The organism is Heyndrickxia vini, assembly GCF_016772275.1.
GTDB lineage: Bacteria > Bacillota > Bacilli > Bacillales > Bacillaceae_C > Heyndrickxia > Heyndrickxia vini.
In genome coordinates, this window is the sequence record NZ_CP065425.1 from 1,960,074 (window position 1) to 2,190,759 (window position 230,686).

At 34.7% G+C, this 230,686-nt stretch carries 249 protein-coding genes, 1 other RNA gene, 3 pseudogenes and 2 riboswitches (2 of these 255 only partly in view); of the genes and pseudogenes, 115 read left to right on the forward strand and 138 right to left on the reverse strand.

Features of this window, described 5'->3' with window-relative positions:
- Both pdxS and pdxT read left to right on the forward strand, forming a co-directional pair.
- Positions 1–602 carry the 3' portion of a pyridoxal 5'-phosphate synthase lyase subunit PdxS gene (gene pdxS, locus I5776_RS09830; RefSeq protein ID WP_202780430.1) on the forward strand. It extends 283 nt beyond the left edge of the window, so only the last 602 of its 885 coding nucleotides appear in the window; its start codon lies off the left edge, out of view; it ends in the stop codon at positions 600–602.
- Between the two features lies 1 nt (position 603).
- Entirely contained in the window at positions 604–1,179 is a 576-nt protein-coding gene (gene pdxT / locus I5776_RS09835) for a pyridoxal 5'-phosphate synthase glutaminase subunit PdxT (protein ID WP_202780431.1), read from the forward strand.
- A gap of 173 nt (positions 1,180–1,352) precedes the next feature.
- Here pdxT and I5776_RS09840 read toward each other — a convergent pair whose 3' ends face one another.
- The 3 genes from I5776_RS09840 to I5776_RS09850 all read right to left on the reverse strand — a co-directional run bounded on the left by I5776_RS09840 (position 1,353) and on the right by I5776_RS09850 (position 4,220).
- The gene (locus tag I5776_RS09840; RefSeq protein WP_202780432.1) at positions 1,353–2,837 is read right to left on the reverse strand and encodes an aldehyde dehydrogenase family protein; all 1,485 of its coding nucleotides are present in this window, start codon (positions 2,835–2,837) and stop codon (positions 1,353–1,355) included.
- Between the two features lie 249 nt (positions 2,838–3,086).
- Complete coding sequence (gene yidC / locus I5776_RS09845) at positions 3,087–3,869, reverse strand: membrane protein insertase YidC (RefSeq protein WP_202780433.1); 783 nt, start codon at positions 3,867–3,869, stop codon at positions 3,087–3,089.
- A 21-nt stretch (positions 3,870–3,890) separates the two neighbouring features.
- Positions 3,891–4,220, reverse strand: a complete 330-nt coding sequence (locus I5776_RS09850; RefSeq protein ID WP_202780434.1) for a hypothetical protein — start codon at positions 4,218–4,220, stop codon at positions 3,891–3,893.
- Between the two features lie 187 nt (positions 4,221–4,407).
- Here I5776_RS09850 and I5776_RS09855 point away from each other — a divergent pair, with 187 nt between their 5' ends.
- Positions 4,408–5,289 (forward strand): ATP-binding protein, encoded by an 882-nt coding sequence (locus I5776_RS09855; RefSeq protein ID WP_202780435.1) that lies wholly within the window; start codon positions 4,408–4,410, stop codon positions 5,287–5,289.
- A gap of 12 nt (positions 5,290–5,301) precedes the next feature.
- On the forward strand, positions 5,302–7,221 hold the full coding sequence (locus I5776_RS09860; RefSeq protein WP_202780436.1) for a vWA domain-containing protein: 1,920 nt from the start codon (positions 5,302–5,304) through the stop codon (positions 7,219–7,221).
- A 36-nt stretch (positions 7,222–7,257) separates the two neighbouring features.
- Here I5776_RS09860 and I5776_RS09865 read toward each other — a convergent pair whose 3' ends face one another.
- Entirely contained in the window at positions 7,258–8,070 is an 813-nt protein-coding gene (locus tag I5776_RS09865; protein WP_202780437.1) for a glycoside hydrolase domain-containing protein, read from the reverse strand.
- A 200-nt stretch (positions 8,071–8,270) separates the two neighbouring features.
- On the opposite strand from I5776_RS09865, the gene I5776_RS09870 reads away from it, so the two are divergent.
- Complete coding sequence (locus I5776_RS09870) at positions 8,271–9,416, forward strand: D-alanyl-D-alanine carboxypeptidase family protein (RefSeq protein WP_246483968.1); 1,146 nt, start codon at positions 8,271–8,273, stop codon at positions 9,414–9,416.
- Between the two features lie 63 nt (positions 9,417–9,479).
- Here I5776_RS09870 and I5776_RS09875 read toward each other — a convergent pair whose 3' ends face one another.
- A complete protein-coding gene (locus I5776_RS09875; RefSeq protein WP_202780438.1) occupies positions 9,480–10,187 on the reverse strand; it encodes a Crp/Fnr family transcriptional regulator in 708 nt (235 codons plus the stop codon).
- A 204-nt stretch (positions 10,188–10,391) separates the two neighbouring features.
- Between I5776_RS09875 and I5776_RS09880 the strand changes: the two genes are divergently transcribed.
- The 4 genes from I5776_RS09880 (at position 10,392) to I5776_RS09895 (ending at position 14,389) form a co-directional block, all read left to right on the forward strand.
- Positions 10,392–11,339: a methyl-accepting chemotaxis protein gene (locus I5776_RS09880; RefSeq protein WP_246484000.1), complete on the forward strand. Its 948-nt coding sequence runs from the start codon at positions 10,392–10,394 to the stop codon at positions 11,337–11,339.
- Positions 11,340–11,394: 55 nt separating this feature from the next.
- Complete coding sequence (locus tag I5776_RS09885) at positions 11,395–12,687, forward strand: molybdopterin molybdotransferase MoeA (protein ID WP_202780757.1); 1,293 nt, start codon at positions 11,395–11,397, stop codon at positions 12,685–12,687.
- A complete protein-coding gene (mobB, locus tag I5776_RS09890; protein ID WP_202780440.1) occupies positions 12,654–13,181 on the forward strand; it encodes a molybdopterin-guanine dinucleotide biosynthesis protein B in 528 nt (175 codons plus the stop codon). Before I5776_RS09885 ends, mobB begins: the two co-directional genes overlap by 34 nt.
- Positions 13,182–13,369: 188 nt before the next feature.
- Positions 13,370–14,389 (forward strand): TDT family transporter, encoded by a 1,020-nt coding sequence (locus I5776_RS09895; RefSeq protein WP_202780441.1) that lies wholly within the window; start codon positions 13,370–13,372, stop codon positions 14,387–14,389.
- A 46-nt stretch (positions 14,390–14,435) separates the two neighbouring features.
- Here I5776_RS09895 and I5776_RS09900 read toward each other — a convergent pair whose 3' ends face one another.
- Together I5776_RS09900 and I5776_RS09905 are read right to left on the reverse strand one after the other, a co-directional pair.
- Complete coding sequence (locus I5776_RS09900) at positions 14,436–14,678, reverse strand: YkuS family protein (protein ID WP_202780442.1); 243 nt, start codon at positions 14,676–14,678, stop codon at positions 14,436–14,438.
- 69 nt (positions 14,679–14,747) lie between these two features.
- Entirely contained in the window at positions 14,748–14,876 is a 129-nt protein-coding gene (locus I5776_RS09905) for a YuzL family protein (protein WP_202780443.1), read from the reverse strand.
- Between the two features lie 137 nt (positions 14,877–15,013).
- Between I5776_RS09905 and I5776_RS09910 the strand changes: the two genes are divergently transcribed.
- From I5776_RS09910 to mprF, 4 genes are all read left to right on the forward strand, one after another.
- The gene (locus I5776_RS09910; protein WP_202780444.1) at positions 15,014–16,237 is read left to right on the forward strand and encodes an MFS transporter; all 1,224 of its coding nucleotides are present in this window, start codon (positions 15,014–15,016) and stop codon (positions 16,235–16,237) included.
- An 81-nt stretch (positions 16,238–16,318) separates the two neighbouring features.
- Positions 16,319–18,505 (forward strand): DNA topoisomerase III, encoded by a 2,187-nt coding sequence (locus tag I5776_RS09915; RefSeq protein ID WP_202780445.1) that lies wholly within the window; start codon positions 16,319–16,321, stop codon positions 18,503–18,505.
- A gap of 128 nt (positions 18,506–18,633) precedes the next feature.
- Complete coding sequence (gene trhO, locus I5776_RS09920) at positions 18,634–19,608, forward strand: oxygen-dependent tRNA uridine(34) hydroxylase TrhO (protein ID WP_202780446.1); 975 nt, start codon at positions 18,634–18,636, stop codon at positions 19,606–19,608.
- Between the two features lie 165 nt (positions 19,609–19,773).
- Positions 19,774–22,302, forward strand: a complete 2,529-nt coding sequence (mprF, locus tag I5776_RS09925) for a bifunctional lysylphosphatidylglycerol flippase/synthetase MprF (protein WP_246483969.1) — start codon at positions 19,774–19,776, stop codon at positions 22,300–22,302.
- Positions 22,303–22,323: 21 nt separating this feature from the next.
- On the opposite strand, the gene pepF is transcribed toward mprF, so the two are convergent.
- Together pepF and I5776_RS21595 are read right to left on the reverse strand one after the other, a co-directional pair.
- Positions 22,324–24,129 carry an oligoendopeptidase F gene (pepF, locus tag I5776_RS09930; protein ID WP_202780448.1) on the reverse strand — a complete coding sequence of 602 codons (1,806 nt, stop codon included), beginning with the start codon at positions 24,127–24,129 and terminating at the stop codon, positions 22,324–22,326.
- Positions 24,130–24,156: 27 nt separating this feature from the next.
- Positions 24,157–24,288, reverse strand: coding sequence for a hypothetical protein (locus I5776_RS21595; protein WP_281397299.1), 132 nt, complete (start codon positions 24,286–24,288; stop codon positions 24,157–24,159).
- A gap of 50 nt (positions 24,289–24,338) precedes the next feature.
- Here I5776_RS21595 and I5776_RS09935 point away from each other — a divergent pair, with 50 nt between their 5' ends.
- Genes I5776_RS09935 through I5776_RS09945 form a run of 3 tightly spaced genes read left to right on the forward strand, consistent with a single transcriptional unit; the run spans position 24,339 to position 25,690 of the window.
- Complete coding sequence (locus I5776_RS09935) at positions 24,339–24,545, forward strand: DUF1657 domain-containing protein (protein ID WP_066229705.1); 207 nt, start codon at positions 24,339–24,341, stop codon at positions 24,543–24,545.
- A 60-nt stretch (positions 24,546–24,605) separates the two neighbouring features.
- The gene (locus I5776_RS09940; protein ID WP_202780449.1) at positions 24,606–24,809 is read left to right on the forward strand and encodes a DUF1657 domain-containing protein; all 204 of its coding nucleotides are present in this window, start codon (positions 24,606–24,608) and stop codon (positions 24,807–24,809) included.
- A gap of 17 nt (positions 24,810–24,826) precedes the next feature.
- On the forward strand, positions 24,827–25,690 hold the full coding sequence (locus I5776_RS09945) for a DUF421 domain-containing protein (protein WP_202780450.1): 864 nt from the start codon (positions 24,827–24,829) through the stop codon (positions 25,688–25,690).
- A gap of 11 nt (positions 25,691–25,701) precedes the next feature.
- On the opposite strand, the gene hpaB is transcribed toward I5776_RS09945, so the two are convergent.
- The 3 genes from hpaB to I5776_RS09960 all read right to left on the reverse strand — a co-directional run bounded on the left by hpaB (position 25,702) and on the right by I5776_RS09960 (position 29,167).
- The gene (gene hpaB / locus I5776_RS09950) at positions 25,702–27,138 is read right to left on the reverse strand and encodes a 4-hydroxyphenylacetate 3-monooxygenase, oxygenase component (RefSeq protein WP_343066448.1); all 1,437 of its coding nucleotides are present in this window, start codon (positions 27,136–27,138) and stop codon (positions 25,702–25,704) included.
- A gap of 124 nt (positions 27,139–27,262) precedes the next feature.
- Entirely contained in the window at positions 27,263–28,882 is a 1,620-nt protein-coding gene (locus tag I5776_RS09955) for an ABC-F family ATP-binding cassette domain-containing protein (protein WP_202780451.1), read from the reverse strand.
- Positions 28,883–28,972: 90 nt separating this feature from the next.
- Complete coding sequence (locus tag I5776_RS09960; protein WP_202780452.1) at positions 28,973–29,167, reverse strand: hypothetical protein; 195 nt, start codon at positions 29,165–29,167, stop codon at positions 28,973–28,975.
- Between the two features lie 120 nt (positions 29,168–29,287).
- Here I5776_RS09960 and I5776_RS09965 point away from each other — a divergent pair, with 120 nt between their 5' ends.
- Positions 29,288–30,820 carry an FAD-dependent oxidoreductase gene (locus I5776_RS09965; RefSeq protein WP_202780453.1) on the forward strand — a complete coding sequence of 511 codons (1,533 nt, stop codon included), beginning with the start codon at positions 29,288–29,290 and terminating at the stop codon, positions 30,818–30,820.
- Between the two features lie 119 nt (positions 30,821–30,939).
- Positions 30,940–31,146, forward strand: a complete 207-nt coding sequence (locus I5776_RS09970; protein ID WP_202780454.1) for a zinc ribbon domain-containing protein — start codon at positions 30,940–30,942, stop codon at positions 31,144–31,146.
- A 46-nt stretch (positions 31,147–31,192) separates the two neighbouring features.
- On the opposite strand, the gene I5776_RS09975 is transcribed toward I5776_RS09970, so the two are convergent.
- The 3 genes from I5776_RS09975 to I5776_RS21605 all read right to left on the reverse strand — a co-directional run bounded on the left by I5776_RS09975 (position 31,193) and on the right by I5776_RS21605 (position 32,454).
- Positions 31,193–31,405, reverse strand: a complete 213-nt coding sequence (locus I5776_RS09975; RefSeq protein WP_246483970.1) for a methionine aminopeptidase — start codon at positions 31,403–31,405, stop codon at positions 31,193–31,195.
- Positions 31,406–31,466: 61 nt separating this feature from the next.
- Positions 31,467–32,009 (reverse strand): acyltransferase family protein, encoded by a 543-nt coding sequence (locus tag I5776_RS21600; RefSeq protein ID WP_281397300.1) that lies wholly within the window; start codon positions 32,007–32,009, stop codon positions 31,467–31,469.
- Positions 31,930–32,454, reverse strand: a complete 525-nt coding sequence (locus tag I5776_RS21605) for an acyltransferase family protein (protein WP_281397301.1) — start codon at positions 32,452–32,454, stop codon at positions 31,930–31,932. Before I5776_RS21605 ends, I5776_RS21600 begins: the two co-directional genes overlap by 80 nt.
- A gap of 330 nt (positions 32,455–32,784) precedes the next feature.
- Here I5776_RS21605 and I5776_RS09985 point away from each other — a divergent pair, with 330 nt between their 5' ends.
- Entirely contained in the window at positions 32,785–34,971 is a 2,187-nt protein-coding gene (locus I5776_RS09985; protein ID WP_202780455.1) for a DNA topoisomerase III, read from the forward strand.
- Between the two features lie 53 nt (positions 34,972–35,024).
- Here the strand turns inward: I5776_RS09985 and yhfH are convergent, their stop codons facing one another.
- Positions 35,025–35,159 carry a protein YhfH gene (gene yhfH, locus I5776_RS09990; protein WP_202780456.1) on the reverse strand — a complete coding sequence of 45 codons (135 nt, stop codon included), beginning with the start codon at positions 35,157–35,159 and terminating at the stop codon, positions 35,025–35,027.
- A 265-nt stretch (positions 35,160–35,424) separates the two neighbouring features.
- On the opposite strand from yhfH, the gene I5776_RS21610 reads away from it, so the two are divergent.
- From I5776_RS21610 to hisIE, 15 genes are all read left to right on the forward strand, one after another.
- Entirely contained in the window at positions 35,425–35,559 is a 135-nt protein-coding gene (locus I5776_RS21610) for a hypothetical protein (protein WP_281397302.1), read from the forward strand.
- 209 nt (positions 35,560–35,768) lie between these two features.
- On the forward strand, positions 35,769–36,701 hold the full coding sequence (locus I5776_RS09995; RefSeq protein ID WP_202780457.1) for a metal ABC transporter solute-binding protein, Zn/Mn family: 933 nt from the start codon (positions 35,769–35,771) through the stop codon (positions 36,699–36,701).
- A 14-nt stretch (positions 36,702–36,715) separates the two neighbouring features.
- Positions 36,716–37,468, forward strand: coding sequence for a metal ABC transporter ATP-binding protein (locus I5776_RS10000; RefSeq protein ID WP_281397303.1), 753 nt, complete (start codon positions 36,716–36,718; stop codon positions 37,466–37,468).
- Between the two features lie 10 nt (positions 37,469–37,478).
- Positions 37,479–38,408 (forward strand): metal ABC transporter permease, encoded by a 930-nt coding sequence (locus I5776_RS10005; RefSeq protein ID WP_202780458.1) that lies wholly within the window; start codon positions 37,479–37,481, stop codon positions 38,406–38,408.
- Complete coding sequence (locus I5776_RS10010; protein WP_202780459.1) at positions 38,405–39,277, forward strand: metal ABC transporter permease; 873 nt, start codon at positions 38,405–38,407, stop codon at positions 39,275–39,277. The genes I5776_RS10005 and I5776_RS10010 overlap by 4 nt, the downstream gene beginning before the upstream one ends.
- A gap of 75 nt (positions 39,278–39,352) precedes the next feature.
- Positions 39,353–40,039 (forward strand): sigma-70 family RNA polymerase sigma factor, encoded by a 687-nt coding sequence (locus I5776_RS10015; RefSeq protein WP_202780460.1) that lies wholly within the window; start codon positions 39,353–39,355, stop codon positions 40,037–40,039.
- Between the two features lie 15 nt (positions 40,040–40,054).
- Positions 40,055–40,636: an ATP-dependent Clp endopeptidase proteolytic subunit ClpP gene (gene clpP, locus I5776_RS10020; RefSeq protein WP_202780461.1), complete on the forward strand. Its 582-nt coding sequence runs from the start codon at positions 40,055–40,057 to the stop codon at positions 40,634–40,636.
- Between the two features lie 172 nt (positions 40,637–40,808).
- Positions 40,809–41,963 carry an ATP phosphoribosyltransferase regulatory subunit gene (locus tag I5776_RS10025; RefSeq protein ID WP_202780462.1) on the forward strand — a complete coding sequence of 385 codons (1,155 nt, stop codon included), beginning with the start codon at positions 40,809–40,811 and terminating at the stop codon, positions 41,961–41,963.
- Complete coding sequence (hisG, locus tag I5776_RS10030) at positions 41,938–42,558, forward strand: ATP phosphoribosyltransferase (protein WP_202780463.1); 621 nt, start codon at positions 41,938–41,940, stop codon at positions 42,556–42,558. The genes I5776_RS10025 and hisG overlap by 26 nt, the downstream gene beginning before the upstream one ends.
- Positions 42,555–43,841, forward strand: coding sequence for a histidinol dehydrogenase (gene hisD / locus I5776_RS10035; RefSeq protein ID WP_202780464.1), 1,287 nt, complete (start codon positions 42,555–42,557; stop codon positions 43,839–43,841). Before hisG ends, hisD begins: the two co-directional genes overlap by 4 nt.
- Before the next feature lie 25 nt (positions 43,842–43,866).
- A complete protein-coding gene (hisB, locus tag I5776_RS10040) occupies positions 43,867–44,454 on the forward strand; it encodes an imidazoleglycerol-phosphate dehydratase HisB (RefSeq protein WP_202780465.1) in 588 nt (195 codons plus the stop codon).
- Positions 44,451–45,065 carry an imidazole glycerol phosphate synthase subunit HisH gene (gene hisH, locus I5776_RS10045; RefSeq protein WP_202780466.1) on the forward strand — a complete coding sequence of 205 codons (615 nt, stop codon included), beginning with the start codon at positions 44,451–44,453 and terminating at the stop codon, positions 45,063–45,065. The genes hisB and hisH overlap by 4 nt, the downstream gene beginning before the upstream one ends.
- Positions 45,062–45,766: a 1-(5-phosphoribosyl)-5-[(5-phosphoribosylamino)methylideneamino]imidazole-4-carboxamide isomerase gene (hisA, locus tag I5776_RS10050; protein WP_202780467.1), complete on the forward strand. Its 705-nt coding sequence runs from the start codon at positions 45,062–45,064 to the stop codon at positions 45,764–45,766. Before hisH ends, hisA begins: the two co-directional genes overlap by 4 nt.
- Positions 45,763–46,533: an imidazole glycerol phosphate synthase subunit HisF gene (gene hisF, locus I5776_RS10055; RefSeq protein WP_202780468.1), complete on the forward strand. Its 771-nt coding sequence runs from the start codon at positions 45,763–45,765 to the stop codon at positions 46,531–46,533. The genes hisA and hisF overlap by 4 nt, the downstream gene beginning before the upstream one ends.
- On the forward strand, positions 46,517–47,167 hold the full coding sequence (gene hisIE, locus I5776_RS10060) for a bifunctional phosphoribosyl-AMP cyclohydrolase/phosphoribosyl-ATP diphosphatase HisIE (RefSeq protein WP_202780469.1): 651 nt from the start codon (positions 46,517–46,519) through the stop codon (positions 47,165–47,167). The genes hisF and hisIE overlap by 17 nt, the downstream gene beginning before the upstream one ends.
- A gap of 96 nt (positions 47,168–47,263) precedes the next feature.
- Here hisIE and I5776_RS10065 read toward each other — a convergent pair whose 3' ends face one another.
- On the reverse strand, positions 47,264–48,019 hold the full coding sequence (locus tag I5776_RS10065) for a DUF1836 domain-containing protein (protein WP_202780470.1): 756 nt from the start codon (positions 48,017–48,019) through the stop codon (positions 47,264–47,266).
- Between the two features lie 226 nt (positions 48,020–48,245).
- Between I5776_RS10065 and I5776_RS10070 the strand changes: the two genes are divergently transcribed.
- The 13 genes from I5776_RS10070 to I5776_RS10130 all read left to right on the forward strand — a co-directional run bounded on the left by I5776_RS10070 (position 48,246) and on the right by I5776_RS10130 (position 56,787).
- Positions 48,246–48,677: a hypothetical protein gene (locus tag I5776_RS10070; protein ID WP_202780471.1), complete on the forward strand. Its 432-nt coding sequence runs from the start codon at positions 48,246–48,248 to the stop codon at positions 48,675–48,677.
- A gap of 1 nt (position 48,678) precedes the next feature.
- Complete coding sequence (locus I5776_RS10075) at positions 48,679–48,969, forward strand: DUF2653 family protein (RefSeq protein ID WP_202780472.1); 291 nt, start codon at positions 48,679–48,681, stop codon at positions 48,967–48,969.
- Positions 48,970–49,084: 115 nt separating this feature from the next.
- A complete protein-coding gene (locus I5776_RS10080; RefSeq protein ID WP_202780473.1) occupies positions 49,085–50,053 on the forward strand; it encodes a DMT family transporter in 969 nt (322 codons plus the stop codon).
- A 95-nt stretch (positions 50,054–50,148) separates the two neighbouring features.
- Positions 50,149–50,397 (forward strand): sporulation protein, encoded by a 249-nt coding sequence (locus tag I5776_RS10085; protein ID WP_202780474.1) that lies wholly within the window; start codon positions 50,149–50,151, stop codon positions 50,395–50,397.
- Between the two features lie 21 nt (positions 50,398–50,418).
- Positions 50,419–50,619, forward strand: coding sequence for a YbxH family protein (locus tag I5776_RS10090; protein WP_202780475.1), 201 nt, complete (start codon positions 50,419–50,421; stop codon positions 50,617–50,619).
- A 148-nt stretch (positions 50,620–50,767) separates the two neighbouring features.
- The gene (locus I5776_RS10095; RefSeq protein ID WP_202780476.1) at positions 50,768–51,676 is read left to right on the forward strand and encodes a Gfo/Idh/MocA family protein; all 909 of its coding nucleotides are present in this window, start codon (positions 50,768–50,770) and stop codon (positions 51,674–51,676) included.
- Positions 51,677–51,723: 47 nt separating this feature from the next.
- Positions 51,724–52,302, forward strand: coding sequence for a peptide deformylase (def, locus tag I5776_RS10100; protein ID WP_202780477.1), 579 nt, complete (start codon positions 51,724–51,726; stop codon positions 52,300–52,302).
- 47 nt (positions 52,303–52,349) lie between these two features.
- A complete protein-coding gene (locus I5776_RS10105; RefSeq protein ID WP_202780478.1) occupies positions 52,350–52,979 on the forward strand; it encodes an NUDIX hydrolase in 630 nt (209 codons plus the stop codon).
- Positions 52,980–53,285: 306 nt separating this feature from the next.
- On the forward strand, positions 53,286–54,167 hold the full coding sequence (locus I5776_RS10110) for a metal ABC transporter substrate-binding protein (RefSeq protein ID WP_202780761.1): 882 nt from the start codon (positions 53,286–53,288) through the stop codon (positions 54,165–54,167).
- 167 nt (positions 54,168–54,334) lie between these two features.
- Positions 54,335–55,042 carry a metal ABC transporter ATP-binding protein gene (locus tag I5776_RS10115; RefSeq protein ID WP_202780479.1) on the forward strand — a complete coding sequence of 236 codons (708 nt, stop codon included), beginning with the start codon at positions 54,335–54,337 and terminating at the stop codon, positions 55,040–55,042.
- The gene (locus tag I5776_RS10120; protein WP_202780480.1) at positions 54,988–55,839 is read left to right on the forward strand and encodes a metal ABC transporter permease; all 852 of its coding nucleotides are present in this window, start codon (positions 54,988–54,990) and stop codon (positions 55,837–55,839) included. Before I5776_RS10115 ends, I5776_RS10120 begins: the two co-directional genes overlap by 55 nt.
- 196 nt (positions 55,840–56,035) lie before the next feature.
- Complete coding sequence (locus tag I5776_RS10125) at positions 56,036–56,236, forward strand: cold-shock protein (RefSeq protein ID WP_058006790.1); 201 nt, start codon at positions 56,036–56,038, stop codon at positions 56,234–56,236.
- 284 nt (positions 56,237–56,520) lie between these two features.
- A complete protein-coding gene (locus I5776_RS10130; protein WP_202780481.1) occupies positions 56,521–56,787 on the forward strand; it encodes a hypothetical protein in 267 nt (88 codons plus the stop codon).
- Between the two features lie 87 nt (positions 56,788–56,874).
- Here I5776_RS10130 and msrA read toward each other — a convergent pair whose 3' ends face one another.
- Entirely contained in the window at positions 56,875–57,411 is a 537-nt protein-coding gene (msrA, locus tag I5776_RS10135; protein WP_202780482.1) for a peptide-methionine (S)-S-oxide reductase MsrA, read from the reverse strand.
- 485 nt (positions 57,412–57,896) lie between these two features.
- Between msrA and I5776_RS10140 the strand changes: the two genes are divergently transcribed.
- The 10 genes from I5776_RS10140 (at position 57,897) to I5776_RS10185 (ending at position 68,543) form a co-directional block, all read left to right on the forward strand.
- Positions 57,897–59,849: an endonuclease MutS2 gene (locus I5776_RS10140; protein ID WP_202780483.1), complete on the forward strand. Its 1,953-nt coding sequence runs from the start codon at positions 57,897–57,899 to the stop codon at positions 59,847–59,849.
- 88 nt (positions 59,850–59,937) lie between these two features.
- Positions 59,938–62,187: an AAA domain-containing protein gene (locus tag I5776_RS10145; protein ID WP_202780484.1), complete on the forward strand. Its 2,250-nt coding sequence runs from the start codon at positions 59,938–59,940 to the stop codon at positions 62,185–62,187.
- Positions 62,188–62,360: 173 nt separating this feature from the next.
- On the forward strand, positions 62,361–62,750 hold the full coding sequence (locus I5776_RS10150) for a GntR family transcriptional regulator (RefSeq protein WP_202780485.1): 390 nt from the start codon (positions 62,361–62,363) through the stop codon (positions 62,748–62,750).
- Positions 62,747–63,436 (forward strand): ABC transporter ATP-binding protein, encoded by a 690-nt coding sequence (locus I5776_RS10155; RefSeq protein WP_202780486.1) that lies wholly within the window; start codon positions 62,747–62,749, stop codon positions 63,434–63,436. The genes I5776_RS10150 and I5776_RS10155 overlap by 4 nt, the downstream gene beginning before the upstream one ends.
- Positions 63,433–64,266, forward strand: coding sequence for a hypothetical protein (locus I5776_RS10160; protein ID WP_202780487.1), 834 nt, complete (start codon positions 63,433–63,435; stop codon positions 64,264–64,266). Before I5776_RS10155 ends, I5776_RS10160 begins: the two co-directional genes overlap by 4 nt.
- 11 nt (positions 64,267–64,277) lie before the next feature.
- On the forward strand, positions 64,278–65,459 hold the full coding sequence (locus tag I5776_RS10165; protein WP_202780488.1) for a hypothetical protein: 1,182 nt from the start codon (positions 64,278–64,280) through the stop codon (positions 65,457–65,459).
- A 131-nt stretch (positions 65,460–65,590) separates the two neighbouring features.
- Entirely contained in the window at positions 65,591–66,202 is a 612-nt protein-coding gene (locus I5776_RS10170; protein WP_202780489.1) for a DUF4304 domain-containing protein, read from the forward strand.
- Positions 66,203–66,325: 123 nt separating this feature from the next.
- On the forward strand, positions 66,326–66,754 hold the full coding sequence (locus I5776_RS10175; protein ID WP_202780490.1) for a cell wall hydrolase: 429 nt from the start codon (positions 66,326–66,328) through the stop codon (positions 66,752–66,754).
- Between the two features lie 93 nt (positions 66,755–66,847).
- On the forward strand, positions 66,848–67,483 hold the full coding sequence (locus tag I5776_RS10180; RefSeq protein ID WP_202780491.1) for a spore coat protein: 636 nt from the start codon (positions 66,848–66,850) through the stop codon (positions 67,481–67,483).
- A 133-nt stretch (positions 67,484–67,616) separates the two neighbouring features.
- The gene (locus I5776_RS10185) at positions 67,617–68,543 is read left to right on the forward strand and encodes a manganese-dependent inorganic pyrophosphatase (protein WP_202780492.1); all 927 of its coding nucleotides are present in this window, start codon (positions 67,617–67,619) and stop codon (positions 68,541–68,543) included.
- A gap of 35 nt (positions 68,544–68,578) precedes the next feature.
- On the opposite strand, the gene I5776_RS10190 is transcribed toward I5776_RS10185, so the two are convergent.
- Complete coding sequence (locus I5776_RS10190) at positions 68,579–70,300, reverse strand: transglutaminase domain-containing protein (protein ID WP_202780493.1); 1,722 nt, start codon at positions 70,298–70,300, stop codon at positions 68,579–68,581.
- 189 nt (positions 70,301–70,489) lie between these two features.
- Positions 70,490–70,642: a YpzG family protein gene (locus tag I5776_RS10195; RefSeq protein ID WP_108071574.1), complete on the reverse strand. Its 153-nt coding sequence runs from the start codon at positions 70,640–70,642 to the stop codon at positions 70,490–70,492.
- A gap of 182 nt (positions 70,643–70,824) precedes the next feature.
- Between I5776_RS10195 and I5776_RS10200 the strand changes: the two genes are divergently transcribed.
- From I5776_RS10200 to I5776_RS10225, 6 genes are all read left to right on the forward strand, one after another.
- On the forward strand, positions 70,825–71,577 hold the full coding sequence (locus tag I5776_RS10200; protein ID WP_202780494.1) for an exodeoxyribonuclease III: 753 nt from the start codon (positions 70,825–70,827) through the stop codon (positions 71,575–71,577).
- A gap of 168 nt (positions 71,578–71,745) precedes the next feature.
- Positions 71,746–72,513, forward strand: a complete 768-nt coding sequence (locus I5776_RS10205; RefSeq protein WP_202780495.1) for a prolipoprotein diacylglyceryl transferase — start codon at positions 71,746–71,748, stop codon at positions 72,511–72,513.
- The gene (locus I5776_RS10210) at positions 72,503–73,909 is read left to right on the forward strand and encodes a radical SAM protein (protein ID WP_202780496.1); all 1,407 of its coding nucleotides are present in this window, start codon (positions 72,503–72,505) and stop codon (positions 73,907–73,909) included. The genes I5776_RS10205 and I5776_RS10210 overlap by 11 nt, the downstream gene beginning before the upstream one ends.
- 43 nt (positions 73,910–73,952) lie before the next feature.
- Positions 73,953–74,252 (forward strand): hypothetical protein, encoded by a 300-nt coding sequence (locus I5776_RS10215; RefSeq protein WP_202780497.1) that lies wholly within the window; start codon positions 73,953–73,955, stop codon positions 74,250–74,252.
- Between the two features lie 94 nt (positions 74,253–74,346).
- On the forward strand, positions 74,347–74,916 hold the full coding sequence (locus I5776_RS10220; RefSeq protein WP_202780498.1) for a YdcF family protein: 570 nt from the start codon (positions 74,347–74,349) through the stop codon (positions 74,914–74,916).
- Positions 74,917–75,283: 367 nt separating this feature from the next.
- Complete coding sequence (locus I5776_RS10225) at positions 75,284–76,831, forward strand: ABC-F family ATP-binding cassette domain-containing protein (RefSeq protein ID WP_202780499.1); 1,548 nt, start codon at positions 75,284–75,286, stop codon at positions 76,829–76,831.
- Between the two features lie 100 nt (positions 76,832–76,931).
- On the opposite strand, the gene I5776_RS10230 is transcribed toward I5776_RS10225, so the two are convergent.
- Entirely contained in the window at positions 76,932–77,531 is a 600-nt protein-coding gene (locus I5776_RS10230) for a YdcF family protein (protein ID WP_202780500.1), read from the reverse strand.
- 265 nt (positions 77,532–77,796) lie between these two features.
- Here I5776_RS10230 and I5776_RS10235 point away from each other — a divergent pair, with 265 nt between their 5' ends.
- A complete protein-coding gene (locus tag I5776_RS10235; protein ID WP_202780501.1) occupies positions 77,797–79,755 on the forward strand; it encodes a GTP-binding protein in 1,959 nt (652 codons plus the stop codon).
- Positions 79,756–79,839: 84 nt separating this feature from the next.
- On the forward strand, positions 79,840–80,127 hold the full coding sequence (locus I5776_RS10240) for a DUF6509 family protein (protein ID WP_202780502.1): 288 nt from the start codon (positions 79,840–79,842) through the stop codon (positions 80,125–80,127).
- 58 nt (positions 80,128–80,185) lie between these two features.
- Here I5776_RS10240 and I5776_RS10245 read toward each other — a convergent pair whose 3' ends face one another.
- Positions 80,186–81,034: a hypothetical protein gene (locus I5776_RS10245; protein ID WP_202780503.1), complete on the reverse strand. Its 849-nt coding sequence runs from the start codon at positions 81,032–81,034 to the stop codon at positions 80,186–80,188.
- A gap of 163 nt (positions 81,035–81,197) precedes the next feature.
- On the opposite strand from I5776_RS10245, the gene I5776_RS10250 reads away from it, so the two are divergent.
- Both I5776_RS10250 and I5776_RS10255 read left to right on the forward strand, forming a co-directional pair.
- Positions 81,198–81,743, forward strand: coding sequence for an RNA polymerase sigma factor (locus I5776_RS10250; RefSeq protein WP_202780504.1), 546 nt, complete (start codon positions 81,198–81,200; stop codon positions 81,741–81,743).
- Positions 81,697–82,605 (forward strand): hypothetical protein, encoded by a 909-nt coding sequence (locus I5776_RS10255; protein WP_202780505.1) that lies wholly within the window; start codon positions 81,697–81,699, stop codon positions 82,603–82,605. The genes I5776_RS10250 and I5776_RS10255 overlap by 47 nt, the downstream gene beginning before the upstream one ends.
- Before the next feature lie 11 nt (positions 82,606–82,616).
- Here I5776_RS10255 and I5776_RS21615 read toward each other — a convergent pair whose 3' ends face one another.
- The 4 genes from I5776_RS21615 to I5776_RS10275 all read right to left on the reverse strand — a co-directional run bounded on the left by I5776_RS21615 (position 82,617) and on the right by I5776_RS10275 (position 86,815).
- On the reverse strand, positions 82,617–83,078 hold the full coding sequence (locus I5776_RS21615; RefSeq protein ID WP_281397304.1) for a CBO0543 family protein: 462 nt from the start codon (positions 83,076–83,078) through the stop codon (positions 82,617–82,619).
- The gene (locus I5776_RS10265; RefSeq protein ID WP_202780762.1) at positions 83,005–84,126 is read right to left on the reverse strand and encodes a DUF2515 domain-containing protein; all 1,122 of its coding nucleotides are present in this window, start codon (positions 84,124–84,126) and stop codon (positions 83,005–83,007) included. Before I5776_RS10265 ends, I5776_RS21615 begins: the two co-directional genes overlap by 74 nt.
- Before the next feature lie 163 nt (positions 84,127–84,289).
- Positions 84,290–85,051 carry a hypothetical protein gene (locus tag I5776_RS10270; RefSeq protein WP_246483972.1) on the reverse strand — a complete coding sequence of 254 codons (762 nt, stop codon included), beginning with the start codon at positions 85,049–85,051 and terminating at the stop codon, positions 84,290–84,292.
- Between the two features lie 108 nt (positions 85,052–85,159).
- A complete protein-coding gene (locus I5776_RS10275) occupies positions 85,160–86,815 on the reverse strand; it encodes an FAD-binding dehydrogenase (protein ID WP_202780507.1) in 1,656 nt (551 codons plus the stop codon).
- 297 nt (positions 86,816–87,112) lie between these two features.
- Here I5776_RS10275 and I5776_RS10280 point away from each other — a divergent pair, with 297 nt between their 5' ends.
- Both I5776_RS10280 and I5776_RS10285 read left to right on the forward strand, forming a co-directional pair.
- Entirely contained in the window at positions 87,113–87,940 is an 828-nt protein-coding gene (locus I5776_RS10280; RefSeq protein ID WP_202780508.1) for a polysaccharide deacetylase family protein, read from the forward strand.
- 30 nt (positions 87,941–87,970) lie between these two features.
- Positions 87,971–88,642, forward strand: a complete 672-nt coding sequence (locus tag I5776_RS10285; RefSeq protein ID WP_202780509.1) for a YkyA family protein — start codon at positions 87,971–87,973, stop codon at positions 88,640–88,642.
- A gap of 96 nt (positions 88,643–88,738) precedes the next feature.
- Here I5776_RS10285 and I5776_RS10290 read toward each other — a convergent pair whose 3' ends face one another.
- Positions 88,739–90,067 carry an ATP-binding protein gene (locus tag I5776_RS10290; protein ID WP_202780510.1) on the reverse strand — a complete coding sequence of 443 codons (1,329 nt, stop codon included), beginning with the start codon at positions 90,065–90,067 and terminating at the stop codon, positions 88,739–88,741.
- A 223-nt stretch (positions 90,068–90,290) separates the two neighbouring features.
- Between I5776_RS10290 and I5776_RS10295 the strand changes: the two genes are divergently transcribed.
- Positions 90,291–91,307, forward strand: coding sequence for a TIR domain-containing protein (locus I5776_RS10295; protein WP_202780511.1), 1,017 nt, complete (start codon positions 90,291–90,293; stop codon positions 91,305–91,307).
- Complete coding sequence (locus tag I5776_RS10300; RefSeq protein WP_202780512.1) at positions 91,307–91,486, forward strand: hypothetical protein; 180 nt, start codon at positions 91,307–91,309, stop codon at positions 91,484–91,486. The genes I5776_RS10295 and I5776_RS10300 overlap by 1 nt, the downstream gene beginning before the upstream one ends.
- A gap of 336 nt (positions 91,487–91,822) precedes the next feature.
- Here I5776_RS10300 and I5776_RS10305 read toward each other — a convergent pair whose 3' ends face one another.
- The 8 genes from I5776_RS10305 to I5776_RS10340 all read right to left on the reverse strand — a co-directional run bounded on the left by I5776_RS10305 (position 91,823) and on the right by I5776_RS10340 (position 102,056).
- Positions 91,823–92,281, reverse strand: coding sequence for a PH domain-containing protein (locus I5776_RS10305; protein ID WP_202780513.1), 459 nt, complete (start codon positions 92,279–92,281; stop codon positions 91,823–91,825).
- Positions 92,282–92,398: 117 nt separating this feature from the next.
- Entirely contained in the window at positions 92,399–92,866 is a 468-nt protein-coding gene (locus I5776_RS10310; protein ID WP_202780514.1) for a staygreen family protein, read from the reverse strand.
- A 64-nt stretch (positions 92,867–92,930) separates the two neighbouring features.
- Positions 92,931–93,689, reverse strand: coding sequence for a hypothetical protein (locus tag I5776_RS10315; RefSeq protein WP_202780515.1), 759 nt, complete (start codon positions 93,687–93,689; stop codon positions 92,931–92,933).
- Positions 93,690–93,815: 126 nt separating this feature from the next.
- Entirely contained in the window at positions 93,816–96,251 is a 2,436-nt protein-coding gene (gene parC / locus I5776_RS10320; RefSeq protein ID WP_202780516.1) for a DNA topoisomerase IV subunit A, read from the reverse strand.
- A complete protein-coding gene (gene parE / locus I5776_RS10325; protein WP_202780517.1) occupies positions 96,251–98,227 on the reverse strand; it encodes a DNA topoisomerase IV subunit B in 1,977 nt (658 codons plus the stop codon). Before parE ends, parC begins: the two co-directional genes overlap by 1 nt.
- Before the next feature lie 234 nt (positions 98,228–98,461).
- On the reverse strand, positions 98,462–98,875 hold the full coding sequence (locus tag I5776_RS10330) for a CoA-binding protein (RefSeq protein ID WP_202780518.1): 414 nt from the start codon (positions 98,873–98,875) through the stop codon (positions 98,462–98,464).
- A 78-nt stretch (positions 98,876–98,953) separates the two neighbouring features.
- Positions 98,954–100,237, reverse strand: a complete 1,284-nt coding sequence (locus tag I5776_RS10335; RefSeq protein WP_202780519.1) for a purine/pyrimidine permease — start codon at positions 100,235–100,237, stop codon at positions 98,954–98,956.
- A 100-nt stretch (positions 100,238–100,337) separates the two neighbouring features.
- Positions 100,338–102,056: a glycosyl hydrolase family 18 protein gene (locus I5776_RS10340; RefSeq protein ID WP_202780520.1), complete on the reverse strand. Its 1,719-nt coding sequence runs from the start codon at positions 102,054–102,056 to the stop codon at positions 100,338–100,340.
- Positions 102,057–102,200: 144 nt separating this feature from the next.
- On the opposite strand from I5776_RS10340, the gene plsY reads away from it, so the two are divergent.
- From plsY to I5776_RS10355, 3 genes are all read left to right on the forward strand, one after another.
- Complete coding sequence (plsY, locus tag I5776_RS10345; protein WP_202780521.1) at positions 102,201–102,800, forward strand: glycerol-3-phosphate 1-O-acyltransferase PlsY; 600 nt, start codon at positions 102,201–102,203, stop codon at positions 102,798–102,800.
- A 193-nt stretch (positions 102,801–102,993) separates the two neighbouring features.
- Positions 102,994–104,085 carry a CapA family protein gene (locus tag I5776_RS10350; protein ID WP_246483973.1) on the forward strand — a complete coding sequence of 364 codons (1,092 nt, stop codon included), beginning with the start codon at positions 102,994–102,996 and terminating at the stop codon, positions 104,083–104,085.
- 86 nt (positions 104,086–104,171) lie between these two features.
- Positions 104,172–104,465: a HesB/YadR/YfhF family protein gene (locus I5776_RS10355; protein WP_202780523.1), complete on the forward strand. Its 294-nt coding sequence runs from the start codon at positions 104,172–104,174 to the stop codon at positions 104,463–104,465.
- A gap of 24 nt (positions 104,466–104,489) precedes the next feature.
- On the opposite strand, the gene I5776_RS10360 is transcribed toward I5776_RS10355, so the two are convergent.
- From I5776_RS10360 to I5776_RS10400, 9 genes are all read right to left on the reverse strand, one after another.
- Positions 104,490–104,810, reverse strand: coding sequence for a hypothetical protein (locus I5776_RS10360; RefSeq protein WP_202780524.1), 321 nt, complete (start codon positions 104,808–104,810; stop codon positions 104,490–104,492).
- Positions 104,811–104,828: 18 nt separating this feature from the next.
- Positions 104,829–105,245: an acyl-CoA thioesterase gene (locus I5776_RS10365; RefSeq protein ID WP_202780764.1), complete on the reverse strand. Its 417-nt coding sequence runs from the start codon at positions 105,243–105,245 to the stop codon at positions 104,829–104,831.
- Between the two features lie 104 nt (positions 105,246–105,349).
- Positions 105,350–105,577, reverse strand: coding sequence for a small acid-soluble spore protein Tlp (tlp, locus tag I5776_RS10370; RefSeq protein ID WP_202780525.1), 228 nt, complete (start codon positions 105,575–105,577; stop codon positions 105,350–105,352).
- Positions 105,578–105,693: 116 nt separating this feature from the next.
- Entirely contained in the window at positions 105,694–105,837 is a 144-nt protein-coding gene (locus tag I5776_RS10375; RefSeq protein WP_202780526.1) for an acid-soluble spore protein N, read from the reverse strand.
- Between the two features lie 64 nt (positions 105,838–105,901).
- On the reverse strand, positions 105,902–106,036 hold the full coding sequence (locus I5776_RS10380) for an FbpB family small basic protein (protein WP_084347521.1): 135 nt from the start codon (positions 106,034–106,036) through the stop codon (positions 105,902–105,904).
- A gap of 153 nt (positions 106,037–106,189) precedes the next feature.
- On the reverse strand, positions 106,190–106,801 hold the full coding sequence (locus I5776_RS10385) for a TlpA family protein disulfide reductase (protein ID WP_202780527.1): 612 nt from the start codon (positions 106,799–106,801) through the stop codon (positions 106,190–106,192).
- 110 nt (positions 106,802–106,911) lie between these two features.
- Positions 106,912–109,623 carry an aconitate hydratase AcnA gene (gene acnA / locus I5776_RS10390; RefSeq protein ID WP_202780528.1) on the reverse strand — a complete coding sequence of 904 codons (2,712 nt, stop codon included), beginning with the start codon at positions 109,621–109,623 and terminating at the stop codon, positions 106,912–106,914.
- Positions 109,624–109,929: 306 nt separating this feature from the next.
- Positions 109,930–110,505, reverse strand: coding sequence for a CBO0543 family protein (locus I5776_RS10395; RefSeq protein WP_202780529.1), 576 nt, complete (start codon positions 110,503–110,505; stop codon positions 109,930–109,932).
- 183 nt (positions 110,506–110,688) lie between these two features.
- Positions 110,689–111,498 (reverse strand): YitT family protein, encoded by an 810-nt coding sequence (locus I5776_RS10400; RefSeq protein ID WP_202780530.1) that lies wholly within the window; start codon positions 111,496–111,498, stop codon positions 110,689–110,691.
- A 160-nt stretch (positions 111,499–111,658) separates the two neighbouring features.
- Here I5776_RS10400 and sspO point away from each other — a divergent pair, with 160 nt between their 5' ends.
- Positions 111,659–111,808 carry a small acid-soluble spore protein SspO gene (gene sspO, locus I5776_RS10405; RefSeq protein ID WP_202780531.1) on the forward strand — a complete coding sequence of 50 codons (150 nt, stop codon included), beginning with the start codon at positions 111,659–111,661 and terminating at the stop codon, positions 111,806–111,808.
- A 25-nt stretch (positions 111,809–111,833) separates the two neighbouring features.
- Here the strand turns inward: sspO and I5776_RS10410 are convergent, their stop codons facing one another.
- Complete coding sequence (locus tag I5776_RS10410; RefSeq protein WP_202780532.1) at positions 111,834–112,091, reverse strand: hypothetical protein; 258 nt, start codon at positions 112,089–112,091, stop codon at positions 111,834–111,836.
- 115 nt (positions 112,092–112,206) lie between these two features.
- Here I5776_RS10410 and I5776_RS10415 point away from each other — a divergent pair, with 115 nt between their 5' ends.
- Complete coding sequence (locus tag I5776_RS10415; RefSeq protein WP_202780533.1) at positions 112,207–112,335, forward strand: small acid-soluble spore protein P; 129 nt, start codon at positions 112,207–112,209, stop codon at positions 112,333–112,335.
- Positions 112,336–112,467: 132 nt separating this feature from the next.
- On the forward strand, positions 112,468–112,716 hold the full coding sequence (locus I5776_RS10420; RefSeq protein ID WP_202780534.1) for a GlsB/YeaQ/YmgE family stress response membrane protein: 249 nt from the start codon (positions 112,468–112,470) through the stop codon (positions 112,714–112,716).
- Positions 112,717–112,831: 115 nt separating this feature from the next.
- On the opposite strand, the gene I5776_RS10425 is transcribed toward I5776_RS10420, so the two are convergent.
- From I5776_RS10425 to I5776_RS10435, 3 genes are all read right to left on the reverse strand, one after another.
- A complete protein-coding gene (locus I5776_RS10425; RefSeq protein ID WP_202780535.1) occupies positions 112,832–113,449 on the reverse strand; it encodes a lytic transglycosylase domain-containing protein in 618 nt (205 codons plus the stop codon).
- A 156-nt stretch (positions 113,450–113,605) separates the two neighbouring features.
- Positions 113,606–113,965: a helical membrane plugin domain-containing protein gene (locus I5776_RS10430; protein WP_202780536.1), complete on the reverse strand. Its 360-nt coding sequence runs from the start codon at positions 113,963–113,965 to the stop codon at positions 113,606–113,608.
- A 115-nt stretch (positions 113,966–114,080) separates the two neighbouring features.
- A complete protein-coding gene (locus I5776_RS10435) occupies positions 114,081–114,656 on the reverse strand; it encodes a GbsR/MarR family transcriptional regulator (RefSeq protein WP_202780537.1) in 576 nt (191 codons plus the stop codon).
- 237 nt (positions 114,657–114,893) lie between these two features.
- Here I5776_RS10435 and I5776_RS10440 point away from each other — a divergent pair, with 237 nt between their 5' ends.
- From I5776_RS10440 to I5776_RS10455, 4 genes are all read left to right on the forward strand, one after another.
- Positions 114,894–116,138, forward strand: a complete 1,245-nt coding sequence (locus tag I5776_RS10440; RefSeq protein ID WP_202780538.1) for a quaternary amine ABC transporter ATP-binding protein — start codon at positions 114,894–114,896, stop codon at positions 116,136–116,138.
- A complete protein-coding gene (locus tag I5776_RS10445) occupies positions 116,139–116,987 on the forward strand; it encodes an ABC transporter permease (protein ID WP_202780539.1) in 849 nt (282 codons plus the stop codon).
- Positions 116,987–117,871: a glycine betaine ABC transporter substrate-binding protein gene (locus I5776_RS10450; RefSeq protein WP_202780540.1), complete on the forward strand. Its 885-nt coding sequence runs from the start codon at positions 116,987–116,989 to the stop codon at positions 117,869–117,871. The genes I5776_RS10445 and I5776_RS10450 overlap by 1 nt, the downstream gene beginning before the upstream one ends.
- Positions 117,872–117,946: 75 nt before the next feature.
- Positions 117,947–118,222 (forward strand): alpha/beta-type small acid-soluble spore protein, encoded by a 276-nt coding sequence (locus I5776_RS10455; RefSeq protein ID WP_425490365.1) that lies wholly within the window; start codon positions 117,947–117,949, stop codon positions 118,220–118,222.
- A 42-nt stretch (positions 118,223–118,264) separates the two neighbouring features.
- Here the strand turns inward: I5776_RS10455 and I5776_RS10460 are convergent, their stop codons facing one another.
- The 9 genes from I5776_RS10460 to hutU all read right to left on the reverse strand — a co-directional run bounded on the left by I5776_RS10460 (position 118,265) and on the right by hutU (position 129,173).
- Positions 118,265–119,431: an ABC transporter permease gene (locus I5776_RS10460; protein WP_202780541.1), complete on the reverse strand. Its 1,167-nt coding sequence runs from the start codon at positions 119,429–119,431 to the stop codon at positions 118,265–118,267.
- 21 nt (positions 119,432–119,452) lie between these two features.
- Positions 119,453–120,670, reverse strand: coding sequence for an ABC transporter permease (locus I5776_RS10465; RefSeq protein ID WP_202780542.1), 1,218 nt, complete (start codon positions 120,668–120,670; stop codon positions 119,453–119,455).
- Positions 120,671–120,683: 13 nt separating this feature from the next.
- Positions 120,684–121,616, reverse strand: a complete 933-nt coding sequence (locus I5776_RS10470) for an ABC transporter ATP-binding protein (RefSeq protein ID WP_202780543.1) — start codon at positions 121,614–121,616, stop codon at positions 120,684–120,686.
- 145 nt (positions 121,617–121,761) lie between these two features.
- Positions 121,762–122,427 carry a response regulator gene (locus I5776_RS10475; protein WP_202780544.1) on the reverse strand — a complete coding sequence of 222 codons (666 nt, stop codon included), beginning with the start codon at positions 122,425–122,427 and terminating at the stop codon, positions 121,762–121,764.
- Complete coding sequence (locus I5776_RS10480) at positions 122,424–123,647, reverse strand: sensor histidine kinase (protein ID WP_202780545.1); 1,224 nt, start codon at positions 123,645–123,647, stop codon at positions 122,424–122,426. Before I5776_RS10480 ends, I5776_RS10475 begins: the two co-directional genes overlap by 4 nt.
- Before the next feature lie 153 nt (positions 123,648–123,800).
- On the reverse strand, positions 123,801–125,138 hold the full coding sequence (locus tag I5776_RS10485; RefSeq protein ID WP_202780546.1) for a YjiH family protein: 1,338 nt from the start codon (positions 125,136–125,138) through the stop codon (positions 123,801–123,803).
- Positions 125,139–125,198: 60 nt separating this feature from the next.
- Positions 125,199–126,200, reverse strand: a complete 1,002-nt coding sequence (locus I5776_RS10490) for an agmatinase family protein (protein ID WP_202780547.1) — start codon at positions 126,198–126,200, stop codon at positions 125,199–125,201.
- Positions 126,194–127,507, reverse strand: a complete 1,314-nt coding sequence (hutI, locus tag I5776_RS10495; protein ID WP_202780548.1) for an imidazolonepropionase — start codon at positions 127,505–127,507, stop codon at positions 126,194–126,196. The genes I5776_RS10490 and hutI overlap by 7 nt, the downstream gene beginning before the upstream one ends.
- On the reverse strand, positions 127,500–129,173 hold the full coding sequence (gene hutU / locus I5776_RS10500; RefSeq protein WP_202780549.1) for a urocanate hydratase: 1,674 nt from the start codon (positions 129,171–129,173) through the stop codon (positions 127,500–127,502). Before hutU ends, hutI begins: the two co-directional genes overlap by 8 nt.
- Before the next feature lie 380 nt (positions 129,174–129,553).
- Between hutU and I5776_RS10505 the strand changes: the two genes are divergently transcribed.
- A complete protein-coding gene (locus I5776_RS10505) occupies positions 129,554–129,874 on the forward strand; it encodes a DUF485 domain-containing protein (RefSeq protein WP_202780766.1) in 321 nt (106 codons plus the stop codon).
- Positions 129,871–131,400 carry a solute symporter family protein gene (locus I5776_RS10510; RefSeq protein WP_202780550.1) on the forward strand — a complete coding sequence of 510 codons (1,530 nt, stop codon included), beginning with the start codon at positions 129,871–129,873 and terminating at the stop codon, positions 131,398–131,400. The genes I5776_RS10505 and I5776_RS10510 overlap by 4 nt, the downstream gene beginning before the upstream one ends.
- A 75-nt stretch (positions 131,401–131,475) precedes the next feature.
- Here the strand turns inward: I5776_RS10510 and I5776_RS10515 are convergent, their stop codons facing one another.
- Genes I5776_RS10515 through I5776_RS10530 form a run of 4 tightly spaced genes read right to left on the reverse strand, consistent with a single transcriptional unit; the run spans position 131,476 to position 134,611 of the window.
- Positions 131,476–132,966: a helix-turn-helix domain-containing protein gene (locus I5776_RS10515; RefSeq protein ID WP_202780551.1), complete on the reverse strand. Its 1,491-nt coding sequence runs from the start codon at positions 132,964–132,966 to the stop codon at positions 131,476–131,478.
- Positions 132,967–132,982: 16 nt separating this feature from the next.
- Complete coding sequence (locus I5776_RS10520; RefSeq protein ID WP_202780552.1) at positions 132,983–133,774, reverse strand: SDR family NAD(P)-dependent oxidoreductase; 792 nt, start codon at positions 133,772–133,774, stop codon at positions 132,983–132,985.
- Complete coding sequence (locus tag I5776_RS10525; RefSeq protein ID WP_202780553.1) at positions 133,771–134,169, reverse strand: MaoC/PaaZ C-terminal domain-containing protein; 399 nt, start codon at positions 134,167–134,169, stop codon at positions 133,771–133,773. Before I5776_RS10525 ends, I5776_RS10520 begins: the two co-directional genes overlap by 4 nt.
- Positions 134,170–134,173: 4 nt before the next feature.
- The gene (locus tag I5776_RS10530; RefSeq protein WP_202780554.1) at positions 134,174–134,611 is read right to left on the reverse strand and encodes an FAS1-like dehydratase domain-containing protein; all 438 of its coding nucleotides are present in this window, start codon (positions 134,609–134,611) and stop codon (positions 134,174–134,176) included.
- 275 nt (positions 134,612–134,886) lie between these two features.
- On the opposite strand from I5776_RS10530, the gene I5776_RS10535 reads away from it, so the two are divergent.
- The gene (locus tag I5776_RS10535) at positions 134,887–136,182 is read left to right on the forward strand and encodes an Nramp family divalent metal transporter (protein WP_202780767.1); all 1,296 of its coding nucleotides are present in this window, start codon (positions 134,887–134,889) and stop codon (positions 136,180–136,182) included.
- A 60-nt stretch (positions 136,183–136,242) separates the two neighbouring features.
- Here the strand turns inward: I5776_RS10535 and I5776_RS10540 are convergent, their stop codons facing one another.
- The 5 genes from I5776_RS10540 to I5776_RS10560 form a co-directional block, all read right to left on the reverse strand.
- The gene (locus I5776_RS10540) at positions 136,243–137,361 is read right to left on the reverse strand and encodes a M20 peptidase aminoacylase family protein (protein WP_202780555.1); all 1,119 of its coding nucleotides are present in this window, start codon (positions 137,359–137,361) and stop codon (positions 136,243–136,245) included.
- A 208-nt stretch (positions 137,362–137,569) separates the two neighbouring features.
- Positions 137,570–138,445 (reverse strand): NAD-dependent epimerase/dehydratase family protein, encoded by an 876-nt coding sequence (locus I5776_RS10545; protein ID WP_202780556.1) that lies wholly within the window; start codon positions 138,443–138,445, stop codon positions 137,570–137,572.
- Between the two features lie 110 nt (positions 138,446–138,555).
- Complete coding sequence (proC, locus tag I5776_RS10550) at positions 138,556–139,410, reverse strand: pyrroline-5-carboxylate reductase (RefSeq protein WP_202780557.1); 855 nt, start codon at positions 139,408–139,410, stop codon at positions 138,556–138,558.
- 1,302 nt (positions 139,411–140,712) lie between these two features.
- A complete protein-coding gene (locus I5776_RS10555) occupies positions 140,713–141,192 on the reverse strand; it encodes a hypothetical protein (protein ID WP_202780558.1) in 480 nt (159 codons plus the stop codon).
- A 154-nt stretch (positions 141,193–141,346) separates the two neighbouring features.
- Entirely contained in the window at positions 141,347–141,796 is a 450-nt protein-coding gene (locus I5776_RS10560) for a Dps family protein (RefSeq protein ID WP_202780559.1), read from the reverse strand.
- 113 nt (positions 141,797–141,909) lie between these two features.
- Between I5776_RS10560 and I5776_RS10565 the strand changes: the two genes are divergently transcribed.
- Positions 141,910–142,617: a YetF domain-containing protein gene (locus I5776_RS10565; protein WP_246483974.1), complete on the forward strand. Its 708-nt coding sequence runs from the start codon at positions 141,910–141,912 to the stop codon at positions 142,615–142,617.
- Between the two features lie 222 nt (positions 142,618–142,839).
- Here I5776_RS10565 and I5776_RS10570 read toward each other — a convergent pair whose 3' ends face one another.
- The 4 genes from I5776_RS10570 to I5776_RS10585 all read right to left on the reverse strand — a co-directional run bounded on the left by I5776_RS10570 (position 142,840) and on the right by I5776_RS10585 (position 145,753).
- Positions 142,840–143,334 (reverse strand): VanZ family protein, encoded by a 495-nt coding sequence (locus tag I5776_RS10570; RefSeq protein ID WP_202780560.1) that lies wholly within the window; start codon positions 143,332–143,334, stop codon positions 142,840–142,842.
- A 165-nt stretch (positions 143,335–143,499) separates the two neighbouring features.
- Positions 143,500–144,246, reverse strand: a complete 747-nt coding sequence (locus I5776_RS10575; protein WP_202780561.1) for an amino acid ABC transporter ATP-binding protein — start codon at positions 144,244–144,246, stop codon at positions 143,500–143,502.
- 13 nt (positions 144,247–144,259) lie between these two features.
- Complete coding sequence (locus I5776_RS10580; protein WP_202780562.1) at positions 144,260–144,943, reverse strand: amino acid ABC transporter permease; 684 nt, start codon at positions 144,941–144,943, stop codon at positions 144,260–144,262.
- Positions 144,944–144,958: 15 nt separating this feature from the next.
- The gene (locus I5776_RS10585; RefSeq protein ID WP_202780563.1) at positions 144,959–145,753 is read right to left on the reverse strand and encodes an amino acid ABC transporter substrate-binding protein; all 795 of its coding nucleotides are present in this window, start codon (positions 145,751–145,753) and stop codon (positions 144,959–144,961) included.
- Between the two features lie 167 nt (positions 145,754–145,920).
- On the opposite strand from I5776_RS10585, the gene I5776_RS10590 reads away from it, so the two are divergent.
- Complete coding sequence (locus I5776_RS10590; protein ID WP_108071625.1) at positions 145,921–146,106, forward strand: hypothetical protein; 186 nt, start codon at positions 145,921–145,923, stop codon at positions 146,104–146,106.
- Between the two features lie 168 nt (positions 146,107–146,274).
- On the forward strand, positions 146,275–146,439 hold the full coding sequence (locus I5776_RS10595; protein ID WP_181294639.1) for a hypothetical protein: 165 nt from the start codon (positions 146,275–146,277) through the stop codon (positions 146,437–146,439).
- Positions 146,440–146,471: 32 nt separating this feature from the next.
- On the opposite strand, the gene I5776_RS10600 is transcribed toward I5776_RS10595, so the two are convergent.
- The 12 genes from I5776_RS10600 to selD all read right to left on the reverse strand — a co-directional run bounded on the left by I5776_RS10600 (position 146,472) and on the right by selD (position 155,642).
- The gene (locus tag I5776_RS10600) at positions 146,472–147,050 is read right to left on the reverse strand and encodes a YitT family protein (RefSeq protein WP_202780564.1); all 579 of its coding nucleotides are present in this window, start codon (positions 147,048–147,050) and stop codon (positions 146,472–146,474) included.
- Positions 147,051–147,276: 226 nt separating this feature from the next.
- Positions 147,277–147,885, reverse strand: a complete 609-nt coding sequence (thiE, locus tag I5776_RS10605) for a thiamine phosphate synthase (protein ID WP_202780565.1) — start codon at positions 147,883–147,885, stop codon at positions 147,277–147,279.
- A complete protein-coding gene (thiM, locus tag I5776_RS10610; RefSeq protein ID WP_202780566.1) occupies positions 147,875–148,684 on the reverse strand; it encodes a hydroxyethylthiazole kinase in 810 nt (269 codons plus the stop codon). The genes thiE and thiM overlap by 11 nt, the downstream gene beginning before the upstream one ends.
- Positions 148,685–148,700: 16 nt before the next feature.
- Positions 148,701–149,507: a bifunctional hydroxymethylpyrimidine kinase/phosphomethylpyrimidine kinase gene (gene thiD / locus I5776_RS10615; RefSeq protein WP_202780567.1), complete on the reverse strand. Its 807-nt coding sequence runs from the start codon at positions 149,505–149,507 to the stop codon at positions 148,701–148,703.
- Between the two features lie 115 nt (positions 149,508–149,622).
- A riboswitch (TPP riboswitch) is annotated at positions 149,623–149,723 on the reverse strand.
- 60 nt (positions 149,724–149,783) lie between these two features.
- A riboswitch (TPP riboswitch) is annotated at positions 149,784–149,886 on the reverse strand.
- A gap of 148 nt (positions 149,887–150,034) precedes the next feature.
- Positions 150,035–150,230: non-coding RNA, 6S RNA (gene ssrS / locus I5776_RS10620), on the reverse strand.
- Between the two features lie 61 nt (positions 150,231–150,291).
- Positions 150,292–150,480, reverse strand: coding sequence for a hypothetical protein (locus I5776_RS10625; protein ID WP_202780568.1), 189 nt, complete (start codon positions 150,478–150,480; stop codon positions 150,292–150,294).
- 85 nt (positions 150,481–150,565) lie between these two features.
- Positions 150,566–151,489: an ABC transporter permease gene (locus I5776_RS10630; protein ID WP_202780569.1), complete on the reverse strand. Its 924-nt coding sequence runs from the start codon at positions 151,487–151,489 to the stop codon at positions 150,566–150,568.
- Positions 151,482–152,351 (reverse strand): ABC transporter permease subunit, encoded by an 870-nt coding sequence (locus tag I5776_RS10635; RefSeq protein WP_202780570.1) that lies wholly within the window; start codon positions 152,349–152,351, stop codon positions 151,482–151,484. Before I5776_RS10635 ends, I5776_RS10630 begins: the two co-directional genes overlap by 8 nt.
- Positions 152,352–152,507: 156 nt before the next feature.
- A complete protein-coding gene (locus I5776_RS10640; RefSeq protein ID WP_202780571.1) occupies positions 152,508–152,825 on the reverse strand; it encodes a DUF3892 domain-containing protein in 318 nt (105 codons plus the stop codon).
- A gap of 342 nt (positions 152,826–153,167) precedes the next feature.
- Positions 153,168–153,266, reverse strand: coding sequence for a putative holin-like toxin (locus I5776_RS10645; RefSeq protein WP_219909935.1), 99 nt, complete (start codon positions 153,264–153,266; stop codon positions 153,168–153,170).
- Positions 153,267–153,533: 267 nt separating this feature from the next.
- Positions 153,534–154,568 carry a tRNA 2-selenouridine(34) synthase MnmH gene (gene mnmH, locus I5776_RS10650; RefSeq protein WP_202780573.1) on the reverse strand — a complete coding sequence of 345 codons (1,035 nt, stop codon included), beginning with the start codon at positions 154,566–154,568 and terminating at the stop codon, positions 153,534–153,536.
- A gap of 30 nt (positions 154,569–154,598) precedes the next feature.
- Entirely contained in the window at positions 154,599–155,642 is a 1,044-nt protein-coding gene (selD, locus tag I5776_RS10655; RefSeq protein WP_202780574.1) for a selenide, water dikinase SelD, read from the reverse strand.
- Between the two features lie 177 nt (positions 155,643–155,819).
- On the opposite strand from selD, the gene I5776_RS10660 reads away from it, so the two are divergent.
- Positions 155,820–156,881 carry a permease gene (locus I5776_RS10660; RefSeq protein ID WP_202780575.1) on the forward strand — a complete coding sequence of 354 codons (1,062 nt, stop codon included), beginning with the start codon at positions 155,820–155,822 and terminating at the stop codon, positions 156,879–156,881.
- Positions 156,882–157,061: 180 nt separating this feature from the next.
- Here the strand turns inward: I5776_RS10660 and I5776_RS10665 are convergent, their stop codons facing one another.
- The 4 genes from I5776_RS10665 to I5776_RS10680 form a co-directional block, all read right to left on the reverse strand.
- Positions 157,062–157,484 (reverse strand): hypothetical protein, encoded by a 423-nt coding sequence (locus I5776_RS10665; RefSeq protein ID WP_202780576.1) that lies wholly within the window; start codon positions 157,482–157,484, stop codon positions 157,062–157,064.
- Between the two features lie 165 nt (positions 157,485–157,649).
- Positions 157,650–159,146, reverse strand: coding sequence for an amidase (locus tag I5776_RS10670; protein ID WP_202780577.1), 1,497 nt, complete (start codon positions 159,144–159,146; stop codon positions 157,650–157,652).
- 150 nt (positions 159,147–159,296) lie between these two features.
- Positions 159,297–159,476 (reverse strand): hypothetical protein, encoded by a 180-nt coding sequence (locus I5776_RS10675; RefSeq protein ID WP_202780578.1) that lies wholly within the window; start codon positions 159,474–159,476, stop codon positions 159,297–159,299.
- A 202-nt stretch (positions 159,477–159,678) separates the two neighbouring features.
- Positions 159,679–160,884: an MFS transporter gene (locus I5776_RS10680; protein WP_202780579.1), complete on the reverse strand. Its 1,206-nt coding sequence runs from the start codon at positions 160,882–160,884 to the stop codon at positions 159,679–159,681.
- A 230-nt stretch (positions 160,885–161,114) separates the two neighbouring features.
- Between I5776_RS10680 and I5776_RS10685 the strand changes: the two genes are divergently transcribed.
- The 4 genes from I5776_RS10685 to I5776_RS10700 all read left to right on the forward strand — a co-directional run bounded on the left by I5776_RS10685 (position 161,115) and on the right by I5776_RS10700 (position 164,868).
- Positions 161,115–161,951 (forward strand): Cof-type HAD-IIB family hydrolase, encoded by an 837-nt coding sequence (locus I5776_RS10685; protein ID WP_202780580.1) that lies wholly within the window; start codon positions 161,115–161,117, stop codon positions 161,949–161,951.
- Between the two features lie 4 nt (positions 161,952–161,955).
- Positions 161,956–163,074 (forward strand): NAD(P)/FAD-dependent oxidoreductase, encoded by a 1,119-nt coding sequence (locus I5776_RS10690; RefSeq protein ID WP_425490366.1) that lies wholly within the window; start codon positions 161,956–161,958, stop codon positions 163,072–163,074.
- A gap of 90 nt (positions 163,075–163,164) precedes the next feature.
- A complete protein-coding gene (locus I5776_RS10695; RefSeq protein WP_202780581.1) occupies positions 163,165–164,514 on the forward strand; it encodes a sodium-dependent transporter in 1,350 nt (449 codons plus the stop codon).
- 132 nt (positions 164,515–164,646) lie between these two features.
- Positions 164,647–164,868 (forward strand): hypothetical protein, encoded by a 222-nt coding sequence (locus I5776_RS10700; protein WP_202780582.1) that lies wholly within the window; start codon positions 164,647–164,649, stop codon positions 164,866–164,868.
- 98 nt (positions 164,869–164,966) lie between these two features.
- Here the strand turns inward: I5776_RS10700 and I5776_RS10705 are convergent, their stop codons facing one another.
- Entirely contained in the window at positions 164,967–165,833 is an 867-nt protein-coding gene (locus I5776_RS10705; protein WP_202780583.1) for a polysaccharide deacetylase family protein, read from the reverse strand.
- 278 nt (positions 165,834–166,111) lie between these two features.
- Here I5776_RS10705 and I5776_RS10710 point away from each other — a divergent pair, with 278 nt between their 5' ends.
- The 4 genes from I5776_RS10710 (at position 166,112) to desA (ending at position 168,576) form a co-directional block, all read left to right on the forward strand.
- A complete protein-coding gene (locus I5776_RS10710) occupies positions 166,112–166,441 on the forward strand; it encodes a PadR family transcriptional regulator (RefSeq protein ID WP_202780584.1) in 330 nt (109 codons plus the stop codon).
- Positions 166,438–166,836: a permease prefix domain 1-containing protein gene (locus tag I5776_RS10715; protein ID WP_202780585.1), complete on the forward strand. Its 399-nt coding sequence runs from the start codon at positions 166,438–166,440 to the stop codon at positions 166,834–166,836. Before I5776_RS10710 ends, I5776_RS10715 begins: the two co-directional genes overlap by 4 nt.
- Before the next feature lie 14 nt (positions 166,837–166,850).
- Positions 166,851–167,486, forward strand: a complete 636-nt coding sequence (locus I5776_RS10720; protein WP_202780586.1) for a hypothetical protein — start codon at positions 166,851–166,853, stop codon at positions 167,484–167,486.
- Between the two features lie 73 nt (positions 167,487–167,559).
- The gene (desA, locus tag I5776_RS10725) at positions 167,560–168,576 is read left to right on the forward strand and encodes a Delta(5) desaturase DesA (RefSeq protein WP_202780587.1); all 1,017 of its coding nucleotides are present in this window, start codon (positions 167,560–167,562) and stop codon (positions 168,574–168,576) included.
- 114 nt (positions 168,577–168,690) lie between these two features.
- Here the strand turns inward: desA and I5776_RS21410 are convergent, their stop codons facing one another.
- From I5776_RS21410 to I5776_RS10780, 12 genes are all read right to left on the reverse strand, one after another.
- Positions 168,691–168,990: a hypothetical protein gene (locus tag I5776_RS21410; protein WP_246483975.1), complete on the reverse strand. Its 300-nt coding sequence runs from the start codon at positions 168,988–168,990 to the stop codon at positions 168,691–168,693.
- Complete coding sequence (ilvA, locus tag I5776_RS10730) at positions 168,930–169,958, reverse strand: threonine ammonia-lyase IlvA (protein ID WP_246483976.1); 1,029 nt, start codon at positions 169,956–169,958, stop codon at positions 168,930–168,932. The genes I5776_RS21410 and ilvA overlap by 61 nt, the downstream gene beginning before the upstream one ends.
- Before the next feature lie 261 nt (positions 169,959–170,219).
- On the reverse strand, positions 170,220–170,594 hold the full coding sequence (locus I5776_RS10735) for a nucleotide excision repair endonuclease (protein WP_202780588.1): 375 nt from the start codon (positions 170,592–170,594) through the stop codon (positions 170,220–170,222).
- A 97-nt stretch (positions 170,595–170,691) separates the two neighbouring features.
- Positions 170,692–171,609 carry a ribose ABC transporter substrate-binding protein RbsB gene (rbsB, locus tag I5776_RS10740; protein WP_202780589.1) on the reverse strand — a complete coding sequence of 306 codons (918 nt, stop codon included), beginning with the start codon at positions 171,607–171,609 and terminating at the stop codon, positions 170,692–170,694.
- Positions 171,610–171,621: 12 nt separating this feature from the next.
- Complete coding sequence (gene rbsC, locus I5776_RS10745) at positions 171,622–172,593, reverse strand: ABC transporter permease (RefSeq protein ID WP_202780590.1); 972 nt, start codon at positions 172,591–172,593, stop codon at positions 171,622–171,624.
- Position 172,594: 1 nt separating this feature from the next.
- Positions 172,595–174,076, reverse strand: a complete 1,482-nt coding sequence (locus I5776_RS10750) for a sugar ABC transporter ATP-binding protein (RefSeq protein ID WP_202780591.1) — start codon at positions 174,074–174,076, stop codon at positions 172,595–172,597.
- Positions 174,077–174,149: 73 nt separating this feature from the next.
- Positions 174,150–174,545 (reverse strand): D-ribose pyranase, encoded by a 396-nt coding sequence (gene rbsD, locus I5776_RS10755; protein ID WP_202780592.1) that lies wholly within the window; start codon positions 174,543–174,545, stop codon positions 174,150–174,152.
- Positions 174,542–175,426 carry a ribokinase gene (rbsK, locus tag I5776_RS10760; RefSeq protein ID WP_202780593.1) on the reverse strand — a complete coding sequence of 295 codons (885 nt, stop codon included), beginning with the start codon at positions 175,424–175,426 and terminating at the stop codon, positions 174,542–174,544. The genes rbsD and rbsK overlap by 4 nt, the downstream gene beginning before the upstream one ends.
- Positions 175,419–176,408 (reverse strand): LacI family DNA-binding transcriptional regulator, encoded by a 990-nt coding sequence (locus tag I5776_RS10765; protein ID WP_202780770.1) that lies wholly within the window; start codon positions 176,406–176,408, stop codon positions 175,419–175,421. The genes rbsK and I5776_RS10765 overlap by 8 nt, the downstream gene beginning before the upstream one ends.
- 172 nt (positions 176,409–176,580) lie before the next feature.
- Entirely contained in the window at positions 176,581–177,276 is a 696-nt protein-coding gene (locus I5776_RS10770; RefSeq protein WP_202780594.1) for a copper homeostasis protein CutC, read from the reverse strand.
- Between the two features lie 54 nt (positions 177,277–177,330).
- Positions 177,331–178,221, reverse strand: coding sequence for a DMT family transporter (locus I5776_RS10775; RefSeq protein WP_202780595.1), 891 nt, complete (start codon positions 178,219–178,221; stop codon positions 177,331–177,333).
- 333 nt (positions 178,222–178,554) lie between these two features.
- Entirely contained in the window at positions 178,555–178,653 is a 99-nt protein-coding gene (locus tag I5776_RS10780; protein WP_084347531.1) for a putative holin-like toxin, read from the reverse strand.
- A 339-nt stretch (positions 178,654–178,992) separates the two neighbouring features.
- Between I5776_RS10780 and I5776_RS10785 the strand changes: the two genes are divergently transcribed.
- The 3 genes from I5776_RS10785 (at position 178,993) to I5776_RS10795 (ending at position 181,025) form a co-directional block, all read left to right on the forward strand.
- On the forward strand, positions 178,993–180,033 hold the full coding sequence (locus I5776_RS10785) for an NAD(P)-dependent alcohol dehydrogenase (RefSeq protein WP_202780596.1): 1,041 nt from the start codon (positions 178,993–178,995) through the stop codon (positions 180,031–180,033).
- Positions 180,034–180,212: 179 nt separating this feature from the next.
- A complete protein-coding gene (locus tag I5776_RS10790) occupies positions 180,213–180,377 on the forward strand; it encodes a hypothetical protein (protein ID WP_202780597.1) in 165 nt (54 codons plus the stop codon).
- Between the two features lie 237 nt (positions 180,378–180,614).
- Positions 180,615–181,025, forward strand: a complete 411-nt coding sequence (locus I5776_RS10795) for a MerR family transcriptional regulator (protein WP_202780598.1) — start codon at positions 180,615–180,617, stop codon at positions 181,023–181,025.
- A 276-nt stretch (positions 181,026–181,301) separates the two neighbouring features.
- Here the strand turns inward: I5776_RS10795 and I5776_RS10800 are convergent, their stop codons facing one another.
- The 7 genes from I5776_RS10800 to I5776_RS10830 form a co-directional block, all read right to left on the reverse strand.
- Entirely contained in the window at positions 181,302–182,468 is a 1,167-nt protein-coding gene (locus I5776_RS10800; RefSeq protein ID WP_202780599.1) for an MFS transporter, read from the reverse strand.
- A 323-nt stretch (positions 182,469–182,791) separates the two neighbouring features.
- Positions 182,792–183,382, reverse strand: a complete 591-nt coding sequence (locus I5776_RS10805) for a TetR/AcrR family transcriptional regulator (RefSeq protein WP_202780600.1) — start codon at positions 183,380–183,382, stop codon at positions 182,792–182,794.
- Between the two features lie 26 nt (positions 183,383–183,408).
- Positions 183,409–184,317, reverse strand: a complete 909-nt coding sequence (locus tag I5776_RS10810; protein ID WP_202780601.1) for an SDR family oxidoreductase — start codon at positions 184,315–184,317, stop codon at positions 183,409–183,411.
- 244 nt (positions 184,318–184,561) lie between these two features.
- A complete protein-coding gene (locus I5776_RS10815; RefSeq protein WP_202780602.1) occupies positions 184,562–185,833 on the reverse strand; it encodes an MFS transporter in 1,272 nt (423 codons plus the stop codon).
- Between the two features lie 251 nt (positions 185,834–186,084).
- On the reverse strand, positions 186,085–186,558 hold the full coding sequence (locus I5776_RS10820) for a hypothetical protein (protein WP_202780603.1): 474 nt from the start codon (positions 186,556–186,558) through the stop codon (positions 186,085–186,087).
- A gap of 148 nt (positions 186,559–186,706) precedes the next feature.
- Positions 186,707–188,638, reverse strand: a complete 1,932-nt coding sequence (locus tag I5776_RS10825) for an outer membrane protein assembly factor BamB family protein (protein ID WP_202780604.1) — start codon at positions 188,636–188,638, stop codon at positions 186,707–186,709.
- 292 nt (positions 188,639–188,930) lie between these two features.
- Complete coding sequence (locus I5776_RS10830) at positions 188,931–189,851, reverse strand: MBL fold metallo-hydrolase (protein ID WP_202780605.1); 921 nt, start codon at positions 189,849–189,851, stop codon at positions 188,931–188,933.
- 273 nt (positions 189,852–190,124) lie between these two features.
- Here I5776_RS10830 and I5776_RS10835 point away from each other — a divergent pair, with 273 nt between their 5' ends.
- On the forward strand, positions 190,125–190,586 hold the full coding sequence (locus tag I5776_RS10835) for a flavodoxin (RefSeq protein ID WP_202780606.1): 462 nt from the start codon (positions 190,125–190,127) through the stop codon (positions 190,584–190,586).
- A gap of 28 nt (positions 190,587–190,614) precedes the next feature.
- Positions 190,615–191,055, forward strand: coding sequence for a YtoQ family protein (locus I5776_RS10840; protein WP_202780607.1), 441 nt, complete (start codon positions 190,615–190,617; stop codon positions 191,053–191,055).
- A 29-nt stretch (positions 191,056–191,084) separates the two neighbouring features.
- On the opposite strand, the gene I5776_RS10845 is transcribed toward I5776_RS10840, so the two are convergent.
- Positions 191,085–191,861, reverse strand: a complete 777-nt coding sequence (locus tag I5776_RS10845; protein ID WP_202780608.1) for a carbon-nitrogen family hydrolase — start codon at positions 191,859–191,861, stop codon at positions 191,085–191,087.
- A gap of 90 nt (positions 191,862–191,951) precedes the next feature.
- On the opposite strand from I5776_RS10845, the gene I5776_RS10850 reads away from it, so the two are divergent.
- The gene (locus tag I5776_RS10850; protein WP_202780609.1) at positions 191,952–193,118 is read left to right on the forward strand and encodes a pyridoxal phosphate-dependent aminotransferase; all 1,167 of its coding nucleotides are present in this window, start codon (positions 191,952–191,954) and stop codon (positions 193,116–193,118) included.
- Between the two features lie 92 nt (positions 193,119–193,210).
- Positions 193,211–194,143 carry an RNA polymerase sigma factor gene (locus I5776_RS10855; RefSeq protein ID WP_202780610.1) on the forward strand — a complete coding sequence of 311 codons (933 nt, stop codon included), beginning with the start codon at positions 193,211–193,213 and terminating at the stop codon, positions 194,141–194,143.
- A gap of 50 nt (positions 194,144–194,193) precedes the next feature.
- Here I5776_RS10855 and I5776_RS10860 read toward each other — a convergent pair whose 3' ends face one another.
- Positions 194,194–194,706, reverse strand: a complete 513-nt coding sequence (locus I5776_RS10860; RefSeq protein WP_202780611.1) for a hypothetical protein — start codon at positions 194,704–194,706, stop codon at positions 194,194–194,196.
- A gap of 350 nt (positions 194,707–195,056) precedes the next feature.
- On the opposite strand from I5776_RS10860, the gene fmdA reads away from it, so the two are divergent.
- The 3 genes from fmdA to I5776_RS10875 all read left to right on the forward strand — a co-directional run bounded on the left by fmdA (position 195,057) and on the right by I5776_RS10875 (position 197,082).
- Positions 195,057–196,235 carry a formamidase gene (gene fmdA / locus I5776_RS10865; RefSeq protein ID WP_202776442.1) on the forward strand — a complete coding sequence of 393 codons (1,179 nt, stop codon included), beginning with the start codon at positions 195,057–195,059 and terminating at the stop codon, positions 196,233–196,235.
- A 23-nt stretch (positions 196,236–196,258) separates the two neighbouring features.
- Positions 196,259–196,531, forward strand: coding sequence for a zinc ribbon domain-containing protein (locus I5776_RS10870; RefSeq protein WP_202776443.1), 273 nt, complete (start codon positions 196,259–196,261; stop codon positions 196,529–196,531).
- A 260-nt stretch (positions 196,532–196,791) separates the two neighbouring features.
- Positions 196,792–197,082, forward strand: coding sequence for a hypothetical protein (locus tag I5776_RS10875; RefSeq protein WP_202776444.1), 291 nt, complete (start codon positions 196,792–196,794; stop codon positions 197,080–197,082).
- 85 nt (positions 197,083–197,167) lie between these two features.
- Here I5776_RS10875 and I5776_RS10880 read toward each other — a convergent pair whose 3' ends face one another.
- The 4 genes from I5776_RS10880 to I5776_RS10895 form a co-directional block, all read right to left on the reverse strand.
- Positions 197,168–197,332, reverse strand: a complete 165-nt coding sequence (locus I5776_RS10880) for a hypothetical protein (protein ID WP_202776445.1) — start codon at positions 197,330–197,332, stop codon at positions 197,168–197,170.
- A 50-nt stretch (positions 197,333–197,382) separates the two neighbouring features.
- Complete coding sequence (locus tag I5776_RS10885) at positions 197,383–197,925, reverse strand: GNAT family N-acetyltransferase (RefSeq protein WP_202776446.1); 543 nt, start codon at positions 197,923–197,925, stop codon at positions 197,383–197,385.
- Positions 197,926–198,036: 111 nt separating this feature from the next.
- Positions 198,037–198,282: a hypothetical protein gene (locus tag I5776_RS10890; RefSeq protein ID WP_202776447.1), complete on the reverse strand. Its 246-nt coding sequence runs from the start codon at positions 198,280–198,282 to the stop codon at positions 198,037–198,039.
- A 78-nt stretch (positions 198,283–198,360) separates the two neighbouring features.
- Positions 198,361–198,981, reverse strand: coding sequence for a sterol desaturase family protein (locus tag I5776_RS10895; RefSeq protein WP_246483772.1), 621 nt, complete (start codon positions 198,979–198,981; stop codon positions 198,361–198,363).
- A gap of 215 nt (positions 198,982–199,196) precedes the next feature.
- Between I5776_RS10895 and I5776_RS10900 the strand changes: the two genes are divergently transcribed.
- Complete coding sequence (locus tag I5776_RS10900) at positions 199,197–200,021, forward strand: aldo/keto reductase (protein ID WP_202776448.1); 825 nt, start codon at positions 199,197–199,199, stop codon at positions 200,019–200,021.
- Positions 200,022–200,711: 690 nt separating this feature from the next.
- Here I5776_RS10900 and I5776_RS10905 read toward each other — a convergent pair.
- The 8 genes from I5776_RS10905 to I5776_RS10940 all read right to left on the reverse strand — a co-directional run bounded on the left by I5776_RS10905 (position 200,712) and on the right by I5776_RS10940 (position 209,371).
- Complete coding sequence (locus I5776_RS10905; RefSeq protein WP_202776449.1) at positions 200,712–201,680, reverse strand: sugar phosphate isomerase/epimerase family protein; 969 nt, start codon at positions 201,678–201,680, stop codon at positions 200,712–200,714.
- Positions 201,681–201,702: 22 nt separating this feature from the next.
- Positions 201,703–202,740, reverse strand: coding sequence for a Gfo/Idh/MocA family protein (locus I5776_RS10910; protein WP_202776450.1), 1,038 nt, complete (start codon positions 202,738–202,740; stop codon positions 201,703–201,705).
- Between the two features lie 78 nt (positions 202,741–202,818).
- Positions 202,819–203,850 (reverse strand): Gfo/Idh/MocA family protein, encoded by a 1,032-nt coding sequence (locus tag I5776_RS10915; RefSeq protein ID WP_202776451.1) that lies wholly within the window; start codon positions 203,848–203,850, stop codon positions 202,819–202,821.
- Positions 203,851–203,908: 58 nt separating this feature from the next.
- The gene (locus tag I5776_RS10920; RefSeq protein WP_202776452.1) at positions 203,909–204,631 is read right to left on the reverse strand and encodes a ThuA domain-containing protein; all 723 of its coding nucleotides are present in this window, start codon (positions 204,629–204,631) and stop codon (positions 203,909–203,911) included.
- Between the two features lie 69 nt (positions 204,632–204,700).
- Positions 204,701–205,528, reverse strand: coding sequence for a carbohydrate ABC transporter permease (locus I5776_RS10925; RefSeq protein ID WP_202776453.1), 828 nt, complete (start codon positions 205,526–205,528; stop codon positions 204,701–204,703).
- Positions 205,529–205,556: 28 nt separating this feature from the next.
- Entirely contained in the window at positions 205,557–206,822 is a 1,266-nt protein-coding gene (locus tag I5776_RS10930; protein WP_425490378.1) for a carbohydrate ABC transporter permease, read from the reverse strand.
- 201 nt (positions 206,823–207,023) lie between these two features.
- Entirely contained in the window at positions 207,024–208,328 is a 1,305-nt protein-coding gene (locus I5776_RS10935) for an ABC transporter substrate-binding protein (RefSeq protein ID WP_202776455.1), read from the reverse strand.
- A 44-nt stretch (positions 208,329–208,372) separates the two neighbouring features.
- A complete protein-coding gene (locus I5776_RS10940; RefSeq protein ID WP_202776456.1) occupies positions 208,373–209,371 on the reverse strand; it encodes a LacI family DNA-binding transcriptional regulator in 999 nt (332 codons plus the stop codon).
- Positions 209,372–209,672: 301 nt separating this feature from the next.
- Between I5776_RS10940 and I5776_RS10945 the strand changes: the two genes are divergently transcribed.
- The gene (locus I5776_RS10945; RefSeq protein WP_202776457.1) at positions 209,673–210,791 is read left to right on the forward strand and encodes a CAP domain-containing protein; all 1,119 of its coding nucleotides are present in this window, start codon (positions 209,673–209,675) and stop codon (positions 210,789–210,791) included.
- Positions 210,792–210,838: 47 nt separating this feature from the next.
- Here the strand turns inward: I5776_RS10945 and cydS are convergent, their stop codons facing one another.
- Genes cydS through I5776_RS10955 form a run of 3 tightly spaced genes read right to left on the reverse strand, consistent with a single transcriptional unit; the run spans position 210,839 to position 213,342 of the window.
- The gene (gene cydS, locus I5776_RS21620) at positions 210,839–210,961 is read right to left on the reverse strand and encodes a cytochrome bd oxidase small subunit CydS family protein (protein WP_258223506.1); all 123 of its coding nucleotides are present in this window, start codon (positions 210,959–210,961) and stop codon (positions 210,839–210,841) included.
- Between the two features lie 12 nt (positions 210,962–210,973).
- Positions 210,974–211,999, reverse strand: a complete 1,026-nt coding sequence (locus tag I5776_RS10950) for a cytochrome d ubiquinol oxidase subunit II (RefSeq protein ID WP_202776458.1) — start codon at positions 211,997–211,999, stop codon at positions 210,974–210,976.
- A complete protein-coding gene (locus tag I5776_RS10955; protein ID WP_202776459.1) occupies positions 211,996–213,342 on the reverse strand; it encodes a cytochrome ubiquinol oxidase subunit I in 1,347 nt (448 codons plus the stop codon). Before I5776_RS10955 ends, I5776_RS10950 begins: the two co-directional genes overlap by 4 nt.
- Before the next feature lie 495 nt (positions 213,343–213,837).
- Between I5776_RS10955 and rlmD the strand changes: the two genes are divergently transcribed.
- A complete protein-coding gene (gene rlmD, locus I5776_RS10960) occupies positions 213,838–215,235 on the forward strand; it encodes a 23S rRNA (uracil(1939)-C(5))-methyltransferase RlmD (protein ID WP_202776460.1) in 1,398 nt (465 codons plus the stop codon).
- Positions 215,236–215,494: 259 nt separating this feature from the next.
- Here rlmD and I5776_RS10965 read toward each other — a convergent pair whose 3' ends face one another.
- Positions 215,495–216,061, reverse strand: coding sequence for a nitroreductase family protein (locus tag I5776_RS10965; protein ID WP_202776461.1), 567 nt, complete (start codon positions 216,059–216,061; stop codon positions 215,495–215,497).
- A 129-nt stretch (positions 216,062–216,190) separates the two neighbouring features.
- Between I5776_RS10965 and I5776_RS10970 the strand changes: the two genes are divergently transcribed.
- Positions 216,191–216,607 (forward strand): VOC family protein, encoded by a 417-nt coding sequence (locus tag I5776_RS10970; protein ID WP_202776462.1) that lies wholly within the window; start codon positions 216,191–216,193, stop codon positions 216,605–216,607.
- A gap of 29 nt (positions 216,608–216,636) precedes the next feature.
- Here I5776_RS10970 and I5776_RS10975 read toward each other — a convergent pair whose 3' ends face one another.
- From I5776_RS10975 to I5776_RS11000, 6 genes are all read right to left on the reverse strand, one after another.
- The gene (locus I5776_RS10975) at positions 216,637–217,119 is read right to left on the reverse strand and encodes a glutathione peroxidase (RefSeq protein ID WP_202776463.1); all 483 of its coding nucleotides are present in this window, start codon (positions 217,117–217,119) and stop codon (positions 216,637–216,639) included.
- 90 nt (positions 217,120–217,209) lie between these two features.
- Positions 217,210–217,398: a hypothetical protein gene (locus I5776_RS10980; protein WP_202776464.1), complete on the reverse strand. Its 189-nt coding sequence runs from the start codon at positions 217,396–217,398 to the stop codon at positions 217,210–217,212.
- Between the two features lie 238 nt (positions 217,399–217,636).
- Positions 217,637–218,092, reverse strand: coding sequence for a hypothetical protein (locus I5776_RS10985; RefSeq protein WP_202776465.1), 456 nt, complete (start codon positions 218,090–218,092; stop codon positions 217,637–217,639).
- Between the two features lie 232 nt (positions 218,093–218,324).
- Positions 218,325–218,654, reverse strand: a complete 330-nt coding sequence (locus tag I5776_RS10990; protein WP_202780772.1) for a low molecular weight protein tyrosine phosphatase family protein — start codon at positions 218,652–218,654, stop codon at positions 218,325–218,327.
- Positions 218,655–218,698: 44 nt separating this feature from the next.
- Positions 218,699–219,643, reverse strand: a complete 945-nt coding sequence (locus I5776_RS10995) for a DNA/RNA non-specific endonuclease (protein ID WP_202776466.1) — start codon at positions 219,641–219,643, stop codon at positions 218,699–218,701.
- 403 nt (positions 219,644–220,046) lie between these two features.
- Entirely contained in the window at positions 220,047–220,886 is an 840-nt protein-coding gene (locus tag I5776_RS11000) for a hypothetical protein (protein ID WP_202776467.1), read from the reverse strand.
- Positions 220,887–220,969: 83 nt separating this feature from the next.
- Between I5776_RS11000 and I5776_RS11005 the strand changes: the two genes are divergently transcribed.
- The gene (locus tag I5776_RS11005) at positions 220,970–221,566 is read left to right on the forward strand and encodes a hypothetical protein (RefSeq protein ID WP_202776468.1); all 597 of its coding nucleotides are present in this window, start codon (positions 220,970–220,972) and stop codon (positions 221,564–221,566) included.
- A gap of 138 nt (positions 221,567–221,704) precedes the next feature.
- Here I5776_RS11005 and I5776_RS11010 read toward each other — a convergent pair whose 3' ends face one another.
- Positions 221,705–222,232, reverse strand: a complete 528-nt coding sequence (locus tag I5776_RS11010) for a GrpB family protein (RefSeq protein ID WP_202780773.1) — start codon at positions 222,230–222,232, stop codon at positions 221,705–221,707.
- 388 nt (positions 222,233–222,620) lie between these two features.
- Here I5776_RS11010 and I5776_RS11015 point away from each other — a divergent pair.
- Positions 222,621–223,858: pseudogene (locus tag I5776_RS11015) on the forward strand (IS110 family RNA-guided transposase).
- 348 nt (positions 223,859–224,206) lie between these two features.
- On the opposite strand, the gene I5776_RS11020 reads toward I5776_RS11015, so the two are convergent.
- The 4 genes and pseudogenes from I5776_RS11020 to I5776_RS11035 all read right to left on the reverse strand — a co-directional run bounded on the left by I5776_RS11020 (position 224,207) and on the right by I5776_RS11035 (position 226,401).
- Positions 224,207–225,031, reverse strand: a complete 825-nt coding sequence (locus I5776_RS11020; protein ID WP_115450015.1) for an alpha/beta fold hydrolase — start codon at positions 225,029–225,031, stop codon at positions 224,207–224,209.
- 97 nt (positions 225,032–225,128) lie between these two features.
- Positions 225,129–225,200: pseudogene (locus I5776_RS11025) on the reverse strand (VOC family protein); the annotation flags it as partial.
- A 34-nt stretch (positions 225,201–225,234) separates the two neighbouring features.
- Entirely contained in the window at positions 225,235–225,567 is a 333-nt protein-coding gene (locus tag I5776_RS11030) for a putative quinol monooxygenase (protein ID WP_202776469.1), read from the reverse strand.
- Positions 225,568–225,654: 87 nt separating this feature from the next.
- A complete protein-coding gene (locus tag I5776_RS11035) occupies positions 225,655–226,401 on the reverse strand; it encodes an SDR family NAD(P)-dependent oxidoreductase (RefSeq protein WP_202776470.1) in 747 nt (248 codons plus the stop codon).
- 168 nt (positions 226,402–226,569) lie between these two features.
- On the opposite strand from I5776_RS11035, the gene I5776_RS11040 reads away from it, so the two are divergent.
- The 3 genes from I5776_RS11040 to I5776_RS11050 all read left to right on the forward strand — a co-directional run bounded on the left by I5776_RS11040 (position 226,570) and on the right by I5776_RS11050 (position 229,504).
- Entirely contained in the window at positions 226,570–226,926 is a 357-nt protein-coding gene (locus I5776_RS11040) for a winged helix-turn-helix transcriptional regulator (RefSeq protein ID WP_202776471.1), read from the forward strand.
- A gap of 512 nt (positions 226,927–227,438) precedes the next feature.
- On the forward strand, positions 227,439–228,677 hold the full coding sequence (locus I5776_RS11045; RefSeq protein WP_063441232.1) for an IS110 family RNA-guided transposase: 1,239 nt from the start codon (positions 227,439–227,441) through the stop codon (positions 228,675–228,677).
- 323 nt (positions 228,678–229,000) lie between these two features.
- Entirely contained in the window at positions 229,001–229,504 is a 504-nt protein-coding gene (locus I5776_RS11050; protein WP_202780774.1) for a DUF2798 domain-containing protein, read from the forward strand.
- 181 nt (positions 229,505–229,685) lie between these two features.
- On the opposite strand, the gene I5776_RS11055 is transcribed toward I5776_RS11050, so the two are convergent.
- The 3 genes and pseudogenes from I5776_RS11055 to I5776_RS11060 all read right to left on the reverse strand — a co-directional run.
- Positions 229,686–230,225, reverse strand: a complete 540-nt coding sequence (locus tag I5776_RS11055) for a GNAT family N-acetyltransferase (RefSeq protein ID WP_202776472.1) — start codon at positions 230,223–230,225, stop codon at positions 229,686–229,688.
- Positions 230,226–230,328: 103 nt separating this feature from the next.
- A pseudogene (locus I5776_RS21795) lies at positions 230,329–230,455 on the reverse strand (IS1595 family transposase); the annotation flags it as partial.
- A 2-nt stretch (positions 230,456–230,457) separates the two neighbouring features.
- A protein-coding gene (locus tag I5776_RS11060) for a hypothetical protein (RefSeq protein WP_213085681.1) crosses the window boundary here: on the reverse strand, positions 230,458–230,686 show its 3' portion. The gene runs 68 nt beyond the window's last position; the window shows 229 of its 297 coding nt (coding positions 69–297); its start codon lies off the right edge, out of view — the gene reads right to left on this strand; the stop codon is at positions 230,458–230,460.

Consider the following 230,686-nt stretch of genomic DNA (forward strand, 5'->3'; position numbering starts at 1 on the left):
CAATGGGTGTCGATTACATAGATGAAAGTGAAGTATTAACGCCCGCTGATGAAGAATTCCATTTATTAAAAAGCGACTACACTGTACCTTTTGTTTGTGGATGCCGTGATTTGGGCGAAGCTGCCCGCCGTATTGGAGAAGGCGCTTCCATGTTACGGACGAAAGGTGAACCGGGAACAGGAAATATTGTCGAAGCGGTTCGCCATATTCGAAAAGTTAATGCTCAGGTCAGACGCATTGTTGGGATGAGCACAGATGAACTAATGACAGAAGCAAAAAATTTAGGCGCACCATTTGAATTATTACTAGAAATCAAAAAATTAGGCCGGTTGCCGGTTGTCAATTTTGCTGCCGGTGGGGTAGCCACACCTGCTGATGCTGCTTTAATGATGGAACTTGGAGCAGATGGCGTTTTTGTAGGATCCGGTATTTTCAAATCTGATACTCCGGAAAAATTTGCACGTGCTATTGTAGAAGCAACTACACACTATCAAGACTATAAACTGATTGCTGAAATCTCAAAAGAATTAGGTGCACCGATGAAGGGTATTGATATTGCAACACTTGATGCAGCAGAACGTATGCAGGAACGTGGTTGGTAACATGCTGAAAATCGGAGTGCTTGCATTACAAGGCGCAGTGAGAGAGCATATTAGACAAATTGAAGAACTTGGTTGTGAGGCCATTCCGGTTAAATCGGTTGAAAATCTAGACGAAATAGATGGTCTTATATTACCTGGCGGAGAAAGTACTACAATGCGTAAACTGATGGACCGTTACAATTTGCTCGAGCCCATTCGCGCTTTAGCCGTCAAAGGAATTCCAATGTTTGGCACATGTGCTGGCCTAATTTTATTAGCAAAAGACATCGTCGGCTATAAAATGCCGCATCTAGGAATAATGGATGTTGAAGTTGAACGAAATTCTTTTGGACGCCAAGTAGATAGTTTTGAAGTGGAACTATCCATTCGAGAAATAGGAGAAGCCATTCCAGCTGTTTTTATCCGGGCACCGCATATCGTGGCTGCAGGTGAAAATGTTGAAATTCTGGCAAAACATGAAGATCGTATTGTTCTAGCTCGCGAAGGCCATTTGTTAGGTTGTTCATTTCATCCTGAGTTAACCGAAGATACCCGAATTATGAAGTATTTTATTGAAATGGTACGGGATTACAATTGATTAATTTTGGAAGGTACTGTAAGAATAACTGATAGTTTTATCAAAGAAGGTATAACGCTTTTTGTTGAAGATTTTATGCTAAAAGGGGAGTAAGAAATAATTAATCATACTTATAAAATTCGCCGTTTTATTAGGTTATTAGAGTATAAAAAAAAGAGCCTCAGGCTCTTTTCTTATTTTAATGAAAGCCAGACACTCTTTACTTCAGTATAATTATTTAATGCATATGATCCCATTTCACGGCCAATACCAGATTGTTTAAAGCCACCGAATGGTGAGGCTGCATCGAATACATTATAGCAATTTACCCAGACAGTGCCTGCACGGAGTCGATTGGCAATATAGTGTGCATTCGCGACATCACGTGTCCATAAACCAGCGGCTAAGCCATATTCACTATTGTTTGCTCGATTTATAACTTCATCTAACTCTTCGAAAGGTAACGCGGCAATAACGGGACCAAAAATTTCTTCTTTGGCAATTGTCATTTCATCATTAACATCTGCAAAAATAGTAGGTTCAACAAAGTAACCCTCATCACGTGGTTTTCCACCACCTGTTAGTAATTCGGCACCCTCGTTTAATCCTTTTTCAATATAATTTAATACACGACTTTGTTGTTCAGTTGAAACAAGTGGGCCCATTTGTGTTTGCTGATCTAACCCAGATCCTTGTTTGATATTTTTTGCATGTGATACCATGTCTGCAACAACATTATCATAATTCTTCTTTTGAATAAACACTCTGGAGCCAGCACAGCAAACCTGCCCTTGGTTAAACATGACACCATTTAATGCTCCTGGGATAGCCTTAGTTAGATCTGCATCGGGTAAAATAATGTTTGGAGATTTTCCGCCAAGTTCAAGGGTCACTCGTTTTAATGTTTTTGATGCTCGTTCCATGATAGATTTACCAACGACAGTAGATCCAGTAAACGCAATTTTATCAACTAATGGGTGATCAACTAACGGTTGTCCTGCAGTTTCTCCAAATCCAGGTACAATATTGATAACTCCTGGAGGGAAACCTGCAGCTTCTGCTAGCTCCGCCAAATACAGAGCTGAAAGAGGTGTTTGTTCGGCTGGTTTTAATACAATTGTACAGCCGGTTGCCAAGGCAGCACCCATTTTCCACATAGCCATTAGTAAAGGGAAGTTCCAAGGGATAATTTGTCCAACCACTCCAACCGCTTCATGACGTGTATAATTAAAAAATGGTCCACTTACAGGAATCGTTTGACCTGTTATTTTATTTGTCCATCCTGCATAATAACGCATATGTTCAATAGCAAGAGGAACATCAGCATTCATTGTTTCATTTATTGGTTTTCCATTATCTAAAGTTTCAAGTTGAGCTAATGCTTCTTTATGTTCTTCCATTAAATCTGCTAATTTATACATTAAACGACCCCGGGAAGAAGCATTCATTTTTGACCATTTGCCACTATCAAACGCCGCACGGGCAGCCTTTACTGCACGATCAATATCTTCGGTGCCTGCCTCATAAACAGTAGCTAAAACTTCGCCGGTTGCAGGATTAGGTGTATCGAATGTTTTCCCTGAAGCACTTTCAACGAACTCACCATTAATATAGAGCTTTTTCTTTCCTTGTAAAAATTTTTCTACCTTTTCATTGACTCCTACTAAAACTTGACTCATTTAATTGCCCTCCTTAAAGAATTCAAAGTTTGCTAGAAGTTTGTCATGATGTAATTTTTACTATCCTGTCAGCGCTTACATATCAATCCTACAAGTTTATTGGATTCATTTCAATGAATATTATTTAAAAATTGAAAATATTTTTCTGCAAAATTAGCAAAGTATCGACAAAAAGCTTTATTTATCGAATAAGTCTAATAATAAAAAAAGCTGACAAACAACATTCATATGTCATTTGTCAGCTTTCTACTATTTAGATGATTGTTCCTCTTTAACAGGATGGGTTTGATAGAATTTTTTAGATAAATATGTTTGTCCTATTAAGAATGCGCCACCAACTGCCCAATAAAGCGGTAAGGCTGCAGGGGCACTAAATGATACAATTAATATCATAACGGGTGAGAGAAGTCCAAATATTTTCATTTGCTTTTGTTGATCTTCCGGTAAGCCAATAAGTGATACTTTTGATTGAAAAAAGTACATTATTCCCGCAATAATTGCCATCGGAATATCTACATGTCCAAGATCAAACCATAAGAAAGAGTGAGATGCAATTTCTTTTGAACTTCGGATTGCGTAATAAAATCCCATTAAAATAGGCATTTGAATTATAAGTGGTAAACAACCCATATTTAAAGGATTCACATCATGTTTCTTGTAAAGTCCCATCATTTCTTGTTGTAATTTCATTTGTTCATCTTTTGATTTTGCTTGTTTAATTTTGTTTTGGATAACTGTCATTTCAGGTTTTAATTTTTCCATTTTTACTTTCATTATTTGCTGTTTTTTGAATGTCTTCATCATAAACGGCATTAATATTAAGCGAATAAGAATGGTTATTAATATGATGGCAACTCCGTAGCTACCTCCGAATAATTCCGCTGTAAAATGAATAACCTTTGCAAATGGCAGTACAAAATAGTCATGAAAAAACCCGGAATTACCCATCCCTTTTGAAGTGTTTCCTTGGCATGCAGATAGTAAAAATACAATTCCAATCATTAATAAAGAAAATTTAAATAAACGTTTCATCAATTATCCTCCTAAAATAAATTAAAAACTAAAGTCAACGGATAAATGATGGTCGGGGTCCTCATTAGGTGAATCTTTTCTTCTCACACATTTCATAATCCATATGATTAGTAAATGTTGTATTTTTAATCTATGAATTAACCGTTGCTGTGGATTTATTAACTCTTCAGCACTTGCTTCGGTTGCAATATAAGAATATGGCTTAACGATAAAATGATTCCATATATAAGCTAGGCCAATTGTTAATAAGATACTAACATAAAATGAGCAGACAACTGGATCATATGTAAGGTTTAATAAATATTCCATCAGTTTTTCATCACGCACCTTAACAACTTCATTAGATAGCATAGTATATCTTAAGTAGTGTGTTTTTTCAAATGCTCATCTACTATATTATCATATGAAACAAACTACCGTACTAATATATTGTTCATTTTATTATACTCTTTGCATTTGGGCAATTATTAGCCTAAAATACTAAAGGATGTTTATTTACTTAAATTATTACTTATTTACATTTAGGAAGGAAATAAATATGTTATTTAATCAAATTTCATTACCAATCGAAATACAAAATAAATTAAAAGATAGAAAAAGTATTTTTACAGAAGAGAACGAACAGTCAATTAGTGAAAATGGTTATATTCCTTCTGATGACTCGATTTTGCAAGATGCTTTGATCGCCATCCTACTTGGTAAAAATATTTTATTAAAAGGACCAACAGGTTCTGGTAAAACAAAATTAGCTGAGACACTTTCAGCCTTATTAAATCAACCAATGCAAAGTATAAATTGTTCAATTGATTTAGATGCAGAGGGTTTACTCGGATATAAAACGATCGCACAAGAAAATAACCAAAGTACGATTGAATTTATCTCTGGTCCCGTCATTCAAGCAATGAAAAAAGGTCATCTTTTATATATTGATGAAATTAATATGGCAAGACCAGAAACATTGCCAATTTTAAACGGAGTGCTGGACTATCGACGTCAAATCACAAATCCTTTTACTAGTCAAGTTGTAAAGGCTGAAAGCAACTTTGGCGTGATCGCTGCAATTAACGAGGGTTATGTCGGAACTGTTCCATTAAATGAAGCACTTAAAAATCGTTTTATCGTTATTAATGTTCCTTATATTCAAGGGGAAACTTTAAGAAATGTACTGTTATCTCAAAGTCAATTAAAAAACGAAGAACTTATTAATAAATTTATAACCTTCTCCAGTGATTTAATTTCACAGGCCAAATTAGGAAAAATCTCGGAGGAGGCAGCATCAATAAGGGCATTAATTGATACATGTGATTTGGCATTATATTTACCTCCATTAAGAGCCATTCAAAGAGGGATAATTGATAAGCTTGAAGACGACAGAGAGAGAGCAGCAGTTCGAAATATTGCCGAAACATTGTTTGAATAGGGGGCGTTTGGAATGCAACGCTTTATCCAATTTAATGATGAAAAAGTTGATTCAATGATTGTGATGGAAATGGCTGATTTAGTTACGACTTTAACGAAGAATCCGGAGTATGAAGTAGAATTTGGCGTTCACTCTTATCTCGATCGATCTACTAAAAAAATTTATGTAAGCCATTTTTGGAATCATCGGCCACAACATCTATTAATTGATGGTATAAAAAGTGATGTGTTTTTGAGAGCAATCGGAAATTTGAAATACACCGATAGCCAGCAAGTACAAAGATATATAAATAGTTTAGCGAATATAAATTTAAAAAGTTTTGCTAAACAATTATTTATTGTTACCGAAGATTTACGAATAGAGGAATTGATTAAAAAAGAACGCCCGGGAACTAAAAAAGTTTTTTTTCATCGAAAAAAGGTCTATCAAAAATACTTCCAATCACAGTTAAATGTTAATCTCGTGAAAAGCTTGTTTACTGATGCTTTATTTAATAATATTTATTTACTCTTACACTCGGAGTCTCCAATTGAAACAATTCCACAATATAGTGAATCAATTGATTTAATTATTCCATATATAAGAAACACGATTTCTAAGTTTTTTGAAGCGAAGTCGACGCAGGATACGGTATCGATATGTTTGGAAATAGTTGAAGTACTCGATGAAGTGTTGGAACTAGATATGCTAAACGAATATTTTCATTTACCCGAAAAGGGATTTTCCTTGGAAGAAGAAAATGGTTTGAATTTCGATGATTTAAAGCGTAAAGACCCACTTCAAAATTGTGATGTCATGGATAAAAAAGCTAGTGGCGATGAGGAAATCCTGAATGAAGAATTACGAACGTGGCATCGTGAAACGAGTGAATTAAGCAATAGTTACTTACAGTTTGATTTAGATCAAGGGACAGGAACAGATCTTTTAGGAGAAGGTGTTAGAGAAGGGGAAACGGGTGATCAAGCATTAGCAATCGTCCAGGGAAGTGTTCAAAAAACTAGTCGAAATGATTATTCTAAATTAGAAGCGAAAGAACAAAAAAGAAATAAGGCTGGACGAAATGATAACGAATATGGAAAGGAAAATCGCTTTGCACATCCGATTTTTCTAAGCTTAAACAACCCAACCAAAGAAGAAATAAAACAATATCATTTGTATAAAAAAGAGATAAGTACTTATCAAAAAAAATTAAAAAAACTCATTGAAAAAACATTAGAACATAAAAGGACTTCTCCAAGAAATGATTTGCACTTTGGAAGATTGAGTAAAAAACTTCTACCGTATTTCACTGATACAAATCCAAGGTTATTTTATAAGAAGCAGGAGCCCACGAGTGAAATCGATGCTTCCTTCACATTATTAGTTGACTGCTCTGCCTCGATGTATGACAAAATGGAACAAACGAAGCTTGGTATTACGTTATTCCATGAGGCATTAAAATCGGTTAAAGTTTCCCATGAAGTAGTCGGATTTTGGGAAGATACTAGTGATGCAACGAAGGAATATCAACCGAATTACTTTAAACCCGTTATAGATTTTCAAACTTCTTTACTCGGAGTTACTGGACCGGAAATTATGCAGTTAAAACCGGAGGAAGACAATCGAGACGGTTTTGCTATACGATTAATGACAAATCGACTTATTACACGCATCGAGAAACAAAAGTTTTTACTCGTATTTTCAGACGGTGAACCTGCTGCCTTCGGTTATGAGCAAAATGGAATAGTTGATACACATGAGGCAGTATTACAAGCAAGAAAGAAAGGTATTGAAGTATTTAATATCTTTTTGTCAAACACCGAGATTGAGGAAAGCCAGAAAAAAGTACTTCAAGATATTTATGGTAATTTCAGTATATTAGTTTCGAATGTTGAGGAATTGCCGGATGTTTTATTTCCCATTCTAAAGAAATTACTTTACAAAAGCATCTAAAAAGAAATCGGCATTGAACCGATTTCTTTTTAATTATCACCAAAGGTATTCATTGATTGAACCTTTAAATAAATTCGTATCTATATTGCATTTTTTAGCATCTATCCCATACTGCCATCCATAAAGCAACGATTCTTTCGGTCCAGACGGATTGAACTTCGGAGCCTTTTTCCCGGAAGAAATCCCCTTATTAGGTGCGGCTGTCCACAAAATAAGCTGATCATTAATTTGTTTATTTTCTTGAGTTGCTTTATTGAATTGAGAGTAAAGCTTCCTGTCTTTATCAAATATTCCATAAATACCGGGATGGTAATCTGATTTTTCAATCGTATCAAACCAACCTTTTATAAATGTTGAATCGACAGGATATTTTGGCTCAATATCTGCAAAGATAACTGTCCCTTTAGGAGCATTGATATCCTTCGCCATTTTTATTGCAGTTTCTGCTTCTTTTATTCCTCTTTTCTTTGTAGTGGCATTTGAAAATTGATTGTAGATTAAAAGAACTTTCACTTTTTTATCATGCAAAAACTTAACCTCTTTTTTTGTTAAACCTGTTGATACATCTCCATTGTTCCCTAAATATCTTCCCCAAAAATAGGGTTCTCCATAGTTTTCTTTCACACATTTGTACATTTCATTCGTCGTTTTACTGGCCGAATCTACTCCCCAAATCGTTTTTTTATCCTCTTTTTGATTACTTTCATTATTTTTTTGTGATGCTGTATTTGATTGATTAGAAGGTTTCTTCATTTGTTGATAGACAAGGGGAATAATAAGTAATAGGACGATGGATGCGAGTACAATAATGAGAAATTTCCAATTGGAGATATTTATATTATTATTCACTTTTTCCTCCTCCTTCACTTGGATATCTTATTCAAGCGATTAGAGGAAAGTGAGGGGGATATGGTATAACTTTTCAGTATTATGGAGCGATGAAAGGATGTATTTTTCATTTATATTACATTTCTATTTTATAGTAAAAAGGTTTGATAAATTCTGATAGAATGAAACTTGGAGAAATTTGTAGATGGATGTGTCGAATAATGAAGAAGTACATTATTGTTTTGTTCGTATTATGTTTGTCTTTTCATATTTGTATGAAGGTCGAGGCAGCTAGTCCAAAAAAACTATCGCTTGCAAGCAAGTCGGCAATACTACTTGATAGTACAACTGGTCGGGTATTATACGAAAAAAATGGATATGAACGGATGTACCCCGCTAGCTTAACTAAGATTGCCACTGCAATTTATGCTCTTGAAAATGGGAATTTAAATGATATTGTTACAATTAGTAAAAATGCAGAACATACCGATGGAACGAAAGTTTATTTAGTAGAAGGGGAACAAGTAACGTTAAAGCATTTAATTCAAGGTTTATTAATTAATTCAGGGAATGATGCTGGAGTTGCCATTGCGGAGCATATGAGTGGGAGTGTATCCAAGTTTACAAAAAATCTTAATGCGTTCCTAGTTGATAAAGTAGGTGTTTCAGCCACACATTTTGTAAATCCACATGGTCTATTCTCGAAGAATCATTATACAACATCGTATGATTTAGCTAAGATTACGAATTATGCTATGAAAAATAAAACCTTTCGGCAAATTTTTGGTACGAAAGAACTCAATTGGAACGGGAAAGAATGGAAAACACTTCTCATCTCACATCATCTAATGTTAAAGGGAGAAATGGAATATAAGGAAGTAACCGGCGGGAAAACAGGATATGTGAATGAATCAGGACAGACATTAGCGACTACAGCGAAAAACAAGAATATCAAATTAACCGTCATTACGATGAATGCAAAAACAAAATACGAGGCCTATAATGATACGAAAAAATTACTGGATTATGGGTTTAAATATTTTGAAACATCTAGTTTACCAAAAGGTACCATGTTCAAAAAGGGAGAAGAAATGTATAAACTCCCCGATAAGATCACATTCACGAAACCAATCTTTGGTGGTGTATCTGAACAAGTATCTAATTCAGGAATACTTAAAGTTACCGACAGAAAAGGGTTTTCATTAGAATCTTTTCAACTAGCCCCAATCAAAGTGAAAGCTGAAGAAAAAGAAATACTAACAGATATGTCGAAGGAAACTGATAAAAAGAATTGGTATTACTATCCGATAGCATTCCTCATTTTGATAGGAAGTGCGGGAACCCTTATAAAGTTTTTTCGTTCTTAGGTACAGATTTTAAATTTCTTACAATAAAAACGGTACTAGCTTTAAATTAGTCTAGTACCTAGCTCATTGAATTGTACAATAGATTGCGGGACAATCTTCACAACAAATTGCATCTTTTAAAAATGTCAAATCGTGAATCGTAATTTTTCCTTTTGAATAAGAGATTACACCTTCTTTTTTTAACTCGCTTAGAGCACGATTAACACTTTCACGAGAAGTACCGCAAAAGTTTCCTAGATCTTGGTTAGTGATTGGTAGGTCAATGAGAATGCCATCTTCCTTGTTTACACCATAACTATTTGTCATGCGAATGAGTGTAGAGTAGAGTGCCCCTTTTTTTCCATGAAGAATAAGATCACGAAATTTCGTTTGTGTTTTTCGATATTGGTCACTCATCCACTTCATGAAATCAAACGCTAATGCGCTATTTTTGAATAATTCATTTTCCAAAATATCATTTCTAATGAGAGCTACTTCTCCATCTTCCAAAATTTTTGCAGTTAATAAATGTTTTGGAGAATACGAAAATAAAATTGCCTCACCAACAATGTCATTTTTATCACATATTCTAAACATTAATTCTTGACCATCAGATGTAATCTTACTTATCTGTACTTTCCCTGACAAAATAATATATATTCCCTCACCCGTCATTCCTTCTTGAAATAAATAATCTCCTCTTGTTATTTTTATTTTTTTCTCCGTAAATTTAAGTAATTCTTCTATTTTAATTGTATGCTTTGTTTCCGGAAGTGGTTGAGAATGGTTCATCGTTCATCACCCTTTGTTGAAGTCTTCTTTAATTATAAGGGAATTTCTTATCTATAAACTACTCTAAAATAAGTAAATTGTATACATGAAAATTTACATTAATTTTAACAAAGCAGTATTCAACATACTGCTTTTATTGTTTGAAAGAGATATAATGAAGAAAAAAGAGTTTTAAAAGTTTAGGGGGAAAATATTTTGTTTAAAATGGCACAAAAGACAAAAGAAAAGGAAGCAAATCTGGAATTGCTTAAAGAACGAATTAAACAATTGGAAGAAGAAAAGAAAAATCGTGAATATGAGCATAGTGAATGGTTGAAAGAATTACATAGGGAATTATCTGATGCAATTGAACAACACGAACATGTTAATAATCAGCATAATCTTTTAGGTGCTTTGGTGAAAAAAATTGAGGCAAAGTTTGCTCTTGTTTCACAAATAAGTGATGAAACATCTACACAATCACTTCACCTATCTGAAAGAAGTGATTCGTTAAATCAATTATCGAATAAAATGGTTTCTCAGGCACAGGACGGTAGTAAATTTGTTACGAACGCTGAGGAAGTCATCAGACATTTAGGAGAACAAATTAATGAAACCCAAGAAAAAATGTTCCAATTAAGTGAAAGATCAAGTGAAATAAATTCAATTGTTCAAGTGATTAAAACAATTGCAGAGCAAACAAATTTATTAGCGTTAAACGCATCTATCGAGGCTGCTAGAGCTGGCGAACATGGAAAAGGTTTTGCTGTTGTAGCGTCTGAGGTCAGAAAATTAGCAGAAAGTACTGCAGAAAGTACAGAGCATATTAGTTCGCTAACACAAGCCGTTCAAATTGAAATAGCATCATCGCTTGAAGCAACACAAAAAAGTGCAAACCTAGTAACGGATGGTGTGAATGTAAGCGCTCAAGCGGCAACAAAAATTTCCGAAGTACTGCATTCGATAGAAAATAGCCAAAATAATATTGAAGAAATACAGCAAACAATTAAAGAGCAGGCGGAAAACGCATTAAAGGTTCGTAAAGAAGTTGAAGACGCAAATAGATTATTTGGAGAAGCACATGACACCATTATTCAACATATTGAAGATGCAAAAATTGTCGATAGTAAATTAGAACAGGGTATTCAACATTTACTTGGTCAGCAAAAATAGATTTGTGATTTAACTTATTTACATTATTACGACAAATTTGGACAGGGGGTTCGAAATAGTGGAAAGACGCAAACCAATTTGGGTAAAAGATGCCATTGAGAAAGTAATGGAATGGAAACGTTTAGGAAGCATTGAATGGGTGTCAATCAATGAATGTGATAACCGATTTCTTGGTGAACCATTAATTTCAGATCATGATGTACCACATTTCGATCGCTCACCTTATGATGGCTTTGCAATCCGATCGGAGGACACATTGCATGCAACCAGTGAAAATCCGGTCTGTTTCGAAGTAATTGATGAAATTGGAGCAGGCCAAGTGAGTCCGCTAAAAGTAGGTCCATTTCAGGCAATCCGAATAATGACGGGTGCAGCTCTCCCCCAAGGTGCTGACAGTGTCATTATGTTGGAACTTGTTAGAGAAAATCTAAAAGATAATAAAAAAACGATCATGATTAAAAGAAAAGTAAAAACTGGAGAAAATGTTTCATGTAAGGGCGAGGACGTAAAAAAAGGAGATCACTTAATCCAAAAGGGTTCAATTATTACCCCGGGAGTAAAAGCATTGTTGGCAACCTTTGGGTATAGTCGTGTTCCGGTTATAAAAAAACCTGTAATCGGAGTAATTGCAACAGGCAGCGAACTTTTGAATGTTGATGAACCGTTAGAGCATGGGAAAATCAGAAATAGTAATGGATATATGATTGAATCACAAATCATTCGAGCAGGCGCCGAAGTTAAAAAGTATGAAAATCGAGCTGACGAAATAGAGTCTCTTTATACCGCAATTGAAACAGCTTTATCAGAATGTGATTTTATCATTACAACAGGTGGAGTGTCAGTAGGTGATTACGATTATCTTCCTGAAATTTATAAACGTTTAGGTGCAAATATTCTTTTTAATAAAATTGCTATGCGACCTGGAAGTGTGACAACAGTAGCGAATATAGGTGATAAACTATTATTTGGATTATCTGGAAACCCTTCCGCCTGTTATGTTGGATTCGAATTATATGTCAGACCAATTATACGTTATTGGCTTCACTCGGACACACCATATTTAACAAAAGCAAAGGCAACATTACAAACAGATTTTCCTAAGCCAAATCCTTTTAATCGTTTTGTCCGTAGTCAAATAAAGTTCGTTAATGATCGATTAATTGTAGATCCGGTAGGTCTAGATAAATCAAATGTCGTTTCATCGATTGCATGGGCCAATTGTTTAATGGTTCTTCCAGGAGGTACACGGGGCTATAAAGCAGGGGACCTTGTTGATGTATTATTATTCGAGGATCAAACAGGAAGTGATGAACCATGGACAGAAGCCCGCAAATCTTCCAAATTGTAGGATTTCAAAATAGTGGAAAAACGACAGTAATTCAAGAATTCATTCGATATTGCACTCATCATAATTTAACGGTAGGTACAATAAAACACCATGGTCATGGGGGAACACCAAGTACAACAAATGATCTAAAAGATACAGATAAGCATCGAATAGCTGGTTCTATGCTTACCGCCGTTGAGGGTAATGGTGCGCTATTATTACAAAATAGGGATCTAAAATGGACTATCCAAGATATATTAAAAATATATGAATTATTACCGTTAGACCTTATATTGCTTGAAGGATACAAATATGAGCCATACCCTAAGGCAGTTATTATACGAAATAAAGAGGATACTAAACTTTTAAGCAAATTAAATAATATTCAAGCGGTGCTTACTTGGATACCACTTGAAAATTTTCAGTTATATCCCGTTTTTCCTATTAAAGAATATAAAATATTTCATGAGTGGTTATTTGAATTCTTATCAAACAAACGGTTAGATAAAAAGTAAGGGGTAACGATCGAAAAAAATAATGATTATCATCAAATGCAGGGAAATATGATATGATTATTAGGGCAATTGTTACAATATTGGAGATGAAATAATTGGTTTTTATAACTCTTCTTATGCTCTGTATTATCATCAAATTTTTTCTTTTCCATAGAAAACCTGCACCCACTGCAGCAGGAGCGATTGTTATGGCAATTGGCATTTTCGAATATGATGCCTTTAATAACTTTTTCCTCTTTAACACTGCAGGAAAAAAATATATTGCTTTTTTATTAGCTATCATTTGGTTATTCATTATTAGTTCATATGCGAAATCATTATTTAATCACTCATTACGAAAAATGCATTTCCAAAATGAAATAAAAAGTTTTGCCATAGGAACTTGGGTTGCTGGAACATCTGTTTGTTCAACTATTATTTATAATCAATTTTCCGAGCTGCAAGTTGTTTCAAAAATTATAATGATAGCCAATGGTTTATTTTGGGCGTATTTTATCTATATTTGTATACGTAATTTCAAAAAACTAATGAAAAAAGATTTTTTTATAAACGCGCATGGAATTATTTTATTATCAACAGTTAGTACTCAATCATTAGTTGTTGGATTTACAAATATCTTTCGTGATAATTATTATATTCATATGATAAATGAATGCTTATTTTTCTTAGGAGTAGGTTTCTACATCCTTAGCTTAATGATTATAATAAATCGATATTTTACATCCTATAAAACATTAGATATAAAAGTAGATTGGTATAACACCAACTGTGTTATCCACGGTGCAATGTCGATAACAGGATTAGCAGGGGTAATATCCCATACGATTCCCGCAAATGTAACAATACTTATGTGGTATTGGGTATTGGCATGGTTCATTCTAATAGAGTTCATAGAAATTTATCGAGCATGTGTGCGTCTGAATCAAATGGGACTTATAAATGGATTGCTTAAATATGATGTATCTCAGTGGACAAGAAATTTTACATTTGGAATGTTATTTGCATTTACATTAAAGTTACCAACGAACGAAATGCCACAATTTTTTATTATTATCCGTCAGTTTATCTTACATTATGGAGTGGTGGTAGTTCTTGTATTATTACTTTGTGAAATGATTCTTTTTCTGAAGGAAAATATGACATTAAAATATTTAACATTAGTTTCATCTAGTGATACGACACAAAAGGAAAAATATATTTCCAAATAAAGAAACTGGCTGATAACACCAGTTTCTTTATTGTTCCTTTAAATAACTATGGAAGTTTACTTTCTACTTGATGACATATTTCATCAGCAGAAAGACCCGTTGCATCTATAACTGAACCTTCTATAATAACATCTTGGATTCCCATTACATTATTATCTCCGCCAGTTACAACACAACAGTCGCAGCCTTTTGCATCTTGTTCATTTTTAAGTTCAACAACTTCGTATCCTTTTTGTTTAAGTGCTTCAGACACATTTGAAAGTGATTGCTCAACACCAATTTTAGTCATAATTGACACCTCCTCATTATAAAATGCCTAATTTAACGCAGAATTATTCCTAAAAATGTGTATCTGAAGTTATCTTCCGTGTTTTTTTCTTGCTGCATCAGCTTCATATTGTCCAGTCTCCACAGTTGTCGTTCCTTGTCCTTTTACATTAGGATTACTTAATCCCGTTTTAGAAGGATCTTTTTTTCTTTTGCCCATACAATCACCTCCAATACTATTTTCTAACACTTTCAAAATAGTATGTATGTATCAATTTTGAAAAAATTTATTTCGAGTTACAAAAAAAGTTGTATAATCTATTTATAAAAAATGCAAATTGGAAAGAGAGATGTTTAATGGCAGTTGCAGCGAAGCACAATAAGCAAAATATCGGATTAAATACGATTTACGGAATATTATTTGCTATTAGTACTGGGCATTTTTTTAATGATTCCATACAAGCTGTAGTTCCAGCAATGTTTCCAATATTGGAGAAAACGCTAAGTTTAAGTTATTCACAAATAGGGTGGATAGCCTTTGTTGTAAATATGACTTCTTCTGTTATGCAGCCTGTATTTGGGTATTATGCGGATAAAAGACCAACCCCTTTCTTACTTCCGTTAGGAATGTTAATGAGTATGATTGGACTTATTGGCTTTGGTCTGTCCCCAAATTTCTATGTCATTTTATGTTCGGTATTTTTTATTGGAATTGGTTCTGCTGTATTTCACCCGGAAGGTTCCAGAGTAGCTTTTATGGCAGCGGGAGGTAAACGGGGATTAGCCCAATCCATCTATCAAGTTGGTGGTAATTTTGGTCAATCATTGGCTCCGGTATTTACTGCTCTAATATTTTATCCTTTCGGTCAACAAGGTATATTATCATTTACCTTTGTTGCAGCAATGGGAATTGTTCTGCTGACTTACGTATCAAAATGGTATAGGAATCAAATAATCAGTGGATTGAAAACAAAGAAGAAGACTGTGTCAATTTCTCAAAAAACGATCCATCCAAAAATTAAAACAGCTATGGCATTATTAGTTTTTATTGTTTTTGCACGCTCTTGGTATTCGGCAGGAATTTCGAATTTTTATCAATTTTACTTAATTGAGGATTATGGAATTAGTATAACAAAAGCTCAAATATATATATTTGTTTTTATGCTAGCTGGAGTTTTAGGGACATTTTTAGGAGGTCCATTAGCAGACCGCTTTGGAAAACGAAATATAATTTTGTTTTCGCTTGTCGGTGCTGCTCCGTTAACACTTATCCTTCCATATGTACCATTATTCTTGGTCATCCCTATGTTTTTCTTAATAGGATTTATCGTAACTTCAAGCTTTAGTGTGACAGTTGTGTATGCTCAAGAACTTATGCCACAAAAAATTGGAATGGTTTCCGGATTAATTGTCGGTCTTGCTTTCGGTATGGGGGCAATCGGAGCAGTAATTTATGGGAATCTAGCAGATTTATTTAGTATAAAATTTGTGATGATTTTTTGTAGTTTTCTTCCTTTGTTCGGATTATTAACATTCTTATTACCAAGTGATAAGAAAGTACGTGAGCTTAACGAAAACTAGTAAATAAAGGTGCCAATCCATTTTTCGAGATAAAACTATGGTATATTAGACTGTACATAGTAAGTAAAGGAGTTTAGAAAAATGGCAAAAAGTGTAGTGATCGCTGAGAAACCCTCAGTTGCTCGTGATATAGCAAATGTATTGAAATGTACAAAGAAAGGAAATGGATTTATTGAAGGTGACAAGTATATCGTTACTTGGGCTTTGGGACATTTAGTGACTTTAGCAGACCCTGAGGCATATGATCAAAAGTATAAATCATGGAATCTTGAAGATCTTCCGATGCTTCCTGAACGCATGAAATTAGTAGTTATTAAGCAAACTGGAAAGCAATTTAATGCTGTAAAAGCACAATTAAATCGTAGTGATGTAAATGAAGTTATCGTGGCTACTGATGCTGGGCGAGAAGGAGAATTAGTAGCACGTTGGATAATTGATAAAACGAAAGTGCATAAGCCAATCAAACGTCTGTGGATTTCCTCTGTAACGGATAAAGCGATAAAAGACGGATTCAACAATTTAAAGCCCGGCAAGGCGTATGAAAACTTATATGCCTCGGCAGTGGCGCGTTCGGAAGCGGATTGGTACATTGGTTTAAATGCCACACGTGCCCTAACAACAAAGTTTAATGCACAGTTAAACTGCGGCCGTGTACAAACACCAACAGTTGCTATGGTTGCGGCACGTGAAGATGAAATAAAGAATTTTAAACCGCAAAATTATTATGGAATTGAAGCTCGAACAGATGATGTTAAATTAACATGGCAAGATGTGAATGGTAATAGTCGAAGCTTTAGTAAAGAAAAAATCGATAAAATCATTCAATCACTTGGAAGAAAAGACGCGACTGTTATTGCCATCGACCGAAAACATAAGAAAACATTCTCACCAGCTTTATATGATTTAACAGAATTACAACGTGACGCTAATAAAATCTTCGGTTATTCAGCTAAAGAAACATTGAATATTATGCAAAAGCTGTATGAGCAACATAAAGTTTTAACCTATCCTCGTACGGATTCACGCTATTTATCAACGGACATCGTTAGTACGCTTCCAGAACGATTAAAAGCATGTAGTGTAGGAGAATATCGTCCGCTTGCAAGTAAGATTTTAAAGAAGCCTATTAAAGCTACAAAGGCATTCGTTGATGATAGTAAGGTAAGTGATCACCATGCCATCATTCCTACTGAAGGATATGTGAAATTCTCCGCATTTACGGATAAAGAACGTAAAATATATGACCTTGTTGTGAAACGCTTCTTAGCCGTCTTGTTCCCAGCTTTTGAATATGAACAGTTAACCGTGCAAGCCAAAATTGGCGAAGAAAAATTCATTGCTAAAGGGAAAACAGTTACTAATGCTGGCTGGAAGGAAGTATATGATAACCGTTTTGATGATGAGGAATCTGCAGATGATGTGATAGAGCAATTATTGCCGCGTCTTGAAAAAGGTGATGTAATAAAAACAAAATTAATCAACCAAACTGCGGGTCAAACAAAGCCACCAGCACGTTTTACTGAAGCTACCTTACTTTCCGCCATGGAAAACCCAGCGAGATTCATGGATACGAAAGACAAGAAACTTACGGACACGTTAAAATCAACAGGCGGCCTCGGTACAGTTGCAACACGTGCAGATATTATTGAAAAGTTATTTAATTCCTTCCTAATCGAAAAACGTGGTGGAAAAGAAATTTTTATCACTTCTAAAGGACGACAACTATTAGATTTAGTACCGGGAGAATTAAAATCGCCGGCGACAACTGCTGAGTGGGAACAAAAACTCGAACTGATAGCCAAAGGGAAACTTAAAAAAGCAGTTTTTATTAACGAAATGAAGGAACACACAAAAGAAATAGTAGCTGAAATTAAAGCAAGTAATAAAAAGTATAAACACGATAATATTTCAACAAAGTCGTGTCCTGAATGTGGTAAGCCAATGTTAGAGGTAAACGGTAAAAAAGGAAAAATGCTTGTATGCCAAGATCGTGAATGCGGATTTAAAAAGAACATCGCACGGTTAACCAATGCACGATGCCCGCAATGCAAAAAGAAAATGGAACTTCGAGGTGAAGGCAAAGGCCAAGTGTTCGCATGTAAATGTGGGTATCGTGAAAAACTTTCTGCTTTCGAAGAACGACGTAAAAAAGAATCTTCAGGGAAAGTGGATAAACGTACCGTTCAGAAATACATGAAACAGCAAAAAGAAGAAGAGCCAATAAATAATGCACTTGCAGAGGCATTGAAGGGATTTAAATTCAAGTAAGATGTGTTAATCAAAAAACATCTTGCAGGAATAACATAAATTGTATAAAATGTACTATTGTAAGAGAAAAGTGTACAACCTAAATACATTTATATCTTGCAAATATAAATAGATAGGTGGTAGCATCGATGAGTGAAACAAAACCATATCGAGTGTTATTGTATTATTTTTATACAAAAATTGAGGATCCCGAAGAATTTGCAGCAAATCATTTAGCTTTTTGTAAGGATTTAAACTTGAAAGGTAGAATTCTTGTTGCTGAAGAGGGGATTAATGGTACTGTATCAGGTACAGTAGAACAAACAGATCAATATATGAATATGATGAAAAATGATCCTCGATTCGATGGGATTGTATTTAAAGTGGATGAAGCAGATGGGCATGCATTTAAAAAAATGCATGTAAGACCAAGAAAAGAGCTTGTAACTTTACGTTTGGAAGATGATATAAATCCAAATGAACTAACTGGAAAATATTATAGTCCAAAAGAGTTTTTTGAAGCGATGCAAGATGAAGATACAATTGTTTTAGATGCTAGAAATGATTATGAATATGATCTCGGTCATTTTAGAGGGGCTATTCGTCCTGATATTGAAACATTTAGAGAACTTCCAGATTGGGTTCGCGAGAATAAAGATCAATTAGCCGGTAAAAAAATATTAACTTATTGTACTGGTGGCATTCGTTGTGAAAAATTCTCTGGCTGGTTAGTTAGAGAAGGCTTTGAAGATGTTGCACAACTTCATGGAGGAATTGTCTCTTATGGGAAAGATCCCGAAGTGAAAGGTGAACTTTGGGATGGACAATGCTATGTATTCGATGAGCGTATTGCGGTTCCAATTAATCACAAAGAACATGTTGTTGTTGGAAAAGATTATTTTACAGGTGAACCATGTGAACGCTATGTAAATTGTGCAAACCCCGAATGTAATCGTCAAATGTTGTGTTCGGAAGAAAATGAACATAAATATTTACGCAGTTGCTCACATGAATGTCGAATACATCCAAGAAACCTTTATATAAAAGAACATGAATTAACAAAAGAAGAAGTGGAAAGCAGACTTCAAAAACTTGAAGAAGAGAAAACAGTAACTTTAGGTTAACGTATTATGAAAAAAAACGCTCAAGTAGTAGTACTTGAGCTATTTTTTTACGAAAATGCCCAAAGTGAATAAATTTTCTTCAATTAATTAAAATACATAATGATTTTCTGTACTTTACATTTTGTTACGAAGCTTTTTTTTCAAAGTAAGAAAGATGGTGTTTCCTTGAAATTAAGTAAAAAACGGTTGATATCTTTTTTAAAAATTGCCTTTCCAATTGCATTATTAGTGCTAATTATTTTTGAATCGAAAAAGATGGTAAAAGATATCGATATAAATTTATTAAAAAATAATATTTCTGAACTTACGCCCTCGAATATCTTATTAATTGTATTATTAGGATTAATAGCAATTATTCCTATGCTGTTTTATGATTTAATCTTATGCAAAATTTTAAAGTTAAATTTGAAAATAAAGGAACTTTTTTCTTATTCCTGGATTGTTAATACATTTTCGAACTTTTTAGGTTTCGGGGGTGTAATTGGTCTAAGTTTACGTTCTTTTTTTTATAAAAAATATTATAAAGAAAAAGATGTTATTTTAAAAAATATCGCTAAAGTGTCAATCTTCTACATTTCAGGAATATCTATTTTATGTTGGTTAGTAGCAATAGGAATATTTAAACCGATTTTTTTAGTGGAATTGAAGTGGCTGAAAATTGCCGTTTGGGCGTTAGCTTTGTATATTCCATTTTTAATAATAAGCTTTCAGTGGAAAAATATAAAAAATGCACAATTTTCTTTTAAAAATAACTATTTGATTGAACTTATGGTTATTTCACTATTTGAATGGATGAGTGCGTTATTGTTTTTTTGGGTAATTGCATTTTTAATTGATATTCCTATAAGTATTGCGCAGCTATTTCCGATTTTTGTTGTCGCATCATGTGCAGGAATAATAAGTATGATTCCCGGTGGACTAGGTTCTTTTGATTTTGTCATTTTAATGGGGTTCGAATTTTATCACATTGAGACTGAAAAAATATTATTAGTATTGTTGCTTTATCGAATTTGTTATTATTTCATCCCGTTTATTGTGGCAATTGGCTTATTTGTAAGATATTTTTGGAGGCAATTGGATGAACAATATAAAAAAATAATTTTTGTCATATCCAAAAATATGAGTCACTGGATACTAACAATATTAGTGTTTTTCTCTGGTATCGTATTATTACTTTCGGCATCTTTACCAGGGGTGCTTGATCGTATTAAGTTTTTAAGAGAGTTTTTATCTTCACCATTAATGGGTTTCTCTCATCAATTAACGATTGTTGCCGGATTTTTATTAATTTTGTTATCAAGAGGAATTGAGTATAGGGTAAGATGGGCATATTACTCTACACTTGTACTTTTAATCTTTGCTTCTTTACTTTGTCTTGTTAAAGGATTTGATTATGAAGAAGCCATTTATTTAGGCTTTGTAGCGATTATGTTGGTTGTTTCAAAGAAAAGGTTCTATCGATTGAATTTTGTTATTACATGGGGTAGAGCTGCTTTTGATTTTATTGTTATCATTTTCTTTACACTGCTATACGTGCTAATCGGTTATAATAACTTACCTGATAGTAAGCTGAAGATTCCCCATTTTATTCGAAAATATGTGATTATCGATGCTAGTGATTTAATTTTGAGTGCAATGACTGGCTTATTGATCGCTGCAATTATTATGTTTATCACTTATTTTTTTATGAGGCCGAGAACTCCAGGTTCCTATCAAATTGATGAAAACAAGGTGAAGGCACATTTGGAAAAGTATGGGGGAACCGTTCTTTCACACTTAGTCTTTTTGCATGATAAAAAAATCTTTTGGAATGAAACAGGTCAAGTAATGATGATGTATGAACAATATGCAGATAAGCTAGTTATTCTGGGTGATCCAATAGGGAAACAAGAAGAATTCTTTCATACCATTGAAGAATTTCATGATTTTGCGGATCTATACGGATACACACCCGCTTACTATCAAGTAACTAATGAATTAATCCCAAAATTACATGAAAACGGGTATGACTTTTTCAAATTAGGAGAAGAAGCTTTTGTGGATTTACAAACTTTTACTCTGTCCGGTAGTAGAATGAAGGCGCTTCGAGCTACAAAAAATAAATTTGGAAAAGAAGGCTATAGCATTCAAGTACTTGAACCCCCATTGACGAAAGAGACTTTACAAGCATTAAAAAACATTTCTGATTTGTGGTTGAATGGAAAGAGGGAGAAAGGTTTTTCACTTGGCTTTTTTGATGAAAATTATTTAGAAACTGCCCCGTTAGCAATTTTAATGGATCCTGAAAAAAATCTTATAGCATTTGTAAGTATTATGCCTGTTTACGATAATCACACAACTTTATCAATTGATTTAATGAGGTATATCCCAAATGTAACATCGGGAACAATGGATTTTATTTTCATTGAGTTATTTGAATGGGCAAAATTAAAAGGGTATAAACGGTTTAATTTAGGAATGGCACCGCTCGCAAATGTGGGATTATCAAAGTATTCATTTATTGGAGAAAAACTAGCGTCCCAAATCTACACTCATGGCAATTTTGTATATCATTTCAAAGGATTAAAAAAGTTTAAAGAAAAATATGCCAGTTCATGGGAACCAAAATATCTAGCCTATAGAAAGAAAACTTCATTGCCTACTACAATGATACAAATTGCCTTACTTATATCAAAAAAACGCCCCAATTCATAAAAGGGGCGTTTTTCTTTAATATTAACTATTTTCTAATTCCTCGACTAGTTGATTCACATATTTCACAGCACTTCTGATTGCGTCAGGTTTTGACATGTCTACACCGGCCTTTTTAATTAATTCAAGCGGTTTTAATGTCCCACCTGCTTTTAATACGTCTAACCAACGTTCAACAGCGGGTTGACCTTCAATCTTAATCATTTTTGCAACCGCTGTTGATACGGTCAAACCGGCGGAATAGGTGTAAGGATAAAGACCCATATAGTAATGAGGCTGACGCATCCACGTTAGGCTTGCACCTTCATCTATCTCAAGTGTATCTCCCCAAAATTTTTGAAGGACCTCCTTCTTTTCCTCGCATAAAGTGGTTGAAGTAATTGGCTTTCCAGCTTCAGCTAACGTATAAATTCTACGTTGGAGTTCACCCTCTAATAAATGTGTCACAAAGTTATGATAGTATGTTCCAAGTAATTGTGAAATGACCCAACGTCTCATCCGTTTGTCATTAGTTTTAGATAAAATATGATCAGCTAATAATAATTCATTCATTGTAGAAGGTGCTTCTATAAAATAAGTAGATGGATCAGTATTGAAAATACGCTGATTTTCCCCCGCAAGATAAAAGTGTCCTGCATGGCCCAACTCATGTGCAAGAACAAAGGCACCTCTCATCGTATCTGTCCATGTAATCAAAATATATGGATGAAGACCATAAGGGGTAGAACAAAACGCACCTGTAGATTTTCCAATATTATCAGCTAGATCAACCCATCTTTCTGATAAAGCAGTTTGCATAATTTGGCTATATTCTGGTCCCATAATCTTTAAAGCTTCAATAATAAGTTTGGATGCTTCTTCAAATGTAGTAGAAGGATTATATTCAGGATCGAGTGGCGCTTTTAAATCACAGAACATCATTTTATCCAAACCTAATTCGCGTTTTTTTAATTTTGCGTAACGCTGCATGATCGGCGACAATTCTTTTTGCAGAACATCCAGTTGGTTATGGTACATTTCTAATGTTACATTTTGTGGGTGTAATAACATTTCTGTAACTGTATCAAAGTTACGTAATTTCGCTAAGGCGACCTGTTTTGTTATTTCTGTTGCATATGTAGCAGCAAACGTATTTTTATATTGACTTAATGTATGCGTAAAGGTTTCATATGCTTTTCTACGTAAATCTGTGTTAGGTGATAGCTCATAACGATCTTCATACAGGGCAAAGGACATCGGCAATGAATTTCCTTCATTATCAATTAGTGAATCAAATTGCATATCAGACGATTTACTCCGTTGATAAATCATATATGGTGCATCATGAACTTCACTTAATGCAGCTAAAGTTTCTTCAATTTCTGGTGATAATGTATGTGGCTTTTTATCGATAATGTCTTGTAAGTAGTTTCTAAATACTTCTAATCTTGGTTCCTCAGCGATAAATTGTTGAATTGTTCCCTCGGGTAATGAAAGGATTTCAGATTCTAAAAATGCTAAAGAACTACCTAAAGTAGCCATTGCTCCAGCGATTCGTGAAGAATTACCTTGATTTACTGGATTTGTTCCATCTTCTGAGGATCGTAAATTTGCATAGGTTTCTAAATGGATGAATGTTGTGTAAAGTGCTTCATAAGCTGTTAGACAGTTAAACAATGATGAATGATTATTTAACTGACCTTTATATTTGCGTACGGAATCAAGATTCTGTTGTAAAGCTTCAAGTTCCGCTTGCCATGCTTCATCACTCGCATAAAGATCCTCTATTTTCCATCTCATTTCTTCAGGAACTTCCGAACGAGTCAATCTTTTCTCAGCTATTTTTTCCATTTTCTATTCTCCCTTTGAATAAATCATCTATTTCGTTTCACTAATCATTTTCATTATATATGAATGTTTGGACTTTTTGTATAATTCAATCGATTTTTTTGCAAGAATGAAGGATATATTTTCTATTAATAAAATTAGTCCATTTTCATAAACTAACATCGTTCAGTTCGAACAAGAGTCAAATTACACCAAAAAAGGGGTTATGAATAATGACGGTAATTAATAATATTAAGCAAACCATTTCAGGATTGAAAAGTGCCCAAGCTAATTTAGAAAGCTTTTCGTTAGCGACAGATAATAAACAAGCTAAACAATTGTATCAATCATGTGCTCAACAAACTCAATCAATTATTGACACACTAACACCAAGAATGAATGAAGTGGAACAAGAAGAACCACAATATAAACAACAATAAGAATATATATTAAAGGATGATATGCATTTATATCATCCTTTTCTAAAAGGGGTCAGGAAAATGACAATTGCTTCCGATATAAAAAATTGTATTGCGAGTCTTAATGGAGCAAAAAGCAATTTAAGTCGCTTTGCATTAATGAGTACAGATGAAAAGGCACAAAAGGTTTTTCACGAAAGTATGTTGGAAACGGATGAAATCATTACAGATTTACAAAATAGACTGGTTATTCTTGAACGGGAAGAACCTCAATATAAAAGTTAAAGGGAGGAGGAGAATTGATGGGACCGAATTGGCTTGAAGTTATTTTACGATCAATTATTACTTTAATCGTTTTATTCGTTTTAACCAAATTGTTAGGAAGAAAACAAATTAGTCAATTGTCCCTTTTCGAATATATTACTGGGATTGTGGTTGGCGGTATTGGGGCGGAGATTTCTACCGGTGTTGGACAAAGCTTTCTTAACGGAATATATAGTTTATTTATTTGGACATTAATTCCTATATTATTAACTTATCTTTCTTTAAAGAGTAAAAAGGTTCGAGATTTTCTAGATGGTACCCCAGTTGTCGTAATTAAGGATGGGAAAATACAGGAGGATAGCTTAACGAAAGAAAAGCATACGGTTGATGACTTGGTTTCACTTTTAAGAAAGAAAAATGCTTTTAATGTAGCTGATGTGGAGTTCGCGGTTCTTGAACCGAGCGGAGAGTTGAATGTATTATTAAAAAAAGAGAAACAACCAATCACTCCAAAGGATGTCCAATTGCAAGTCGCTCCAGAAAAAGAGCCAAAAACCGTCATTTCTGAAGGAATGATATTGGATGAAGCGCTTGGATTTACTGGCTATAATCGTTCGTGGTTAAAAACTGAATTGGAAAAGTTAAATGTTGCTCTTGATAATGTTTTTCTTGGGCAAGTTGATTCCTATGGAAAATTAACTGTGGATATTTATGATGATAAAATTCAACTTCCCAATTCACAAGAGAGAACATTATTATTAGCGACTTTAAAAAAATGCCAAGCAGATCTTGAATTATTTACTTTAGCTACTGAATCAAAATCTGCCAGTGAAATGTATCAAAATAATGCACAAAGGTTGGAAGTTTTGGTAGAGAAATTGAAACCATTCCTTATAGAATAAAAAGTATTTGTTTAATTAAGAAAATCGTTGATTAGCTTAACATAGGACTCTTTCGGATAACTGTTGTAAAGACCCATTCCCATTCTAACTGGATCACCAAAGAAAAATCGTTCAAACTGAGTTTGTCTGGTTCCGAAACTACTCATGCATAAATCCCAGGCGAGTCGAAAAAGTTTTACTCGATCAGTCGCATTAACGTTTGTAGCCTGTAAATAATTTTCAAGATAAGAGGATATCGGTGATTGGAACTGTTCTTCAGTTGGGAGGAGAATCATTCCGCTGCCACCTAAAAGCTGTATAATTTCAATTAATCGGGGGTAAATTCTAGGATAATAATAGATGGCAACATTTAATGGTTTGTAATCGGGGACCATTGTATTAAAATGATCAAGAGTTGAATGAAATCGAGACGAGAGATGTAAAGACTTCATTATTTCGAGAGTAGATATAACCTCACTAAGTTTGTCTTTTACGTGCTGATATTCAATAATATTAATGGAATGTACAATGGTCTCTGCCAATCCAAGAATAAATTCTGTTTTTACAATCATTCTTGTAATTGCTTGAAACAAAAGCATTGTATTAAACTTAGTTTCCGAAAACATATTACATGCAATTTCTAAATTTTTATATAGAAAGACGCGTTCCCACGGGACTAGAACCTCATCGAAAACAACAATTGAATCCATTTCCTCAAATTTTGAACCTAACGGATAGTCAAAATTAGACTCTCCATTTACGAAAGATTCTCTGCAAATAAATTTTAAACCAGGTGTATTTGAAGGGATGGAAAAGGCGTATACATAAGCATCTTCAATAAAGTTTCCTCCAGAAGGAAGCACCAATACTTCATCGGTTATACCGCCTTGGGTAGCTAAAAGTCTCGCACCTTTTACGATGATTCCATCACTTGTTTCACGAATGACTTTAGCTGCAATAATTTTATCGGAATCTTCATAATAGCCGATGGAACGATTCACCTGCGGATTAATAAATGTGTGAGTAAAGGAGAGGTCATTTTCCATTGCCATTTTATAAATGTTAAAAATATTTTTATCATAATTCTTTTTATCTTCATGAAATATAGAATTAGCAACACCTAAAGCCATAATACCTGTGTTAACATAATCCGGTGAACGCCCTAATAAACCTAAATTTGATTGTGCCCATTCCTTTGTTGCCACAAATCTACGTTCTAAATCTTTTTTGGTTTTTGGTTGTTTAAATGCAAAATTCACTTCAGAATTTGTTATGTGAGATGTAAAGGTAAAAGTTTCCTTATTAGCATTTGAAAGATCATATAATGCCGCTTTACTTTTTAATACTCCTTTAAAAGCAGGATGTTGCGATATTTTTCCATCTATCTTTTTTCCATCTATCCACACTTCATTATTTAAGTTGTCTATTCTGGATATATAATCCTTTCCTAAAACAGTCAAAATGATCACCTCACAAAATTATTGTCACTAACATAAATATATGCAAAAGATTAAGTGGGACAATCAATAAAAATTTTAAGTCTAAATAAAAAAAGGAATCAAACTACTGTTTGATTCCCTTTATTTCAAAGTATTATTTATATAATTGTTCTAGTTGCTTTTGAATATCATTATTTTCCAAGTATTCATCGTAGGACATCACTTTATCTAACATCCCATTAGGCGTTAGCTCGATGATACGATTTGCAATCGTTTGTATGAACTGATGATCGTGTGACGCAAAAATCATTGATCCTTTGAAGCGAATCAATCCGTTATTGACCGCTGTAATTGATTCCAAATCTAAATGGTTGGTTGGTTCATCTAATAGAAGAACATTTGCACCGCTTAGCATCATTTTTGAAAGCATACAACGAACCTTTTCTCCTCCAGATAATACATTTGCTTTTTTTAATACCTCTTCACCAGAGAAAAGCATTCTCCCTAAAAATCCTCTTAAAAAGCTTTCACTTTGATCATTCGGGGAGTATTGACGCAACCAATCAACAAGATTTAAGTCACCATTTTCAAAGTAACTTGAATTGTCTTTTGGGAAATAGGATTGCGACGTTGTCACACCCCATTTATATGAACCGCTATCTGGTTCCATTTCACCAGCCAAAATCTTAAATAGAGTAGTTTTGGCTACTTCATTTTGACCTACGAGTGCTATTTTGTCATCTTTATTCATTATGAAGCTAACGTTATCAAGAACTTTAACCCCATCAATTGTTTTTGTTAACCCTTCTACACGGAGTAAATCGTTTCCAATTTCACGTTCCGGTGTAAAGTGGACATATGGGTATTTTCTAGATGATGGTTTAATATCATCTAATGAAATTTTGTCTAGCAACTTTTTACGAGAAGTTGCCTGTTTAGATTTTGAGGCATTGGCACTAAATCTTGCAATAAAACCTTGTAATTCCTTAATCTTTTCTTCTTTTTTCTTATTGGACTCTTGCGCCAATTTTTGGGCAAGCTGACTTGATTCATACCAAAAATCATAATTCCCCACATACAATTGAATTTTTCCAAAGTCTAAATCTGCAATATGTGTACATACTTTATTTAAGAAATGTCTGTCATGAGAGACAACAATAACGGTATTTTCAAAGTTTATTAGAAATTCCTCTAGCCATTGAATAGCTTTTAAATCAAGATGGTTTGTAGGTTCATCGAGTAAAAGAATATCTGGTTTTCCAAAAAGTGCTTGAGCTAGTAACACTTTTACCTTTTCAGCTCCAGTTAGTTCTGCCATCTTTTTTGTATGAAGTTCTTCTTCAATACCAAGCCCCTTAAGTAAAATTGCTGCTTCCGATTCAGCTTCCCAACCATTTAACTCAGCAAATTCACCTTCGAGTTCAGCAGCTCTCATCCCATCCTCATCTGAAAAATCAGCTTTCATATAGATGGCATCCTTTTCCTGCATGACTTCAAATAAACGAGTATGTCCCATAATTACAACTTTTAGAACTTCTTCCTCTTCAAATTCAAAGTGGTTTTGTTTTAAAACAGCTAGTCTTTCACCAGGTGTAAGATGAACATCACCTGTTTGTGCATCTAATTCACCGGAAAGAATTTTTAAGAAGGTGGATTTACCTGCTCCGTTTGCACCGATTAATCCATAACAGTTACCTGGTGTAAATTTAATATTAATATCTTCAAAAAGTTTACGTTCACCAAATCGTAAGCCAACATTGTTAACAGTAATCAAAGACAAATACCTCCAAAACAATAATATCTAATTGATTATAACATGACTTGAGCGAAAAGGGGAAAGTACACTGCATAACAACTATTCAAATTATAAATTCTCGTTTTGTTGTTTTATTTCATCTCCTGTAAGAATTGTATTCGCTTCTTCTAAGTTTTTATGTTCTTCAACTGATCCACCCGGATAATATGGTTTTTGATTGACATTACTCATCGCGGTATTTATTGTAATCTTTTTCGTTTTTGGTGTATCGGTTACTCTTTTCTCATCACCTTGATTTGTCATCTGTATCAACTCCTTGTAGGTTTCAAAATTAATCTATCTAAGTATTATTTCAAAATACACATGAAAATAATCCTTTGTGGTAAATATAGTAATAAATATTACATTTTGGAGGATAGATTAATGTCAAATGAACAAGTAGGTATGCCGCAATTTCCCAAGCCCATTTGGAAAGAGGAGGTTGAAATACCAATTTTTTCAGCTTTAGTCGAAGATATTGAAGTAGATGTTGCAATTGTTGGTGGCGGGATTACTGGAATCACCACTGCCTATTTGCTAACGAAAAAAGGGTACAAAGTAGCAATCATTGAGGCTGGTGAGCTTTTAAATGGTACAACTGCACATACGACTGCAAAAATCACGGCACAACATGGTTTAATCTATGATGAACTAATTAGAAATAATGGAAAAGAACAAGCTAAATTATATTATGAAGCAAATGAAGAAGCATTAAAATTTATTAAAACTACGATTGAAGAGCTCCAAATTGACTGCGATTTTAGTCAAGAGGATGCTTATATATATACAAATAGTGAAGATTATATTAGTAAATTAGAAGCTGAAGCTACTGCCTATAGGGAACTAGGCATTAATGGCGAAATGATCAATAATATCCCAGTAGATATTCCGGTAAAAGCGGCTCTAATTATGAGGAATCAAGCACAATTTCATCCGTTAAAATATTTAAAAATCTTAATTGAATATATACAAAAAGAGGGAGGGCTAATCTTTGAAAAAACGACAGCAACGGATGTCGATTATTCAGATCAACCAATTGTTATAACAAAAGAAGGGTTAAATGTAGCGTGTAAATTTGTCTGTGCTTGTTCACATTTTCCGTTTTATGATGGCCTTGGTTTTTATCCGACCCGAATGTATGCAGAGAGATCCTATTTAATAGCGGTAAAAACGAATAAGGATGTTCCGGGTGGAATGTATATTAATGCAGAACAGCCGACAAGATCCTTCCGAACAATGACGTTGAACGGGGAAAAGGTATTATTGGTCGGTGGTGAAAATCACAAAACCGGACAAGGGATACCGACTATTCTTCATTATGAGGCTTTAGAAGAGTTTGCAAAAAATGAGTTTGGAATGAATGAATTCTTATTCAGATGGTCTGCTCAAGATTTAACGACATTGGACAAGATTCCATACATTGGACGGATTACGAATAATCATGATCAAGTACTTGTAGCGACAGGATTTAGAAAATGGGGTATGACAAACAGTACAGTTTCGGCCATTTTACTAGCCGATATTATTTCGGACACTGAAAATAAATATGAAGATCTATTCTCACCATCAAGATTCAATGCAAACCCAAGTGTAAAAGAATTTATCACGACGAATCTCGATGTGGCCAAACATTTAATAGAAGGTAAATTGGAGTACCCTCTTCGAGACATTAATGATTTAGCTAATGATGAAGGATCAGTTGTCAATGTAAACGGTAAACGGGCAGGGGCGTACAAAGATGCTGACGGTAAAGTTTATGTAGTCGATACGACATGTACACATTTAGGGTGTGAAATTGAGTGGAATTCCGGTGATCGGACATGGGACTGTCCTTGTCACGGTTCACGATTTTCAATTGTTGGAGATGTAATCGAGGGACCTGCGGAAACACCTTTGGGAAAAGTTGACTTAGATTAAGCAAGAATACCACCTAATAGAGGTGGTTCTTCTATTGTAATAAATTAATGAAACTAAAGAAGGAATCATTGCGTAAAGATAGTAGAAAATAATTATTCATTATGAAAGAAGGTTTCCCAATGAGTGAAAAAGGCTGTATAAAATGTGGAAGTACGGATGCAGGTAAAAAGGAAGTGGCCATGACAGGAACAGGTCTTTCGAAAATGTTTGATATCCAAAATAACCAATTTATCGTTGTTTACTGTAAAAACTGTGGATACTCGGAATTTTACAATAAACAATCTTCGACTGCTTCGAATGTGTTAGACTTCTTTTTTGGGGGCTAATGAAAAAAGGAGTTTCCTTTTTAACAGCTAAGGAAACTCCACTTACCTATCGGTTATTTTCGGACCAGTCTGAGAATAACCCACTGCCATTACACCCCGGGCAATCAAAAACATTTGTTACGTAAAATTCACTAAGTGCAAGAGAATTAATCCCCTTTCCATAACAATCAGGGCATATTCCTTTAGACTCCATCTTTGCAATTTTTTCTTCATATCTATTTGCTTTCCACTCTTGAAATGTATTGAATAGTCCCAACATATCCATCCCTTCCTTTTATATTTAGGATGGATAGGATTTGGGAAAATTATACGTCTATATATTAAAGCCTAAGCTCTATTAATGGTTTGGTGTATTTTTTAATTAAATAACTTCCAAGAGTTAGACAAAGGACAAATGAAAAGATGAAAAGCAAGAAATAATTTTGCGAAATTGATTCAAGTGTTTCGTCTGAAACTGCAGTTTCAATAATCTTAATGATAAAACCATGTAATAAATATATATAAAGTGTCCGCTGTCCGATAATCGTTAATTTTGATCCGGTCGCTGGTACGAGTGCAAAAAATCCAAAAATAACTATTAATGTTAACAAGTATTGGAGCATACGGAAAAGCCCATCAAACCATTCAACATTGCCCATATCTGCGTAAGAGGAGGAACCAAGCAACCATGGAACCGCATCTTTAGGAAAGGACAAACCAAATAGCAGAAAAGTCGACAGTATTATTAAAACTCCTATTACCGCTGAAAATTTCATGTTCTTTATCCAATTTATATGCTTTTGTTCAATTAAGAACCCCAATAGAAAATATGGGAAAAAGACAAAGGTCCTTGAAAGACTTAAATAGTTCCCGACGTGATCCACATATCCTATGGCGATTCCTATTGCGACAGCAAGCAAAAAGGCCAATCCATTTTAACTTAGCAAAGGCATATATGAGCACATTCCAACAAAATAAACTCAATAAAAACCATAAAGTCCAATGTGGCTGAAGAAAATCAATAGTCAGAGATTTTTCGTCTCCGCTGATAAAGTAAAAAAATGAATAGATTGCTTGAAAAATTAAATAGGGTAATAATATTTTTTTTACAGATTTAATTAGGTACCCTTTTTTACGATATCCTTTCGCAAAATAGCCAGATATTAAAATGAAGGCAGGCATGTGAAAGAGAAAAATAACTGTATACAAAGTGAAAAGAATATCATCATTTCCTTTTAAAGGACTAATAACGTGTCCGAATACAACTAAGAAAATAAGGATTAACTTTGCATTATCAAAATAAAGACTTCTCTTCGAAGAAGAAGCCATGCTAACACCTCCGAAATTTACTATGTTAAAAAATATTCTAATGTTTAATTCTTAATTTATCTTTAAAATATATAAACTTTAATTTGAAAGTCCCTACATTGAGAAATCAACCTTTCTATAAGCAAATTTTATCATTTATATACCACAATTCAGTTACGCTAATCTAAAATCTAGATTAAAAAATATTATTGTATGATTATTTTTTTTACAAAAAGATTACATGTCTCCAAGTTTGTAAATTTAATAATCTTTCTTTCACGTGAACAAATATAGTAAAATATAGTATAAAAATAATGATAGATACCAAAAGAAAGAAGGTTTTTGGAACTAATGACTTTTCCATTAATCATTGCAGAAAAGCCAGATCAAGGGATGAAACTTGCCGCCCCATTTCCTCATAAGAAATTGAAAGGCTACATCGAAATTTCTCCAAATCAAACATTTCCACATGGTGCTTATTTAACTTGGGCAGTTGGTCATTTATGTGAACTTATTCCTCCGGAAGAATATAACCCACAATGGAAGAGGTGGTCACTTGATACACTACCGATTCTTCCAGAATCCTTTCAATATAAAGTGAAAAAGGACAAGTGGAATCAGTTTACGATTATAAAAAATTTATTAAAAAACCCGGACATTGACGAAGTGATCATGGCGGGAGATGCGGAACGTGAAGGGGAAGCAATCATTCGGATTATTTTAAAGCAATGTCATAATCGAAAGCCGATGAAAAGATTATGGATTTCCTCCCTCACTGAAAAGTCAGTTGTAAATGGTTTTCACCATTTACTAAATGAAGAAGAAACCAGATCCATTTATTATGAGGCAATGAGTCGCGCATGTGCAGATTGGCTTATTGGCATGAATGCATCGAGGGCCTATACATTATTGCTACAGAGAAAAGGGATTCGGGATGTATTTTCAACCGGGCGCGTTCAAACACCAACGCTAGCTTTAATCGTTAAAAGGGAAAAAGAAATCGAAAATTTTAAGAGTGAACCGTTTTGGGAGGTCAAGGCTGTTTTTCAAATGGCAAATAAAAAGTATGAAGGGATTTGGCATATAAATTCTGAAACGAGATTAGAAGAAGAAAAGAAGGCAATGGCAATCGCAAACTTTTGTAAAGGAAAGCCTGCCCGGATTGATGAAATTGAAAAGGAAAGAAAAGAATTTCAACCACCATTATTATTCAATTTGTCATCATTGCAAGCAACTGCTAATAAAATATTTAAGTTTTCACCGAAGAAAACATTAGATATTGCTCAAAAATTATATGTAAAAGGAATTATTTCTTATCCAAGATCTGATTCAAGCTATGTTACAAAAGAAGAAGCCGCATTATTCCCTGAAATATTAAATCAAATTAGCAAAATTCAATTATATGAAGAATTTTTCCCGCTTTCTATTCAATCGATTATGAATAATAAAAGATTCGTAAATGAAAAGAAAGTAACGGATCACTATGCAATTATCCCTACAGAACAGGTGGTCAATCCATTAACCTTAGCGAAGGATGAAGAAAAAATTTATGATTTAATTGTTAGGAGATTAATTGCTGCTCATTATGAAAAGAGTATTTTTGACTACACTACCGTCCATACAATGGTAGATGAGCGGGCAACATTCATTTCTAAAGGCAAACAAATGATACAGGAGGGTTGGAGAAAGATCATATACCAAATGGAAGAAACAAAAGAGGAGAAAGAGCAAGTTCTTCCTGATTTAAATAAGGATGAAATCGGTGTTGTTTCCAAGGTAACGGTCAAAGAGGGGAAGACACAACCTCCTAAGCGCTATACTGAAGGACAACTAATCACATTAATGAAAACAGCTGGTAAGTTTATTGAAGATAGCCAAATGCAGAGTATTTTAAGAAGAACGGAAGGTTTAGGAACTGAAGCAACTCGTGCTGGAATTATTTCTGTTTTAAAAGACCGAAAGTATATCGAAGTAACAAAAAATGTAGTATGTCCCACTAAAAAAGGAATTTTGTTAATTGAGAGTATTGGAAATAGTATTCTTTCTTCTCCGGAAATGACAGCTAAATGGGAGCAAAGACTTCATGAAATAGGGGAGGGAAAGGCATCACCGAATGTTTTTTTAGAACATGCAAAGAAGTTGTCAGTAAAGTTAATTGATGATGCGAAAATTGCTGAAACAAAATGGGCATTTCCCGCAGATCTTCTTGAAGAAATTTCAGCTAATACGAATACAGGCAAAAAGGGGAAAAGAGTAAAAGCTAGGCTTGGAAAATGTAAAAAATGTGATGGAATGATAATTGAAAAAGGTAATTTTTATGGTTGTACAAATTATCAAAAGACTAAATGTAATTTCACCATTTCTAAGAAAATTTTCGGGAAGACGATTTCTCAGAAAAATGTTTCGAAACTATTAAAAGAAGGAAAAACCGATTTGATAAAAGGGTTTAAAAAAGATGAGAAAACATTTGATGGGTATTTAGATTGGAATAAAGATAAACAAATAATCCAATTTGAATCGGTGTATGTAAAAAAATAGTGGAGCGGTGTTTATTGAACCGCTCCACTATTTTTTATTTATCTATTCTTCTGTTATTCAACTTTTTTTGAAAGGCAGTGCTCGCATTCTAAAATATACGATTCCGCTTGGTCTTCTACATTTTCACCGCATTCCGGACAAATCTTTTTTGAAAGATTAAGAAAAAACTCCACTGGATTTTGTAACATATGAATCCCTCCAAAATAATTAATTTAAAATAATGAAAACATAAAATATTTTTTATATTTTAACACTAATATAATACAGTTGTAAATAATATATTCTGTTATGATACAGTTTATGTTGAAATGGATATAATAGTGCATAGACAAAAGGCTATTTTCTGCATTGAAAAAAAATTGTTTAGAAATATTTTTATTACTTTTGCATCCAGGAAACTTTATTTAACTAGCGCATATAATTTTACAACATATACAAATGAGGGGGTTAAACATGAATAAAATTTTATTTTATACAATTCTTTGTGAGAAAATTGGTCTGTTATCAAAAGATGAAACAACAAAAATTTTAAAAAACAATTCAATTAATATATTGGAACAACATTGTAAAAAAGAAAATCCGAATTAAAATGGAAAAACATTTGACTAATTAAATTGTTTGCAGTATTTTTGCATTAAGGAAACATTTTTTCATTTAAATGTTTGGTTATTTTTTTTTTTTTTTTTTGATGTAAGAGTTGCGTAAGGGAAAAAAAGTGTCGTAAACGAAAAGAGGGGATATTACTCAAAACTGTCAGCTTAACATGAATTTATCTACTTAGGAAAAGAGGGGGAAAAATGAAGAAAAACAAATTATCATTTTTGGGGTTATTTATCGTTGTTTTCTTACTTTCAGCTTGCACGAAAGCCCCAATAAATAGTACACCGCTAGATGGGAAGATCAAGGTAACGACGACGATAGGGATGATAAAAGACATAGTTGATCACGTAGGGGGAAACCATGTCAAAACAATTGGATTAATGAAAACAGGCGTTGATCCACACTTATATAAAGCATCTCAAGGTGACATAAAAAAATTAGAGGATGCGGATATGATTTTTTATAATGGGCTGCATCTTGAAGGGAAAATGGTAGATATCTTTGAGAAATTGGCAAAGAAGAAGGCGACTGTACCTGTTTCTAAAAACATTCCCGAATCAGATTTACGATCATGGGATGATGGGACAGAAGGACATGATCCCCATATTTGGTTTAATGTAAAGCATTGGATATCTGCGACAGCAACTGTTCGCGATGAATTAATAAAATTTGATCCAAAGAATAAAGAGAATTATGTGAAAAATGCTAATGATTATATTGAGAAATTAAAGGAGCTTGATCAATATACAACTGAAAAAATTGCAAGTATCCCGAAAGAATCTAGAGTATTAGTTACAGCGCATGATGCGTTTGGCTATTTCGGGGACGCCTATGACATAAAAGTTTTGGGCTTACAAGGTATTAGTACTGCCTCTGAATATGGTGCAAAAGATGTTAGCCAGTTACGTGATTTTCTTGTTGATAATAAGATTAAAGCTGTTTTTGTAGAATCAAGTGTTCCAAAAAAAGCGATAAATGCAGTTGTCGAAGGTGCAAGGAAAAAAGGTCATGAAGTGAAAATTGGCGGTGAACTTTATTCAGATGCAATGGGAAAAGAAGGAACAGATGAAGGTACGTATATAGGAATGGTTAAACATAATGTCGATACGATTGTTAATGCACTGAATTAAAGGAGGTAAAAAAGATGATTTCACCGTTAAGTATAAATAAATTAACTGTAGCCTATCAAAAGAATCCTGTATTAAAAAATATTTCTTTCACTATTCCCGAAGGAAATTTAATTGGCATTATTGGGCCGAATGGAGCCGGGAAATCCACATTAATTAAAGCAATATTAGAATTGATTCCTTCTATTGCTGGTGAGGTTTCTATTTATGGAAAAACATATAAAGAAATGCGAAAAATCGTTGGTTATGTTCCCCAACGCGAATCAGTCGACTGGGATTTCCCTACCAATGCTTTAGATGTTGTGATGATGGGAAGATACGGCCATCTTGGATGGATTAAACGACCCCGTGCAAAAGATAGGCAAATAGCTATGAATTGTTTAGAAAAGGTAGGAATGGAAGGCTATGCACAAAGACAAATAAGTCAATTATCGGGAGGACAACAACAGAGAATTTTTTTAGCCAGAGCTCTAGCACAAGATGCGAAAATTTATTTTATGGATGAACCATTTGTTGGGGTAGATGCGGCAACTGAGAAGGCGATAATCACTCTTTTAAATGATTTAAAAAGACAAGGAAAAACAGTATTGGTTGTACATCATGATTTAAATACAGTGAAAGAATATTTTGACTGGACGATCTTGTTAAATGTTCATTTAATTGGAGTTGGGCCGACGGAAAAGCTTTTTACGAAGGAAAATCTTCAAAAAACATATGGTGGAAAATTAACGATGCTTGATTCCAATTCATCACCGTTAATTATAAGTTGAGGTGCATCAGATGAATATAATTGCTTTGTTACAAGACCCAAACACACTTTGGATATTAGTAAGCTCAATTCTACTTGGAATAAGTAGTGGAGTGATTGGATGTTTTGCGTATTTGAGAAAACAATCTTTAATGGGTGATGCGTTATCACATGCGGCATTACCGGGAGTGTGCTTCGCTTTTATCCTAACTGGTACAAAATCTATCTTTTACTTTTTAATTGGTGCGATTATAGCTGGAATTATTGCCACCATTTCAATCGGCTACATTACAAGGAAAACACGTATTAAACAGGATTCCGCATTAGGAATTGTCCTTACCGTATTTTTCGGGGTTGGTATTGTATTATTAACTCAAATTCAACATAGTGCAAGTGGGAATCAAAGTGGATTAGATAAATTTTTGTTTGGTCAGGCGGCATCCATGGTACAATCTGATGTTTACACAATGGCTGGCATAGGTCTTTTCGTAATTGCCATATGTACTCTCTTTTTTAAAGAATTTAAACTGCTTTCTTTTGATTCCGGTTTTGCTAAAGGGATTGGTCTCCCAATCACTTTGCTTGATCAATTAATAATGATTCTTATGGTAATTGCTGTTGTGATTGGAATACAAGCTGTTGGAGTAGTATTAATGGCAGCCCTACTCATTACACCGGCGGTATCAGCTCGTTATTGGACTGAAAAATTACATGTAATGGTGATGCTTTCAGGCTTATTTGGTGCAATTAGTGGTTTGATGGGAACTATCTTGAGTACACAGGTGAATAATTTACCGACTGGGCCACTAATTGTTTTAGCAGCTACATGTATTTTTGTTCTATCCGTTGTAATTGCACCAACACGAGGAGTGATCGCAAAGATTGTCGGTCGAAAGAAATCAAAAAATGCGTTTTTGAAACAACATATAAAGCAAAGTGTAAAGGATGGAAATGTGATATGAATCATTTTTGGATTATCTTAATTGGAGCATTAGTTGCATCATCTTGTAGCATTGTTGGCTGTTTTCTTGTTTTAAGGAAAATGTCGATGATTGGGGATGCTATAAGTCATGCAATCTTGCCAGGGATAGTCATTGCCTTTCTCCTATCCGGAACAAGGGACTCCATCGTAATGATCGTGGGGGCAACTTGTATCGGTTTAATTACAGTCTTTTTAATCCAAATGTTCCAAAATAGCGGCGTACAGTCGGATGCATCGATTGGGGTTGTCTTTACCGCACTCTTTGCCGTAGGTGTTGTATTAATAAGCCTTTTCACTAGACAGGTTGATCTGGATTTAGATTGTGTATTATATGGTGAAATTGCTTATGCCCCATGGGATACGTTGGATATTGGAGGAATGAATTTAGGACCAAAAGCGGTTTGGGGAGTTGAAAGTATTTTTATTGTAAATATTCTTGTCATTAGTTTATTTTATAAGCAATTTAAACTTTGTTCGTTCGATTCTGCTATGGCGGCGGCGTTAGGAATACCTGTAGCGTTTTTCCATTACTTATTAATGAGTCTTGTATCCATCACTACAGTATCTTCTTTCGAAAGTGTTGGAGCAATACTTGTTGTTGGAATGATTATTGTTCCAGCAGCCACTGCATATTTACTAACGGATAAACTGAATCGAATGATCATTTATAGTATGATTATTGGTATACTCTGTTCTAGTATTGGGTATTATGTAGCATATTTATTAGATGCATCAATCGCAGGATGTATGATCATGATTGCTGGTTTACTATTTTTTATTACCCTATTTCTTTCGCCAAAGCATGGTGTTCTTTTGAAAAAATGGAAACAGCATAAAATTGCCGTGTAAATATTTTTAAACTTCCCGTAACTTTTTAAAGATAATAAACGTTTATTAGTTAGAGGTTCAAAAGGAGTGATCACTTTGAAAACCAAGCTTGGTTATGAATCGATGAATAAACAATTGCAATTAATAAATTGGTATCCTGCTTTGAAGAGGTATTGCCGGAGTATAACGAGAAGTGAGTGGGATGGAGATGACCTTGCCCAAGAAACAATGATAAAAATGTATCGTTCATATGTTGGGAAAGACTGTAATAGTAATAAAATTAGTCTTGCCCTCCTTTATAAAATCGCACATAATCATTGGATTGACCAACTAAGGAAAACAAAAGAAACGACCGCTACACATAAGGAACTATCCTATGAGCCAATGAAAGGTCTGGCTGATTTATATTCAAATATTGAAAAACTGGTAAATCATTTGACGCCCAAACAAACCATCATATTTCTTCTAAAAGATGTATTTGAATATAGTTTAGCCGATATTTCTGCCCAATTAGCTATGTCGGAAGGTTCTATAAAGGCGTCTCTATTTAGAAGTAGAAACCGGTTGAAATCCATTGAAATAAAAGAAGAATCCGAAAATCATTCATTAATAACTGATGTTAAGGATCAAATGTTTCATCAAACGATACTCGAAGCGATAAGACAAGAAAATCCATCTTTATTAATTAAACAGTTCTATGAGATAAAAATGAAGGAAACAGGTTCAGTTTCGTCACCATCTTCACACTTCACACCGCAATGCCTCCATTTACAAGCAGCATAATAGGAGGAAGCAAAAATGAATGCAATTCCATATGTAATTGAACAATCATCACATGGGGAAAGATCATACGATATTTATTCTAGATTATTAAAAGACCGAATTATTATGATTAGTGACGAAATAAATGATACAGTTGCTAATAGTGTTGTCGCTCAATTGCTTTTTCTGGCAGCTGATGATCAAGAAAAGGATATTTCACTATATATTAATAGTCCTGGTGGTTCAACCTCGGCCGGTTTTGCCATCTTAGATACGATGCAATACATCAAACCAGATATTCAGACGATTTGTATTGGAATGGCTGCATCATTTGGAGCGATGTTGCTTTTAGCAGGGACTAAGGGTAAGCGTTTTGCGCTACCAAATAGTGAAATTATGATTCATCAACCATTAGGTGGTGTGCGTGGTCAAGCAACGGATTTAGAAATTTCTGCAAAAAGAATTTTAAAACTTAAAGATCGTTTGAACCATATGATTGCCGAACGGACAGGACAATCGGTTGATAAAGTCGCACATGATACAGACCGGGACTACTTTATGTCAGCTGAAGAAGCTAAAGATTATGGGATAATTGATAAAATTATTTACGAAAGATAAGAAAAAAAGGAGGACACAGTCGTTATGTGTGCTCCTTTTTAATGTACCTTTTAGACTTATTAAAAAATTTAATTGACCAATTCTTTTCGATTGTGTTATTGTATTAACAATTCAAATTACTTTAGTTTATTAGAGTGATAATATAATAAAGAGTATTAGGAAGTGAGTTAATATGTTGTTACCAATTGGGAGTCAAGATGATTTTGGAAAAACGGTTGCAAATAGAAATTACGTCTTTGAAGCATTCCGAAAGGTTACTACATTCAGAGGGTATGAGGAAATTTCTACCCCAGTTGTTGAATATGCGAGTATATTTACAAACCAGCATGTAGGAATGCCACTTCAAAGTTTAATGAAATGGTTTAATAACGAAGGAGAAATAGAGGTATTACGTCCGGACTGGACGACGGCCATTGCAAGGGCATTAACAAACCACAGTAAGTCCCATGAAAAATGGGCTTATCAGGGTTCGATATTCAGAAATAATAAACTCGGTGTGGAAAGTCGTCAGGTTGGAATTGAAGTTATCAATTTCCCTAATTTTCATGGGGAAAGTGAATGCTTATTAATGGCAAGAAACTTTCTTGAGGAATTAGCCATTAACCACTACGTAATTGAATTAGGACATACTGGTATTTTTGAGTATTTCATAAACCAACTTAATTTAAGTAATGAAGAATTAAAAGCACTACAAATCGCTATGCATGATAAAAGAAAAGACAGAGTTCATCAACTAGCGGAACAAAACGGTAAAGAACATATTGCTTCAGAATTAGTGGTTTTAATCGATGCTTTTGGACCATCTGAAGAGGTACTGAATGAATATGAGATACGATGGAGAAATTACCCTATTCTTCTGAAAATCGTTCATCATTTAAAAAAGTTAGCAAAATTATTAAATGAATCGAGCAAGGTACCCGTAATCGTTGATTTAGGAATGGTAAAAAAATTGCCGTATTATTCAGGAATTATATTTAGGGGATTTTTAGAGAAAAATGGATCAACATGTTTCTCGGGTGGTCGTTATGATAGATTGTATGCTCAATTCGGAGAAGACAAAAACGCTGTGGGGTTGGGTTTTGATGTCGACGTTTTAGCCGAACAATTGAGTATTTTTAATAAACCAAAAAAAATCTGTGTTATAGCATCGGATGATTCATTGTCTTATGCCGAGGAAATTAGAAAAGACTATCACAATTATATTGTTGAAGTGTTTTATGATGAAGAAATGATTAATAAAGACGACTTTCAAAAAGTAATTTATATACTTCAAAAAGACGGAAAATATAAGGTGGTAGAAAATGAAGATATGTATCGCTTTAACTAAAGGAAGACTAGAAAATCAATTTTTGGATTATTTTCAATCACTTTCTTATAACTTGGAACCATTGGTACATAAAGGGCGGAAGCTTTCAATTGAGACAGAACAGTTTCATTTCATTTTTGCAAAAGGAGTAGATGTAGCCACTTATGTGGAACATGGGATAGCTGATTTAGGAGTCATTGGAGAGGATATTTTACTTGAATATCGGCCAGATGTGTATAACCTATTGGCACTTCCTTTTGGGAAATGTTATTTTGCCCTTGCGGAACGAAAAGATCATCCTCCAACAACTAGTAAACGAACAATTGCTACAAAATATCCATTTGTTGCGACAGAATATTTTCGAAAAAAGGGTGAATCGGTGGATATTGTCAAGCTTGAAGGTTCAGTTGAACTAGCACCAATTCTTGGATTGGCTGATGCGATAATCGATATCGTCGAAACTGGGACTACATTAAAAGCTAATGGATTGATTGTTAAGGATACAATCCATTCAATATCTGCACGATGTATTGCTAATCGCTCCTCATTGAAAATAAAAAGAGAAAAACTAACCCCTATTATCGAATTGTTGGAGTCAAAGGAGTTTGTCAAATGATTCGTATATACACAAGTGAACAATTTATTGACACATTTATTAGATCGAAAAATAAAGCTAAATCATTAAGTGATGATACGTTAAAAATTGCTAAACAAGTCATTGATCAAATTCGTTTGCATGGTGAATCAGCTTTAAAAGAATATGTGCAAAAGTTTGATGGATATCTTCCTTTAAATTGGGAAGTAACAGAAGAAGAAAGAAAACAGGCATGGTCTAAGGTTGATGGAGAAACAATTACATCGTTACAAAAAGCTGCCGATAATATAAAGAAATTTCATTCAAAGCAAATTCAACAATCTAAAATAATGGAACTAACTGAGGATATCATATCTGGCCAATTATATCGTCCAATTGAAAGTGTAGGCATTTATGTACCCGGTGGGACTGCTTGTTATCCTTCAACGGTTTTAATGAATGCTATACCTGCCGTGCTAGCGGGTGTAAGTGAGGTCACCATGACAACACCTGTACGTGAAGAAGATTCCATTGCACCTATTCTCTCAGTAGCCGCTGATATTGCTGGAGTGAATAAAATATATAAAATAGGTGGAATTCAAGCGATTGCAGCACTAGCGTATGGAACAGAACAGATTGTACCTGTTGATAAAATCGTTGGACCAGGTAATAAATATGTTGCTGCAGCTAAATCTATCGTATTTGGTGATGTAGGCATTGATATGATTGCAGGTCCTTCAGAAGTGGCGATCATTGCTGATGAAACGGCAAGTCCCAAATATGTAGCAGCTGATTTAATTGCCCAAGCTGAACATGATGAAAATGCACGCACATTCCTTTTCACCACTTCTGAAAAACTTATTAATGAAACGAAGATAGAAATAGTAAAGCAATGTGAAAAATTACCGAGAGCAATAATTGCAAAAAAATCATTATCCACTCAGAGTGCAAGTGTACTCGTTAGTAACATTGATCAGGCAATTGATCTTGTAAATAAATTAGCACCAGAACATGTAGAAATTCAATTAGATAATCCTTTGTTATATTTAAGCAAAGTTAAAAACGCAGGATCCATTTTTTTAGGATCTTATACACCAGAAGCAATCGGCGATTACTTTGGCGGACCAAACCATGTATTGCCAACTTCCGGTACTGCACGATTTTCCTCAGGTCTATCTGTTGATGATTTTATGAAGAAAACAACTTACCTATATTATTCCGAAAGAGCATTGTGTGATGCAGCTCTACATGTTGTAAATATTGCTTCAGAAGAAAAATTAATTGGTCACGCTCGTGCAGTACAAGTTAGGTTAGGAAACGATTAAGCATAATATTGGAAGGGTGTAGAATATGCGGACGGCCGAGAAAACTAGAAAAACGAATGAAACAGCCATTGTTATTTCATGTAATTTAGATGATTCAAGTGATACTTCAATAAACACTGGAATTGGATTTTTTGATCATATGCTTGATTTATTTGCAAAACATGGACGGATTGGATTGAACGTAAAGGCTGATGGAGATTTACAAATTGACGGTCATCATACAGTGGAAGATGTGGGAATTGTTCTGGGACAGGTAATTAAAGAAGCTTTAGGCGATAAACAAAGTATTACCCGTTACGGGACTGCTTACGTACCGATGGATGAATCATTAGGGTTTGTGGCTATCGATATTAGTGGTAGACCATTTTTACATTTTGAAGCAACGTTTACAAATTCCAAGCTTGGTGATTTTGATACTGAACTAGTGAAAGAATTCTTTACTGCATTCGCAGTTCAATCTGGTATAACTCTTCATGCAAGAGTTTTATATGGTGATAATACTCACCATAAAATAGAATCTTTATTTAAAGCTTTAGGGCGCGCATTTTCGCAGGCAATCCATATTGATCCAATGATTACAGGAGTTAATTCTACAAAGGGGTTCATCGAATGATAGCGATTGTGAATTACGGTATGGGAAATATCGCAAGTGTATCAAATGCATTGAAAAGTCTTGGACATGATATTTGTATTACCTATAGTTATGATGAATTAGCAAAAGCGTCACATATTATCCTGCCTGGAGTTGGCTCTTTTCAAGCGGCTGTAACAGAAATAAATCGCAGAGGGCTCAAAGATTCATTATGTGAGTTAGCAAAACGAAAACCAATACTAGGTATTTGTTTGGGCATGCAATTATTATTTTCTGATGGGTATGAAGGAGGAAAGTCAAAAGGGCTTAATCTCATACCAGGAACCGTTGAAAAAATACAAACGAATCTTATCTTGCCTCATATTGGTTGGAATACATTGAATATACAAAACTCGCAATTTAAAAATCTACAAAATAAACATGTCTATTTTGTCCACTCATTTGAAGTGAAAACGAAAAATGAGTATATAATGGCTACGACTAATTATGGTGTGGATATTCCCGCAATTGTTCGAAAAGATAATGTTTATGGCATGCAATTTCACCCCGAAAAAAGTGGGGTTGTAGGAAGACAATTATTAGATATATTTCTCCAATCCACCGTGAGTAGAATGCAGGAGGTTAGAAGGTGAGAATAATTCCAGCAATCGATTTAATAAATGGGAAATGTGTACGTTTATATCAAGGAGATTTTAGTAAAACGACTGAAGTCGGCAGTGACCCGGAATCTCAATTATTACGTTTCATACGTGATGGAGCCAAAATGATCCATATTGTAGACCTTGATGGGGCTCGCCTTGGTAAGCCGAAACAGTATGAATTAATTAATAAGCTTTGTTCACTTTCCAATATTCCTATTGAGGTCGGAGGAGGGATACGGGATATGGAAACAATTGAGAATTACGTTTCTATAGGTGTATCTCGTATTGTGCTCGGAACTGCAGCATTAGAACGGGAAGATTTTTTAAAGGAAGCACTTGATAAATATAATGAATATATTGTCATTGGCATTGATGCGATAAAAGGGAAAGTGGCAACGAGGGGATGGGAAACCGTTTCAGAATTTGAATATATTGATTTTGCAAAAAAAATGGAGTCACTTGGGGCACAAACGATTATTTATACAGATATTTCAAAAGATGGTACGCTGTCAGGACCAAATCTTAGAGAACTTAATCAAATTTCTAAAGCAGTTCGTTGTAACATTGTAGCATCTGGGGGTATTCGAAATATGGATGACTTACAGGAATTAAAAAATATTGGGATCACTGAAGCGATTGTCGGAAAAGCAATTTATACTGGTCAAGTGACAATTATGGGTGAAAGAATATGATTGCAAAACGAATTATTCCTTGTTTAGACGTAAAAAATGGCGAGGTAGTAAAAGGGATCAATTTTGTTTCGTTGCGTAAAATGGGTGATCCAGTAGAAATGGCCGAATTTTACTCACACAATGGTGCTGACGAGCTGGTATTTTTAGACATTACGGCTACAAATGAACATAGAAAAACGGTTATAGACATCGTGTCAAAAACAGCAGAAAAGGTGTTTATTCCATTTACTGTTGGCGGCGGGGTCCGCACCATCGACGATGTAACAGAATTATTGTCAGCAGGAGCAGATAAAGTAGCAATCAATTCTGCGGCTACCGAAAATCCAATAATAATAAAGGATGCCTCATTACGTTTTGGATCCCAATGCATTGTAGTAGCAATTGATGCAAAAAGAACAGCAGATGGCATATGGCATGTAATGACCCATGGCGGAAAGAAGGACACCGGAATAGATGCAGTTGAATGGGCAAAGAAAGTAGAAGGATTGGGTGCTGGTGAAATTCTTCTAACTAGTGTTGATTGTGATGGGGTAAAAAACGGTTTTGATATTCCACTGATTAATGCTATTGTCAGTTCGGTCTCAATCCCAGTGATCGCATCAGGCGGTTGCGGCCATCCACAGCATTTTCTTGATCTATTTGAGCATACTCAAGTTTCCGCAGGACTTGCAGCATCTATTTTTCATGAAGAAACATTTTCGATTAATCAGGTTAAACAACTTTGCGAAAAGAATGGAGTGAATATAAGAAATGATCGATTTTTCTAAAGGTTTAATTCCAGCAGTTATAGTTGATGTACATACAAATGCTGTATTAATGCTCGCTTATATGAATAAGGAGGCATTTGATAAAACATTAGAAACGAACGAGACTTGGTTTTATTCACGCTCCAGAGAAACTTTATGGAATAAAGGGGCCACATCAGGAAATAAACAAAACGTTATCTCAATAAAAACAGATTGTGACGAAGATACTCTATTAATTTATGTAGAACCGCTAGGACCAACTTGCCATACCGGAGAAATATCATGTTTTTATAAACCCATTATTGAACAAAAAGACATAAACAAATTTTCAAAATCAATTTATACACAAGTTATGGACGAAATTATTGATCGAAAAACAAATGTAGTAGAAAATTCATACACAAATTATTTGTTTGATAAAGGAATTGACAAAATTGGAAAAAAAGTAATTGAAGAAGCAGGGGAGGTTGTCATCGCAGCAAAAAATAGAAACGATAAAGAAATTATAAATGAGTGTAGTGATCTCCTTTATCATGTTTTTGTTCTTTTAGCAGAACAAAATATCCAGTTAGAAAAAATGGAAAATGAATTAAAGAAACGCTTTACTAAAAAAGGAAATAGTAAAGGGGAGCGCAAGGAAATTACAAATTGGTAGATGTAGATATTTTGTAGTGTTAAAATTAATTGAATAAACATTATAGTTGATAATTCTCAGCACTAAGTGGGAATCCTCTTAGTGCAAAAACAATAATTAAGGAGCTGTGAAGTCTTGCAAAAACAATGTAGCTGATAAATATTTTCTAGCATACATTTGAAAATATGCGGTGTAAACAGATAGGGTAGCAATGACAATTGTATTTCTGATGGCTTCCCTATGTTGTACGCTTAAATGTGTATATTCATCAACCATTTGTTTGGCAGAAGATTCTATTATATTTTCAATATCTTTAATTGTATATTTTTTCATTTCGTAAGTACCGTGATTGATACGATCGAATAATGTAGAATAGCATGCATATAAGTGTACAGGATTAATAAGATCATCGTTTTCATTTTCCGGATCATTAACAACCAATTTTAAGAGCTTTCGAATGGAATCAAAATCTAAAGCGGATTTTAAATCTTCAACAAGAAAAAGTAATGCCGTTTGTTCTAATGAATACTTTTTTCCTTTTTGAGGAGAAGAAATCATTTCCTTTAAATCCCTTTTTACCCAATTTTGCACCGCGGTTGTCGAAAAATTTGTATTTTCAATTTGGTTTCCCAGGGCGACAATCTCATTGATTGAAAAAGCGGGTTCTGTCTTTTCGAATTTAATGACCTTGTCTAATATCGGAGCTAGAATGGTTGTGATAAAGGCAGTCATCGGTTTTTCACTTTCTATAGAAATATTATTTGACCGTATCCAAGCATCCCGCAAAATAGTTAAAGGCTTTTTATTATCCCATCCCTTAAGCGCTAACAGGATGTCAGCCATCTCTTTCCTCGTTAATTGAAATGTGAGCATGAGTTCATCTCCATCATATAAGTTCCTTTGACCTTATCTTATGATTAGTATTTTGAATTGTCAAATGCTCTTTTTAGAAAAGATGTGGCAATTTTTTTTGAATGTTCGAGAAAAAACTTGCATTTAATAAGATAAGTTCATATAATAAGTTCATAGGAACTTAAAATGTTTTTGAGAGAGTAATAGAAATAAAACCTCTTAATAACTTAAATAAAGGAGAATCGATTTGAGAAAAAAACTGTTAATGTTTTTAACTGTATTTACACTTATTTTTACTGTAACGAGTATTGGATATGTTGATGACGCCGCTGCAAAAGGGTATCGTTCAGGAAAAAGATCTTTTAGTCCATCTCAATCTAACCTATTTTCACCAAAAAAGAGTACAACGAATACTAACAAATTTAAACAGGATACCAGAACGAATTCTACCAATAAATCTTTTACAAACAAAAGCAATAAAGGCGGATTTATGAAAGGTATGCTGCTTGGTGGTCTAGGAGGATTATTAATCGGTAATTTATTTGGACACCTTGGAATGGGAGCTTTTGGATCAATTTTAGCTGGATTCGTCAATATTATCATTCTAATTGGTGTTATTATGATCATTGTTCGGATATTCAGCTTCTTTAAACGAAATAAAACAAGAAGGTATAATTAATATGGAAAAGTCTGCTATTTATGAACAAGATATTATAAATGCGATTTGTATATATATTGCAGATAAATATTATATTCAGCCAGAAGAGGTTTCCGTTGAATTGATATATGATGACGATAGTGGCTTTTCAGCTGAAATTGAGATGAATGATCGAATTCAACAATTATCTGAGGTTAATCTAATTGAGGCATTGAGACACTGGCTTAACACGGAACACGGAATAGATTCAATGTCTGTCGCATTAGAATTAGAATTACATGATGATGAAGGAATTATGGCTTTTCTTAGCTAAGTAATTTTGGACAATCATTTAAACGAAAAAAAATCTAGAGAAAATTCTCTAGATTTTTTTTCGTTTAAAGAATATTCTTGTTATATAGTTTTTATATAAGGGGGTGGATGCGCATATGAGAGCAATTTTACTGGGCATTGCTGCAGCTTTCTTTTTTGCAGTTACGTTTGTCCTTAATCGGTCAATGGAATTATCGGGTGGAAGTTGGTTATGGAGTGCATCCTTACGATACTTTTTTATGATACCGTTTTTATTCATTATTGTTATAGTACGAAAGAATTTAAAAGGATTGTTTCTTGAAATGAAAAGGCACCCATTTCAATGGTTCCTTTGGAGTTTTATTGGGTTTGGTTTATTCTATGCTCCATTATGTTTTTCTTCGGCTTACGGACCAGGCTGGCTTGTCGCCGGTACATGGCAAATTACTATTATATCCGGTTCACTTCTAGTGCCGTTTATTAGTGAAACCGTACAAACTGCAGATGGTCCGATAAATATAAAAGGCAGGATTCCACTTAAAGGGTTGGCAATGTCTGTAATTATTTTACTTGGTGTATTTTGTATGCAGTTAGATCAGGGTCAAGGGATTTCACTTAAAAGTACGATGCTTGTTGTTATTCCGGTGCTTATTGCATCATTTGCTTATCCATTAGGTAATCGTAAAATGATGCAAATTTGTAAGGGAAGACTTGATGCATTTCAACGAGTACTTGGAATGACCATTGCCAGTTTGCCATTTTGGATTGTTTTGTCCATCTACGCTGTTTTAACTGATGGATTGCCAAGCATTAGTCAGACTAATCAATCTTTAATTGTTGCTCTTTCCTCTGGTGTTATTGCGACTGTTTTATTTTTTAATGCGACTGACTTAGTAAAAGATAATCCCTCGCAGCTCGCAGCTGTTGAGGCAACACAATCAGTTGAAATATTGTTTGCGTTAATTGGTGAAATAATAATTTTACATTCCTCACTACCTTCTAAGTTATCATTATTTGGAATTCTACTCGTTATTATTGGAATGATATTACATAGCTATGTATCACGTCCAAAAACGATAGTGGTAAATGAAAATATTAGTGCTTAATCAACCATTAAAATCCTCAAAATGAATGTATGAATTTTTGTTAATTATCCAATATAAGTGGAAGGAGTATTCATATTAAAAATGAGGTGAATTTTTTGGACACGACATTAGCCTATTTACGAGAATCTTTATCTAATCATTTAAACCATAGGATTGGAGAAGAAATATATAAGAAACTACATTCAAGTACCAATCAAAATGAGTTGGAATTTGTTCGTAACTTATCAGAAGATGAGACAGCTTTTCTAAATTCTGTACTTGCAAAAGAAATACGATATGCCCAAGACGAACAGGACCAAACACGAGTTACTCAATTAAATGAAGTGTATGAATTACTATTATAACTAAGAAGGGAATTTAGGCATATGGGGGCAATTGAAAGAAACGGTTTCGTATTTGAACCTGAATTTAGTGTAGTAAATCAAGATGGTGCGATTCATGTGTATAAAAATGGTCAATTCATTGAAGAAATTCAATTTGATTTTACTGGTGAATTTCCTGATCATAACCAAATTGAAGAATTAGTTAATCATTATTGTTCTCATGTAGGGAAAAGTAGAAGATAATCATATTATGTAAACATAAAAATCTGATAAATTACGTAGGTAGTCAAAAAATTGTTTGACTACCTTTAGTTATGTAAAAAGTGTTATGAAATAATGAAATTATTTGATACTATTTATAATAGATAATCTTTAAAAGTGGGGTGTGGTTTTGACTAAATTAGGTGTAATCGGGATTGGTGATATTGCCAAAAAGGCATACTTACCAGTTTATGCAGGTTTAGGGGAAGTGGATTTACACTTTTTCACGAGAAATAATCAAACACTGTCATTCTTGCAGAATAATTATCGATTTCAACATATACATCAAAATTTACAATCATTAATAAACAGCGGGATTGAGGGTGCACTTGTACATTCTAGTACAGATTCTCATTTTGAAATTGTAGAAGAACTTTTAAAAAATAATATTCACGTTTATGTTGATAAACCTATAACTAATAAATTCGAATCGACTAGAAGGTTATTGGAGTTAGCAGATAAGAAGAACCTAATATTAACAGCGGGCTTTAATCGCCGATTTGCCCCTTCCTATCAAAAGATGAAAGAATTATCTAATCCGAATATGATTGTTTTACAAAAAAATAGATCATCACTACCAGATCACATTCGTACCTTCGTATATGATGATTTTATACATGTCATCGATACATTATTATTCCTTTTTCCTAATCCAATCGAAAAGATAATTGTAAATGGGAGAAAAAAAGAAGAACTTTTATATGATGTTACAGTACAATTTATTTCTAAAAACTGTACGGCAATAGGTATAATGAATAGAGACAGTGGGACCACCGAAGAAAAGCTTGAAGTGATGAGTAATACAGAAAAAAGAATCGTACATAATGTATCAGAAATGATCATATATAAAGATATGATTGAAAGCAAATTTAGACAAAATGACTGGGAACCAACATTACACAAAAGGGGCTTTGAACAAATCGTTTCGAATTATATTGATACGATTCATTCGAAAAAAGACCAGCTAATAACTAAAAAAGAGCTTTTACTAACCCATGAAATATGTGAATTAGTCGTTCGTGAATTAGAAAAGCTGTAAATATTGGATATAAATTTAATTTTTTCTAGAAAAGGAGTATGTACGGCATGGGTAAGTTTAATGAAAATTACATCATTACGATGAAAGATATCGTAAGAGAGGGTGCGCAGATTTTACGAAAAGTGACTGATGAGGTTGTCATACCACCAAGTGAAGAGGATAAAGAAACATTATTATGTATGCTTCAATATTTAAAAAACAGTCAAACACCTGAACTAGCTGCGAAATATAAACTACGGTCCGGTGTAGGATTATCTGCAAATCAAATTGGTTTAGATAAGCGCATGTTCGCTGCTTATATTGTTGATGATAAGGGAGAACATGAGTACACATTATTCAATCCGAAAATCATTAGTCACTCACTGACAATGATCTATTTACAACAAGGTGAAGGGTGCCTATCAGTCGATCGTGCTGTCCCAGGATATGTGCCAAGATATGAGCGTATAAAGGTTAAAGCATATGACATTACTGGAGATGAAGTAGTACTTAAACTAAGTGGCTATCCAGCAATTGTCTTTCAACATGAAATCGATCATTTAAATGGAATTATGTTCTATGATCATATTAATCCAAATAATCCGTTGCAGCTTCCGGAAAATGTAGACATAAAAAGTGTTTTTTAAAGTATAGGACAAGTAGTAAGATTTATAAATAAATGAGGAGGAAAACAATGCATATTGATCTTTTGTTTGATAAATATTCAAACCGTGTCCCGTCTATAATTGGTGAGGAAAAGTTCACAAAATATGCGGTTTTTCTCCCCATTTTAAAAAAAGATGAGGAATATCATATATTATTTGAGGTTCGTGCCTTACATATGCGAAGACAACCTGGAGAAATTTGTTTCCCGGGCGGAAAAGTTGATAAAGTAGACGTCAATTCAATGGAAACTGCACTTCGTGAAACAAGAGAAGAGCTTGGGATAGAAAAGGAAAATATACAACATATTTTTCCTTTGGATTATATAATCTCGCCATTTGGAACGATTATCTATCCATATGCAGGTTTTATTAACGAAGTTAAAAAGATTACACCTAATCCAGCTGAAGTAGCAACTACCTTTACCATACCGTTATCATATTTCAATAATATAGAACCCGAGTGTTTTAAAGTGAATTTTAAAGCAATACCGGAAAAGAACTTTCCTTTTCATTTGATAAGTGGTGGTGAAAATTACAATTGGCAAACCCGATATATGGAGGAACTATTCTATTATTTCGAAGATAAAGCAATATGGGGGTTAACTGCAGCCATCTTGAAAAATTTTATTAATTTAATAAAAAGAGATAATAGTATGTAAAATTAACTAATCATAATTTTATAGAAAAAAATACTTGCAAATAAGAATGATTACGTATTATTATAATTAAGGAACATGCAAATAAAAAACATTCTTTTTGAAACTCTAAATCGTAATGATTTTGCTTTAGTAGTCTTTCATTAGAATATTTGAGGTATAATGCTATTTTTCTATAAAAAGATATATAGCGTCATTATCTATCAAACCTAAATCGTAATAATACCGATTCATAAATCAACTTTTTTAAAGAAATGGGGAGTATGTTTGAGTAAAAAGAACTATTCTATTATTTTATCTTTATTACTTATGACTTTTTTAATCATAAGCGGTTGTGGCACTAACAATCAAGCAAACCAAAAAAACACTTCAAGTAATAATAAGTTACAAATTGTTACTACCTTTTACCCAATGTATGAATTTACTAAAAACGTAGTTAAGGATAAAGCGGATGTAAAGTTATTAATTCCTTCAAACGTTGAGCCGCACGATTGGGAACCAACACCAAAAGATGTCGGAAGGATTCAAAAAGCAAACATTTTTGTTTATAACAGTAAATATTTTGAGACATGGGTTCCTTCCATCAAAAATAGTGTAAGTAACGGAAATCTTTCTTTTGTTGAAGCAAGTAATGATATTCAGTTAATGAGTGGGAATGGTCATCATCAGTTTGATCCCCATGTTTGGTTAAATCCGGTTTTAGCTCAACAAGAAGTAAAAACGATCACTAAAGCATTAATTAAAGTTGATCCAAAAAATAAAGGATTTTATCAAAAAAATAGTGCCGAGTACATCGCGAAACTAGCAAAACTTGATGATGAATATCGTAATGCGTTAAAAGGAGCTAAGAAAAAGGAGATTATCACTCAACATACAGCATTTGGATATTTAGCAAAAGAATACGGATTGAAACAAATCCCAATTGCTGGTCTATCACCTTCACAGGAACCAAGCCCAGCAAGATTAGGGGAATTAAAAGAGTTCGCTGTAAAACATCATGTAAAAGTGATCTATTTTGAAGAACTAGCATCACCGAAGGTTGCCGAAACATTAGCTAATGAAGTTGGTGCAAAAACAGAAGTACTTCATACGTTAGAAGGTTTAAGCAAAGAAGAGCAGGATAAAGGAATGAATTACATTAGTGTCATGCAAAAAAATCTTGAGGCGATTAAAAAGTCTTTATTTGACTAAAATGATAGTTATTGCAAATGTTTTGGAAATAAAAAAATAATTTATAGCATTGCATAAAGAATAGAAAAAGTAATCTATAATGACAACAATCTTATGTTTTTTTCTTACGGCGTGTGTCATCCTAATTACGCACGCTTTTTCATGTTTTAGTAGAAAGGATGATCGATATGAAATTAGCTTCATTACATAATATAGTTTTTGGCTATACACATGTACCGGCATTAAATGGGGTTTCTTTTGAATTAAATAGTGGGGAGTTCGTTGGTATTACGGGTCCAAATGGAGCTTCTAAATCGACGATGCTTAAAGTTATGCTCGGTTTACTGAAACCTTGGGAAGGTGAAGTTAAAATTAGTAAGAAAAATAGTAATGGGAAGCGCTTAACTATAGGATATGTGCCACAACAAATTGCCTCATTTAATGTAGGTTTTCCAAGCACAGTGATAGAACTTGTTCGATCTGGACGTTATCCAAAAGGAAAATGGTTTAAACGCCTTGATGAAAATGATGATGTACAGGTTAAGAACGCACTTGAGATGGTAGGGATGTGGGATTATCGACATCACAAGATCGGAGCATTATCGGGTGGTCAGAAACAAAAAATTTGTATTGCTCGAACTTTAGCTTCGGAGCCTGACCTATTAGTATTAGATGAACCTACAACAGGAATGGATTTTGAAAGCAGGAAAGGTTTCTATGAATTTATGAGTCACCAAGTGAAGAAACACAATCGAACAGTGGTAATGGTTACACATGATCAAGATGAAGTGGAGGATTATCTTGATAAAATCATCCATTTAGAGAAAGGGGAGCAAGGCGGATGGAAATGTTTAACCTTGAATTCATGCAACGGGCGTTTTGGGCTGGCGGATTAATTGGCATCATTGCTCCACTTTTAGGTGTTTTCCTTGTATTGAGGAGACAAGCATTAATGGCCGACACGCTTTCTCATATTTCCCTTGCAGGGGTAGCCATTGGATTTTTTATGCATTCGAATATAACTGTATCAACAATTATCGTCGTCGTAATAGGTGCGATTGGAATTGAGTATATGCGTAGGGCTTATCATACTTATTCCGAGGTTTCGATAGCTATATTAATGGCAGCCGGACTGAGTTTTGCTTTATTTTTAATGAGCATAACCGATGGGGGGATGACTACAAATATTGACCAATTCCTTTTTGGCTCCATCGTAACAATTAGTACAACCCAAGTTTTTACAATGGTAGGTGTGACCATTGTTATATTACTATATTTCTTTATTTTAAGAAGACCATTATATTTAATGACATTTGATGAAGATACAGCATATACAAGTGGAATTAATACTAATCTCCTTTCCTTATCTTTTAGCATTATTACCGGGTTAGCAATTTCGATTATCATACCGACAATCGGCGTTCTTCTCGTATCAGCTTTATTGGTTTTACCGGCCGCATTTGCAATAAGATTAACGAAGGGCTTCAAAATGGTTTTTGCTACAGCGATGATCATTTCGTTATTTAGTATTTTTACGGGACTCATTTCATCATATTCTTTAGGGACGCCACCAGGCGCAACAATAACGTTACTACTTGTAGTGATTTTACTGTTTGGATTTACAGTCCAAAAAATAATTTTGCATTTTACAAGAAGTATAAAGAGAAGATCACATAAAAGGATGAATTATTAATGATGGATTTTTAAAATTATCTAAAAAAATTTGTTTACCAAATACTTGCTAAATTGAACTACTTCTGTTATTCTAAAGAAGAATTATTTTTGTTCGGTATGTAAGGAAAAGATAGTGTTTTCAACTTATCGCCTAATATCACTTGAGCAAGGATAGTAATACAATGTGTGTATTGCACACTAGGAGGAAGATTTACATGACACAAGGTACAGTTAAATGGTTTAACAGTGAAAAAGGATTCGGCTTCATCGAAGTTGAAGGCGGAGACGATGTATTCGTTCATTTCTCAGCGATCCAAGGCGAAGGTTACAAAACACTTGAAGAAGGTCAAAAAGTAACTTTTGACGTTGAACAAGGTCAACGTGGAGCTCAAGCTGCTAACGTAGTAAAAGCATAATAATGCTAAAAAAAACAGACTCTTCCCGAGTCTGTTTTTTTATTGCTTAGGAATTATAAATTTTACGCATTGTGGATAACTTTGTTACATAAAGTGTCTACGTCCAGCTCCAGCGCCTATCGACTTGAAAACTTCAGGACTTTTCCCTACGATAAGTCAAAGTCCTTCCAGTTTTTACATCGATGAGCAATGCGCTTCTGCTTTTGATATTTATTGAAACTATTTTCATTTTCCTTGCGTATACTTTTATAAGGAGTGATTTAACTGCTTTTGGGGGTGAGGAAATGAATGATATTGAGGAAAAGGTAAACAAAAATGAGTTGGCTGGACTCGTTATCGGTTCTATTATTTTTTCAGTATTAATCATAAGTGGAGTATTAGGCACAATAAGCAGTGTCTCGCACGTTTATACGTTATATATGAACGAAAAATATGATTTGACGATTATTTGGTTTTTCTTTGGCCTATTTATGTTATTTTTATTTATTTACTTTTCAAAAGAGTTGTATCATCTAATGAAAAAATTTAGGCTAATAAAAACAATTAAGTAATCAATAATTTGTTACGGATCTATTATTCTAAAATAATTAAATTATATAAAAATAGAGAAATCAGAGGTGGAAACACCTCCGATTTCTCTATTTTTTTTCGTTCCAATGTTCAAGAATAAATTCATCGCGACCTGATTTCTTCCGATCCTCCATATAATCATCTTTATTTTTCTTATAATAATTTTGATGATATTCTTCAGCGGGATAGAAAGGAGCGGCAGGAAGTATTTGAGTCACAATCGGTTTTTTAAACTTTCCACTTTCACCTAACTGTTGCTTCGATCTTTCTGCTAATTGCTTTTGTTCGTCAGAATGATAAAAAATTACTGTACGGTATGAATCTCCGCGATCATGAAATTGTCCTCCAGCATCAGTGGGGTCAATTTGCTGCCAGTATATTTCGAGTAATTTTTCATATGGAAAAACGCTTGGATTATAAGTAATCTGAACAACTTCGAAATGTCCAGAGTTTCCTGCTTTAACCTCTTCATATGTAGGGTTGTCAATATGACCTCCTGTATAACCGGAAACCACTTTATGAATTCCATCCCATTGGTCAAACGGCTTGACCATACACCAAAAACAGCCGCCTGCAAATGTTGCTATGTCTAATTGATTGTCCATTTTGTACCTCCATAATTGATCAGCTTAATCGGATAATATCATTTTTACCGATAATATAGCAATAATTTGGTTTGAAAATTATCTAGGATTATTGACAATTTCAAAAATTTCAAGTAAGTTATATCTATGCTGGAGAAATATTACTTTTCAATTTTGACCTAGTTATTTATTCCCTTAATAAAAGGAGTTTAATTTTATGTTTGGTGTCGTTCTTAACTAATCCGTAACTTCATACGGTCACTCTTTTTCTTAATGTTTATGCGAAAAAATATTCACGCATATAACGTTTATTTTTCTATGGAAAAAAGAGTGAATGTTAAGAACGATATCGTAGCACAAAAGAGATTAATCTAAGTAGCTATTGTCTTGGACAACTGCTTTTTCTTTACCTAATTTTTAGGGAGGAAAATAACTAGGCATAAAACTCTTTTTAGCGCAATGAACATTGTTCATTGCGCTTTTTATTATTTAGGGAGGTTACTAATTTGAATATAAAATCGTTTACCGCTTTAGAATTTAATCGTGTGAAAGAAAGCATTGCACAATATACACTATCTGATAAAGGGAAGGAACGGATCGAACATTTAACGCCGTCAACAAATTTGAAACAAATTCGGTCTTGGCTGGATGAAGTGTCAGAGGGAGTACGTATTCTAGAAAAAAGCTCAAGTGTGCCAATCTCCTCTTTAAATGGTATGGAAATTTTATCTAGTCATATTAAGAAAGGCATTATATTAAAACCATCACATTTTTTACAGCTTGCTGAATTTCTAAGCAGTTGCAAAAAACTTAAACAATTTATGAAAGACAAAGAATTTATGGCACCTCGTGTAACATCATATGTATATGGAATTGAGGAACTTCCTCTACTACTTGCTGAAATTGAGCGATGTATTCGGAACGGAAGGGTGGATGATTATGCGAGTAAGGAACTTTTAAAGGTTCGCAAGCAAATAGTAATACTGGAAGATCGATTAAAGGATAAACTCAATCAAATGATTAAGTCTCCAAAAAATAAAGCGTATCTTCAAGAATTTATTGTAAGTGAAAGAAATGGTCGCTATGTAATACCAGTCAAGAAAGAGTACAAAGGGAAAATGAAAGGTACTGTCTTAGATTCGTCTGCTTCGGGAGCAACATTATATATTGAGCCGATAGAGGCAACTAATTTGCAAGACCAAATTTCTTTATTAAAAACGGATGAAGATTTGGAAGTGACTAAAATATTATCTGCGTTAACGGTTTTAGTCGACACGCACCTATCCGAAATTAAGCAAGCAATGGAAATAATGGTCCATTATGATGTTCTATTTGCTAAGGCAAAATATAGTCGATTAATAAACGGAAGGGATGTAGAAGTTAACGACACACATGAAATTATATTGAATGAGGCAAGACATCCATTGCTCGGAAACAATGCAGTTCCACTTACAATCGAACTTGGAAATAAATATCATGCTTTAATCATTACAGGGCCAAATACCGGGGGGAAAACGGTTACGATTAAAACAGTAGGATTGTTGACACTGATGGTGCAGTCCGGTCTCCACATACCTGTAGGAAAAGGGAGTAAAGTAAGTATCTTTCAACAGATTCTTTTAGATATTGGTGATGGTCAAAGTATTGAACAAAACTTAAGTACCTTTAGCTCCCATATAACAAATATTATCGAATTACTAAAGGAAGCAAATGACGAAAGTTTAGTGATATTGGATGAATTAGGGTCTGGGACCGACCCAGCTGAAGGGATGGGATTGGCAACTGCATTGTTAAAACAATTCCATGAAAAAGGAGCGACCATATTAGCGACAACACATTATAGTGAAATTAAAGATTATGCGGATAAGACTGATGGATTTATTAATGGTTCAATGGAATTTGATATTGACACATTACAACCAACGTATCGGCTGACTATTGGAAAAGGCGGGGAGAGTCAAGCCTTTGCGATAGCACTAAAATTAGGCATGCATCCTAAGATTATTTCGGATGCACATCAAATAACATATAAAACAGAAAAATTGTATCAACTGGAACCTAATGATGTATCTAAACAAAGGGAAATGGATAGACAAATATCTTACAATCGTCATACAAAACGAAATGGGAAAGAAAACAAAGGATTGAAACACGAAGTTGCTAAGTATCAGCAAGGGGATAATGTCCTCATTCTTGCAACAGATGAGTATGGAATCGTTTTCCAAGGGCCCGATTCGCTCGGTAATTATATAGTTCAAGTAAAAGGGGAAAAACGCACATATAATCATAAAAGGATTAAGTTATATATTGCCGCAAATGAATTATATCCTGAGGATTATGATTTTAATATTATTTTTGAATCAAAAGAAAATCGTAAACTATCCCATTTGATGGACAGGAAACATGTGGAAGGGGAAACGCTTGACTTAGGGGCAAAAAGAAATGAAGATAAAAACTAATTTTATTTATAAAGTAAAATAAGGTAAAATATATGTGGCTCAATCAATATGATTGGGCCACATATATTTAAAAAGGATTGCAATACTGATGACTATAAATACTAAGCAATTAATTAAAGAATGGCAACATGCCTTACAACTAGAAATTCAGCATTTGAAAAAATTTGGTAGTACGAAATACCAGTTGTCAAATGGGTTTCTAGTTTCTAATGATAATGAATATACATATTATTTTGAGACACCAGCATCTTTAAAAATTCCGATTGGGTCAACTGTCCGTCTTGAATGGGAGAAAAATAAGTATAGTGGAAAAATCCTCTCTTCGGAAGGGAAAAACATGATAATTAATTTCGAAAAATATATCGGTGATCTTATCGGTATGGCATTTCTCTATCATGACCCGTGGGAACTATTAGAACAGCTTATCCATCGTTTAGACGAAGTAAAAAAGAGTAAACGAAAAAGAGCACGAATAAAGCAGGTAATGGAACCTGTAAGCCCCATTAAACATCCAACAAATAATATAAAAAGTAATATTCATGAGTTAGTATTACGTTCTAAATATAATCCGGTTACATTTGTCTGGGGACCACCAGGAACAGGAAAAACTTATACCTTAGCAAGAGTTGCAGCAAATAAGTATTTTAAAGAAAAAAAAGTCCTAATACTGTCTCATAGTAATCAAGCTGTCGATGTGTTAATGAATGAAGTCCTATTATTTGTTCAACAGAAGAATCGTTTTGTTGAAGGTGATATTATTCGCTTTGGTATGGGTGGAAATATGCGAGAAGAGACTCAATTAACGACAATGCATTTACTTGAAAAACGAGAACCTTCTTTGTTTGAAAAAAAACAACAGTATTCCATTCGGAAAAATGAAATTAAGAAGGATTTAGGTGAGTCATTTAGTAACAGAGATACGGACAAGCTTTTAGAACTAGAGGGCAAACTTGCAAAAGTATTGGAAAAGATCCGACGAAAAGAAATTGAATATGTAAAAGAAGCAAAGATTATTGGAACAACTTTAACAAAAGCGGCTGGTGATCCTGCGATATATGAACAAGAATATGATCTAATAATTATTGATGAAGCAAGTATGGCATATGTTCCTCAAATTACTTTTGCATCAACCTTAGCAAAAAGGGTTATTGTTTGTGGAGATTTTAAACAATTGCCACCAATTGCATCTTCAAGACATTCTTTTGTCAACAAATGGCTAAAAGAGGATATTTTTCATAAAGCAAATGTTGTTTATACAAATAGTGATGATCAATTACATCCACATCTATTTCTGCTAAAAGAACAGAGAAGAATGCACCCTGATATTTCAGCATTTACAAATCGATATATTTATAAATCATTGGTTGGGGATCACGACAAAGTACGGGATTTGCGAAATTCTATCACTCAGAAATTGCCCTTTGCCAATCGTGCATCTATTTTACTAGATACAAGTTTTTCAGGTGCATATTGTATTAATGAACGAATTTCAAAATCAAAAATAAATCCATTTCATCTCTTACTATCTTTTCAGTTAATCCATGAAGCAGTAGTCTCTGGAATTTCTTCAATAGGATTTGTCACCCCATATCGCGCGCAAGCTACTCTAATGGATCAATTACTGATGGATCTTTATCCGTTGGAAATGCAAAATCGAGATATTGTTTCGGCAACTGTACATCGTTTTCAAGGCAGTGAGAAGGATGTAATCTTATTCGATTCTGTTGATGGGCCACCTCAAATTAGACCAAGTATGCTACTTTCTGGGCGTGAAAGTGAACGTTTAATTAATGTTGCTATGACGAGAGCAAAAGGGAAGTTTATCCACATTGCAGATAAGGATTTCATTCGCCATCATGTATATCAAAATAAAACAATTAGGCAGTTAGTTGATCATCAAAATCGGTTACATCAAACAATTTCGCTTAATGCAATTGGTAAATGGGTGAGACACTCTCATCCTAATTTAATGTGGATTTATGCACGTAAATTAGAATCGGTTTTTACTGATATTCATTCAGCACAAGAATCAATCATCATCTCACTGCCAGAACATGCAATACTTTCTAAGCAGTGGAATGATGTTTTCAAAAATAGGACAAAAAAAGTTAAATTGATCATCATTTCCATGAAAGATTTTAGGAATCTCCAACCAAGTAAACAGATTAAAGAACATATACCCTTCCCATTTATTATAATAGACCGAAAAGTTTTTTGGTTAGGCCAACCACTTGAAGCGATGATCTACAATAAACCTCCATATATCGCTTCAAGACTTGAGTCGAATCTATTTATAGAATATTTCATCAAACAATTGCCTTTAAATAGAGTGATATAATCCATTTTTTTAGCCAGGGAAATTTACTGGCTAATTTTTTGATAATCTGTTGACATGGAATGTGTATTAAACATATAATACACATATGAAGTGTATGAACTGAATAATACATACATCTTTCTAATCAAAGTGTATGAACTAAATAATACACACAATAAATAGGAGATGTTTCAATGAAAATAAATTTTAATAATCGAGATCCTGTGTATACCCAAGTTGTAAGGTACTTCAAGGAACAGATAGCGATTGGAAATTTAGGTGCAGGGCAAGAAATTCCATCTCGAAGAGAGCTTGCATCCATGTTAAAGATTAATCCAAATACAGCTCAACGAGCGTATAAAGAAATGGAGGAACAAAGGTTGATTCATACTGAAAGGAACCATCCAAGTCGAATAACGAATGATGAAGCAATACTAGGGAAATTGAGATCAGAACTTATTGTGGAAGCTGTTGATTCTTTTGTTGAATCAATACGGGCGATTAATGTGCCAGTAGAGGAGATTCTCACTTTAGTAAAGGATAAATACACCTCTACAGAACAAGGGAGGAGGGAAGTAGAATGATTGAAGTAAAAAATATCACTAAAAAATTCGGTCGAAAAAAAGTTTTAAATGGAATATCCTTCACTGCAAATAAAGGGGAGATTACTTGTTTAATTGGAATTAACGGGGTAGGTAAAACGACCACTTTAAAGGCAATTTTAGGACTTACACCGATTAATAGCGGGACAATTTTAATTGATGGTGAAAAATTAACAAAGTCAAGTTATGAAAAAATTACATTTATTCCGGATGCCATCACGATGCTGCCACAAATGACAATTCTTGAAGCTATGGTGTTTATGAACGACTTTTATCAAAATTGGAATCAAAAACGAGCAGATGATTTATTAACATTTTTTAAGTTAGATAAGCATACACGAATATCCGATTTATCGAAAGGAAACGTCGCAAAGGTTAATTTATTATTAGGACTTTGCCTTGACGTTGATTATGTTTTAATGGATGAACCTTTTTCAGGCATCGATATTTTTAGCCGTGAACAAATAGCGGAAGTTTTCACAAGTCATCTGATTGAAGATAGAGGAGTTATTATAACGACACATGAAATCAATGATATTGAACATTTAATCGATAAAGTTGTATTGATGGATAATGGTGTTGTCTTAAAAGAATTTAATACCGAAGAAATTCGATTTGCTGAGGGAAAATCTGTTGTTGATGTAATGAGAGAGGTGTACCAGCCGTGAACAAGTTTTTAAAATTAGTTAACTTTGAAATGAATCGTTTTAAAAAGATATACATTGTTCTATTATTGATAACAGTTATCTTTCAATTTATTGGCATATTTGTATTATCATTAGGCTTTATGAATGATTCAAAGCGTACAATGCATGATGAATCTTTATCTGTTGCACAATATGTGCATCAATATGGATTGTTTGATTTTACTCACATATTACGGAGTTTGTGGTTTTTTGCACCAATCGGTATTGGCGTTACAGCTATATTATTCTACATTTTTTTCATTTGGTATCGCGATTGGTTCGGAAAAAATACATTTATTTATCGACTATTAATGCTGCCAACTTCAAGATTAAATATTATTTTATCTAAAGGATTGACGATTCTTATATTTGTTCTTGGTTTAGTAGCTTTTCAACTAATTCTACTTCCAATTGAAAACTCAATGGTAAATTGGCTTGTATCTAATGAGTTTTTAAATCGTATGAACGTTGGGGAAATTCTAGATTCATCATTTGAATTATCATTGTTGATTCCAGGCTCTTTTATTGAATTTATCCTTTATTATGCAACTGGATTAATGGCGGTGTTTGTTATCTTCACTGGCATTTTGTTTGAGAGAAGCTACCGAATTAAAGGAATCATTTTTGGAGTATTGTATTTACTTGCGGCATTTATTGTCTTCTTTTCTCCTTTTCTTGTAGAAATTATTTTACAAAAGGATTACTTATATGGGATTGAAAAACTACTATTAGTAATAGTAATGGGGATCATCGTATTGATCGGTTCATTATTTGTTAGCAATTTCCTTTTGAAGAAAAAGGTATCAGTTTAAGGGAGGATCATATGAAACGATATATAAGTTCAATTGTTATTATAGCAATAATGTTTTGTACCATCGGTGCATTATATATTTATACTGCGATAGCAGATACATTACCTGAAATGAAAATCGTTAAAGTTAGTGGTAATGATGCTGAATTGAAAAATGTCGTAATAAGCGGAAACTATCAGATTGGCAATACGAATGATAATTTTGAAGTTACGACAAAGGGAACAACATACTTTAGTGAAAGATCTTTTTTTGAAAAGCTAGATGTAGAAAAAGGGAAGCTTTTAGAATTAAGGAAAAAATACCGAAATTTTATGAGGGGAAAACACGACACTGACTCATTATTTGAGGATAATGAATTACTTGTATATACAGAGTTAAATCCGCGTTACAATAAATATTCGCTGGATTTTTCAATTTTAAATAAAAAAAATAAAAAGAAAAATTCCTTTAAAGTAGATATTCCAAACTATAAAGAATTCTCAGAAGTTTATTTTCATGACGTACAACGTGTAGGAAATGAATTAAAAGTAATAACGGAAAATAATCGTCGTTCGGAACAGGACAAAAATAAAATTGAATTACATGTCTATACCATTGACTATGAACAGAAAAAGATAATGAAAGATGATATTATCGCTTCTAAATTTTTGGGTTATGAACATGCTGGCTACCAGTATAATTCAATTTATTCAACAGATCCAACAATAACTAATAAATATTTTGCTATTCAAGATAATGAAGTAAAGGTTCAAGAACGAAAAGATGGGGAAATAGATGAACAAATCGTTAATAGTGAAATTGTTACTTATAATTATGAAACAAATAAAATAGAAAGAATAAAACTTCCTAAGCAGTACTATGATGCTCAAATCGTAAACGATAAAGATGGTACCAATTATTTCATTTTAACAAATGAAAAAGAAGTAATTATATCAAAAGTCAACATTGGTAAGCGTTCTATAGAAAAAATCAGAAAGATTTCATTGCCAGAAATGGGAGCTAATCAGAATCAAATAATAAAAATTAATAATGGAAAAGTATACCTTTTAATCACACAAACGAACGCAAATGATAATAATACACTAATTGTAATGGATATACGTAGTGGTCAAAAACTATACCAAGGAAAAATTACTCAGTCAGAACAAAAAAAGAATAGTAATATTGAATTATTTGACTTTGAAATAAACTAAACAAATAATGTAAAAAAAGAAATATTTAGAATAAATGCAACTTTTTAAGCAGTCAATACGTCTAATATATATGGAGATATTTTGAAAGCAAATTAACGTTTTTTCATCAAAATATAGCAGGGGGGATTGACTTGATTGTTCGGAATAAAATTGATAAAAAAATAAAACGAATACTATATCCGGTTTTGAAGGAATTTGGATTTTCAAGTATTAATAGCCGAAATTATTACGCGCTTCATAATGATTGCATATGGGTATTAAGTATTAATCATGTGGGGAATTACTATTCCGAATTATCAGGTTGGCCTGCTCAATCGTTAAATGCTACTGTAGGGATTTATTATGATTTTATCCCTCCATTATGGGATGAATTTGAAAAGATTGAAAAATTCCCGAAATATTATGAATGCCAATTACAAATGGAATTATGTTGTCAAAATAATGATATGTTTGACCAAATTAAAGATAATAAAAAACTTGAAAGTACATGGTGGTTCCATCCTAATGGTAATAATATTGAAGATGTCGTTTATGACATTAGAAATGCTTTCGTTAAAACAGGTTTACCTTGGTTAAAAAAATATTCTAATTTAGAACGTGCCTTTGAAAAGATTGAAGGCGAACTGAATTCATATCATAAGTTTTATAAAGCAAAATTTTTTGCGAAATATTTAAACAAATGGGATAAATATGAGAAGTACAACCATTTATTTAAAGTTGAAGCAACTAAATTTGGTGAGTAAAAGTGAAGGAATTAAACGCCTTCACTTTTTTTATTTGATAATCTTTTTAATCTGTCACTATATATGGTCATCAAACCAGCTGTTAAGAATATGATATGGTGAAAAGTTTTTGGAGGTGGAATGATGGCAGTTGTAAAAGCGACTGATTCAGATATTGCTCTGTTAGCAAGACTTCTAAGAGCGGAGGCTGAGGGAGAAGGAGTCCAAGGGATGCTTCTTGTTGGGAATGTTGGAATAAACAGGATAAGGGCAAATTGTTCCGATTTCAAAGGACTACGTACGATACCCCAAATGGTTTACCAGCCACATGCGTTTGAAGCAACTATTCATGGATATTTTTATCAACGGGCAAGAGAAAAAGAAAAACGATTAGCTCGAAGATCGATTAATGGGGAAAGTTTTTGGCCGGCTAAATATAGTTTATGGTATTTTAAACCACCAGGAAATTGTCCATCGACATGGTATGATCAACCATTAGTCGCACGGTATAAGTCTCATTGTTTTTATGAGCCTACAGCTGAAACATGTCAAAACGTTTATAATACTTTTTAATTTATTACGCTAATAAAAATGTAAAAAATGAATAACTCCTGTTTCTAAATAAATAATAACAAAGTAAATGATTTTATTTATGGAGGGGTTATTATGGAAAACCAACAAAACCAAACTCATCAGAATTTGCACACTGGAAGTATTCCACAACAAATGAATCATGGTGGCCATGAAGTACTAGATGTTGGAGAAGTATTATCTGGTGCTATTGGTACAATGAATACCTATACACTTCTTAAAGATCATGTGCAGGATCAAGAGCTGCGCGGAATTCTTGATCGGCAATACCAATTTATGCAGCAAGAATATAATACAACAGTTGATTGCTTTAAGACAGGTCAAGATCCGCAAGTGCCAACTCAAAGTTATAAGATGCAACAAAATAATAACTTTATTTATGGACTGCAGCCCTCTCAGCCTAAAAAGCCGTTACAATCCGCGAATGAACTTACTGATGAATGTATTTCCGGATTAATGCTTGGAGCTGTTAAATCATCTGCATCGATGAAAACAGTTGCAGCATGTGAAACGACTAACCCTGTCGTTCGCCGCGTGTTAGCGGATTCGATTCCAAATTGCATCGAAATGGCCTATGAAATTTCACTGTATCAAAATAAACACCATTATTACCAAGTACCACAATTTGCACAACAAGATATGCAACAAATGCTAAATGCATATGCCCCTACCCAAGGGACGATTCAGCAGCCAAATAATTTTATGCATTAAGCATTACTTAAACACCATTTCAAAAGGAATGGTGTTTTCTTTTGAACAGGTGAAAATATTTCTCTTTTTTGCTAAAATATTAAATGATATCTGTAATAAAATAAATTTTAGTATGTATATGAAGGAGAAAACGATGGAAAAAGTATTAGTATTTGGACACAAAAACCCGGACACAGATACAATCTGTTCTGCTATTGCGTATGCACATTTAAAAAATAAGTTAGGAATTGACGCTGAGCCTGTTCGTTTAGGTGATGTAAACGGGGAAACAAAATATGCTCTTGATTATTTTAAAATGGAAGCACCTCGGTTTGTTGAAAAAGTTGCTAATGAAACGAAGGAAGTAATCTTAGTTGATCATAATGAACGACAACAAAGTGCTGAAGATATTGATCAAGTAAAAGTGTTAGAGGTAATCGATCACCACCGCATTGCAAATTTTGAAACAAGTGATCCTTTATATTATCGTGCTGAACCTGTTGGCTGTACAGCAACGATTTTAAATAAAATGTATAAAGAAAATGGTGTAGAAATTAGCAAGGAAGTTGCAGGATTAATGTTATCTGCAATTATTTCAGATTCACTTTTATTTAAATCACCTACATGTACAGAACAAGACATTGCTGCCGCTAAAGAACTTGCCAGCATTGCGGAAGTTGACGTTGATAGCTATGGGCTAGCTATGCTAAAGGCGGGTGCTGATTTAAGTGATAAAACGATTGATCAATTAGTTAGCTTAGATGCAAAGGAATTCCAAATGGGGAACTATAAGGTTGAAATTGCTCAAGTAAATGCAGTAGATATTAATGATGTGTTGAATCGTAAAGAAGAATTAGAAATGAAGCTAGCAACTGTAGTAGCCGAAAAGAATTTAGATTTATTCCTTTTTGTTGTTACAGATATTTTAAATAGTGATTCTACCGCAGTAGCAATTGGACAAGCGACAGATGCTGTAGAAAAAGCATTCAATGTAAAGTTAGAAAATAACCGTGCTTTACTCAACGGTGTAGTATCACGTAAGAAACAAATCGTTCCACAATTAACAGATGCATTAAAATAAAATGAAGTCGGGTAGATTCCCGACTTCATTTTATTTTAGTATTCAACTTTATCTCGTAAATGGGTCTTATTAAATTCCGTCATTTTTGGTTGGAAGTATTTATCGGTATATTTTGCTACGAATTTATCATTTTGCACATAACCTGCTCCCCACGTTGGATCCATCGTTAGCCATTTTCCGTTTATTTTTGCTTCGATCCATGCATGATTCTCTTTCAAAAATCCAGTCCCAGCTTTTCCAGTTATTACTCTTGCCTCAATATTACTTGCACGTAAAAGAGCACCTGCAAGATAAGCATAATCCTGACAAACGCCGGTTTTTAATTTTAATGTCTTAAGTGCATTATCATCCCACTCAAATTCATTGTTTTTAAATTTAGCAACATCGTAAGAAATTGTTTTTGCTGTATATTCGTAAATTGCTTTTGCTTTGTCAAGATTGTTCTTCTTATTCTTTGTCAATTTTTTTGCTAGATTGATAATTTTTGGGTTATCCGAAGGTATACCGCGTGAAGGTAATAAATCCCGTTTATCTTCATTTTCCGTGTTCTCAACAGTAAATGAAGCAACAGAAAAATAACGGAAATAGTTCGATTTTTCTTTTTTAATTTCTGGAACATTTATGGAAACCTCATACTCACCCGGTCCGAATCGTAGGTAAATTGAATCATCAAAACTAAAGTGAGTTACTGGTATAATATCGAGTGCTTCATCATTGCCTTTTTTCGTTTTAATATAAATATGTGATGTTTCATTAGCTAATTTTGCATTTGGGTCAATTTGGCCTTTTATATGATAGGAGAGCTTTGTGCGATCTCCGCCAAATTGCGGGGTCTCAAGTGTAATTCCTCTTTCTTCATAAGTTCGAAAATATTCGATCGGTTTCATTGTGCGAGTGGATTGATTATCGACAAAAAGTGTTGTGCCATATTGATAATAATTTTCTCTATTCTGATCTGGAACTAATACATTAATTTGATGGATGCCCTTTCCATAAAAAAGAGGGACTTCATAAGAAAACTTCCCATTTTTAATAGGAATTTCGTGTTTCCACTGGTTGCTATCTTTTTTAACTTCAATCATGATATTCTTAAAAGATGTTTGCGTTTCGATTGTGCCTGCGACAGTTATTAATTCCTTACCTAAGATAAAACCAGATTTAATATTATCCAGAGTTAGATGTGCTTCTTGAGCGAATGGGGTATAAGCAATATCTCTTTGTTTTATTGGATTAACATTTATTACTTCAAATGTGGAAAGATCATAATAATAATTTTCACGGTCCGTTGCAGGAAGCATTATATTTACAGAATATTTCCCTTCCCCATTATAAAAATGGATTTTGTTTGAAAACTGTCCATTCTTTATAGGAATATAGTATTCTTGTACTGTATTAGAATCAATCACATCGAGAGAACTGACTTTTACCCATACATATTTTTCTTTTAATAACTCATGTTTTTCAATTTTCCCCGCTATTTCAAGTTCTTTATTCACTGCGAAAGTTTTATACTTTGGATTAGATAGTGTGGCTCCTACCTTTTCACTATAGTTCGTCAGTGTTATTGGTTCTAAATCTAATTCACTGTTTTTTTCTTTTACTACAGTAGCATATTTCGCATTTTCTTTTTCTTCCTTTGTTACTTGTTGGTTCTCTTTATTGTTGCTTGTTTTTGAATTCGTATCATGGCTACATGCAGCGGTAGAAAGGAACAATATAGAAAGTAAACAATATAAGAATATTTTTTTTATAGGCATACTATTCCTCCTTTTGATTATATTTATATACAAATTTTCCCACATTCTTATCAGTTATATCATAATTAAGGTAATAATGAATATGAGCTGAAAAGACTATTTTATACATATGCGTTTATATAACTAAATAGGTAATAATAACAAAAAAGACGCACAGGGCGTCTTTTTTGTTCATTTCTTGTATGATCCTTACCAAAAATGTGCTTTAGCGTTACTTCTTAAAATGATTGTGTTTTGAGTAACTTGAGTTTGTCCATTCACTTGAGATTTCGTATGTTTTCGTCTTGTAGTATGATGGTGAAATAGCTCAGAGTGGGGATCCAAATGGTCTTTATAACTCATCTAAAATCACCTCTTTGGCAGGATTTATACTTCGAAATATCGATATTCAAGAGGAATATCTGTATTATCTTGTCAAGTTTGTACATAAAAAATACATCAATCCTAAAATTCGGTGTTCTATAAAAAACAATGTTATAATTAAAAATATCTTTTTGAAAAAATCGTGTTAGGGGTTTTTAGTAGTGAAATTGGTTTCTTGGAATGTTAATGGTATAAGAGCATGCATAAAAAAAGGATTTTTAGATTATTTTAATGATATAGATGCAGATATTTTTTGTATTCAAGAAACAAAATGTCAAGACGGTCAGGTCACATTAGATATACCAAACTATTATCAATATTGGAATTATGCTATTAAAAAAGGGTATTCCGGCACTGCTGTTTTTACGAAGAAAAAACCTTTATCTGTTAAGTATGGTATTGGAGAGCATGATAATGAACCTGAAGGTCGAATTATAACATTGGAATACGACCAATTTTTTTTAGTAAATGTTTACACACCTAATTCCCAAAGAGATTTAGCAAGATTAGATTTTCGCCTAAATTGGGAAGAACAGATTCGGGAGTATTTAGCAGAATTAGACCAAAAGAAACCGGTTATTTATTGTGGAGACTTAAATGTGGCACACAATGAAATTGATTTAAAAAATTCAAAGTCGAATATCGGAAATTCAGGTTTCACCAATGAAGAGCGAGAGAAGATGACAAAGCTTTTGGCTGGTGGATTTGTGGATACATTTCGATACATATATCCGGATAAAGAGGGGTCTTATTCCTGGTGGTCATACATGAACAAAGTAAGAGAGCGCAACATCGGTTGGAGAATCGATTATTTTATTGTTTCTAATAGATTAGTAGAGTTGATTAAAGATTCACAAATACACTCGCATGTTTTAGGAAGCGATCATTGTCCTGTCATGCTTGAAATAAAATAATAGGAAATGTTTTTTACACCCGGCGATAAGCGTCGGGTGTTTTTTTTTACCGAAATTTATCATCATACGCTAGTCGAATTCTTTCAATCTTAGTTTTTGAAGGAAATTTACAATTTTTCTCGAATATACTTAGTTGTGATTCAATTAGATTTTGTTTTGGAGGTAAACATGCAGTTTCCTGTTTATGTATTTGGTATCCACCCTCATTTTTTATTTGAAGCTATTGCTTATTTTATCGGATTCCGCGTCTATTTATATACGAGAAACAAAGAAAGAATTCCAATGGATAAAGCGATGTGGGTAATTGTCGGCGCTATATTCGGAGCAGCATTTGGCTCGAAATTTCTCTATTGGTTTGAAGATCCGTATAAGACGATTGAACATTGGACTAATTTCACATATATGTTAGAAGGAAAAACTATCGTAGGCGGATTATTAGGAGGACTCATTGGTGTTGAGTTCGCAAAAAAATGTATTGGCTGGAAAAGGTCAACAGGAGATGACTTTGTATTGCCCCTTACCGTTGGCATGATGCTTGGTAGAATTGGTTGTTTTCTAACCGGGATGGATGATCATACTTATGGTACAGCGACGACATGGATTACTGGAGTGGATTTCGGTGATGGAATCAAAAGGCATCCGACCCAGCTTTATGAAATTGTATTTTTATTTACTTTAATTTTCATACTTCTTACGATAAAAAAGAAGAAAACAATACTATGGGAAGGCTATTTATTTCAGCTATTTATGTTGTCCTATCTTGTTTTTCGCTTGATTATTGATTTTATCAAGCCTACCCCACATCCGTATTTTTACTTAAATAATATCCAAGTTGCATGTTTAATCGGAATCGTTTATTACATTCACTTAATGATTAAAAAAGGAAAACATCATCTACATTTTAGAAAAGGGGAGGAACAAATTCATGCCAAATAGACCGTATACCTATTATGATCTAACTATCAGTATTTGCTCTAAGTGTTTAAGAAAAGTAGAAGCAAAGATAATTTTCGAAAATGAAAACGTTTATATGGTTAAAACATGTATGAAACATGGAAGAGAAAAGGTGTTAATTTCAACGGATATCGACTATTACAAATGGTGTCGAGATTTTATCAAGCCGTCCGAAATGCCGCATCGCTGGAATACTCCAATAAAATATGGATGTCCCTATGATTGCGGTCTCTGTCCTGACCATGAACAACATAGCTGCCTTACCCTATTGGAAATTACGGAAAGATGTAATTTAAAGTGTCCAATATGTTATGCAGAATCCTCCCCGCAAAAAGGGACTTTTCGTTCGTTAGAACAAATTGAGTTTATGCTGAATGCGATTGTTGAAAATGAAAAAGAACCCGATATTATTCAAATTAGTGGAGGAGAACCAACGATTCATCCACAGTTTTTTGAAATTTTAGATCTTGTAAAATCTAAACCAGTTAAACATATTATGGTCAATACGAATGGATTGAAGATCGCAAACGATAAAGAGTTTGTTAAGCGTCTGGCAACGTATTTACCAGGCTTTGAAATTTATCTCCAATTTGATAGTTTTGAAGCGGATGCACTAAAAGAATTAAGGGGAGTCGATCTTACAAAGATAAGACAAAAAGCGATCGAGCGCTTAAATGAATATAATATTTCAACCACATTAGTCGTCACATTAAAAAAAGGTCTAAACGATCATGAGGTAGGAAAGATTATCCAATATGGGTTAGAGCAAAAATGTGTGCGAGGAGTGACTTTTCAACCAATTCAAAGTGCTGGACGATTAGAGGATTTCAATCCAGAAGCGGATCGCTTAACATTAAGTGAAGTAAGACAAATGATTATTGATCAATCGAGTGTTTTCGGTGAAAAGGATATAGTTCCTGTCCCGTGTCATCCTGACTCTTTAGCAATGGGATATGCTTTTAAGAAGAACGGACTGGTTACCCCACTAACCGGGATGATTGACCATAATATTTTATTAGAAGGAGAAAGGAATACAATTGTTTTCGAACAAGATGAAAATATTCGCAATATGATCTTTAATTTATTTTCATTGAATCATTCACCAAGTTCATCAGCGTTATCCTTTAAAGATTTACTTTGCTGTCTTCCAAAAGTCGATATACCTGGCGATATTGGCTACGATAATGTTTTTCGTGTCATTATTATGCAATTCCAAGATGCTTATAATTTCGATGTTCGTTCAGTCAAAAAATCATGTGTACACATCGCCCATCCAGATGGAAGGATTATTCCTTTTGATACTTATAATTTATTTTATCGGGATGAAAAAGAACAGGAATTAAAAAAAATACAAGAGGAAATCATGTCTACACGTTAATTTCTGCTTTATAAGAATAGTATTCTATTAAAGGGGGAAGAGAATGTACAGCGAAGAAAACGGTAGTAATAAGCAAAGTGTTAATAGAGATGAAGGGAACGTATGGGTTGGAATTGGAATAGGGTTTCTAATTTATTTCATTCCTTCGTTGTTTACTATTTTCGGGTTATTTCCGATCGCTTTTATCGCTCCGATTATACATGTTGCGGCCATCATCTACTTTTTCACCAAGAATAAGAAGATGACTGGAATCGGCCTTTTGATATTTGCTGGTATCGCAATTTTGTTAATTACTGCCTGTTTTGGTTTTGTCATATATAGTTTGAATAACTATCAAGGATAAACATACAGAAGGTAACGGATTACTAGAAATTGAAACTTTTCTCAAAAATCCTCGTCTAACATTTATAGTTGTTGTTACTTGAAGGGGGTTTCACATGAAAATAAAAATAATCATTGCTGCCATTTCCGTTCTTCTCTTAATTGCGGTTGCTTGGGCAAGTTATACTTTTATTCAAATAAAGAAAACAGCAAAAGAAGAGCCACCCAATGATATTCCATATATAATTATTCTTGGTGCAAAGGTAAATGGAGAAAAAATGTCCAAAGCGTTGTCCGAACGGGCAAAAGTGGGACTAGAATATTTAAGGGAAAACAAAAAATCAAAGGTAATAGTTACCGGTGGCCAAGGTCCAGATGAGAAAATTACAGAGGCAGAAGCGCTTCGTCGCTACATGATGGACAATGGAATATCTAAGGATCGTATTTTAATGGAAGATACATCCGTTAGCACATATGAGAATATTAAATTCGCTAAAAAACTTTATTCAATTGATGAAGCCGTCATAGTTAGTAGTGATTTTCATTTGTACCGTGCAATCCAGTTGGCGACTGCACAAGGGATAAAGGCATACCCACTTGCTGCAGATACGCCGAAGGTTGTAAAAATGAAATTATATGCAAGGGAATTATTGGCCATACTAAAGTGGAAAATTATCGGTGATTAACATACCTCTTTACCGAAAATTCAAACTTTGTTAAAATGAAAATGAATACGTTAATAAAAAGGAGTGGTAAAGGTCTTATGAGTATGTCTGTTGTTTTTCAAATGGTTTGAGCATAGAACGGGATAAGTCTGCCTATTTTTGCTAAACCAATCGTAAAACAACGGATAATCTGACCTTTATTCTTAAAAACGTTCGTGATTTAGAATGCTTCATTCTAATGGAACGAGGAAGGTAGGGTGATTTCCCTGCCTTTTTTTATATACAATTGAATAAAAGTAGACGAATAATTGAAAATCGTCTTGATCTTCGAAAACCTCCAAGTTTTACGATTGGTTCTATTTAAAAAGAACTTGTGGAGGGAACATATATGAGTATTTTAAACGTAGAAAAAGTAACCCATTATTATAGTGATCAATTAGTGTTTAAAGAAATTGATTTTCGTTTATTAACGAATGAAAGGGTCGGCTTAGTCGGACCAAACGGAGCGGGAAAAACAACATTGTTGAAGATTTTATCAGGCACACTACTGCCTGATCATGGGAAAATTGAGAAACTGCCTAATATTCGGATAGGTTATTTAGAGCAGCATATCAATTTAATAGAAGGTTTAAGTATACATGATTATTTACGAAGTGCATTTAAGAATTTATTTGAGTTAGAAAATGAAATGCTTCAACTAACCTTTGAAATGGCTTCAAGTCATTCCGAACAATTAAAATCTCAATTGAATAGATATTCACACATACAGGAGCAGTTGGAGTTTTATGATTTTTATTCAATTGATAAAAAAATAGAAGAAATTTCATTCGGTCTTGGTATTCATCTATTAGGTATGAACACGGATGTATCAAACCTAAGCGGTGGTCAGAGGACAAAATTATTGCTTGCCAAGCTTTTATTGAGTGAACCAGATATTTTATTATTGGATGAACCAACGAACTATTTGGATTATGCGCATATTCAGTGGTTAAAGGATTATTTATTAAATTACAAGAATTCTTTCATTTTGATATCCCATGATACTGATTTTCTAAATGAGATCGTAAACGTGATTTATCATTTGGAACATAAACAGTTAACAAGATATGTAGGTAACTATCAGCAGTTTTTAGATGCTTATGAACAACGGAAACATCAATTGCATGATGCTTATGAAAAACAACAAGAGGAGATTCGAAAGCTTGAAACATATATCCAAAAGAACAAGGCACGTGCATCTACAACTAAACAAGCTAAATCACGCGAAAAAAGATTAATGAAAATGGAGCGAATGGATAAACCGCTAGAACTACCAACGCCTAGATATAAATTTACATTATCTGAACGACCAACTAGTGTCATTGTTGAAACTAAAAAATTGATGGTTGGTTATACAAAACCTTTGCTTTCCCCTTTAACGGTCAAAATAAAAAGGGGAGAAAAAGTAGCAATAAAGGGGCATAATGGAATTGGCAAGTCTACAATGTTAAAGACAATAATCGGTGAACTTGCACCGATAGATGGGAACATCAGCTTCGGACAGAATGTTAAACCTGCTTACTTTTCACAGGAATGGAATACTTCTTCTAATATGACGCCACTAGAGTTTATTTGGTCAATGAATGAAGAGATGACACAAAAAGAAATTCGTCTAGCGCTTGCTCGTGCAGGCATAAGAAACGACCATATGTTTCAATCATTGCATTCTTTAAGTGGTGGGGAGCAAACAAAGGTAAGATTGGCTCAATTAATGCTGGAAAAAAGTAATTGGCTAATTCTTGACGAACCGACTAATCATTTAGATGTTCAAGCAAAGTCTGCACTATCCGAAGCATTAAGAAAATATGAAGGAACCGTTTTAATTGTTTCACATGAACCGCAATTTTATTCAGAATGGTGTACCCAGATTTGGGATTTGGATGAATACAGGAACTAAGGTCTCATTCGATGGCCATATGGACTTTGTTAGGAGTTAAAATTTCGGCAAAAATAACTGGAAATTTTAAGAGAGGAAATGAGCGTAATCCAAATTGATATTATATATCAGCATCTATAATTGCGCCTTGTTTCACATAACGAATAATTTTTTTTGATTCCAATTCAACGCGTTTCCGCATATAGGGATGATTAAACCAACTAGCTTCCATGGAAGTTTGATTTTCAACAGGACAAAGTGAAAAATCAATCCAATCCGGCATATATGTTTTCAAATTAAGGTATATTCTTCGCATGTGCGGAAACGTTGTAACAATAAGCAATCGTTGAATCTTGTGTAATTGAAATTCCCTATCTAGGACAAGTAAAGAGGCAAGAACATTTTCTTTCGTGTGCATGGACATTGTTTCAACTAATATATCATTATCTGGAATCCCTAACTCAATCGCTTTTGATTTTAAAAGTAAAGCTTCACATAATCCAGAGTTATTCCAAATCGCACCACCTGAAAATAATATTTTCTTTGCCCTTCCTTTTTGATATAACTGAATGGCCTTAGGTAACCGATATTGAACAGCTGATTTACTGCCTGGTACGAATATACATTCTCCATTTTTCTTATCATCAGAAATATTGGAATAGATCAAGCGAGTCATTATTTCGTTGGTTAAGTGATTTTCATCTAATTCCGATATTCTCATTTTTTCACCTCTGGAAATAGTTCACTAATTAGTTCATAATATTTAGTCTTAGTTCTGCCCTCATATATATTACGAATACTTTAGCTGTTTAGTATGTTTGAATATATATATATTTACGTATTTTCAATACATATATGCTTTAAATCTTATTTCATTAATAGATCTGATAAAATATACATTTACAAAATTGCAAAAATGTTAACAGTACATGCTTCTTAGTTTATAATTAAATTCTCCATTCAATTGAAAAATATGAGGTGGCAAAGTGAAACAAATAACAATTGGAATAGTAGCTCATGTTGATGCAGGAAAAACGACGTTTGCTGAACAGCTCTTATTTCATACGAAAAGTATCCGTCACCGAGGAAGAGTCGACCATCAAGATGCATTTATGGATAACCATCATATAGAAAAGGCAAGAGGAATAACTGTATTTTCCGAACAAGCCCACTTTGTTTATAACGATACGATGTACCATCTAATCGATACACCGGGACATGTTGATTTTTCTTCTGAAATGGAACGATCCATTCAGATAATGGATTACGCAATCGTTATTATTAGTGCAGTCGAAGGTGTAGAGGGACATACAGAAACGGTGTGGCAATTACTTAGGCAGTATAATGTCCCAACCTTTTTCTTTATAAATAAAACGGACCGTGTTGGTGCAGAATTAAATCGCGTGATTGGTGAGATTCAGACAGAGTTATCCTCAAATGTGTTTTACATCGATCAATCTTTAAAAAAAGTGATACTAAATCAAAACGTAATTGAATGGTTAGCCGAAAAAAACGACATATTGTTGGAAAAATTTTTGAACGACGATTACAATTCAGGGATATGGCTATTATCGATGAAAGAAATGATTAAATCAAATGCAATTTTTCCAATATTAAGTGGCTCAGCTCTCCAAGACATAGGAATTTCTACTTTTATTAAAACAATCGATGAATTAACTTTTGCCCATTTTGATTCAAATTGTTCATTCTCCGGGAAAGTGTATAAAATAAGACACGATGAAAAGGGAACAAAACTTGCTTATATAAAAGTATTAAGCGGGACATTGAATGTACGTGATGTCATTCATTATGCTGTTGGTGAAAATCAAGTTTCAGAGAAAGTGACCCAAATGAGAAGATACAATGGGAAGAAATATGAAATTATTGATCAAATAAGTGCAGGTGAATTAGTTGCAGTTACCGGATTATCAGCTGTTTCTGTCGGTTCGCGTCTAGGTTGTTTAGAGGAAGAGAACATAGGTAATACAATGGTACCGACACTAAAGTCAAAGGTCATTTTTGATGCTTCTTATCATATAAAAGATGTTTTATCTTGCTTACAGTTATTAGATATGGAAGACCCCAGTTTAAAATTAACTTGGGATGAAAGCCTACAAGAAATCCATATTCATGTGATGGGAAGCATTCAGCTGGAAATTCTTCAGCAAATTATTATGGATCGGTTTCAGCTAGCAGTTACATTTGATAAGCCGAATATATTATACAAGGAAACGATTAATACAACAGTCATTGGGTATGGTCATTTTGAACCATTAAAGCATTACGCAGAGGTACATATAAAATTAGAGCCATCACAACGATCAAGGGGAATCAGTTTTCAAAGTGTATGTCACACAGATGATCTCATCGTTGGATATCAAAATTTAGTGAAACATTATTTACTTGAGAAAGAGCATCGAGGTATTTTAACGGGATCTCCTCTTACAGATATGAAAATCACTTTATTAACTGGAAGGGCACACAATAAACATACGAGTGGTGGAGATTTTAAGGAAGCGACACTTAGAGCGTTAAGGCAAGGACTTGAGAAGGCTGAAATAATATTGTTAGAACCTTTCTATGAGTTTAAAATTAAAGTAGATCTAGATGATATGGGAAGGGTCCTCTCTGACATACAAGCATCGTATGGCATATTTAATCCGCCTGAAATAAACAGTAATAAAGCCATTATTACTGGGAGTGTTCCTGTAGCCACCTTTATCGGCTATAGTACGGTTTTCGCCTCTTTTACCCATGGAAAGGGTTCGTTATCGCTTCAGTTTGGCGGCTATCATCAATGCCATAATGAAAAAGAAGTGATTGAACAGATCGCATACAATAAAAATGCAGATAAAGAATACAGTTCTTCATCGATATTTTGCTCAAAAGGTCAAGGGTTTATAGTTCCGTGGGATGAAGCAGAAGAGAAGATGCATTGTTTATAAAAAAATTATTTTATACATACTACTTGATGTGTATAATAATCAAAGTATACTAATTTATAGGTTTTGAAGGGACGGCATTCATAAATGAACATTACAGGATTTACACTAGAAAAGCTTGAAGACCCAACAGGAATATTAGTCGGAGACCGTTATGAATACATAATTGATATCGAAGTACCTGAAGATGATGAACTTTTTTCTGAAAAAGGATTATTTGTTAAGGTTATATATGTGGTAGATGGTAATGAACAACGTATTGCGCAATATCAAATTTTTGAGAAAATCACACACACGTATTTAGACTTTGAACTAGAGGAAGAAGAATTACAATTGATACATGTATTTTGTAAAGAAAATCTTGAATCACTTTAAAGTTTAAAGAGAAGAATCGTATAGTATAGATAAAAAAAGCAGGTTTTGTCTGCTTTTTTTATTTTTTTTCAATTTCAGAAAGTAGTGAATCAATAGTAACTTTCCATGGAGTAAGCGGTGAAGTTCTCATTAATTGAAAAGATACTCGAGTTTTTAACGCTCCTTTTTCTTTTATAAACATTTGGAGATCAACAGGAACTGTATAAGAAATTATCTGTGCGTCTGTTTTATTTGTCGCTTGTCTATTCCACCGAATGGTATCAATCTTATCCAGTTTATTTATCTGTTTTTCAATATTTTTTTGTTTGCTGATTGCTACTTTTTTGATTAGCCCTTTATCTCCATTCTTAATAAAGACCATTAGTGCATCTGTGACTTGATTTGGCGTCGCATTGACTAAATATTCGTCAATTTTCCCCGCAGCTTTAAGTATCATTAATTGATGTGATAAATCTGATCTCTCCGTTTTGTGTGTCGTACTTCCAATGAAATGAATGCAAAAGTGACCAGGAAAACCATTTTGAAGAGCACCAGCTCCATGGGGCATCCCGTGCATGGAAGCAGTGATTAAACGATCCTTTGCTAATATTAATATTGCTCTACGACGCCAGCTCCAGTGACCGTGATAAATATCTTTCATAATTTTTGTATCTTTCCTCGTTAGCGGCTGCACATCCGCATGATGCTTTCCAGCCCTTCTTTGCACGTCAAAACTCTTCCCGGATTCCACATCAATTACAGTGAACTTTGACATTTTAGGGATGATTTTATTTACTTCTTTCCAATGCTGCGATTCTATCTGAAAATTGATTGGAAACCCATTAGTCTGTATGTTACTAGCATATGTGTATGTGTAAAAAGGATATATCGTTAGGACGAGGAATATAGACAGTAGAAGTTTTATCATTTTTAGTAACTCCACCTTTATTTTGATTGATTAATTTGTATTTTTTCCAAACTTAGTTAAGGAATAGCTATAAAATGTTGGAAATCATTGTATTCAAACAAGAAGTTTTTTTCTGTAATATTTTTTCGTTCTATTCGTCTAATGAATAAAGGAGGGGAGACGTTTGGGGGGATATTCAATTGAAGAGTTATTTCAGAAATATGAACAAGATATCACAAGTTATTTAATTTATTATACAGGTTCCGCGGATGTCGAGGATTTAGTACAGGATACTTTTTTAATAGCAATGAGAAATTTATCAAACTTCCGAGAGAATTCGCATCCAAAAACATGGTTAATCTCAATTGCAAGAAATATTGTTATCGATAAGTTTCGAAGAAGAATATTATGGCGGAAAATCAAAAATATATTATCAACTGAACAAAACACGTTAGATACCGTTGAAATGGAAATAATCAAAAAGCAAGAAAATAATCAATTATATAAGGCAATTTATAAGCTACCTACACAATATAGAGAAGTAGTCATCCTTCGTGGAATAATGGAACTATCAGCAAAAGAAGCGAGTGACATAGTAAAATGTAGTCCAAATAAAGTGAATGTTCTGTACCATCGTTCATTAAAAAAATTAAGAGAAATTTTAAAGAAGGAGGGATATACTTATGGAGGAAATCAAAGATATAAAGGAAAGTCTAAAAAATCTTCCTAAATATTCTTTAAATACTGAGCAAAAGCAGAAAATATTACTTTCGCTACAGACAAAACAACTGCCAATGAAGAGAAGGCAATATAAGTTACCAATCATTTCATTTGCAACATGCTTGTCTATCCTTTTTTTATTAATTTTTACCCAGCTACTGATAAGTAATCAACCACATCCTCAAAAGACTTTAACCCAGTTAAATGGTCAAAAAGGAAAAATGTTTACACTTCCTGATACGAAACAAGAAGTGTTAGGGATTGAAAACAAGGTAGGGATTTTAAATGTATTTAATCATTTTGTTGCAAAAGACGAGAGAAGGGTTGCAAAGCTAATGCTCTATTTCTGGGGAAACCCAAATGCACTGGTATCAAAAAAATATCGTGTTGAAGCAGTTAATCAATTTGGCCAAAAATTATTACTGTCTGAAGGAGATCTTTCTTCAGGTTTAAATAATGAAGATGCACATACATTAACGCAGTTTTCCCCATTTCCAGTGGAGGGAAAGTGGCAACTCTCATTTTATGTTGATGATAAATTATACGATGAGTTTACACTTGATGTTTTACCGCCATTTCCGAAAACTAAACATTATATTTTAAATGATTCTCCGAAAGAATTGATCATTGGAAAGCAAGAGCGGATTAGTATTGAGAGTTCCTGGAAAAATAAAAAAGAAATAACTGTAAAGCTATTTGATGATAAAGGTAAAGTAGTTGATCAACAAATCTTTGAGAGAGAAGAAATGAATTATCGTGACGCAAGTTCAAATGATCTCATTTATTTCTTTAATGGAAAGCTTACATTTCCTAAGAAGTCTACTTGGACGTTAGAAATAGATGGAGAAAAAACAAAATTTTTCGGCAACTAAAATGCCCTAATCTAAGCTCGGGGGAGATCACGATCATTTGACCATTGATAAAAACAATAGATGAACACAAGATAAAATGTATAACCAATAAATGAATAAAGGTGATTCCACGAATCACTATGTGCAAAATAACCGATTGATTCTGAAAATCTTTCACCAACTGTCATCAACATACTTAGCATAAATATTAATATGACTTTTTTGCTTAAACTCAATATATTACAAAGAAGAAGAAAGAAACTTGTTAATAGCGGCAATCCTACACAAGTAAAAAGAATATTGAATGAAAATATATGTGGCAATGGTCTTTTTGGGAAGGTATAAAGCGTTTTACCTATAAAGAATAAGTCCAGATATGTGCCTAATAATGATGCAAGTAACAGGGTGGGAATGTTTGTTCTAATCCATAAATGAAAGAGCCTTTTTCGTGATTGCTGCCAGTTCAAGTCTTTCGAGTGTTTTACAATACTCATGTTTAATCTCTCCGTCTACATGTTCTTTTGAATCAATAAGATAATAGATTACTTGCCAATTTGAGTACCAGTCGCCGAGTTCAGCATCTTGATGCTCCTGATTTTTCCAAGCGTATTCTAATTTCGGACTATAGAATCGTGGGGAATTAGGAAGTAATTGACACGATTTTAACCTTGTTTTTACAAATCGACCAGGCGTATCCTCGTTAACATCGTTAAATATCTGCGGCCAATAGTCTTTGCGTGATGCACTATGCGGATGGCTACTGGCCCAATTTTCAGTAAGAGCTAAAAGATTACGATTAATAAATAGAATATTATATAAGCGTTTACCTAAAAGAATACGCTCATGTAAATTTAAAAAATGGTTCAATGTTTGTCCGGATAAACAAAGTTGTTTATTTTTTACATAAGGGAAGAGGATTTGGTTCATTGAAAGGATATCCTGTAATTTAAACTCAATTGTTCCGAAAACGTCTTTTTTAAATAACGGATTATTAATCACTCTTTTTTCTAAATAATTTTGCTCATTTACAATTAAAGCTATGGCCAATTTGTATGGATCTTTATCCTGCCAAAACTGATTCCATACAGCAACCATAAATTTGGATACATGTAAATGGGGGAGGAGATGAAAGAGGTTTTGCCCTTTCATTTTACTTTCTTCATACACTAGAAATTGTGGGTATGCATCTTGAAAGATTAACCAATTTCCTCTTTCCAAAAATGTAAAAAAGGAAGTAGCTTCTTTTTTTGACAGTAGTTTTGATAAAATGCTCCCTTTTAAGTCAGTCATATTCCATCCACCATTTCTTGATACCATATGTCCTAAAAATGCCCAATGAATTTCTGGATGCCTTTGATAAAAATCAAGATAAGCGTTCGTTCTTGTAATATTGTTTTTGTTTAGCGAGTATGTTTGTTCTTTAATACGCCTAATGATAAATTCTTCCTTTGGTAATAGCTTAATGTTGACATTCCTTGTTAATTCTTTTTTGATTTTTATAAGGGATTTAGAAAGTAATTTACTTTTTTGTTTATTGAACATTAGCAATCGAATAATTCCCTCCTCGATATATAACCTTATAATGAAGAGAATTTTTGCAGTAAAGTTTTATCTGTTTTTGTTTATTTTATTATGTAGAATTAAAAGAAATGATAAGTAAAATATTTTTCCAAATGAAAAAGCTAGAGGTTTTAAAAATTTACCTCTAGCATTTTTTGATTTTTGAGGGATTGTTAATTTTATAATAAACTGGAGTATCGATGATGAATTTTTCTTCAACATCTTTTCCTTTAGGTAATTTCTTTTTCACTATTTTCCCATTGAATTCTAGTGTATCTTTTGGAAGTAGTTCTAATTTCTTTAATGTTTTTGAGTGAGAACACCAGCTAAGACCAATTTCAAGCGGAGTCTCTTCATGAATAACGACATTTTCTAGAATGATAACCTCATCATTTTCTTCATTAAAATTATTCCAACTTAATGCAAATTGCTTAACCACCGCTGTAAAGTGCACTTTTTCTTCTGGTAATTGGATCTTTCCCGGTTTCTGTTGTTTTTCTTCCTCCTTAGTTGTTTCATTATGTACTTCTTCAGCGTTTTTCTCTTTACTCTGAGTAGTTTTCGTTTCAAGTTTTTGTTTAGGAGATGGTTCGCTGTTACTAGTTGAGACATAAACTTTTCCGAAACTCGGTGATTGCATCTCCTTTAAATAGGCAGGGTGGATGCAGCATAATTTCCCATCTTCAAATTCAATAATAACTGTATTATATTCCTCTGATTGTCCATATATTTCATATCCAATTATTTTAACAGCGCTTTTTTGCGTATCGTCTTTAAACCAGAATTGTTTTTTTACTTCTTTTGTGGTGGATAAACCCCATTCTCGAACTTTTTCTTCATAGTGGTTTTCATCTAGAAATTGAGAATAGTCTCCCTTTGGAGGAAGAAACAATGTGTTATTTGTCACCTGATCCACATCCTTTCCTAATCATTGTACACGAATATCCTACTTGTAGAAAATAGAAAACAGGGAATAGATAGACAGAATATATATCAACAATCGAGGAATCGTTTTTTATTTCAACTCTTGAATGAGGGCTTTGCTTGATTGGAGAGCGGTGAAAAGGCAACCACCAACAAACGTTCCTTCAAGAGAACGATAGCCATGTATTCCGCCACCCCCAAACCCAGACACTTCCCCGGCAGCATAAAGTCCATTAACTGGATTACCCGATGAATTTAATACACGACCTGATAAATCGGTTTGTAATCCTCCAAGCGTTTTTCGACTTAAGATATTTAGTCGAACAGCAATTAATGGACCGTTTTTCGGATCGAGAATTTTATGTGGTTTTGCCACACGAATAAGTTTATCACCAAGATACTTACGAGCACCACGTAAAGCAGTAATTTGTAAGTCTTTTGTAAACGTATTTTCCATTTCTCGATCCCTAGCAATGATTTGACGCTCTATATCCTCAAACTTGAGTAACCCAGTGCCCGTAAGTTTATTCATTCCTTCTACTAACGTTTGTAAATTATGAGCAATGACAAAATCTTCTCCTTTATCCATGAAAGCTTGAACAGGAGGAGTGGCCCCCGGTTTTACTCGAGACAATACTTGTCTTATACTTTTACCTGTTAAATCCGGATTCTGTTCTGATCCAGAAAGTGCAAATTCTTTTTCTATTATTTTTTGCGTTAAAATAAACCAAGAATAATCATATCCCGATGCTTGAATTGCCTCTAGTGTTCCTAATGTATCAAATCCCGGGAAATTTGGAGCTGGGAAACGTTGACCTTTCGCATCAAGCCAAAGTGAGGAAGGACCTGGAAGGATACGAATACCATGCATGGGCCAGATCGGATCCCAATTTTTAATTCCTTCTGTATAATGCCACATACGATCCCTATTTACGATTCGGCCGCCAGCTTTTTCGGTTATGGCCAACATGCGACCATCCACATGCTTTGGTACACCGGAAATCATATTATTTGGAGGAGTACCCAATCTTTTGGGCCAATTTTCCCTAATCAACTCATGATTCCCACCAATTCCACCGCTTGTCACAATGACTGCTTGGGAATAAAATTCGAAGTCACCAATTACTTCCCGTGAACTTGATTGACCACGAGCATCTGTGCTAGGCACTAATTTGGATCCGTGTACTCCAATGACTGAGCCATTTTGGGTTATTAATGAATCAACTCTATGTCTAGGTCGAAAATCAACAAGACCTCTTTTAATTGCATTTCGAACTCTTGTTTCAAACGGTTTTACAATTCCTGGTCCCGTACCCCATACAATATGAAATCGAGGAACTGAGTTACCATGTCCCTCCGCCAGATAACCCCCGCGTTCCGCCCAACCAACGACAGGGAAGAAACGTACACCTTGTGCATATAACCATTCTCTTTTTTCACCGGCTGCAAAGTCAACATAGGCCTCGGCCCATTTTTTTCCCCAATAATCCTCATCTTCAAGTCTATCAAATCCCGCTGTACCTAACCAGTCTTGCCAAGCTAGATCCCGTGAATCCTTAATTCCCATTCTACGTTGTTCCGGTGAATCCACAAGAAATAATCCACCAAATGACCACCACGCTTGGCCGCCCAATGATGCTTCTGGTTCTTGGTCAAGTAGTAAAACGCGTTTATTTGCGTCTCCGAGTTCCGCAGTTGCTACTAAACCAGATAAACCAGCACCTATGACAATTACATCATATTCCATTTATATCCCCCTAAAATAATAAATTTTGCAATAGATTATTATTAGAATATAAAAACTAATAGGAATTTATTGATAATATTTATATTATAATCCGGTGTCCATTTAAAGTAAATGTGACATAACCCATTGAGGTGATGTTGAAACATGGAAATAAATGTTGAAGTTTGTAATTTTTTTGTCACCCTTTTTTAGGATATACCTATTATACTAGTTGAAGTAGAAAAACACGAAGGTGATTAAATGACTAACAGGCGAAAACAGAGAAAAAAAAGAATAATTTTTGAGATAGGCGCACTGGTGATTATCTTATTATTTATTGTCGGATTTTCTTTTAGAGGAACTGAAGATGATGTAATAGTGGCAGTTCAAAAACATGGCCCTCCTAATGAAATACCTATGTTGAAAAATTCCCCTGAACTAAAACAAACGATGAAAGGTTCAACCTATGCAGATTCTATTATTCAGAAAGAAAAGGAACTGATTCAACAGGAGGAAAATCAAAAGATTGTTTATTTAACTTTTGATGACGGACCCTCATCCGATGCAAACCAGTTACTTGATGTTTTAGACCATTATCGTGCAAAGGCTACATTTTTCATGTTAGCTCCTCAAATAAAAGCACATCCGGAAGTTGTTAAACGGATGGTAAAAACGGGATATGCCGTAGGTCTCCATGGTGTTACACACGACGCTCATCAATTTTATCATTCAAAGAAAAGTCCATTGCATGAAATGCAAGAGGACCAAAAGGTACTTGAGAAAATTACTGGTGTGAAATCGACACTCATTCGAACCCCATATGGCAGTGTTCCTTATATGTTGGATTCCTATCGAAAGGAAATTGAATCATACGGATTTCAGCTATGGGATTGGGATATTGATAGCGATGATTGGAAATCAAACAGTAAGGCATTTGTTTATCGTGTTATAAATGAAATTAAACTTATGGAAAGTGTCGGAAAGCACCCTGTTATATTAATGCATGATCGCGGTCCGACAATTAAATATTTACCAATATTATTAAATTGGTTAAATAAAAATCATTTTGTTACTAAAAATCTTGAAGAAAGTATGGACGCATATAGTTTTAAATGTAATGACCGTTGTCATCCTTTTGGCTCATAAAATCATAGATTACCAGAAAGGGGGATAAAGGTGAAAAAGTGTGCAACAAAAACATCTGTTCTTATCGTAGCGATTGTTATAGCATGTATATCAATTCTGACAGGTTGTGAATCAGTAAATAAAGAGATTGCAACGATTTATCTTCACTTAGAAAAAGCCGCAAAGGAAGAATCAAATTTAAATAAATATCAAAAAGATCTGAATAACTTGCAAAAACAAGAAAATGATCTCTATACATCGATACTTGATTTAAAAGTTACGAGTAGAAAAATTGACCCAATACTTGAGAAAGCACGTGAATCATTACAAAAGCGACAAAAACTTATACAAAATGAAAATAGTATTATCGAAAATTCATATAAAGAAGTAAAAAAAATTAAGACGATTATGGAAAAAATTGATGATCAAACACTTCGTAACAAATCGGAGAAAATGGCGAAATCAATTAAAAAACGTTATGAAATATTCAAGAAGATATACTACTTGTCAAATGAAAATATAAAAACTGACCAAAAGTTGTATAATTATTTGCAACAAAAAAACATCCATATTAAAAATTATAATAAACAAATTAAGAAATTAAACAAAGATACTAATCAATTAAAAGAACTGGAAAAAAAGTTTAATTTTTATACGGATCAGTATAATAATGCAAAAATGACGCTTTATAAAGCGGGAAATTTAAAATGGTCTTCAAAATAATGGCTTAGTTAATTTGCAACTTAGGATAAATTATAGGCAACTTTTCTTAAATTTTCTTCATCTGATAGATGGTTGTTTAAGAAAAGGGCCTTTTTACTATGCGTGGTTTACATTGCTCATTATCATTTCATTAATGGGAAGTATGATCTCGAAGGTGGTCCCAATCCCCAGTTGACTTGAAATATGGATTTTACCTTTATGGTTTTCAATTATTTTAAAACATGTAGTTAAACCAAGACCGGTTCCTTTTTCTTTTGTAGTATAAAAGGGTTGTCCAATTTTAGTGAGTAGTTCCTCTGATATGCCACAACCGGTATCTTTAATGTAAAGAGAAACAAAATTATTAGATTGACATTGCACGATTTCAATTTTTCCATTATACCCAATGGATTCCATCGCATTCTTCAGAATATTTATTAAAACTTGTTTTAACTGGTTTTCATCTCCATATATCCATAACGGTTCAGCCGATTTATGATTATTTATTTCAACATTATCCATATTCGCTTTGGAGATAAGCAAAGCTACAACATAGTCTATTGTTTTCAAAATATCGAATGTTTGAAAGGAAACGGACTGTGGCTTGGATAGCATTAATAGCTCTCCCAGGACGAGTTCAATTCTTTCGATTTCAGAGAAAATTATTCTTATGTATTCCAGATCCAGTTCTTTTCTTTCCTTCAATAATTGCAAAAATCCTGAAATTGACGTCAAAGGGTTTCTAACTTCATGGGCGATGGCAGCAGATAGCTGTGCTATAACACTTAATTTTTCCGATTGAATGGTCAGATCTTCATTAAGTTGAAGTAACTCCTGTTCTGAGAATTTCCGTTCAGTAATATCAGTAAGTGTTCCAACGGTAGATAACAAATTATTATGCACATCATAGTTATATTTCATATTTAGTTCTACCCACACAAAGCCACCGCTATTTTTCCGAAAACGTATTTCTTTTCTAATGCTCATATGCGAAGTGCCATTATTATTGTAAATATTGTCTGCAATGAATTGGTCTTCATGGTAAACAAACGATTGTAATTGTACTCCGATACTTTCATCAAAAGTAAAGCCCGTAAGATTCTCCCATGTGGGATTTAACATAATGAAATTCCCACAATTATCCGTTTGATAAACAACTTGATTTAAATTATTAAAAACATAATTGGTTTCATCTAATAACTTTTTATATTTTTCTTCACTGATTGTTAGATTTTTAAGAAGAAATTTTGAATGGTCATAGTAGGATGCGATCCACCAAACAATAGCAGCTAAGATAATCGTATAAGACAGATCTAATAACATATTAAAATGGTAGTTGTAATAACCATAAAATATGGAGTTCCATAATGTAACAGCAAAAACAAAAAAAGTAGTAGCAACAATTCTTCCCGTAAACTTGCCGAACATAGCATCAACACCATTCATTTAGAATATATCTAGCATAACCGAAAAGACCTAATTACGGAATAATAATTTACGGAATATTTAATCAATAAAAGGCTACTTTTGTCAATTATTCAATTTATATTTTCTTTTACAATCAAGCAGAACGTATATTCTTAAAGTGTGATATAATTATTGATAGATGGGGAAAATTATTACATTTCAAAATTTTAATTGATAAACTGAAAGTTTCATAGGAGGAATTATGGAAGAAAATAAACCAAGTGTTTTTATCGGCTCGTCCAGAGAAGCGATGGATTATGTAAACGCTGTTCAAAAGGCACTTGAATATCATGCTGACGTTAATCCTTGGTATGCAGGCGTTTTTACACCTGGGAATTATACAATGGAAGATTTGGAAAATCAGTTAAACCGAAACGACTTTGCTATTTTTATTTGTTCTCCGGATGATATAATTAATATACGTGGAACAACCTATTTAATTACAAGGGACAATACACTATTTGAGATGGGACTTTTTTGGGGAAGATTAAAAAGAGGAAGAGTTTTTTATTTAATCCCGAATACAGTACCAAAAAAAAGAGAAGATATAAATACCCAAAATTATCATCTTCTTACTGATTTAATTGGTGTTAATCCACTAACATATCAGGCACTATCAAAAAATTATGATTCAGCTGTTAGTGTATCATGTCATCATATTATAAATAAAATAAATGAGCTGAAATTTTTTAAGGATCCAGAAATGATTTTACAAGAAGTACAAAAAAGGCAAAGAGAAAGAGATGAAGTTGCTCTTTTTACCCTTAAATTAACGAAAGAACTCATAGAGAATGATAAATCAATGGTTTATGAATACCTATCTGATGCACTTAGAAGTGTTTACGCTATCCATTCATTATTTAAAATGGATGGAGTGGGAGTTTGGAAAAAAGAGGGTACAGATGGGTTAAAGCACGTTGCCGGAAAAGCAGGAGATGTAAATTTTTATCCTTTTAATGCAAATGATGATAAGGGAGAAAATGCTGCAGACAGAATACTAGTGATTGACAGCTTATTGAAAGGAGAAGAATTGGTTCTTCTAACAAAAGATCACTTGTTTAAAACATATCTGATATGCTATCCTATTGGTAACGAATTAGTAATAACAGTTACCGTTTCAGGACCAGAAGCACTAACTGATGAACAAATTGATTCCCAATTCCTTGCAAACTATGATTTGATTAAAACAATAAATTACCTATTTGGAGGTGCTTCGTAATGACAAGAATTATTAATCCAGCTGATCAAGGGAAAATTTTCGATAAGGATTTGTATAAACTCGGAAAGCCAGTTGTTGGTATTAAAGCAGTTGCACCCGTGAAAGGTAAAGAACAAGTTGGATCAGTTGTATATAAACGGAAAGCAAAATACGGAGACCTTTTTGAAAATCACGCGTAAATATATTTAAACTTATAATATCATTAACTAACTTATTGAATGATTCCTGTTTGAACAGGGGTCATTTTTTAATGCGATAAAATGAGTAAAGGTAACGATCGATTTGTCAATGCATGTATTTTGTGTTAAGTATGAGGGTGGTGGAGCTTTTTATGAACCCTTTTTTTATTAAGTTTACATAATATATATTATAGGAAGTTATTAAGCGGAAATTAATTCTGTCTCATTTCAAAAGAATACTTGTTATATTGAGACAGAATTAATTTTTTCATTTATTTATTTAATTGTATCCTAAGTTTCAATGTATAAGATAATTAATCGAAATGCAGCTTTGCTTTACATAACACTTTTATTTATGGAGTTTTTATTATATGTTTTATCAACAATTTTAGGATTAATTTTCTGCAGTTCGTTAATAAATTTAATTTGATTTTTTGGCGATATGATAATTGTGTGCCATTTGTTATAGTGAATTTCTATTCGATCCATTGATAATGCCGGGCTTGTGATAATGTTTTTTGTGCTTTCAATTGCTTTAATTTCATTTATGCTGATTAGTGCGTATTTAAATGGTCCAGCGATAATTTTCAGGTCACCATTATTAATTTCATAGTATGTATTTATCCATAACCAAATAACAAAAACGAGCGAAATACTTACAATGATTAATCCGAAAAGTGAATCTGAATTATCGATTCCATTCATTAATAAAATGACAATTGTTCCAAATAAACCCATTAATAAACTCCAAGTAATAATAGTAATGATAGGCCCTTTTTTAGAATAATAACGCATACCCCTCTAATCCCCCACTTTTTATATCTACTATTGAATATACGAATTAAATTCATTATAGTTTCAAAATAATTTACATTTATTAAAAATCAAAAAAAACACAGGAATTCACCTGTGTTAAATACTTACCGATTCTTTCTTTAAATATTTTCTTGCTGTACCCATATATAGTGTTTGATAGATTTCGGGATATTTTGTTTTAATTTCAACGTGTATCGGTGCATCCAATAGTAAAGGATGATAAAGGATGAATCGCTTGTCTGCTTCAATAATTTGTGCGATGAGATGAGGCAATTCTTTTTGATAAATCATGTAACGAACTTGATCTAGTTTGTCGTTATAACTTTCAGGATTGATATTTATTCTTCCTAAAAGGATATATTCCCCCATTTTTGTGGTCCATTCTGCTTGAATTACGTCAAAATGATCACTTGATAACTTCATAAATGGAAATTGTGTACCGATTGACAATAACCACCCACCAGTAGCTTCAGAATGTGTTAATGTGTATTTTCTACCTTGTAAGGGATTTAAATCTGTTGCTGGTGGAATGATATTTTTTGATAATTTGTCTAACTGATCCATGATAAGCATCCCCTCTTTATCTTATCTATGCATACCCTATTGTATGATACTTGCCTATAAAAGGTTACCAATCTTTCCATTTTGTTTGTATTAGCTTCCATTTTCCATTTTCAAAGTACCAAACAGATATAATGGTTCCTAACGCGTCTGCATGGTAAGCTCCACTCACCCGACGATAAGATATTAACCCAAATCCTTCTTTTTCTTTGACTTTTACAATTTTATACATGGCAACTGGGTCAATCATTAATTCTGTAGGTTCGTTTAACATCCCATTTTCTTGAAATAATCCTAAACGAATATAATCTTTTTTGCGACCGGATAAATTGAAATTCTTCGTAAAATTAATATTTGGAATTGTGAGGTGTGCTTTGTAATAATTTTCAAAGTGTCCCTGAACATTTAATGGAGGTGGCATTGGGATATCAATCATTTTACTATCTTTTAAAGTTGTTAAACGGTAATTATATATCCCTCCACTTCCGCCTGTACCACTAGACTCTAATAAATCTAATACATTATCATGATTAAGATCTGCAAATTCAATTTTTGGCTTATATCCTGGCTCATACTCAATTCGAAATTTTTTATTGTTGGATGAAGTTATTTCTGTCCAAATTTTCTTCATGTACATACTACTGACATCTACTTGAATCCCTTTTAAGATAATTTTGTCTGGTTTTCTGTCACCAGTGACATCAACTTTATATTCATGTATTATCTTTTCATTAGTTTTAGCTGACTCTCCGGCGTATGATATAGCAACTGTACTAAGCGACATAAAGAAAAACGCAAATATAGCAAGTACGTATTCTTTTTTCATAGTCGAACCTCCTTCATTTCTTTTGCTCATTATTGTTACCAATTCTTTTTTTGTTATGTAAAAATAACCAATTTGGGAAAATAAAAAGCATTTGTCCAAGTATTATGAACAAATGCTTTTTATACTTTATTCTTCTGTTGTATTGGTCTTTTCTTTCCAGATTTCTTTAACTATACCATTTTCACTTTCATCAATTACGAATGAACCATTTGTATATCGGTCATTATAACGCAAAGTCTCAATTGAAATCGATTCGATTACTTCTTTTTCTGTTTGAAGCCAAATACTATCTTTTTCTTTAACAACCTCTATACCGATAATTCGATGCGGATTATTTTTCAATTCTCGAAGCATCACAACACCACGTTTTGCCCGGGTTGCTTTTTCAAACTCACTTAATTTCATTTTTTTTACAGCACCACGTTGGGTTGCAATAAAAATGGCTTCTTCTTTGGTGTTTTCTATTATTTTCCCAGAAGTGACGTAATCTCCATCTTTTAAGTTTATCCCTTTTACTCCTGCCGCACGAGCACCAACAATATTTACTTCTTCTTCGTCAAACCATAGACCATACCCTAAGTAAGTTCCAATAAATACATCTTTAGAGCCATCGGTTAGATGCACATCAACAACTTCATCGTCGCCCTTTAAATTAATAGCGACAAGGGGTTTAGAATACCTTTGGGCATTATATTGAATTAATTCCGTCTTTTTGGCCATTCCGTTTCTTGTAATAAATAATAAATAGTTCGTGGTATTAAAGTCTTTAATTTCAATTACTTTAACAATTCGTTCGTCTTTTTCAATTGGAATAATATTTGTAATGTGTTGTCCAAGATCTTTCCAACGAATATCTGGAAGTTCATGAACAGGACAATATAAGTAATTACCTTTGTTAGTAAATAGAAGAACAACACTTGTCGTATTAATTTCTTCTTGAAATAATACTCTATCTGTCTCTTTTATTGCAAGATCTTGTCCATTAGATGCCGAGTATGATCTCATACTCGTTCTTTTAACATATCCATCCTTCGTTACTGTTACCATAACGTCTTCATTAGGAATCATAACCTCTAGGTTAATTTTAATTTCCTCAATTTTTTCTTCAATAAGGGCCCTTCGATCATTTACATATTTCTTTTTAATTTCTTTGAGTTCCTTTTTGATGACGTTTAATAAATTTCTTTCGCTATCTAGAATGGATGTAAGTTCTTCTATTTTTTGCTTAAGCTCTTTTGATTCCTTTTGTAATGCGGTAATATCCGTATTGGTTAAACGATATAGTTGCAAAGATACGATTGCTTCGGATTGGGCTTCAGTAAACTGGAATTGCTCAATCAAATTATCCTTGGCATTGCGTTTATCTTTCGATGCGCGAATCGTTGAAATGACTTCATCTAATATTGATAAAGCTTTCATCAATCCTTCTACAATATGCTGCCGTTCTTTTGCCTTATGTAAATCGTATTTTGTACGATTGGTTACGACTTCTTTTTGATGGCCAATATAAGCATCCAGTAACTCTTTCAACCCCATAAGTTTTGGTCTGCGATTAGCAATTGCCACCATGTTGAAATTGTATGTTATTTGCAAATCTGTATTTTTAAATAAATAATTCAGGACTCCATCTGCATGGGCATCCTTTTTTAATTCAATGACTATACGAAGACCAGTACGGTCGGTTTCATCACGTACTTCGGAAATCCCTTCTACTTTTCGATCTAATCGTAATTCATCAATTTTCTTTACCATATTCGCTTTGTTTACTTCATATGGAATTTCAGTTACAATGATTTGCTCGCGCCCGCCTCGTACGGATTCAATTTCTGTCTTACCACGGACTACTATTTTTCCTTTACCGGTTTCATAAGCCTTTCTTATTCCATCAATCCCTTGAATAATTCCACCAGTTGGAAAATCAGGTCCTTTAATGACTTTCATTAAATCATCAATAGAACAATCCGGTTTTTCAATACGCATAATCGTACCATCTATCACTTCACCTAAATGATGGGGTGGAATATCGGTTGCATAACCTGCAGATATTCCAGTTGAACCATTAACCAAAAGATTAGGAAATCTTGCCGGTAACACAGTCGGCTCCTTTGATGTATCATCAAAGTTTGGTATAAAATCGACTGTATCCTTATCAATATCATTTAATAACTCTGAAGCTATTGCCGATAATCTTGCTTCAGTATAACGCATAGCAGCAGGAGGGTCCCCATCAATACTTCCATTATTGCCATGCATTTCAATTAAACCGTTTCTTACTTTCCAATCTTGACTCATGCGAACCATGGCTTCATATACTGAAGAATCACCATGTGGATGATAATTACCGATTACATTACCAACCGTTTTTGCCGATTTTCGGAAGCCTTTTTCATTTGTGTTTCCTTCAACATGCATCGCATATAAAATGCGGCGTTGCACAGGCTTTAAACCGTCACGGGCATCCGGTAACGCGCGATCTTGAATAATATATTTACTATACCGTCCAAAACGATCACCTAATACTTCTTCAAGGGGCAGATCTTGAAATTTTTCAACATTAGTCATCAGTCTTGGTCCCCTCCTTCAACTGATAGATTTTCATTTTCTAAAATGCTTTGATCTTCTTCTAAACCAAAGGCTACATTGTTTTCGATCCATTTCCTGCGAGGTTCAACTTTATCACCCATTAAAGTTGTTACACGTCGTTCTGCACGAGCAGCATCATCAATTCGTACCCGTATCAATGTTCTTGATTCAGGATTCATCGTCGTTTCCCATAATTGATCGGCATTCATTTCACCTAATCCTTTGTAACGCTGAAGCATATATCCCTTACCCACTTTTTTCGTAACGCTTTGAAGTTCATCGTCCGTCCATGCATATTCAATTATTTCCTTTTTTCCGGATCCTTTACTTACTTTATACAAAGGCGGTAAGGCAATATAAACTTTCCCCGCTTCGATAAGTGGTTTCATATATCGATAGAAAAATGTCAACAGTAGCACTTGTATATGTGCTCCATCGGTATCCGCATCTGTCATGATGATCACTTTATCATAGTTGACATCTTCTAAGTTAAAGTCTGGTCCAACACCAGCACCTATCGTATGAATGATTGTATTAATTTCTTCATTCTTAAAAATATCTTGGAGTTTTGCCTTTTCCGTGTTGATTACTTTACCACGTAATGGGAGAACTGCTTGAAACTTGCGATCACGTCCCTGTTTCGCTGAACCGCCTGCAGAGTCTCCTTCGACAAGATAAAGTTCATTTTTTTGTGGATTTCGCGACTGTGCCGGGGTTAACTTTCCAGATAAAAGACTTTCCGACTTTTTGCGCTTTTTTCCACTTCGAGCTTCTTCACGGGCTTTTCTTGCCGCTTCCCTTGCTTGAGCCGCTTTAATTGACTTTTTGATAAGCAAATTACTTGCTTCAGGATTTTCTTCTAGAAAGTAGGCAAGATGTTCTGAAATGACTGCATCCACAGCGGATCTTGCTTCACTTGTTCCCAGTTTTCCTTTCGTTTGCCCTTCAAATTGCAGTAACTCTTCCGGAATCCGGACCGAAACAACTGCCGCTAGTCCCTCACGAATGTCGGTCCCTTCCAAGTTTTTATCCCGTTCTTTCAATAAATTTACTTTACGGGCATACTCATTGATCACCCGTGTCATTGCCGTTTTGGCGCCCACTTCATGAGTGCCTCCATCCTTTGTACGAACATTGTTAACAAATGAAAGCATACTTTCCGAGAAGCCATCATTAAATTGAAAAGCATATTCTACCTCAATTTGACTTGCTTCCCCTTCAATAAATACGACAGGATGAAGAATATCTTTACCTTCATTTAAATATTCAACAAAAGCTTCAATTCCATTTTCATAGAAAAAAACATCTTTTTGATCATAACGTTCATCAATAATTTCAATTTTTAATCCTTTTAATAAAAAAGCAGACTCACGTAAACGTTCACACAATGTATCGTAATTATAAGTAGTTGTACTAAAAATAGTTGGATCAGGTTTGAAATGAATAAGTGTACCTGATTGGTTTGATTTTCCGATTTTTTCTAAAGTTGTTTCAGGTTTTCCGCCATCTATAAATTTTTGTTGATAAACATATCCATCCCGTTTAATGGTAACAATAAGCCATTCAGACAATGCATTAACGACAGATGCACCCACACCGTGCAAGCCGCCACTTGTTTTATATCCGCCCTGTCCAAATTTTCCACCTGCGTGTAAAACAGTGAAGATTACTTCCGTAGTAGGCTTCCCTAGTTTGTGCATTCCGGTAGGCATTCCACGTCCTTTATCTTCAACACTAATACTGTTATCTTTATGTATTTTAACAATAATATGATCTCCGTTTCCTGCTAAAGCCTCATCAACGGAATTATCTACTATTTCATAAACTAAATGATGCAGCCCGCGAGCATCAGTTGAGCCAATATACATACCTGGTCGTTTTCTTACGGCTTCGAGGCCCTCTAATACTTGTATTGCATCATCATTATATTCAATCAAGTTTTGTTTCTTTGCCACAAATATTCCCCTTTCAAACAACACTGCTCTCTATCTACTTTCCTCATTACTTTCTACAAAGCAAACAATTGTTCGTATATCATTATAGCATTTTCCGGACAAACGTCTAACAACTATTTTAGCGATAAATTAATATTTAGCAAATTTCTTTTAAAAATGTCTGGGCTAAACTAAAAATAGGTAATAAAAAACAAAGCAAGCGTTAAAACTACACGCTTGCTGCTAACGAAAAGTCTATTTGGTTAGTGCATGCTCTACTTTAATACAACGATCCATTATTACCGTTTTGCCTTTGTCCTTTAATAATTGATAGGCTTCCTCATTTTCTACACCAAGCTGTGCCCAAAATACATCCGCATCAATCTCTAGAAACTCTTTTGCAAGCTCAGGCAAGTATTCAGATCGCCTAAAAATATCAACAATATCGATGTGACCCGTAATTTCCTTAAGTGTAGAGACAGCTTTAACCCCTAAAACCTCGTCTACGGTTGGATTCACTGGGATAATTTCATACCCGGCTTTTTGCATTGCTTCTGAAACCATATACGATGTACGCTCCGGATTATTACTTAGACCTACAACTGCGATTCGCTTCGCTTTTTTAAGGATTTTTCCGATTTCTTCACGACTAGGATTATCAATAGACATTAAAGGACCTCCTATCTAAAATTCACCTTTTTCTATTACTTATCGTACTTCAATCTGTTAAGAACTGCAAATTAATCATTAGATATTCCCATTTCGTTTCTTCCAAAGTAAAAATTGTTCGGTAAAAACTGCTGCAATGGTGCCTAGAATAAGACCATTATTAATTAAGGAAGCAATAACTACCGGTAAACCTTTCGTTGCCTCTGCTGGAAGAAACATTACCCCTACACCAATTAAAAAACCAATTCCCGCCGACATATAGGTTATTTTAAGATCGTCTGCCTTTTCAATTTCCGTTAAGGCGATGCCAACCATTTTTGTAAAAATAACGAAAGTAACTGAATAACCTACAGGTGCTGGCAAAGCGGCCATAATGTTCATCAATGGAGGGAGAAGAGAAATCACCGTAACAAACAAGCTTCCTAAAATGAACGGCTTTATCCCTTTTATTCCTGTCTGGCTCACAAAGCCTGCGGATCCGGAAATGGGTACTGAACCAATACTAGAGAAAACTCCGCCAGCAAGTTGATTAATTCCTGAAATAATGCCGGCTTGTTTAAATCGATTTACTTGTTTATGATCTTTTTTCAATACTTCCTCCATCACACGTATTGATGCAATCATATTCGTTATGAGTAAAATAGTAATAAAAAAAGAAGTAACAATTACGCCAGAATCTAATTTAGGTAATCCGAATGATAAAATATCCGGAAATGAAAACCAGTGCTGGCTTTTTAGCACACCTGGAGACAATCCAAAAATGATAAATAAAATCCATCCGATTAACATACCAAACATAATCGAAAATTGTTTAACCCATTGAATACGAACTTGTCCTAAGTAAAAGGTTAGAATAATGATAATAAAACATAATAATGCAGTAATTGGCTGAATTACATGAACTCCATCGGTTAGGCCGAGCATCCCTTTCATAAATGAGCCGCTTAATTGGAGAATCAGCAAAAACAAATAAATGAATGTAACTGTTGGTGTGAATAATTTTGCTAACTTTTGAATTAAACCGAGGGCGGATAAAATGATGAAAAATACACCACTAAGCATCATTCCACCTGACAATTCACGCAATGTTTCAATATTGGAAGTATATAAGGTTCCAACGAAGCCAGCATAAATTGTGAATACTCCCCACCATAATCCAGCTGGACCTTCACTAATTGGTAAACGATGTCCGATAATCCCTTGCAATAAACCGGCAATTCCTAATACAAAAATGGTTCTTTCAACAAAAGCTGATGTTTCAATCGGATTTAGATGGTATAAATCGGCTATTGCGATTGGAGCGGCAATCGCCCCTGCAATCATAAAAGCCATCCATTGGATGGCAGAAATAGTTGTTTTCACTTAAATAGACTCCTTACTGTATTAACTTTTTAACTTTCACTGAACATTGTGCCATTGTGTCTCAGTTAATTAGTCATTAGATAGTTAGAGGCACAACAAGTCATTTATTTTTAAATGCGGATAATGAGGATTGAAGTGCTAACCAAGCCGATTTATCCGCGAAATATCGCGACCAGGAAGCAATTCCGGCTAGTTTATAATTTGCTGCTAAATTCGCCCGTTTATTCAAAGATAACTTGTCCTCAAGCCACATTTTATAAACAGCATTAGTTTTTGCGTCGGTATATTCAACATAGTTTTGTCCTGAATCCGCATCTTCAGTTGCTGTTAATTTTCTTTCTTTCATCCATGCATTTGCTTGATCCATCGATAGTGCTTTAGAAGAAACCGAGGGTTTGCCATCTTTCATTTCCTCTTTCCATAAACGAGTAAAGAATGGTACACCAAGTATTAATTTCTCGTTTGGAACCTCATTTAACAGTTGTTTCAAATTCGATTCTACCCATGGAAGACTTGCCACACTTCCGGCAGTTGGTGCTCCTCCCCAATGTTCATCGTACGCCATGACAATCATATAGTCGACAACCGAGGAAAGTTTTTCTCGCTCATAGAATTCAGACCAATTGCCATCAGCAACAAATGTAATATCCATGGATACATATTTATGATCATTATGAAGGTAAACCGCTGCTTCACGTACAAATTGTGTAATGAGGGGGCCATCTTTAGGATTAACGTTTTCAATATCGATATTTAAACCATCTAATTGATAGGTTTTCATATAACTTCGTAATTGATTAATAATTTTTGTTCGCGTTTCATAGTTGCTAAGTGCAACTTTCGTTAATTCTGGATCGAATGAGTTTGAAAAAAGTGCCCAAACGTGATAACCATTTTTTTTGGCCCACTTGACATAGTCCACAGATGCTAAATTTGTTACATCACCATGATTATTTTTTAATTCAAACCATGTAGGTGAAACAACATTTACTCCGGGCATGGTTGGTAAATTGGCCGGATCAGGATTTTTAGTATAAACTGCTTCCCATGTTAAATGGATAGGTACATTCATTTGCAGATTTAATTTTTTCTCCGGGCGGGTTTTCGTCGCTATACGAACCTGTTTATATTTATCGATATAATTTTTCTTAATATAACCGCCAATGCCTTCTTTTGTTCGTATAAAATAGAAATCCTCTTTTTGTTTTTCGATTCTTATGTTTTCTCCCTTTTTCACAACTGAAACGTAAGGTGATTGCAAATCAGGGGCGGTGCGAAGTTTTAAATATGGTTTTTTAATCTTTTTATCGATAACTTTCCCATTGTAATAGGTAGAATTATTTTTTTCGATCCAGACGATTTTCTTATGTTTCGTCACTTTTGCTTGAATAGGATATATTGTTGTTAAAGTTTTCAAGTCTATAAATAATCGGTTGTTCATATTTTTAATTATAGGTTGTGGCGCATGAAAAGGTTTTTGATTAATAAAGTATGTCTCTTTATTAATGGGAATTTGGATAACCTTTCGATTTGTCGTTATGATAACTGATTGTTTTTCTGCAAAAATGGAATCGTCAATTCCATTTTCGACCACTTTAATCGGGATATATATGTTTTTACCTTCCACCATCGCTTGATCTTGGATTTTTCCATTAAGCAAAATGGAATATTCTTTGTCTACAAACGATTCCTTTTCTGATGACGCAAAAGGATATAAATAGATTAGTAGACCAATTGTACAAAGAATAAACAAAACTACTATCCCTAATATCATTTTTTTCTTTCTATTGTTATTGGTTTTAACTTCTATTGTTGCCATATCATTTCCTCCCTACTTCATCCTACATGAGTACTCTATTCAAGAAAAGAGGAAAATTGATAAATAATAATTTTTTTCTATCCATGCTATACATGTGATACAATAAAAAAGCCTTAAAGATATGTTTTTAAAGGGGTTATGTTAATGACGTATGGACTTATCATTATTTTAGCTTATTTACTAGGATCGATCCCTTCAGGATTAATTGTAGGGAAACTATTTTACGGAATTGATATTCGTCAACATGGGAGCGGCAACTTAGGCGCAACAAATTCATTTCGTACACTAGGAATAAAGGCTGGTTCTGTCGTGATAGTAGCTGATATTTTAAAAGGTACACTTGCTACATTATTACCGAAATTTTTCGGTGTTGATGAATCGATTCATCCGTTATTAATTGGATTAGTGGCTGTAATTGGTCATATGTTTCCTATTTTTGCAGGGTTTAAGGGAGGAAAAGCAGTAGCTACATCGGCTGGAGTACTACTTGCCTATGTACCTTTACTATTCTTATTTCTTGTAATCGTATTTCTTATTAGTTTAAAAATAAGTAAATATGTATCCTTATCTTCAATGATTGCTGGTATTTTCGCAATTATTTATGCGCTAATCCGAACGATTATTACCGGAGATTGGCCTTTATTAGTTGTAGTGATTGCTTTGGCATCCTTTGTTATTTATCGGCACCGTACTAATTTATCGCGCATCAAAAATAAAACAGAACCGAAAGTTAAATGGCTATAGTATTTGAAGGACTCCGTATTAATAGAGTCCTTTAATTTTTTAATGATTGTTTCAATAATTTTTAAAGTTATCACAAAAAGCAGTTTAGTGTGTTGTAAAATAGAAGAGATTCCGAAAAAAGGCTGGTACTCAGATGACTAAAAAGCGCATTTCTCTTTTGTTTTGGGTAATTTCATTTTTAATGCTTTCAATTATGGTGTTATGCTGGATTCAATATAATGAATGGAAACATTCATTTACAAAGCAATTGCATACTTCCCTCCCACATGCAGCGAGAATGTCAGGTACTGTAATGAAGGATTTTCATTCGAGTGCCGTTGTTGGAGGCATTGGTGATATTCTTATACATGATTGGGTATATGAAGATGCAAAAACGAAAAAAGGGTATAATTTCAAGCCAATGTTTCAGCCAATAAAATCAATTCTTCAAAGACCGGACTTACTAATCGCAAATCAAGAATCTATTCCGGGAGGAGAAACACTTGGAATATCTAGTTACCCTTCTTTTAACAGTCCGCATGAAATCGTTGATGCAATTATGGATGCAGGGGTTGATTTTGTATCAACGGCTAACAATCATGCCTTAGATAAAGGTGAAGCAGGAATTAAAAATTCTATTGCGTATTACGATAAAATGAACTTACCGTATGTAGGGACATTTAAAAATGAAAAGGACCAAAATACACTACGCATACAAAATATTAACGGGATAAAAATTGCGATACTTGCCTTTACATATGGGACAAATGGAATTCCCGTACCTAAAGGTAAGGATTACTTAGTAAATATAATCGATAAAGAAAGAATATTGGCAGAATTATCAAGAGCACGCCGCGTAGCCGATTTCGTTATTCTAAATTTACATTGGGGTATAGAGTATAAGAGGTTTCCAAATGAGGAACAAAAAGAACTAGCAAAGACCTTCACTGACGGGGGTGCTGATGTCATCCTAGGACATCATCCTCACGTATTACAGCCCATTGAAAAGCTGCGTACAAAAGATGGTCGTGATGCAGTTGTTGTTTATTCTTTAGGGAATTTTATTTCTGGTCAAATGTGGGATTATAAAGATATTGGTGGAATGTTTGATTTTAAAGTTTCTAAAGATATCATAAATAACGAGAAAAAGATTAAAATAAGTGATATTCATTTCACGCCTACTTATGTAGAAAATAAAAACCTCCATCATTATCGTGTAATTCCATTGAAGATAGCCTATAAAAAGGGCTTAATTGATCATTCCTATAATGAAATCATGAATCATATGACAGGAGGCATTAGATAGTTCGTAAGCATTTTGTTAGAATGATTCTTTTCAAAAAGCTTATAATGATAAATATTGATACTCTTTATGTGAGAGGAGAAATCTTCATGGAAATAAGATTAACAAATGAAGCTTTAAAATGGTTTGAGGATGAGATGTTTTTAAAAAATGGAGATAGCATTCGTTTTTTTGCAAAGTACGGTGGCTCATCCCCCGTACAACAAGGATTTTCTTTAGGGATATCAAAGGAGACACCAAGTGATGCAGTTGTCACTACTGAATATAAAGGGATTCTTTTTTATATTGAAGAAAAGGATCTATGGTATTTTGATCAGCACAGTCTGCTAGTGGACTATGACAAAGAATTAGATGAACCTATTTATGAATACAAAAAAGGATGAAACACAAAAAACATGCCATTTTAATTAACGGCATGTTTTTTGTGTAAGTTTAAACTTTAAAATTTCATCTGCCAAGCCTTCACTATGTAATATTTCAACCTGTTTATCGCCTAATAAATCAAAATGGGAATAGCCGTCTTTCCGATGATGAATCCATTCTTCTTGTAACCCAAATTGGGCTCCCCAATTTGCAAGTTTCTTTAAATCTTTACATCCTACTTTCGTTACAGAGGTACTTTTCGGAAAACGCGGATCAAGCCAAAAATGGGTAATAAAAGCGATTTTACCTTCGTCTATTTCCTGTTTCCATTTTGAAAGCTGCTTTTTTGTGATTCCAAAAGCCAATGACCTTTCCCCCTACTATTATTTTTTTGCTTGTTCATATGCATGATGCCAGTCCGGGAAAAACTTTCGAATAGACACAGGACGAAATGACTCTTTTTTCACACAAACATGTTGAGATTTTGCTATGACAGATAATTCACCTTTCTCTGTTAACACTTCGTAACCGTATGTAACACGTAAGCCATCATATTCTTCAATCCATGTTTTAACTATAGCCGTTTCTCCGTAGCGAACAGGCATTTTATATGAAATCTCAATATCAATAACGGGAGATAAAATCCCTTCATTTTCCATATCGGCATATTTAAACCCTAAATCCTCGATTAACTTTGTTCGCCCAAGCTCGAGCCAAACTAAATAATTGGCATGGTAAACGACTCCCATTTGATCCGTTTCAGCATATCTCACCTGAATCTCTGTCTCAGAAATAATCATTGTCATCAATTTCACCTTTCTAATAAAATTCTCCTTTTATCTTAACACTATTATTATTTCTGAACAAAAAATAAAGCCAGCATCGCTGGCTGGCTCTATTTTCGTTATTGGTAATTATTATTTTGGGACTCGTCTTTTACTTCACTGCGCATCGCTTCAATACTCTCACGGCGACGTTCGTTTTTCGCTTCAATATTAGCCCGTTCTTCATTACTTGAAAGACTTGCTGTTTCTTCAGCTTTTTCAATATTTTCAAGTGTATTATCAATCATATTTTGCAGTTTCTCTACATTATCACTTCGATCATCTGGTTTTGGTTTATTCCATGCCATTTCTTAATTACCTCCTGAAATGAGAATAGTGAACCACTTGTACAGCGGCACAATGTTAGTATGAGTTTTTTTAGAAAAAAAAGTATGGTTTTTATTTCTAATTCAACTCTTAAGGATTACTCTCCCTTAGTTTGCATTACTTGTGCATGCTGTCCAGATTTATCTTGCATTTGTTTCCCTTTATTGCCACCGAAGGACCGTGACTGGGTCCCAATATGATTTGGCACATAATATTTGCTTTTCTTTTTTGGATTACTCATCATAACTCCCCCTTTAGTTATAAGATTTGCAAATAAAGGCGGATTATGAGTGCTAAATATCGGTTTATTTTGCTAATTTCATCGAATGCTTTTGCTCTAATTTTGTTTCGATTCTTTCAATTGCTTCTTGATCTTTTAGTAGTGCTTGTTTATTTTCTAATACTAAATCTGAAAAAGATTTTTTATTTGTTTTTCTCATTGAATATTCTACTCCTTATTATTGTAAATTTCTTTTTTTATAGTATGATCATAAAATTAAAAATTTATAATTGTTTTAGGCATTTATACTAAATAATTTTCCATTTCTGCAAATTCTTAAACAAAAAAATAAAACACCTTTAAAAGGTGTTTATTAAGGCTTAAGCATATTTTTTAATTGATCTCCATTTAATTCTCCAATATGTTTGTTTATAATAATGCCTTTCTCATTCAGTAAAAATGTTGTTGGAATAGCGATAACTTGATAATTTTCATTTACTTTTCCTTTTTCATCAATAAGGATGGGGAAGGTTAATCCAAGTTTTTTGACATATTTTTTCACATTTGCTCTTGGATCAATATTAATAGCAATTATGTTTAAATCGTTTTTATGTTTAACAGAGAACTTTTCTAACAAGGGCATTTCTGTTTTACAAGGCGTGCACCATGTAGCAAAAAAATTGAGAAGGGTTTTTTTTCCTTTTAGATCCGATAATTTCATTGTTTTTCCTTCTAATGTTTGTAATTCAAACATGGGAGCTTTTAATCCTATATCTAAACCTTCTTCAGGATCCTGTTCTGGTTCCTCAATTTGTGATGACATTATATCGTTGTAGAGTTTGTCTAAAGCTTGATTACTGTCGTCTGCCGACATTGTTTTTCCTTTTTTGACATTCTGCACTTCTTTGTCTTTTTCAACTGCTTGTACAACCATAACACCGACTAAAATAAGAATAATGGCGAGTGGAATGATCTTTTTTAACATGTCATCCTCCTATAATATGAAATCGTTTATTGTATATTATATGTAGGTGACTAAATATTAGTATGAAAAAACACACTCTGAAAGTAACAGAGTGTGTTTTTAGTGAACAATTATGCTTGAAGTTTATCGCGAAGTACCATTTGAAGGATACCACCATGACGATAGTAATCAATTTCAACATCTGAGTCGAAACGTACTAATACCTCAAATTGTTTCTTGTTTCCTGCTTCGTCTGTAGCTGTAACAGTTAAAATATCGCGTGGTTTTACAGATTCGTCGATTTGAACATCGATTGTTTCTTTTCCTGTTAAACCAAGAGTATCGGCATTTTCACCATTTTTGAATTGAAGTGGAAGAACACCCATCAATACAAGGTTAGAGCGGTGAATACGTTCGAAACTTTCAGCGATAACTGTTTTAATGCCAAGGAGATTTGTTCCTTTAGCTGCCCAGTCACGAGATGATCCCATACCGTAATCTTTTCCGGCAAGAACAACAAGGCCGGTTCCTTCTTCCTTGTATTTCATACATGCATCATACATGGAAGTAACTTCATTGGTTGGCCAGTAAGTGGAGTAACCACCTTCAGTACCAGGAGCAATTTGGTTACGAATACGGATATTCGCAAATGTACCACGCATCATAACTTCGTGGTTACCACGACGTGAACCATAAGAGTTAAATTCACGTGGTTCAACACCTTTTTCACGCAAGTATTTGCCTGCAGGTGTATCTTTACCAATTGCACCAGCTGGTGAGATATGGTCAGTAGTTACCGAATCACCAAATTTACCGACTACACGCATACCAGTCAAAGGTTTTACTTCATCTGGGTTTGGTGAAAGGTTTTCAAAGAATGGTGGATTCGCAATATAAGTTGACTCTTCATCCCATGTGTACAATGGTTCATTGCTTGTTTTAATTTCGTTCCAGCGTTCATTGTCAGCAAACACATTTTCATATTCTTTACGGAATAATTCAGGTGTTACGCTTTGTTTAACCGCTTCATTTACTTCTTCAGTTGTTGGCCAGATGTCTTTCATGAATACATCATTGCCATCTTTGTCTTTTCCGATTGGATCGTTTACAAGGTCAATATTTACTGTTCCAGCTAATGCATATGCCACAACAAGCGGTGGTGATGCTAAATAGTTAGCTTTAACAAGTGGGTGAATACGGCCTTCAAAGTTACGGTTACCAGAAAGAACTGAAGTAACAAGAAGATCGTTTTCAGCGATTGATTTTTCAATTTCATCCTTAAGAGGTCCAGAGTTACCGATACATGTCGTACAGCCATATCCAACAAGGTTAAATCCAAGTTGATCTAAGTATCCTAGTAAACCAGAATCTCTTAAATAACCAGTAACAACTTTAGAACCAGGTGCTAGAGAAGTTTTAACATATTTAGGAACTTCTAAGCCTTTTTCTACCGCTTTTTTCGCAACTAAGCCTGCTCCTAACATAACATATGGGTTAGAAGTATTCGTACAGCTTGTAATTGCAGCAATAGCAACAGCACCAGTTTTCATTGTTGATTGATCACCATTAGTAAATGTAACTACTGCTTCTTTTTCGATTTCAGATTCTTTTAGTCCAAAACCTTGATTTCCAACAGGTGCAGTTAATGCATCTTGGAATGCTTTTTGCATTTTAGACAATGGAATCAAGTCTTGCGGACGTTTTGGACCTGAAAGATTCGCTTCGATTTCAGATAAGTTGATTTCAACAACATCTGTATAAACTGGTTCTTCGTTTTCTGGAGTAAAGAACATATTGTTTTCTTGTAAATATTTTTCAACAAGTTTGATGTGTTCTTCCGGACGTCCAGTTAAACGTAAGTATGCCAAGCTTTCAGCATCAACTGGGAAGAAACCACAAGTAGCACCGTATTCAGGAGCCATATTAGCAATAGTTGCACGGTCTGCAAGCGGTAATACAGCGACACCAGGACCGAAGAACTCAACAAATTTACCGACTACACCTTTTTGGCGAAGTACTTGTGTTACTTTTAAAGCTAAGTCAGTAGCAGTAGCACCGTTTGGAAGTTCACCAGTTAATTTTACACCGATTACTTCTGGAATTGGGAAGTATGAAGGTTGTCCGAGCATTCCTGCTTCCGCTTCAATACCACCAACACCCCAACCGAGTACACCGATACCGTTAATCATAGTTGTATGAGAGTCAGTACCTACTAAAGTATCAGGGAATGTTTCAAAATCACCTTCAGTTGTTTCAATTGCATGAACAACACTAGCTAAATACTCTAAGTTAACTTGGTGAACGATACCTGTTGCTGGCGGAACCGCACGATAGTTATCGAACGCTTTAGTTGCCCAGCTTAGGAATTGATAACGCTCAGCGTTACGTTCAAATTCGAAATCCATATTTGCTTTTAACGCATCAGGAGTACCATATTTATCAACTTGTACAGAGTGGTCAATAACAAGGTCTACTGGGATTTCCGGATTAATTTTATCTGGATTTCCACCTAAATCAGCCATTGCTTTACGTAAAGACGCAAGATCAACGACTGCCGGAACTCCAGTGAAATCTTGAAGAATAACACGAGAAGGTTTGAACGGTACTTCTGCATCTTTTACTTCTTCAGATCCCCATTTTGCTAAATTTTCAACATGTTCTTTTGTAATTACACGGCCATCCAGTTGGCGAATTACAGATTCTAATAATACTTTTACGGAATATGGTAAGCGAGAAACTTTCGCAATACCAGCTTCTTCAAGAGCCGCAAGACGATAATAATGATAACGTTTGCCTTCTAAGTCAAAAGAAGTACGTGCGTTAAAAACATCATTTTTAGCCACCCGAGATTCCCCCTCTTTAAAAAATTGTCATAATCAATTAGTATTTTGACGAAAAGCTCGAATGTTGTTCCCTCACTTTTCACACATTAACATCTTAATACAAGAAATTACATAAGTAAATAAAAAGAATGTTATTGTCTTTCATAAGTAAATCTTATCAGTGCCTATTTCGGATACTTTTCCTGTTTTTCACTTAACCTATATTTTGCTTGTTTAAACAGATTTTATTAAAAATATTTTTGCGAAATTTATAATGGTTTTAGTTTATTGGTGATCATTTTGGTTTTTTATCATTTCCATACACCGTTACTTTTTATTTGATTGTATAGAAACGGTGTCAAATTTTAGTTTGTTGCAAATGAAATAACCGATACCATAAATAATTAGAAATATACCAAAATCGAAAATGGACGGCCACTCTTTTGGATCATAGAACTTTATGTAAACAAAAAACTTCATAACAATAAAAGCACCTAGAAAAGAAAAAATCACTGCTTTTAACAACGGGCTAACATGTGGCTTTATTTGAAGGAAAAACATCAAAACAACAGGTGTTAATGAAAAGTGGTAAGGCAAAATTAACTTAGGTGCAATCGGGGAAAATTTCATTGGGTAAGTCCATACTCCAAGAGAATCTGTGATTAAATCGATAATTAATGAAAGAATAATGGCAGAAAAGCCCGCGGCTAACAGACGTCCAGTACTTTCCTTTTTTCTAAAGATAAACCAAACTATCCATGGGATAATAAATAGAGCAATTCCGAACCACCATTGCCAAGTAAAAAGAAAATCATGTACAACAGCATCAGATATAGTGGCATCGCCTTTAATAATTTGTTGAGTCCCCTTTTCAGACTGTCTTATGCCTTCATTAAAATCCACATGACCAGCTCCTTATAAAAGTATGGAATCAATGTTATTTTTAATTTTATATTGCCTATCTTTCGCTTTACTTAGCCATTTTATGTATAACATCTTATCTGCTTTGTATCCTCAATTCATTGCAATATAAAAACGCTGAATCTTTAAATTTATAGAATCAGCGTTTTTAACTCTCATATGTTCTCAGTTTCGATGAAAGGAACCCATGACCTCAGTTGTTTCAGTGATATTTACAAATGCATCTGGATCAGTATCTTTTATCAATGTCTTAACATCTGTTAATTGGTATCGAGTAATGACTGTCATTAATATTTTTCGATTCTCTCCCGAATATGCTCCTTCCCCATCAATTAATGTAATTCCACGATATACACTTGAAAGGAGCTTTTCTTTCATTTCTTTCCCTTTATTAGTAACAATCATTAATGTCAATTTAATATGTTTTGTATGAATCGTATCTACTACTTTTCCAGTTGCAAAAATTGCAACCATTGTATTTAGTGCAGCATCCCAGCTAAAAATAAATCCGGAGATTAGTACGACAACTGCATTCATCGCCGACAATATAGCACCTAATGGAAAATCCTTTTTTTTGTTTAATAACATCGCTAATATATCAAAACCGCCAGAAGAACCAGAAACACGAAAGATCAGTCCGATTCCAAGTCCCGTTAAAACTCCACCAAATAAAGAAGATAAAATAGGTTCTGTAGAAACCTGCTTAATCGGAACAACATATAATCCTGCGGAGATAACAATGACTGAGAGAATAGTGTAGAAAATAAAACGTTTGCCAAGTTTAAAAACTCCTAGAATAAGTAACGGAAGATTAAGTACAAAATTTAATATTCCAGTATTGATTGGAGTTATTAATCCTAACATAATAGCAATCCCACTTAGTCCACTACTAAGGATTTCATGTGGAATAAGAAAAAAATTATAGGCCACACTTACGATTAATGACCCGATGATAATAGTAAGTATTCTATTCATAACCCAACCCCTTTTCAAACAGTGATTCTATTACGTTGATTATAGTTGAGAAATAAAGAAATAAAGATAAAATAGTTTTTTCTGAAATTCCGGTCAATTGTTTGTTCAAGAGTATTTTCATTAGAGAATGCAAAGAATAGTGGTGGAGGTGAGGTAGCTGATGGTAAAAAGAAAAGCAAATCACATTATCCCGGGTATGAATGCTGCAAAAGCACAAGGAAAAGGAACGGGATACAATGAGGAAATGTCAAATGAACCTTTAACTGAGAAACAAAAACAAAACAATAAAAAACGTAAGAAAAACCAATAAAAAAACTCGCTTTTGGCGAGTTTTTTTATTCTAAATTTACCTCATTTACTATTTGCTCGATGTCAGAAAGATACTTTTCTAATTGTTGGCGCTGGGTTTCACTAGCAACTTCCATTGCATTTTCAATTTGTTGATAGGTTTCATTAACCTCTTGTTTTAAGTGTTTTAATTGTTGACCATAAGCGGCATCGTCTTGGACCATATTACTATATACATCATCTAATTGTTTCATTCCTTGTTGTGCTGCTTGAAAAGCTTGCTGTTTATTTTTATGATATGGCATAGTCCTTCTCCTTTTCAAATATTACTGCACTCTTATATTGCACGTAAGTTTCATAATTTATACAGTATAAACGGCAACGTATAGCGCATTCTATTCAAAGGGAGGGATTTAAGTTATGGCAAATAAGAACGATACGAAAGCAAGAAAAACTTCTTCAGGGCAACCAGAACCATTAAGTGGATCAAAAAAAGTTAAAAATCGAAATCACACACGACAAAAACATAATCAAGGGCATGATATGTAACCGAAAGGCACTAGGCAAGTTTCCTAGTGCCTTTTTATCTGTCCTTCTTAGAAGTTTAAACATTTCTCACAATGGTAATAGTATAGGACAAGTTAATAAATGATAATTAACATATGACGAGGAGGAGAAATGATGAGTTTTATTTTTTATTTAATTGTTGGTGGAATTATCGGATGGATAGCTGGATTAATTTTAGGAAGAGATATACCTGGTGGTATTATTGGAAATATTATCGCAGGAATAATCGGGGCTTGGCTTGGTGGCGCACTGCTAGGTGACTTTGGACCAACCATTGCCGGAATTGCGTTAATTCCTGCATTAATCGGTGCGGTTATTGTTGTTTTCATTGTAAGTTTAATCCTAAGAAGTATAAGGAAATAAATATAAAAACAGGGAGTTACCTCCCTGTTTTTATATTTGGTTACTAAACAAACCAAGAACGGAATTCATCCTAAATGTATCTTAATCAACGAAAAACCTTAAATAGTTTTCAGGTTTAATACGCTTTTTTATAAAGGGTAATATAATGCATAACATCCTCTACATATTGTTCACTATGATTGTATGAAAAAATTGCTTTTCTTAATTTTCCATTTGCCGCTCCATTTTTGGATAAATAATTTGCTGCACTAAAGATTGCATCTTCGTTATTCCATACGTCCGCTTTTCCGTCACCGTTAGCATCGACACCATATCCCCCATATTTTTTAATCATTTTTGGATCTTCTTTTTCAGTTTTTGAAATTTTGCCTTTGCCGTTTCCCTCACAAGAAGGGTGTCTCCATCCAACAAATGTACATGGCATAAATTGCATAGGTCCTTCTGCACCTACAGGAGAAATCATTGGATTCATTGTTGAAAATCTTGTTTCGACTCTATGATGTGCTGCTAGAACATACCATGGAACTCCATATTTTTTTTCCGCTGCTTTATATATTGGAATAAATTTTTCAGGAATCAAATATCCTTCAATTTCTATTTTTTTTGGTTTTTCCTTGTCATGATTTATCGCACTATAGACTGATAATAAAATAATTGGAATAAGTAATATAATGAATGGTGATTGTTTTTTTATCCTACTTTTTTTATATTTTTTACCTTTCTTTTGTTTCATGATGAAAATTTCCTTTCAAATATCAATACATAATGAAATATTATACTAGTTATGCCAATTATACATAAATTTCATTTCTTTATAAAAGAATTGCCAATTATACTTACACCAAAACAATAAAAAACCTACATGTAAAAATGTAGGTAGATAAAAAATTTATAAACTTTTACCCATTCCTTTGAAAAATGCCAGTAAAAAGGTTATTGCACGATTAATTTCCGGATCTTTCATTAACTTCATCAATTGAAAAGTATTAAGTTCTTTTCCGTTATTTAATGACGCCATACTGGATTCTAAACCTTTTTTGATCCCATTGGTAATCTTTCCAATTTCAGATGAATCATTAGTATCTTTTTTGGTAAATATGGTTGTGATTACGGGGAGGATATTCTTTTCCTTTAGAATTTTGATTATTTCAATAAACTCATAAAGATCTTCTTTGTGATTTAAAAGTTCTTTATCTGACAGTTCATGAGAATTCCGTCTTACCTTATCATTGATAACTGGTTTTCCCATCATTTCACCAAGCTTTCAAATAAATTAGTAATTTTATATCATATGTAGGTGCTAATCACAAAATGAATCGTTTTAAAAAAATAGCTAAGATACATACACAATAAAAATAAAAGACCTAGGATTTTCCTAGATCTTTTTTCACTTCATATTTAGGGACAAAATCAAAAATTTCTTCACTTTCAAATTTATCGACTAAGCGATTGAGCCAATCATAATAGTGTAATGTATTTTGAAGCTTTTCTAAATCACTAGTTATCATTACCCGCAATTTATCATCTAAGCTTTCATTATTAAGCATTTCAAAAAGTTCTTTATGTGACTTTTCTATTGCATGTTTATTCATTGAAATGGCGTTTCTCCATTTAATTGAAAATAAATCAATAAAATTTTGATACCAGTCCCCTTCTATCGAATATAAATCCTTTCTACTTCCCTTTTTCCACACTTTGTCGACCATTTTCAAATCCAAGAGTGTTCTTACAGATGTACTCATACTAGTCTTGCTCATCCCTAGTTCTTCTTTCATTTCATCAAGTGTTAAAGGTTCATCATGAAAAAACATCATCCCGTATAACCTGCCAATTGAAGGTGTTACACCATATAAATGCATATTTTGGGCAATTGCTTCAATCACTCGCTCCCGAGCTTTGTCTAGTTGTTCCTTACCTTCCAATGTATCTTCACACCCCATTTAGTGGTATTTACTTTTATTTTCATAATTAATCTATCCTTTTGTTTGAGGAAAGTAAAGGGGGCGATTTAAAAGGAAATAGGAGGAATAGGTAGGAATATTAAGAATATAGCTAGTAAAGTATGTACAGTTATTTCTTTACGTACTGTACAAACGGAATATTGAGGAATTTCGCGTTTGTTTAGAGGATTGTTTATTCGATACACTTAATAAGTGCTAAGAAAAAAGGAGGACAAAATGACTAGTGATAACCCAAAAATAAAAATTGATGTAAAAAATGTGACAAAGATTTTCGGTAAACATCCGAAAAAAGCTTTGCAATTTTTATCAGAAGGAAAAACGAAACAAGAAATTTTAAAGGCGACTGGAGCTATAGTTGGTGTAAATCAAGCTAACTTCCAAGTTTTTGATGGTGAAATATTTGTCATTATGGGTCTTTCTGGTAGTGGTAAATCAACCTTAGTTCGTTTATTAAATCGATTGATTGAACCAACATCAGGAGAAATATTACTCGATAATGAAAATGTGACGCAAATGAATAAAGAACAATTACGTTCTATTCGCCGCAAAAAAATAAGTATGGTTTTTCAAAAATTTGCTCTCCTTCCCCATCGTACAATTCTTCAAAATACTGAATATGGTTTAGAGATTCAAGGAGTAGAAAAATCAAAAAGAAAAATAACTGCAATGGAATCACTAAAGCTGGTCGGTTTAGAGGGCTATGAACATCAATATCCCGATCAATTGAGCGGTGGAATGCAGCAACGTGTAGGTCTTGCAAGAGCTTTGGCAAATAACCCAGATATTTTATTAATGGATGAAGCGTTCAGCGCATTAGATCCGTTAATCAGAAAAGATATGCAGGATGAATTACTTGAACTGCACAATACTGTTGGAAAAACGATAGTTTTTATTACACATGATTTAGATGAAGCCCTTCGAATCGGTGATCGAATTGCACTCATGAAGGATGGATCCATTGTACAAATAGGAGCACCTGAGGAAATTTTAATGAATCCTTCAAATGAATATGTGGAACGCTTCGTGGAAGATGTAGATTTTTCCAAAGTGTTAACAGCTGGGCACATTATGAAACGGGCAGAAACCGTACAAATTGAAAAAGGACCAAGAGTCGCCTTAACACTTATGAAAAATCTAGGAATCTCTTCGATTTATGTAGTCGATAAAAAAAATCGATTATTAGGTGCAGTTACCGCTCAAATAGCTCGTGAAGCCGTTGAAATGGGAAAATCTTTACATGAAGTACTCAATCAAAACATTACTACTGTTCCAAAAGAAACCTTGTTAATGGATATGTTCGAAATGGTTTCAACAGCTCAGATACCTATTGCAGTTGTAGATGAACAGGAACGTATGAAAGGAATTGTCATAAAAGGTGCCCTTATTGGTGCACTTGCAGGAAATGACTCATATATTCATTCATCAGAAACAATTGATTCATCTTTAAGGGAGGTGAATTAAATGAATGAATGGATTCCCAAAATCCCTTTAGCTAATTGGATTGATCAGTTCGTGGATTGGCTAACTTCAAAATTTGGTAGTGTTTTTGACGGTCTAGCAACTGGATTAGAAAGTATTGTGAACGGAATTGTTTCCGGCCTTGGCTTCATTCCTCCTATCCTACTTGCTATAATAATTAGTTTAGTTGCCTGGTGGTTAACCAAAAAAAGTATTGCCATATTTTCTTTAATTGGTTTCCTCCTTATCGATTATTTAGGATATTGGAATGCAATGCTTGATACATTGGCTCTTGTTTTAACATCGGTAATTATCTCAGTAGTCGTTGGAATTCCAATTGGAATATGGGCTTCTCAAAAGGATACAGTGCGGAAAATTGTTACTCCTATCCTTGATTTCATGCAAACTATGCCGGCCTTCGTATATCTACTTCCAGCTATTTTCTTCTTTAATATTGGTGTCGTTCCTGGGGTCGTTGCATCTGTCATTTTCGCAATGCCGCCAACTATTCGTTTAACAATATTAGGAATTAAACAGGTTCCAGAAGACATTATTGAAGCAACCGAAAGTTTTGGATCTACTACCGGTCAGAAATTACTAAAAGTACAACTACCACTTGCCACACCTACAATTATGGCAGGAATAAATCAAAGTATTATGCTTGCTCTTTCTATGGTAGTAATCGCATCCATGGTCGGTGCACCTGGTTTGGGTGAAGAAGTCTATCGTGCTGTTACACAATTAAAAACAGGTGTTGGTGTTGAAGCTGGATTAGCGATTGTTATCGTGGCAATTGTTTTAGATCGAATTACACAAAATGTGGGCAAGAAAAATCAGAGGGGGAATTTGTAATGTGGAAAAAAATTTTAGGTATTGGCGCTGTGGCGGCATTAACAATTGGACTAACGGCATGTGGCAGTGATAAAGCAAACTCTGATAAGAATTCTTCTGTCGGTGATCGTGTAAATTATAAAATTACAGGTATTGATCCTGGAGCAGGTATCATGACAGCTACTGAAAATGCATTAAAGGATTACAAACTTGATGATTGGGAATTAGTGACTGGTTCAAGTGCAGCGATGACTGCCGCATTAAAAAAAGCATATGATAAAAAGGAGCCAATCATCATTACAGGCTGGAATCCTCACTGGATGTTTGCAAAATATGATCTGAAATATCTTAAGGATCCGAAAGGTGTATATGGTGAAGCGGAAGAAATCCATACAATTGGACGAAAAGGATTAAAGGATGATCATCCAACAGCATATAAAGTACTAAGTCAATTTAAATGGTCTGAAGATGATATGGGTGCAGTTATGCTGGATGTTCAAGAAGGAACAAAACCTGAAGAAGCTGCTGCTAAATGGGTAAAAAATAACAAAGAGAAAGTTGCAGAATGGACAAATGGCGCTGAAAAAGTAAATGGTGAAAACATTAAACTTGCATATGTCGCATGGGATAGTGAAATTGCCAGTACTAATGTGATAGGAAAAGTACTAGAAGATTTAGGCTATAAAGTCACGCTTACACAAGTGGAGGCTGGACCGATGTGGACTGCTATCGCTGACGGAAGTGCCGATGCATCACTTGCAGCATGGTTACCTTTAACTCATAAAACATATGCGGAAAAATTCAAAGGAAAATATGAAGATATCGGAACAAGCATGACTGGTGTGAAAATTGGTTTAACCGTTCCTAAATACATGGATATTGATTCTATTGAAGATTTAAAATAAAACAGCCTCAGGGCTGTTTTATTTTTTGTTGAATTTGCTATTACGGGAATACTACTCACTAAAGGAGGGAAAATCATGTCTAGAAGAAGGAAATCGCTCGTTCCTGAAGCAAGAAGTGCCTTAGATGTATTTAAAGGGAAAGTCATGGCTGAAAAAGGATACACAGTGGACCCTAATAAACCGAATAATGTGAAATATGAAGTAGCTAAAGAACAAGGTGTACCTCTAAAAGAAGGTTATAACGGTCAGTTAACATCGGAGCAGGCAGGAAAAGTCGGTGGTCCAATTGGTGGCAACATGGTTAAGGAAATGATTCGTATGGCGCAAGAGCAGCTTAGCAAAAAAAAATAATGCCGGGTTAGCCCGGCATTTTCACTTTATAAGAAAGAAGTATTATTGATAACGTACTCTAGATAAACCAATGGATAAAAATAATAAAGAGAATCCTATTAACACAATCACGGGAGTCATAATATCACTAACCGATCCACCTCCTGCAATTAATTCCGTAAATCCCTTCATAGCCCACGATTGTGGAACAAAGTTTGCCATTTTCTGCATGAATTCTGGAACAATACTAATTGGCCAATAGACACCACCTAACATACAGGTTGATACAATAATCAATGTTCCGATAGCATTTTGTTGCTCAGATGTTTTAACTAAACTAGCAATGGCTAAGCCTAGTCCAACTACACAAAGCAGTAATGAAGTGATTAATATGAAAACACCTAAAGGATTTCCCCATTTTACACCAAAAAATATGGAGGAAGAAACCATTAATAAGATAAATTGGATCCATCCAATTAAGAAAAACGAGAGAAAATAACCCAACATCACTTGTACCCTACTAGATGGGGTTGTAAAAAGGCGAGACCAAACACCTGTTTTTCTTGCTTCTATGATTATTCCTGTTACAGACAGCATCATAATCATAACAAACATAATGGAAAACCCAGCAGAACTATAGGATAACCCACTTAATACGTGGTTAGTACTATGATTCTTTGTAGAAAAAGACGTCAATTGTTGATTTTTATTTTCTTTAGATTGGGATAGGTTAAGCAACCTCTTTAACATAACATCCCACTTATCATCGCTATATTTACTCCAGTTTTGAGCAGCGGTTAACTGTAATTGCAACGTTGAAACATTTTGCTTCATCATTTGCTTAATTAATGGTGCACTTGTAGAATTTGGTTGATGTTTAAACAGAATGAGTGGATCTCTATGACTCAACATCTTCTCTTCAAAGCCTTTTTGTAAATAATAAATTGCATGAACTTTTTGATTTTTCAGTTGCTCATCAGCTGTCTTTGATGAAACTATTGAATAAATAATGAGTTTATCTTGTTGTAATTGATCCACTAGTAATTTAGACAACTCTGTATGATCCTCATCGACAATTGAAACTTTTACTTTTTGTTCAGAGTCACTACCTAAAATACTTCCAAAAAGCAAAGTGAAAAGTAATGGCATGGCTAACATTAATACATATGCAGAAGGTTTTTTAAAAGTTCTTTTCAGTTCAAATAAACAGATTGTAATGATTTTTTTCATCTTTATTCCTCCCAATGAACCCTAATAAATTGTTCGCAAACGCCAAGAACCCAGTATTAAAGAAACAAAACCAATCAGCATTAATATTAATACCGGCAATAGTAATGCGCCCCACGTTGTACCGGACATAACCTCTGTAAAACTTGTTAATGCCCATGAATTAGGTGTAATCATAGAAATTTTTCGCAACATTTCAGGAAATACCGAAATGGGCAGCATGGAACCTCCGAGTAAAGAAAAAATTTGCACTCCTATTCCCCCAAGTGTATCCGCCATCTTCTCGTCCTTTGTAAATGATGCAACAATCATTGATAATCCGGAAACAGCAAAGCTATGGACGAAAGCTATCATGAATGTTTGTAAACTATTTTCTCCCCAAGATACTTTTAATAAATAGTGTGTAGCCCCCATGAATACAAGGAATTGTAAAAAGGCAAATAGAAGTGTTCCATAAAATTTACCTAATAGTATAGAATTTTTTTGTGTCGGTGTAGTTAAAATTCTTGATAAGGTTTCTGTACTTTTTTCGTTGTGAAAAGATTTTCCGCCAACCATGGCATTGAACAAGAGAAACATTGCAGCCATTGCTGCTGCATAATATTGCATCGAAGTGATCTTTTTATCGCCAATTGGTGTATCTTTTACTAATTCCAAATTACTTTCCAAATCTTTTTCCATGTTTTGAACAAGTTCTTTGTTAATCGTATTCGTATTGATATTTTTCCCATCAGCCACAGAAGCTACTGCTAAGTCTTTCAAAACTGTTTTTGTTGAAGTAGCAATTGTTTTGGTTGTGCTGGCAAATGACTCAGTCAGTTGTTGGATAAACGTTGCTTCTAAGTCCTTTCCATTTACGGGAAGTATGACAACTGGAGTGTTTTTATCATTTATAAGCTTTTCTTTCCATTGATTTGGAATAATAATTCCAACATCCACGCCTTCTTTATTAATCCAATTTTTCAATTGATGTTCGGACTTTGCTTGTTTAACAGTTAGCGTTTTTTTCATTTGTTTATCTAATAAAACAGAATGGATAAATTGGATGGTTAGTGGATCTTCTTCATTAACGTAAACTCCGACAGTAGTTTTCATTACACTATTTGAATCACCCATTACTCCTTTCAGTGCCGATCCCAATATGGCAGTTAAGATTATAGGCATAAGGAACATCATCATAATAGCTTTTCGATCTTTAATACGTACTTTAAAATCTTTTCCCGCTATGATTAAACTTTTCATTTTTCTCCCACCTTTAATCTCGTAATGTGCGTCCAGTTAATTTTAGAAATAAAGATTCTAAGTTTGCCTCTTGAAATTGTAGTTGTGAAATCTTCACATTTGAATGTATGGAATGCAAAACAATATCCGATAACAGATTTTCATTATTTTGTATAAAAATATCAATACTTGTATCTGTGTTTATGGTAATATTTTCAACGCCATCTATGGACTTTAGTTGATTAATAAATACTGGATTTACTTGATCAACTTGTACATGGAGAACAGTTCCGCCAGCTAAACGATTACAAAGATCTATTTTTGAACCACTTGCGATTAACTGACCATGATCGATGATCGCAATTCGTTTACAAAGAAACTCAACTTCTTCCATGTAGTGACTTGTATAAATAATTGTCATGCCCTCTTCATTTAATTTTTTTACGGTTTCTAGAATATGATTTCTAGATTGAGGATCAATCCCAACAGTTGGTTCATCCATTATAAGTAATTGAGGTTTATGCATTAATGCAGCACCAATATTAATTCTTCTTTTCATGCCTCCGGAAAATGTTTCGATTTTATCTTTTGCCCGATCTGACAGCCCTACAATTTTAAGTACCTCATTTGCTCGATTTTTCACTTCTTTTCCATGTAACCCATACATTTTTCCCCAGAAAATTAGGTTATCAATTGCTGACATCGTAGGGTAAAGTGCAATATCTTGTGGTACAACCCCAATTTTCTTTTTAATATCCAAGGGATTCTTTTTCACCGAGATACCATCGACGGTGATGTCTCCTTCATTAAAAGGTACGAGACCGCAAATCATCGATATAGTTGTTGATTTCCCTGCACCATTTGGACCAAGCAAACCGAATGATTCTCCCTTTTCTACTTGAAGGCTAACACCTTTTACTACTTCCTTATTTCCAAAGCTTTTTTTTACGTTTGATACCGTTAACATGTTAATTTCCTCCTCTTCCCTCTCGTTCTAAAATCATTTTATTTCTTTTTCTACGTCTTTCCATCTAACAGGAGATAGATTTTTGCAAACAAAAAAACGACACGATTGTGCCGTTGCTCATAATCATATATGCGAAAAGTCATGTTCAAAAAGTAGTTATTCCATAGCGGACTGCATAAATAGCCGCTTGTGTTCGATCACGTATTTCAAGTTTTTGGATAATATTTGAAACATGGTTTTTTACCGTTCCTTCTGTGATAAACAGTGTATCAGCTATCTCCCTATTATTTAATCCATTACCAAGTAATTTTAGCACTTCAATTTCTCGGCTCGTTAATTCATCTATAGAACTTGGAAGTTCCTTTGTGAAGCTTCCTTCATCAATACCCTTCGTTTTTCGTAGTTCAGTTAAAACGTGAGACGTGAAATCTTTCGGTAAAACAACACCACCATGATAAACTGTCTTAATCGCCTGAACTATTGTGTCTGTAGGCATATCCTTTAATAAATACCCACTGGCACCCTCTTCTAATGCCTCAAATATGTATTTACTATCGCTAAAGGTTGTTAACATTAATACTTTAGTAAATGGGATGTTTTCTCTAATCAATCTAGTTCCCTCAACACCGTTTACTTTTGGCATTCTTATATCCATTAAAATTAAATCGGGCAGGAGGTCTAACGCCTTTTCTAATGCTTCTTCACCGTCACTAGCCGTTCCAATAACATTTATTTCCTCTCGTAAATTAAGTAAGGATCCTAATCCCTCTCTTACTAATGGCTGGTCATCCACAATCATAATGTTTATCATTCTATCACCCCGACTGAACCCCATTTTAATATTTTTAAAGGGAACTGAACAAATACTGAAAATCCCTTCTCCTCGTTGCTTTTGAAAAGTATGGTTCCACCATGTTCCATGATTCTTTCTTTCATATTGATTAAGCCAAATCCAGGGACAATGTTTTGTGCCCCTTGCCCATTATCTTCGATTTCAAGTTCAATTCCCTGATTTAATATATTTATCGATACATGACATTGAGTAGCAAGACCATGTCTTTTTGCGTTTGTCAGAGACTCCTGAACGATTCTTTTAATTGTTGGTTGCAATGAAGGAGGAACTAATGAAGGATCTCCATTAATCGTTAATTGTGCTTCTAATCCCGATAGATTGGAAAAGTCATGGAGCATTTCCCTTAATACATGAAGAAAAGATACTTTTAAATTATCTTCTTCTTTTAATGTGCGCACAGATAGCCTAATTTCATTTAATGACTCACGTGTTAATACTTCGCATGTTTGAAGAATATCTTTACTTCTTTCCGGTTGAATGGTGACTACCTCTTTTGCCAATTGTAATTGTACTAATAACGCAGTCATTTTATGACCAACAGTATCATGTATTTCACGAGCAATTTGATTTCGTTCTCGAATAACTGTTAATTCCTCTACCTGTTTTGAGTAATCATTTAGGTGGTCATGTGCTATACGTAATGCTTCATGGGAATCATTTAATTGTTCAAATTGATTCGAAATGGTTTCTCTTGCCCTCAATAAGTTGCGAATAAGACTGCCAACAACTGCACCATAAACAACATACATGATACTTAATAGATTATTAGATAGTGAAAACTCTCCATTAACAACATATTTTTCATAACTAATTGCCATCCATGACACAACTAAGGCTAATAAAAATATTCGTAGGATAGTTTTATTTTCAAAAACTAGAAAAACCGTTGTTGAAATTACCCCAAAAAAAATTAAATATAATAGTCCACTATCCTTTGGAAATAATGCGCCAAAACCCGCACTTAAAAGAAAATCAATAGATACGCATATTAATTTTATACGAGGATTTTTAGTTAAAAATTGAATAAAATGACTTCCAACAAAAAGAACCATTGCTCCGATTGTGTAAAGCAATTTCCAGAAATCATGCTCTGAATTCAATTGAAAATGAAAACTACTAAGTAATAAAAACATGATAACTCTAGTTGAGGAAAGTAAAACAAAAGATAAATTTTTCAAAATAAGTACATCCTTCACGTTAAAGTTAAATAAATGCAGTAAACTACTTTAACAAGTATTCGATAGAACAAAAAAATATCCTCTTTATAATAAAAAAATCACTCATATCCATATTAATCTTGGATAAAAGTGATTTTTTCATTTTTCCTTAAATTAAAGAAGTAAAAAAGCGATGGGTATCGTAATGATTAACGTTAAAATTACCCGTTCAAGCCAAATGATAAGTAATTTAGGCAATGAGATTGGTATGTCTGTTGAAACGATACATGGTATTAAAGCTGAGAAGAAAATAATAGCGGATACCGATACGACTGCAATGACAAACTTTGTTACAACGGCACTTCCGGTAACTAATAATGCTGGTAAAAACATTTCAGCTATTGAAACAGCACTTGCTTTAGCTGCTAACAATGAATCTGGAAGATGAAATAACGCAGTAATTGGATAAAAGATGTAACCAATAATATCAAAGACCGGAGTGAATTCAGCTAAGACCAAACCTAATAATCCTACTGAAAGAATGGACGGCAGGATAGACATCGTCATTATAAATCCGTCTTTTAAATTTATCCAAATATTCCTACCTAAACTAGGAGAATTTTGTGCAGCATCCATCGCTTCTTTCCACGCATGTTTAAAACGATCGCCTTTGACAAGCTCTTCAGGTTTTCCTTCCCCGTCATAATATTCATCACTCATGGAGCGAAGCGGCCATATTCTTACTGTTAAGGCCGTAACGATAAAGGTGATTACAAGTGTTGCCCAAAAATAGAGGTTCCATATATCCATTAAACCAAGGGTTTTCGCTACAACAATCATAAAGGTCGCAGATACGGTAGAAAAACCGGTAGCAATAATTGCCGCTTCTTTCACTGTATACTTTCCTTCTTTAAACACACGATTTGTTATTAATAAACCGATAGAATAACTGCCAACGAAAGAAGCGACTGCATCCACAGCGGATCTACCCGGTGTTTTCCAAACTGGTCGCATAACAGGCTGCATAAGCACCCCAATAAACTCTAATAACCCATAGCCAACTAAGAGAGCAAGAAACACTGATCCAATCGGAACGAGTAAACCTACTGATATAACTAGTTTATTAAACAAAAAAGGGCCCATATCTGGATCTGCAAGCCATTTAGGTTCCAATTTAAAAACAAGTAAGCAAGCAACAATAAAACCTATTATTTTAAATATTGAGAAAAATATTGAGATACCATCCTTATTCCATGTTTTAGTATAAAATGGATAGATAGCTCCCAATAAAATAACTAGTAATGCATAATAAGGTATCACACTTGGAACTGATTTTTGAATATATGTTACGATATGGTCGAGCATGATTGAAGATGTACCATTAATTGAAATCGGAATAAAAAACATAAAGATTCCAATTGCACTGAAAATGACAAACTTAAGAATATTAATTCCGTTTATCGATGATTTTGTGTGAAGTTGACCATCTAAACGTGGATTTGGATTTGCCATCCCTATTTCCCCCTTTATTAGAACTCAGGTTTCTCCCTATGAGAGAAACCTGAAGAACTATTATTTCATTCTTTTATAAAATCCTGATAAAAATGAAAGAAACACATGTGTTCCCGCCTTTACAGTAGGCTGAACAGCTCCATCACGTGTAGGATCAAGACAAACGATGTCCATTGCTCCTACCTTAGGGTGGAGCCCCGCTGTGAAGACAGCATCAAATAATTCATCCGTTCTCATGCCTCCCGGTGTTGAAGCTGGAACACCAGGTGCGTAAGCAATATCTAGTACATCCATATCTACTGTCAAATAGATTCGATCCACTTTTTCAGCCAAAGTGAAAAGTGTTTCATTAACAGTTTGCGTGATTCCATTTTTCCTCGCTTTATTTAATGTAATATAATTCACACCATATTCTTTGGCACATTCTACTAAAGAAGGTGCGTTAAAAAATCCATGCAAACCGATATTATAAATATTTTCCCCTTTAATGGTTCCACTCTCTATCAAATTTCGGATAGGTGTGCCATTTGTCGGTCCGTGATCCTTTAAATCACGAAGATCAAAATGAGTATCCAATTGGAGTATCCCTATCTCTTCATCCGGATACGTTTCTTTCAATCCTTTTACAAGCATAGCTGTGATTGAATGATCCCCACCGATTGTTACTGGAAAGGTGTTCGTGAGTTCCTTCGTAACACCATGAAAAGCATCTTTAATATTTTGATGGCTTAATAGAATATCGGTATAATGCATTTGCACATCACCAATATCGATGACTTTTAAATCTCGTAAATCCAATTCTTCATCCAAATTATAGGTATTGAATCCTTTCCATGATCGTCTAAACCATTCAGGAAATTCTGATGCGCCTGATGCACTAATTGAAGATCGCGATAATGGAACACCCATAAGTGCGATATCCCAATCGTTTTGTTCATCATCTTTATCAAGATGATGAATAGATTGTATCCATTCATTTACTTTAACATCCTTTCCCGGAGTAACTTTCTTCCAGGAAAATGAAGGGCTATCTATTGGTAACTGGTTGATATTATTCAGCATAATTGACCACTCTCAACTACAATTTTTCCATTTTTGATAACCATATCCGTATGGTTCATTCCATAATGATACTGAAGTTGCATATAATTTGGCACATTCATCATGACGATATCAGCTTTTTTGCCTATTTCAAGACTTCCTATTTCATTGCTGCGATTAATCGCATGTGCCGCATTTATCGTACAAGCTGTGATTGCCTCGGCCGGTGTCATCCCCATTTTCATACATGCTAGATTCATAATAAATGGAAGTGAGGTTGTCGGTGATGAGCCAGGATTACAATCCGTAGAAAGTGCAACTGGTACACCTTCGTCAATCATCTTTCTTCCTCTCGCTGAATCTGCCATTAAAAAGAATGCAGTCCCAGGTAAAAGTACCCCAATTACTTCTTTTTCGGCCATCTTTTTTATTCCAGTATCTGAAGCTCTTAATAAATGCTCTGCGGAAATGGCCCCAACGTCTGCCGCTAACTCGGCTCCCTCATATGGTTCAATCTCGTCCGCATGTATTTTAGGAATTAGACCATATTCCTTTCCAGCTTCAAGGATTTTCTTGCTTTGTTCAGGTGTAAAAACTCCCCTTTCACAAAAGACGTCATTAAATTCAGCCAAATTTTCTTTTGCTACTTGAGGAAGCATTTCTTCAATTACGATTCTTACAAATTCATCCGGATTTTCTTTGAAATTTGCAGGAACAGCATGGGCGCCCATAAAGGTACGAACAATATCAATTACATGTTCTTCATTCAGTTGCTTCGCCACTTCTAATTGTTTCTTTTCCGTTTTCCAATCTAAACCATACCCACTTTTTGCTTCAACGGTCGTTACTCCATGTTTTAAAAATGAATCTAGTCTTGTTTTACTTTCTGAAAGCAGTTCTTCATAGGAAGCGGCACGCGTCCTTGTCGTCGTAGCGTGAATTCCACCGCCATTATTCATGATTTCCATATAGGTCGCACCATTTAATCGCATATTAAACTCGTTTTCACGACTTCCTGCGTAGACAAGATGTGTATGTGGATCAATCAAACCTGGTAATACGATTTTTCCGGTCGCATCTACAATAATTGATTCATTCAACCGATCGCTATATCTGCTTTGTATTTCTTCAGTTGTTCCAACAGCCATAATCTGTCCATTCTCTATCCAAAGTGCGCCATCTTTAACAATATGAAGATTATTCATCTCTTCTCTTTTAAATGGTTTATCCGATCCACCTGCAACCGTAATCAATTCATTTGCATGGTGTATAAAAATTGGTTTCTCTGACAATTTAGTCCCTCCTTGATAATAATTTAGCTTATTCATCCGATGATTGAAGCATTGGAATATTGATACCTTTTTCCTTTGCGGTTTTGATGGCTAAATCATAGCCTGCGTCAACATGTCGCACAACACCCATTCCAGGATCGGTCGTTAATACGCGCTCTAGTCGCTTTTCAGCTTCTTTCGTTCCATCTGCAACAATCACCATTCCAGCATGCAAGGAATAGCCCATTCCAACACCACCACCATGATGAACGGATACCCAGCTTGCCCCGCCTACCGCATTAATCATCGCATTTAAAATTGGCCAATCTGCTACCGCATCACTGCCGTCTTTCATTCCTTCTGTTTCACGATTAGGAGATGCGACAGAGCCTGAATCTAAATGATCACGCCCGATAACGATTGGGGCCTTTAACTCACCACTTGCAACCATGTCATTAATGATTTTTCCGAATTTCGCTCGTTCACCATAGCCAAGCCAGCAAATACGTGATGGCAGTCCTTGAAATTGAATTTTTTCACGTGCCATTTTAATCCAGTTGCATAAATGCTTATTGTCACTAAATTCGCGTAAAATGACTTCATCTGTTTTATAAATATCCTCAGGATCCCCTGATAATGCTACCCAACGGAATGGACCTTTTCCTTCACAAAACTGCGGGCGAATATACGCTGGTACGAATCCAGGGAAATTAAAGGCATCCTCTACACCTTCATCCTTCGCTACTTGGCGAATATTGTTACCATAATCAAAAGTGATTGCCCCTTTTTCTTGCATAACTAGCATCGCTTTAACATGTTCCGCCATACTAGTTTTTGATTTTTTTACATATTCCTCAGGATTTTCATTACGCAATTGCTCTGCATCCTTTAAACTATACCCAATTGGAATATATCCATTTAATGGATCATGCGCAGATGTTTGATCAGTTAGAACATCTGGAATAAATCCTAGCTCAATCATTTGAGGCAAAACTTCAGCAGCATTGCCTAGTAATCCAATGGATAAAGCCTTGCATTCTGCTTTTGCTTCTTTTGCTAATCGAATAGCTTCTTCTAAAGATTTTGTCTTCACATCTAAGTAGCGAGTTTCAATGCGGCGGTCAATTCTTGTTTCATCAACTTCGATTGCAATACAAACTCCTTCTGCCATTGTAACAGCAAGCGGTTGTGCACCACCCATTCCTCCAAGGCCAGCTGTAACTGTAATTGTTTGTTTCAGTGACTCTCCGAAATGCTGCTTACCTAATTCAGCAAACGTTTCATATGTTCCTTGAACAATCCCTTGGCTGCCAATATAAATCCAGCTTCCTGCCGTCATCTGACCATACATCATTAAACCTTTTTTATCTAACTCATGAAACGTATCCCAGTTTGCCCAAGCAGGTACTAAATTAGAGTTAGCAATTAGAACCCGTGGGGCATCCGTGTGGGTCTTGAATACTGCAACAGGTTTCCCGGATTGTACAAGTAATGTTTCATCAGATTCTAATTCATGTAATGTTTTTACAATGGCATCATAACAGTCCCAGTTTCGTGCAGCTTTGCCGATTCCTCCGTAAACAACAAGATCTTCAGGTCTTTCCGCTACATCCTTGTCTAAATTGTTCATTAACATTCGAAGCGCTGCTTCCTGTACCCAGCCTTTAGCATGTAATTCAGAACCTTTGTATTGATGAATCTCTCGCTTTGTATCCGTTTTCATTTATATTCCTCCTTATCTAATATATCTATATTATAAAAACAAACAATTCAGTAAAGTGATAAAATAATATTCGTTTTTTTATACTTACTTTATATTAATTTATAAATTTTAAAATAATCTGTCTTAATATTTATACTTATATGATATTTTTATAATTTGATATTCACAATGGTGCTTTACTTTGCAATTAAGTGTTCATTTTTGTGAAATATTTATTTCATGTTTAATAGCTCATTTACTTAGTAGAAATTATGGGTTTTGTTAAATTCAGAATTATCCCAATATTATGTTGACAAGTTTGTTTTATTTACCTTACGATTATATTGTGGGAGAAATTACAAATAAAAGGAGTGTCGGCATTGGGGAAAAACGTGAAGAATATGGAAAAACGAATTGATTATGAAAAAATTGCAGAAAGTAGTGGGTTTAAACATTTAATGTCCTCCAAGAAAAAATTCATCGTGCCACTTACCATCTTCTTTTTAGTGTTCTATTTTGCTTTACCTATATTAACGTCCTACACTACAGTCCTCAACAACAATGCATTCGGAGATATTTCTTGGGCATGGGTTTTTGCTTTTGCACAATTTATCATGACTTGGGTCCTTTGTATCGTTTATGTAAAAAAAGCGTCATTTTTTGATAAGTTAGCAAACAGAATTATAGAAGAAAACTTTGAAAAAGGAGAAAAAGGTGCATGAGTCCTACTGTAATTATTCTATTTCTAATCATTGTTGGAATGACTTTAGTCGTTACCTATTATGCTGCAAAACGAACAAAAACGACAAGTGAATTTTATACAGCGGGCGGTGGACTAACCGGCTGGCAAAATGGATTGGCAATTGCAGGAGACTATTTATCTGCAGCATCATTTCTCGGGATAGCCGGAATGATTGCTTTAAGCGGTTTTGATGGATTTTTTTATAGTATTGGGTTTTTAATTGCATATTTAGTCGTAATGTTCATTGTTGCAGAGCCCCTTAGAAATTTAGGAAAGTATACATTAGCTGATATGATTAATTCCCGATTTGATGCAAAAAAAGTACGTGGGGTTGCAGCATTAAATACGATTACCATTGTTATTTTCTATATGATCGCCCAATTAGTTGGTGCGGGTGCGCTTATTCAATTATTATTCGGAATCGATTACTGGATTGCCGTTTTAATCGTTGGAATTATGATGACAGTTTATGTCCTTTTCGGAGGTATGACAGCTACGAGTTGGGTTCAAATAATTAAGGCTGTATTACTGATGATTGGTACGATCATCATTTCTTTTATCGTTTTAGCGAAATTCCATTTCAATATTTTTGATATGTTTAGTGAGATGAAAACGGCCACACCACTTGGAGCAGACTACTTAAAACCTGGAGTAAAATATAAAGTACCATTAGATACGATTTCATTAATGCTCGCACTTGTTCTTGGTACTGCGGGTTTACCACATATTTTGATGCGCTTTTTTACCGTTAAGGATGCAAAAACAGCAAGAAGTTCCGTCGTAACGGCTACATGGATCATCGGTATTTTTTATGTATTAACGATTTTCCTTGGTTTTGGCGCAGCTTACTTTGTTGGATTCGATACAATCAAAACAGCAAACGCAGCGGGAAATATGGCGGCGCCATTACTTGCGGGTGCATTAGGTGGAGATTTTCTTATGTCCTTCGTATCTGCCGTTGCATTTGCGACTATTTTAGCAGTTGTGGCGGGGTTAGTTTTATCGGGTGCTTCCGCATTTGCACATGATATCTATGCACAGATCATTAAAAAGGGAAAAGTGACAGAGAAAAAACAAATGCTCGCAGCTAAATACGCTTCTATTGGAGTCGCTGTTTTATCCATTTTATTAGCTTTGTTCGCTCAAAAAATGAATGTGGCATTTCTCGTTTCACTCGCGTTTTGTGTGGCAGCCAGCGCTAACCTCCCAGTAATCATCTTTACGATTTATTGGAAAAAATTTAATACGGCCGGTGCCATTACTGGCATGCTTTCGGGTCTATTGTCATCGTTAATCCTTGTTATTGTTAGTCCGAATGTATTCTCCCCAATTGAGGGTGCAGCAATATTTGTCGGCGAGCCGTTAATATCTTTAACGAACCCCGCCATTATTTCGGTTCCGTTAGGTTTTATCGGGGCGTATGTTGGAACGGTTATCTCGAAAAAACAAGATATGAAACGATATGCAGAAGTAATCGTAAAAGCAAATACAGGATATAAAGAATAATATCAAAAAGCGAGTTCTCTAAAATGAACTCGCTTTTACTCTTATTTATCATAATCACGGGATTTTTTCTCGGAACTAAGAAGGAGTAAAGTGTTCTAGAGATTCCTTTGTACGAAATTGCTTTGGTGGCATACCAGCATGGTTTTTAAATACTCGCGAAAAATAGTATTGGTTTTGAAACCCTGTTAAAGAAGCAATTTCTTTTACAACCATATCAGTTTCAACAAGAAGTTTTTTTGCCTCTTTTATTCTTATGTCAGTTAAGCATTCCCGAAATGTTTTCTTTGTTTTTTCAACGAATAAATGGCTTAAATAAGTTGAATTCCTGCCTGCAAAATTGGACAAATCACTTAAAGCAAAGTCTTTCTTCCAATAATTCAATTCCATATATTTTAAGCACTTCTCAATTATATCCGTATATGAATTTTTGCTTATATCGGTAACTGCATCGATTATTTTCGAGGTAAAAATGATCAATCTTTGAATAATTCGGAAAATGATAGATTCATATAATATCGTATCAAAAATGGTTAAATATTCTTCCTCATATAATTTATGATCCAGATTAGTGGATTTCATGTGCCGACGAATTTGCGCTAAAATGCTTGTTAAACGAATGCGTAATAAACCCGGATCCGGAAAAGGATTTGTAAATTGCAAAAATTCCCTAGATAAGAAGCTAGATATTTCTTCTTTATTCCCTTCATTTAAATAACTAATCCATTGCTTTTGCTCGCCCGGTGTTAAGAATGGATCGATAAATTCCCATTGTAATTCACGCGTAAACTCTAAAACCTGCCGATATCCAACAAAAAAAGTTACTTCAGTCATTTTTTTTGTATGTAAATATTTCTCGTGTAAAGATAAGTGGGGATTCTCCTCTAAATTAATAATAATGAAAATAGATTCGCGTTCGAATTGGTCCCAATCATACATAAAGCGTTTACATAGAGAACTCCAATCTAAGTCTGCATGCGAATTAAATAGACAGATAGTCATATCACTTAATGGGAAAATCCTTGGAGAAACTGGAAAGATATAATCTTTTAAAAATAGGTTTAGCTTCGGAAGAATACTTACTTTCTCAGGTTGAAAGGCGACAAATACATATGGTTCGATAAATGAACTTTCTGCTAAGAATAAATGTTCATATACAACATTTTGTTTTTCCGTATGAAAGGTTTTTTCTAGGTTATTTTTACCTTTTCGTTCAAGTTCCCGAATAAATAAATTGATATTATTTAAAAGCTCTTGTGGGGAAAATGGCTTAATTAATAAGCATTTAGTTCCTATATCAATTGCTTTTTTAGCTGCTTCGAATGTCGCTTCCATCGTAATAGAGATAATGGTTGGTTGATTAATTTTAATCGCTTTTAGTAATTCTTCCCCCATACCGATATTCGTTTCATAAATAAAGATATCTGGGCGATCATTTTCAAGGACCATTATAGTATCAATTAGGTTATGGGCTAATTTGACATTTACATTTGAAACAGAAGATTCAATAAGCCATTTCATTCCTTTAGCTTCAAATTCATCATTGTCTGCAATCAATAGGTTGTACATTTTATCCACCTCTTAATTAAGTATACATACCTCCATTTATGTGTAACACTTGACCATTCACATAATTTGATAGTGGTGAGGCTAAATAAAGAATTGCAGATGCTGCTTCTTCAGGAGTACCTGCTCGTTGTTGCGGGATTGAATGTTCAAACATTTTTCTTACTTTCTCGGGAATTCCTAATGAAACACCATTGAAAGATTCGCCTTTTTCTTTTGATTGTGTTAGACGTGTATCGATTAAACCGAATGCGACAGCATTACAATTTACATTATATGATCCCCATTCTTTTGCAACTGTTTTGGTCAAACCAATGAGCCCGGCTTTTGCAGAAGCGTAATTAGCTTGGCCGATATTCCCCATCACACCAGCTACAGAGGATACATTCACTATTTTACGATATATTTCACTACCAACCTCGTTTCTCATATATGGTGCGGCTGCACGAATCAATTTAAATGGTGCAATTAAATGAATATCTAACATTGCTTGAAACTGATCGTCACTCATTTTATGAATCATGCCATCCCAAGTATACCCGGCATTGTTAACCAATATGTTTAGCCCGCCAAAGCTTGTTATTGCTGCATCAATAATATTTTCAGCAAAACGATGATGTGTCACATCACCTGGAAAAGCCACAGCTTGACCACCCTTTTCTTTGATTTCGGAAGCTACTGCCGTTGCATGCTCCTCATCAAGATCGGAAATAATCACGTTTGCTCCTTGTTCAGCGAGTATTTTTGCTACTGCTTTACCAACTCCTCGACCAGAACCTGTGACGATAGCCGTTTGATTATGTAACATCATACCTCTTCACTCTCCTTCTTAACTTGAAATTCTCCTTTTAACTTCGTTTCCCCTTCGGTATTTTTGACAAATAATTTCCCTGCAAGTCGTAATTCTCCATCAACTTCTATCTCATTGACGATACTTCCTTCAATTGATAAACATTCACCGGGTCTCGTCATCGACGAAAACCGCACTTTAAATTTACGTAAATTTTTTCTAGGGAACCATTTACTTAAGGCCTCTCCTGCCATACCCATAATTAACATCCCATGTGCAATTACATCACCTAACCCTGCTTTTTCTGCAATCGGGACGACTGTATGAATCGGATTAAAATCGCCTGATGCCCCCGCATATTTAACAAGCTGAGTATGTGTAATGATTGGTTTATGAACAGTTTCAAGACTATGCATATGCTCAACCCTTTCTTTCTATAATATTTGAACGACTGATGAGTACTACTTCTTCGTCTCTTTTATAAACACTCTCAATTGTAATAAAATCCATTCTCTTTTTTTCAACATGCGAAATAACTTTTGCTAGACAAGAAATCGTATCACCGGCGTATATATCAGAAAAATATTCATATTCTTGTTCACCGTGTAGAACCATTAAGGGGTTTAAGTCAAGTTCACGTATTATTGTTTCGAAATCGATCCCTCCCCACATCTCAATAACTGTTGGAAACGTCGGCGGAATTGGAATATCACTAAATCCATCTCTTTTTGCTGTTTCAAAATCATAATAAATGGGATTATCGTCACCAATCGCTAAAGCAAATTCCTTAATTTTGCTTCGCTCAATAGTGAATGATTCGATCGAAAAAGTTAAGCCTGTTCTATCCAATTGAATCATCTCCTTTTATGTATACTAAATCGTTTTCTACTATGAAATATTCGTAATTATCTTTCTAAAATCCTGCTTTCTGCTTTATCAAAAAATGCATTTCCGGTATTTTCCATGTTGAAATTGTCATAATTTGACGAAAACAACCAGGTTATTGGGTAAAATAATAAGTAAAAATTGTTTACATTTTTATCATTATTGAATAAAATAGTATCAAATCTTAATTTTTCCCTAAGGAAACTTTTTTGTTTAAGGTTTACATTTAGGTGGGGAGGAAACAAATGATGCGTGATAAAACATTAGATAAAAAATATATACCAAAATTAAGCAAAACAAGAGTATCTGCAGATGCTGTCTTAAGAGGCGAGGTAACGGGAATAAAGAAAATTCTCCCTTTTTTAGGTCCAGCATTTATTGCAGCAGTCGCTTATATCGACCCTGGAAATTTCGCAACAAATATTACCGCGGGATCAAAGTATGGCTATCTCTTACTATGGGTAATTGCTTTTTCTAACTTAATGGCGGTATTAATCCAATCACTTTCTGCTAAATTAGGAATTGCAACAGGTAAAAACTTACCGGAAATTGCAAGAGATCGTTTTCCAAAAAGTGTTTCCATATTTTTATGGATTCAAAGTGAATTAGTTATTATCGCCACTGATCTAGCTGAATTTATTGGTGCTGCCCTTGGTTTATACTTATTATTTGATATACCAATGGTCCCTGCGGCGCTTATTACAGCGGTAGGTTCATTTGCGATATTAGAGTTACAAAGGCGTGGTTTTCGCTCTCTGGAGGCTGGAATTGCAGCAATGGTACTGATTGTTGTTCTCGCATTTGCCTTTCAAACTTTTCTAGCGAAACCGGATATGGGTGCTGTACTAGGTGGAATGATTACACCTAAGTTTGAAGGAGTTGATAGTATTTTGCTTGCTGCTGGTATTTTAGGGGCTACGGTCATGCCGCATGCAATCTACTTACACTCCTCACTAACACAAAATAGAATAGTTGGAAAAAATGAAGCCGAAAAGAAAAGAATTTTTAAATTTGAATTTATTGATATTATCATTGCGATGATTATTGCCGGTGCGATTAATATGTGTATGCTCATCGTTTCGGCTGCATTATTTTTTAAAAATGGGTTAATCGTTGAGGATCTTGATGTTGCCTTCCATCAATTTGGTCAGTATGTAAGCCCAATAGCCGCGATTTCTTTCGGACTAGGATTATTAATCGCCGGACTATCCAGCTCTTCAGTTGGTACAATGTCTGGTGATGTCGTAATGCAAGGATTTATTAATGTACGTATTAACTTATATTTACGGCGGGCGATAACAATGATCCCTGCGCTTGCTATAATAATTTCAGGTGTGAATCCAACAAATGCATTAGTTATGAGTCAAGTCATTTTATCATTTGGTATTGCCTTTGCATTAGTACCTCTTATTATGTTTACAAGTAATAAGAAGCTAATGGGAGGACTTACAAACCATCGTGTGACTACGATCATTGCATGGATAGTCGCAGCGTTAGTGATTTTATTAAATATCTTTTTACTGATTGAGACAGTATTTAAATAATATAAGAAAAAAGTCGTGTTCAAATACACGACTTTTTTTAATTACATCGGTGTTAATTCATTATTTTTTTTCAATCGCATATATAGCAGCTGTAGCTAATATTTCAGAGCCGGTAAAAATCGCTTCATGATCGAATACCATATTAGGATGATGAAGACCCGGCTTTAGGTCGCATCCTAATCCTAACATTGTCGCTTTTAGTTGTGGCCTTTTTATTGAATAATAATGAAAATCATCGCCGCCAGTTGTTTGAATCGGCGGAACATAATTATCGATACCAATTACATCAATAATTGCTTCTTTCATTTTTTTAACAGCATCAACATTAGATACAGCTGCCGGTACATTTGAACTGATTTGATAAGGGATTTTTACTTCATAAAATCGTTCTAATGCATCAATCATTAAATCAATTTTCCCTTGCATTTTATCCATCGCTTCATTAGTTTGCGCTCTCATATCTAAACTAAATTTTGCATGACCGGGAATGATGTTTGAGCTTTCACCGCCCGCTTGAAACTTTGTTAGTTTGACCGAGGAAGGGACGAGTGGATCTATATGAATAGTTTTCAGCATTTGATCAAGTGTGGCACCTATTTCAATGGCGTTTGCGCCTAAATGCGGGCGTGCACCATGAAGATCATCCCCAATAATATTTCCATCAATGAATCGGCATGCACCATGAATGATCATAGGCGATCCATGACCATTAGGAACTTCTTGAAACGGTCTTAAATGGACTCCAAATAAATAATCTACATCATCTACAACTTGTTCATTCACCATACATATAGCACCTTGCCCTTTTTCTTCTGCCGGTTGAAAGATGAACCTTATTGTCCCCTTTATTGGAGTGTTTTTTAATAACATAAGCACACCGATGACAATTGTCATATGGGCATCATGTCCACATGAATGATTCGCTTGAAATGTCCCGTTAACTTCTTGCCATAGTGCATCAATATCTGCACGTATGGCAATAACCGGTTTTCCGTTTCCTATTTCTGCAATTAGACCTGTATGATTTTTAAATGTTGTTACTCGACATCCAGCCTCCTCTACTAGTTTCTTTACATATTCCGTCGTCTTCTTTTCCTCCCAGCTTATCTCGGGATTCTGGTGAAGATGTTGGAAAATGACTATAAGTCGTTCTTTCATTTCGGTTGAACAAACAAACATGATGATCCTCCTTCATAGAAGTAAAACCCATAATGATTATAAATGAATCCGAATTGCTGTTTATCCTTAAATTGTGTATTAATAATTTTAGAATGAAAGTATACAATAGTTTATAGTGTATGATTCCTTTAGGTGATTTAGTTATTAAATTCAAGCATACAAAAAGGAAATATACACCTCTTTGGGAGTATATTTCCTTTAGCAGTATCTATTTTTTTAATACAGTTTGGATTAAATGAGGAAGCCATTGATGGATGTCTTGAAACTCGAATCCTAAATCGATTGCCTTTTGATTGGACATTGTCCATGAACGTGGAATAGAATATGGTGTTTGGTTATCCTCATCTGAACTAATTTCTACCTTAGCCTCTTTCCCAGTTGCTTCCTCAATATATTTGATAAATTCCTTCAAAGTTACAGTTCCGTTTGTACATGTATTGATTGGACCTTGAAAATCATAGGATCCTATCCAGTATAAAAACTCCCCAGCTTCATCTTCATTAATAAATCCCATCGAGGCATCTAAATTTCTTAAATAAATCACCTCTTCCTGTATTACTTTGTTAATATAATAAGTCATCCGCTGAGTATAGTCATTTTCACCAAGAACGATGGGAAAGCGTACAGCTGTTACAGGAAATGGAGCTTTTTGAAAAAAAACTGCTTCAGCTTGACGTTTTCCTTCTTGATAAGTTACTTCATCCTTATCTTTTAATTCAATTGTGTAGCTATAAGGATCAAAATCACTCTCTACAAGTTCTTTATCAAGTAAGTCGTAAACCGATAACGTAGAGGTAAAAATATATTTCTTTGTTTTTCCTTGAAACACTTGAATTGCATTCATTGCATCAATCGAAGAATAACAAATTTGATCAAAAACAACATCCCACTCTCTACCATTAAAAGCGGATTGAAATGATTCCAATTGATTACGATCAAATTGTATCGACTCAACTTGTCCTTGAAATGATGAGGTAGAATTTCCCCTAGTAGCTACTGTCACTTTCACTCCATTACTTAACAATGCCTGTACTAGTTTTACTCCAAAGAATCTTGTTCCTCCAAGCACCAATGCAGTTTTCATCGTATTCGCCCTTTCATTCGTTTTCTATGTATAATTCTCCTTGATTCTAATAAACTCCTTTTTTAAAAGTTCGACGATGCATGTTTTCATTTTATACAAAAAAGCATCTCTTATTTATTAATAAGAGATGCCGAATTAAATTTTGTAAATGGCTGATTCATTTCTGCGGAACGCTTTGTTGTATTGATGACAGCTTCCTTAATTGCAATATTACCCCCAAAAGCCTCTAATGCCATTAATCCAGCTTCTGTTGGCCCTCCGGGAGCTGCAACATTTTTGCGAAGTATTTCAGGAGAACCAATATTTCCTAATACCATCTTCGCAGCACCATACATTGTTTGCGCAACAAGGTTTCGAATTAGCTGTTCCGAAAGTCCTCCTTCAACACCCGCATGTTCCATATGTTCCATTAAATAATAAAAATAAGCTGGCCCACTCCCTGCAATCCCCGTAAATATATCCATATTATCTTCGGGAATAACATACACTTCACCAATGCTATTTAAAAGCATTCTTGCTATTTCAACATGCTCATTCGTTGCATATTTACCAACAGACATTCCAGTGGCTGATTCACCTACCATACTAGATGTATTAGGCATTGCTCGAATGATTGGCTGATTTTCTATCTTATCTTCATAATAATCTGTTGGTATACTGGTGACAACGGATAGTATTAATTGCTCACTATTAAGTGTTGATTGCAGTTGTACTAATATTTCATCGATGTTTTTTGGTTGCACCGCCATTACAATTACATTGAAATTGGATAAGTGAGTTTCGTTTGATTGAAAAATATTAATGTGATACTTTGATTGCAATTCCTTTAACCGTACTTTGTTATTCTTGTTATTAACATATATTTGGCTAGAAGGAATAATAGCTGATTGGATTATGCCGGAAATCATTGCTTCCTCCATTGGTCCCGCTCCGATAAATAATACTGTAGAATCCTGTATGTTCATGTTGCATCTTCCTTTCAATTCTACCATCGTATCATGTCTGACTAGAATTTCAAGAAAAGAATTTAAAACCGAACATAAGCAATGTCACAGTATTTTACCTTTTCAAATAGATGCTTTCGATTTACAATAATAATAGTATTTCCAAGGAGTGAAGCTAGTTTGAATAATATTTGGATTCCAATCCTAAGTATCATGGTCATCATTTACATTGTAATTGGTATTTTGCTCATTCGGTTTATTAAAAAAAATAAACGCTAATGTGTACAAACTTTCACCTACTCATTTTGGGACGCTGTCCTGTGATGCAGTTTACGTATAAGGTGAAAATATAGTAAAGCGATACATTGAACAAATAAATAAACACTTAATGAATACAATAATTTCCAACCGTGATAAGTAAATACGTGAAAAACTTTATTTATATGTTCATAAATTGTGGCTCCCAGCGTGCATATTAGAATATAAAAAAGGACCCAGTATCCTTTTATATTGTATTTGTCATAGACATAGACAAAAATGTACGCAAACGGAGCATAGAGAATATATATAATCAAATCAAATAATTCATACTTTTCCGAATCCATAACAGTGTACAAATCTAGTTTCGATACCGCCAATAAATAATCCGAAATCCTCGCCACTGTAGTACCAAATAACATTATTAATATCGTAATACTAAATGGAAATCTCCTCGGCAAAAATAAAATAATGGCGTATGAAATAAAAATTGCAATGATAACGCACCATTCGTTTTGATCCATCTTTTGTGGAAAAGTTAACATTCATTTTTCTATCCTTTCTGATTTCATTTGTATGTGAAAGAACATTAATAAAATGTAAACAATCGATAAAATGAGAAGATGTATAATAAAGGACCCCCAATAATTCCAATTTTCATAGGTTATTACTCTCCATGTTTTTAAACAGTATTCTAAAACATAAAGAACCCCAGAAAAAAGGGCAGAAATAATCCATTTATTTATCTGACGTTCACTTCTCAAAACTATATTAAAATACAATAGGTATAAAAAAGGGATAACAATAACCACGTAAATTCGGTAAATAATGAATAATCCTACATCGTCACTAATTTTCCACAAATTTAAATTTACAGTAAGAAATGAACTATAGGATGTTACTAAAAATTCCAGAATCATAATAATAAAAAAATTTGCAAGTGGATTGAGTTTTTTCTTAAGCATAAAAAATGAGATAAGTAATATAATTGCTACATCAATAAAAATGGGAAGCTTCATTTATACCATCCCTTAAAGAATTTTCCTTATTATTACTGCAATAATGTTAGTTACTTCTCTTTTGGCATACCATTTTTTCCATTTTACATGTCCATTTATAAAAAAAGATAAGTACTAGAAGTAGAAACGGATCAACTATTGCGGAAATCCATAAATTCCACCATCCATAATGAAAATAACCCCAAGGTTCAGGCAGCAAAGCAACTTTTTCATAAATTAAAATAAACACATACCAGCACACAAAATAGACTATTCGTTTAACTGCGCGGGAATTAACGGGATACCAATTTAGAAATATCATATTTACTGGAGGAACGATTAGAGCAATCGAAGGAATAGATGTCCATCCAATTTCTTTATCAAAATACCAATAACCTTCATATTTCACGTCAACAAATAAATCAACCATCATTTGTAACGAAACCGTGAAACACCATATATGGATAATTTGATTAAGTGAAAGTTTTTTATTGGTAATAAAAGCAACTGTATTAAAAAGGATAATCGCAATAATAAAGCCAATCATAGAAAACTTCCTTTTTAGTATTAGATTAATCTTTTTTACTTTTGTTATTCTGGTGAAAAATTACATTTCTATATATAAAAAAAGGATTGGATGAATAGATAAAGTTTTTCATCCAGTAGTTGCTTCAAAAAAAATGCCTTTTGTAGGTTGATTATTATTCGTAAGCAATATAAGCATTAAACATCCATATATGCTTTTCGAATTTCCCCTGTAACTCGTTTAACAGATCAATTGTCGGTTGATCCTGTTGCTCTTCAGCTAACTTTCTTCCTGTTTCATTCATTTCTTTTACCATTTGTCCATAATCACTAATTAATTGAGAAATCAGCTCATTTTCTTTATCATCCGCCTGAGCCTCAACAAGAGTTGTTTCTTCTAAAAATTTGCTCATCGTTGCTAACGGTTTTCCTCCAATTGCGAGAATTCTTTCTGCAAGTGTATCCACATCATCTGCCATTTCCGTATATAATTCTTCAAATAGTTTATGCAATTGAAAAAAGTGTTTCCCTTGTACAAACCAATGGTAGCGATGGAGTTTAATATACATCACAGAAAAATTAGATAACTCCTGATTTAAAAAATTGATTAATTTTTGATTAGACACGGCAAATTCTCCTTTTTCTTATAGTTTCATTTATTTTTTCCTAAATTCAATTTTTTACCCAACATTAGTTATGGTCATTTGTAGCATATTAAAAAGAAAAAGGGTGAAATTCGTTGAACATTTTAGAAATTGCCGCAAGGACAGCAGGTTCGTTTATTGTTTTATTGTTATTGACTCGATTTATGGGAAGAAAACAGATTTCCCAACTAACATTTTTTAATTATATTACCGGTATATCTATTGGAACTTTGGCTGCAACTATATCTATCGACCGTTCCATCAATTTAGCGGAAAGTGCGACTGCCTTAATTATCTGGACATTACTTACCATATTTGTAGCTATGTTAAGTATTAAATCTAGAAAAGCAAAAGTTTTAATTGATGGACAACCTAAGATTGTCATTAAAGAAGGCAAGATTATGGAAGATACTTTAAAAGATCTTAGATTAGATACGGATTCATTACGCGCTATGTTGCGAAACAAATCCATCTTTTCCATGAAAGAAGTTGAATATGCTATCCTTGAAACAAATGGAGAATTATCTATACTAAAAAAATTTGAAGATCAAGCCCTTTCTAAGAAGGATTTAAATATTCCGTCAAAAAATGAAAGAATAAATAAAACTTCCATTCCTGTAGAAATTATTGTTGATGGGAAAATCATTCATGAAAATATCAACAAGCTAAATGTAAATAAAGAATGGATATTAGATCAATTGCATCAAAAAGGTGTTCACTCTCTTTCGAATGTTTTTTATGCCGAGGTACAAGAAAACGGGGATATTTTTATTGATAAAAGAAATGATCATTTGCTTCACTAGTTGCATTAAAAAAAAAGAAAAAGGCGATTTCTATATCGCCTTTGCTTCATTACACTTAATACTCAATTTCTTCATAATCTTTTGGTTGTGGTAAAGGATTATTAGGCTGTCTAATGTTAGCCTTTGGTTTCGCCTTATTTTGGTTCGCAATTGAATTCTTTTTACTTTTGCTCAAAACACTCACCTCAATGTATATTGTGAGTCCAATGATCTTTTTTATACTTACCGTATATTTGTAAATTCACTATTCCCTTTACTTGGGTTTGTTATATTCGTATAAATAATCAAAAATACTAGATAGCCTAGAACACCGCCGATTGTATTTAAAATAATATCATCTACGTCAAATCCGCCAACATGGTAGATTAACTGTATCGTTTCAACCACAACAGTTGTGAAAAATGATAAGAATAGAACTTTTAAAAATCCGTTCAATCGTTTAATTAATAAAGGAGCAAGAAATCCTAATGGCATAAAGGCAAGAACATTTCCGAAAAGATTGGAAAACCAAATCGTAAAATTAAAATGGTCATAGTAATCAATATACATTTTAATTGTTTTAAAAGGGATTATATTATAATTTTCTTGTGTAGTAGGTATGCGATATCGACCTAGAAAAAGAATGTATAGCATATAGCAAAAATAAACGAAAAAAATAAGCCAGAAAATAATTTTAAGTATTTTTCTTACCTTTTTAAGATTAATGATTTGGAACATCTTACTCCCCCAGCATTCTCTATTACTAAAATGTATGTATCATTTACAATATGATGCATTACCTATTATAGACGATTTTTTTCTCTTTTTTACACAAAATAGGTAATTACCATAAATTCTATTAAAAAAAGGCAATGATATGTACTATCATCACCGTCTGGATTCTTACCTTGCATTTACTTTATTTAAAAATTGCAAAAGGCGGGGATTACTGGATTGTCCGAACACTTCATTAGGAGTGCCCTGTTCAACGACTATCCCTTGATCCATAAATATCACTTGATCGGCAACATCCCGTGCAAATTGCATTTCATGTGTGACTACTACCATTGTCATTCCTTCATTAGCTAAATCTTTCATCACTTTTAATACTTCACCAACGAGCTCTGGATCAAGTGCAGATGTAGGTTCATCAAATAATATGACTTCAGGATCCATCGCCATTGCACGTGCAATCCCAACACGTTGTTGCTGTCCACCGGAAAGTTGATGTGGGTACATGTCTCCACGATCTTTTAACCCTACTTTTTCTAACAATCCTAATGCTTTTTGCTTTGATTCTGCCTTTGAACGTTTCAATACTGTAACTTGACCTTCCATGATGTTTTCCAGTGCTGTCAAATGCGGAAACAAATTATACCCTTGAAATACCATACCTGTTTGTCTGCGTATAGCCATTATTTCTTGAAGCTTTATCTTTCTATTTTCTTGAAATTCCAGTTTTCGATTTCCAATCGAAAGTGAACCTTTATCCGGAATTTCCAATAGATTTAAACAACGCAAAAGAGTCGTTTTTCCTGAACCGGATGGTCCTATAATTACGGCAGTTTGCCCTTTTTTGATGGAAAGCGAAATTCCTTTTAAAACTTCCAAATCATGAAAACGTTTATACAGTTGTTGGATAGTTATCATTTTTCGTCCCTCACTATTTCGCTACCGTTCGATTATATCTCCTTTCAAGTGTAGATTGACCAAACGATAACACTGTACTAAAAATTAAATAAATGAATGCGACTTCTATATATAGCCAAAGCGGTTCATAGGTGGCAGCAACTATTTGTTGGCTTTTTTGGAACATTTCAGTAACCGTTATCGTTGCAGCAAGCGACGTATCTTTCACTAAGCTGATAAATGAATTCCCTAAAGGGGGCAAAGATACACGCATAGCTTGTGGTAATATAATTCTTCTCATTGCTTGGGATTTCTTCATCCCTATTGAATAAGCTGCTTCCCATTGGCCTTTAGGAATGGACAAAATGGATGCGCGAAATATTTCAGAGCTATATGCTCCCACATTTAAGGTGAAACCAATTATTGCTGCAGGAAATGGATCTAATGTAACTCCTAATTTAGGCAGTCCGTAAAAAAGGATAAACAATTGTACGAGTAATGGAGTCCCTCTGAAAATCCATAAATAAATTTTAGCGAGAACGATTAATGGCTTAATTGTAGAAATACGAATAATCGCTGTAAGAAATGCTAGTATTGTTCCTAATATAAATGTAATAATGGATAGAGGAATTGTGAAATATATACCTGCTTTTAGTATAGGAAAAAAGGAATCACGTAGGATTTCTATTATTCGGATGGTAGATTCATCTGTAAACATCTTTAATCGATCCCTTTACTTCGACACATCTGTGCCAAACCATTTTTTTGAAATTTTTAAATAGGTCCCATCTTTTTTCATATCTGCAAGTGCTCCGTTTACAGCTTTCACTAATTCATCTGAATTTTTCCGAAAAAGAAAAGCATTACTTGTCGCATTTTTTTCTTCATAAACGATTTTTATAGGCAAATTTGGTTTGTGTTTTTTTAAATCTAAATAAGAAAGACTATCGTTTATTGTTGCGTCAATTCGTTTTGAAGTGATTAGATCAATTGATTGGTTAAATCCATCAACGACCGTGTTTGTTGCACCATGATCTTCTGCAATTTTTCGATAATTACTATCTAACGACTGCCCTACTTTTTTTCCTTTTAGGTCATTTAACGTTTTTATGTCATGATTATCCTTTCCTACAATTAACACAGCTTTCGAGACGATATATGGATCTGACATATCATATTTTTTCAATCGATCCGTCCGCACGGCCACTTCATTTGCAACTAAGTCATAGCGTTTTGCATCTAACCCTGCAATCATTCCGTCCCATTTTGTTTCAATGTACTTCGGTTTTATTTTTAATCGTTTAAATACCTCATTCGCAATGTCGATATCAAAACCAGTAAGATTCCCAGATTGGTCATGGTAGGTAAATGGTGAATATGTCCCTTCAGTGCCGATATTTACGAATCCTTTGTCTTTAATTTGGTCATAAAGATTTTTTTGTTCTTTTTTCTTGTCATTGTTTGAGCTACAAGAAGTTGCCATTATTGCTAATGCTAATATTATGAGTGTGAATAGTAATTTTCTCATCGAGCATCCCTCATTTTTGTATTTATTATTTATTCTCGTAGTTTTGCCCTATGCAAAAAGGGATATGCATTTTCTCCATATTCAGTATCCTCATAATCATTAATTTCACTTCTGAAAATCACACTATTTTTGTTTGTACATATAGTATGACAAGGAGGTGGTTAACAATGGTTCAATTGTTTTTAGCTACAATCGTTGCTGGATTTGCATTACTTGGCTTAAGTCTGCTTGGTGTTGTTACGGGGACATTAGCTACAGTAGTTGAATTCATTGGAGCAGGTGCCGTTATTCTCTTTGCTATCGTACTAATTGTTAAAGCAATTATGGCTTTACTAGGAAAACTGAATGTATAATCTATTTTCCTCATAAAGTATGGGAGGATGCCCAAGCTTATTTATAAGGACTTATCAATATATTTATCATTTTTCGAAAAAAGTGGGGTTTCCCACTTTTTTTCTATTGATTTATCATACATATTTTTTAGCTATCAAAAGAAAATAAAGCAAAAGGAGGGTCAAACTTTGGTTAACCAAAACTTTGAAAAATTCCATAAGCTCCAAGAAAAACATAAGTCAAGTTATCTTGGAAAGGATACGGATCAAAAACAATTAAATCCAGATCCAGAATATAATAATCAATCGAATACCGATAAAGCAATTGGAGCAACAGGAAGAGAACTAAAATAGGCTAGGGGTTTTATCCCCTGGCCGCTTTACTTTTAAACATAAAATTCTACTTTTTTAAACGAGTTGAGTATGCTTACAACGAGCCCTACACAAGAAATTGTAATAAATGAAAAAATAAGCTTCCCATCTTTTAATACATACATACCGATGAATATAATCAATGCATCAATGATGAATATTATAATACCAGGATTAATTGACGACCATTTTGATATTAATAAAGCTAATAGGTCGACACCACCGGGACTTGTATGATGTCGTAACATAATTCCTACTCCAATCCCTATACATAGACCGCCCAAAATCGCACTTAGAAGGATTGGTAACTGGATTATTCCTGCGAGTGGGAAAAATAAATCAATCATAATTGATGAAATACACATGCCTATCAAGCCATTAATAAAATATGATTTATCAAATGTAAGAGCCAATAAATATATCGGTGTATTTAAAAGGATAATCAGATGACCTAATTTAAATCCCCAAAGGTATTTTAATAGTAAACTGACACCGAATATCCCGCCATTTATTAAATGTAATGGCAAAATAAATACATTGATACCAATAGCAATAAATATACAAGCAACAGTAATAATGATGATTCTTTTCATTACTTTTCCCACCCTTGTCCGAATGACCTACTTCATATATATGATGGGACAAGGAAAATAAACCTTTATTTATATTTCGAATATTGACTTACTATGTAATTAACAGCACCTACTTTTTCAGTTCTCAGTAATTTCTTCTCGTGTTCTTACAATTCCCATTCCTATTGGTAAATAGCTTCACTTGCTCATTTTTAAATTCTCTTTTTTTGCACGATACAATTTAATATTATCTATTTATAAATTTTTTTGCTGCTTCCTTCGGATTTTTTGCTTTCATAATTGCGGAAACTACCGCAATTCCAGAAAAATTTATTTCTTTTAGTTGCTGAACATTTTCTAAAGTTATTCCACCAATTGCTACAGCTGGTATGTTTACGGAATCTCTAACAGCTTTTAACGTTTTTTTAGGTAACACAATTGCATCCTGTTTTGTTTTTGTAGAAAAGGCAGACCCTATTCCAATATAATCAGCTCCATTTTTTTCCGCTAATTGTGCTTGTTCGACCGTTTGCGCAGAAACGCCAATAATCATTGACCGGGGAACTATTCGCTTTAAGGCAGAAAGCGGCATATCGTTTTGACCAACATGGATGCCATCAGCCCCTACCGCTAACGCAATATCAACACGATCATTTATGATTAAAGGCACTTGATAGCTTTTTAACAACGCTTTTAGATGTATTGCTTTTTTATAAAATGCGAGTCCATCGGTGTCCTTTTCACGAAGTTGAACGATCGTCACTCCACCTTGTACAGCTTCTTCAACAATTGATAAAAGTTCGCCTATTGGAGTTCGTTCATCGGTAACTAAATAAAGATTGTAATTAACATTCACGTATTTGCACCTCTTTAGCAAGAATTTCCTCGTTCATTCGAAAGATTTCATCCATCAGCTTTAATTTATATGTTCCAATTCCCTCGTTTATTTCCAAGTGTTGTGTTGCACGCTCTCCCGAAAGAGACATAATTGACATTCCGGTTATGGCAGCTTCTAAATGATCAGATGCGACGGCAGATATACTTCCTATGAGTGAAGTAGACATACATCCCGTTCCAGTTATTCTTGTTAACTTTTCATCTCCATTTGATAGGAAATAGTTCTTACTTCCGTTGGATACGACGTCTACTTTGCCGCTTATGCCAACAACACATTGGAATGCATTGGCAGCTTGCTGAGCTATTTCAATCGATGGTACAGATCCTTCACCCGCGTCGACTCCTTTTGTTCCACCTGTACCACCAATTAATGTATGTATTTCACTGCTATTCCCACGGATGATTGCCATCTTTACTTTTTCTAATAGTTCCATAGATCGTTCTGTTCGATAAGTTGTTGCGCCAACACCGACAGGATCCAATACAACTGGAATTCCTTTTTTATTAGCAGCGATTCCCGCATGCAGCATGGATTCGAAAACAAGATCATGAATCGTTCCTAAGTTGATAATTAAGGCATCAGCTAGATGAATCATCTCTTCTACCTCTTTCATTTCGGTCGCCATTACTGGTGAAGCTCCGATTGCTAGTGTGACATTAGCACAATCATTTATAGTTACGACATTTGTCATATGGTGAATAAGTGGTTTTTTTTCTTTAACTAATGTCAATAACCGTGTCATTTTTGAAATTTCCATTGGAAAACCTCCACTATTATTTGTCTACTAGTCCAGCACGCTCATATAATTGGAAGAAATGGTTTGTTGGACCATGTCCATTACCTATTTCAAGGCTATGTTCAATAGCTACCGTAATATAATCTTTTGCCTTTTTAACTGCGCTCAATAGCGTTTCTTCCTGAGCTATAAAAGCCGCGATCGCTGAAGATAACGTACACCCTGTTCCATGAACATTTTTCGTATGAATTCTTTTCCCGTATAGCCATGTAAATTGATTTCCGTCAAAAAATAAATCATTAGGATCTCCTTCTAAATGGCCACCTTTTAATAAAACATTTTTAGCACCAAGTTCCTTTAATTTGAGGCAAGCGTGATACATGTCTTCAATCGTACAAATTCTACTATCTGTTAAACATTCAGCTTCAGGTATATTAGGTGTAATTAGTGTGACAATTGGCAGCAATTTTTCTTTTAACGCTTCAATCGCATTTTGCTGCAATAAATGGTGACCACCTTTCGATATCATTACTGGATCAAGGATGATATGCTGCGGATGATACGTAATTAATTCCTTTGCAACTACGGTAACATTCTCTTCCGTTCCGAGCATTCCAATTTTAACTGCATCAACCGGAATGTCATTGAAAATAGCAGATATTTGATCACGGATCATTTGTGAATCAATCATTTGCACAGATTTTACTTCCGTTGTGTTTTGGGCAGTAACTGCGGTAATAACCGACATTCCAAACACACCTAAGGAAGAAAATGTTTTAATATCTGCTTGTATCCCAGCTCCACCTCCTGAATCAGATCCTGCGATTGTAAGTGCTGTTTTCATGAACGATTCCTCCAAACGTTTGATTTTTGTTAGGAAGCTCTTCTTTTTCCTACAAAAAAGCCGCTTTCCACAATAGAAAGCGGCAATAACTGAACTGTAACTAGAATATACAGAATAGCTATTTAGACCGCTTCCCTACGCCGGCATAATCCGGATCAGGTACAAAGGGTTTCAATCAATGATATCTCTCAGCCTATGGCTCCCCTAGCAGAAAAAATTATGAAATTGTACACAAAAAAGCCCATCGTAAGTTTTTAGATGGGCAGAATTGAATTATTTCTCATACTCCCACTTCCTTACGCCAGCATAAACTGGATCAAGTTCAAAGGGTCCAGAACATCTCTGTCTCAGTCTTATTTAGACTCCCCTAGTGAAAAACTATTCATTTAAGTATATGTTAGCATAAATTAGATGAAAAGAAAGAGTATTTTTGCATATTTAACATTTGGTTATTAGTAATATTCTAAACACTATTCTTTGCACAAAAAAATCAGCTCCCGACTGGAAACTGATTTATGAGTTGTCAATTAAGGGCCGCCTTTGCCGTATGAGTAGTAAGAAAGTTTTAAACCACCACTCCTCAAAGTGGGTGTTTGCAGAAACGTTCTTGCTTGTCTTCCATGCCATATAGGCGAAAGCTTGTCATTCCAGTTTCAATATAAAACTCCCTGTTACAGCTTAAAGGTTAAAACTTTATTATCAATACGTACAATGCAGCTTGTATTGTTATATTACTTTATTATAATTATTTTTTCAAGTGAAATGATTTCCTGGAATAATAAAACTACCTCCAAAAAATACCTATTAAAACAATCGCACCTAATAAGATCCCCCCAATTTGTCCGACAAGACCTGTTGACAATGCCGGACGACTTTTTTGATCTTTTAATATTTCTACCTGTGCAGATAACTGATTTACTTGATTTCGCAGTTCTTGAATTTCATATTTTAATTGTTCATTTTCTTGTGTCATGTAAAATCCCCCTAATTTTTATGCTATCATGTCATTTTTATGAATGCATGTGCAATAATATTTTGAAATTATTGAGGGTGGTTGTCTAAATCCACTGACTTGTTTTATATCTTCGGTTATAATGTTTTTTCAATCCAACGGCTAAAAGTTGAAATGATACAATCGCAAACAGTAAGCATACTAATGGAATGAAAAGAACGAAATGGTTTCCCCACAAATTATCCCTTGCCTGTCCTACTAAACCCGCCCATTCTTTCGTAATTGAATGATATAAAGTTGGTGAGGTTTCTAGCTTCGTTCCCCCTATAAAAATATTGAATAATGCTAATTGTCCCATCACAGTGATCGCTGTAACAATTTCAAGAACAAATAATATGACAATATCCTCTTTTAAATGCGGAATGATATGATTATTAATGATTCCCCACTTTGACGTTCCTGTTGTGATCGCGGATTCGATAAAAGGTGAGCGATATACTTGAACCGTTTTTTCACGAATCGATGCTGCCACACTCGGAATTCCGATTATCGTCGATACGATGATAAAAACGACGATTAATGATAGAGGTCTAATATTTGGATTAAAAGAAATCGGCCATAAAATAAAATATATGATTAAAAATGATGGGAGATACGATAAGGAATTTTCAAATGACTCCCAAAAATGCAACCTCTTTTTCATAATCCCTGTAAATAATCCAATTCCCAACCCTAAAATGATTTTTAATAAAGCAATTGATATCGCAATAAAAACAGTATATTTCGCACCATAAATTAATAATGTAAGTAAATCATATCCCCATTTATCTGTTCCTAACGGATATTCCTTGTATGTAAACGGAGCTAGGGGTGGAAATGCCATATTTTTTTCTCCGTATTGATAGATCGTAATACTGTCTGTTAATTTATGAGGGGCAAGCAATGGACCAAATATTGAAATCCCGCATAAAAATAACACCATAATGGTACTGATGATTAAATACGGATTCCATGTTCTTTTTTTATGCATTGATAAACACCCGCTCAATCATATAGAAAAGTAATTTTATAAACAAATAACAAAGTGTTGCAATTGCTAATAAGATTAACAATGATAAAAAGACTTTCTGAAACTGATAATCAGCAAATATAAAAATGGTTAATCCTTTAATATTAAATAAATATTCGATAATAAATAAATTTCCTATTGTAAATGAAAGAGCTTTTTTTAAATCAGCAAATATATAAGGAATTAAGTTTTTCAATATATGTCGACCGTTAATATAGTGTCTATCCAGCCCTTTGCCGACGGCAGTTCTTATGTATTCCATACCAGACAATTCTATATATCTTGAAGAAATCATTTTAAATAAATAAAATGTTGGCATTAATGAAAGGATGGAAATTGGAAACCACAAATTAACTGATTCAGAAAATGGTGATAACGTAATGACACGAATATTCGTCCATTTGTAAAATTCAACCGCTACGGCAATGGAAAAAATAATAATGATAAAGTCGGGAATAATGGAAAATATATTTATGAACCAACGAAACAGTTTTGTCATCTTTAAGTAACTTAGAAAAACACCGAAGATAAGAGAAAATAATAAAGCGACTAAGATGCTTGAAAACAAAAGAATTGCCGAGTTTTTTGAAAATGATTGAATATCGTTCAACACAGAGTGTGCGACACCATTTATACTATATGTACCAAAAGTTCCAACTTGAAGTGATGTGAAGAATGTTGGAATATTCATAAACATATCTTCGGGATGAAATTCTAAAATTGCTTCTCCGTGTTTGTTACTAATTCCAAACATAGATGGAATACTAGTGACTATAAAGATGATTACAACTATTAAAATAAATTGCATTAATCTTTTTATCAAACATCTCACCTTCACCTCATTATTAGTCAATATAGATTATATTTTACCAAAATAGGTTGAATTTTTATACTATTTTTAATAGTCCTTCATTATTTTTCTTTATAAAAAGTGAATGTTGCCATGAATATTATTCATGGCAACATTCGTTTAGTCTACTTAAAAAGTCGGTAATTCATCTAAATTATTATCCTTTATTCCATCTGGTTCACTTCTTAATATATCTCTCCCATACTTGTGAAAAACATCAACATGAGCTAATTTCCCAGATTTAGCCTCTTCCAATGCACTTATATAGTCTAATTCTCTTCCGCCGTTTGTTTTTATGGCGATAATATCCCCATCATCATTTTTTCTTACAGCAATTATTTTTTCTTTGTTACTTTTATTACCTTCATCTAACATTTCCATTTTGGCATTTGTTTCTCCTTGTTGTTTATATTGTTTATAAATTTCTTCAAAATCCTTTGATTCCAAAGTAAACACCTCCAAAATATACAATTATTATCATCATCTACCCTTAAAACTATGTAGTTGAAGTTTTTACATATTAAAAAAACCCTACTTTTGTCATGATGTACAGAATGATTAAATTTATATAAAATAGAAATTGGGGCGATTTTGCGAGATCTTTAATCAATAATTCCAATTAAAGGCTATCGTTTGAATATTTAATTTTTATTGGATATAATAATTAAAAGATAAAAAAGAACATTGGTTGGGAGCCAATGTTCTTACACAGCATTACTGCATGGAAGTGCAGTGGCCCTATAAGGAAAGCTTGGAACCTACCCTAAAACCATGGCCTGGCAGGGTGGGTTATTTCTTTTTTGTAAGAGAAATAACAACTGTAATCACGGTAACGATTAACGACCCAAACATCATCATTAGTGACAACGCCTCGTAAAATGTGACCATCAGTGATCTTCCCCCCTTTAATTTAGGAGTAACCACCACCACCCTGCTATACTGTGTTATTAATATTATAGCACAAGCATTTTAATTTTTTAGAAAATTTTTACAAAGTTAATTCCATAGACCTACAATTTATGTTAAAATAAGATGTTTGGTCTATTTTAAATGTTTACATAATATAATTATGTTTTACCATGATATTCTTTTAACCAAAAAAACGACTGAAACAAATATGTTAAAGTCGTTTTTTATAGTAAAAATAAAGTCTTATTATAACTTCACTCTAATTTGATCTCGAATATTTTCGATTGCTTCTTCTACATTTTTTGCCTTAATATAAATTTTACTATCTTCCGGATATTGTTCCGCTGTATGTTCGTATAAAGGATCATAATAATATTCTAAAAGCAATCTAACAGCTGACGAATATTCTCCTGACTTTAAATCTGTTTCAATTTTGTTGGCAATCGGCGTATGGATTCTCCTTTTAATTTTTGAAAATGCTTCAAAGCATTCCTTTTCATAAAGCCAAGGCTGGTAATCCTCTAAAATATGACGAACCCGCTCTTCCAACGGTATATCAATAAATAACTGTACACCTTGTTCCTTTTTTTCAATAATAAAATTAGGTAAAGTAATTTTGCCAATTCTTTTGCTTTCCCCTTCAAATATAATATATGGAGAATGATTGTACGAAAGAATTTCTTCAAGAAGTTGGGCATCAAAAGTTTTTTGATTATTTGGTTCCAACCCAATTTGACCGAATATTGATCCTCTATGTTTAGCCATTCCTTCAAGATCGATAACAGGATAACCTTCCCTTTTTAGATGATGAAGAATGGTTGTTTTTCCAGAACCTGTATAACCGTTTAAGATATAAGCTTTTGGTTGTAACTCCAATGTATTTAGAGTATCAACTACCCAGTTTCTAAATGCACGGTAGCCGCCATTTAAACGAAAAACATTGATGCCCATTAGTCCAAGAACAGTTGCCGTTGTTTTACTCCGCATTCCTCCACGCCAACAAAAAACTGCTTTTTTACCATTTAATTTTGCGAATTCCTTTACAAAACCTGGCAACTTTGCCGACATAATTTCAAGTCCGCGTTCCTTTGCAGCTTGTGGACTTATTTGTTTATATATAGTTCCAATTTCAGCTCTTTCATCATCATTAAAAAAAGGAATATTTATGCTTCCCGGAATCGTTGCATCTTTATATTCAGACTGCGAGCGAACATCAATTATAGTAAGCTCATTGTTATTTTTTAATGATCTTAATTCTTCAATTGATATGTCATGGAACATAATGTTCCCACCTTTCCCAAATACACAAGACTATAATACATTGATATGTCCCGGATTTTCCCCGGTTGCCTCTCCAATGATTGCTGCTTCTACCCCAGCACTTTGTAATTTAGTCAGAAGTTCTTCCGCATCTTCATCAGCCACGGAAATTAAGAGCCCGCCGGACGTTACCGCATCACATAAAATCCATTGATCGATTTGATCCATCGTATTAGGATAAGTGACCTCTCCTTCCAGGTGAGCAAAGTTATTTTTTGTTCCCCCTGGAACTGCCCCCGCTTCCGCTAACTCCCTAACCCTTGGAAGCATTGGTACTTGATCTTTCTTGATCTCAAGCCCAACTCCACTTCCTTTAGCCATTTCAGAAGCGTGACCTAATAAACCAAATCCGGTAACATCTGTACATGCATGGACTTGATAATTATTCATTATTTCAGCAGCAGTTTTATTTAATGTTGTCATCACATTTGTTACACGATGGATTTCTCCTTCAGATAACAAATCTCGTTTAATTGAAGTAGTTAATATACCAACACCGATTGGTTTAGTTAAAATTAATTTATCTCCTGCTTTTGCACCTGCATTAGTACGTACTTTATCAGGATGGACGATTCCTGTTACAGCTAAACCAAATTTCGGCTCTTTGTCATCAATTGAGTGTCCTCCTACAAGTGTTGCGCCAGCTTCCTTTAATTTATCTCCAGCCCCGCGGAGAATATCAGCTAATATTTCTTTTTCTAAAGTGTGGATTGGAAAAGCTACAATATTTAATGCAGTTAAAGGAGTACCACCCATAGCATAAATATCACTGATTGCGTTCGCCGCCGCTACTTGTCCAAACGAATATGGATCATCCACAATCGGAGTGAAAAAATCAACTGTTTGAACGATAGCTACATCGTCCGTTAAACGGTAGACACCAGCATCATCACTAGTATCAAGCCCTACTAATAAATTTGGGTTTGGTGTGGCAGGAGGTAGCGTTCGAATAACGGCTGCTAAATCAGCTGGGCCGATTTTACAACCACATCCACCTTTCGAAGATAATGAAGTAAGTTTTACTGTACTTGTCATTTGCTAACAACCTTTCGATTATTTTTTGCTTTAATTATAGAACAGTGAAGTGAAAAATGCATATTCTAGGATTTAATTGCTGTATGCATTAAGTAATATTTCAACGAAAAAATATAAAATATGCTATAATATAATGTCTTTTACTATTATTCTACCATTATTTGGAGGTTGTTTTTCATGTCACAGCTTGATCATTCGCTACAACCGTATCAAGCAAATAAGAAAAGAACGTTTTGGTTCATTTTTGCTTTTATCATTATCGCCGCAGCCGGATTGTTATACGTAAAATGGTTGCCATATTATCATAAGGTAATTTTGGCAGCCAATACACATTCGATCGGCTCATCAATCTTAGGTGATCAATCAAAAGGGGCTTCACCCTGGCAAATAGCCTGGGATTATGCCAAGGTTTACTTTCAATCTGTTTGGAAAGCGGCCGTATTAGGTATTTTATTAGGTTCATTACTTCAAGTATTGCTTCCAGCAAAATGGCTTTTAAAAGTGCTTGGTAAAACATCATTTGGTAGCACCGCTGTCGCTGGGCTTGCTTCGATTCCTGGAATGATGTGTACATGTTGTGCTGCGCCTATGGCCGTAGGACTCCGCAAAAAAAATGTATCGGTTGGTGCCGCACTTGCATTTTGGATCGGGAATCCAATGATTAATCCTGCTACACTCGTCTTTATGACCTTTGTATTATCATGGAAATTTACTTTAATCCGTTTGTTTATTGGTCTCGTACTAACTTTTGGTGTGAGTTATGTAGCAAATCGTTTTACAAAAGAGGTACAATCCATTGACATGGATCAAGTTATTCATTCAGATGAACCTAATGGTCATTTTTTCACTAGATGGATGAAAAGCATCTGGATGATGATTATATACATTGTTCCTGCGTATGTACTGTCTGTGGTCGTATTAGGTGCCGGACGTGTTTGGCTGTTTCCGCATTTAAGTGATTCCATGGCCAATAGTCTTATGGGAATCATTATTTTTGCTATTGCAGGAATGCTTTTTGTAATTCCTACCGCAGCAGAAATACCAATTATCCAGACATTTATTTCACTCGGACTTGGCGGTGGACCCGCTGCAGCACTATTAGTTACATTACCCGCGATTAGCCTACCTTCAATATTGATGGTTGCGAAATCGTTTCCGAAAAAAGTATTATTATTTGTGATATTTTCCGTTGTTATACTGGGAATAATGTGCGGTTTAATTGGCCATTTCGTTTTATAACAATCCCTATCCTGTTTATCTCGTTGGAGCAACTAGAAAACAACAAAAAAGGAACATTGGTGAAATATTCAATGTTCCTTTTTCATAGCCTACTGCAAGATACGCACTAGCCCTAAGCGGTAAGAATGGCTCACCCCTAGCAAATTGCGAGGGATTATTTTTATTAGTTTGCTAGCTATTTTATTTCCCGTTTTCGACCCATTTATTCAATTGTAACCATCGTTCATGATTCATTTCATAATAAGAGACATTATTATTTTCAACGATTAACACCTTATCTTGATTAGCAAGATTATATATTAATTCTTTCTTTCTTGAAATATACCCTTTCCATTGAATCACTACTGCACGACCTTCGAAATCTTCTCCATTGATGATAGAAAGTGCTTCTACATCAGTACACTTACATGGTTTCGAAAGAGTATTCAATGTATTCATTGCGATATTCGCTAATTTTGAAAAAGATTGATTTGAAGAGGGGATTTCAACTTCTTTTCCACCTGAAAGATATGAAACACTTTCTACCCTTCCCTTTGGAATAAAAAGGAATATGAGAAAAAGAATGATTAATAACAGAGGTAATTGTTCAATTAGCCGTTTCAATACTTCTTCCCCCTTTTTACTGACTGATTAACATAATTATATTTTATACTAAATTTTCAGACATATAAAGGGTGGATGTTTTTTTGCTCCATCTTTCAATTTTATGTTTTTTTCATCCAGTACATAATGTCAAAGTCCAATTCTAACGAGAATTGGACTTTGACTTCATGAATGATATATTTGATTTCCTTTCATTCCTACCCATATATCTGATTGTTCCATTTCACTAGCTATTTTTAATAACCAGTCTTCCTTTCCTTTTGGTGCCATAAATTGAACACCTAACGGCAATCCATTTACAGTTAAGTGGATGGGAACGGAGATGGCTGGCTGACCAGTTAGATTAGCTAATTGTGTATATGGTGTGTAGGTAAGACTTGGTTCAAACATCTCATAGACAAGTTTTTGCTGATCAAATTTGTTTAGTGTCGATATTTTTAAAAGCTCAGCTATTTCTTTTTCGGAATGGGTTAATTCTCCTATTTGTGGAGCTGAATAAGCAGTTGACGGTGTAAGATATAGATCAAAGTTTTGATGGAATTGAGCCATTTGTGCCGCTGCTACATCCCACTCAGCAATACTTTGGGTAAATTCAGCAGCTGTAACAGATTTTCCTGCAACCGTTAATACCCACGATACAATCTCCATGTCATTTGCAGTAATTGCTCTCCCTAATGCTTTTTCCATTGAATCTACCATACCGGCCATTTCACCATTATTCATTATATAGTAGTTTTCCATTAGACGGATACCATCGACATTGTTCACTTTTTCTTCTACAAGATGACCTTGTTCTTCTAACCACTGAACGGTTTTATATATCGCATGTTTTGCTTCCTCACTGACTGGTGTTCCTACAGGAGATTCTGTTGTGAAAGCTATTCGAAATTTTTGGTTATTAGGCTTGTTGATTTCATTTAAAAAACTGCCTGGAAATAAGGGGGTCTGAAATGCTGCCTCAGACTGTACCGTTTGTAAAACATCTAATAGTGCTGCACTGTCACGAACTGAACGGGATAAAACGAAATCAATGGATGCACCTTGCCACTGGCGACCAACACCGGGGCCAACTGGTGTTCGCCCTCTAGTTGGTTTCAAACCTACAAGACTTGTAAAAGATGCCGGAATTCGTATGGATCCCCCTCCATCGCTTGCTCCCGCAATTGGAACGATTCCTGAAGCTACACTTGCTGCTGCACCGCCACTTGAACCACCCGATGAATATTCAGGATTCCACGGATTACGTGTTGGTCCATGGATTTCAGGTTCGGTTATATTTTTCAATCCAAATTCTGGTGTATTCGTGTGACCGATAAATAGAAAACCCGCTTTACGAAGCCGTGCTACAAAATTGGAGTCTCTTCTTGCGATATTATCTAAAAAAAGTTTTGATCCTGATGTGAGCGGTTCACCTTCGACTGCTTGCGAAATATCCTTCAATAGTAAGGGTACTCCGGCAAATGGCTGTTCCCCAATTTGTAAATCACTAATCTCTTTTAACACTTTTTCTTTCCGCGTACGAACTACTGCATTTAATTGTGGGTTTACCTCTCCGATTCGATCATATGCCGCCTCTACCAATTCTTTTGGTGATACTTTCTTCTTTTTTATTAATTCCGCTAAACCTATTCCATCTTCTGAAATATACGATTGCTTGTCCATTTCTTCACCTCTAAACTAATAGTTCTTCTTCAAACTATTTTCTAATAGAAATAAAGAATTTACAAATCATTTTTATTTGATTTAAAAAAACGACTAGCCCTGTTTAGACTAATCGTTTTGCACATCTATTTATTAATTAGGTTATTCCTACTACTCCCGATCAATATCCTCCACAGAGGAAATAAAGGTTGGATTAATAATAAGATTCCCGAATTTTTGAATGACATTGGTCATTAAACCCATTTGATTTGTGACTTTTTTCATAAATTCATCGATATGTGTGTCAACTAAATATTCCTTTCCATTAGCCATCGTAACTTTTACCGGCATAACGTATCCCACCTTTATATAAGAAATATTTATCTTAGTTTATGAATCCTTTTTAAAAAAAGACTCATATAAGATTTTTATTATCAGATTATTCATATTATAAAAACACATTAATGTAAGAGTCAAATAAAATGTCATATTTATTTACAATAAACAAAGCAGTGAAATTCATAAATTGAACTTCACTGCTTCGTCTATTTTTTTATTGCAGTTCCACATTTTTTGTTTCTTTTCCTAGAAAAAGAACCGCTGCTGCACCTATTAATACTGAGATACAGAAAATAGTAAATATGATTGTAAATGAAATATTTTGTCCAATGAGATATGGGACCAATAATGGACCAAGAATACCGCCGATTCGTCCAAAGGAAGTAGCCATTCCAGTACCCGTACCTCTTATTTTTGTTGGGTATTGTTCTGGTGTATATGCATATAATGCACCCCATGCTCCAAGATTGAAAAATGAAAGTAGGATTCCTGAAATAATTAATAAGGATAATGTATCGGCAGTTCCAAATAAATATGCACTTAATGCCGTTCCGATTAAATAAACAACAAGAACAAATTTCCTTCCAGCTTTTTCAATAAGCCATGCTGCCGTAAAATAACCCGGTAATTGTGCAAGGGTCATAATTAACACATATTCAAAACTTTTAATCATACTAAAGCCTTTCATGACCATCACACTTGGTAGCCAGAGAAACATTCCATAGTAAGAAAACACTACACAAAACCAAAGTATCCATAACATAAGAGTTGTTCGTGTATACTTTTTAGACCAAACCGCTGTGATACTTTGTATGATGGTTGGTCGTTCTTTCACTTTAATCGTTACGAAACGGTCTGAATCGGGTAAGTGCAGACGTAAATATAGTGCATAAAACGCAGGAATTACACTAATTAGTAAAGCAATCTTCCAGCCAAAGTGCGGGATAACAAAATAAGAAATAATTGCAGCAATCAACCAGCCAAAGGCCCAAAAACTTTCTAATAATACAACAATTCTCCCCCGTTTTTCAGTAGGTACACTTTCCGATACAAGTGTGGAAGCAACTGGCAGCTCTCCTCCTAGCCCCATTCCAATAAGGAAACGTAAAATTAAAAAAATAGAAAAAGAGGTAGTGAAAGCTGCTGCACCGCTCCCTAATGAAAATAATAATAACGTTATAATAAAAACATGCTTTCGTCCAATTCGATCGGCTAATAATCCGAAAAGAAAAGCACCTACTGCCATACCGATCGAATTTATACTCCCAATCCATCCCATCTGCCCGACCGTTAAATCCCAATCTACCTTCAAAGCCGCGATAATGAATGAAAGCATCCCAACATCCATCGCATCAAACATCCAGCCTAATCCAGCAATACCAAGTAGTTTTTTGTTAGAAATCTCATTTTTTCTTGCCATTATGTCCTCCAGTTTTCAATGTTAGAAATAGTTTATCCCTTTATTTCTATCTTCATTAATAGGTGAATTCTCATACATGTTATCACGTGTCTTTACACTTGTCATCACCTTTTTTTGATATTATTTATCGCTTCACTCCGTTCCAGTGATAGAGATATTTTTCTTTTTACTCAATTTTTATGATAAAATGCGTATAGGACGAACGATAATAAAAGAGATGGAGCAGTGAGATGTCTAATTACAAAATTATTTTTTTAGATATTGATGGAACAGTGCTTAGACCTGATGATCAAATTGATAACTCAACGAAAACAGCAATTGCAATAGCTCAACAAAAAGGGATTGAGGTTTTTCTAGCAACAGGGCGACCACTCCATGAAATTTCGGATATTGCAGAAGAACTGAAAATACAATCATACATAGGCTATAACGGCGCGTATGCAGTACATAATGGGAAAGACATATTGAATGTACCAATGAAAACGAGTACAGTAAAAAGCTTTGTTACAATTGCGAAAAAGCTAAAAAACGAAATGGTTTTGTATTCGAGGAAAGAGAACCTTTTCACATCAATGGAAGATGCTGATGTGCAGACATTTATGAACATCTTTCATATGAAAAAAAATAAACTGTATTCTTCAGAAAATCTTGATCCTATACTTGGGATTACATTAATTAAGTTAAATGAAAATGATCCCCCTCTTTATGAAAAAGATGAAAGTATACATTTATCACGGGTAAATCTAAATGGATTGAATAATTGTTATGATGTTATTCAAGATACTGTGAATAAAGGTTTTGCTGTAACAAAGGTACTGGAATATTTAAATATTAAAAAAGAAGATGCAATCGCTTTTGGTGATGGGATGAATGATAAAGAAATGTTATCGGCTGTTGGTGAAGGTTTTGCTATGGGTAATGCTGACCCAAAACTTTTTGCTTATGCAAAACATCGAACAACCGAAGTGACTAATTCGGGAATATTTAATGGATTAAAAACACTTGGAATACTAAATGAAATTAACAGTACATCCGATTATTTAACAGCTTTAGTAGAAAAGGATTAGAAAAATGGAGAAAATTATTATAGTTGGCGCGGGAATTTTAGGTGCTTCAACAGCTTACCATTTAGCGAAAGCGGGCGCTGAAGTAGTTATTATTGATAGAAACGATGATGGCCAAGCAACAAATGCTGCCGCTGGAATTGTTTGTCCTTGGCTTTCTCAGAGGAGAAACAAGGCATGGTATAACCTCGCTAAAGGAGGAGCAAAATACTATCCTACCCTCATTGCGAATTTAGAGGAAGATGGAGAAAAAAATACCGGCTATGCCAAAGTTGGTGCAATTAGCATCCATACAGATGAAGAAAAGATATATGCGATGGAAAAACGGGCGCTGAAAAGAAAATTAGACGCACCAGAAATAGGAGAAATTACCGTACTAAATACGGAACAAACGAAAGCTTTATTCCCTCCCCTTGCGGATGGTTATAAATCCGTTCATGTCAGTGGGGCTGCAAGGGTTAATGGACGAGCACTGCGTTCATCGTTACTAAATGGAGCTAGGAAACATGGGGCAAAAGTTTTTTCCGGTAATGCTAGTTTGCTATGTAAAGAGAATAAAGTTACTGGGGTTATTTTTAATGATAAAAAAATCACTGCTAATAAGGTAATCGTTACTGCAGGCGCATGGGCAAATCAAATCATTGAGCCACTAGGTATTCAGTTTCAGGTTACTTCACAAAAGGCGCAAATCATGCATCTGCAAATTCCCGATGAAAGTACCGGTAAGTGGCCAGTAGTGATTCCTCCTTCCGATCAATATATACTTTCATTTGAGGATCAACGAATTGTTATCGGAGCAACTCATGAAAATTATGCCGGTTTTGATACACGAGTTACTGCTGGCGGCTGTCATGAGATTTTAAATAAAGCATTACAAATTGCTCCCGGACTTTCAGTATGTACAATTCTTGAAACACGAGTCGGTTTTCGACCATTCACCCCTGACTTTTTACCTGTGATTGGGCCTCTCCCAGGATTCTCCGGAATCCTTGTAGCAAATGGTCTTGGTGCATCCGGTTTAACGATGGGTCCTTTTATTGGATTGCAATTAGCTAAGTTAGCACTTAATAAAGAGCTGGATATTGAACTTAGTCATTATGATGTGGCAAGTGCGGTTTGCAATTAAGCACTATACCATCTAAAGGATAACTAGTAAACAGTTTTCATAAATATTTCAAGTGCCGGGATTGTATATTCAATAAGAAAGGAGTTTCAAATGACACAAGAAAAACAACAATGGTCATCAAAGCTTGGTTTTATCTTATCATCCGCGGGTGCTGCGATAGGACTAGGTGCAATATGGAAATTCCCGTATGTAACTGGGATGAGTGGAGGCGGTGCTTTTTTTCTTATCTTCGTTATTTTCACATTAATCATCGGACTTCCCCTTCTTATCTCTGAATTCATCATAGGGCGCGGGTCCGGGAAAGAGGCAATTAGTGCGTATAAGGAGCTTGCGCCTGGTAGCCAATGGAAATGGGTTGGCAGAATAGGTGTCCTTGGCTGTTTCTTATTATTATCATTTTATAGTGTTGTCGGTGGCTGGATCATTATTTATAGTGGATTAGCTATTCCGGGGAAAATTATTGATGATGGAACAAAGTTTCCGGAACTCTTTGGAATGATTACAGGCAGTCCGCTTATTTCTATCGGTGGCTTAGCTCTTTTTATTTTAATTAATGTATTTGTCATTGCAAATGGAATTCAGAATGGGATTGAAAAGGCGAATAAATATATGATGCCAATTCTATTTCTCTTTTTTATTATACTTGTCGTCCGGTCAGTCACATTAGATGGCGCAATGGAAGGAATTCGCTTTTTTTTAAATCCTGATTTTTCAAAAATAACAGGTGAGGCTGTACTATATGCACTTGGCCAATCTTTTTTCTCTTTGGCCGTTGGATTCTCATGTATGGTCACATATAGCTCATATTTAAAAAAGGATGTGAGCATACCAACATCGGCTACTTCCGTTGTATGGATGAATATTTTTGTCTCTTTACTTGCAGGTCTTGCCATTTTTCCAGTTGTTTTTGCTTTTGGATTAGAACCTGCTCAAGGACCAGGACTATTATTTATCGTACTACCAACAGTTTTTGCGCAAATGCCATTTGGTCAATTATTTTTATGTTTGTTTCTAATCTTGTTTTTATTTGCAACATTAACGTCCTCATTTAGTTTATTAGAAATCATCGTTGCCGCCTTTACTTCAAATGGAAAAAACTCCAGGAAAAAGGTTTCATGGATTTCCGGATTAATTGTATTCCTTGCTGGTATACCTGCTGCTCTATCTTTCGGTCCTCTGAAGAACTTTAACTTATTTGATAAAACTGTTTTCGATGCAACCGATTATCTTGTAAGTAATATTATGCTTCCGATTGGTAGTATGCTCATTGCTTTATTTATCATTTATCGAATGGATCGCTCACTTGTAAAAGATGAATTTTCATTAAGTAATTCACTTTCTTCAAAATGGTATGACTCATGGAGAATACTCATGCAATGGGTTGTTCCTATAACCATTGTTCTCGTTTTTTTAAGTTTAATTGGTCTTTTTGAAAAATAACGGGAATAATTCATTGTAACGGAATTTTCTGCTTTAGAAAATTCCGTTTTTTGAATGAATTGATATTTTTGCATATTTAAAAAGGAAACTTACCCCCAATGGCGAATATACTTTGATAAGGGGGTTGATGTGATGAATACAAACAAAGTGTTAGAATTACGTTGTACCAATCCAAATTGTAGAACTTGGTTTCCTTCACCATTCACACATGGAAATTTAGACGGATTTAATGTAAACGCTTTCAAGGGACTGAAAGCTCAATGTTCAACCTGTGGTAAAATGGTTTCGGGAACGATTAAAAATGTACGTATTCGAACAGTTAGTGACAATTTTCGATTCGATAAAACCTCATAAATGAAACGTGGCAGTCCCTCAATTAAAAGATTTGAGAGACTGCCCTTTTTCTATTTTTCAACCTATTAAATTCTTGCTTGTTAAATCGAATGTAAACTTTAATGGTTGCCATTCTCCACTATTTGACCAAACCATTGAGTGGACATCCCAGGTGTCATACGAATACGATGAAGTGTATACATCCCCTGCTCACTTGACGCAGCTCCCGGTTCGGTTGTCACACCCATTTTATACCCAGACTGTTCGGCAAACGTTTTTGTTTCCTCATTATAACGGCCAACAGGATAACAGATAATACTTGTTTCTTGATCTAATAATTGATCAAATATTTGTTTCGAACGAGTCAAATCATCCAATTGTTGCGACTTTGTTAAACCAGGTAATTCTAAATGATTAAAGGTGTGGCTTTGAATCGATATGCCATCTCGATTCATTTCTTTCATTTGGGCTTCTGTTAAGTGATTTTGTTTACCAATGTATTTACCAATCATAAAAATTGTTGCCTTTAAAGCATATTCTTTTAATATCGGATATGCATCTATGTAATTATCCTCGTATCCATCGTCAAAAGTAATAAAAACTGTTTTTTCTCTAGGCTTTTTATTTTCGGTTAATACGATGTACGCCTCTTCTGGAGTAAGTGTGTAGTATCCATTATCATGGAGCCATTTCATTTGTTCTCTAAATTCAACTGGTGGTACTCGTAAATTATTTCCGGAAGAAATACTATGATACATAAGGATAGGGATGCGAGTAGGCGCATCAACATCAATCCATGTAGACGTATCTAATTCTTGAGAATTAATCGTTTCGGAAATATCCATTTCTTCGACCTTCGGCCTTTCACTTACTATCGGTGTTTGTTTTTCAACCTTCTTCGGTATTTCCGCATCCGCCTTCATTGTACAACCAGATAAAACGATAATTATTAACAAAAAAACAATTAAGACACTAGATTTCTTCATAATTCTCCCACTTTCTCACTATCTACCAATCTATTATACCTGAAAGTAATTTTTGTGTAATAAAAAAATGGTTAACAAGTTAAAACAAAAGCTTTTATAACTATAGTTTTTCAAGGACAAGCCTTCATTATTCCCCTTTTCTGCAGTTAGATATTAACATTTTTTAATGTTGGGAATTTTATTTACAATTATTTTTTACATTTTACTTTGACAGATAGAGTAATTTACGGTAGTATTACTCTATCAGATAGAATAATCATTGCTACGGAAGGTGAATTATGATTAGAAGTGACATTATCCGTGGACATTTAGATTCAATCATTCTCTGTTTGATTTTAGAAAAAGATCAATACGGATATGAAATATCTAAACAAATCAGTCTACGTACCGAAAACCGATTCCAAATTAAAGAAGCTACCTTATATGCGGTATTTCAAAGACTTGAAAAAAGAGAACTAATTGAATCCTATACGGGTACGATAACTCATGGTGGAAAAAGGAAGTACTACCGAATTACAACATTAGGAAAAGCATTTTTAAAAGAAACCGTAAAGGAATGGCAGGAAACAAAAGAAATTGTCGATCTATTTTTGGAGGGATTACAGTGAGAAAAATAAAAGACCATGTGGATGAGTTATTCAAAAAAATACCTGATAGTGAGCAGAAAGAGCTCGTCAAACAGGAAATTTTAGAAAATCTTGAAGAAAAGGTATACGATCTTATGGCACAAGGCAAGGAAGAGGAGGATGCTGTTAACAAAGCGATTATTGAGTTTGGGGATATTGATGAAATTGAAAAAGAATTAGGCATCAATAAACCTATAAAGAAAAACATGTCCAAACTAGATCTCGGTTTTTCGATTTGGGGAAGTGTTCTAATTATTGCTTTATTTATTTTTATCAATTTTTATTACACCCCAAATACAATTTGGTTTGTCTATCCTACATTTGGGGTCCTGTGGTGGCCGCTAAGTATGTTTTATAGATGGTTACGTCAAAAATAAGGGAGACAAAAAACATGCGCAAACAGGATGTAATTTTTGCTTGGTTAGGAAGTATCATTAGTATTTTATTTTTTATTATTGTTAATTTCTTAACCAGTCCTAATTACCATTGGTTTATTTATCCTTCTTTCTTTCTATTGCTTTGGCCGTTAAGCATGTACTCTATTAAATATGGAAACTATAAAGTCCACTCGGTAATGGTCAGCGCTTTAATTATTTTATTTTTACTGGCAATAAATGTTTTTCACAGTCCTGAACATCCATGGATATTATATGCATGGTATCCAATTATATGGTGGCCAATTCTTATGTTTTTAGAAAAGAAAAGAAGTACAGTCTCAATAGGAATTGTGGGAAGTGTGGTAACGATTGTCTATTATTCAACCCTAAACATTTTGTTATCGCCAAGTTATCCGTGGGCCATTTATCCAATCTTCGCGGTGTTATGGTGGCCAATGGCAGTATACTACTCGAAAATGAAAGACTATTTCAAATTTTCCATTTCAGCAAGCATATTAATAATTATATTTTTTATAACCGTAAACATGGTTTCATCCCCGCATGAAATATGGGCTGTTTATCCGATATTTGTAACACTGTGGTGGCCATTAAGTATGTATTATTACTATTATTGTTATCGCGCAAAGTAATATTTAAATTATCGTTTGATAAAAAGTGAAGCAAAGAAGAACCTAATATCATTTTATTAAGGAAGGTGTTTCTATGAGCAAGCATGCTAAACATAATCTTCGTGAGTGGAAGAAGAAATTAGCTTCATTTGAACGGCCAAGATTATCGACAAGTGTTGGACAGGTGATAACATCAGTTGGTCCATTCCTCATTTTATGGAGCATGGCATATTTTAGTCTTAATGTATCCTTTTGGCTTACACTTTTATGTGCTATTCCAGCAGCGGGATTTTTAGTTCGTACATTTATCATTTTTCATGATTGTACACATTATTCCTTTTTCAAAAACCGTAGAGCAAATGAAGTTGTAGGCATTATTACAGGATTGTTTACATTTTGTTCATATGAACAATGGAAGCACAGCCATTCTCTCCATCATGCAACAAATGGTCATTTGGATAAACGTGGTGATGGAGATGTTTGGACAATGACATTACAAGAGTATGCGGAAGCGTCATGGCTCAAACGAGTATGGTACCGCATTTATAGAAATCCATTTATTATGTTTATCATTGGTCCATTATACCTCTTTTTAATCTCGTACCGTTTTAATAGAAAAAAAGCCACAAAAAAAGAAAAAAGACATGTGTGGATGACAAATATAATTTTACTATTTGTTGTGCTATTACTTGGATTTACACTAGGATGGAAAGCTTTTATATTAGTGGAATTACCAATATTTTATATTGCTTCCTTTGGAGGCGTTTGGTTATTCTATGTACAGCATCAATTTGAGGATGGATACTTTGAAAATGGAGAAAATTGGGATTATGTTGAAGCTGCACTTAAAGGAAGCTCTTATTATAAATTGCCGAAACTTCTACAATGGTTCTCAGGTAATATTGGATTTCACCATGTACATCACCTGAATTCTCGTGTACCAAATTATCATCTTGAAAAAGCCCATAAAAGTGATCCAAGTCTTCAAGATGTACCGACGTTAACGCTATGGACAAGTTTAAAGTCCCTCACCTTTAAACTTTGGGATGAAAAATCCAAAAAATTTATAGGTAATCGAGAAATCCACCGCTTTATTCGTAACAACATTTAGGATATTAGTATATTTGTAGGCAGACCGAACTGTAAATTAACAGTTCAATCTGCCTATCTTTTTTGTCCTTAGTCCACTCATGGAGAACAAATGTCCAAAAGTGGTGCCAGGCACCTAAATTAAAAGTTGAAATAGGCTGCTGTCTTTGTTTAGTTCGGTGAAGGGGAAGCCCTTTTTCTTCATTCGCTCAATGAGGGATTGGTAGTCTTGGCTTCTTTTTAATTCGATACCGACGAGTCCTGGGCCACTTTCTTTATTATTTTTTTTCGTGTATTCGAATGTTGTTATGTCATCGTCAGGCCCTAGAACATTATCTAAAAATTCCCGAAGAGCACCTGCTCTTTGTGGAAAGTCTACGATAAAGTAATAAAGTAACCCTTCATGAATAAGTGATTTTTCTTTGATTTCTTGCATTCTGCCAATATCGTTATTTCCTCCACTAATAACACAAACGATGGATTTCCTTTGATTTGATCTTTATAATAATCAAGTGCTGCAATTGGCAGTGCCCCTGCTGGTTCCGCTACAATCGCATGTTCATTGTATAACTCTAAAATAGCTGTACATACCTTCCCTTCCGGAACAGGAATAATATCATCTACTAATCGATTGCAGATTTCGAAAGTTTTTTGCCCTACACACTTTACGGCAGCACCATCAACAAATTTATCAATATGAGAAAGTGAATGTACAGCCCCATTTTGGATAGATGCCTTCATGCTTGAAGCACCACTAGGTTCTACTCCAATCAGCTTTGTTAAGGGCGTAACACTTTTTATGTATGTACTAATGCCGGACATTAACCCGCCCCCGCCGATACTGGCAAAAACATAATCAGGAGCTTCTTCCACATCATTTAAAATTTCTACAGCAACCGTCCCTTGACCGGCAATGACATTTTCGTCATCAAAAGGATGAATAAATACTCTTCCTTCTTGATCTGCACATTTAAATGCACTTGCTGAAGAATCGTCAAATGTATCCCCGGTAAGAACGACCTCGACAAATTCCCGGCCAAACATTTTTACTTGGTCAATTTTTTGTTTAGGGGTTGTTTGCGGCATAAAAATCTTTCCATGAATACCTAGATCACGACATGTATAGGCTACTCCCTGGGCGTGATTCCCGGCACTTGCACAAATTACTCCTTTTTCCCGTGCAACATTTTCAATTGACTTAATCTTATAATAGGCACCTCTAAGTTTAAATGAACGGACAAATTGTAGGTCTTCCCTTTTTAAGTACACATTACATTGATATTTTTCTGATAACCGTTCATTTTTTTGTAATGGTGTATGCGCCACAATATCTTTTAGCTGTTGATACGCAATTAAAATGTCTTCCACATGTACTGTTTTTGCTTTCACCATTTCTTGACTCATTCTTTAACCTTCCTTCTACAGAATTTTTCTATAATTTTTACATTATAGCACTTTAAATAAAGAAATTGAATACAAATTTTCGAAATATTCAGATGAAAACGTTATCATTTTAAAATATAGCATTTGTTGTACTAGATTGTTGTTTTACCCTTAGGTACTCACTTACCACTCTAATCTACATGGCGTTAATATCCCCACCGTATTTTAACAAAGCATAAAATAAAAAAAGGACATGGCAATTACGCCAATGTCCAAAATTTATTACTTATAAAATACTTTATCTATATTATATTTTGCTTGAAATTTATTAATGATATAGGTTTCATATATTTCTCTTTCCATTGGATTCTCAACATAAACTACTGCGATTTTTTGAACTTCATCTCGGTGTTTTTTAATCGCTGATACATTATCATCAAAATGCTTTGTTACTCGTTGACGGAGCTTTCTAGCTTTTCCAACAAATAAAAGTTCATCTTTATCATTATAAAAAAGGATGATTCCGCCTTTTTCTCTTGAAATTTGTCTGAATTCTGTAAATCCATACTCACTACTTATTTTATGATCTTTTACATCCTCTAGTGGTTTCTTTTTTGTAATAATTACATCCGCTTTAGGTATATCGATTTTTATCATTAATGTCACTTCCCATTTTGAATTGAATATTCATTATAGCATAATTAGATATGAAAAACCCCCATGCCGATGGATAAAAAAGACATGGGGATAGATTTTATTTTTTCGTAACTAGCTTCAATGGTGCTGGGATATTCTTTTCAACTTTTTTCCCTTGCAGGACATCGCCAGCTGCGTTAACGGCAAGTTTACCGATTAGTTCTGGTTGTTGGGCTACGGTTGCATTTAATTTTCCATCTTTAATCGATTTTAGTGCATCGTCATTCCCATCAAATCCAACAACAAGTATATCCTTACCTGAGCTGTTAATTGCTTCAAGCGCACCGAGAGCCATTTCATCATTATGTGCAAATACGGCTTGTACATCCGGATTTCCTTGAATAATATTTTCCATTACGTTTAATCCTTCTGTTCTGTCAAAGTGTGCCGATTGCTTTTCAACCACTTTTAACTGTTTATCTGCAACATTGTGAAATCCTTTTCCACGCTCCCGTGTTGCGGAAGCTCCTGGAACACCTTCTAATTCTACTACATTTGCATTTTTACCAAGCTGATCAACTATATATTCTGCTGCCATTTGACCACCTTTAACATTGTCAGACGCAACCAATGATTCAACTTTCCCTTTATCAGCTGAACGGTCGAGCGTTATAACAGGGATGCCAATATCATTCGCGGATTGAACTGCTGTTGAAATTGCAGCAGAGTCTGTAGGATTAATTAATAGTGCATCTACACCCTTTTGCAATAAATCCTGAACATCATTCACTTGCTTAGCAGAATCATTTTGAGCATCAATTACAATTACATCGATTCCCTTTGTTTTCGCTTCTTTAACAACACCATTTTTCAATGATACGAAAAATGGGTTATTTAAAGTGGAAACAGATAATCCAATTTTAATATTTTTTAAATTATTTTTCTTAGCTGGCTTTGCCCAGTTAGGAGGCTGCATCGAACAAGCTCCCAGTAGAATCATAGTTAAGGACATAAGAAGCACAAGTAATTTTTTCATTGAGTAACCCTCCTATGCTGATTTTTTACGGTCTAGTAAGACAGCAATTAAAATGACGATCCCTTTGACAACCATTTGATAAAATGATGAAACACCTAGTAAATTTAATCCATTATTCAATGTTCCTATTATTAATGCACCGATTAGTGTACCAAATATTTTACCGCGTCCGCCTGACAAGCTTGTTCCACCAAGAACAACAGCTGCGATTGCATCAAGCTCATAAGAAGTACCTGCTGTCGGTTGCGCTGAATCCAAACGTGAAATTAATATAGCACCAGCTAATGCTGATAAAAGTCCAGCTAATGAGTAAATCATTATTTTTACACGTGGAACTTTTATTCCAGAAATTAGCGCTGCTTTTTCATTTCCTCCAATTGCATATGTTTTACGACCAAATGGTGTCTTATGAAGAATTACATATAAAATGACAAATGTAATGATCATCGTAATCGCAGGAACGGGTATTCCTAAAAAGTATCCTCGTCCAAATAATTGAAACAATAAGCTATCACTTAAACCTGTTATCGGATTTCCATCGGTATATACTAATGTTAATCCTCTAAAAACCGTCATCGTAGCCAATGTGGCGATGAATGGTGCCATCTTACCTTTCGTAATGAGTAAACCGTTTACCATCCCCATGACTCCACCTAAAAGGCATCCGATAATAATAGCAAGAATAGGATCTAACCCTGACACCATCATTCCCGCCATCAATGCACTGGATAGTGCCAAAATCGAACCTACTGATAAATCAATTCCACCTGTAAGAATAACAAACGTCATCCCATAAGCAATTAATGCATTTATCGCTACCTGTCTTAGTAAATTTAATATATTTAAAGGCTGTAAAAAACTTGGGTTCAAAATCGACACGATAATGACTAGTATGATAAATCCCAAGAGAGGGCCAAGCTTTTGCATCATATTATCTACATGATTGACTTTTCTGATTGTCTTTGTTTCGCTAGCAGACTTCATCTTATTGACCTCCTGTTGCTAATGTCATAATACTTTCTTGTGTTGCCTCTTCTTTTAATAATTCACCACTAATTCTTCCTTCATGAACAACGAGAATGCGGTCACTCATACCAAGTATCTCGGGCAATTCGGAGGAAACCATAATGATTGCAACCCCACGGGAAGTTAATTCATTCATTAAGTCATAAATTTCTCTTTTTGCACCAACATCTACACCTCTAGTTGGTTCATCCATAATCAGTACTTTTGGACCAATTCCAACCCATTTCGCAATTACGACTTTTTGCTGATTTCCACCAGAGAGACTTCCAACAGTTGCAGCAGCTGATTCTGTTTTTACAGTTAAACGTTTAATTAACATGTCCACAAAATCTTGTTCGTTCTTCTCTTTAATAAGACCCTTCGGAGCAAAGCTTTTCAAACTAGGCAGCACGATATTATCACGAATGGAAAAGTCTAAAATTAATCCTTCATCTTTACGATCCTCTGTTATAAAACCGATTCCATGCTCTATTGCTTGATAAGGTGTTTTTATGCTTACTTTTTCTCCATTTATTAACGTTTCCCCTGAATCAAATTTATCCAGTGCAAATATGGCCCTCATTATTTCCGTACGACCAGCGCCCATTAACCCGGAAACTCCGACGATTTCACCGGATCTTACAAAGAAATTAATATTGTCAAAAACCCCTTTTCTCGTAAAGTTTTTGACCTCAAGAACCGTCTTTCCAAGATTGGCTACGCGTTTTGGAAAACGTTCTGTTAATTCTCGACCCACCATTTTTTTAACGACTTCATCAAAACTTGTTTCTGGAATAGGTTTTGTGTCGACCGTTTTTCCATCTCTCATAACTGTGATGCGGTCACAAATTGAAAAAATTTCCTCCATACGGTGAGATATATAAACGATTGAAACTCCTTCTTTTTTCAAAGACGCAATCACTTCAAATAGTTTCTGAATTTCCCTTTCCGTTAATGCTGCTGTAGGTTCATCCATAATAATGACTTTTGCATCTGTTAATAAAGCTTTCGCTATTTCAATCATTTGTTGTTGACCAACAGAGCATTGGCCGGCTTCTTGTTCGAGTGGAATCGTAACAGATAGTCGTTTGAATTGCTCCAATGCTAGCGTTTTCATTTCATTTGATTTTAAAAGTCCGAATGCGGACTTCAATTCTTTTCCAATAAACAAATTATCTAAAACGGTCATATCAGGCCAAATATTTAATTCCTGATGTATAAAAGTTATTCCATGTTGTTCTGCTATTTTAGGATTAGAAAAATAGGTTTCTTTTTCATCAATCATAATTGTACCTTGATCCAATTTGTGCAGACCAGTTAGAATGTTCATTAACGTCGATTTCCCCGCACCATTTTCACCCATTAGCGCATGGACCTCTCCTGGAAGAAGTTCAAAATTCACACCCGTCAATACTTGATTTGTACCAAATGATTTATGGATGTTTTTCATCGAAATCTTCATTTTGCTTCACCCCTTTTTATTAATCGCTTTTTTCCTAAGATGAACATGCAACAATGTATAAGTAAATCGCCTTTTAAAAAATAACTCCAGCTTGTAAAATACAATTTGCGTAGGGAGTTGCTTCCCCAGTTCGAATGACTGCCTTCGCGTTTTTCGTTAATTCTTTCAATCTTTCGTGAGAAACCATTTCGATCTTCGCATCATTAAAATGATTTTTCATATATTCATAAGTTAAATTGTTTTGTGATTCAATTTCATTAGCGAGTATAATCTTTTCTATTTTCATATCTTCCTTTATCGTAGAAACAACATCTGTAAAACTAGGAACACCTAATTTTAATGCAAGATCAATTTTTTGTACTCCATTGGGTATTGGTAACCCTGCATCCGCTATTACAATATAATCCGTATGTCCGAGATCAGAAAGTACTTTAGATATATGACTATTTAAAATGCCATTTAATTTCAATTCTTTAAACCTCCTTCCACTTCAGCTCTTGAGGGCATTCCACCTTGTGCACCAAATTTCGTAACTGAAAGCGAAGCTGCTCGATTGGCAAACCGAACACAGTCTTCCATCGATTGTCCTTCAGCTAAAGCAACGGCAAAAGCCGCATTAAATGTATCTCCTGCACCAGTTGTATCAACGGCTTCAACCTTAAAGGTAGGAATAAGCATTTCTTTTTCACCATTGTGATAGCGTACACCTCGGACTCCTTCTGTGATAAACAATTTATTTGGGAATTTTTTTAAAACATTCTCAATTTCCATATCCTTAAATAATATTGTTGCTTCATGTTCATTTGGAGTTAAATACGTTACTTTTTCGATTATAGAATGACTAATCATCCGCGCCGGAGCTGGATTTAACAAAAGAGGAACACCCAATTCTTTACAGATATCAGCTACAAATTCTACCGTTTCTTCGGGAATTTCCTGTTGTATTAACACAATATCTGCAGCTTCAAGTACATTCTTGGCTTTACTGACATACTCAGGAGATACATAATTATTTGCACCTTTAACAACAACAATACTGTTATCTCCTTCAGCAAGTGTTATATGCGCTGTACCACTTTCAACACCTGTAACCGGTTCCACATAATCGATAATAACTTCATTTTGTTTAAAATTCTCTAGTATTACTTTCCCGAAGTTATCATCTCCTACACAGCCTACCATATACACTTGGGCTCCTAATCGGCTAGCAGCAACTGCCTGATTTGCTCCTTTACCTCCCGGAACCGTCTTAAACGATTCACCAATAATGGTTTCTCCGGCATTCGGCCGTCTCTTTGCTGAAACGACCAAATCGATTGATGAGCTACCAATAACAACAATATTAGACATTTTTATCAACCTTTCTCGTTGTACTTCTTTCTATAAAAGTAACAGGCAATTGAATATTTTGTTCGTCTTCTTTTTTGTTATTTATCTGTTTAATTAAAAGTCTTGCTGCCTCTTTTCCCATTTCATAGGCAGGTTGTCTAATCGTTGATAACGGAGGGAACAACAATGCACTATGTGGAATATCATCAAAACCAATTATCTGTATGTCTTCCGGTATTGATCTTCCTGAGCGTAATGATTCATGTAAAACTGCAGTTGCTACAATATCATTACTTGCAATAACTCCATCGGTATCTCCATATTTTTCAAATAAATCCTTCGCCCACTTTTCTGCATCATTAAAGGAAAAGGAGGATGTTGTCATTACATAGAAATTCACATCGGAAGAACTTAGCACTTCAAGCGCACCTTGAAACCGATCTCTGGCCGTCTGCAAATGCGAAGGACCTTTTATTAATGTAATTCGTTTGCTTCCCCTTTTAATGATTTCTTTGGCAGCGATTCTTCCTCCTTCCATACCATCAGCATATACGGATGGAAGGCTTGTTGATGTTCGATCCAAAAAAACGACTGGAATCGACAAATCATCATAAGTCGATTTACTTAAGTTATTAGTCATTGATATTAGACCAATAACATTATTCTGTTGAAATGTTTGTATATAATCCTTTTCTTTTTCGGCGTCTTCGTCCGTATTCCCAAATATGATCCGAAAATCGTGAAGTCTCATTTCATCTTCTACTCCACGAGCTAAAAGCGGGAAGAAAGGATTTGTAATATCAGGTAATAAAAGTCCAATAAGTTTTGATTTCCGTTTAAATAATGAACGGGCTACTTCATTCGGACTATAATTTAATTTTTCAATTGCTGCATTAACCGCTTTTCTTGTATCTTCATGTACGTAACCGGTTTCATTTAACACTCTAGAAACCGTTGCAACTGATACTCCTGCTGCTTTCGCAACTTCACGAATTGTTGCCAGTTCGTTTCACCTCTTTTGTGTAACCGTTTCCACATAAAGAATACCATACTCATTTTTAAATAACAAGGAATTTTTTTCTCTTCATATCAAGAAATGCTTCAATTCATGTCAAATAAACTTATTCTATTAAAACAAAAAACCTACTTTTCAAAAAAGTAGGTTCAACGGTCTTTTATTTTCTCTTTGAATGGGTTTTAACAATTTTTATAATGTCATGGATTTTTTCCGAATCGATTCCTTGATAAAAACTATCTTGAAAACGAACTCCTGTGCCAAAATGAATTTCGGAAACATGTACTTCATCCAAAAGTTGAGAAATATTACTTGGTTTCAACCCGGAGCCTGCCAAAATTTCCACTCTATTTGACTTTTCAATTAATTGTTGAAGTTGATTTGTCGCTTCGATTGCTTTAGCTTTGCCGCCTGAAGTTAATATCCGGGATATTTCTTTGTATTGATCAATCATATTCAATGCTTCAAATTGATCATGAACTTCATCAAAAGCACGATGAAAAGTAATATCTAATCCCTTTGATGCGGTTATTAAATAATTTAGAGCATATTCGTCAACATGTTTATCTTCTGTAATTGCTCCAAAAACTACTCCTGCTGCACCAAGTTCTTTACAAATCCTAATATCTTGTGCCATCATTTTCAATTCATCTTCAGTATAACAAAAACTTCGACTATGAGGACGAATCATTACATTAACCGGAATTGTGACGGACTGACAAACACTTTCAATCAATCCGTAACTAGGGGTAAGCCCACCTTCAAGTACTCCTGTAATTAATTCTATTCGATTTGCGCCTGCTTGCTCAGCTATAATGGAATCCTGTTTTGAATCTGTAATTACTTCGATAATCATTTCTTTACCTCCAACTTTTTGTTTTATAAGTGAAATTATGAATTCCTTCATTATTTAATTGCCATATTGCATTATTTTGTTTTTTTTCTTTTGATAAGTGGATAGTAATACACCTCCTACAATAAATATCGACCCTATCAATTCCATAGCTGTAATCGGTTTTGATAATAAAATTAATCCCATGATCATAGCTACAAAAGGTTCTAGGTTAGAAAGAATCGATGCTTTAGAGGCATGTACGTATCTAATATTATGATTCCAAATCAGGGTTGCAAGGCCGTGAACAATTATAGCCGTACCGATTAATAATGACCAATCATTCACATTCGTGCTTAATTGTATTGGGCTTTCAAGTGTAAATGGAAATGGAATTGAAACGAGAAAACCTACGATATTGGAATATAAGGTAATTGTAAGTGGATCAATCCTTTGGGAAAGTACTCTCGTTAATATTATCATAATAGCAAAAGTAACCATCGTTATTACTATCCAGAGTAGCCCCTTGTCGATTTGCAGCAAAGATAAATTCCCTTTAGCGACAACAAAATATATCCCAATAACAGCAAAAATTGAGCCAATTAACATACGAATCGTCAATTTTTCTTTCAAAAATAAAAAGGCTAAAAAACCCGTTAAAATTGGTGTAGTGGCTAATATAAGTGCAGAGGTTGTTGGATCCGCTGTTTGTAAACCGACAAAAAATGACCATTGATTTACAAAGACTCCGACTATACCTAATAATAATAGGATACAAAAATCAGTTTTATTTACACGCTTGAATTGTTTTTTAAATGAGGAAACTCCAATTAGGAATAAGACGATAAATAACAGTCTTATGGATGTTAAGAGGGATGGCGTAAACTCTTGAACTAATATTTTACCAAAAACAAAATTACTACCCCAAATAATGACACAACTAGTTAGCCAAAAATATGATTTAAACAAATTTTTCACCACCCTTACTTCTAATTTCTAACTTTACTATTTTAAACATAAATACAAAGTTAGTAAACCGGAGAAAAGAATACTAGATACATTTGTTCGACAAAGCATCAGAAAGCAAGAATCAAAATGAAAACTCCCCTTTATAAAGAATAAGTCAAACTCGGGCAGAATACATTTGATTCACTAGCGTATTTTGTATATACTGAAGATAACAGAATATAATAAAAAGGAACATTGGTTGCACCCAATGCTCCTTAACACAGTACTGCAAGAAGTGCAGTGGCTTTAGATGAATAACCCACCCCTTAACTCACGGCCTTTGAGCAGGGTGGGTTATTTCCGTTTTATAAGAGAAATAACAACTGCAATCACTGCAACGATTAATGATCCGAAAGTGATCATAAGTGAAATGGCTTCGTATACTGTGATCATCAGCAATCACCCCCCTTCATGAGGAAATGACCACTGCCCACCCCGCAAACTATGTCTATTCCATTATAGCACATACGTTCGTATTATATATCATATTTTGATAAATCCTACAATTTTACTAGGTTCCGTAGATATATATAGGGGGCGCAATTTTTAAATCCAATATCAGATATATAGAAGAATTTCAAAACTTAACAACTTATCTCTTGACTTAGAGTTAACTATAAGGATTATTCTATTTTTGCGAGGATAATTGGGAAAAATAGATCGAAAAGAAGTAAAGTATTTCTATCCCAACATCGATTCTCTTAATAAATCAATCTATTGGAGGCTATACGAATGATAACTGCAAAAGCACGGGCTGTTGATGGTCCAGACAAGTCGTTTCGAATTGCCGAAATTAAAAGACGCGATCTCGATTCGCACGATGTTCTAATTGAAATTAAATATGCAGGTATATGCCATTCCGACATTCATACTGCTCACGGTGAGTGGGGTCCAGTGAACTACCCACTCGTACCTGGGCATGAAATTGCGGGAATTGTTACAGACATAGGAGCAAAAGTTACTAAATATAAGGTAGGTGACCGTGTAGGGGTCGGATGTATGGTCGACTCTTGTGGCGAATGTGAGAACTGCCGGAACGGAGAAGAGCAATACTGTCTTAAAGGAAATATCCCTACCTATGCTGGTGTTGACAAATATGGTGAGCCTACTCAAGGTGGCTATTCTACCCATATTGTCGTTACAGAGAACTTTGTAGTTAGAATTCCTGATAACATCGGACTTGATGATGCAGCACCATTACTTTGCGCTGGGATTACTACATATTCACCGCTAAACCATTGGAACGCTGGTCCGGGCAAAAGAGTAGCGGTTGTTGGTATGGGCGGCCTTGGACATATGGCTGTAAAAATTGCACATGCTATGGGTGCAGAAGTTACCGTCCTTTCGCAGACATTGAATAAAAAGGAAGATGGCCTACAATTCGGAGCTGATAACTACTATGCTACAAGCGACCCAGAAACATTTGAAAAACTTGCTGAATCCTTTGACTTAATCATTAATACGGTAAGTGCAAAGATTGATATTGATGCGTATTTCTCCTTACTCACTCTTGATGGCACAATGGTTAATGTCGGTGCTCCCGGTGAGCCGTTATCACTAAACGTAATGTCTCTCATAGGTCATCGTCGTTCATTTGCAGGTTCAATGATCGGTGGCATCCGTGAAACGCAAGAAATGTTGGATTTCTGTGCAAAACACAATATCGTTCCTCAGATTGAAGTTATTTCAGCTGATCAAATTGATGAAGCATACAAACGCATCTTAGCTTCGGATGTGAAGTATCGATTCGTGATTGATGTCAGCACAATATAAGCTGCAAAAATGATCAGGAATATTCTAGGATGTCCAAAAAGCTTGCTTTTGGACATCCTTTTACATATGGCTTAAAAATGAAATGTAAATTTAAATACAATTCGACCAACCTTTTTTAAATGTTTCATGTTTATAATAGATGGGAATAATGAATAGTTTAGAACCTATGTCTTCCTCGAATGAAGATTGCACACCATAGGCAACAATTTAATCGCCAAAATACGCAAAATATTGGTCCGAATATGGCTGGTGCCGGTGATTCCCTTCATCACAACCAACCTAACAAGAAAAATCAGATTGATACCTACTTGCAAGATACGCCGCAAATTATGTTTTCCTTTTAAAATCGCTTTATACCAACGCCGATTTAAAAAATTATGAATGATAAATAATACAAGTACGACAACTTCTATGACTTCATAGACCATATTTCCTGTAATATAAATATATAGTTCTTTTTATATCGTTTATAGCCATCTGTTTCGGTTCAAAAGTGACTTTGACATTCAGCAACTGTCGTGATAAAATTCACCAAGAATTTAGAGTTAACTCAAAATCTATATTGACTGAGGAGTGTTTGGATGAATACATTTTCTATCGGTGAAGTGGCTCAAAAATTGAATCTTACTACATACACTTTACGCTACTATGACAAAGAAGGACTTATCCCTTTTGTAGAACGGACACCTAGCGGAACACGATTATTTAAAGAATCCGATATCGATGCATTAAAAATAATTGAATGTCTTAAATCCACCGGAATGCCTATTAAGGAAATAAAAAATTTCATCGATTGGTGTGCAGATGGAGACTCCACGTTGCAACAACGATATGACATGTTTCTGGAACGCAAAGCTGCTGTCGAGAAACAGTTGGAGGAATTGAATAAAACTATGGAACTTATAGATCATAAATGTCACTATTATAAGACTGCCTTAGATGCTGGGACTGAAGATATTCATAAAGATGACAAAATAGGTAACTATAATTAACGTTATTTCCAAAAAAGAAATGGACTCCTCTAAGATATAAAAGTCGATTTCTAAGTTAACGAAGAAATCGATTTTGTTAATGACAAAAGCAGTGCGATTTCTATTATGAAATGCACTGCTTTTGTATATAAACATTTTCGTACGTGAGATTCATCCTCCTAAAAACATCATGCAGACTAGAACAATCATAACGGCAAAAAGTTTATTTGAATTTCGCATAAAGTTCTCCTTTGCGTTTACTGTAAAAAGTCAAATTCTAAAGGCATCAAAATTTTTTTAAGAAAGTTGTTTGTCATGATTATGCATGTTGTTTCTTAATAAAATAAATACCAATCCTAAACCCAACGAAATGATTCCCACAAAAACGACGTATTGTGTACCTAATCCCGTAATAAATAATCCACCTGCAGCTGTACCAATTGTTGTTCCTAAGTTAACGGATGATAAAAATAATCCATTAGCGAAATCAGGAGCTTTAGAGGCTGCTGATGTAATCCAATATTGATTAATATTCGTTCCTATTCCAGCCAAAATTCCCCAAACTAAAGTTATGATAGCCATAGGTAAAGTGAATTGTCCTAAGTAAAATAAAATGATGTAAACGACTGCTAATGCTAATGGAAAAGATACGACCGTTTTGATGGCATTTTTAGTAAGTAACTTTCCTGCCAAGATGTTACCAATAATATTTGCGCCCCCGAATATGACTAACATTAAACTAATTGTTTTCCCAGAGATATTCGTAACGCTTTTAAGATATTCAGCAAGATAACTATACACCCCAAATACTGCTGAATTAAGGAGCAGGACAGCAACAATGGAAAGCCAAGTAATCGGTTTTTTTAATACCGATAATTGAGCCCCGTAAGAAAGTTTTTCTTTTACAGGCATAGATGGAAAAAATACGAATGTAGCAATAAATACGATTGCATTTACAAAGGCGAAAAATCCCATCGATAGTTGAAACGAAATGGTACTGGCGAGAAAACTTGCGATTGGTACCCCAAGTACCATACCTGCAGATACACCAATAAAAACCTTTGAAACCGCTTTTGGTGCTTCTTCCTTCTTAACTGAGTTAGCGGCAATTGTAAAAGCTCCCGAAAAATAAATTGGTTGAAAAATAGCGGGAATCACACGTGCAATTAATGCAACGGTATAGTTACTTGTAAATATAGAGACAATGTTACATAGAACGAAAATACCAAGTACAATTAACATAGCCTTCTTACGATTTATCCCCGAAAATAATAACGGCATTGTAGGTCCAGATACTGAAACAGTAAGTGCGAATAGACTTACCATCCACCCTGCCATAGATACACTAATATGAAAGTGATCTGCAATGTAGGGTAATATTCCTACAACCCCCATTTCGGTATTTATGATGCCAAAAGCACCTACAATTAAAATAAATATTAGTAAATGATTTCGTTTAGACAAAGAAGCAACTCCTAACTTTAATTGACAACTTGTTCATTTGCTCACAAAAAAATGACTAACTCCTTACTAATTATTTTAGAGTGTTTTTTATATATAGCCAATACTTATATCATATATCACAATATGCCTGAAAGGTATTTTTGTAATTCTTACAAAATGATAAAAGAGATCTTTTCAATACCAATGTTTCTCAATTACGGTGAACAATTATTTGTTGATGATGTTAGAAATTCGAATGGTAAAACCGCTTGAAATCAAGCGGTTTAGTATTTTTAGCTATGGAGCCTCCGATTACTAATCAATGGATATATGTTAAAGAAATATTATCGAATAATCTTCATTAAAAGTTCAACCGATTGTGAGTTATCCATTGACGAAGACGGAATATCTTGAAGCATTAATCCAGTAATAACAGAAAAAAAGAGGTATAAGATTTGATATGGATCTCCTTCACAAAATTGACCCATTTGTTGTCCTTTTACGAAGATAGGAACTAATTCATTAATTGTATTTTTGGCGGAATAATGTTTTAGAAGGTCTTTTGCTTTATCTGGAACATTCGGTGATGTGTTTGCTTGTTGGAGAATGAGAAAATAATTTTTATGATTTTCTTCTAGGATTTTGCTAGTTAACATCCTCATTTGATCAATTGGAGTACCTTCAAATGAATGCATATTTTTAAATGTGGTATACGCCTCTTCCGTTGCATCCTGAACAAGTTCACTAAAAAGGACGTTCTTTGATTGAAAATAGCGATAAGTTAAGCCTTGGCTAATACCGGCTTCAGCAGCTATCATACTCATTTTTGTTCCATTTAGTCCACGAAGTGCAAATACTTTCAATGCGGCGTTTTTTATTTGGGTTCTTCTTTCTTCATGAGTAGAATCTACTTTTTGACCTTCTACAAGTGTCAATTTATTCACTCTCCAATTAAATTAATCTAACTAATAAGTTTTTGAGAATGTTGGACTTGATTCTCGCTTATTTCCCATAATTTCTTGGCAGATTCAATATTTTGAGCCTGAACAGAAGGCGTTGCCACTTCCATATCAGCATAATAGAGGCCACTATGATCGGTTACTTCATCTGAATCGGCGAGCCACACTAATGTTTCTGCACCTTTTTCGGGTGTCCGTGAAAACATCTTCATCACAGCCATCGTACTGCGAGCCAACCATCCGTTATTTTGATTAAAATTGGTAGCTACTAATCCCGGATCGAAGCAATAGGAAGAGACATTGCTCCCCTTAAGTTTTTTAGCTAATTCTAATGTAAATAAAATATTTGCAAGCTTTGTCTCTCCATAACGCAAAGTTGGTCCACCGAAAAACTTTTTTGGAGATTGATAAAGTTTCTTTGCACTTATATCTGCAAAGACAATACCTGTTTTGGCCATTTTATGACCGTGTGAAGCAGTAGTAATAATACGTGCATGTTCATTTTCTTTCATTCTTTCGATTAATAAAGATGTGAGTAAAAAAGGGGCTAAATAGTTTACTGCCCACGTCATTTCAATTCCATCCTCTGTAAGCTGTCTTTTTTCAAATAATGCCCCGGCATTGTTAATCAAGATATCTATTTTAGGGCATTTAGCTAATATTTCCGCTGCTGCTTTTCTTATCGATTGTTGTGAGGACATATCTGCAAGAAATACATCAACGTTATTACCAAATGATTGTTTTAATTCTTCAAGTACTTTATTTGCTTTATTTAGATTACGGGCGACAATTCCTATATTTGCACCACGTGAAGCTAACTCCTTAACAGCTGCCAAACCAATACCACTTGTAGCCCCGGTAATTAAAACATATTTATCTTTTACAGACCAAGTTGAATTATCCAATATCATTTGCCCCTTCCTAAATGAGCCTTTGAATGAACGGTTCATTTACTTTTTATTTTACTTTGAAAATACCGAAGGGTTTACATATACTTTTCATCTTTTTCTTCTCTTTTTTAACAATAGTAGAGGAAATCCGCGAAAAGGTGACACAAGATTAATATGTGTTTTGATCAATAGTGCGAATGAAATATTACGTAAATTAAAAAAGGAACATTGAGCAAATCAAATGTTCCTTTTTACTTTCCCATTATTAAGCTGTTACCTCTTTTGCTCTCTCTTCCTTTCGTTGTTGTTCCTTGATCATCATCCCGCCAACTAGCCCAATAAGTGAAAAAACAACAGGAATAATAAAGCCATAATGGTATCCTATCGGACCCGAGTGAAAATGATCTAACACCTTTCCAAAAATACTCGGTAATAGAACAGCACTTAAAAATCCTCCGGTGTTTGCAAAACCCGAAACGACACCAACTTCCTTGATAGGAAATGATTGCCGTACAACTGCAAAGGTTAATGCACTTGCGCCATTTCCATAACCAATAATTAAAAATAATATGATTACCAAGAAGTATGGCGGCTTCCCTCCACACACGAAAAAGGTTATCCAACCACATATAGTAAAAATATGAACAACTACATATGGCCGCTTAATCATATTCAACCGATTCGTAATCCAGCCTGTTAAAGGCGCCCCGATAATGGCACCGATTAACCCAATCATAATTAATTGGCTTGCGCCTGAACGTGTCATGCCATACATATTCATCCCAAATGGAACTGCCCAGGATCCAATAAAGCCTACGTATGTACCTACAACACCAAAATGGCATAAAAAAGTTGCCCAAGCTTGGCGACTAGAAAACAGTCGTCGAAGTATAACAATCGTTTTATCTCTTTTCTTAGTAGAAGGATTGTTTGATCGATTCACATTTATCGGAGAAATATTCATTTGATTCGGTTTCTTTATTAGGACTATATAAAGAAGAATCCCAAAAACACATAATAAACACCCAATGATAAGGAACGGAGCTCTCCAGCCGATGAGATCAATAGAAGCGGAAAATGGAACGGTTGCCATTAAGAATCCTAAGCTCCCACTCATCCCTGCAAATCCTAGTAATTGTACGAATTCATTTGCTTTAAACCATTGACTTAAAATTAGGACTAGGTTGACCCATATCGCAGCATCGCCTATTCCAACTAGCAATCTTGCAAATAGCAAAAATCCTTCATTCGGTGCAATGCTGTACACTAATGTACCTACCCCATTAAGAAGTGTCCCGAAAATAAGAAAATAATTAGGACCAAAACGGTCAGACAAAATTCCAATTGGAATTTGCAGACTTGAATAAGCCAAAAATTGAATACTTGTTAATAACCCTATCACTGCAGCGGAAACGTGAAATTCCTTCATTAATTGCTCTGAAATTAAACCAGGAGCTGTACGTTGACTCACTATAAGAAAATAGGAGAACAATACTACACCAAATACGACCCATCTATAACTGCTCTGTTTCTTCAATGACCTCTTCCCCTATTTACATTTTTTTATCATTATACTCCTATTTTTAAAGGAAAGAAGAAGAAATTTTGATGTAGGCGTTTTCATTTTATTTCTCTGGTAATCCATTTGGATACAGGTCATTATTGTAGTGATAGTAAGAAACTGGATCATGATCATTACATACGTAAAACAGCCCTTCCTAGTCAAGAAGGACTGTTTTACAGAAAAATCCAGCATTAAGGGCTTGTACAAAACCCATGTTAGTTATTTTAGTATTCAGCGTTGTTCAAAATAAAATCAATCGCCCATTCACCCTTTTGGTTAAAAATCGCACCCGTTTTAAATGTCATATGTGGATTTTCAGGTCTATATTGATGAAGTTGAGCTTCAATCGTCCCTTTATATTCGTTTTTACCTACTTTTTTAAACGTATCGGAAGTTTCACGAACTAACGTATGTGCGATCCAAATATGCGGGCTTTCCATAAGGCTCTTGGCATTGGGATTTACTTGAATATTCGAATTTGAATGGATCGTATAATCCAGCCTAATGTTTTGACCGTGGTTTACGATGGAATAACCATTGATTGTCAGCTTGATTCCGTTCACTTCCGCTGAACCTAACCCCTGATTTGTCATAGATTCGGCACTAATCAAGGTAGGGAAGGCAAAGCCAATGAGCAAGCAAATTAATAAAGCGACACCACCAGTGAGTCGCATGGTTTTTTTCGATAGGTTCCTCATTTTACCACCATCCTTATTTATCATTTATTGATTTCACATTTTAGATTGTTTCACAAATGGAACGATTTAAGCCCGAATGAAGAGATCGGGCTTAGATTGCTCCCGGAAATGGATCTCTTTAGAGAAGAAATTCATTTTCTCCAAAATATTATTTCTTTTTGGATAACCATTCTGCTAGTGCTTCTGCGTCTGCACCTTTAGCTAGACCGGCCGGCATGCGATCGCCGCCATTTAAAATTTGGTTCAATATTTCTTCTTTGGACATTGTTTTACCTACGTGTTGAAGGTTTGGAGCCGTGTTGCCTTGAAGATTATCTCCATGACAGGAAATACAACTTTTTTTGTATACTTCTTCTGGTTTGACAGTTACGTCAGCTTCACCTTGTAGTTTGGCATTCTTATTAGGGGTCGCAATTTTTTCCTTACCGCCAAGTCCGTAAACCACAACCCTCGTTCCGCCGGTAATCACGGCAACATATTGTTTTCCGTCAACCATATAAATAGAAGGCGCCATTTTAATTGCTTTTCCGCCACTTTTCATGCTCCATAATACTTTACCTTTTTTAATATCGAGAGCATTCACCGCTCCGTCCATTTCCCCGTAAAAAGCAAGACCGGAAGCAGTGCTTGTGAATCCTCCATACATTGGATCGTCGGTATTAACTTGATACACTTTTTTCCCTGTATTAACGTCAATAGCTGTAATGTTACCGGAAGGAACAACATCTTTTGGTAAAGGAAGTATCTTCGTACCAGGGAAGGTATTGTTATCTTTCGCAATCTCTTTCCGATCTTTTGCTGATAACATTAAATTCGGACTATTAATACCTGGAATAAGTACATAGTTGGTTTCGGGATCATAAGTCTCCGGAGCATAACTCTCTCCCCCCGGCGTACCTGGCCATTGTAGTTCAACTTTATTCGGATCACTGGATGGTTTCGAATGTTTAATTTTTACAAACGGTACACCATCATAAATGGTTTTTCCCGTTTTGGCATCCCATGCATACCATTTTCCATTCTTTCCCCCTTCAACCACAATCTTTTGTTTTTTCCCACCGACCTTGGCATTGAGTACCATCGGTGTCGCGGCCGCATCGTAATCCCATACGTCATGATCAACTTCGGAAGATGCCCACTTAAACTTTCCCGTTTTACTGTCTAAAGCGACAATTGAGTCCGTATATGGATTTTTCCCTTTTCTGTCTTCATCGTAAAAGTCAGGGGCTGGGTTTCCTACTGCAAAATACATCATATCGGTATCTGGATCGAACGACATTGGTGTCCATACGGATCCTCCACCTGTGTATTTCCCCTTCACCCAGTCCTTTCCTCTTTCAGGAACGGTCCAAAACGGTTCTTTCCATAGCGGTTCCAAGGTATCAGCTTTAAATGCCCAAACAAAACCTCTTGTACCATTATCACCACCACTGCTTCCAACATAAATGTTGCCATCATAATACATTGGAGCAGAAGATTCATAGTATCTGTTTTCTAACTTGATGGAAGGTTCATGATCCCAAAAGTTAACCATTTTTATTAGTTTTCCGGTTTTCGCATCAAGTTTGGCAAGTCGATTGTCTATCATCAAAACATATACATTTCCATTAGCTACAGCAACCCCTCTACTTGCCACATTGGATTGCCATGGCAAACTATTAATATGGTCCAGTACTTTTTTAGGAGGTGTCCATGCCCATAATTTCTTTCCGCTCTTGGCATCGATTGCAAACACATGATTTTTTGCACTAGTCACATACATGACCCCGTTTTGAACGACAGGGAAATCCTCTTGTAAATTAGGAACATCCTTATTCCACTCCAAGATTTCCTGCTGCCAAACAATCCCCATCTTTTTTACATTATTTTTTGTAATCTCTTTATAGGGCACATGTCGAGTATGTTGAAGATCATAACCCCAATTTGGGAATCCGGTACCCTTTACCTGATTCGCTTGGTTATTGTCGGATGATTTCTTGGTCCCGTTATTCGTATCGTTCTGGTTATTATTCGATTGACAGCCGACAAGGACCATACCGGCCAATAAAACCGAACCTGTTGCTTTTAAATAACGCTTCACGAAAATACCTCCTCATGCTGTGAATTTTTAAAATAAAGTGAATCACTGATAATGAAATCCTTCAGTTTGTTTCCTCCTCGTGTAGGCAATCTTATTTTGATAAGAACAAAGATATATTGTCCTGAAAGTTTCTGAATTATGCAATCTGTGGAAAAACTACCTAATATGTTTAAGCAAGAAAAGTTTTGACAAAGGACAAAAGCGGAAGCGCCTTGCATATCGACGTAAAAAAAGTGATATGTGAATTTACACATATCACTTACCCAAATGAGAATTAATATTTATTATTCTATTATTTAACTTGAATTGTCTCTCCTAAATTCATTATCTTTAACATTGATTTATCTAATTTTCTTCTTTCCCATTCCACAATCAGTCGATCAAGCGCTTCTTTCGGTGTATCGTCGGCTAATCGAAATGCTCCGAAATGCATTGGAACAAAATATTTTCCGTTCACATCTGAAAATACTTTTACAGCCTCTTCCGGATTGATATGTTGGGACGACATGAACCACTCCGGTTCATATGCACCAATTGGAATTAATGCAAAGTCTATTTTGTATTTTCTACCAATTTCTTTAAATCCTTCAAAATAACCGCTATCTCCAGCAAAATAAATGGTTTTTTCAGATGTCTCTATAATCCACCCGCCCCAATGTGATGTATTTGTATCAGTTAAAGATCTTTTCGTCCAATGTTGGGCTGGAACAAAGGTAAAGTTTACATCACCAATGATAAAACTATCCCACCACCTAAATTCCTTTACTTTTTGGAACCTTTTTCTTTTAAATAGAGGTTTTAGTCCCATTGGAACAAAATAAACTGGGTTACCTTTTAGCTTTTTAATCGAAGGGAAATCCAGATGATCATAATGACTATGAGAAATTAAGACAACATCAATTTCAGGCATTTCATCTGGTTGTATTCCCGGCTTAGATAAACGTATGTCAAATCCCATCCGATTTGCCCATACAACGTCAGTTACAATATTTAATCCATTCATTTGGATAAGAAAAGATGAGTGTCCAATCCAAGTAATCGTAGTTTCATGCCTATTCGAACGTAAGTATTCAATTTTTTTATCGGTAAATTGTGGAACAATATATGTTAAATCCTTCTTTTTCATTCGACGTTCACGCTGCCATTTAAGTAAATCCCTAAATGAATTAATATTCCTATTTCCATTTAAATTCGTGTATCTTTCTTTTCCCATTAGGTAGCCTCCCATGTAATACCTTTTTACATTGGTTTGTCCCCAATTTTTATACAATTTTCTAAAAAAATCAACTAATAAATGGTTGTCTTTGTCCCGTTTACTTAATAAATGTTAAACTATTCATAACATTTCGTTATGGAGAGTGATAGTTTAAGGGAAAATATGATAGCAATGTAGTATAACAATGAAATATTCTATTAAGAAATATACGAGGTGATATGTTAAGATAAACATGAACAACATCGTTAATTAATAAACAGAGGTATTGTCATGAAAAAAATATTACTCGTATATGCAAGTATGACTGGTAATACAGAGGTCATAGCGGAAATAATTGAAGAGGCAATAAAAGAAGAAGGAATCGAAATTACCGTTCGAGAATCCCTTCGTGCTAATCCAAAAGAAATGCTAAAATATGATGGAATTATACTTGGTTCCTACACATACGAAGGCGGCGTCATTGCTGATGAATTTATGATTTTTTACGAAGAAATGGACGCTTATGATTTATCTGGAAAAACCGTAGCGGTATTCGGATCCGGTGATTCCTTTTACGAACAAACATACTGTGCTGCAGTAGATTTGATTTCTGAAAAATTAACTGATATTGGGGCAACAGTCGTTTTAGAAGGGCTCAAAGTTGATTTAATGCCTGAGGGCGAAGAAGAAGAACGATGCCGTCAATTCGGGAAAGAATTTGCAAAAAAAATACTAGAATCAACAAATGGGTAAATACTCTTAATTTTTGGAGGGAAGCAAAATGGAACTAACTGTATATCTGGCCGGCCAAATCCATGATGATTGGCGGGAACAACTTATTCAAAAAGCGAAGGAAAAAAACTTGCCACTTCACTTTGTTTCTCCACAAACGAATCACGATAAATCAGATGATATTGGGGAAGAAATACTTGGTAAACAACCAAATAATTTCTTTAGAGACGATGCCGCGTCGAGTATTAATAATTTTCGTACACAAGTTCTTATGCAAAAATCAGATGTCGTTATTGCTCTCTTCGGGGAAAAATATAAACAGTGGAATACAGCAATGGATGCAAGTGCTGCAATTACTATGAATAAGCCGACAATAATTGTTCGCCCGGATTCTTTAATTCATCCATTAAAAGAACTTTCAAACAAAGCAAATGTAACTGTAGAAACTATCGATAAAGCACTAGATGTGTTATCATATATTTTCGAATAACCGGACAAGGGTCATGCCCTTGTCCTTTTTTAATACAAATCTTTTCTTCTATCTTTAAAAATGGGAATCGTATTACGAACTTTCTCCACTTCTTCCAGATCAAGATCAGTGTAAAATATCCCCTCCGACGTATGGCCATTTAATAATCGTTCTCCCCATGGTGCAATCACCAGCGAATGTCCGTTATATTCATTATTCGGATCGGATCCCACACGATTTACTGCCACAATGAAGCACTGATTTTCAATTGCCCGTGCTTGCAGTAATATTTCCCAATGATCAATTCTTTTCTTCGGCCATTGTGCTACAACGAACATCAACTTTGCACCATTCAATGTGTGCTTCCGCATCCATTCGGGAAAACGAATATCATAGCAAATAACACCACCACATGTAACCCCACCGAGATCAAATATATTATCTTCCGTCCCTTTTTCTAAAAACTTGTGCTCATCCATTAATTGAAATAGATGGGTTTTGTCATATTCCGCAATCATTTTCCCTTCCATATTGAAAACGTACATTGTATTGAAAAATTTCCCTTTTTTACGCGTTGCTACGGAACCACCAACGATAGTAATCTTATATTTTTGAGCAAGTCTTTTGAAAAGTTTTTTTGTTTGCTCTCCATTTTCATCTGCTAATTTAGGTAATTGTTCTAAGGCATACCCTGTATTCCACATCTCCGGGAAAACGATGACATCTGCAGAAGCTTTTGCTGCTTCGACCGTGTATTTTTCAATAATACGAATATTTTCCATTGGATTAGCAAAAGCGATATCCATTTGCACACAAGCAATTTTCATTCGTTCCTCTCCTCTAGACATATTTATCTAAATAGTATAAAGTTTCTAATAAAAATATCAATCATTTTACATAGAAGGTGAATGAATCGGATGGATTTCTCTGAGCGTTTAAAAAATTTACCAGTTCAATTTTTTGCATCACTTGTTGGAAAAGTAAATAAAGCGATTGAGGAAGGACGGGATGTTATTAACTTAGGACAAGGCAATCCGGACCAGCCAACTCCCCCTCATATTGTAAAAGCATTGCAAGATGCAGTAGAAGACCCACAGTCACATAAATATTCCCCTTTCCGTGGTCTAAAAGAATTAAAACAGGCGGCGGCAATTTTTTATAAAAACCAGTACGATGTCACCATTGACCCCGCTTCGGAGGTGGCGATCCTATTTGGTGCAAAGGCAGGATTAGTTGAATTGCCTATGTGTCTACTAAATGAAGGTGAACTAATGCTTTTACCGGACCCGGGTTATCCAGATTATCTATCAGGTACGGTTTTAGCCAATGTTCGATATGAAACTTTTCCCTTAAAGTCGGACAATCACTTTTTACCAGATTATGAATCAATCCCAAACAAGCAAAAAGAAGCGGCAAAATTAATGTACTTAAATTATCCGAATAATCCTACCGGGGCTACTGCAGATTTAGACTTTTTCAATAAAACGGTTGAATTCGCAAAAGAAAATCAAATCACTATCCTCCATGACTTTGCCTATGGAGCAATTGGTTTCGACGGTAAAAAACCCATCAGCTTCCTTCAAGCCGATAATGCGAAAGATGTTGGCGTTGAAATGTATACTCTATCAAAAACATATAATATGGCTGGATGGCGTGTAGGTTTTGCAGTAGGAAACCCAGTAATTATTGAGGCACTAAACCTCATTCAAGATCATTTATATGTCAGTCTCTTCCCTGCCATTCAAAAGGCGGCGGTTGAAGCATTAACTGGTGATCAACGATGTGTGAACGAATTAATATCCTGTTATGAAAGTCGTCGAAACGCATTGATTCAAGCATGCCTGAAAATTGGCTGGGACGTTCAAGCCCCTGCAGGGTCCTTTTTTGCTTGGCTACCCGTTCCAACACGATTCACAAGCGAAGAGTTTGCTAATTATATTCTCGAACACGCCGATGTAGCAGTAGCGGCTGGAAAAGGATTTGGAGAATATGGAGAAGGGTATATCCGAGTTGGATTGTTGGTTTCGGAAGACCGATTAACTGAAGCAATTGAACGAATTGAGAAGTTAAAACTATTTATTTAGACTATTATTTAAAAATTTATGACTATATATTGTATAATTTTAATCTTTATATTCGTTATACATATGTAAATGATTTTTAAGGAGGATGCTCATTGTCTAATGAAGTTAATGAACAATCACGTGAAATCCGGCAAAAGTTTGATGCCCTAGTTGCAAATTATGGAGATGATTTCTGGAACTATTGTCGCTATTTAACAGGATCCCCCTGGGATGGTGAGGATCTATACCAAGACACTATGTTAAAAGTGTTAGGTGGTATGTATCAACGTTGGCACCCTACGAATCTCAAATCTTATCTTTTTCGGATGGCAACAAATGCTTGGATTGACCAATGCCGACGTGAGAAGCGAAAAATAGAGTTATTAGCAGAAGTACACCAAGAGCAAGAAAATCCAATCGATCAATCCGTTATTGAAGATGCTTTAGAACAGCTTTCGCACCTATTTTCACCCAAACAGACAGCACTCTTTTTACTTATGGAAGTCTTCCATTTTCAAGCAAATGAAGTAGCAAGCATAATTAAAACGTCCCAAGGGGCTGTATATGCTACTCTAAACAGAATGAGGAATAAATTAAAAAGCAAACCGGCACAAACAAAAACTGCGATTAAAAATGATGATAGGAATAATAAAGTTATTCAAACCTATTTAAAAGCTTTTAATGAAGGGAACTTGGAAGGAATACTCCAACTGTTAAGTGAGAATGTTCACTATGAAGCTTCACTCGGTTTCATTGAAATATCTAAGGATGAGGTTAAAAATGGATCACTTCAATATGGTTTGCCAGGGCATACAGCAAAAGAATTCACATTATGGGGCAAATCTGTCATTATCGTACTTGCCGATTCCGAAAGCGGACCGCTCGTTCACGATATCCAGTACCAACAGGTTGAACATGACAAGATCGTTTACCACCGTAGTTACTTTTTTAGAAAAGAACTTATTATTGCAGCATGCAAAGAACTTAATTTGAACCCACAATTGAATAAATCACCCTTTTTAAATTGGGAAGCTATTACTCAGTAATAGGATCATCCATTAAAAAAGAGTTTGGAATTCCAAACTCTTTTTCTTATTTATTGTAAATAAATAGTCCAATTTTCAATGAAATCTACCATATTAATAACACCCATTAATAAAACGAATAATAAAAATGGAACAGCTAGACTTTTAAAGGTGTGACCCCATTTATAGTCAATATTTCTTTTCATTAATAATCTATCTACAATAAGGTAAAGAATTGATGCAGTGAGACTAATCAAGAGCAATACGGATCCAAATAGAAGATGGAACAATACTGTAAGATAGATCTCAAACCTACTATTCTTATTTCTTGCAATCTTGTTCGCCAATATATCACTTACTATAGATGTGGCCGTTCCATAAATCAAGATCACTGGAAAGCTATACAATAAATAGACTGGTGTAGAATTAACCATTCTCCACAAATAATCTTGAACAGATGATATCTCCTCACCGAAGGGATTTGGAATAATGACTCCGAATAACACAGCATAAAGAGAACCCGCAATAGATGCAGTAATTAGTTTCCGGCGTAGTAAATTTAACCAGTCTACTTTTGAATTCATCTTGTTCACTCTGATTCCGCTTCATCATCGTATATACCCAATGAATATATTCATAATTTTAACATTAATTAACTAATAATCCAGTCACAATAAGGAATTCGAATAGATTTTGTTTGGTTCCAACTCAGTTCTATAAAAGCCAGGTAAGTCTATTGTTTTTGATGATTCCTATTCAAGAATGAATCTTTCATTACACTGTCTCATATAGTATACAAATGAGGACACAACTTAGTTTTTTAAAAGAAAATTAGTAGGATATTGCCTAATTGGATATTGCCTAATTCGTAAATTATCCTCATTGATACTTTAAAAGTTTTTGTAGAATAATTAATCGTTTAGGGGGAAAAAGAATGCCAAAAACATTATTTCATGTCGATTTACGTAAACCAATGAATGAACAAGCCCATCCAGGACATAACAGATGGCATCCAGATATTCCAGCTGCCTTTTCAGTTGATCCCGGAATTTCTTTTCGAATGGAATGTAAGGATTGGACAGATGGACAAATAAGCAATAATGATAATCCGAATGATATTCGTGATGTCATCCTTTCACGTGTTCACGTTTTAAGTGGTCCCGTACATGTTAACGGGGTCGAACCCGGTGACTTACTCGTCGTTGATATATTAGATATAGGTGCTTTGGCAGAATCGGAATGGGGTTACAATGGAATATTTGCAAAAGAAAACGGTGGAAGTTTTTTAACTGAGCATTATCCTAATGCCGCTAAATCTATATGGGATTTTCATGGAATCTATACAACTTCAAGACATATCCCAGGAGTAAAATTCGCCGGAATCATTCATCCCGGACTTATTGGTGTCGCCCCCTCTTTGGAGCTCTTACAAAAATGGAATAAACGTGAAGATGAACTGAAAAAGACCGATCCAAACCGTGTTCCCGAATTAGCAGCAAGTCCAGATCCACAAAATGCCGTGTTAGGAACACTAAAAGGAGCAGAATTTGATCGTGTCGCACGTGAAGGAGCAAGAACGGTGCCTCCAAGAGAAAATGGCGGAAATTGTGATATTAAAAATCTTTCAAAAGGATCTCGCATTTACTTCCCTGTCTTTGTTGACGGTGCTAAACTTTCCGTTGGAGACATTCATTTTTCACAAGGTGATGGCGAAATTACTTTCTGTGGCGGAATAGAAATGGCAGGATGGATTGATCTTCGGGTTGATGTAATTAAAGGCGGAATGGAAAAGTACAAAATAAAAGAAAATCCCGTCTTTAAACCTGGCCCTGTGGAGCCACATTACTCTGACTATTTAGTTTTTGAAGGAATATCAGTGGATGAAACAGATGGAAAACAGCATTATTTAGATGCTCATATTGCATATCGTCGAGCATGCTTAAATGCGATTGAATACTTAAAAACACTAGGTTATACAGGAGAACAAGCCTATATGCTATTAGGAACTGCACCTGTTGAAGGCAGAATCAATGGAATTGTAGATATTCCAAACGCTTGTTGTACGGTTGCAATTCCAACACAAATATTTGATAAGGATATACTGCCCAAGTAAATGATGTAAGGAGTGGATATCACATGCCTAGCTATACGTTTCACTGTAAAACTTGCGGAAACTTTACACTATTTTTTTCAACAATGAAAGGAAATAAATCGCATGCAAATTGTCCTAATTGTTCACTAGAATCCAATCGTGTATACTATCCGCCAAATTTATATTCCTACAGTAAAGAACTTCGAACTAGAATTGAAAGAGGCATGGAACCACGAAAAATGACAATAGAAGAACTAGGGCCTAAAAGGACAAAAAAAAGTTCCAATTTGCAAAGACCCTGGCAAGTTGGCCATTAAAAGAAAAAAGGGACAAAGTCCCTTTTTCTCTTTTAACTCTTTTCTTCATTTGAACTTGTTAGGGAATTGTTTGACAATCCCCTCAATCTTTTGCATACTCCTTTTTTAATTTTCCATATTTAGTATCTATTAAATTTTTCATCCTATTCTCAAATATGCGGGTAAACTATCTATTGTTATTATTAATTATTCCGCTTCTAACTATGTTCTGACAGAATAGTTAATGGTATAATTTACATAAAAAAGGGGATTATAAGAACATGGACTCACTATTACGTTTTTATAAAATAATCATCGGATTTGTTGAATTGTTTTTTGGAATACCATTTATTGGAGGAGCCATCATCATCGGTCATGCATGGGCACCACTTGGGGCATTAATATTTTTTCATTTTATTGGTTTAGTTTTATCATTTATTGCGGTTAAAGCTAAATCCGGATCCGTGTTTGGAATAATTGGGAATATTATTGCTTTCATCCCGGTAGTTGGAATGATCATGCATATATTAATTGGATTAGTAAACGTGTATCAAGGAATTAAGGATAAATAGCAGTTTCCATGTAAATTGCATTTAAAAAAGCTAACATTTGCTGTTAGCTTTTTTGATTGGAACAAAGAACCAGCGCTCTTGTCCATTAATAAGGAAATTTAGATGAGTTACGAAACTGTTCATCAGCTTCCATTTGGTTTAAATTTCTTTCAGGACGTTTTGTCCCTTTTTTATAAAAAATAAACGATACGACTAATAACAAAATGATGACTCCCCAAAATATCCAACCAAATAATGTTATAATCCCCACCCCATTCCACACTAAATTGTTATGATAACTATTTTATGCGGGTGCATCCCTTAATGATTCCATTCATGTGCTAACATTCCGTAGACGATATGATCTACAAAATGATCATACAGCCATTCTGCCTGCCTAATACATCCTTCATTCATAAATCCAAGTCTTTCTGGTATCGCACGACTTTTATTATTTTCCGCTGCGGCCCTAATTTCTACCTTATTCAGCTTCAGTTCACGAAAGGCATAATCAGTTAACGCTTTAGCCACCCTTGTCATGATCCCCTTCCCCTGATACGCTTCACTTAACCAATATCCTATTTGGGCAGTTTTATTGGACCAATTCATTTGATTGAAGCCAGCAGTTCCGACAATTTCCCCATTATAAAGGATGACTGTAGTTAAATTTCTATTTTCACTATATCCTTTTAAACAACCAGAAATAAAATTTTGCGTATCTTGGATCATCGTTGTTGAATCCAACCATGGCAACCATTCACGCAAATATCCTCTTGATTGATTGGTTAGTTCAAAAACCTTTGCAGTATCAGTTAAATCAATTAATTTTAATGACAAGTCATTATCAATTTTGTAAAGAAACATGTTCTCCCTCTTTTCCAGGACACTATCAATGGGGCAATTGTCTATAAAAGTTCCATTTGTTTATTTTTCAAAAATGTATTCAAATATTAATTAGATCGCAAACTTCTTTCACTATTCATCTTCAAACTCTTCCGGCTCGTTGTCTATATAAATTGTTTTTGAGTTGTAATTGAATCGTAGTTTTAACCCCCATGAAGAACTATTCGATTCAAACGAATCATCATTAATCGTAAATTGAATTAAAATATCATTATCCCAATCTAGCAAAACAAATTCGTTGTCATTTGAGTATAATTTACAATTAATATGTGCAACTAAATTCCATCCGTCTTTTAACTCATGAAATACTGTTTCCATTGCATCCATTCCCTTGCTTTTTGTATTTGTTTTATCTCACATTTATTATACCAAAAAGGAAATCTATTTAGTCTTGTATTATTGTACTCTCCTTTCTAAATTTTTCACCGTTTCACTATTCTCCACTTCATTTTGATTTTTTAATGTGCCGAATAGAACATCAACAAACGGATTCGATACACCATACCAATAATTTTCATTTTTAAAGTGGTGCAGCATATGAGTTTTCTTTACCCACAAGCCGAATTTCGTTTTAGGCTTTATTGGACGATGTGCAACATAATGCCGCCATTCATAAATAAGCAGCATGACTATTAGTCCAATTCCAAATGCCAGCGTACCGGCGATCGTACGTGTGAACAAGTAAAAGACGAAGGATAAAATAATGAACTGAGGAATACTATACCAAATTGGCAAAAACAATAATTTTAAGTCGTTGGGATGTTTATGATGATCATAATGCAGCCGTTTTAATGCTTTTAGAAAAAAAGGATTTCTCGGAGCCTTTAAATGAAAAAGAAAACGATGGGTTAAATATTCACTAAAAATAAAAAACACTAACCCGATGCTAAAGCAAAGTAAGGTGAATAAAGTTAGTCCCATTATAGTTACACTACTAACAAACCCAACCAAAAGAATCATCATTACTAAAATATCAAAATGCAGGAAAAAATCACGATACAAATTTTTCGTTTTCATCCGACTCCTCCTCATTTGTATGACCAAGCTTTTTAGAATAATTGCTAATTCCATTTTATTATTTACAAAGCGTTTTATCAAACTATTCTTAGTTTTACGCCAACATAATGGATGAATGTAAAATAATTTCAGTAATCAAACTCCATTATTTGAAAATGATATAATAAACTTGGTATTCTTAATATGTATTAAAAAATTTTAGGGAGAGATGCTGAATGAATCATGTAACGTTAAACAATGGTTTAAAAATGCCACAGCTTGGCTTTGGTGTTTGGCAAGTGAAAGATGATGAAGCTACAGCTGCAGTTACGAAAGCGATTGAAGTGGGCTACCGATCCATTGACACTGCTATGATTTATGAAAATGAAAAAGGTGTTGGAAAAGCACTCAAAGATACATCTGTACCTCGCGAAGACCTCTTTATTACTACTAAAGTTTGGAATAGTGATCAAGGTTATGAAAATACATTGCGTGCATTTGATGAAAGTTTAGAAAAATTAGGATTGGATTATGTTGATTTGTATTTAATCCATTGGCCAACTCCCGAATTTGATCAATATGTTGATACATATAAAGCACTAGAAAAGCTTTATCATGATGGTCGTGTGAAAGCAATTGGTGTTTGTAACTTTGAAATCGAACATTTAGAACGCTTACTAAAAGAATGTGATGTCAAACCTGTCCTTAACCAAGTTGAATGTCATCCTTTCTTATCACAAAATGAATTAAAAGAATTTTGTGCAAAACATGAAATTTTCGTTGAAGCTTGGAGCCCACTTCAACAAGGTGGAGAAGTGCTAAACCACGAGACAGTACAACAAATCGCTGCGGCACATGACAAATCTCCAGCACAAGTCATTTTACGCTGGCATTTACAAAACAATACAATTGTCATTCCAAAATCAGTTACACCATCTAGAATCGAAGAAAACTTTAACGTATTCGACTTTGAACTTAGCCACGACGAAATGGAATCAATTAACAAACTAAACAAAAACGAACGAAAAGGTCCACATCCAAATGAAATGAACCGCCGTTAATATTGTATAAAAAGGGACAGAAAACTTAAGGAGTTACGTTTCCGTGGGGAAACATACCAAATAGTATGCTAATGAGCATGTAAAATCGCAACCTAATCTTGATAATTGTTGTTGTCAACATGTTAATTACTGATTGATATTCTATTGGGTTTGTTGATTTTTTTACTTAATTAGATAATTGATATCCTCTTTCAAGATAACCAATAAGCGGACATTTTCCGGTTAACCGGCAGAATAAACATCGGTTCAGGGTATATTAGCGGAGGTTTTCCGTTTAAGTAAAGCAAAATTACTTATTTTCACGGTTTTCGAGTTAATAGTCGTAAATTTCCGCTTATTCAAGGTATTTTCAGTGCTATTTTCTAATTAAGGGAAATTTCTCCGCTTATCGAGCTCGATTTTGCGTCTTCCTTTAATTAAACAAAAAAACATATTAAAGACAGAAGCTTGGGAAAAATCCCAAGCTTTCGTGTGCTAATTATGTTGTTTTTCAATGCTACGAGTTCTTATGTTATTATTTTCTCTACGTTATCGAAACTACTTAAGGTTTACTGCTCCACTCTTTTATAAAGTCCGTTATCAAATGAACGATTACTATTGCTTTATCAAGTAAAAAAGCGTGATCGCAAATCAGAAAATCGTCCTCAATTCGAAAAAATGATGCATAGTAAAAACCTGGTCCTAAGTATATTAAACCCACCACATATTTGTTGGTTGTTCACCAATAAGTATTGTTTGAAGGTTTTTCACCGCTCGTTTGAAGCCCTCATCAATTGACATAATTGGATCCTCATGTTCTATGCTTACAACATAGTCGTAACCATACGTACGCAGAGCACTCATCATGTCGGACCACTCTTGAAGTCCATGACCGCAACCAACGGAGCGAAATGACCATGCTCTTGATCGAACTTCGCTATATGGCTGCATGTCGGTTAGTCCGTACATATTCACATTGTCTTGATCAATATAGGTATCTTTTGCATGAAAATGATGAATCGCATTTTCCTTAGCTAATATTTTAATCGCACCAACAGGATCAATTCCTTGCCACCAAAGATGACTCGGATCAAGGTTCGCGCCAATGGCATCGCAAGTCTTTTCACGTAATTTTAAAAGTGTATACGGAGTATGAACTAAGAAACCTCCGTGAAGCTCAAGACCAATTCGTACGTTATGATCTTTTGCGAATTGTCCCCATTCCTTCCAATATGGAATGAGTTTTTCTTCCCATTGCCATTTTAAAACTTCCGTATATTCGTTTGGCCATGGAGCAATTGGCCAATTAGGGTACTTTGCACCTTCATGGTCCCCAGCTGTACCGGAAAAACAATTGACAACCGGCACGCCCATTAAAGAAGCTAATTTCACCGTTTTAACAAAGTCATTGTGACATTTTTCCGCAAACTCCCTATCAGGAGATAACGGGTTACCGTGGCAGCTAAAGGCGCTTATTTCCAATCCTCTTGATTTAACCTCATTTAAATATGCTTCTCTTTTCGTTTCACTATCAAGCAATTCATCAAGTTTACAATGTGCATCACCCGGATATCCACCCGTACCAATTTCAACAGCTGTAAGACCAGCATCTTTCACATAATCAAGCATATCTGTAAACGACTTATCTGAAAACAAAACTGTAAAAACACCAAGTTTCATTTATATTCCCCCTCACTTTCAATTATAGTTGGACACTCTTTTGTTTTTCACTGCTTTTATAAATAGCCTCCATTATTTGCGATACTTGTAAAGCTTCTTCAGGTTTCACAATTTGTTCAGAACGATTTAATATCGCGTCTACGAAGTTCTTCGCTTGCAAATAGCCAGGATTCTCTGTTTCCGGTATCCAGGTTGCATCACTGTTAAACAACATTCCATGCCTGGCATAATTCAGCTTCAATGGAAATACTTCAATGCCTCCTTGGTCTCCTGAAATGCTTACACTTTCTTTATCACTTTCAATATTGGCGGACCAAGACACTTCCAATAACATCGATGCTCCGTTGGCAAATCGAACATACCCTGTTACATGATCATCCACATTAAAGGTCTCATGATTGAAATCCCCCCATTGATTCACCTGTTCGGGCTGATTGCTTAAAGCATGATAAGTGGTGCCTGACACCTCCACAGGTTTTGGATTCCCCATTAACCAGAGAGAAAGGTCTAATAAATGACATCCGTAATCAATCAGACTTCCGCCCCCTTGAAGATCCTTATTAGTAAACACACCCCAACCTGGGACTTTTCGTCTTCTTAATGCTTGGATTCTAACAACAAGAGGCTGACCAATTTCATTTGCAACCATGATACGTTTTGCACCTTGTGATTCCTTCATAAAGCGATAATGAAATCCAATGTTTAAAACTTTTTCTGCTTTTTTAGATGCGTCAATCATCGCTTTACATTCCGCAGCTGACATTGCCATCGGCTTCTCACAAAGGACATGAATTCCGGCGTTAAGGGCAGCAATAGTAATTTCTGCGTGAAACTTATTCGGTGTGCAAATAACAACAGCATCAATCACCGCAAACATTTCCCGATAATCGTTATACGCATGTGGAATGCCAAAGCTTTCAGCCACTTCTTGAGCACGATCGAAATTAACATCACAAACCGCTACAATTGAAACATCATCATTTAACATTAAAAAGGCGGGGATATGTCTATCAACTGCAATTCCACCTACACCTACAATTCCTAGTTTTATCTTACTCATTTTGCACCTCCCCTTCCTCTATTAAAATATGAGTTAATTATTTATATTATTTAAAGTGCATCTATAATTGTTTCACATTTATAGATGCACTTTTTCGACTTTCCCAGTTTTACTTGATTCCAATGCAGCTAAAATAACTTTTAATGATTTCATACCTTCTTCTCCGTTTATTGGTACTTCACTATTTTCAACAATACTATTAATAAAATTTTCTATTACGTGGGTATTGTTTTGACCGCCATCTTCATTAGACTGGATTTTCCCTAATTCATATTTAACAACTTCACCATTCTTGTATTGTACGACTAATGAATAGTCCGGATGATCTTCCAAACGAAGAATGGCATTTTCTCCATAAATGATCGTTGAGTTATCTTCACTTGAAACATAGGACCAACTTGCGGCAAGTGTTCCCATAATTCCACTTTCTGTTTTCAAAATGCAAACAGCATTATCATCAACCGTCGTTTCTTTTTTAGCAACTGTATCTACAAAAGCAGCAACTTCTACAATGTCTTCGTTTAATAAATAACGAAGTAAATCGGTTTTGTGCACACCTAAATCACCCATTGCCCCGATAAATGCTTCGTCTTTCTCAAAAAACCAACTATTTGAGCCATCGGCACTCCATCTTTCTGGTCCGCCATGACCAAATGCTGTCCGGAAACTATAAATTTTTCCTACATCACCTGATTCTATTAATTTACGCGCTTTCACATGAGAGCTGACAAATCGCTGATTATGGGCAATCATCAACTTTTTACCATTCCTTTGTGCAGCTTCAATCATTGCTTTCGCTTCTTCTTCAGATGTAGCCATTGGCTTTTCACAAAGAACATGTTTTCCGGCATTTAATGCCGCAACAGAAATGGGTGCATGAAGATAGTTTGGCGTACATACACTAACTGCTTCAATTTCATCGTCCGCAAGGAGCTCTTCATAGTTCTTGTAAAATTTCGTTCCATATTGCTCCGCTCTTTCTTTAGCACGATCTTCAACGATATCGCACACTGCAATAATTTCTGCATTTTCATTTATTACATACTCTGGGATATGACGATGTGTGGCAATACTTCCGCAACCGATAATACCAACTTTAATCTTACTCATCCTTTATTCCTCCTTTTAAATGATATTTTTTCGTATTAAAAATAAAGTTTTTAACCAACTATTTTATTGATATTTCTTCTAAAGGTTTTGCATTTCCATAAACGGGTCTTTCATGCTCCGTCGGTGCAGTCCATTTAACGGCATTCGTAATGACGCGCTGAATTTTTTCATTATGGTATGTTGGATACGTTTCATGTCCTGGTCGGAAATAGAAAATTTTCCCGTTACCCCGACGGTATGTACAACCGCTTCGGAATACTTCTCCACCTTCGAACCAGCTTAGGAATACGAGCTCATCTGGTGCAGGTATATCAAAATGTTCACCATACATTTCTTCTCTATCTAGTTCAATGTATTCGCCAATTCCAGATACAATAGGATGACTTGGATCCACTACCCAAAGTCTTTCACGGTCATCTGCTTCACGCCATTTTAAATCACAAGAAGTCCCCATTAATGTTTTAAATACTTTTGAGAAATGTCCGGAGTGAAGGACGATTAATCCCATCCCATTAAGAACGTGTTGGACTACTTTTTTAACTACTTCATCAGATACTTCGTTATGTGCAATATGTCCCCACCATACAAGAACATCAGTATTGGCTAAAACCTCATCAGTTAAGCCGTGTTCAGGCTCATCCAATGTTGCTGTTTGAACATCTGCTCCCTCCTTTTCTAGAAAGCTAGCAATCGCTCCATGTATTCCATTTGGATAATTTTGTGCAACTACGGGATTTTTCTTTTCGTGTCGATGTTCATTCCAGACTGTGACTTTTACCATGTTTAAAACACTCCTTTTTTTTAATAATCGTCCTATGGCTTTTTATAAAGTCGGCTCCATTTATCTTTTCTATTCTTTTACCGAACCACTCGTAAGACCTGAAACGATTCGGCGCTGAAATGCTAGTACTAAAATAACTAATGGAACGGTTACAACGATTGTAGCAGCCGCGATTTCCCCCAGCGGAATGGAAAATTGACCTTGGAACATAGCTATTCCAACTGGGACAGTTTTAAATTTTTCATCCGTATTGATTGTTAAGGCAAATAGAAACTCATTCCACGCCGCGATAAACACGAGAATAGCTGTTGTAAAAATCCCCGGTGCCGCTAATGGAAAAATCACCTTCCAATATGTTTGCATCATTGAAGCACCATCGATTTTCGCGGCTTCTTCTAAATCATAAGGAATCTTTCTAAAAAACGTTACAAGAATCCAAATCGATAATGGGAGAGTAATCGTCGTATAAGGAATGATTAATCCCAAATAAGAATTTGTTAAGCCAAGATTTTTCAAAAAGATGTAGATGGGTGAAATCGTAGCGATTTGTGGAAACATCGAAACGGACAACACAAGGCCGAGAATAAATGTTTTCCCTTTAAATTGAAAGCGCGCAATCGCATAAGCCGCGAAAGAAGCGATAAATACGGTATAAATCGTTGTGATCGCTGAAACGACGAAACTATTCCATAGATAACGAACAAAAGGATAGTCTAAAAAGACAGACATATAGCTCTTTATCGTCGGTTTAGTAGTAAAAGGAGTAAATGCTTTATCACCAAAAAGTTCTGTCATTGGCTTAATGGAAGTAATCAACATCCACAAAAATGGAAACATGACAACAAATACAAACACAAACAATAAAACATAAAATAAAAAACTAGACTTTTTTTGCATTAACATTCTCACCCCTTTACGATTAGGTTTATTTGCCCGATCGATCTCCTAATAAATCCCTTCCAAGGAATTTAATATAGATCATGGATATGATGGCAACACAGACAAACACGATGACGGAAATGGCTGAACCATTACCAAAATTTGTTTGTGAAAACATCGTTTTATAAGCTAGGATTGAAATCGTTTCCGTTGAGTTTGCCGGACCTCCGCCCGTCATAACCCAAATCAAATCGAAAACCCTAAATGCATCGAGGGTACGGAATAATAATGCTACTAGTAAGCTTGTTTTTATCAACGGGAGTGTGATAGAAGTAAATTGCTTCCATTTAGTTGCTCCATCAATAGAGGCTGCTTCGTATAATGAACTTGGAATCGTTTGTAATCCGGCTAATAATAACAAAGCCATATATGGTGTTGTCTTCCATACGTCTGCAAAAATAACCGAGAACATCGCTCCAGCTTGCGACGTCAATAAGTTTGACATACTATCAACTAAACCTACTTTTTCAAAAATCATTGCTACAATTCCATTTTGACCGTCATAGAGATACTTCCACATTAAAGCGGAGACAGCTGTTGGAATTGCCCAAGGTATAAGTATAGTGGCACGGATCAACCCGCGACCAACAAATGCTTTGTTAATTAATAGTGCAATAGCAAGACCTAAAACGAGTTCAAGAAATACGGAAATTACAGTAAAGGTAAAAGTATTACCAAGTGCTCGCCACATTCTTTTATCTGTTAGATTATCTTCATAATGCTTGAATCCAATAAAGGTTGGTTCCACTACTACTTGCTTCATGGCAGATGATAATCCGACAAGCTTAACTCCTTGTGACAGTTTTGTCTCTTTGGATATCTTTTTTATATTTTTAGAGATTTGTTCTGTAGTTTTTTGAAATTCTTTCGCTGTTTTTTTATTAATTTTTAAAAGCGCTATACTTGGATTAATTTTCTCCATGTTTAGCAGCTTATCATTTACAATATCGTAATTTTTACCAACTGCTGAATTTTTTCTAATTTCTTCATCTAATGCTTGCAAATCAGTTTTTACACGTTGTAATTCTTCTTTTGCATGACCATTTCGAATTTCATTATCAATTCCACCCACTAAAAATGGGTAATTATCTAAGTATCGTTCAAGATCAAAACTATAGGATAGATGTGTTTCAGATTTTGTTGGGCTATTTAATTTGAGGTCAAACATACTAAAATAGAATGATTGCAGTACTGGCCAAACTGAAATGACTAATATTAAGATTAATGCTGGCGCAATTAACGAATAGGCCATGAATTTTTCAGTCGACTTTTTCTTTACCTTCCCCTTCTTTTGGTCGCTTTTATGGTATTTGCTCATTTTTTCACTCCCTTAAACAAAAGCTCAATTCACATTAGTAGCTTTAGAGGTGGATTCTCATTCTGCAAAACACTTCTATTAACCTATTAATAAGGTATTAGCCTCCAAACGAAGGCTAATACAATAAAATCCACGTTATTTTATCAACTTTTCGTTCATTTCCTTTTCCATATTTTTCACAGATTCTTCAACCGTTTGTTTACCTGCGATTGCCTTTGAAACCTGAATTTGAATGATCTCAGAAATTTCTTGATAATTTGGCGCAACAGGACGTGCTACAGCAGCGTTTAAACCAGCTTGGAAGTTTTTATCTGCAAAAGTAGGGTTTGCATCAAGTACTTCTTTGTCTTCAAATAGTTTAGTAATTGTTGGTGCGTGCCCACCGTAAATTGCATCAATTTTTTGGCCTTCGGCACCTGCCATGAACTTTAAGAATTCCCAAGCTTCTTTCGGATGTTTACTGTACTTGTTGATACCAGCCATCCAACCGCCAAGTGCTGCTGCAGATCCTGCATCACCAGCCGGAAGTGGAGCAATCGCTACTTTACCCGCAATTTTTGACTTTTCAGAATCATTTGCACTTGCATATTCATATGGCCAGTTACGAAGGTAAGGAGTTTGCCCTTCGATAAATGCTTGGTCGGATTCAATCTCTGTAAATGTAGTTACATTTCCGGGAACTACTTTAGATGTTGCTACTTCTACTAACTTCTTCAGACCCTTGATTGCCTCGGGGCTATTGATGACCACTTCATTTTTTTCATTAATAAATTTACCACCGTAGGCTGCTACAAATTCAATCGCATTACAAACTAAACCTTCATACTGTTTTGCTTGCATCACATAACCAAATTTTGTACCGCCTTTGCCTTTCTTTTCTTTCGCACTTGCTAGAAGTTCATCCCATGTTTTAGGAACTTCATCCTTTTTCACTAAATCGGTTCGGTAGAAAAGAAGTCCTGCATCAATAAACTTTGGTAATGCCCATTGTTTTCCGTTAAATTGAGCGGCAGAAAGGGCACCTTGGTTGTATTCATTTAAATCAATGCCATCTTGTTGGATAAAACGATCTAGAGGTAATACATAATCTGCTTGAGCAAATTCAGCCGGCCAAACAACATCCATATCAAAAACATCAATTTCCGAGGATTTTCCATTGAATGCTGTAATATAAGCATCATGCTGTTGTCCGGAATCCGCTGGCTTTTCATCAAATTTAACTTTGATGTTTGGATGTGCTTTTTCAAAAGCCTCTACCATTTTAGTCGTACCTTTTGTAACGTCCTTCCCTCTGGCATAAACGATGGTTACCTTTTCATCTTTATCTTTGCTCTTTCCATCTGTTTTATCGGTAGATGCATCTTTACTAGAACATGCACCAAGTGCTAGGGATAATGACATTGCCACAGCTAGAAACTTCATCTTCTTTGCTTTTTTCATACTGCTCCTCCTCTTTTTGAATCCGTATTGGTATACCTTTCATATCACGTGGAAGCCCTTACAATTAGCTGCAAAGATAGTAAACTATCGAACTCATTTTCTTGATTTTTCTTTTCAATAATATCCATCATGAGTTTACTTGCCTTATGTCCAATTTCTAGTATTGGTTGTTTAATCGTCGTAATTTGCGGCTCAATCATTTCAGCTATTGGCTGATCATCAAAACCAATCACAGCAATATCTTCCGGAACACGTAATCCATTAGCTTTTGCCTCAGTAATTACTCCTGCAGCAACCATATCACTTCCCGTAAAAATAGCTGTAGGACGTTCCTTAAGACTAAGCATTTTTCTTAATGTCATTTTACCGCCTTCAATATCCGTATCTTCTCTTATGATAAATTCTTCTCTGACCGGTATGTTATATTCCGCAAGTGCCATTTTATAACCTAATTCTCTCTCCATTGTTAGCTTGCTAAAATTTTTTCCATATTTTGCTTTGCAATAGGCTATTTTTGTATGTCCTTTTTCAATCAAGTGTCGGGTCCCGATATAACCACCGTAAACTTGATCTAACCGAACAGTTGGGACATTCGCTCGGGTCTCAAATTCATTGCAGAGGACAATCGGACCAAATTCGCTGAAACCTTCAATTTTATTCCAGTCGTTTTCAATAGAGGTTAAAATAATTCCATCCACTTGCTTTGTTTTTAACAGATTTAAAAAATATATTTCTTTTTCTTGGCTGTACCGTGTTTGACAAACGAGTAAATGATACCCACGTTCATTTGCCACCGTGTCAATTCCTTCTAATAAATAGGCAAAAAAAGGATTTGTTAATATTGGAACTAAAACAGCAATCGTTTCTGTTTTCTGGCTTCTAAGCTTTTGTGCGGTTGAGTTTGGGTAATAATGCAATGCCTCCATTGCTTCTTTTACTAATTTCTTTTTCTCATCGGAAACATAAGGATGATCGTTAATTACCCTAGAAACAGTAGCACGCGATAAGCCAGCAAGTTTTGCTACATCGGCAATTGTTGCCAACTACTATCCCCCCTATTCTCTCCCTCCTTCGACATATGATAAATACACAAAGGACTGAAATCGATTTCATGAAATCGGTTTCATGAATTATTTTAATAATTCTGAATCAATTTTTCAACAGTTATTTTTAAATTTTTAAAAATTTTTTGAAAACAACCCATTGACTGTAAGACGAAACTTTAACGATTATCTCCAAATTTCCCAACCTGTCATTTTCCCCGAACAATGCAATTTTTATGTATAATTGTTATAACTTCTACCGTTATTGGCGAAGATTTTATTAAAACAGGAGGAAAAAATGATGCTTCGTTTTATTATTTTAGTAGCTTGTATATGTTTATTCATTTTTTCCTGGCCAACGATTGATAAAAAGCTAGAAAAAACCGAATATCATGAGACGATTGATTTGATTGAATCTAAAGTTAAGAATTTTGATATAAAACCTATCGTCAATAAGTTTCAACACATATTAAATAATTTAGGTATTGAAAAAAATGAACAATTGCAAAAACAACCGAAATCGGAAGAAAAACGAAATGAGAAGGTTTCATTGAAAACACCAACTTCTCACATGTTTTCCATTCATAATATTGAACTCGGTGACAGCAAAAAAAATGTTGAGAAACAAGTGGGGATAGCAAGGCGTGCATCGATGAACGAATACGGAACGAAATGGTTTGCTTATCATGAAAACTACCATTATTTTTTCATGGCAATGTATGATGAAAATCATCGAGTAACCGGATTATACTCGAATCAAAATTTATTAACATCTACTAATGGTATTAAAATAGGTGTGTCAAAAAAATCAGTTCGTTCTAAACTTGGCGATCCTTTATCAGGAATCCGCAAAGGATTTATCATGTATCAATTTCAAAAAAATAGTGAATATGATGTATTTCTAATTGATAATATGTATGTAACGATTTTTTATGACAAATATTCGGATAATACTGTTACAGCTATCCAATTGATAAGTAAAAATGTTGAACAACAGAAAAAGGACTATTATACGAAGGCGAATCAAAAGTTAGAGGAAGGGTTTGAATATCAATTATTTGATTTAACAAATGCATCACGGGTTAACCATCAACTTCCAATTTTATCATGGGATCAGCATGTCAAAATAACAGCGCAGAATCATAGTAAGGATATGGCTGAACATCAGTTCTTTGATCACACTAATCTTAAAGGCCAATCACCATTTGACCGTATGAATCAAGATAATATAAGCTTCCTTTTAGCAGGAGAAAATATTGCTTACGGTCAGCTCAGTAGCATTTTTGCTCATGAAGGATTAATGAATTCACTTGGTCATCGCAAAAATATTTTGCTTAAAGGATACAAATACTTAGGCATTGGTGTTGCGTTTAATGAGGATTCACAACCTTTTTATACTCAAGATTTTTATGCAAAGTAAGAAATTATAATAGGGTGTTCAAATTGAACACCCTTATTAAGTAGTATTTATGATTCTTGCTCTTTATCCCACTTTTTCACTGGTCCGTCTTTTAACCCTGCGAAAAATCCCACCCCTATTGAAAGGGCAACAATGATAAAGGGGCCATAGAAAATTAAAAAGTTCTCCATAAATATTCCTCCTCACACATGACCATTTTCTTTTCCACGTACATATTCCTTATCAAATAAAAACAGTTTCAGTACTAAATATAAGGATGGAATTAATAGGCATAGCCCAGCGATAAACGCAATTACTAGTGATAAAGCCATCGCTTCGTTTGTAAAGGAATCGTATAAAGTTAAGTGTGGATACAACAAATATGGATAATGGGATACACCATATGCATAAAATGCAAAGGCGAATTGGCCAATAAGTAAGGCAAGGGCGATGCCATAATTTCTACGTTTCCAAATAAACCATACAGTAATGAAAAACATGAGAGCGGAGATTGCGAACACATACCACAAATCGACCATACGGCCATAATGTTCCGGATTATGATTTTTCAATTCCACCATGATTCCCACAACGGTAATTGCTAATGGTACTGCCCATATTAAGGCATATTTTCTTAGAACACGTGTTGCCTCCACATCTTTTGCTTTATCGGCATACCATGTAAGAAACACTGCAGAAATATAAAGCACCGCTGCAATCGCCAATACGACAATACTCCATGTTAAAGGACTAGTAAATAAACGCCAATAATCTAGTACTGGCTGGCCATTCGTAATGGTTACAAATCCACCTTCGGAAATGGTTAATACAACAGATAAAGAAGCTGGAATGAGCAATCCTGCAATTCCATACATAAAGGAATATCCTTTATGTCCTCGTGAACCGTATGATTCGAATGCATAATAGCTTCCGCGGATCGCTAATAAGATAATCCCGATGCTTGCCGGTACGAGTAATGTTGTACCATAATAAAAAGCTGTTTTCGGAAAAAAACCAACCATCCCAACGAAAAAGAACACTAAAAACACATTCGTAATTTCCCAAACCGGTGATAAATATCGTTGGATAATATGTGTCAATACATGCTGACGGCCGGTTAACACGCTATACGCATTAAAAAATCCGGCACCAAAGTCGATTGAAGCGATTATTACATAACCGAATAAAAACAACCAAAGAACCGATATTCCAAGGATTTCTAAATTCATCTTAAATCACCGCCCTTTTCAGCCTGACGATCAGCAATTTCTTGTTCAATTGGATTGTTGCGGAACATCCGACGAAGAACAACAATACTTCCAACTCCAAGAATCAGATACAAAATACAGAAAAGCATGAGCATAATATCAACATGCTCACTACTTGTTGCGGCATCCGCTACCTTCATATACTTATATAAAATCCATGGTTGACGCCCGACCTCTGCAAGCCACCATCCCGCTTCCAGAGCAATGATTGATAACGGACCACCTGCGACAATTACCCTTCGGAACCATCTCGAAGTGATAAATGTCCATCCTTTGATTTTACCAAATACATATATAGCAGAAAAAACAATCATAAAGCTTCCAATAATAACCATCGTATCAAACAAATAATGGATATATAGTGGAGGAACTTCATCCTTTGGAAATTCATTTAATCCTGTCACTTCGGCATTTAGATTACTATGCGCCAGAATACTTAAGGCATAGGGAACTTTAATGGCATACTTCACCTCTTCGCCATCCGTTACACCGAATAATACGAGTGGTGCCCCTTTACTTGTTTCAAAATGCCATTCTGCTGCGGCTAATTTTTCAGGTTGGTATTTCACTAAATATTTCGCTGAAAAATCACCTATAATTAACGAAGCAATGGAAAAAATCAAACCCAATTTCATGAAAAGAAATAGGGACTTTTTATGATACACATGCTTGGATCCTTTTAACATTCTAAAAGCCGCTATCGATGCCAATACAAATGCAGATGTCATATAGGCTGTAACAAGAACGTGGCCAACCTTCGTTGGCATTGCAGGGTTTAGCATCGCTAGTATGGGCTTAATATTTACTAATTCCCCATTCACCACATCAAAACCTTGCGGTGCGTTCATAAATGCATTCACAATTGTAATGAAAACAGCTGACATCGAAGCACCGATAGCTACAGGTATTAGCAACAGCATATGTTTACGCTGATTTTCAAATCGATCCCAAGTATACAAATAGATCCCTAAGAAAATTGCTTCAAAGAAAAAGGCAAAGGTTTCCATGAAAAGCGGAAGTGCAATGACATTCCCTGCTAGTTCCATGAAATTCGGCCATAATAACGACAATTGCAATCCTATGGCTGTCCCTGTTACTACTCCGACAGCAACTGTAATCACAAATCCTCGCGCAAGTCGTCTGGCAAGTAAAATATAATGCTCATCATTTTTCTTTATCCCAATCCATTGTGCAATCATAATCATCAAGGGAACACCGACACCAATTGTCGCATAAATAATATGAAATGATAATGTAAGCTCTGTTAGTACACGACTATAAAATACTGAATTTCCCCCATCCATTTATACCACTCCTTAGCCTGCGAAAATACGACCTAAAATTGACAACAACATTATTCCTGCCACTATAAAACTAATCCAAATGAGTTTCTTTTCCTGTTTTTTATACATGGCTCCATCTCTCCTTACCGATTATTTTACCCTGTTATCATTCATTTCTAACGTCCATTAATGACAGAATTAGAACGTATTCATGAGGAATATGTGAAATTTAATTGCTTGAATTGTGAACTAATTAACATTTTGTGAATTTGAATGGATCCATTTATTTACTATTTGCAAAAATTCTTTCTTTATCATGGCAAGAACTCAGAACACAAATTTAACCTGTTAGTAAAAACTACTATGTATGAAATATTTTCAATTAGGTCTTGATTCGTTATAATAAGTAGATATGTTACAAATTCATAAATGAACAAACTGTTCGTCATTGGACGATTCTGTTTTTTTATCATATAGATAACGTTCTATTATGATATGTAGGAGGAGGAACATCGATTGACTGTTACTAAAGGAGAAACATTGGTTACTGAAATTCGCCAATTAGATGCAAAAGGTTCTGGACAAGCAGTTGTTTGGCGAGAAAATGAACTTGGAAATCCAAAGAAACTAAGGCTTACTATTCCACAAACCCTTCCAGGTGAAAAAGTACGTGTAATTGTAGATCAGCCAGAGAAAAGAAGAAGAAAGGCGCTAACAGAAGAAATTATCGAAGCTCACCAAGAGCGCGTAGCACCTCAGTGCATGCATTTTGAACTATGCGGCGGCTGCGTTTGGCAGCATTGGGATTATACAGGACAATTAAAACAAAAAACCGCACATGTCAAACAGGCAATCGAAGCACAAGGATTTGATCCAACACTTGTTCAAGATACAATCGGAATGGAAGACCCATGGCGTTATCGTAATAAAATGGAATTTACATTTGCAAAAGACGGCTCTCTTGGACTTCATGAGGCAGGTAATTTCAGAAAAATTATCTCTCTTGAAACATGCTTAATTGCAGGAAAAGAAATGGTTGAAGCTGCAATGGAAGTAGCAAATTGGACGAAGGAATATCAACTTAAAGGCTATGATAAAGATACCCATGAAGGATTGTTACGCCATTTAATGGTTCGACAATCATTTGCAAATGGTGAGATGATGCTTGCCCTTTTTGCGACTGAGTCACCAACTGGTCATTTAAAGTCTGCCGTTAACGATTTGATACAACGTGTAGGTGAAAAATTCCCTCAAGTTAAAAGCTTATTATGGCTTGAGAATACAGATTGGGCGGATCGGACGCAATCTGAAAAAACACATGTATTAGCCGGACGTGATTTCATCTATGATGAAATGGCAGGTTATCGTTACCGTCTATGGTTCGATACGTTTTTTCAAACGAATCCAACACAAGCGCAAAAATTAGTTGAACTAGCGTTAGAAATGGGACAACCAAAGAAATCGGAAAAAATGATTGACCTTTTCTGTGGAGTTGGTACCTTCTCTCTTCCTTTTGCGAGCCAAGTAGAAAAACTAGCGGGTATTGAAATCGTAGAAACGTCCATTGAATCAGCAAAACGCAATGCGCAAGATAATGGAATCTCAAACACATACTTTTTAGCGAAAGATGCGCGCAAAGGGATTGATGAAGTACTTGAAAGTTTTGGACATCCTGAATTATTAATGCTTGATCCCCCACGTTCAGGTGCGGGTGGAAAAGTAATGAGAAGAATTGGACGTTCCAAACCAGAACGGATTGTATACGTGTCCTGTAATCCAGACACCTTTGCAACAGATATCAGTGAACTTGTTCCATTTGGATATACACTAAAAATGGTGCAGCCAGTTGATTTATTTCCCCATACAGTGCATGTTGAATGCGTTGCATTACTTGTTAGAAATGAAGAGATTTAACTAGCTTTTCGCCTTTCCGTATTAGGAAAGGCGATTTTTTAAAAAGGTAAGAAAGCATAAATCTTTTTGGTATTAAAGTTCTTAAAAAGTATCTGCTTTGTCTAGCTCCAGCGCCTATCGACTAGAAAACTTCAGAACTTTTCCCTACGATAAGTCAACATCGATTCACCTTTCAGGCTCATCGTGTTTCCTTTATCTCAGTCAAAGTCCCGCAAGTCTTTTACGTCGATGAGCAAGGCGCTTCCGCTTTTCTTATTTTTTAACGAAACCAAATTGTCTTGTCTTCCGCCGGAATCCGTTTTGCAGCAATGTTAAAGCCTTTTTTCGGATAACCGATATAGATAAGGCCGGCTATTTTATCGTTTGCGTCTAATTGAAGATATTTATTTAATTCCGGTTCGAAGGCAATGCCCCCTGTTCTAACAATTGTCGCTAAGCCTTTTTCAGTTGCGAGCAACAGTAAGTTTTGCATCGCGCAACCGGTTGCAACAATTTCCTCTATTTCCGGAACCACTCCGGAAGGGCTTGTTGCCATAATAATAATGGCTGGTGCTCTTAATGGTCCCTTCCTTGCTTTTTCAATCTTTTTTTGTGCTTCTTCTTCACTTAATCCCTCTGTGCTTGCTTCCACAATTCGTGCCATTTCTATTCCTAATTTTTCACGACCTTCCCCTTTTACAACGCGAAACTTCCAAGGTTCCGTTTTTTTATGATTAGGCGCCCATGTCGCTGCTTCAAGTAATTCATTAATGACCTCATCAGGCACATCTCTTTCATCCACCCCGCCAATTGATCGGCGTGATTTAATTAAATCCATTATTTCCATATTTAATCGACTCCTTCACATAACTACTTATTCATTAAGTATAGAAGAGAAAATATTTTACTTCAAATTTAAATTACTATTAGTTAGAATAATCTACAAAGTGAGAAAAAACGTGAAGGGCGGATTTTTATGAAGGAGAAATTGATAAGGGTTGGTACAACGTATTTACCTATTAAAGATGTTTCGGTTTCTGCAAGTTGGTATGTGGATAATCTTGGAGCAGAATTGACTTATATGGACAGTGACAAAGCGATTTTAAACATCGCTAATCAGAGCCTTTTTTTAGTCAAATCAAAAGAAAATGAATCAGCGAATTTTTATGACGCTAACGGTGAAGAGCGTTTTTCATTAACCTTTGAAGTTAATGGACTAGCAGCTTTAGAATCGATCCATAATGACTTTCTAAAGAAAAAGATTAGAGTTGGAGAAATAGAAAACAGAGGCCATGCGGGAAGAAATTTTATATTTTACGATCTAGATGGAAATAAGTTTGATGTGTGGAGCGAATTAAGCCCAATTTTCAAGGAGAAATATAAAATTGATTAAAAAGGACAACTAATAATTGTCCTTTTCAACTAATAATTTAGCAGTTTTTTAATATCATTTTCCATTTTCTCTGGTTCTGTTGCAGAGCCAAATCTATTAACAACCTTCCCTTGTCGATCAATCAAAAATTTAGTGAAATTCCATTTTATTTTTTTCGTGCCTAACATGCCTGGTGCCTGAGAAGTTAAATATTGAAAGATTGGGTGTGCGTGTTCCCCATTCACATCCACTTTTTCAAACATTGGAAAGGATACATTATAATTTAAAGAGCAGAATTCAGCAATCTCCTGATTGCTTCCGGGATCTTGATTACGAAATTGATTACATGGAAAACCAAGGATTTCGAGTCCTTCCTTTTCGTATTTTTGATATAAGTCCTGTAATTGCGCAAACTGTTTTGTAAATCCGCATTTACTAGCTGTATTAACAATTAAAAGGACCTTCCCCTTATAATCCGACAACTTTTTTTCTTCACCATTGATTAATTGAGCAGAAAATTGATAAATATCCACTTGTGTTCCCCCTTTAATTAAACCCGATTAATATATATCTTACATCAAAAAGTGGAAAGCTTTATACTAATACGGCTTTCCACTTTCCCATCATTCATTATACGGATATGAAATATGGTTCCCAAATATCGTACCGGGCACATTTTCATCTTCTAAAGCGGCCAAATACTTTTCAAACTCTTCTTGCATTTCTTTAGGTGCACCAGGCTTTAAATGCCAATTCCCAGGTTCATCAACAAAAAAAGGACTATCCATAAAATCCAGTTTCATTTTCGCCATCGTCAACACTCCTATCTTTTCCCTTTATTTTCACTAAAATCTCCATATTTACACGTATATTGGTGAAGTTTAATTGAAATGTCATATTTCCGTGAAATTTTCGAAAGGTCTTACCGGTATTTTGAAAAAAGATTGATCAAAATGAAGTTTTTCTGTTTTGATCAATCTTCATTTTTAAATATAGTTTGATTAATTCCCTATTGAACTAACACCCTCATTTGTTGAAGAAGAAATGTTTTTATTCACAATGGTTACTTTCAAAATGCTTCCCTTCTTCGGGTAACTTACCCTCTGGCGGTGTCCAAATGCTTTGGCAAATGTTCTTTTCATTTACTATTAAATACGTGTATTTCCAACCTTTTTCGTTTTCAAATTCTACTTCCAAATGATGAGGGTTATATTGCCTACCCTCTTGTCGGCTAATTGCCCATTCTTGATGGGGATATTTTACTCTTAGGTATTGATTTAGTAATTCCATCTTTTTTGATACTTGATAATCAACCCAGAAAGGACGGATAGTAAAGTATAAAAGCAGTAACATAAGCAATAGGGCTCCAATTATAAAACTTAATTTCCTAATTTTTTTTGGTAATAAGAGTGAAATTATAAAAGTTACAATTACAAAAATAATTGACACTGTTGTTTCTATTGCTGTTATTGGGTGCAGTAAAATCTCTCCCTTCAGGTTTTTCATTCCTACAAATTAGACCACTTTGTTTCTTCTATTGTTCTTCAAGAAACCTGCACCGAAAGTTAAATAAGCTTCCCTTTTAATTTTTACATAAATAACCAATTTTCCTTTTTCACCCCGTCCTTAACCATTATTTTAGCTATCGGATATCAATTCTATATAGTGCCTTTATTATCCTGTTATGCTATCCCGCCCCTTTAGTGGAATATGAAAAAGAGTTGCCACAGCAACTCATTTAAAATATTTCGATATGTTCTGAAACTCTTGACCTTAGAATCTCTATAAGTTCTTCATCCATTAATGTGTATTCATCAGGAATATCTAAACAAATGACTTTCTTATCCCCATTCAGCATTGTTCCAAATTTTTCTCGCAGTCTCCTGATGTGTTTCTTTTCCATAACAAATATTAAATCCGCCCAACCGATATGACCGCTATTTACTTTGATACGGGCATTGTTCTCTGTCCCAGCAGATCGAACATGATGTCCGCTCACTTCGTGGAAAATTTTCTCGGCAGTTAAACTTCTCCACTTGTTGCGACTACATATAAATAATAACTTTATTATTCTCACCTTCCTTTAGGAAAATTGACTTGAGTCTTAGGTACTTATTCCCCTACCATTCCGTCGTTATCATTATCTTTCATATATGGGTATAACCAGTGATCCCTCGTGATTGGCATGCTGTAACCTGCTGCTTTTGCTTCTTTAATCGTTACTTGACCATTTCCATCTGTATCAACGCTAGAAATATCTTCAGCGCCATGCGAAGCATTGGACTTATTAGAACTTGCTGGCTTATTTGAGTTAGTTGATTTACCTTCAGTTAATCCGAGAGATTTATTTATTTCATCAGGATTGCCGTTATCAAATTCATCTACAATTTTATTTCCTTTTAAAGTGTAAGTATACTTGTAATGAGAAGGAATCTGCGTTTTCGTATTAGGATATGTAATTATTGCTTCAAAATTAGTAGCTCCACCAGCTTTACGAATAGCGTCTTCCATATATGCTTGATCACCATGTCGATTAAGCGTACTATCTTGTGGCGTAATATTATATGCATTTGATACCCCACCAAGAGAATCTGCAATAATATGTCCTTCATCTAAATCTGCTCTTTCGACACCAGGAACTTTTGCTTCATCAGGGTAGTATCTGCCAGAAGATGTTACAGGTTCGGTACGATCATTTTGTAGAACGATTTTGTTAGCAATGACACGGACTAATTGCCCGTTTTCATTCGTAAAGGACCAATACTCTCGGTCCCCAAAGCCAATGTCAACAACGACGTTAGGTTCGCGATGTCCAGACAAATCACCACCATCAACTTCAATTAGTTTGTAACCTTTGAACAGTTGATCTTTTGATTGAGGTGATGTTTCCCCTACTACTTGTTTTTCAATCGTAGTTTTTTCTTTTTCACTATTTTTTGTAGTTACTTCTTGTGAATCAGCTTTCCCATCAGTATTCGATACATCTTCTACATTAGTACAACCAACTATAAAGATGGCAGTTAGAAGTAAGATTAAATAACTTATTTTCTTTTTCATTTTAGAACTCCTTATACTATTTTTCACTGAACATTCTAGAAATCTTTGAATAATGCATAAGTTAACATTGTTAACCTATTAAAATAGTATATTACAATATTAATTTTATTGCAGTAGATACTTAGTTCGAAGTATGTAGTGTTAAATTCCAATAAAGATGTTATTTAGTAATATTAGTTCTAGTTCTGAAAAAGTCAAAATTCCAATTCATGAATTGCGCTTTTTGTTTTTTTATAAAGAACCGAGGAACAGAAAATTCTTCTTTAACAAACCTGCCCGTTAGTAAAAAAGTTGCTACATGTACGTAGCAACAACACTTTAAAAATACTTTTTATACTACCCGGTATTAATTGACCACTTAAAATTCCAACCAAATTATCCTTCTTAGCCCCTAATGAAGATATTATTTTTTAAATTGATAAGAAAGTTGTTCAGAAAGGTGAGGATTTTGTCCTTGGATATATATATCAGCGATAATATATTTTTCTGGAACTTCAAATTCAGCTGTATTGTAAAAATGGAGACCAACTACATCTTGTAAGAAAGATGATTGCTTCCAATTGACCTGGTAATCGTTATAGTTACCTTGAGCTTGATTATTATTGAAAAAGTTCGAATAAGGGTCTTCGTTAATTGGAATCGAATTTGGTTTTGGATATGACTTGGTGCCATACTGTATATTTTTTGAGTTTAAAAGGGAAGTAGTCAACCAGATTTGTTTAGCAAATTGGTTAGTTACAATATAGTCGTCTCGGTATTGGACTTCAATCATCATTGGCTTTAAGTCGGAAGGTGTGTAATCAAAATGGTGTTCTTCAATCATAAAGAATTTTCTTTTTCCTTCATAAACAAGTTTTAAATCAACACGTTCTAAACTTGGTTTGTAAAGAAATTTAGACTTGGAATATTGTTTTAATAGTTCATTATATTTTGTTTTAGAAATATACTTTACACCAAAACCGGTATTTTTAACTTGAACAAAAATGGTCCGGTTGTAAACGATTTTTCCATTAACTTTTTCATATCTCTGTATTTCCTCTGGTGTCATACTGTTGATCGCCACATCTGAGAAACCTAATTGTGATAAATGGTGTTTGTCAGTGACTGAAAGTGACGGTTTTTTTACTTTGTTCCAATCGGTTAAGGTGGCTGCTTGAGTCGTTTGTTGAAAATAAATAAATCCAGTATAAATTAATAACAGACTAGTTATAATCCAAAAGCCTGCAATTATTTTGTTCTTCACATGATCCCCTTCCTCCCAATAATAAGATATAATAATAATACCAATATTATGTAAATAAAACCATTTTTCTTAGGGGGTGTATTATGGGATTTCGAACGATGCTAATTGGCTTTATTTTTGTATTTTTTAATATTAATTTTGGCGAAGTGAATCTACTTCCCGATTTGCTAGGGTATATCATTATTCTAATCGGCGCCTACACATTAATCGGCAATTTCAAAAATGGTTCCTTTTTAAAAGTTCTGCATTCAAGCATAATCTTAATTGTTTTATCCGGTTTAGATTTGTTTATTAAACACTCCATAGTACTAAATGGAGTAATTAATAATTCAACTATATTACATGGAAAAGTTTTTCTAATTCTCTTTTATTTGATTAATACTTTACTAATAACCTATTGTTTGTATCAACTATGTAAAGGAATTGAACAAGAAGCCACGAATAAGGAGAATAATGAACTACAAGAAAGGTCGAAAAAGACATTCATTGTTTTTGCTATTTATGAAGCATGTTTCTTCTTGTTTATGCTGGTTGGTATCCTTTCAGGGGATCAGACGACAACCTTTAATAGTGGATGGGTTAGCATATTATTTTGGATCGGACTTATCATTGTGATTTTTGTATTTTCCAGACTTTTTTTGTTATTAAACAATGCAGAAAAGACATTTAAAAGGCTGTAAAGATTGTATAAAAAAAGAGGGGCATTATCGCCCCCTTTTTATATACATATTTTAATGAATTTCAAGAATCATATTTAAAAGAAAAAACCACCTTTATTGGCGGCTGGATCTTAACCTACCTGATAGTTTAATAAGTACTTATATTCTTTTCCCATATATTTCACTCACAAATTGTTCCTTATAGTCTGTATATTCATTAATTCCACCATTTTTTTCTTTTACAAACTCTATTTTTAAATTTTTATATTGTTCTCGTGCAGTTTGGTTTGAATTTAAGTAATCCCTAAAGAATATTAAATTTCTCCAAAGTTCACTATCATATTCAACCAAATGAATGTAGTGTGTCTTTTCTTCATAGGATTCATCAGTAAACTTGGCAAGCACGATTTCATTTGGAAGTTGTACTCGAAGTCTTAAAAACCCTGCCTCTTTTAACCCTTGAAAAATAACTTTATCAACATTTTCGATATCATCTACACCCACAACTAGATCCAATATTGGTTTTGCAACCATATCCTTAATAGCAGTGCTTCCAATATGTTCAATTCGATTTTCCCGAATAGGGGTTGATTTTAGAATTTCCTGTTTAACTCTATGAAACTCTTTATGCCATTCAACTGTATGTGTTTCTAATCTTACTTCATCTCGTTTTAGTCCCAATTTCATTTTAATCACCTTATTCTCAGGATAATCTAAATGATTCGTTATTTTCCTCAAAAATCCTTCTTAAACAAACCTTCCCCCTTTAGTGGAACAAAAAAAGATCGCCGCAACGACCTCATCTTCTTTAACTATTACAACCGTTCGTAATATAAGGTTAGCCAGATTTTTCTGGTTGACCTATTTTTATATGGTCTTATGATAACGGTAGTCGGGGTAGAACGTCGCACCCGTGGGACTAGACCCCGTCAGCTAAACTGTTCACCCCCTACTTGTATAAACATGTTTCAGGCTGGTTGGGACAATGAGATCCCGTTTAACAAGCGAACCTATGACATTACAAGAAGCCTTAGGGGGTTACCGACTAATTCAATATTCTAGGAGGAGATAGTGTATGAATCCAGTCATTGGTCTGGATGTTTCAAAAGGGGAAAGTCAGATTCAAGCCTTTTTAGATAAAGGTAAACCTTATCGAATGAGCTTTAGCATTAAGCATGATCTTAAAGGGTTGGGGAATTTTCTAGAATTCCTTCATGAAGTTGAACAAGCGGCTAATGGCAACCGACCTACGGTCGTATTGGAATCAACTGGTCACTATCATTATCCAGTTATTCAATTTTTGGAGGAACAAAAGTACGTTTATATTATTGTTAATCCTCTAATCTCACACCGTGCAAAAAGTTCAAGTCTGCGTAAAGTTAAAACAGATGCAGTAGATGCCTATCACCTTTGTGAGCTGTTTTATAAAGAAGATTTAGAACCCTATAAAAAGCGAGGTGTTCAACTTTTAAACCTTCGTAACCTTACTAGACAGCAAGAAAGTATTGCAGAAATATCAGCCAAAACTAAGATACAGTTGCACTCCTTGTTAGACCAGGTATTCCCTGAATATAGAGGTGTGTTTGGGGATTTATATTCAAAGGTATCTTTACTCACTTTACTAGCATTCCCAACATCTGAGGCAGTATTAAGTGCGAGTGAGAGAGATTTATCAGAAAGGATACGTTCATTATGTAAAAGTCGTTCCGATCTTTGGGCTCAAGAAAGGGCAAAAAGTTAAAAGAAGCAGCCCTTCGTAATCCGTTCCAGAACAACCTGTATCAGAGTAATATTTTTAATCTTGAAATGTTAGTTAATCTTGTTCTTCAATACCAAGAGCATCTATCTAAGATTGCGACTGAAATAGATGCCCTCGCTAAAGAAATTGAAGAATATCATATTCTCCAATCTATTCCTGGTATCGGTGAGAAAATCGCGGCAACAATTATCTCTGAAATTGGAGAAATAGATCGGTTTAATGATGCCAAGAAACTAGTTGCATTCGCTGGAGTCGATCCTAGCGTTTACTCTTCAGGAAAGTTTACCGCATCAGTTAATCGAATTACAAAACGAGGTTCTTGTAGACTCCGCCACGCACTGTATATGGCTGTTCAAAGTGGTATTCGTGATTCTCGTAAGAAGAAAACGACTGATGAGATAATCGCACGCAATAAGAGATTACGAGAATTTTATGATAAAAAACGTGAAGAAGGCAAACCCTTTAGAGTAGCAGTTATCGCATGTGTTAATAAGCTCTTACACTGGATTTACGCACTACTAAAAAGTAGAACCCCTTTCCAAGATATAGGTTAGAAACTATATCTAACTAAATAAAGCAAAACCTTCCAAAAAGAGAAAAGTGGAAGGTTATTTGGCATGCACATTTTTAGTATATCATGACAAATTTAAATTTTTTATTGAAAAATATTGACAAACTATTAGCTGGTTTAGTTTAAGTGAAATTATTCACATTGTCATAAATTTTAAACCTTAAAAATGGATGGGGCTGCCCAAAAGTCATTAAAAAATGACTTTGGTGGCAGCCTTTTTTCTACTTATAAATACAAAAAAATCGTCCTCTATTATAAAATGAAGTTACCACACAACACTTTAATAGGAGGACGATTTTCTATGAGTAATCAAATGAAGCCCCTTCATTATTTATGAATTCACCATAGAACTTGCAAGTTCTTCAATTACTTTTGCTGTTTTTACTACATCTTCCGCAACTAATAAGTGCGTGCAGTTTTCAAACGGAATCACTTCAGAATTCGGAATCTGTTCCTTCATGTATTCCGCTGTTTCTTTTGAGTAAAGTGTACTCTTTTCTCCATACACAATTTGTGTTGGTACAGTGATTTGTGGTAACACGTCACGATAATCGCCAACTGCCATCGCATGCCACATTGCCGCTAATACATGAGGGGTATTGCCGTTGACTACTAAATTGAGCTGCTCTTCCATCATTTCACCAGTCAAGTATGGGACGATCACTTTAAAGAAAGGCTTTGCGAATTCCATCAAGCTATCATTGATCACTGTCAAATCATTCAATGAGTCTTCCCGCGTATATTTACCGTGATAAAGACCTAAATTCCAATCCTCTTCATTGACTAATTTTGGTGTCATGTCGAACAACGATACGGCCTTCAATCTGGATACACCGAAGTTTTTTACATACTCGAATGTCGTAGAAACCCCCATCGAGTGTCCAACTAATGTGACATTCATCAAGTTAAGATGCTCCATTAGTTCTTCCAAATCGGAAGCGAATCTCTTCAATGTCAAACCATGCTCCGGGCGATCAGAAGCGCCATGTCCTCTCAAATCAAAAGACACTACATTGAACTTTTTGCTCAATTCTTCAAATGGTTGATCGAATGCTGTATGATCCGATGACCAGCCATGGACGAGCACAATCGGTTGTCCTTCTCCTTTTTGCTGATAATACAATTTGACGCCGTCACTTGTTTCGAAAAATGCCATGATGCTTTCCTCCTTCTAGTAGGTCTCAACATAAAGTTGTTGTTAAATTGTTTATAAAAACACTTTATTGCATAACTTTTTCTACCATAAATAAAGTTTACTCCTGCATTATCTGAATAAGGTTGCCGCATGTATCGTCGAAGACAGCTATTGTGACTTCGCCCATTTGTACAGCTGTAGATGCTATTTCTCATTTATAAAAATTAATATGCATTCGTTATATGACTTCCCCATTCACGGTTAGGTTGCAACCAGCTGACGCTTCTATCCACAATTAAATCGCCCAGTGTTCCTTCGTAATCCTTGCGGTATGGTTTAATAAATTCTTCCGCAAGCCAGCTATCTCTCGTGCCTTGCCATGTTTCATAAATGATCAAGTCATCCGGCTGATCCAGATCGTCCGAAACAATAGCGCTAATAAATGCCTTTTCGGATGACATCTCCTCAATTAGGGAAAATAGCTCCTTGCGGAATTCTTCTTTCTTCCCTGGTTTAGCCTTAAAACGAATATTGAGTTGAACTTGTTGATTGGTCATATTGACTCCTCCTATAAATTTTATATTTTGCGGCGATTCCGTTACACCATTCCCCATTAACCTTATTGTAATCTCTGCGCAGTGAGATTATACCTGTGCTAGCCCGCCATCTACGAACAATTCAACACCCGTCAAGTAACTGCTTTCGTCTGAAGCAAGGAAAGATACAGCGTTTGCTACTTCTTCAGGTGTCCCAATTTTTCCAGCTGGAACAGTATTTCTGCTATTTTCCAGTACCTCTTTAAGTGCATCACCAAAAAGCTCATCGTATGCAGGTGTAAGAATACCTCCTGGACTAACCACATTTACACGGATTTCAGTACCTTTTAGGTCAAGAATCCAGCTGCGAACTAGTGCTCTTAATGCTGCTTTAGATGCTCCATATACACTAAACGCTGGGTTGCCAATTGAACCAGCAGTAGAGCCTGTTACAATAATAGAACCTACTTTGTTCGGGAATAGTGATAACGCTTTTTGAACAGTAAAGATGGTTCCTTTAACGTTAATGTCGAACGTTCTATCAACCTGCTCTTCAGTAATTCTACCTAATGGAAGGAAGTTTCCAATTCCTGCATTAGCAAAAAGAATGTCCAACTTACCTTTTTCCTGCTTTATAAGGTCATATAGTTTGTCTAAGTCTTCAAGCTTAGAAATATCACCTTGAACACCGGTTACGTTCTTGCCAATTTGGTTAACAGCTTTATCAAGTTCGTTTTGTCTACGTCCCGTGATATAAACATATGCACCTTCGTTTACAAATTTTTGTGCTGTAGCAAGACCAATCCCACTTGTTCCACCCGTTACAAGCGCTATTTTACCTTCAAATTTACCCATACTTAACACTCCTTTAGAATTAATTTTATTTTATGTCTAGTACCTTTAAGTACTTGAAGAACAACTTACAAGATATAGTATCCTTCAGCAAGCACATTAATGGAAGTACCCACTTTTTTGTGATATAGTAACTAAAAAGTAATAAATGTGGAATGGAGAGGTTTAGACTTGAAAAAATTTAGTTGTGGTTTTGAAGTGACAAAGGAAGTTATTGGCGGAAAATGGAAAGGTCTTGTATTATACTTTTTAATGAATGGACCAAAGAGAACGAGTGAATTAAAGCGCATTGTCCCAGATATAACTCAGAAAATGCTGATTCAAACACTTAGAGAGCTTGAAGACAGTGGACTTGTGAGCAGAAAGATATATAATCAAGTACCACCGAAGGTTGAATATTCATCCACTGAACTTGGAGAATCTCTTAAACCTATCTTGCAGGAGCTCTGTCAATGGGGAAGCCATTATGCGGAGCAAGTGTATCCAGAAGGTGAATTTGAAATCGCACAACCAGAAGAGGCTTCTTAATGAGGAAACCAGCTTATAACACCTTATATGTAAGGTGTTTTATTGTTGTACTAAGATTTGTCCAAATCCTTTAATGTAGAATCCAATAATATTGGTTCCGATTCAAATATTGATAGAAGGTCAATTTAATCTGGGAATATTGGCATTTTCGCATCACCTTTTAACTACTATTTAACATCGTCTTATTGAACAAAACTGCCCCGTTAGTGAAACAAGAAAAAGTTGCCCTTATGTCAGCTCTGATCTTCAACTCTTGCACCCGTTCGTAATATAAGGTTAGCCAGATTTTTCTGGTTGACCTATTTTTATATGGTCTTATGATAACGGTAGTCGGGGTAGAACGTCGCACCCGTGGGACTAGACCCCGTCAGCTAAACTGTTCACCCCCTACTTGTATAAACATGTTTCAGGCTGGTTGGGACAATGAGATCCCGTTTAACAAGCGAACCTATGACATTACAAGAAGCCTTAGGGGTTACCGACTAATTCAATATTCTAGGAGGAGATAGTGTATGAATCCAGTCATTGGTCTGGATGTTTCAAAAGGGGAAAGTCAGATTCAAGCCTTTTTAGATAAAGGTAAACCTTATCGAATGAGCTTTAGCATTAAGCATGATCTTAAAGGGTTGGGGAATTTTCTAGAATTCCTTCATGAAGTTGAACAAGCGGCTAATGGCAACCGACCTACGGTCGTATTGGAATCAACTGGTCACTATCATTATCCAGTTATTCAATTTTTGGAGGAACAAAAGTACGTTTATATTATTGTTAATCCTCTAATCTCACACCGTGCAAAAAGTTCAAGTCTGCGTAAAGTTAAAACAGATGCAGTAGATGCCTATCACCTTTGTGAGCTGTTTTATAAAGAAGATTTAGAACCCTATAAAAAGCGAGGTGTTCAACTTTTAAACCTTCGTAACCTTACTAGACAGCAAGAAAGTATTGCAGAAATATCAGCCAAAACTAAGATACAGTTGCACTCCTTGTTAGACCAGGTATTCCCTGAATATAGAGGTGTGTTTGGGGATTTATATTCAAAGGTATCTTTACTCACTTTACTAGCATTCCCAACATCTGAGGCAGTATTAAGTGCGAGTGAGAGAGATTTATCAGAAAGGATACGTTCATTATGTAAAAGTCGTTCCGATCTTTGGGCTCAAGAAAGGGCAAAAAAGTTAAAAGAAGCAGCCCTTCGTAATCCGTTCCAGAACAACCTGTATCAGAGTAATATTTTTAATCTTGAAATGTTAGTTAATCTTGTTCTTCAATACCAAGAGCATCTATCTAAGATTGCGACTGAAATAGATGCCCTCGCTAAAGAAATTGAAGAATATCATATTCTCCAATCTATTCCTGGTATCGGTGAGAAAATCGCGGCAACAATTATCTCTGAAATTGGAGAAATAGATCGGTTTAATGATGCCAAGAAACTAGTTGCATTCGCTGGAGTCGATCCTAGCGTTTACTCTTCAGGAAAGTTTACCGCATCAGTTAATCGAATTACAAAACGAGGTTCTTGTAGACTCCGCCACGCACTGTATATGGCTGTTCAAAGTGGTATTCGTGATTCTCGTAAGAAGAAAACGACTGATGAGATAATCGCACGCAATAAGAGATTACGAGAATTTTATGATAAAAAACGTGAAGAAGGCAAACCCTTTAGAGTAGCAGTTATCGCATGTGTTAATAAGCTCTTACACTGGATTTACGCACTACTAAAAAGTAGAACCCCTTTCCAAGATATAGGTTAGAAACTATATCTAACTAAATAAAGCAAAACCTTCCAAAAAGAGAAAAGTGGAAGGTTATTTGGCATGCACATTTTTAGTATATCATGACAAATTTAAATTTTTTATTGAAAAATATTGACAAACTATTAGCTGGTTTAGTTAAACAACACAATCCTTTTTGCTCACATATATTTAATTTTTTCAAGACTGTAATTCATTTGAAAAGGTGTTTAAAATTAAATAATCAGTGTGTAGAGATATTGGTATGAGTTTTACTAATCAAAAATATATGTCGAATGATACGTCTGCCATCTGAAATTTTTATTTTTTCGAAGGGTCAAAATATGTATAAGGAAGATAGACTTCCTCAAAGCCCAAAAGAAGGCATTATATTTATGTTGATTATTTCTATTATTTCAGTCAACACCATTGCACCTGTTATTATGATGTTAGAAAAAGGATTCAACATAGGTAATTATTTGGAAACGTTACGGATTATCCCATTCATATGGGTTATCATCGTATTGCTGGTAAATTTGGTCGCAGAACCGATAGTTAATAAAGTGATGCCAATATTCATAGCTAAAACGGATGGATTCAATGCTCGCATATTGTTGAATACCTTTTTAACAGTTACAGTCCTATCTGTTTGCATGTCAATAATAGGACCATGGGTTGGTACGGGGAAAATAAGCATCGTTCCTTTTCAAAACTTCTTTCACAATTGGTTTAGGAACTTCGGGTTGGCGATTTGGATTGAGTTGCTTGTTGCACAGCCCATCGCAAGATTTGCAATGAAAAGATTACATTCAAAACAAGCACGAAAAGCAAAGACTGTTAATCTTTAATAAGTATTAAACATAGTTTAGCCGATTGGTTTTTATAACCTATCGGCTTTTAATTTATGGATCTGTTAAATTTTAATGTTGATACTTAAATAAAAATTAAGGGAAACCCTATTAATGTTTTAGGGTTTCCTCTATTCTTGTCAACGCACCCTCTAATTTAAAAACTGAAATTTGAAATTGCTTATTCGAAAAATACACTTGGATATTCGATAACCCCTGAAGCATTATTGAGAGCATTTTCACTTAGTTCTATTGCCATAAATGCTTCATCTGGCACTTCAAAAGATGCTTTTATTCCCCATAAGGATGCTTTTTTAAAGCCAAACTTCGGATAATATTCTGGATATCCCAATACAACAACTGAGTTGTATCCAAGTTCTTTTGCTTCTTTCAATGCTTCGGTAATTAGTAGCCCTCCTATTCCTTTGTTTTGATACTCTGGTAAGACAGAAACAGGTGCAAGGGAAAGTGATTCTATCAATTCATTGTCGTTTTTACTAATTTTCACCTTAGACAAAAGAATATGTCCCAAAATTTCGTTAGTATCTTCATCTGTTGCCACTAATGATAGCTTTGGAATGAAACCTTTGGACTTTCTTATTCGGGAAACTAACAGATGTTCTTTTTGGTCGCTGTGTTCTGCATTGGCGAATGCACTCTTCACAATCATTTCGGTTAAATCGTAATCATCTACTTGTTCTTGCCTAATTTTCAAGTTCATATTTGATAACTCCTATTCCAATAAACAACTTTAATATCGCTAATATTATACATTATATTTTTCTTCTTCCAAATCTCCTGTTGAATAAGGACTACACGTTGAATTATGACAGCCTCACACTGTCATATGTGTCCGTCATTTCAAAAACAAATATAAGTTAGTAGAAATTCCTTAATATGCAGTTCCGTGCTTTCGTTACTTCGACTATCGACAAATAAGAACCAAGAAAGGTTCAATAAGAATAAAGAAGCACATTTGCTCCGGCAGCATTCTCATTACCAAAACTTAAAATCCAAATATGAATGCCGAGGACAACAAACCACAAAATTAGGTTTAGCAGGGTCCCTTTTCTCATCATCTGATTTCCTACATGCCAAATTTTATAGGTAAACCCGCGAATCCATCCCGGTCCTACACCCGGAATAGCCAGACTAACCACAAGCAAAAGGATATCTCGTGGT

Coding starts and splice junctions, on each gene's coding strand:
- pdxT (WP_202780431.1), top strand. CDS start 604: ATGCTGAAAATCGGAGTGCTTGCATTACAAGGCGCAGTGAGAGAGCAT.
- I5776_RS09840 (WP_202780432.1), bottom strand. CDS start 2,837: ATGAGTCAAGTTTTAGTAGGAGTCAATGAAAAGGTAGAAAAATTTTTA.
- yidC (WP_202780433.1), bottom strand. CDS start 3,869: ATGAAACGTTTATTTAAATTTTCTTTATTAATGATTGGAATTGTATTT.
- I5776_RS09850 (WP_202780434.1), bottom strand. CDS start 4,220: ATGCTATCTAATGAAGTTGTTAAGGTGCGTGATGAAAAACTGATGGAA.
- I5776_RS09855 (WP_202780435.1), top strand. CDS start 4,408: ATGTTATTTAATCAAATTTCATTACCAATCGAAATACAAAATAAATTA.
- I5776_RS09860 (WP_202780436.1), top strand. CDS start 5,302: ATGCAACGCTTTATCCAATTTAATGATGAAAAAGTTGATTCAATGATT.
- I5776_RS09870 (WP_246483968.1), top strand. CDS start 8,271: ATGAAGAAGTACATTATTGTTTTGTTCGTATTATGTTTGTCTTTTCAT.
- I5776_RS09875 (WP_202780438.1), bottom strand. CDS start 10,187: ATGAACCATTCTCAACCACTTCCGGAAACAAAGCATACAATTAAAATA.
- I5776_RS09880 (WP_246484000.1), top strand. CDS start 10,392: ATGGCACAAAAGACAAAAGAAAAGGAAGCAAATCTGGAATTGCTTAAA.
- mobB (WP_202780440.1), top strand. CDS start 12,654: ATGGACAGAAGCCCGCAAATCTTCCAAATTGTAGGATTTCAAAATAGT.
- I5776_RS09895 (WP_202780441.1), top strand. CDS start 13,370: ATGGCAATTGGCATTTTCGAATATGATGCCTTTAATAACTTTTTCCTC.
- I5776_RS09900 (WP_202780442.1), bottom strand. CDS start 14,678: ATGACTAAAATTGGTGTTGAGCAATCACTTTCAAATGTGTCTGAAGCA.
- I5776_RS09905 (WP_202780443.1), bottom strand. CDS start 14,876: ATGGGCAAAAGAAAAAAAGATCCTTCTAAAACGGGATTAAGTAATCCT.
- I5776_RS09910 (WP_202780444.1), top strand. CDS start 15,014: ATGGCAGTTGCAGCGAAGCACAATAAGCAAAATATCGGATTAAATACG.
- I5776_RS09915 (WP_202780445.1), top strand. CDS start 16,319: ATGGCAAAAAGTGTAGTGATCGCTGAGAAACCCTCAGTTGCTCGTGAT.
- trhO (WP_202780446.1), top strand. CDS start 18,634: ATGAGTGAAACAAAACCATATCGAGTGTTATTGTATTATTTTTATACA.
- pepF (WP_202780448.1), bottom strand. CDS start 24,129: ATGGAAAAAATAGCTGAGAAAAGATTGACTCGTTCGGAAGTTCCTGAA.
- I5776_RS21595 (WP_281397299.1), bottom strand. CDS start 24,288: ATGTTAGTTTATGAAAATGGACTAATTTTATTAATAGAAAATATATCC.
- I5776_RS09935 (WP_066229705.1), top strand. CDS start 24,339: ATGACGGTAATTAATAATATTAAGCAAACCATTTCAGGATTGAAAAGT.
- I5776_RS09940 (WP_202780449.1), top strand. CDS start 24,606: ATGACAATTGCTTCCGATATAAAAAATTGTATTGCGAGTCTTAATGGA.
- I5776_RS09945 (WP_202780450.1), top strand. CDS start 24,827: ATGGGACCGAATTGGCTTGAAGTTATTTTACGATCAATTATTACTTTA.
- I5776_RS09960 (WP_202780452.1), bottom strand. CDS start 29,167: ATGACAAATCAAGGTGATGAGAAAAGAGTAACCGATACACCAAAAACG.
- I5776_RS09965 (WP_202780453.1), top strand. CDS start 29,288: ATGTCAAATGAACAAGTAGGTATGCCGCAATTTCCCAAGCCCATTTGG.
- I5776_RS09970 (WP_202780454.1), top strand. CDS start 30,940: ATGAGTGAAAAAGGCTGTATAAAATGTGGAAGTACGGATGCAGGTAAA.
- I5776_RS09975 (WP_246483970.1), bottom strand. CDS start 31,405: ATGTTGGGACTATTCAATACATTTCAAGAGTGGAAAGCAAATAGATAT.
- I5776_RS21605 (WP_281397301.1), bottom strand. CDS start 32,454: ATGGCTTCTTCTTCGAAGAGAAGTCTTTATTTTGATAATGCAAAGTTA.
- I5776_RS09985 (WP_202780455.1), top strand. CDS start 32,785: ATGACTTTTCCATTAATCATTGCAGAAAAGCCAGATCAAGGGATGAAA.
- yhfH (WP_202780456.1), bottom strand. CDS start 35,159: ATGTTACAAAATCCAGTGGAGTTTTTTCTTAATCTTTCAAAAAAGATT.
- I5776_RS21610 (WP_281397302.1), top strand. CDS start 35,425: ATGAATAAAATTTTATTTTATACAATTCTTTGTGAGAAAATTGGTCTG.
- I5776_RS09995 (WP_202780457.1), top strand. CDS start 35,769: ATGAAGAAAAACAAATTATCATTTTTGGGGTTATTTATCGTTGTTTTC.
- I5776_RS10000 (WP_281397303.1), top strand. CDS start 36,716: ATGATTTCACCGTTAAGTATAAATAAATTAACTGTAGCCTATCAAAAG.
- I5776_RS10005 (WP_202780458.1), top strand. CDS start 37,479: ATGAATATAATTGCTTTGTTACAAGACCCAAACACACTTTGGATATTA.
- I5776_RS10010 (WP_202780459.1), top strand. CDS start 38,405: ATGAATCATTTTTGGATTATCTTAATTGGAGCATTAGTTGCATCATCT.
- clpP (WP_202780461.1), top strand. CDS start 40,055: ATGAATGCAATTCCATATGTAATTGAACAATCATCACATGGGGAAAGA.
- I5776_RS10025 (WP_202780462.1), top strand. CDS start 40,809: ATGTTGTTACCAATTGGGAGTCAAGATGATTTTGGAAAAACGGTTGCA.
- hisG (WP_202780463.1), top strand. CDS start 41,938: ATGAAGATATGTATCGCTTTAACTAAAGGAAGACTAGAAAATCAATTT.
- hisD (WP_202780464.1), top strand. CDS start 42,555: ATGATTCGTATATACACAAGTGAACAATTTATTGACACATTTATTAGA.
- hisB (WP_202780465.1), top strand. CDS start 43,867: ATGCGGACGGCCGAGAAAACTAGAAAAACGAATGAAACAGCCATTGTT.
- hisH (WP_202780466.1), top strand. CDS start 44,451: ATGATAGCGATTGTGAATTACGGTATGGGAAATATCGCAAGTGTATCA.
- hisF (WP_202780468.1), top strand. CDS start 45,763: ATGATTGCAAAACGAATTATTCCTTGTTTAGACGTAAAAAATGGCGAG.
- hisIE (WP_202780469.1), top strand. CDS start 46,517: ATGATCGATTTTTCTAAAGGTTTAATTCCAGCAGTTATAGTTGATGTA.
- I5776_RS10065 (WP_202780470.1), bottom strand. CDS start 48,019: ATGCTCACATTTCAATTAACGAGGAAAGAGATGGCTGACATCCTGTTA.
- I5776_RS10075 (WP_202780472.1), top strand. CDS start 48,679: ATGGAAAAGTCTGCTATTTATGAACAAGATATTATAAATGCGATTTGT.
- I5776_RS10080 (WP_202780473.1), top strand. CDS start 49,085: ATGAGAGCAATTTTACTGGGCATTGCTGCAGCTTTCTTTTTTGCAGTT.
- I5776_RS10090 (WP_202780475.1), top strand. CDS start 50,419: ATGGGGGCAATTGAAAGAAACGGTTTCGTATTTGAACCTGAATTTAGT.
- def (WP_202780477.1), top strand. CDS start 51,724: ATGGGTAAGTTTAATGAAAATTACATCATTACGATGAAAGATATCGTA.
- I5776_RS10105 (WP_202780478.1), top strand. CDS start 52,350: ATGCATATTGATCTTTTGTTTGATAAATATTCAAACCGTGTCCCGTCT.
- I5776_RS10110 (WP_202780761.1), top strand. CDS start 53,286: ATGACTTTTTTAATCATAAGCGGTTGTGGCACTAACAATCAAGCAAAC.
- I5776_RS10115 (WP_202780479.1), top strand. CDS start 54,335: ATGAAATTAGCTTCATTACATAATATAGTTTTTGGCTATACACATGTA.
- I5776_RS10120 (WP_202780480.1), top strand. CDS start 54,988: ATGGAAATGTTTAACCTTGAATTCATGCAACGGGCGTTTTGGGCTGGC.
- I5776_RS10125 (WP_058006790.1), top strand. CDS start 56,036: ATGACACAAGGTACAGTTAAATGGTTTAACAGTGAAAAAGGATTCGGC.
- I5776_RS10130 (WP_202780481.1), top strand. CDS start 56,521: ATGAATGATATTGAGGAAAAGGTAAACAAAAATGAGTTGGCTGGACTC.
- msrA (WP_202780482.1), bottom strand. CDS start 57,411: ATGGACAATCAATTAGACATAGCAACATTTGCAGGCGGCTGTTTTTGG.
- I5776_RS10145 (WP_202780484.1), top strand. CDS start 59,938: ATGACTATAAATACTAAGCAATTAATTAAAGAATGGCAACATGCCTTA.
- I5776_RS10150 (WP_202780485.1), top strand. CDS start 62,361: ATGAAAATAAATTTTAATAATCGAGATCCTGTGTATACCCAAGTTGTA.
- I5776_RS10155 (WP_202780486.1), top strand. CDS start 62,747: ATGATTGAAGTAAAAAATATCACTAAAAAATTCGGTCGAAAAAAAGTT.
- I5776_RS10165 (WP_202780488.1), top strand. CDS start 64,278: ATGAAACGATATATAAGTTCAATTGTTATTATAGCAATAATGTTTTGT.
- I5776_RS10175 (WP_202780490.1), top strand. CDS start 66,326: ATGGCAGTTGTAAAAGCGACTGATTCAGATATTGCTCTGTTAGCAAGA.
- I5776_RS10180 (WP_202780491.1), top strand. CDS start 66,848: ATGGAAAACCAACAAAACCAAACTCATCAGAATTTGCACACTGGAAGT.
- I5776_RS10185 (WP_202780492.1), top strand. CDS start 67,617: ATGGAAAAAGTATTAGTATTTGGACACAAAAACCCGGACACAGATACA.
- I5776_RS10190 (WP_202780493.1), bottom strand. CDS start 70,300: ATGCCTATAAAAAAAATATTCTTATATTGTTTACTTTCTATATTGTTC.
- I5776_RS10195 (WP_108071574.1), bottom strand. CDS start 70,642: ATGAGTTATAAAGACCATTTGGATCCCCACTCTGAGCTATTTCACCAT.
- I5776_RS10205 (WP_202780495.1), top strand. CDS start 71,746: ATGCAGTTTCCTGTTTATGTATTTGGTATCCACCCTCATTTTTTATTT.
- I5776_RS10210 (WP_202780496.1), top strand. CDS start 72,503: ATGCCAAATAGACCGTATACCTATTATGATCTAACTATCAGTATTTGC.
- I5776_RS10215 (WP_202780497.1), top strand. CDS start 73,953: ATGTACAGCGAAGAAAACGGTAGTAATAAGCAAAGTGTTAATAGAGAT.
- I5776_RS10220 (WP_202780498.1), top strand. CDS start 74,347: ATGAAAATAAAAATAATCATTGCTGCCATTTCCGTTCTTCTCTTAATT.
- I5776_RS10225 (WP_202780499.1), top strand. CDS start 75,284: ATGAGTATTTTAAACGTAGAAAAAGTAACCCATTATTATAGTGATCAA.
- I5776_RS10230 (WP_202780500.1), bottom strand. CDS start 77,531: ATGAGAATATCGGAATTAGATGAAAATCACTTAACCAACGAAATAATG.
- I5776_RS10240 (WP_202780502.1), top strand. CDS start 79,840: ATGAACATTACAGGATTTACACTAGAAAAGCTTGAAGACCCAACAGGA.
- I5776_RS10245 (WP_202780503.1), bottom strand. CDS start 81,034: ATGATAAAACTTCTACTGTCTATATTCCTCGTCCTAACGATATATCCT.
- I5776_RS10255 (WP_202780505.1), top strand. CDS start 81,697: ATGGAGGAAATCAAAGATATAAAGGAAAGTCTAAAAAATCTTCCTAAA.
- I5776_RS21615 (WP_281397304.1), bottom strand. CDS start 83,078: ATGAGTATTGTAAAACACTCGAAAGACTTGAACTGGCAGCAATCACGA.
- I5776_RS10265 (WP_202780762.1), bottom strand. CDS start 84,126: ATGTTCAATAAACAAAAAAGTAAATTACTTTCTAAATCCCTTATAAAA.
- I5776_RS10275 (WP_202780507.1), bottom strand. CDS start 86,815: ATGGAATATGATGTAATTGTCATAGGTGCTGGTTTATCTGGTTTAGTA.
- I5776_RS10290 (WP_202780510.1), bottom strand. CDS start 90,067: ATGAATGGTGTTGATGCTATGTTCGGCAAGTTTACGGGAAGAATTGTT.
- I5776_RS10295 (WP_202780511.1), top strand. CDS start 90,291: ATGGAAGAAAATAAACCAAGTGTTTTTATCGGCTCGTCCAGAGAAGCG.
- I5776_RS10300 (WP_202780512.1), top strand. CDS start 91,307: ATGACAAGAATTATTAATCCAGCTGATCAAGGGAAAATTTTCGATAAG.
- I5776_RS10305 (WP_202780513.1), bottom strand. CDS start 92,281: ATGCGTTATTATTCTAAAAAAGGGCCTATCATTACTATTATTACTTGG.
- I5776_RS10310 (WP_202780514.1), bottom strand. CDS start 92,866: ATGGATCAGTTAGACAAATTATCAAAAAATATCATTCCACCAGCAACA.
- I5776_RS10315 (WP_202780515.1), bottom strand. CDS start 93,689: ATGAAAAAAGAATACGTACTTGCTATATTTGCGTTTTTCTTTATGTCG.
- parC (WP_202780516.1), bottom strand. CDS start 96,251: ATGACTAATGTTGAAAAATTTCAAGATCTGCCCCTTGAAGAAGTATTA.
- I5776_RS10330 (WP_202780518.1), bottom strand. CDS start 98,875: ATGTCTATTGATAATCCTAGTCGTGAAGAAATCGGAAAAATCCTTAAA.
- I5776_RS10340 (WP_202780520.1), bottom strand. CDS start 102,056: ATGGCAACAATAGAAGTTAAAACCAATAACAATAGAAAGAAAAAAATG.
- plsY (WP_202780521.1), top strand. CDS start 102,201: ATGACGTATGGACTTATCATTATTTTAGCTTATTTACTAGGATCGATC.
- I5776_RS10350 (WP_246483973.1), top strand. CDS start 102,994: ATGGTGTTATGCTGGATTCAATATAATGAATGGAAACATTCATTTACA.
- I5776_RS10355 (WP_202780523.1), top strand. CDS start 104,172: ATGGAAATAAGATTAACAAATGAAGCTTTAAAATGGTTTGAGGATGAG.
- I5776_RS10365 (WP_202780764.1), bottom strand. CDS start 105,245: ATGATTATTTCTGAGACAGAGATTCAGGTGAGATATGCTGAAACGGAT.
- tlp (WP_202780525.1), bottom strand. CDS start 105,577: ATGGCATGGAATAAACCAAAACCAGATGATCGAAGTGATAATGTAGAG.
- I5776_RS10375 (WP_202780526.1), bottom strand. CDS start 105,837: ATGAGTAATCCAAAAAAGAAAAGCAAATATTATGTGCCAAATCATATT.
- I5776_RS10380 (WP_084347521.1), bottom strand. CDS start 106,036: ATGAGAAAAACAAATAAAAAATCTTTTTCAGATTTAGTATTAGAAAAT.
- I5776_RS10385 (WP_202780527.1), bottom strand. CDS start 106,801: ATGTTAAAAAAGATCATTCCACTCGCCATTATTCTTATTTTAGTCGGT.
- I5776_RS10400 (WP_202780530.1), bottom strand. CDS start 111,498: ATGAATAGAATACTTACTATTATCATCGGGTCATTAATCGTAAGTGTG.
- sspO (WP_202780531.1), top strand. CDS start 111,659: ATGGTAAAAAGAAAAGCAAATCACATTATCCCGGGTATGAATGCTGCA.
- I5776_RS10410 (WP_202780532.1), bottom strand. CDS start 112,091: ATGCCATATCATAAAAATAAACAGCAAGCTTTTCAAGCAGCACAACAA.
- I5776_RS10415 (WP_202780533.1), top strand. CDS start 112,207: ATGGCAAATAAGAACGATACGAAAGCAAGAAAAACTTCTTCAGGGCAA.
- I5776_RS10420 (WP_202780534.1), top strand. CDS start 112,468: ATGAGTTTTATTTTTTATTTAATTGTTGGTGGAATTATCGGATGGATA.
- I5776_RS10425 (WP_202780535.1), bottom strand. CDS start 113,449: ATGAAACAAAAGAAAGGTAAAAAATATAAAAAAAGTAGGATAAAAAAA.
- I5776_RS10430 (WP_202780536.1), bottom strand. CDS start 113,965: ATGGGAAAACCAGTTATCAATGATAAGGTAAGACGGAATTCTCATGAA.
- I5776_RS10435 (WP_202780537.1), bottom strand. CDS start 114,656: ATGGGGTGTGAAGATACATTGGAAGGTAAGGAACAACTAGACAAAGCT.
- I5776_RS10440 (WP_202780538.1), top strand. CDS start 114,894: ATGACTAGTGATAACCCAAAAATAAAAATTGATGTAAAAAATGTGACA.
- I5776_RS10445 (WP_202780539.1), top strand. CDS start 116,139: ATGAATGAATGGATTCCCAAAATCCCTTTAGCTAATTGGATTGATCAG.
- I5776_RS10450 (WP_202780540.1), top strand. CDS start 116,987: ATGTGGAAAAAAATTTTAGGTATTGGCGCTGTGGCGGCATTAACAATT.
- I5776_RS10455 (WP_425490365.1), top strand. CDS start 117,947: ATGTCTAGAAGAAGGAAATCGCTCGTTCCTGAAGCAAGAAGTGCCTTA.
- I5776_RS10460 (WP_202780541.1), bottom strand. CDS start 119,431: ATGAAAAAAATCATTACAATCTGTTTATTTGAACTGAAAAGAACTTTT.
- I5776_RS10465 (WP_202780542.1), bottom strand. CDS start 120,670: ATGAAAAGTTTAATCATAGCGGGAAAAGATTTTAAAGTACGTATTAAA.
- I5776_RS10470 (WP_202780543.1), bottom strand. CDS start 121,616: ATGTTAACGGTATCAAACGTAAAAAAAAGCTTTGGAAATAAGGAAGTA.
- I5776_RS10475 (WP_202780544.1), bottom strand. CDS start 122,427: ATGATAAACATTATGATTGTGGATGACCAGCCATTAGTAAGAGAGGGA.
- I5776_RS10485 (WP_202780546.1), bottom strand. CDS start 125,138: ATGGCAAATCCAAATCCACGTTTAGATGGTCAACTTCACACAAAATCA.
- I5776_RS10490 (WP_202780547.1), bottom strand. CDS start 126,200: ATGCTGAATAATATCAACCAGTTACCAATAGATAGCCCTTCATTTTCC.
- hutI (WP_202780548.1), bottom strand. CDS start 127,507: ATGAATAAGCTAAATTATTATCAAGGAGGGACTAAATTGTCAGAGAAA.
- hutU (WP_202780549.1), bottom strand. CDS start 129,173: ATGAAAACGGATACAAAGCGAGAGATTCATCAATACAAAGGTTCTGAA.
- I5776_RS10505 (WP_202780766.1), top strand. CDS start 129,554: ATGGAAAAACGAATTGATTATGAAAAAATTGCAGAAAGTAGTGGGTTT.
- I5776_RS10510 (WP_202780550.1), top strand. CDS start 129,871: ATGAGTCCTACTGTAATTATTCTATTTCTAATCATTGTTGGAATGACT.
- I5776_RS10515 (WP_202780551.1), bottom strand. CDS start 132,966: ATGTACAACCTATTGATTGCAGACAATGATGAATTTGAAGCTAAAGGA.
- I5776_RS10520 (WP_202780552.1), bottom strand. CDS start 133,774: ATGATGTTACATAATCAAACGGCTATCGTCACAGGTTCTGGTCGAGGA.
- I5776_RS10525 (WP_202780553.1), bottom strand. CDS start 134,169: ATGCATAGTCTTGAAACTGTTCATAAACCAATCATTACACATACTCAG.
- I5776_RS10530 (WP_202780554.1), bottom strand. CDS start 134,611: ATGATTCAATTGGATAGAACAGGCTTAACTTTTTCGATCGAATCATTC.
- I5776_RS10535 (WP_202780767.1), top strand. CDS start 134,887: ATGCGTGATAAAACATTAGATAAAAAATATATACCAAAATTAAGCAAA.
- I5776_RS10540 (WP_202780555.1), bottom strand. CDS start 137,361: ATGTTTGTTTGTTCAACCGAAATGAAAGAACGACTTATAGTCATTTTC.
- I5776_RS10545 (WP_202780556.1), bottom strand. CDS start 138,445: ATGAAAACTGCATTGGTGCTTGGAGGAACAAGATTCTTTGGAGTAAAA.
- proC (WP_202780557.1), bottom strand. CDS start 139,410: ATGAACATACAGGATTCTACAGTATTATTTATCGGAGCGGGACCAATG.
- I5776_RS10555 (WP_202780558.1), bottom strand. CDS start 141,192: ATGATTGGCTTTATTATTGCGATTATCCTTTTTAATACAGTTGCTTTT.
- I5776_RS10570 (WP_202780560.1), bottom strand. CDS start 143,334: ATGTTCCAAATCATTAATCTTAAAAAGGTAAGAAAAATACTTAAAATT.
- I5776_RS10575 (WP_202780561.1), bottom strand. CDS start 144,246: ATGATAACTATCCAACAACTGTATAAACGTTTTCATGATTTGGAAGTT.
- I5776_RS10580 (WP_202780562.1), bottom strand. CDS start 144,943: ATGTTTACAGATGAATCTACCATCCGAATAATAGAAATCCTACGTGAT.
- I5776_RS10585 (WP_202780563.1), bottom strand. CDS start 145,753: ATGAGAAAATTACTATTCACACTCATAATATTAGCATTAGCAATAATG.
- I5776_RS10590 (WP_108071625.1), top strand. CDS start 145,921: ATGGTTCAATTGTTTTTAGCTACAATCGTTGCTGGATTTGCATTACTT.
- I5776_RS10600 (WP_202780564.1), bottom strand. CDS start 147,050: ATGAAAAGAATCATCATTATTACTGTTGCTTGTATATTTATTGCTATT.
- thiM (WP_202780566.1), bottom strand. CDS start 148,684: ATGGAAATTTCAAAAATGACACGGTTATTGACATTAGTTAAAGAAAAA.
- thiD (WP_202780567.1), bottom strand. CDS start 149,507: ATGAAAACAGCACTTACAATCGCAGGATCTGATTCAGGAGGTGGAGCT.
- I5776_RS10625 (WP_202780568.1), bottom strand. CDS start 150,480: ATGACACAAGAAAATGAACAATTAAAATATGAAATTCAAGAACTGCGA.
- I5776_RS10630 (WP_202780569.1), bottom strand. CDS start 151,489: ATGCATAAAAAAAGAACATGGAATCCGTATTTAATCATCAGTACCATT.
- I5776_RS10645 (WP_219909935.1), bottom strand. CDS start 153,266: ATGGTCACATTTTACGAGGCGTTGTCACTAATGATGATGTTTGGGTCG.
- mnmH (WP_202780573.1), bottom strand. CDS start 154,568: ATGTTCCATGACATATCAATTGAAGAATTAAGATCATTAAAAAATAAC.
- selD (WP_202780574.1), bottom strand. CDS start 155,642: ATGACAAGTACAGTAAAACTTACTTCATTATCTTCGAAAGGTGGATGT.
- I5776_RS10660 (WP_202780575.1), top strand. CDS start 155,820: ATGTCACAGCTTGATCATTCGCTACAACCGTATCAAGCAAATAAGAAA.
- I5776_RS10670 (WP_202780577.1), bottom strand. CDS start 159,146: ATGGACAAGCAATCGTATATTTCAGAAGATGGAATAGGTTTAGCGGAA.
- I5776_RS10675 (WP_202780578.1), bottom strand. CDS start 159,476: ATGCCGGTAAAAGTTACGATGGCTAATGGAAAGGAATATTTAGTTGAC.
- I5776_RS10680 (WP_202780579.1), bottom strand. CDS start 160,884: ATGGCAAGAAAAAATGAGATTTCTAACAAAAAACTACTTGGTATTGCT.
- I5776_RS10685 (WP_202780580.1), top strand. CDS start 161,115: ATGTCTAATTACAAAATTATTTTTTTAGATATTGATGGAACAGTGCTT.
- I5776_RS10690 (WP_425490366.1), top strand. CDS start 161,956: ATGGAGAAAATTATTATAGTTGGCGCGGGAATTTTAGGTGCTTCAACA.
- I5776_RS10695 (WP_202780581.1), top strand. CDS start 163,165: ATGACACAAGAAAAACAACAATGGTCATCAAAGCTTGGTTTTATCTTA.
- I5776_RS10700 (WP_202780582.1), top strand. CDS start 164,647: ATGAATACAAACAAAGTGTTAGAATTACGTTGTACCAATCCAAATTGT.
- I5776_RS10705 (WP_202780583.1), bottom strand. CDS start 165,833: ATGAAGAAATCTAGTGTCTTAATTGTTTTTTTGTTAATAATTATCGTT.
- I5776_RS10710 (WP_202780584.1), top strand. CDS start 166,112: ATGATTAGAAGTGACATTATCCGTGGACATTTAGATTCAATCATTCTC.
- I5776_RS10720 (WP_202780586.1), top strand. CDS start 166,851: ATGCGCAAACAGGATGTAATTTTTGCTTGGTTAGGAAGTATCATTAGT.
- desA (WP_202780587.1), top strand. CDS start 167,560: ATGAGCAAGCATGCTAAACATAATCTTCGTGAGTGGAAGAAGAAATTA.
- I5776_RS21410 (WP_246483975.1), bottom strand. CDS start 168,990: ATGCAAGAAATCAAAGAAAAATCACTTATTCATGAAGGGTTACTTTAT.
- ilvA (WP_246483976.1), bottom strand. CDS start 169,958: ATGAGTCAAGAAATGGTGAAAGCAAAAACAGTACATGTGGAAGACATT.
- I5776_RS10735 (WP_202780588.1), bottom strand. CDS start 170,594: ATGATAAAAATCGATATACCTAAAGCGGATGTAATTATTACAAAAAAG.
- rbsB (WP_202780589.1), bottom strand. CDS start 171,609: ATGAAAAAATTACTTGTGCTTCTTATGTCCTTAACTATGATTCTACTG.
- rbsC (WP_202780590.1), bottom strand. CDS start 172,593: ATGAAGTCTGCTAGCGAAACAAAGACAATCAGAAAAGTCAATCATGTA.
- I5776_RS10750 (WP_202780591.1), bottom strand. CDS start 174,076: ATGAAGATTTCGATGAAAAACATCCATAAATCATTTGGTACAAATCAA.
- rbsK (WP_202780593.1), bottom strand. CDS start 175,426: ATGTCTAATATTGTTGTTATTGGTAGCTCATCAATCGATTTGGTCGTT.
- I5776_RS10770 (WP_202780594.1), bottom strand. CDS start 177,276: ATGATTATCGAAGTAATTACAGATTCAAAACAGGATTCCATTATAGCT.
- I5776_RS10780 (WP_084347531.1), bottom strand. CDS start 178,653: ATGATCACAGTATACGAAGCCATTTCACTTATGATCACTTTCGGATCA.
- I5776_RS10785 (WP_202780596.1), top strand. CDS start 178,993: ATGATAACTGCAAAAGCACGGGCTGTTGATGGTCCAGACAAGTCGTTT.
- I5776_RS10790 (WP_202780597.1), top strand. CDS start 180,213: ATGAAGATTGCACACCATAGGCAACAATTTAATCGCCAAAATACGCAA.
- I5776_RS10795 (WP_202780598.1), top strand. CDS start 180,615: ATGAATACATTTTCTATCGGTGAAGTGGCTCAAAAATTGAATCTTACT.
- I5776_RS10810 (WP_202780601.1), bottom strand. CDS start 184,317: ATGATATTGGATAATTCAACTTGGTCTGTAAAAGATAAATATGTTTTA.
- I5776_RS10820 (WP_202780603.1), bottom strand. CDS start 186,558: ATGAGGAACCTATCGAAAAAAACCATGCGACTCACTGGTGGTGTCGCT.
- I5776_RS10830 (WP_202780605.1), bottom strand. CDS start 189,851: ATGGGAAAAGAAAGATACACGAATTTAAATGGAAATAGGAATATTAAT.
- I5776_RS10835 (WP_202780606.1), top strand. CDS start 190,125: ATGAAAAAAATATTACTCGTATATGCAAGTATGACTGGTAATACAGAG.
- I5776_RS10840 (WP_202780607.1), top strand. CDS start 190,615: ATGGAACTAACTGTATATCTGGCCGGCCAAATCCATGATGATTGGCGG.
- I5776_RS10845 (WP_202780608.1), bottom strand. CDS start 191,861: ATGAAAATTGCTTGTGTGCAAATGGATATCGCTTTTGCTAATCCAATG.
- I5776_RS10850 (WP_202780609.1), top strand. CDS start 191,952: ATGGATTTCTCTGAGCGTTTAAAAAATTTACCAGTTCAATTTTTTGCA.
- I5776_RS10860 (WP_202780611.1), bottom strand. CDS start 194,706: ATGAATTCAAAAGTAGACTGGTTAAATTTACTACGCCGGAAACTAATT.
- fmdA (WP_202776442.1), top strand. CDS start 195,057: ATGCCAAAAACATTATTTCATGTCGATTTACGTAAACCAATGAATGAA.
- I5776_RS10870 (WP_202776443.1), top strand. CDS start 196,259: ATGCCTAGCTATACGTTTCACTGTAAAACTTGCGGAAACTTTACACTA.
- I5776_RS10875 (WP_202776444.1), top strand. CDS start 196,792: ATGGACTCACTATTACGTTTTTATAAAATAATCATCGGATTTGTTGAA.
- I5776_RS10885 (WP_202776446.1), bottom strand. CDS start 197,925: ATGTTTCTTTACAAAATTGATAATGACTTGTCATTAAAATTAATTGAT.
- I5776_RS10890 (WP_202776447.1), bottom strand. CDS start 198,282: ATGGAAACAGTATTTCATGAGTTAAAAGACGGATGGAATTTAGTTGCA.
- I5776_RS10895 (WP_246483772.1), bottom strand. CDS start 198,981: ATGAAAACGAAAAATTTGTATCGTGATTTTTTCCTGCATTTTGATATT.
- I5776_RS10900 (WP_202776448.1), top strand. CDS start 199,197: ATGAATCATGTAACGTTAAACAATGGTTTAAAAATGCCACAGCTTGGC.
- I5776_RS10905 (WP_202776449.1), bottom strand. CDS start 201,680: ATGAAACTTGGTGTTTTTACAGTTTTGTTTTCAGATAAGTCGTTTACA.
- I5776_RS10910 (WP_202776450.1), bottom strand. CDS start 202,740: ATGAGTAAGATAAAACTAGGAATTGTAGGTGTAGGTGGAATTGCAGTT.
- I5776_RS10915 (WP_202776451.1), bottom strand. CDS start 203,850: ATGAGTAAGATTAAAGTTGGTATTATCGGTTGCGGAAGTATTGCCACA.
- I5776_RS10920 (WP_202776452.1), bottom strand. CDS start 204,631: ATGGTAAAAGTCACAGTCTGGAATGAACATCGACACGAAAAGAAAAAT.
- I5776_RS10925 (WP_202776453.1), bottom strand. CDS start 205,528: ATGCAAAAAAAGTCTAGTTTTTTATTTTATGTTTTATTGTTTGTGTTT.
- I5776_RS10930 (WP_425490378.1), bottom strand. CDS start 206,822: ATGGCCTATTCGTTAATTGCGCCAGCATTAATCTTAATATTAGTCATT.
- I5776_RS10935 (WP_202776455.1), bottom strand. CDS start 208,328: ATGAAAAAAGCAAAGAAGATGAAGTTTCTAGCTGTGGCAATGTCATTA.
- I5776_RS10945 (WP_202776457.1), top strand. CDS start 209,673: ATGCTTCGTTTTATTATTTTAGTAGCTTGTATATGTTTATTCATTTTT.
- cydS (WP_258223506.1), bottom strand. CDS start 210,961: ATGGAGAACTTTTTAATTTTCTATGGCCCCTTTATCATTGTTGCCCTT.
- I5776_RS10950 (WP_202776458.1), bottom strand. CDS start 211,999: ATGAATTTAGAAATCCTTGGAATATCGGTTCTTTGGTTGTTTTTATTC.
- I5776_RS10955 (WP_202776459.1), bottom strand. CDS start 213,342: ATGGATGGGGGAAATTCAGTATTTTATAGTCGTGTACTAACAGAGCTT.
- I5776_RS10965 (WP_202776461.1), bottom strand. CDS start 216,061: ATGGAAATAATGGATTTAATTAAATCACGCCGATCAATTGGCGGGGTG.
- I5776_RS10970 (WP_202776462.1), top strand. CDS start 216,191: ATGAAGGAGAAATTGATAAGGGTTGGTACAACGTATTTACCTATTAAA.
- I5776_RS10980 (WP_202776464.1), bottom strand. CDS start 217,398: ATGGCGAAAATGAAACTGGATTTTATGGATAGTCCTTTTTTTGTTGAT.
- I5776_RS10985 (WP_202776465.1), bottom strand. CDS start 218,092: ATGAAAAACCTGAAGGGAGAGATTTTACTGCACCCAATAACAGCAATA.
- I5776_RS10995 (WP_202776466.1), bottom strand. CDS start 219,643: ATGAAAAAGAAAATAAGTTATTTAATCTTACTTCTAACTGCCATCTTT.
- I5776_RS11005 (WP_202776468.1), top strand. CDS start 220,970: ATGGGATTTCGAACGATGCTAATTGGCTTTATTTTTGTATTTTTTAAT.
- I5776_RS11010 (WP_202780773.1), bottom strand. CDS start 222,232: ATGAAATTGGGACTAAAACGAGATGAAGTAAGATTAGAAACACATACA.
- I5776_RS11020 (WP_115450015.1), bottom strand. CDS start 225,031: ATGGCATTTTTCGAAACAAGTGACGGCGTCAAATTGTATTATCAGCAA.
- I5776_RS11030 (WP_202776469.1), bottom strand. CDS start 225,567: ATGACCAATCAACAAGTTCAACTCAATATTCGTTTTAAGGCTAAACCA.
- I5776_RS11035 (WP_202776470.1), bottom strand. CDS start 226,401: ATGGGTAAATTTGAAGGTAAAATAGCGCTTGTAACGGGTGGAACAAGT.
- I5776_RS11045 (WP_063441232.1), top strand. CDS start 227,439: ATGAATCCAGTCATTGGTCTGGATGTTTCAAAAGGGGAAAGTCAGATT.
- I5776_RS11050 (WP_202780774.1), top strand. CDS start 229,001: ATGTATAAGGAAGATAGACTTCCTCAAAGCCCAAAAGAAGGCATTATA.
- I5776_RS11055 (WP_202776472.1), bottom strand. CDS start 230,225: ATGAACTTGAAAATTAGGCAAGAACAAGTAGATGATTACGATTTAACC.